Consider the following 177,867-nt stretch of genomic DNA (forward strand, 5'->3'; position numbering starts at 1 on the left):
TCGCGGGACCATGAACGCCCGACCGGGGCCGTTGGGCCCCTGCGATTGCAAAGGATCACGCGGAATGGCCGAAAGCGCAGCTCCGAAGAAAAAGGACGGCATCTGGGAGACGATCAAGACGATCTTCTGGGCGCTCGTCATCGCCGGCATCTTCCGCACCCTGTTCTTCCAGCCCTTCTGGATTCCCTCGGGGTCGATGAAGGACACGCTGCTGATCGGCGACTTCCTGTTCGTGAACAAGATGGCCTACGGCTATTCGGCGCATAGCTGCCCGTTCTCGGCCTGCCCGATCTCGGGGCGGATCCTGGGTTCCGAACCCGAGCGCGGCGACGTGGTGGTGTTCCGCCACCCCGTGCGCAATGTCGATTTCATCAAGCGCGTCATCGGCCTGCCGGGCGATACCGTGCAGATGCGCGGCGGCCGCCTGTTCCTGAACGGCGAAGAGGTTCCGACCACCCCCGCCGGCGATTTCGTCGAGACCAAGGAACAGCAGGGCCCCCAAGGCCTGATTCCGCGCTGCGCCAACGAACCCGTGGCCGCGGGTGGCGACTGCATCAAGCCCCGCACCACCGAGAACCTACCCGGCGGTCACAGCCATGACGTGCTGAACATCACCGATGGCTGGGTGGCCGACGACACGCCGACCTATACCGTGCCCCAAGGCCATTACTTCTTCATGGGCGACAACCGCGACAATTCCGAGGATTCGCGCTTTCCCCCGGAAATCGGCGGGCTGGGCTTCGTCCCCGACGAATACCTGATCGGCCGTGCCGACCGGATCATGTTCTCCTCGGCCGGTCGCTCGCTTCTCTATTTCTGGACCTGGCGTCCCGATCGTTTCTTCAAGGCGGTGAATTGACCCCATCTGCTGACATACGCGCCTTCATGACCCGGCTGGGTCATGAATTCTCCCGACCCGAACTGCTGGTGCGGGCGCTGACCCACGGCTCGATCGCCTCGGCCACGCGGCCCGACAACCAGCGGCTGGAATTCCTGGGCGACCGGGTCCTGGGCCTGATCATGTCCGAGGCCCTGTTCGACGCCGATGCCGAGGCGAGCGAGGGCCAGCTGGCCCCCCGCTTCAACGCGCTGGTCAAGGGCGAGACCTGCGCCGCCGTCGCCCGCGAGATCGGGCTGGGCGATGTCCTGAAGCTGGGGCGTTCGGAAATGCTGTCGGGCGGGCGTCGCAAGGATGCGCTGCTGGCCGACGGGATGGAGGCCGTGCTGGCCGCCATCTATCTGGATGCGGGGCTGGACGCCGCGCGCCGGGTCGTCCTGCGCCTTTGGAAAAAGCGCCTGTCGAACGTCGCCGAGGATTCGCGCGACGCCAAGACCGCGCTGCAGGAATGGGCCCAGGCACAGGGCATGCCGCCCCCGTCATACGAACAGACCGACCGCAGCGGCCCCGACCATGCGCCGGTCTTCCACATCACCGTCAGCCTTGCCGATGGCCGCCAGGCCGAGGCCAGGGGCGCGGGCACCAAGCGCAGCATCGAACAATCGGCGGCCAAGGCGCTGCTGGAACGTCTGGAAGGACAGCCATGACCGACGAAACCCAAACCCGCGCGGGCTTCGTCGCGCTGATCGGCGAACCCAATGCCGGCAAATCCACCCTGCTGAACCAGATGGTCGGCGCCAAGGTGTCGATCGTGACGCACAAGGTCCAGACCACCCGCGCCCGCATCCGCGGCATCGCGATGGAGGGCGACAGCCAGATCGTCTTCGTGGACACGCCGGGCATCTTCCGCCCGCGCCGCCGCCTGGATCGCAGCATGGTCGCCGCCGCATGGGGCGGGGCCTCCGATGCCGATCTGGTCCTGTTCCTGATCGAGGCGCATCGCGGCCTGACCGAAGGCGCGATGGCCATCATTGAGCAGCTGAAGGAGAGCGCGCATGGGCGCCCCGTCGCGCTGATCATCAACAAGATCGACCGCGTGAAGGCCGAGAGCCTGCTGGCCCTGTCGGCCAAGGCGAACGAGGCATTCCCCTTTGCCGAGACCTTCATGATCTCGGCCGAGAAGGGTTACGGCACTGCCGAGCTGCGTGCATGGCTGGCAGCGGGGTTGCCGGTCAGCCCGTGGCTCTATCCCGAGGATCAGATCGCCGATCTGCCCATGCGCATGATCGCTGCCGAGATCACCCGCGAGAAGCTGACCCTGCGCCTGCACGAGGAAATCCCCTATCAGCTGACGGTCGAGACCGAGCAGTGGGAGGAGAAGAAGGACGGCAGCGCGCGGGTCGAGCAGGTCGTCTATGTCATGCGTCCGGGTCACAAGGGCATCGTGCTGGGCAAGGGTGGCGAGACGATCAAGGCCGTGGGCCAGGCCGCGCGGGTCGAGATGGAAGAGTTCATGGGCCGCCGCGTCCACCTGTTCCTGCAGGTCCGCGTCCGCGAGAACTGGCTGAACGAATCCGAACGCTATGACGAGATGGGGCTGAACTTCCGCGACGGCGATGGCTGAGGCACGGCTGGCCTCGGGCCTCTGGGTCGGGGCCTATCTGACGCGGCTGGGGCTGGCCGACATCCCCGCCTATGTCATGGCGCGCGGCGACGATACGGCCGGCGCCATCGCGGTCAAATGCGCCCATCTGGACGGGCGCGCGACGCTGTGGCGGCGGGAATGGGACTTCGAGACCGATACCCGCCCCTGGGTCGCCACCGATACCGGCCCCGAGCCCGATATCGACGCGGCCATCGCCCGCGCATGTTCGACCGACCCCGATCTGTGGGTGATCGAGATCGAGAGCCGCACGGGCGCGACCCTGCTGGACCAGGAGGGGCTGTTCTAAGCCTCTGGCGCGGTGCGAGACTGCGGAATATGCAATGCCCATGAGCAGCGCACCCGATCCCCAGACCGATTCGCCCATAGGCCTCGTCTATGCCCTTTCCGCCTATCTGAGCTGGGGGGCGCTTCCCATCTACATGAAGGCGCTGTCGGACGTGCCCGCGCCCGAGATCATCGCCCATCGCGTGATCTGGTCGCTGCCCATCGCGGCGGCGGTGCTGATCTGGCAGGGACGGCAGGACCAGGTGATGGCCGCCCTGCGCCAGCCGCGCCTGCTGGCCATGGCCGCGCTGACGGCGATCCTGATCTCGGCCAACTGGCTGATCTATGTCTGGGCGATCACGCATGACCATGCGCTGGACGCGGCGTTCGGATATTACATCAACCCGCTTTTCAGCGTGCTTCTGGGCGCGCTGGTCCTGAAGGAAAAGCTGTCGCGCGGGCAGCTTCTGGCCATCGGCCTTGCGGCGGCAGCGGTGGTGATCCTGACGGTGCAGGCGGGGCGCCTGCCGCTGGTCGCCATCGGGCTGACGCTGACCTGGGGGATCTATGCCTATTGCAAGAAGCGCCTGCCGCTCGGGCCGAACCAGGGCTTCACGCTGGAGGTGCTGCTGCTTCTGCCGCTGGCGGTGATCTATCTGGGTTGGACGGGCGCGACGGGCCGGGGACTGTCCTACGATGCGGGCACATGGGCGCTGTTGCTGGGCTGCGGGCCGGTGACGGCCATTCCGCTGCTGTTCTATGCCAACGGGGCCAAGCTGATCCGGCTGTCCACCATCGGCATCCTGCAATACGTCACGCCCACGCTGATCTTCCTCTGCGCCGTGATCCTGTTCGGCGAACCCTTCGAGGGGGCGCGCCTGATCGCCTTCCCGATGATCTGGGCGGCGCTGGCGATCTATACCGCGACGCTGCTGCGCCAAGCGGGCCAGCGGCGTCGCGACCGCCGTCTTGCCACGACGCGCCGGATGCAGTGATCTGGCATCTTCGCGGCGTTTTCCGCATCCTGCCGTGACGGGCAAGGGGACCAGCTGATGGAGTGGCAGGCACAGGGCACGGTGATCGCGCGCCGGACGCATGGCGAAACCGCGGTGATCATTGACGTGCTGACCGCCGAACACGGACGCCATGCGGGCGTCGTTCCGGGCGGTGCGTCATCGAAACGCGCGGCGATGCTGCAGCCGGGCACGCGGCTGGATCTGCGCTGGCGGGCGCGGCAATCCGATCAGCTGGGCAATTTCTCGGTCGAGCCGGTCAGGATGCGGTCGGCGCTGATGTCGGACCCTGCGGGGCTGGCGGGGCTGAACGCCATCTGCGCGCTGCTGGTCTTCGCGCTGCCCGAACGCGATCCGCATCCCGCGCTTGCAACCCGAACCGAGACGCTGCTGGACGCGATCGATTCCGGCAATCCCGACTGGCCCGCCGGATACCTGCTGTGGGAAATGGCGCTTCTGGACGAGATGGGCTTCGGGCTGGACCTGTCCGCCTGTGCCGTCACGGGGTCCGCGACGGGGCTGGCCTTCGTCAGCCCGCGTTCGGGGCGGGCGGTGTCGCGTCAGGGGGCCGGGAACTGGGCGCCGCGGCTTCTGCCCCTGCCGCCCCTGATGGGGGGCGAGGGGCCGGGACGCGGTCGCGACCTGGCCGAGGGGTTGGCCCTGACGGGGCATTTCCTCGGCGCGCGCCTGGCCGAGGAACTGGTGGGCAGACCATTGCCCGCCGCGCGCGGTCGCCTGGTCGGGCGGCTGACCCGCGCCGCGGGCTGAGCCGGATTACTCGTTGCCGCGTGCGGCCGACAGTGCGTCGGTCACCTGATCGGCGGGACGGCCGCTTTCGAAGATCAGCCAGGTCGGGCCCTTGATCTTCAGGACGCCGCCGTAGAACTCGATCTCGTTGGCGTTCTGCAGGGCCTCGAAGTAACGCTGCTCGACCGCGATGTCCTTGCAATCGGTCACGCCGCTGGTCTGCAGCGGCTCGAATGCGACGGCGGGCAGGGGCACGGTGTTCTTGGCGGCATAGCCGTTGCACGGACCGCGGCCCGAAACGCCTTCGGGGCGCAGGGTCAGCGTGATGTTGCGCAGCGGAACGGTGCCGTTGCCGATGCCGACCAGCACGTAGTCGTTGGCGGGAAGGCCGCCCATCGGGTCACCGGCCGGTTCCGAGGAACAGGCGGCAAGCGTCAGCGCGGCGGCACCGAGCGCGGCGAGGGACAGCTTGCTGCGCATCTGGGAAACGGGTCGGGACATGGCAAAACTCCTTGGCGGAAAGCGGACCGGAACGGATTATACGCAAACACATACCCGATCCAGCCCGATCCCGTACTATCCGAGCAGGCGGCGCGCGATGACCTGTGCCTGAATCTCGGCCGCGCCCTCGAAGATGTTCAGGATTCGCGCATCGCACAGCACGCGGCTGATCTGATATTCCAGCGCGAAACCGTTGCCACCGTGGATTTGCAGCGCATTGTCGGCCGCCGACCATGCCACGCGGGCACCCAGCAGCTTGGCCATCCCGGCCTCGAGGTCGCAGCGGCGGTCGTGATCTTTCTGCCACGCGCTAAAATAAGTGAGCTGCCGTGCGATCATGATTTCGACAGCCATCATGGCCAGCTTGTCGGCCACGCGGGGGAATTCGACCAGCGGCTTGCCGAACTGCTTGCGGTCCAGCGCGTATCGCAGCCCCAGTTCCAGCGCGTTCTGCGCCACGCCGATGGCGCGCGCGGCGGTCTGGATGCGCGCGGATTCGAAGGTCTGCATCAGCTGCTTGAAGCCCTGACCCGTCTGCCCGCCCAACAGGTTCGCGCCCGCCACGCGGAAGCCGTCGAAGCCCAGCTCGTATTCCTTCATCCCGCGGTAACCCAGGACCTCGATCTCGCCCCCGGTCATGCCGGGGGTGGGGAAGGGGTCGGCATCCGTGCCCGGCGTCTTTTCGGCGATGAACATCGACAGGCCGCGATAATCGGTGGTGTCCGGATCGGTGCGGGCCAGCAGCGTCATGACATGGGTGCGGGCCGCATGGGTGATCCAGGTCTTGTTGCCGGTCACGACCCAGTCGTCGCCGTCGCGCACCGCGCGGGTGCGCAAGGACCCCAGATCGCTACCGGTATTGGGTTCGGTGAAGACCGCCGTGGGCAGGGTCTCTCCGCTGGCAAGGCGCGGAAGCCAATGCGCCTTCTGCGCATCGGTGCCGCCACACAGGATCAGCTCGGCCGCGATCTCGCTTCGTGTGCCAAGGCTGCCCACGCCGATATAGCCGCGCGACAGTTCCTCGGAGACGACGACCATCGCGGCCTTGGACATGCCCAGGCCGCCGAATTCCTCGGGGATGGTCAGGCCGAAGACGCCCAGCTCGGCCAGCTCCTCGATGATCTCCATCGGGATCAGCTCGTCCTTCAGGTGCCAGCCATGGGCGTGGGGGGCGACCTTGTCGTCGCTCCAGCGGCGGAACTGGTCGCGGATCATCTCCAGATCCTCGTCGAGGCCCGACGCCCCGAAGGTCGCAGACCCCTGGGCATCCGCGATCAGGCGCGCAAGCTCGGCCCGTGCGGCGGGGGTGTTCCCGCGCATTAGCTCTCGTGCCGCATCCGATGGCGTCCAATCCACGCCCAGATCCGACAGGCGGGCGAATTCGGTCTGGCTCATGGGGATGCCGGTGGCGATCTGGGTCAGGTATTCGCCCATGCCGATGCGGGCGATCAGATCCTCGACCGGGCCCGAGACGCGGGCGGACCACGCATGCAGCTGGCGGATCGATTCGACATAGGTGGCCAGCCAGGACAGCGCATGGGCCGCATGCTGATGCATCTCCAGCGCCTGCGGATCGGGTTTGCCCGAAGGTGCGACCAGCGCCCGCAGCGCATCGGTCGCGCGGGTCTGCAGGTCGTCAAGCTCGGCCAGGACGGCTTCGGACCGGTGCTGCATGTCTTTCATGGCTTCCCCCCCATTGCGGCGTTGCAGCATGAGTAGCGTCTTTGAATCGTGTGCGCAACAATTATGCGCAGAAACGACATTCGGTGATCTAAAATGTCGCAGCGGATTTGTGCCTCTGCATGGCTTTTCCTTTGCGTTGGGCGGGACTAGCGTGCGCACATGTTCGGACTTGATCCTTGGCAAATCGTCGCGGCCCTCGGGGTCACCCTGTTCGCGGGTTTCGTGAAGGGGGCCATCGGGTTTGCGATGCCGATGATCATGATCTCGGTCTTCGGATCGATCATGCCCGCCACCACGGCCCTGGCCGCGATGATCCTGCCGACGCTGTTCTCGAACGTCCAGCAGGCGCTGCGCGACGGGGTGCCCGCCGCCACGGCATCGATCCGCAGGTTCCGGCTGCATATCGCCATGGTGGCGATCTTCATCTGCGTCTCGGCGGGTTTCGCCAATATCATCCCGCAATGGCTGATGTATGCGATCCTGGGCGTGCCGATCACCTTGTTCGCGCTGTGGCAGCTGTCGGGCCGCCCCATGACCATGAGCCTGCACCACCGCAAGCGGGCCGAGGCCGTGTCGGGCGTGATCGGGGGCCTTTACGGCGGGATCTCGGGGATCTGGGGGCCGCCGCTGATCGTCTATCTTCTGTCCATCGGGATCGAGAAGAAGGAGCAGGTCCGCGTGCAGGGCGTGGTCTTCCTGATCGGCGCGGTGGTGCTGACGGTCGCGCATCTGTTCTCCGGGGTGCTGAATGCGCAGACGGTGCCCCTGTCGGCGGTGCTGTGCATTCCGGGCTTCGTCGGGATGAAGCTGGGCTTCGCCTTGCAGGATCGCCTGAACATGGGGCAGTTTCGCCGCTGGACCCTGGTCCTGCTGATCCTGACCGGGCTGAACCTTATCCGCCGCGCCCTTGAAATCTGGAGCCTTTGATGACCGATCCCGCCGACCTGACCGCCCGCCTGATCCGATGCCCCTCGGTCACGCCCGCCGCGCACGAGGCGCTGGAGCTGCTGGAGGGCATGCTGGCCGATGCGGGCTTCGAATGCCACCGGACGGATCGCAACGGAACGCCGAACCTGTTCGCGCGATGGGGCGCGAAGGGTGCGAAGACCATCGGGTTCAACGGTCATGTGGACGTGGTGCCGACCGGCGATCCGGCATCCTGGACGCATCCGCCCTTCTCGGGGCATCTGGACGAGGATGGCATCATCTGGGGCCGCGGGGCCACGGACATGAAATCGGGGGTCGCGGCCTTCGTGGCCGCCGCCATCGATTTCGTCCGCGACACGCCCCCCGACGGCGCGATCATCCTGACCATCACCGGCGACGAGGAAGGCCCGTCCAAGGACGGCACGCCCGCGCTGCTGGACTGGATGGATGCGAATGGCGAACGCATGGACGCCTGCATCGTGGGTGAGCCCTCGAACCCCGAGGTGATGGGCGAGATGATGAAGATCGGGCGGCGCGGCTCGATGACCTTCAGGATCCGTGCCAAGGGCAAGCAGGGGCACGCGGCCTATCCGCACAAGGCTAACAACCCGCTGCACGCCCTGACGCGGTTCCTGTTCGAACTGACATCCGAACCGCTGGATAATGGAACGGATCATTTCGACCCCTCGGGGCTGCAGGTCACCTCGATCGATTGCGGCAATCCCGCGTCGAACGTCATTCCGGAACTGGCAAGCGCGGTGGTCAACATCCGCTTCAACGACCTGCATACGGGCGCGTCCCTGACCGAGCGGCTGCAGGCCCATGCCGACCGCATCACGCAACAGACCGGCGTCCGGATTGACCTGCAGGCCGACATCTCGGGCGAGGCGTTCCTGACCGCGCCCGGCCCCTTCGTGGACATGATCCGCGAGGTTGTCACGCAGGAAACGAACCGCCAGCCGGTCATGTCCACGACCGGTGGCACGTCGGACGCGCGCTATGTCAAGAACCACTGCCCGGTGGTGGAATTCGGGCTGGTCGGCCAGTTCATGCACCAGGTCGACGAACGCGTGCCCGCCGCGCAGGTGCATCAGCTCAAGACGATCTATCAGCGGATGCTTGAGAGGTTCTTCGCATGAGAATCGCCGAAACCGACGACCTTGCCGCCTGCCACATGCTGCGCCGCGCGGTCTTCATCGAGGAGCAGAACGTCCCCGAGGCCGAGGAGATGGACGACCTGGACGACCGGGCGATTCACCTGCTGGGGCAGGACGACGATGGCCCCTGGGGGACGGCGCGGCTGTTCGTCCAGGGCGATACCGGCAAGATCGGGCGCGTCTGCGTCCTGCCCCGGATGCGGGGCACGGGGGCGGGGGCTGTGCTGATGCGGGCGGCGCTGGATGCCCTGCGCGCAAGGCCGGGGGTTGTGCGCGCCAAGCTCAGTTCCCAAGTCCATGCCATCGGCTTTTACGAGAAACTGGGATTTGCAGCCCATGGCCCGGTTTACGACGACGCCGGCATTCCCCATCGTGACATGAGCCGCGAACTCTGACAACGCAGGACGCGTTGGCGACTTATGACAAGGCAGACGCGATGAAGACCATTCCCAGCAAGGCGCAGATCCTCGAATGGGTGAACCAGCACCCCGAGGCCAATTCCAAGCGCGACATCGCCAAGGCCTTCGGCATCAAGGGCGCCGCGCGGATCGAGCTGAAGCGCCTGCTCAAGGAACTGGAATCCGAGGGCCGGATGGAGCGTCGCCGCAGGCATTACCTGGATGCCGAGAAGCTGCCCCCCGTCACGGTGCTGGAACTGCTGGCCCCCGACGGGTCGGGCGACCTGTTCGCCAAGCCCATCGAATGGCGGGGCGACGCGCCTGCGCCCCGCATCCTCTTTGCCCCGCGCGAGGCGGATCCCGCGCTTGGCCGCGGCGACCGTTTCCTCGGCCGCCTGATCGAGGTCGCGGGCGAGGATCACGAATACCAGGCCCGCCTGATCCGCCGCATCACCGCCAGCCCCAACCGCATCACCGGCATCTTCCGCAAGGAAACGCAGGGCGGGCGCATCGTGCCCGTGGACAAGGGGCAGGACCGCGAATGGCGCGTGCGCGAGGATGCGACCCAGCATGCCGAGGATGGCGAGCTGGTGCAGGCCGAGCAGATCGGTCCGCGCGGCCGCATGGGCGTCCCCTGGGCGCGCATCACCGACCGGTTGGGCGATGCATCGGCCCCCCGCGCCGTCAGCCTGATCGCCATTCACCAGCACGGCATTCCCGACGAATTCCCCGACGCCGTCCTGCGCGAGGCCGAGGCCGCCAGGCCCGCCCCGGAAAAGGGCCGCGACGATCTGCGCGATCTGCCGCTGGTCACGATCGACCCGTCCGATGCGCGCGACCACGACGATGCGGTCGCCGCCCAGATCGAGGAGGATGGCGGCGCGACCATCTGGGTCGCCATCGCCGATGTCGCCCATTACGTCCGCCCGAACAGCGCGCTGGACCGCGAGGCGTGGAAGCGCGGCAATTCCAGCTATTTCCCCGACCGTGTCGTGCCGATGCTGCCAGAGGCGCTGTCGGCCGATCTGTGTTCGCTGCACGAGGGCGTGGACCGCGCCGTCATCGCCGTCAGGATGCGGCTGGATGCGCAGGGCAACAAGATCAGCCAGCGTTTCCATCGCGGGATCATGAACAGCCGCGCCAGCCTTGCCTATGAACAGGCGCAGGCCGGGGCGGACGGCAATCCCGACGAACAGACCGAACCGCTGATGGACAGCGTGATCCGTCCGCTGTGGCATGCCTACGGCCTGCTGCGGGACGCCCGCGCCCGCCGTCAGCCGCTGGAACTGGACCTGCCCGAACGCCGGATCGAGCTGACCCCCGAGGGCCGGGTGAAATCGGTCAGTTTCCGTGACCGTCTGGATGCCCACAAGCTGATCGAGGAGTTCATGGTGCTGGCCAACGTGGCCGCCGCCGAGGAGCTGTCCAGGCGGGGCAAGCCGCTTCTGTTCCGCGTCCACGAGGAACCCAGCCTCGACAAGATGGACGCGCTGCGCGAGGTGGCGCAGGCATCGGGCTTTACCCTGGCCAAGGGGCAGGTGCTGCAGACCAGCCATCTGAACCGTCTGCTAGGTCAGGCCGAGGGCACCGATTTCGACGAGCTGATCAACATCAGCACGCTGCGGTCGATGACGCAGGCCTATTACCATCCCGACAATTACGGGCATTTCGGGCTGGCGCTGAAAAGCTATGCGCATTTCACCTCGCCCATCCGCCGCTATGCCGACCTCGTGGTGCACCGGGCGCTGATCTCGGGGCATGGCTGGGGCAAGGACGGGCTGGACCCCGACCAGATCGAGCGTCTGCCCGAGACCGCCAAGCATATCAGCGAGACCGAGCGCCGGTCGATGACGGCCGAACGCGACACGACCGACCGATACCTCGCGGCCTATCTGGCCGACCGGGTGGGGGCCGAGATGACGGGCCGCATCAGCGGCATCCAGAAATTCGGCGCCTTCGTGAAGCTGGATGACAGCGGCGCGGACGGCCTGCTGCCGATCCGCACCATCGGGCGCGAATATTTCCACTTCGACCCCGATGCGCAGACGCTGATCGGCGCGGATACGGGGCTGCAGATCGGCATCGGCCAGCGCGTCACCGTGCGCCTGACCGAGGCGATCCCGATGACCGGCGGGTTGACGCTGGAACTGCTGGAGCTGGAGGGGAACACCCTGCCGCGCGGCCCCCAGAAGGGGCGTCGCGGGGGACCGGCGGGGCGGGTGTCCACCAAGGCCCGCCTGGCCGAGGTCAAGCGCGCGACCAAGCGCCGCCGCAAGCGTTGAGGATGGTGGCCGGGGGCGCAAACCCCCGGCGACCCGTCAGATCAGCAGCAGGATGCCCCCGATCACCACGCCGGTGATCAGCAGCTGCACGACGCAGAAGCCCATGATGTCGCGTGCCTTCAGCCCGGCGATCCCCAGCATCGGCAGCGCCCAGAAGGGTTGCAGCAGGTTCGTCCAGGCATCGCCCCATGCGACCCCCATCGCGACGCGCGCGGCATCCGCGCCAAGCGCCTCGGCCGCGGGCAGCATCACCGGCGCCTGCACCGCCCATTGCCCGCCGCCCGATGGCACGAAGACGTTCACGATGCCCGCGCTGATGAAGCTCCAGAAGGGCAGGGTTTCCGCGGTCGAGATGGACACGAACCATTCCGACATGGAGGCGGCCAGCCCGCTCTGGATCATGATCGCCATGATGCCCGCATAGAAGGGGAACTGGATCACGATCCCCGCGCCCCCGCGCATGGCGTCGTCCAGCGCATTCAGCATGCTGCGCGGGCTGCCATGCAGGACGATGCCCAGGAACAGGAACAGGAAGTTCACGACGTTCAGGTTCAGCGCCCCGCCGCCCGTGAAGTGCAGCAGCAGCCACAGCAGGCCGGGGATGCCGATCAGATACATCAGCAGGGGGCTGTTCTCCAGCCGCTCGGCCGGGGTCATGGCCGTGGTGCGGGCGGGTGTCTCGCGTTCGGCCAGGGTGTCGGGATCGACCAGGACCTCCTCGGCGGTGTCGGGCAGCATGGCGCGGTTGACCAGCGGCATGACCACGAACAGCGCCACCACGATCGCCAGGTTCCAGCCCGAGAAGATCGTCTGCGAGGTCGGGATCACCCCGATCTGGCTCTCGGTGAAATGGCCCGGCGTGGCGATGGTCAGCGGGATCGAACCTGCAAGCCCCCCGTGCCAGACCACGAAGCCGGAATAGGCGGCGGCGACCAGAAGCCGGTAATCGACGCGGATCTGGCGCGCCAGCTCCTTGGCGAAGATCGCGCCGACGACCAGCCCGAAGCCCCAGTTGATCCAGCTTGCGGCCAGCGACACCAGCGACACCAGCAGGATCGCCCCGCCCCGGCTGCGCGCAAGGCCCGCCATCCGGGCCAGCAGCCTGCGAACGGGCGGCGAGGATGCGAGGATGTAGCCCGTGACCAGCACCAGCAGCATCTGCATCGCGAATTGCAGCAGTTCCCAGAAGCCGCCGCCCCAGATCCGCGCCAGCTCGACCGGGCCGGTGCCCTGGGTCAGCATGGCGGCCGCGGCCGCGATCAGGGTCAGAACGACCACGAAGATGAAGGGGTCGGGCAGCCATCGCTCCATCAGGCGCGTGGCGGGACGCGACAATATCCTCAGCATGTTTTTCCTCCTCGGTTGCCGGGCGAAGGCTGCGGCAACCGAAGGGGGATGGCAAGCGGATCAGCTTTCGCGGAAGGCCCTGTTGAAGTAATCGGCCAGCGGCTTGACCAGATAGGCCATGGGGCTGCGTTCGCCCGTCTGGATATAGACCTCGACCGGCATGCCGGGGACCAGCGCCAGATCGCCCAGCTTGGCCATCTGGTCCTGCGGGATCGACACCTCGGCCCGGTAATAGGGCACCTGCGTGGCCTCGTCGATCAGCGCATCTGCCGAGATGCGTTCCAGCTGGCCGTCGATCTCGGGCGTGGTCCGCGACGAGAAGGCCGAGAAGCGCAGCACCACCGGCTGGCCGGGCTGCACCTCGTCCACGTTGATCGTGGCGACGCGCGCGCCGATCACCAGCGGGCGGTCCTGCGGGATGATGTACAGGATCGGGTCCGCCGCACGCACGACCGCGCGGGGGGTCGTGACCTGCAGGTTGTAGACGATGCCCGATGCGGGGGCGCGGATCTCCAGCCGGCTGATCTGCTCGATCAGGCTGCGGCGGCGTTCGGCCAGCTCCAGCTCGCGATAGCCGAGATCGCGCAGCTCGGTCTCGGCCACCTCGCGGCGTTCCGCGTTCAGGCCAAGGCGCTGGATCTCGATCTCGGTCTTGCGGATCTCGGCCGAGGCGCGACTGGCCTGCAGCGAACCCAGTTCGCCGTCCATGCGCGCGGCCTCGCGTTCCAGGGCCAGCACGCGGGATGCCTGCGCAAGGCCGCGATCTAGCAGGCTCTGCTGATCGGCCAGTTCGCGCCCGATCAGTTCGCGCTGCGTGGCCAGCGCCTCGATCTGCGCGTCGACGCCCTTCACCTCGCTGTCAATCTGCTCGGACTGCTTTTCCAGCTGGTCCAGCGATTGGCGCAGCGTATCCAGACGCGTCGCGAACAGGCTGGTCTGACCGTCGATCAGGTCGCGCAGTTCCTGCGAATCCGCGGATGCCTCGGTCAGTTCCTCGGGGAAGGTGATGGTTTCGGCATCGCCGCGTTCCGCCTCGAGTCTGCCGCGCCGGGCGAGGATCTCGAAATACTGGCCCTCGACGATGGCAAGCTCGGTCTGCAGCAGGTTGCCGTCCAGCGCGATCAGCAGGTCGCCCGCCTCGACGCTGGTGCCGTCCTTGACCGCGATGGTCTCGACCACGCCGCCATCCAGATGCTGGACGACCTGGCGCTGCTGCTCGACCTCGACCTGGCCGCTGGCGACGACCGCCCCCGAGATGTTGGTGACGACCGCCCAGGCGACGAAACCGCCGACCAGCAGCGTTACGGCAAGAATGCCCGCGACGATGGGGCCGCGGACCGGCCAGCGTTCCTCGGTCATGCGACACCGCCTTTCTTGCCGGCTTCCTTCGCCTGAAGGATCTGGGCCGAGTTCTGGACCATCTGCTTGAGAACCTCGTCACGCGGGCCGAAGGCGCGGCGGATGCCGGCCTCCAGCACCAGCAGGGTGTCGCATTCGTTGATGGCGGCGGGGCGGTGCGCCATGATGACGACCGCGCCGCCCTGGGATTTCACGCGGCGGATCGCACGGTTCAGCGCCTCGGAGCCCTGGTTGTCCAGGTTCGAGTTCGGCTCGTCCAGGACCAGCAGCACCGGATCGGGATAGAGCGCGCGGGCAAGGCCGATGCGCTGGATCTGGCCCCCGGCCAGGCGGCCCACGGTCTGGCTGATCCGGGTGTCGTAGCCCTGCGGCAGATCCAGGATCATCTCGTGCGCGGCGGCGGCGCGGGCGGCGGCCACGACGCGTTCGGGATCGGGCTGTTCGGCCAGGCGGGCGATGTTTTCCGCGATCGTGCCGTCGAACAGCGTGACCTGCTGGGGAAGATAGCCGATCAGGCTGCCCAGCACGTCGGGCTGATACTGGTCCAGCGTCGCGCCGCCCAGCCGGATATGGCCCGAACCGGGCCGCCATGCGCCGATCAGCGCGCGGGCCAGGGTGGATTTGCCCGCACCCGAGGGGCCGATGACGCCGATGGCCGTGCCCGGATCGACATGGAAGCTGACGCCGCGCAGGGTCGCGGTCTGATCGCCCGGAGGCGCGACGGACAGGTTGCGCACGTCGATCCGCGCCTCGGGGCGGGGCAGGGGCGTGCGCGGCTGTTCGGGGGGCTGCTGGGACAGAAGCGCCGCCAGGCGCTTCCATCCGTCCTGCGCCGCCTGAACGTTGGGCCAGCCGCCGACCAGCTGATCCACGGGGGCCAGCGCGCGGCCCATCAGGATGGAGCTGGCGATCATCGCGCCCGGCGTCAGCTGCTGCTGCAGCACCAGCCAGGCACCCGTGGCCAGCATGGCGCTTTGCAGGAACAGCCGGAAGGTCCGCGAAAAGACGGTGAAGCCCGAGGACAGGTCGCCCGCGCGCACGCTGCTGTCCTGCGCCTGCGACCGCGACCTGCGCCAGCGGCCATAGGTCGCCCCGCGCATCCCCAGGGCGCCGATCACCTCGCCCTCGTCGCGATACAGGTCGGCCATGCGCTGCGCCTGCGAATTGGCCCCGTTGGACTGCTGCAGCGGCGTCTTGGTCAGCACCCGGTTCGCGATGGTCGAGACGACCAGGATCAGCCCGCCGGCCGTCGCGACCACGCCCAGAAGCGGATGGAAGATGTAGACCGCGCCCAGGAACAGCGGTGCCCAGGGCAGGTCGAAGAAGGCCAGCATCACCGGCGATCCGATCAGGCGCTGCACGGAATCCAGGTCGCGCAGCCCGCTGGCCGTGGCCAGATGCTCGTTGCCCTGCCGCGATCCTTCGGCCAGGGCGGCCTGGAAGACGCGCCCCTCCATCCGGTCCTGGAATCGGGCCGCGATGCGCTGCATGACGCGGTTGCGGATCACGTCCACCCCGCCCATCAGCAGGAACAGGAACATGACCAGCACGAACAGTGCGGTCAACGTCTCGACCGACCGCGAGGCCAGGACGCGATCATAGACCTGCAGCATGAACAGCGGCCCGGTCAGCATCAGCAGGTTCACCACCGCCGAAAATATCGCCACCGCCAGGAAAAGCTTCCATCCGGTCGCGCGCGCTTGGCGCAGTTCCTTGTCCCCGTCATGTGGGGTGGGTCTTTGGGCCATCGTCCGTCCAGTTCCGTCCGGGCCCCGACCTGCGGGGCTTGCCTGATATCGGTCACGACCATATCACCGGGCGTGAACAATAAAACCCTGACGTTGGTCCGCGTCCCCCTTCGGGCGGATATGCGGCACGTCTGCATCGAAAGGTCCGCGCGGACGTGAAAGCCCAGATCCACATCGCCCTGATCGCCGCCCTGATCACCGGGGCCTGCGCGTCCCAGCCGCGCATGCAGGACGGCGTGCTGATCGACGACCCCTACGAGGCGCAAAACCGCAGGGTCCATGCCTTCAACAAGGGGCTGGATGCGCATGTCGTGGGTCCGGTCGCGAACCGGCTGAAGGGCGACCCGGCCAAGGCCGCACCCGCCCCGCAGCCGGGCGATCCCATCGGACCCGTGCGCATGATCGCCAATGCCGGGCGCAACCTGTCCCTGCCGGGCAAGGCGCTGAACGGGCTGCTGCAGGGGCGTCCGGGCAATGCGGGGCGCAATGCGCTGCGGTTCGCGACCAACACGACAGTGGGGCTGGGCGGCCTGTTCGACCCGGCCACCGACAGTTTCGGCTGGACCGAACGCGACACCGATTTCGGCGAGACGCTGGCCGTCTGGGGCACCCCCGAGGGGGCCTATCTGGAGCTGCCGGTCCTCGGACCTTCCACGGTGCGCGACACGGCAGGGCGGGTGGTCGACATCCTCATCGACCCGCTGGCCCAGGTTCTGGACGCGCCGCAGCGGCGTGCCGGCTTCGGGCTGCGCGTCGCGTCGAAGGCCGCGGATCGCGCCCGCTTCGGCGATACGATAGACGGCATCCTGCAGGGCAGCGCCGACAGCTATGCCCAGACGCGGCTCATCTGGCTGATGAACCGCCGCCACGACCTAGGAGAGCAAAGTGCAGATTTCGATCCTTACGAAGACGCAGCCGCGATCGATCCCTATGAATGACCGCCGCGGATTCCTGGGCCTGATCGCGTCGGGGGCGGCGCTGATCGCGGCCCCGGCCCGGGCGCTGGATGCGAACGGGGCGCGGTCCCTGATCGACCGGTCCCTGGCCGAGGTCTATGCCGTGATCAATTCCGGCAAGGCCCCCGCGCAGATGTATCGCGATTTCGAGGGCATCTTCGCCCGCCATGCCGATGTGGACGTGATCGCGCGTTCCGCCCTGGGGCCGACGGCCCGCCAGATCGATGCGGCACGGTTCGCGGCCTACAGATCGGCCTTCCAGGGCTATATCGGGCGCAAATACGGCAAGCGGTTCCGCGAATTCATCGGCAGCCGGATCGAGGTGACGGGCTCGCGTCCGCTGAAAAGCTTCTATGCCGTGTCCTCGACCGCCTATCTGAACGGACGCGCCCCGATGGAGGTGGAATGGCATGTCTCGGACAAGTCCGGGCGCGACCTGTTCTTCAACATCATCATCGAGGGCGTGAACATGCTGGCCAGCGAACGGGCCGAGATCGCGGCGATGCTGGCGCGGCGTAACGGCGACGTGGCCGCCCTGACGGCCGATCTGCAGCAGGCGGGCTGATCCTCGACCCTTGAACGCCGCGCAACGAAAAAGGCGGGCCGCGATGGCCCGCCTTTTGCATGTCTTGGGGGGTCAGGTCAGTTCCCGCCCAGGATCCCGTTCAGCGCGCGTGACAGCGCATCGTCGCTGTTCGATCCGTTGCTGCTGCCGGGCGTGGCGTTGCCCGGATTGGCTGCGGGCGCTTCGCCCCGGCGTTCGGCCTCGACGGTGTTCATGACGCCGGCCAGTGCCGCGGCCAGCGGATCGTCGGCCGATCCCGAGGTCACGACGCGCGGGGTCGTGTCGCCCTGCGACATGATGATGCCGCTGCCATCGGGCGACACGGTCGACAGCGCCAGTTCGGGCAGCCCCTCGTGGATCTCGGACATGACGGCCTGCCAGATCTCGGCCGGAAGACCGCCGCCGGTCACGCCCGACAGGGGGGTGTTGTCGTCGTAACCCATCCAGACGCCGGTCACGTACTGCTCGGTGAAGCCCACGAACCAGGCATCGCGATAGCTGCTGGTCGTGCCGGTCTTGCCCGCGACGGGGCGGCTGCCCAGGCTGGCGCGTCCGCCGGTGCCCTCGGTGATGACCTTCTGCATCATGTAGATCAGCTGACCCGCCGCGCGCTGGCTGATGACGCGGTCGCCGAAGCCGCCTGTCTGGCCCATCATCGGCCGGTCGTCGCCGCGCATCGTCAGGTCGATCACCCCATAGGGTGCGACCGAGGTGCCACCGTTGCGGATGCCCGCATAGGCGCCGGTCAGTTCCAGCAGCGTCGCCTCGGACGCGCCCAGCCCCAGCGAGGGACTGCGGGTCAGGTTGCTGACGATGCCGAAATCATGGGCCACGCGGATGACGGCGTCGCGGCCGACCATCTCCTGCAGGCGGATCGTCGCGACGTTCAGCGACTGCGCCAGCGCGGTGGCCATGGTGACGGTGCCGTGGAAGCGGCGGGTATAGTTCTGCGGCGACCAGCTCTTGCCGCCCGGGATGCGGATGGTCAGCGGGCTGTCGTCGATCCGGTCGGACGGCCCGTAGCCGGCCTCCAGCGCCGCGGCATAGACAAAGGGCTTGAAGGACGAGCCGGTCTGGCGCCGCGCCTGGGTCGCGCGGTTGAAGGCGCCGTTGACCGTGCTGTCGCGCCCGCCGATCATCGCGCGGATCGCACCGTCGGCGGACATGACGACGACGGCGGCCTCGGCCTCGGATCCGTCCTTGACCTTCTCGTCGAAGACGCGCTGTAGGGCGCGCTCGGCCGCGCGCTGGATGCGCTGGTCGAAGGTGGTGCGGATGGTCACGTCCTCGGTCGTCTCGCTGGTCAGGAAGCCGGGGCCGGATTCCATCAGCCAATCGGCGAAATATCCGCCCGCCCGCGCATCGGCGGCCTGCGACAGGGTCGCGGGATTGGCCCGCGCCTCGGCCAGCTGCTGATCGTCGATATAGCCCTGTTCGGCCATCAGCCCCAGCACGACATTGGCGCGTTCCTGCGCGCGTTCGATGCTGGCGGTGGGCGCATAGCGGCTGGGCGCGACCAGAAGGCCCGCCAGCATCGCGGCCTCGGCGGGTTTGACCTGACTTGCGGGCTTGTTGAAGTAGCGCTGGCTTGCGGCTTCGAAGCCGCGCGCGCCGCCGCCCAGATAGGACCGGTTCATGTAGATGTTGAGGATGTCGTCCTTGCCGTATTTCGCCTCCATGGCGAAGGCGAAGGGGACTTCCTTGATCTTGCGCCACAGGCTGCCGACGCGGCAGGCGGCCTCGAACTCGGCCTCGTTCTTGTATTTGGTCGGGTCGAAGGTCTCGCCCAGGCACAGAAGCTTGGCGACCTGCTGGGTGATGGTCGAACCGCCATGCCCTTCCAGCGGGCCGCGCCCTTCGGCCATGTTGATCTTGATGGCGCTGGCGACGCCGCGCGGGCTGACGCCGAAATGGCGATAGAAGCGGCGGTCCTCGGTCGCGATGACCGCATGCTTCAGGACCGGGGCGATCTGGGTGCTGTCCACCGCGCCATAGGTCTCGCCGCGCCATGCGAAGACGCGGCCGTCGCGGTCCAGCATGGTGACCGATCCGCGCGCGCGGCCGTCGAACAGGGCCTCGGCCTCGGGGAGGCTGGCATAGAAATAGGCCGTCGCGGCCCCCACGAGCAGCACCACCGTCATCGCCAGCCGCCAGACCGACCCCCAGAGGATGCGCCAGACGAGCGAGACGAAGCCCACGATCCAGCCGACCGGACCGCGCTTCTGGCGACGCGGCTTGTGACGGCGCACCTTCTTCTCGGCAGGTTTGCCTGCTGCCGCGCTGCGCTTGTCGGCAACGGGGCTCTTGCCCGAGCGGGGCGGGGTTCCGGTGGGTCGTTTCATGCCAAGGGTGCCTGCGTGACTGCCTGCCGGTTCTGCCGGCGTGATTGGCCGCAACCTACATGAGTTTCACCTGCAGGGGAATTCCATTGGCCAATTCGTGATCTGCCGGCCCGCCCTTCGGGGGATTCCCGCCGGTCGGCGGATTCCGTCCCGCCCGACGCCCCCTTTGCATGATCGGCGGGCATATCTGCGTGCCGATCATGCGGACGTGGCCCGTTAGGCGGGCAAGCAGCGCGGAATCTGCACATTACCAAGGCAGATCGCGTTTCCGTGGGCCTGCCCGACGGGCACATCTTTGCCCGATTGACGCAATTGCCGATGAAAAGGGCGATGGCAGCCGGACCGGCGGCTGTGGCACGAAGCGAGGTTTCAAATATGCAAAAGACCCTTCCGCTCATCGCGACACTTGCGACGCTGGCAGCCTATCCTGCTGCCGCCCAAGATGCCGCGGCGCCCGCGGAGGCGGCTGTCGCCGTAAGTGCGGATGTCGCCTATATCTTCAATACTCTGCTGTTCCTGATCGGCGGCTTCCTGGTCATGTGGATGGCCGCGGGCTTTGCCATGCTGGAAGCGGGTCTCGTCCGTTCCAAGAACGTGACCACGCAGCTGTTCAAGAACATCTCGTTGTTCGCGATCGCGGGCATCATGTATTGGCTGATCGGCTACAACCTGATGTATCCGGGCGAATGGACCATGCCGGGCATCATCGGCGAGATCCTGAGCCCCAAGGGCATCGACCCCGTCGGCGCGGGCGTGGCCGATGACGGCTATTCCTCGGGCTCGGACTTCTTCTTCCAGCTGATGTTCTGCGCCACCACCGCATCCATCGTCTCGGGCACCCTGGCCGAGCGCGTGAAGCTGTGGCCCTTCCTGATCTTCACGGTCGTGCTGACCGGCGTCATCTATCCGATCGAGGCCAGCTGGCAGTGGGGCGGCGGCTTCCTGAGCGAGATGGGCTTCTCGGACTTCGCAGGTTCGACCCTGGTCCACGCGGCAGGCGGCTTCGCGGCACTGGCGGGCGCGATCGTCCTGGGCGCACGTCACGGCAAGTATCGTCCCGACGGCCGCATGCAGCCGATGCCCGGTTCGAACCTGGCACTGGCCACGTTGGGCACGTTCATCCTGTGGCTGGGTTGGTTCGGCTTCAACGGCGCGTCGCAGCTGGCCATCGGGTCGGTCAATGACGCTGCCGATGTCAGCCGCATCTTCGTGAACACCAACATGGCCGCATCGGCCGGTGCCGTGGCCGCCGTCATCGTGACGCAGCTGGTCTATGGCAAGATCGACCTGACCATGGTGCTGAACGGCGCGCTGGCAGGCCTCGTGTCGATCACCGCCGAGCCGCTGACCCCCACGATCTTCGCCTCGATCCTGATCGGCGGCGTGGGTGGTGCGATCGCCTGCTTCGTGGTCCCGATGCTGGACAAGATGAAGATCGACGACGTGGTCGGCGCGATCCCGGTCCACCTGGTGGCGGGCATCTGGGGCACGATCATCGTCCCGGCGACGAACCCCGAGACCAGTTTCGTCACCCAGGCCATCGGCATCGTCTCCATCGGCGCCTTCGTCTTCGTGGTCAGCTTCATCATCTGGTCGATCCTGAAGGCCACCATGGGCATCCGCGTCAGCAAGGAAGCCGAGATCACCGGGCTCGACATCTCGGAGATGGGGATGGAAGCCTATCCGGACTTCGTCCAGGCGAAGTGATCGCCGGACATCACGGGTCTCTTCCCGAGAAGGGGGCGGGTCGCGCAATGCGGCCCGCCCCTTCGGTATTCGGGGCGCGACTTTCGGGGCGCGACAACGCAAGAAGGCCCGCCGTGATGGCGGGCCTTCGGATTTCCGGCAGGGTTATCGGTCAGGCGATCCGGGCGACCACGAAATCGGCCAGCTCGGCCAGCATGTCGCGGATCGGATGTTCGGGCAGGACCTGCAGGGCGTTGCGCGCCTTGGCCGCCCAGGCCAGCGCATCGCGCCGCGCATCGGTCATCGCATCGTGCCGGGACAGCAGATCCAGCGCATGGTTCAGATCGCCCGGCTGCTGATCGCCCTTCTCGATGGTGCGCGACCAGAAGGCGCGTTCCTCGGGGGTGGCGCGGGCCACGGCCTTGATCACCGGCAGCGTCAGCTTGCGTTCGCGGAAATCGTCGCCGATATTCTTGCCGGTCGCCTCGGACATGCCACCGTAATCCAGAAGGTCGTCCACGATCTGGAAGGCGATCCCCAGCGCATCGCCGTAATCGAACAACGCGCGGACCTGCGCATCGGGCACGCCCGCGATGACGCCGCCGACCTCGGTCGCGGCAGAGAACAGCGCCGCCGTCTTGCCGCGCACGACCTGCAGATAGATGTCCTCGTTCGTCGCAAGATCCTGCGCCGCGGTCAGCTGCAGCACCTCGCCCTCGGCGATGGTGGCAGCGGCGTTCGACAGGATCTCCAGCGTGCGCATGCTGCCGGGTTCGACCATCAGCTGGAAGCTGCGCGCGAACAGGTAATCGCCCACCAGCACGCTGGACTTGTTGTCCCACAGCAGGTTCGCCGTCGGACGCCCGCGGCGCTGGCGGCTTTCATCGACGACATCATCATGCAGCAGCGTGGCGGTATGGATGAATTCGACCGTCGCGGCCAGATGCACGTGATAGGGGCCGCCATAGCCCAGCAGCTTGGCTGCGGCCAGGGTCAGCATCGGGCGCAGGCGCTTGCCGCCGGCGTCGATCAGATGGGCGGTCACCTCGGGGATACGCGGCGCATGCTTGCTGGCCATGCGATCGCGGATCAGCGCGTTCACGGCCTCCATCTCGGGGGCCAGCGCCTCGGCCAGCCGATCCAGTGGTTTGCGGACGTTTTCCTGCACAGTCATCACATCATCCCGTGTCTGCGCCCTCGCATTGCCACGCCATCGACAAATGCGCAACCGCCGCATAACGTCGCGACCATGAAAGAGCTTTTCCGCAGCAACGATCCCGTGCGCATTTCCGCAGCCCAGAGCCTGCTGGAAGCCGAGGGGATCGCGACCTTCCAGATGGACCAGCACATGAGCGTTCTGGAGGGGTCGATCGGCATCCTGGCGCAGCGCGTCATGATCGCGGATCGCGACGAATTCATGGCCCGCGCGATCCTGCGCGATGCCGGCCTGGATGAGTGACCTTCGCCGGGACGGGTTCCTCGGCGGGCGTCTGCAGCTGTGGCAGCCCGCGCGGGGATATCGCTCTGGCGCGGATGCCGTGATGCTGGCCGCCGCCTGTGCCGCGGAACCGGGCGATCGCGTGCTGGAACTGGGGTGCGGGGCGGGGGTGGCAAGCCTCTGCCTGGGCGCGCGGGTGCGCGATCTGCGGCTGACCGGGTTGGAGCGGCAGCCCGATTATGCGGCGCTGGCGCGTCGGAACGCGGCCGAAAGCGGGATCGAGATGCAGGTGCTGGAGGGCGATCTGGCATTGCCGCATGCCGATCTGCGCGGGGCGGGCTTCGATCATGTCATCATGAACCCGCCCTATTTCCTGGGCGGGACGCCGGCGCCCGATCAGGGCCGCGCGACCGCCCGGACCGAAGAGACTCCGCTGGACCTCTGGCTGGACGCGGCCCTGCGGAGGCTGCGTCCCAAGGGGTGGCTGACGGTCATCCAACGCGCGGACCGGCTGGACCGGCTGATCGCAGGGTTGCAGGGGCGGGCAGGGGCGATCGCCGTCCTGCCCGTCGCCGCCCGCGAGGGGCGAGAGGCCGGTCGCGTGATCGTCGCGGCGCGCAAGGGCGCACGCGCGCCCCTGCGCCTTCTGGCCCCCTTCGTGATGCATGCGGCCCTCCGCCACGAGGCCGATGGCGAAGACATGACCCCGGCCGCGCAGGCGGTTCTCCGCGAAGCGGCGCCAATTCGCCTCTGAATTGCGAAAGCCCCGTGACAGAATCGTCAAAGCATGCTGCACTGATCCTGTTCGAACCACTTGGAATGGAGGACGTGATGTCGGTTGCTTCGCATGTCGAGGAACTTCGCCGCAAACATCAAAAGCTTTCGGATGCTGTTGAAAGGGCTCAGAAAAGTCCTGGAAGCAGCGACCTCGAACTCTCTGCGCTGAAACGCGAGAAACTGCGTCTCAAGGAACAGATATCCAGATACGCCCACTGATCCCCCCCCATCGTGACATTCCCATGAAAAAGGCCCGCGCAAACAGCGCGGGCCTGCTTCGTTCCGGGGCGCAGGGGCTCAGATGTAATACTGGCCACCATTCGCGGTGATCGTCGATCCGGTGATGAAGCCCGCATCGTCGGATGCCAGGAACACCACGCAGCGGGCGATCTCGTCGGGTTCGCCCAGGCGGCCGACGGGGATCTGCGCGACGATCCCTTCGCGCACCTGTTCGGGCACCGCCATCACCATGTCCGTCGCGATATAGCCGGGGCAGATCGCGTTGACGGTGATGTTGTTGCGCGCGCCTTCCTGCGCCAGCGACTTGGTGAAGCCCAGATCGCCCGCCTTCGCAGCGGCATAGTTGGCCTGCCCGAACTGACCCTTCTGCCCGTTGATCGAGCTGATGTTGATGACGCGCCCGAACTTGCGTTCGCGCATCCCCGGCCAGACCGGATGGGTCATGTTGAAGGTGCCGGTCAGGTTGGTGTCGATCACGTCCTTCCATTTCTCGGGTGTCATCTTGTGGAAGGGGGCGTCGCGGGTGATGCCCGCATTGTTCACCAGCACCTCGATCGGGCCCAGCTCTTCTTCGACCTGAGCGATGCCGGCCTTGCAGGCATCGTAATCGGCGACCGACCACTTGTAGGTCTTGATGCCGGTTTCCTCGGTGAAGGCGCGGGCGGCATCGTCATTGCCCGCGTAATTCGCGGCGACGGTATAGCCTGCCTCTTTCAGCGCCTTGCAGATCTCGGCGCCGATGCCGCGCGATCCGCCTGTGACCAGTGCAACCTTGGACATGGTTCCCCCTCCTTATCCCTATGGAATATTGCTACTCAAATAAATTCCCGCGCGCAATTAAATTGCGCGCGGAGTAGGGTTTACCGTTCCAGGCACATGGCCACGCCCATGCCGCCACCGATGCACAGCGTGGCAAGGCCCTTCTTGGCGTCGCGGCGCTGCATCTCGAACAGCAGGGTGTTCAGGATGCGGCAGCCGGATGCGCCGATCGGGTGACCGATGGCGATCGCACCGCCGTTCACGTTCACGATGCTCGGGTCCCAGCCCATGTCCTTGTTCACCGCGCAGGCCTGGGCCGCGAAGGCCTCGTTCGCCTCGACCAGGTCCAGATCGCCGACCGACCAGCCGGCCTTTTCCAGCGCCTTGCGGCTGGAGGGGATGGGGCCGGTGCCCATGATGGCGGGGTCCAGACCCGCCGTGGCATAAGAGGCGATGCGCGCCAGCGGGGTCAGCCCGCGACGTGCGGCCTCGTCCTCGGTCATGACCATGACGGCGGCGGCACCGTCGTTCAGGCCGGAGGCGTTCCCCGCCGTGACCGAGCCTTCCTTGGCGAAGGCGGGGCGCAGCTTCTGCATGCCTTCCAGGGTGGCGCCGTGGCGGATGTATTCGTCCTTGTCGACGACCGTGTCGCCCTTGCGGCCCTTCACCGTATAGGCGACGATCTCATCGTCGAAGCGGCCGGCATTCTGCGCGGCTTCGGCCTTGTTCTGCGAGGCCAGCGCGAATTCGTCCTGCTGGTCGCGGCTGATCGACCACTGGTCGGCGACGTTCTCGGCGGTCTGACCCATGTGGTAACCGTTGAAGGCATCCCACAGCCCGTCGCGAATCATGGTGTCGATCATCTTCATGTCGCCCATCTTCTGGCCCGCGCGCAGATATGCCGCATGGGTGGACAGCGACATGCTCTCTTGGCCGCCGGCCAGCACGACCTGCGCATCGCCCAGAACAACCTGCTGCGCGGCCAGCGCCACGGCGCGCAGACCCGATCCGCAGACCTGGTTGATCAGCCATGCGGCGGATTCCTGGGGCAGACCCGCATTGATATGCGCCTGGCGTGCGGGGTTCTGACCCTGTGCGGCGGTCAGCACCTGGCCCAGGATCGTCTCGCTGATCTCGGCCGGATCGACACCTGCGCGGGAAACGACCTCGCGCAGGACGGCGGCCCCCAGATCATGCGCGGGGACGTTGGCGAATGCGCCCATGAAACTGCCGACGGGTGTGCGTGCGGCTGAGACGATTACGGCTTTGGACATTGCGGGCTCCTTCCCTTCCGTGCCGGTCGGGGCCGGCCTCCGGCATCAGGATGCGGGTTGGCGACGCTACGTCAAGTGTTGTCTGGAAACAGTCCGATGACGGCCCGACGCCTCAGCGCGTGGCAAGCGAGGGCGGCTTCTTCCACGGCGGGGCGATGGTCGGCGCACCGAAATAGTAGCCCTGCATGCAGTCCACGCCGATATCGATCAGGAAGGCGGCATCCTCGGCGGTCTCGACCGATTCCGCGACGGTGAACATGTCGAAATGATGGGCGATGGATTGCAGCGCGCGGGTCAGCACCTGGTTGTCCGGGTTGTCCGAGATCTCGCGGATGAACTGCCCGTCAATCTTGATCATGTCGAAGCAGAAATCGCGCAGGTAGCGGAACGAGGTATAGCCCGCCCCGAAATCGTCGAGCGCAAGGCTGACGCCATGGGACTGCACTTCGGACATGAAGCCCTGCACCTCGTGCGGCATGCCCATCGCGCTGCTTTCGGTGATCTCCAGGATCAGCCTTTCGCCCAGGGTGGGATCCTCGGAAATGCCGCGGCGCAGGGTTTCCATCCAGCGGGGATAGAGGATGGACCGCGCGGACATGTTGATCGACAGGCGCAGGCCCGGATCCTCGGCCAGGGTCTGCAGGCCCAGGGACAGCGACAGGCAGTCGATCTTGCGGCCCAGTTCGGTCTTTTCGGCCTGGGGCATGAAATCGCGCAGGGGAACGAGGCGGCCGGTCTCGTCGATGATGCGGATCAACCCTTCGTAGAAGGCGGGGGTGCGGGTGCGCTGCGACTGGACGATGGGCTGGAAGGCCAGCACCGCGCTGGCCCGGTCCACCGCCATCGTGACCGCCGACAGGGTCAGGCTGTCCTGCTGGCGGATCGCATTCTCCAGCGGGGAAGAGTTCTCGGGGTATCTGTCGGTCACGTCGCGCCTCATTCCTTCGTCGGGTCCCGGCCTTCATCGGGTCCTGGCCTGCTTGCAGTCTGCGCATCATGCCTTAACCTCGGTTGAATCGTCAGGGCTTTCTGGAAATTGGGTTAACCCATGGTTGAACGCTGCGGCTGGTGCGGCACCGACCCGTTGTATGTCGAATATCACGACCGCGAATGGGGCGTCCCCGAACGCGATCCCCGCGCCCTGTGGGAGGCGCTGACCCTCGAGGCGTTCCAGGCCGGGCTGAGCTGGATCACCATCCTGCGCAAGCGCGAGGGGTTCCGGCAGGAATTCGACGGCTTCGACCCCGAACGCGTCGCCGCTTGGGATCAGGCGCGGATCGACCGCGCGCTGCAAAACCCCGGCATCATCCGCCACCGCGCCAAGATCGAGGCCGCGGTGCGGGGTGCGCGCGCCTTCCTGCGGATCGAGGCCGAACGCGGCTTCTCGCCCTGGATGTGGAGTTTCGTCGGCGGCGATCCGATCCGCAATTCGCCCGCCGACCTGTCGCAGGTGCCGGCGCAGACTCCCGAATCGCAGGCCATGTCCAGGGCGCTGAAGCGCGAGGGCTTCGGCTTTTGCGGGCCGGTGATCGCCTATGCCTTCATGCAGGCCACGGGCATGGTGGACGACCATGTCGCCACCTGCCACCGGCACGGCGCGATCAGCCTTCGGTAAGCTGACCGATCAGGGTCTTGGCGGTCTCCGAATCCCATTCCGCATCGCCGATATAACGCGCGACCTCGTTGCCGTCGCGATCCAGCAGGACCGTCACCGGCAACCCCACGACGCCCATGTCGCGGGCCAGCTGCTGGCGCGGATCCAGAAGCACGGGCAGGTCGGTCACGCCCACCTCGTCGAAGAAATCGTCGATGCGCGCGGGGGCGTTGCGGCCCGTGGCGATGGTGACGACCTCGAAATCCTCGCCGCCCAGATCCTTCTGCAGGTTGTCCAGGGCGGGCATCTCCTCGCGGCAGGGGGCGCACCAGGTGGCCCAGAAGTTCACCAGCACGACCTTGCCCTTCCAGTCGCCAAGCCGGTGTTCGCCCCCGTCGCGATCGGTGAAGGTGACGTCGCTGACGGCAGGTGCGTCATCGGCCACCACCAGCTTGGGCAGACCGGCATCCTTGGCGGCCTGCCAGTCCGGTTCGGCATAGGCGGCATTTGCACCGAGTATCAGTGCCGTATAAAGCAGGGCGGAACGCAGCATTGGACCTCCGAAGGACAGACAGATGACCGACCGGCCCGACAGCAACGACGCCGCCAACAGCATGTGGGGCGGGCGCTTCGCCGCCGGTCCCGATGCGATCATGGAGGCGATCAACGCCTCGATTGGATTCGACCGGCGCCTCTATGCCCAGGACATCCGGGGCAGCCGGGCCCATGCGGCGATGCTGGCCGCACAAGGTATCATCAGCGATAACGATGCGACAGCCATCAGGGAAGGCCTGCTCACCGTCTTGTCAGAGATCGAGGCCGGGAATTTCCCCTTCCGCACTGCGCTGGAAGACATCCACATGAACGTGGAGGCCCGCCTGAAGGAGATCATCGGCGAACCCGCGGGCCGTCTGCACACGGGCCGGTCCCGGAACGACCAGGTCGCGACCGATTTCCGCCTGTGGGTCCGCGACCAGTGCGACGCCGCGATCGAGGGGCTGGAATCCGTGATCCGCGCCTGCCTGGGCCAGGCCGAGGCGGGGGCCGATTGGGTCATGCCGGGCTTCACCCATCTGCAGACCGCCCAGCCCGTGACTTGGGGCCATCACATGATGGCCTATGTCGAAATGCTGGGCCGCGACCTGTCGCGCTTTCGCGATGCGCGGGCGCGGATGAACGAATCGCCCCTGGGCGCCGCGGCGCTGGCGGGCACCGGATACCCGATCGACCGTCAGGCGACCGCCCGCGACCTGGGCTTCGACCGCCCGATGGCCAACAGCCTCGATGCCGTCAGCGACCGCGATTTCGCGCTGGAATTCCTGTCCTGCGCCTCGATCTGCGCCGTCCACCTGTCGCGCCTGAGCGAGGAACTGGTGATCTGGTCCTCGGCCCAGTTCCGCTTCGTGTCGATGTCGGACAAGTGGTCGACCGGGTCGTCGATCATGCCGCAGAAGCGCAACCCGGATGCCGCGGAACTGATCCGCGCCAAGATCGGGCGCATCCTGGGCGGCACGGTCGCGCTGTTCACGGTGATGAAGGGCCTGCCCTTGGCCTATTCCAAGGACATGCAGGAGGACAAGGAACAGGTCTTCGACGCAGCCGACAACCTGCTTTTGTCGCTGGCCGCCATGTCGGGCATGATCACCGACCTGACCGCCAATCGCGACCGGCTGGAGGCTGCGGCAAGCGCGGGCTTTTCCACCGCGACCGACCTTGCCGATTGGCTGGTGCGCGAACTGGGGCTGCCCTTCCGCGATGCCCATCACGTGACCGGATCGCTGGTCGCCATGGCCGAGACGCGCGGGATCGACCTGCCGGACCTGACGCTGGCCGACATGCAGTCGGTCCATCAGGGCATCACCGATGAGGTCTTCGGCGTGCTGGGGGTCCACAATTCGGTCGCATCGCGCCAGAGCTATGGCGGAACCGCGCCCGACCAGGTCCGCGCCCAGATCGCCCGCTGGAAGGAGAAGCTGGCATGACCCGCATCATCTGCATCATGGCGCTGCTGGCGCTGGCCGCCTGCGGCGTCGACGGCGCCCCCGAACGCCCCGCCAAGCCGGCGCAATCCGGTATCACCATCAGCGGCGATGCCCGTATCGGCATCGCGACCGAGTAGTCCATGGATCATTTCCTCTATCGCGACGGCGCGCTTCACGCCGAGGACGTGCCCCTGACCCGCATCGCGGCCGAGGTGGGCAGCCCCGTCTATGTCTATTCCGCGGCCACGCTGCGGCGGCATTTCGGCCTGTTCCGGCAGGCGCTGGACTGGACGGACCACCTTGTCTGCTTCGCGGTCAAGTCGAACAGCAACCTGGCCGTGCTCAAGCTGATGGGCGACATGGGCGCGGGCATGGATGTCGTCTCGGGCGGCGAATATGCACGGGCCCGCGCGGCGGGCGTGCCGGGCGACCGGATCGTGTTTTCGGGCGTGGGCAAGACCCGGACCGAGATGCGCCAGACCATCGAGGGCGGCATCCGCCAGTTCAACATCGAGAGCGAGCCCGAGATGCGGGTCCTGTCGGAAGTGGCCGCCAGCATGGGCGCGACGGTTCCCGTGGCAATCCGGGTGAACCCCGATGTCGATGCCAAGACCCATGAGAAGATCGCGACGGGCAAGTCCGAGAACAAGTTCGGCATCCCGATTTCCCGCGCGCGCGAGGTCTATGCCGAGGCCGCGTCCCTGCCGGGGTTGAAGGTCGTCGGCGTGGACGTGCATATCGGCAGCCAGCTGACCGATCTGGACCCGTTCCGCGCCGCCTATGCCAAGGTCGCGGAACTGACGACCATGCTGCGCGCCGAGGGGCACGAGATCACGCGCCTGGACCTGGGGGGCGGCCTGGGCATCCCCTATCGCCGCGACAACAACGCGCCGCCGCTGCCCATCGAATACGGGCAGGTGATCCGCGATGCCGTCGGACATCTGGGCTGCGAGATCGAGATCGAGCCGGGTCGCAACATCGTCGGCAATGCCGGCGTGCTGCTGAGCGAGGTCGTCTATGTCAAGAACGGCGAGGATCGCGATTTCCTGATCGTGGACGCGGCGATGAACGACCTGCTGCGTCCGGCCATGTATGGCGCGCATCACGACATCGTCGCCATCCGCGAACCGGGCGTGGGCGCGCAGGTCCGTCCCTATGACGTGGTGGGCCCCGTCTGCGAATCGGGTGACACCTTCCAGAAGGGCGCGCAGCTGCCCGTGCTGGAGGCGGGCGACCTGATCGCCTTCCGTTCCGCCGGGGCATATGGCGCGGTCATGGCGTCGGAATACAATTCCCGCCCCCTCGTCCCCGAGGTGCTGGTCGATGGCGATCAATTCGCCGTTATCCGCGCCCGCCCGACATATGAGGAGATGCTGGCCCGGGATAGCATCCCGGAATGGCTTTGATCCGGCGCATTCCTGCCCGAGACCGGCCGGGGGCCACGCGCCCCCGGACGACTGACGAATTCATCCCCGACACCCGATTGCAGCGCGCCCTGCGCCTGACCCGCATAGGGCTGGTCTGGGAACGCGCGATCACGGCCTTCTGGCCGCTGGCCTGCCTGCTCGGGATCGCCTTTGCCGCGATGTGGGGCGGGCTGGTCGCCGCCGTGCCTGCGGGCGTCCTGCCCTGGATCGGCGGCGTCTGGCTGGCCGCCACGCTGGCCGCCGCCGTGCATGGCGGGCTGCGCCACCGCCGCGTCCTGGCGCCCGAGGCGTCCGACCGGCTGGATCGCAGCCTGCCGGGCCGTCCGCTGGCCGCGCTGAACGATCGCCCCGCGATCGGCGATGCGGGCCCGCTGTGGCAGGCGCATCTGGACCAGATGCGCGCGCTTGCGGCCCGTGCCCGCGCGGTCGCCCCCGATGCGGACCTGTCGCGGCGCGACCCCTTCGCGCTGCGGCTGGCGGCGCTTCTGGCACTTGCGATGGCGCTGATCTTCGGCGGTGCCGAACAGATGGGGCAGGGCATCCGCGCCATGGCCGCCACCGTCCTGCCGCGCGCCGCGCTGACCGAGACGACGCCCACCGGCCCCGAATGGGAAGGCTGGGCCGAACCCCCGGCCTATACCCGGCGTCCCGCGATCTATCTGAACGCCCTGCCCGAGGGAGAGGTGCTGGAACTGCCCAAGGGCAGCCGCGTCAGCCTGCGGCTCTATGCCAATGACGTTCCGGTCGCCCAGGACATCGCGCCGGGAATGACGGGAGAGGCCGATCAGCCCGAACTGACCGCCGATCGCAGCGGCACGTTGGGGGTCGGCGGGCGCGAATATGCGATCACGGTGCTGCCCGATGCGGCCCCCGTCATCGCCGCGGGCGATATCCCGCAGCGCCGCGCCGACGGGCGGATGGTCCAGGGCTTCAGCACGCAGGACGATCACGGTGTCGCCGCCGCCGAGGCCCGGATCGACCTGGACCTGCCTGCCGTCAACCGCCGCTTCGGTCTGGCCGTCGATCCCGAACCGCGCGATCCGGTCACGCTGCCACTGCCGCTTCCACGGGGCGACCGGCAGGACGTCGCGGGCGAACTGACCGCGGATCTGGCGCGGCATCCTTGGGCGAACCTGCCGGTGACGCTGCGCCTGCGCGCATTGGACGGCATCGGACAGGAGGGGCTGTCGGCCCCCCGCGCGATGGATCTGCCGGGGCGCCGCTTCTTCGCGCCGATGGCCGCAGCCCTGATCGAGCTGCGCCGCGATCTGCTGTGGTCGCGCGAAAATGCCCGCCGCAGCGCCGAGATCCTGCGCGCCCTGACCTGGCAGCCCGAAGGTTTCGTCGAACCCGACCTCTATTCCGAATTGCGCGGCGCGGTGGGTCTGCTGGAGGGCGACGCCTTCGATGCCGATGCCCGCGACCGCCTTGCCGATGCCCTGTGGGAGGCGGCGGTCCTGCTGGAGGATGGCGGGCTGACCGACGCGCTGCAGCGGATGCGGGATGCCCAGGAACGCCTGTCCGAGGCGATCCGCAACGGGGCCAGCCCCGACGAGATCCAGCGCCTGATGGACGAGCTGCGCGAGGCGACCGACGCCTATACGCAGATGCTGGCGGAACAGGCCCAGCCCGAGGACATGACCGACACCCCCGACCGGGGCGATCGGCAGGATGCCCAGATCACCGGCGATCAGCTGCAGCAGATGATGGACGAGATCCAGCGCCTGATGAACGAGGGCCGCATGGCCGAGGCGCAGCAGATGCTGGAACAGTTCAACCGGCTGATGGAGAATATCGAAGTTCGCCAGCAGCAGGGCCAGCAGGAGGGCGAGGGGCGCCAGGGCAGTCAGTCCATGAACCGGCTGGCCGACACCCTGCGCGACCAGCAGGAGCTGTCGGACGAGGCCTTCGGCCAGATGCAGCAGGGGCAGGGCGGATCGTCCGACCTTGCCGACCGCCAGCGCGACCTGCGCGAGGAACTGGGCCGCCAGCGCGAACTGATGCCGGGCGAGGGCTCGGAGAATGGCGACGAGGCGCGCCGCCGCCTGGACGAGGCGGGTCGCGCGATGGAGGAGGCCGAGCAGGCGCTGCGCGACGGCGATCCCTCCGGGGCGATTCGCAGGCAGGCGGATGCGATCAATTCCATGCGCGAGGGGATGCGATCAATGGCCGACATGCTGGCGCAAGAAGGACAGGCGGGGCAGCCTGGCCTGCCCGAGGACGGCCAGGGCGAAGGCCAGGAGGGCCAGGGTCAGGCATCGCGCGGACAGCAGGGCAGCGATCCGTTGGGGCGCGAGCCGGGCAATAGCGGGGGCGTGGCGCAGGGCGGCGATGTCGCGCTGGACCAGGAGGATCGTCGCCAGCGCGCCCGCGAATTGCTGGACGAGATCCGGCGCCGCAGTGCCGACGACAAGCGCCCGACCGAGGAACGCGATTACCTGGGCAGGCTGCTGGACCGCTTCTGAACGGGCCTCAGCCGCGCAGCAGGCTGGCGGCGCGTCCGTCCAGCCAGGACCGCGCGCGATCCAGACCGCCATGCCACTGCATCAGAAGATCCGAGATCGCGGTCCCGGATTCGAGCCGGGGGGCCACGACATAGATCGCGACCACCGCCGCCGCGAGGCCCAGCATCAGCGCCATCCCCGCCGCATAGGAGCCGCGCTTGGCAGGGGTCGCGGTCGGCAGATCCTCGGCGGGCTGTTCCGCGGCCGGGGCCGGTGTCGGGGCCGGGGGCATCGGCGCGGGCGCAGGCTTCAGCGGCACCTTGGCTGTCGGCTCGGGGCAGGGCGGCACCACGCGCGCCGCCGTCTGCGGCGCGGGCGCGGGCGCGCGCGGGGCGGGTTCGGCGGGGGGCAGCGGTTCGGCGGGCGCCTGCGGGCGGTGACGGATGACCCTGGTGCCGGCGGGCGTCGTCGTGGTGGCGGCCGCGGGCAGGGTGACGGTGGTGGCGGGCCAGTCGGTTTCGAACGGCTCGCTGCAGATGGGGCGGAAACGGGTCTGCCCCTCGGCCTCGCGCAGGCGGCGTTCGTGTTCGACCTCGTCCTTGAGGAACTGCAGCATGTCGGGGGCCAGCCGCTTGCTGGGCATGACCGCCTGACGTTCGGGCTCGGCAGTCGGGGCCTGAATCGCGTCCGACAGATGCGCCAGCCACACCCGGCCGCAATCCGTGCACTCCACCTCGCGGCCCGATTCGGGGATCGCGGAGGCCGGCAATGCATAGTCCGACCCGCATCCCGGGCAGATCAACCTGATTTCAGCCATGGCACCCTCGCAATCGTCCTGCGGCTGTTTTATCAAGCGTCAGCCCGGCTTCCAAGCATCCGGGCGCAGGGCTCGCATCAAGACGGGCCGATTTCGAACGATGAGGTGGCGCTTGATCGAGATGCGGGACGTCGGTTTCGGCTATCAGGGCCAGGCCGAGCTATTGTCGGACATGAACCTGAGCCTTCAGGCAGGGATGTTCCATTTCCTGACCGGGCCCTCCGGGGCGGGCAAGACCACGCTTCTGCGGCTGTGCTATGGCGACCTGATGCCAAGCTCGGGCCGGATGAGCCTGTTCGGAGAGGAACCCCGATCGCTGGACCGCGACGCGGTGGCCGATCTGCGGCGCAGGGTGGGCGTGGTCCACCAGGACCCGCAATTCCTGGACCACCTGCCGGTGGCCGAGAACATCGCGCTGCCCCTGACCATCGCCGGAGAGCCGGTGGACATGCAGGCCATGCGCGACCTTCTGGGCTGGGTGCAGCTGCAGGGCCATGCCCGCGCCCTGCCGCCGTCGCTGTCGGGTGGCGAAAGGCAGCGGGCCGCGCTGGCCCGTGCCGTGATATTGTCGCCCGACGTGGTTCTTGCGGATGAACCCACGGGCAATCTGGACTGGGAGATGTCCATGCGGCTGATGCAGCTGCTGATCGAGCTGAACAAATCGGGCAAGACCGTCTTGGTCGCGACCCATGACCTGAACCTGATCCGCGCCACCAAGGCGCAGGTCACCGCGCGAGTGCTGCGCATCTCGGGCGGCACGCTGCATCTGGCGGGGGCCGATCTGTGATGGGTGCCGATCTGAGAACGCTGAACCCCATCGCGCTGTGGCGCGGCCTGTTCGGGTCCGAGGTGAATGGCAGCGACCGCATCGTCCCGCCCACCGGCTTTACCGCGCAGTTGACGCTGTTTTCCGCGGGCGCGATGGCCTTCCTGGCCGTCTTCGCGCTGGCGCTGGCTCTGGCGACGGGTCGGCTTGCGGAACGCTGGTCGTCGGACCTTGCGGGCGCTGTCACGATCCGCGTCAGTGCCCCGGCGGGCGAACAGGAGGCCCGCGTCCAGTCGGCGCTGCAGATCCTGCGCACCACGCCCGGCGTGGGTCAGCCGCGCCAGCTGCCCCCCGAGGAACTGGCCGCCCTGCTGGAACCCTGGTTCGGACCCGACATGCCGGTCGATGCGCTGCCCATGCCCGCGCTGATCGACCTGCCGGTCGAAAGCGCCGATTTCGACCCCGAGGGTCTTCGCCTGCGGCTGGAAGCCGAGGCGCCGGGATCGGTGCTGGACGATCACACCGAATGGCGGCGTCCGCTGATCGCGGCGGCCAAGCGGCTGAAGTTCCTGGGGATCGTGTCGCTGATCCTGATCGCTGCGGCATCGGCCGCGATGATCACGCTGGCGGCCAAGGCGGCGCTTGCGGCGAATGGACAGGTTATCCGCGTCCTGCGCCTGATCGGCGCGCGCGACCTGACCATCGCCACGGCCTTCGTGCGGCGCTTTACCCGGCGCGCGGCGGCGGGGGCCACGGTGGGCACCGCCGCCGGGATGCTGGGCATCGCGATCCTGCCCTCGGCCGAACAGGCGGGCGGGTTCCTGACGGGGCTCGGGTTCCAGGGGCTGGGCTGGCTGCTGCCGCTGACCATTCCGCTGGTCGCCGCCGCGGTCGGCTTCTTCGCCACCCGTTGGGCCGCGCTGAAGATGCTGGAGGCCGTGAGATGAGCGATTACCGTCCCGGACCGCTGACCGCGCTGCAATATCTGCGCAACGTCACCTTCTATGTGCATGCCGCGATCGCGACGCTGCTGATCGGGGTGTTCGGGATCGTCAGCCTGCGGGACGGGCGCCGCGGGGCGAACCGGGTCGCGGATCGCTGGATCGCGCATCTGGTCTGGGCCGCGCGGCTGCATCTGAACCTGCGCTGCGAGGTGCGCGGCACGCCCCCCACCCATGACGTCGTCGTCGCGGCCAAGCACCAGTGCTTCTGGGACATCCTGATGATCGCCCATGCGGTGCCCCGCCGCGCCTTCATCATGAAGCGCGAGGTGATGCGCGTGCCGGTCGTGGGCTGGTTCGCCTGGAAGGTCGGCTGCATCCCGATCGACCGCCGCAAGGGCAAGGACGCCATGTCCGCGATCTCGACGCAGATCAACCAGCGGATCGCGGGCGACGGGCTGGGGCAGCTGATCATCTATCCCGAAGGCACGCGGACCCTGCCGGGCGAACGCCGCCCCTACAAGCACGGGGTCGCGACGATCCGCGCCAGCTCGGGGCTGCCGGTGATCCCGGTGGCGGTGAATACCGGCCTGTTCTGGCCGCGCTCGGGCTGGGGGATCCGGCCGGGCACCGCCATCATCGAGTTCCTGCCCGCCATCGACCCCGACCTTCCGCGCGGCGGGTTCCTGCCGCGCCTCGAGGCCGAGATCGAGACCGCCTCGGACCGCTTGATGGCCGAGGCGGGGTTCACGCCGATCGCGGATCAGCGCAGCTCGTAATAGCGCGGAACATGCGGCCCTTCCGGGGGCAGGCCGATATCGCGCCGCATATGCGGGCTGAGGTGATAGGGATCGGGCGGCCTCGGCCGCCTTTTCCGTGGCATCAGCAGCGCGCGCAGCATGGCCCATGCGACGGCGCTTGCGCCGTGGCGGAGGATCAGGCGGTGCATGGCGGGCATCAGCGGCCCGTGGCCGGGGTGCATCTCTGCGATCATGGTCTTTTCTCCTGGCGATGAAGGGATTCCCCCCCTTGGCATCGCGTTCCGGTCTTTGGATGTGGAAATGCAGCGCATGCGGCATCGGCCCCGGCAAAAGGGGTCATGCGGTCATGTCATCTGCGGTAATTGCCCGTGGGGCGGCGTTCAGCGTCGGTTCGACGTCCGGACGGTGGCCCCTTGTCGGAGTTGCTGTGCGGTATGGTTCATCCAGCCCCTCCTTCGTTCACGACATTTCGGGCAGGGCGGAGCGTTGCCGCGTTCCGCCCGTCGCGCAAACGAAAAAGCGCCACTAGCGGTGCTTGCAGGCCCGCTGTGGCGCTTTGGTCACGTTTTCGCGAAGCTCGTTCAGCCCAGGCCGACCGAGCCCATCTTCAGGAACTTCTCGCGGCGGTCCTTGACCAGTTCCTCGGGGGACTTGCCCGACAGATCGTCCAGCATGGCCGCGATCTCGGTGCCGACGGCGGCGATCGCGTCGGCGGGCGCGCGCTGCGCACCGCCCATCGGTTCGCCGATGATGCGGTCGATGATGGCCAGCTTCTTCAGGTCCTGCGCGGTCAGGCGCAGGGCCTCGGCGGCTTCGCGCATGCGTTCCGCGTCCTTCCACAGGATCGAGGCGCAGCCCTCGGGCGAGATGACCGAGTAGATCGAATGTTCCAGCATCGCGATGCGGTTGGCGGTCGCGAAGGCCACGGCCCCGCCCGATCCGCCTTCGCCGATCACGACCGAGACCAGCGGCACGCCGACCTGCAGGCATTTCTCGGTCGAGCGGGCGATGGCCTCGGACTGGCCGCGTTCCTCGGCACCCTTGCCGGGATAGGCGCCGGGCGTGTCCACCAGGGTGATGACCGGCAGGTTGAACCGATGCGCCATGTCCATCAGGCGGATGGCCTTGCGATACCCCTCGGGGCGGGCCATGCCGAAATTGTGGTGGATGCGGGACTTGGTGTCGTCGCCCTTCTCGTGGCCGATGACCACGCAGGGCTTGTCCTGGAACCGTGCAAGGCCGCCCATGACCGCATGGTCGTCACCGAAGGCGCGATCGCCCGCAAGCGGCGTGTATTCGGTGAACAGCGCGGCGATGTAATCGCTGCAATGGGGGCGGTTCGGGTGGCGGGCCACCTGCGCCTTACGCCAGGGCGTCAGGCTGGAATAGAGTTCCTTGAGAAGGTCGCGGGACTTCTTGTCCAGCGCCGCGGCCTCCTTCTCGACATCGACGGCCCCGTCATCCTTGCGGCCCATGGCGCGCAGTTCCTCGGCCTTGCCCTCGATATCGGCAAGCGGCTTTTCGAAATCAAGATAGACCATCAGGAGACGCCTCTGGGGTTCTGTTTCGCTGGCTGTATAAGCAAGGCCCGTGCCGGTTGCAACGCGGGCCGCCTATTGCAGGTCGCCGAAGGCCTGCTGCAGGCGGGCCACGGCCTGGGTCACGCGGGCACGCGGCGTCGCGATGTTGAAGCGCAGGAACTGATCGCCCCCCAGCCCGAAGGTCGCGCCGTGATTGGCGGCGATGCGCGCCGAGGACTGCACCCGGTCGGTGAATTCGGCAGGCGTCATCCCCGTCCCCGAGAAATCGACCCATGACAGATAGGTCGCCTGCAGCGGCATGGACCGCAGGCCGGGGATCGCCGCGATGCCTTCGTCGAAGACGCAGCGGTTGCCGTCCAGGTATTCGACCAGCGCATCGACCCAGGCCGCCCCTTCGGGCGAATAGGCCGCCGCCACCATGTCCATGCCCAGCATCCCGGGCGAGATGCCCCGCGCGGCCAGCGCCCCCTGGAACCGCGCGCGCAGTCCCGCATCCGCGATGATCGCGTTGCCGATATGCGCGCCCGCGATGTTGAAGGTCTTGGTGGCGGCGGTCAGCGTGATCAGCCGGTCGGCGATCTGGGGCGCCACCGTCGCGATCATCCGGTGCGGGCCGCAGCCGGGCATCACCAGGTCGCAATGAATGTCGTCGGACAGCAGGATCAGGTCGTGGCGCAGGCAGAACTCGGCCACCTCGGTCAGTTCCTCGGCCGTCCAGACGCGACCGCCCGGATTATGGGGCGAACACAGGATCATCAGCCGTTCGTGGCCTTTCAGCATGCCCTCCCATGCCTGCCAGTCGAAGCCGTAGATCCCGTCACGCTCTGCCAGCGGCAGTTCGACCAGGTCGCGCCCGGATGCCTTCACGACGCGCCCGAAGGCGTGATAAACGGGCGACATCACGATCACCCCGTCGCCCGGCGCGGTAAAGGCGTCCAGCGTCATCGCGACGCCGTTGACCAGCCCCGCGCAGGTCAGGATCCAGGACGGATCGATCCGCCAGCCGTGGCGTTCGGCCATCCACCAGCAGATCGCGTCCAGATAGGGCCGGTGCCGCCCCGGATAACCGTAGATGCCATGCGCCGCGATCCGTTCGACCGCCTGCTGCACCGCATGGGGCGGACGGAAATCCATGTCCGCGACCCACATCGACAGCCCGTCATCGGGCGATACGCCGTAAGCCGCCTCCATGTCGTCCCACTTGCTGCAATGGGTGCCGGTGCGGTCGATGATCTCGTCGAAGTCGGGCTTGTGCATGCTGTCCCCGCTGCATGTTGCGATCCTGCCCCTGCATACGCCGGATGTTGCCTATGGTGAAGGCTTGGCTTATTTCGCGGGAATGAGCCTGAAACCGATCCTGATCCATCCCGATCCCCGCCTGAAGAAGGTGGCCGACCCCATCGCGCGCATCACCCCCGAGGTCGAGACGCTGGCCGCCGACATGCTTGCGACCATGTACGATGCACCGGGCATCGGACTGGCGGGTCCGCAGATCGGCGTGAACAGCCGGATCTTCGTGATGGACGCCACCCGCGACCCCGAGGCCGAGCCCGCGCCCATGGTCCTGATCAACCCCGAGATCAGCTGGTCCTCCGAGGCGCAGAATTCCTACGAGGAGGGCTGCCTGTCGATCCCCGACCAATATGCCAGCGTCACCCGCCCGTCCGAGGTGCGCCTGACATGGCTGGGATTGGACGGCGCGACCCATGAACGCGAATTCGACGGGCTGTGGGCGACCTGCGCCCAGCACGAGCTGGACCACCTGAACGGCGTGCTGTTCATCGACCACCTGTCCGCGATGAAGCGGCAGATGATCACCCGCAAGATGGTCAAGCTGAAACGAGAGCAGGCCCGTGGCTGACGAGGCGGCCGGTCGGGACGGGGCGACCCGTCCGACCCTGCCGGGGCTTGCCCCGGGCCGACCGCGCGCGATCCTTCTGGCGCCCGATGCGCGCCTTCTGCAGCGATGCGAACCCGCGGGCGTGCTGAACGCCCCCGCCATCCGCGAAATCGTGGCCGATCTGCTGGCCAGCCTGCCCCCGCGGCAGGGGCCGGGGATCGCCGCCCCCCAGATCGGGCGGATGTACCGGATCTTCGTGATGGCCCCCCACCTTGCGAAGGGCACCCCCGTGGTGTTCATCGACCCCGAGATCCTGTGGCGTTCGGACGAAACCGACACGCGGATCGAACATTGCCTGTCGCGGCCGGACAAGTCGTGTCACGTGACGCGACCCGTCTCGATCCGCCTGGGGTGGTACGACCTCTATGGCCGGTATCATGCCGAACTGCTGGAAGGCCCGCGCGCCCGTGCCGCCCAGCATCTGGCCGACCATCTGGACGGCCGCCTCATATCGGAGACCTGAATGCCCGTTCGCCCCTTCATCCCCTATGCCGATCCGCGCCTGCACCGCCCCGCCGACCCGGTCCCCGCCGTGACCGAGACCGTGCGCATGGTCTGGGACGACATGATCGACACGATGGACGCGATGCCGGGCGTCGGCCTTGCGGCCCCGCAGATCGGCATCATGATGCGTCTGGCGGTGGTCGATGCCTCGGACAAGCGCGGCCAGGCCGTCCGCATGGCCAACCCCGAGATCCTGCACGAGAGCATCCAGCTGCGCGCCCATGACGAGGCCAGTCCGAACCTGCCCGGCGTCTTCGCCCGGATCGAGCGTCCGCGTGCCGTGACGGTGCGCTTCCTCAATGCCGACGGAGAGGTGGAGGAGCGCGATTTCGTCGGTCTCTGGGCCACCAGCGTGCAGCATCAGATCGACCATCTGGACGGCAAGCTCTATGTCGACCGCCTGTCGCCGCTGCGGCGCAAGATGCTGGTGCAGAAATCCGGCAAGCTGTCGCGCCGCTGAACCGCAACCGCCAGAAGGGGAACCGCCATGCGCGTGATCTTCATGGGAACGCCCGATTTCTCGGTGCCCGCATTGCGGGCCATCGCCGCCGAACACGAGGTGGTGGCCGTCTATACCCAGCCACCGCGCGCCGCGGGGCGCGGGCAGAAGGCGCGGCCGTCCGCCGTTCATCGCGCGGCCGAGGATCTGGGCCTGCCCGTCCGCCACCCCGCGACGCTGCGCGATCCTGCCGACCGGCAAGCCTTCGCGGATCTGGATGCGGATATCGCCGTGGTCGTGGCCTATGGCCTGATCCTGCCGCAGCCGGTTCTGGATGCGCCGCGCCTGGGCTGCGTGAACATCCACGCCTCGATCCTGCCGCGCTGGCGGGGGGCCGCGCCCATCCACCGCGCCGTCATGGCGGGGGACGCGGAAACAGGCGTGGCTATCATGCAGATGGAGGCGGGCCTGGATACCGGACCGGTCCTGTCGCTGGCGCGCACCCCCATCGACCCGTCCGAGACGACCGCCGACCTGCATGACCGGTTGTCGCGGATGGGGGCGGACCTGATCGTGCGGACGCTGGCCGAACTGCCCAAGGGTGCGGAACCGCAGCCGCGGGATGGCGTGACCTATGCCGCCAAGATCGACAAGGCCGAGGCTCGCATCGACTGGTCCCGCCCCGCATCCGAAGTGGATCGCCAGATCCGCGGGCTGTCGCCCTTTCCGGGGGCGTGGTGCATGATGGGCGATGAACGGATCAAGCTGCTGCGCTCATCCATTGCGGAAGGGCAGGGCGAACCGGGGCAGGTGCTGCGGGGCATGATCATTGCCTGTGGCGAAGGGGCCGTGCAGGTTCACCAGGTGCAGCCTGCGGGCAAGCGGCCCATGGGGGCCGATGACTTCCTGCGTGGCTGGACAATGCCGACCCATCTGGGCTGAGGGGCCGGCGCAGCCCGGCCTTCGGACCGGATCGCGGCGGGGCCTGTCCCCGCCCGACCGGGCCGAAATCGTCGCGGGACGCAAACGGCGCCCCGCGACATGCACGATCAGATCGCGCCGTGGCAGTGCTTGAACTTCTGACCCGACCCGCAGGGGCACAGGTCGTTCCGCGACGGGTTCCCCCAGGTCGAGGGATCGTTCTCGTTGAAGCCCGGCAGGCGCGCGGGGTTCTCCTCGGCGGTCTCGTCGCTCTCGCCCGGATGTTCGGCGGTCAGGTCGGCCTGGGCCGCTTCGCGCTGATCGGCCATCTGGCGCATCATCTCCTCGCGCTCGGTCTCGGTCAGCGGTCGGATCTGCGCCAGCCGCTGCGTCACGTCGAAGCGCAGCCCGTCCAGCAGCGCCTCGAACAGCTGGAAGGCCTCGGTCTTGTATTCCGACAACGGATCGCGCTGCGCATAGCCGCGGAAGCCGACCACCGAGCGCAGATGGTCCAGCGTCAGCAGGTGGTCGCGCCATTTCTGGTCGATCTGCTGCAAGAGGACCTGCTTCTCGATCATCGCCATGTTCTCGGGGCCGAACCCTTGAGTCTTCTCGGCCATGTAGGTGTCGGTCGCATCCACGATGCGCTCTCGCATGGCTTCCTGGTCCACGCCTTCCTCGGCGGCCCATTCGGCCACGGGCAGGTTCATGTTCAGCCGCTCGCGGATGGCGCTCGACAGACCCTCGATATCCCACTGATCGGCATAGCTGCGCGCGGGCATGAAATCCTCGACCAGGTCGTCGATGACCTGATGGCGCATGTCGGCGGTGATCTCGCCCACTTCCTCGCTGTCCATGATCTCGCGGCGCTGGCTGAAGATCGCCTTGCGCTGGTCGTTCATGACGTCGTCGAATTTCAGCAGCTGCTTGCGGATGTCGAAGTTGCGCCCCTCGACCTTGGCCTGCGCGCGTTCCAGCGACTTGTTCACCCAAGGATGCACGATCGCCTCGCCTTCCTTCATCCCGAGCGAGGAGAGAACCTTGTCCAGTCGCTCGGACCCGAAGATCCGCATCAGGTCGTCGTCCAGCGACAGGAAGAACAGCGAACGGCCCGGGTCGCCCTGACGGCCCGAACGGCCGCGCAGCTGGTTGTCGATCCGGCGGCTCTCGTGGCGCTCGGTGCCCAGGACGAACAGGCCGCCCGCATCCAGCACCTTCTGCTTCTCGCCCGCGTGCTGGGCCTCGATCCGGGCGCGCAGCTCGTCGGGATTGGCGTCCGGATCGGCGTTCAGCGCCTCCATGACCTTCATCTCGACATTGCCGCCCAGCTGGATGTCGGTGCCGCGACCGGCCATGTTGGTGGCGATGGTGACCGCCCCCATCTTGCCGGCATCGGCGACGATCTGGGCCTCGGCCTCGTGCTGGCGGGCGTTCAGGACGTTGTGGGGGACGCCGTCGCGGGTCAGCAGCTGGGACAGCATCTCGGATTTCTCGATGCTGGTGGTGCCCACCAGGGTCGGCTGACCCTTGGCATGGGCCTCCTTGATCGCCTCGATCACGGCGGCGTATTTTTCCTGCGCGGTGCGATAGACGCGGTCGTGTTCGTCCTGGCGTGCGATGCCGCGATTGGTCGGAACCTCGACCACGCCCAGCTTGTAGATCTCGGCGAATTCCTCGGCCTCGGTCGATGCCGTGCCGGTCATGCCGCCCAGCTTCTCGTAGAGGCGGAAGTAGTTCTGGAAGGTCACGCTCGCCAGCGTGACGTTCTCGGGCTGGATCTCGACGCCTTCCTTGGCCTCGATCGCCTGGTGCAGACCGTCCGACAGGCGGCGGCCCTTCATCATGCGACCGGTGAATTCGTCGATCAGCGCGACCTCGCCGTCGCGGATCATGTAGTGCTGATCCTTCATGAACAGCTTGTGCGCGCGCAGCGCCTGGCTGGCGTGATGCACGATGGTGGTCGATTCGGGATCATACAGCGTCTGGCCTTCCGGCAGGACGCCATCGGCCTGCAGGCGCTGTTCGAGGAATTCGTTGCCTTCCTCGGTGAAGGTCGCGTTGCGGGCCTTCTCGTCCAGCTTGTAATGCTCGTCGGTCAGCAGCGGGATGTACTGGTCAAGCACGCGGTACAGTTCCGACCGGTCCTGCGACGGGCCGCTGATGATCAGCGGCGTGCGGGCCTCGTCGATCAGGATGCTGTCGACCTCGTCCACGATGGCGTAATTGTGGCCGCGCTGGACCATCTCGGCCACGCTGCCCTTCATGTTGTCGCGAAGATAGTCGAAGCCCAGCTCGTTGTTGGTGGCATAGGTCACGTCCGCGGCATAGGCCTGCCGCTTCTCGTCCTCGGGCTGGAAGGGGACGACGACGCCGCAGGTCAGGCCCAGCTGGGCATAGACCTTGGACATCCATTCCGCATCGCGCTTGGCCAGGTAATCGTTGACGGTGACGACATGGACGCCCTTGCCCGACAGCGCGTTCAGATAGGCCGGGAAGGTCGCGACCAGGGTCTTGCCCTCGCCGGTCTTCATCTCCGAGATGTTGCCCTCGTGCATGAAGATGCCGCCCATCAGCTGCACGTCGAAGGCGCGAAGCCCCAGGGCGCGGCGGGCGCCCTCGCGGCAGTTCGCGAAGGCTTCGGGCAGGATCGCGTCCAGGCTTTCGCCCGCGGCGACGCGGTCCTGGAACTCGCGGGTCTTCGCGATCAGCCCCTCGTCGGACAATGCGGTGAACTCGTCCTCCAGCGCGTTGATGCGGGCGACCAGCGGACGGGTCGATTTCACCTTGCGGTCGTTCGGCGTACCGAAGACCTTCTTCGCCAGAGTTCCGAGCATGTTACCTTCACAATCACATAGTTGGGAAAGGTGCGTCAGCAGCGGGCCACTTGCCCGCACCGGCCGCATTGCCGTATCAGGGCCCTGAACGAACGCGGCGGCGGCGCCTTCCACGGAGTTGCTTCGGGATGTAGGCCCGCCCTGCCTGACTGTCAATGTTGGCGCCAATGCCCGTGACGGGCGCGGCGCCGTGATCTGGAAGGATTTCCCGATGTTTCGACCCGTTTTGAAGGCCGCGATCGTTGCGGTGCCGCTGATGGCTGCCGCCGCGCAGGCGCAGGATGCCGATACCGTGGTCGCGACGGTGGACGGCCAGGACATCACCCTGGGCCAGATGATCGTGATGCGCCAATCGGTGCAGGACCCGGCCATGGCCGGCATGCCCGCCGAGGCGCTGTGGGACACGCTGCTGGACCAGCTGGTGCGCCAGGCCGCCGTCGCGCATGCCGCCGAGGATACGCCCATGCTGCGCGCCCAGCAGGAGCTGCAGGCCCGCAATACCGCCGCTACCGCCTTCGTGGGCCAGATGGCCGAGGCCGAACCCTCGGACGAGGAACTGCAGGCCGCCTATGACAAGCTGTTCGCCGATGCGGAAGCGGTGCAGGAATACAACGCCGCCCATATCCTGGTCGAGACCGAGGAAGAGGCGAAGGACCTGAAGGCCCAGCTGGACGACGGCGCCGATTTCGGGGATCTGGCCGAACAGCATTCGACCGGCCCCTCGGGTCCGAATCGCGGCGATCTGGGCTGGTTCGCCGCCGATCAGATGGTCGCCCCCTTCGCCGAGGCCGTGGCCGCGATGGAACCCGGCGCGATCTCGGACCCTGTGCAGACCGATTTCGGCTGGCACGTGATCAAGCTGAACGAGACCCGGATGCAGGAGGCCCCCTCGCTGGACGAGGTCCGCGCGGAACTGGCGCAGATGGTCCGCCGCGAGAAGGTCGAGACCGAGATCGAGCGCATCGCGGGCGAGGCCGAGGTGACCCGCACCGAGGATCTGGACCCCGCGCTGCTGCAGGACGACAGCCTGCTGGAGAGCGAATGATGGGCAAGGCCGGGCTTCCCGTCTCGCCCCTTGCGCCCGCATCCTTCCCCGATCTTCCGGTGATCGAGGGCGTGGAATTCGCCAGCGCCGCCGCGGGCGTGAAATACCAGGGCCGCACCGATGTCACGCTGATCCGCGTGGCACCGGGCAGCACGGTCGCGGGGGCGTTCACGCGTTCGTCCACCCGCGCGGCCTGCGTGCTGGACAACCAGGCCAAGCTGGCACAGGGGGGCGATGCCCCCGACGGTGCCGCGATCATCATCAATTCCGGCAATGCCAACGCCTTCACCGGCGCGCGCGGACAGGAATCGGTCGATGCGGTGACGGGTGCGGTCGCAACGGCGCTGTCGCTGCCCGCCTCGCGGGTCTTCTCGTCCTCGACGGGGGTGATCGGCGAACCGCTGCCCCATGACCGCATCGTCGCGGCGATAGATGGCCTGGCAGGCAGCCTGAAGGCCGACGGCGCGCCCGAGGCCGCGCGCGCGATCATGACGACAGACACCTTCCCCAAGGGCGCATCCGCCACCGTGGCGGGCGAGGGCGGAGAGATCCGTATCTCGGGCATCGCCAAGGGGTCGGGGATGATCGCGCCGGACATGGCCACGATGCTGGTCTATGTCTTCACCGATGCGGCCATTTCGGCAGACCTGCTGCAGCAGGCGCTGAGCGGCGGGCTGAACGGCAGCTTCAACGCGATCACCGTGGACAGCGACACCTCGACCTCGGATGCGCTGATCCTGGCGGCGACGGGGCGGTCGAAGGCCGCGCCGATCACCTCGCTTGCCGAGGGTCCCGGTGCCGCATTCGTGACCGCGCTGCACGGCGTCATGCGTGAACTGGCGCATCTGGTCGTGCGCGACGGCGAAGGCGCCACCAAGTTCGTCGAGATCGCCGTGACCGGTGCCGCCGACGATGCCGATGCGCGGCTGGTCGCCATGTCGATCGCCAATTCGCCGCTGGTCAAGACCGCCATCGCCGGCGAGGACGCGAACTGGGGCCGCATCGTCGCCGCCGTGGGCAAGTCGGGGGCGAATGCCGATCGCGACCGCCTGTCCATCGCCTTCGGCGACATGGTCGTGGCCCGCGACGGCTGGCGCGATCCCGATTACGACGAGGCCGAGGCCAGCGCCTACATGAAGAACCAGGACCTGCGCATCGCGGTGGATCTGGGGCTGGGGCAGGGCGCGCAGACCGTGTGGACCTGCGATCTGACCCACGGCTATATCGACATCAACGCGGATTACCGGTCGTGAAGACGGTCCTGGTATCCGCCGTCGCCCTGATCGACCCCGAGGGGCGCGTACTTCTGGCACAGCGCCCCGAGGGCAAGTCCATGGCGGGCCTGTGGGAGTTTCCGGGCGGCAAGGTCGAACCCGGCGAGACCCCCGAGGCCGCCCTCATCCGAGAGCTCTACGAGGAGCTGGGAATCGAGACCTGGCAGAGCTGCCTTGCGCCGCTGACCTTCGCCAGCCACAGCTATGCCGATTTCCATCTGCTGATGCCCGTATTTGCCTGTCGCAAGTGGCAGGGGATTCCCCAGCCGCGCGAAGGGCAGCGCCTTGCATGGTCATATGCCCGCGATTTGCGCAATTATGACATGCCTGCGGCGGACATTCCCCTGATCCCGGCCCTGCAAATGTGGCTTTGACGTCGGGTTCTTTGCTTTTATCTTGCAAAACTGCCTATCGCGCGATTAGTTGAATGTGTTGTGTGCCCGTTTTTAACCATTTCATGACTACCTTTGGATATGATCACCAAGGAGGCTTGACATGATCCGCACCATTTCCGTCGGAAGCTACATTTCCGTCCAAGGCCTTTTCGAGGGCTCGACCACGGATGGCAACATCCTCGTCCGCGTCGGCAGCCGCACCTATGAAGGCAAGCCGGTCGGCAAGTAATTCCCGCGGCTCGGGCTTGGGAGGGACCGCGCCGCATCAGGGGAGGAGGAAGAAGGGGCAGCCGCAAGGCTGTCCCTTTTTTCATGGCCGAGGCCCGGACGGGTCGCATGCTGTCCCGGGTCCGGCCGGAGCCGAGGCGACAGCAACCGCCGCGCCCCGCCATGAAAAAGGGCGGCCCGAGGACCGCCCTTTCCGCATTTTTCGTCCTGTGAAGGATCAGAGCGTGCGCTCGACCTCTTCGCGCTCGAAGATCTCGATGACATCGCCGGGGCGGATGTCGTCGTAATTCTCGAAGGCCATGCCGCATTCCTGACCGGACTGCACTTCCTTGACCTCGTCCTTGAAGCGCTTGAGCGTCTTCAGCGTGCCTTCGTGGATCACCACGTTGTCGCGCAGCAGGCGGACGCCAGCACTGCGACGGGCGATCCCTTCGGTGACCAGGCAGCCAGCGACCTTGCCGACGCCGGTGACCTTGAAGACTTCGCGGATCTCGGCATAGCCGATGAAGTTCTCGCGGACTTCGGCCGACAGAAGGCCCGATGCGGCCGCCCGGATGTCGTCCACCAGATCGTAGATCACCGAGTAGTAGCGGATCTCCACGCCCTTCTGGTTGGCCGAGTTGCGGGCCGGGGCGTTCGCACGGACGTTGAAGCCGATGACCGGCGCCTGGCTTGCTTCGGCCAGACCGATATCGGATTCGGTGATCGCACCGACGCCGTAATGCAGGACGCGGACGCGGACCTCGTCGTTGCCGACCTTTTCCAGGGCCTGCACGATGGCTTCCGCCGAACCCTGCACGTCGGCCTTCACGACCACGGGCAGTTCCGCCACGGTCTGGTCGGCCTTCGCCTTGGCCAGCATCTGGTCCAGCGTGATCGAGGCGCCTGCAGCGGCCCGCTTGTCCTTGGACTGCTGGGTGCGGAACTCGGCGATCTCGCGGGCCTGGGCCTCGGTCTCGACGACGTTCAGCACGTCACCCGCTTCGGGCGTGCCGTTCAGACCCAGAACCTCGACCGGAACCGAGGGACCGGCTTCCTCGACGCGCTCGCCCTGATCGTTGATCAGCGCACGCACCTTGCCCCATTGTTCGCCGACGACGAAGATGTCGCCGCGACGCAGGGTGCCGTGCTGCACGAGGACCGTCGCGACGGGGCCGCGGCCCACGTCCAGCTGTGCCTCGATGACCGCACCCTGGGCCGCGCGGCCCGGGTTGGCCTTCAGTTCCAGGATCTCTGCCTGAAGCGCGATGGCTTCCAGCAGGGCGTCCAGACCGTGGCCCGTCTTGGCCGAAACCTCGACATCCTGCACGTCGCCGGACATCTGCTCGACGACCACCTCGTGCTGCAGCAGGGCCGTGCGGACCTTCTGGACATCGGCGGTCGGCTTGTCGACCTTGTTGATCGCCACGATCATCGGGACCTTGGCCGCCTTGGCATGGTTGATGGCCTCGATCGTCTGCGGCATCACGGCGTCATCCGCCGCGACGACCAGAACCACGATGTCGGTCACGTTCGCACCGCGGGCACGCATCGAGGTGAAGGCCGCGTGGCCCGGCGTGTCGAGGAAGGTCAGCACCGCCCCCGATTCCGCCTGCACCTGATAGGCGCCGATATGCTGGGTGATGCCGCCGGCCTCGCCCGAGACGACATTGGCCTTGCGGATGGCATCCAGAAGCGAGGTCTTGCCGTGGTCGACATGGCCCATGATCGTGATGATCGGGGGACGCGACTGCAGATCCTCGTCCTTGTCCTGGACGCTGTCGATGACCTGTTCCACGTCGGCATCGCTGACGCGGACCGCACGGTGGCCGAATTCCTCGATCACCAGTTCGGCGGTGTCGGAATCGATGGCCTGGTTCATGCTGACCATCATGCCCATCTTCATCAGCGACTTGACGACATCCGCGGCACGTTCGGCCATGCGGTTCGCCAGTTCCGAGACGACGATGGTATCGGGCAGCTGGACGTCGCGCACCTGCTTCTCGGCGCGTTGACCGCCACCGATCGCCTGCTGGCGGGCCTTTTCCTGCTTGCGCTTCATCGCGGCCATGCTGCGCTGGCGGCCGCCTTCGCCGTTCAGCGCCTGGTTCAGCGACAGCTTGCCCGAGCGACGGTTGTCGTCGCGGGTGGTCTTGTTGCGGTTGTCGCGATCGTTGCGCTCGCGGTCGGGCTTGCGCTGCGTGTTCGACACACCCTTGGTCTCGGCGCGTGCGGCAGCGGCCTCGATCGCGGCCTGGTCGGGCGTCGCGGGCTTGGCTGCGGCTGCGGGCTTGGCCCGTGCATCGCGCTTGGGTTCTTCCTTCTGGCGGGCCTTGGCTTCCTCGGCCTCGCGCGCGGCGCGTGCCTCTTCCTCGGCCTTGGCCTTGCGGGCCTCTTCGCGCTCGCGCTCCTCGCGGGCCTTCGCCTCGATCTCGGCGCGGCGGCGCTCGCGTTCTTCCTCGCGTGCCTTCTCCTCGGCCGCGCGGCGCTCGTTATCCTCGGCCTCGCGGGCCTTGGCTGCGGCAAGCGCCTTCAGGCGGCGCTCCATCTCGGCATCCGAGATGCCGGCGGGGCGCTTGGAGGGATCGCCCGCAACGCGGGCGGTCAGCGGCGTCTTGGCCTTGTCGGCAGGCTGAGAAGCACCGCCGCCGGGCTTGGCGACGACGCGCTTGCGCTTGGTTTCCACGACCACGCTCTTGGTGCGGCCATGGCTGAAACTTTGCTTGACCTGGCCCGAGCGGCCGCTGCCGCCGACGCCCAGGGGCTTCTTTCCGTCTTTGTCGCTCATATGCGTCTTCATTCCTTCCCGGCAGCCGAATTGCTGCCGTCATGCCCGCGCAGACCCGTCAGTCTGCCGGCTTCCAAGATCACCTTGTCCGTCAGGCCACCCGCCGCAAGCGCGCCGTGTATGACATGATCGCGCCCGAAGGACAAACCCAATTCTGTTGCGGTCAGGCAGCCGAACCAGCGTCCGCCGGTCGGCGTCCACAGCTTGCCCTTGCCGCGTTCGGACCCGTCGCTGGCCTGCAGAAGCACCTTTGCGCGCCCCTCGGCCAGCCAGCCCTTGACCTTTTCGAAGCCGGCGACAGCCCGTCCGGTCTTTCGCGCCAGCGATACCAGTTCGACCACCCGCCTGGCGAGGCCGTCCTCGACCTGCGCCACGAGATCGGCGGGCACCGTCACCTTCGTTCGTGCCGCGCGCGAAAAGAGACCCTTCGAGGTCGCCTTTTCCAGCGCGTCACGATCGGCCGCGACCCATATGCCGCGGCCTGGCAGTTTCTCGGCCAGATCGGGAACGATCTGGTCCTCGGGACCGATCACGAAGCGGATCAGTCCTCTCTTGGGTTGGACCTCGCCCGTCGCGATGCAGCGACGTTCGGGGTCTTCCCTTTCATTGGTGCGTCCGCCTCGGCTCAATCCTGCCCTCCTGTCCGGGGCGCGATCAGGCCCCGGTTTCCTCGTCGTCGGTTTCGTCCTCGACCGGCTCTTCCTCGGATTCGAGTTCGGCCGGGTCGACCCAGCCCAACGACACGCGGGCGGTCATCACGAGGGTCTGCGCTTCTTCCAGGGTGACCTCGAAGGGTTCCAGCAGGCCTTCGTCCTTCACGCGCTGGCCGTTGACGGTGGTCCAGCCACCGGCAAGTTCCCAGTCCGCGCAGGTCGCGAAGTCTTCCAGCGTCTTCACGCCATCCTTGGCAAGCGCCTCGACCATCTGGGGTGTCAGACCGTCGAATTCAATAAGGCTGTCTTCGGCACCCAGTTCGCGGGCGGCCGAAAGCGCGGCCTTGTTCTTGGCTTCCAGCACGTCGCGGGCACGGGCCTGCAGTTCCTGTGCGGTGCCTTCGTCCACGCCGTCGATGGTCAGCAGCTCGTCCTGGTCGACATAGGCGACCTCGTCGAGATTGGTGAAGCCCTCGGCCACCAGCAGCTGGGCGAAGAACTCGTCCAGATCCAGCGCATCCATGAACAGCTGGGTGCGGGCGTTGAACTCGGCCTGACGACGCTTGGATTCCTCCTCGTCGGTCAGGATGTCGATGTCCAGGCCCGTCAGCTGGCTGGCAAGGCGCACGTTCTGGCCGCGGCGACCGATGGCCAGCGACAGCTGCTCCTCGGGGACGACGACCTCGATCTTGCCGGCTTCCTCGTCGAAGACGACCTTGCTGACCTCGGCGGGTTGCAGGGCGTTGACCAGGAAGGTGGCCTGATCCTCGTTCCACGGGATGATGTCGATCTTCTCGCCCTGCAGCTCACCCACGACGGCCTGGACGCGGCTGCCGCGCATGCCGACGCAGGCGCCGACCGGGTCGATCGAGTTGTCGTAGCTGATGACCGCGATCTTGGCGCGCGAACCGGGATCGCGGGCCACGGCCTTGATCTCGATCACGCCGTCATAGATCTCGGGCACTTCCATCTTGAACAGCTCGGCCATGAACTGCGGGTCGGTGCGCGACAGGAAGATCTGCGGACCGCGGTTCTCGCGGCGCACGTCCTTGACATAGGCGCGGATGCGGTCGTTCGGGCGATAGCTTTCGCGGCCGATCTTCTCGTTGCGGCGCAGGATCGCCTCGCCACGGCCCACATCGACGATGATGTTGCCGTATTCCTCGCGCTTGACGATGCCGTTGATGATGGTGCCCGCACGATCCTTGAACTCGTCGTACTGGCGATCGCGCTCGGCCTCGCGGACGCGCTGCAGGATGACCTGCTTGGCGGATTGCGCGGCGATGCGGCCCAGCTCGACCGGCGGCACCTGGTCGCTGATTTCATCGCCGACCTTGGGCTCGTCCAGATAGGGGCGAGCCTGCTCGACGGTCAGCTGCGCCTGATAGTTCTCGACCTCGTCATCGGCGACGACGGTGCGGACGCGGGTGAAGGTCGCGTTGCCGTTGCGGCGGTCGATCTTCACGCGGATGTCCATCTCGGCCCCGTAGCGCGACTTGGCGGCACGGGCGAGGCTGTCCTCCATCGCTTCGATGACCAGCTCGGGGTCGATCATCTTCTCGCGTGCGACGGCTTCGGCCGTCTGCAGCAGTTCCAGCTGATTGGCAGAGGTGATCGCCATCGCTCACTCCTTGGTCTGGGCGCCGTCGGCGCCATCTTGGTCGTCGGTTTCGATCTCGTCGAAGGCGGTCTCGTCCAGATTGTCGATCTCGACGCCCGCTTCCTTCTTCTGACGAAGCATTTCCTTGATCAGCTCGTCGGTCAGCACCAGCTTGGCATCCGACAGCCAGTCGAAGTCCAGGCCGATGGTGTGGGTCTCGCCCGCTTCCTCGATATTGATCAGGACCTCGTTGCCCTCGGTGCCCGCAAGGATGCCCTTCCAGCGCTTGCGGCCGTCGATCTGCTGGTTCGTCTCCAGCTTGACCTCGTAGCCCTCGAAGGTCTCGAAATCCTTCATGCGGGTCAGCGGCCGGTCGATGCCGGGGCTGCTGACCTCGAGGTTGTAGGCCTCCTCGACCGGGTCCTCGACATCCAGCGTGGCGCTGACCGCGGTCGAGATCTCGGCGCAGTCGTCCACGTTGATGCCGCCCTCGGGGCGGTCGGCCATGATCTGCAGCAGCGGCGTCTTGCCGCCCTGCAGACGCACGCGGACCAGTTCGAAGCCCATATCCTCGATCACCGGAATGATGATCTCGGCCAGGCGGCGGTCGATCGCGGTCTTGGCGATAAGGTCGTTCGAGACGGGCAGATCGTTCGACATGGGATCCTCTCGGACATGAAAAAGGGGCCGTCAGCGGCCCCCATGCGGAATTTCCGGTGGGCAGGGTTTGGACCCCTGCACCGCTGTCTTGCTGGGCATATAGCGCCGCTTGCCCGCGAATGCAAGCCGGATCAGCCCCCGGCGGCGCCGGGGTTGTCGCGCCAGATCCGCCAGTTCAGTCCCGTGGCCACCAGAAGCCATGCCAGATAGGGCAGGATCATCAGCCCCGACAGCCAGTCCAGACGCCAGAAGGCCAGCGTCATCGCGGCCACCGTCACCAGCAGCGTCAGGATGCAGACCATCGCCAGCGCCATGCGCCGCGCCCCGAAGAACAGGGGCGTCCACAGGGTGTTGAGCGCGATCTGCGCGGCCCAGAGCGCAAGCGCCATTCCCGCGCCGGGCAGCAGCGCCACCCGCGACGCGGCATAGGCCGACAGCAGGTAGATCGCGGTCCAGGCCACGGGAAACGCCCAGTTCGGCGGGGTGAAGCCGGGCTTGGCCAGCCCCTCGTACCAGGTGCCGGGCCTGAACACGAAGCCGGTCGTGGCGGCGGCGGCGCTGGCCAGCAGGAAGATCAGGAACAGGTTCATTCGTCACCCCGTGATGTGCGGTCATCGTCGCGGATCTGGTCCATCACGCCCGCCAGTTCCGCGGTGATGCGCGGTTCGGACAGGGCATGTCCCGATGCGGGCACCAGGCGCATCTGGCAGCGGTCCCAGCCATCGGCCAGCCGCCACGCGCTGAGCGGCGGGCAGACCATGTCGTAGCGGCCCTGCACGATCACGGCGGGCAGATGTTCGATCCTGTGACGGTCGCGCAGAAGCTGCCCTTCATCCAGGAAGCAGCGATTGCTGAAGAAGTGATTCTCGAGCCGGGCGAAGGCGCGGGCGTAATCGGCGGGGGCATGGCTGCCCGGCGACGATTGCAGGCCGGCCAGCGCGTTTTCCCACATCAGCCAGGGCTGCGCGAAGCGCGCCTGCCGCGAGGTGTCGGGATCGAACAGCCGCGCGTGATAGGCCGCGATCATGTCGCCGCGCTCGGCCTCGGGGATGGGTTCCTGGAACTGCGCCCACAGGTCGGGGAAGAACCGCCCCGCGCCGCCGCCATAGAACCAGTCCAGCTCGGTCTGCATCCCCAGGAACACCCCCCGCAGCACGAGGCCGGTGGTGCGGTCGGGATGCGTCTCGGCATAGGCGACGGCCAGCGTCGCCCCCCAGCTGCCGCCGAACAGCAGCCAGCGGTCGATGCCCAGATGCGTGCGAATCGCCTCGATATCGGCGACCAGATGCGGCGTGGTGTTCGCCTCGACCGAGGCCTGGGGCCGCGATCTGCCGCAGCCGCGCTGGTCGAACAGCACGACCCGGTAATGGTCGGGATCGAAGAAGCGCCGCATGAACGGGCTGCAGCCCCCGCCCGGTCCGCCATGCAGCACCACGACGGGCCGGCCCGCCGGGTTGCCGCATTCCTCGACATAGAGCGTGTGGCCAGAGCCCACCTCCAGCATGTGACGCGCGAAGGGTTCGACCGCCGGGTGAAGGCGGCCATGTGACGCGGTGATTTGTCCTGCCAATCGGTCCATGCCCCCTATATAAGACAGACAGACGACGCCTGCCAGAAGGACGCCCGCATGAGCGCCAGCATCGACCCCGCCGAGATCGCCAAGTTCGAGGCCATGGCCGCCGAATGGTGGGACCCGAGGGGCAAGTTCCGCCCCCTGCACCTGATGAACCCGATCCGGCTGGATTACATCGCCACCCAGATCGGCGCCGAATTCGGGCGCGACCGCCGCGAACCGCGTCCCTTTGCCGGGCTGCGCGTGCTGGATATCGGCTGCGGCGGCGGGCTTGTCGCGGAACCGATGACGCGGCTTGGCGCGACGGTGGTGGGCGCCGATGCGGCCGAGCTGAACATCAACGTGGCCCGCGCCCATGCCGAGACGCAGGGACTGGAGATCGACTATCGCGCCACCACCGCCGAGGCGCTGGCCGATGCGGGCGAGGTCTTCGACGTGGTCCTGGCGCTGGAGATCGTCGAGCACGTGGCCGACCCGGCCGAGTTCGTGGCGACCTGCCGCAGGCTGGTGCGTCCCGGCGGGCTGGTGATCCTGTCCACGCTGAACCGCACCACCAAAAGCTTCCTTGCCGCGATTGTCGGGGCGGAATGGGTCATGCGCTGGCTGCCGCGCGGCACGCATGACTGGCAGCGTTTCCCCACGCCCGACGAACTGGCGGGAATGGCCGAACGGGGCGGTCTGCTGCCCGTCGATCGCTGCGGGATGGTGTTCAATCCCGTCAGCTTCGGCTGGCGGCTGTCATCGACCGATCTGTCGGTGAACTACCTGCTGACGTCGCGCGCACCCTGAGCGTCCTCGGCGCTGGGCGGATCCTCCTCCAGCCGGATTCGCAATTCGCGCAGGACGGGCAGGGCGCTGCGGACCCGGTCGGCACCGATATCGCGGACGACGCCCGCGATCAGCGGCATGAAGGCGGCGATCGCCTGATCGCGTGCCTCGCGGCCGGTGCGGCTGATCGACACGAACTTGCGCCGCGCATCGTCCCAGTCGGGGCGGATATGCACATGGCCCGCCCATTCCAGCCGCGACAGCGTGTTCGTCATCGCCCCCCGCGTGACGTGGAACGCCTCGGCTAGCTGGGCGGGGGTGCGTTCCTCGTTCACATGCGCCAGCAGGTTCAGCACCGAGAAATGCGAGATCTGCATCCCGCGGGGCAGCGCCTTGCCAATCAGGTTGCGCGACAACTGATCCGCGATCAGCACCTCGGCAAAGAGGCTGGCGGCCAGTCCGCCATTCGCATGGTCGGCATCATTGCGTGTCACAGGTCTGATCAAAGCCTTCAGGGCCCCAGGAAGGGGCGGTCATGTGCAAGGGACGGGATGCGGGAACGTGCATCGCCAACCGCCTGAAGGTCAAGTGAAACCGTCGTGACGCCGGGTTCCGTGCCGCCATCGGCAAGAACCCTGCCCCAGGGGTCAACGACCAGCGAATGCCCGTGGCTGCGCCGAGGATCGCGGTCGGGGCTGTGGGGGCGGGGATGGGTGCCGCATTGCGCGGGCGCCAGGACGAAGCAGCCGGTCTCGATCGCGCGGGCACGCAGCAGCGTTTCCCAATGCGCCTGCCCGGTGGCGGGGTGAAAGGCCGAGGGCACGGTCAGCAGCTGCGCCCCGGCCTGCGCCAGGCTGCGATACAGCCGGGCGAAACGCAGATCATAGCAGATGGTCATGCCCATCGGCACGTCGTCCACCCGTGCAAGGACGGCCCGGTCGCCGGGGCGATAGGCCGCGCTTTCGCGAAAGCTCTCGGTGTCGCTGATGGTGACGTCGAACATGTGCAGCTTGTCGTATTGCGCCGCGATGCTGCCATCGGGGGCGATCAGCAGGCTGCGATTGGCAAAGCGCCCGTCCGGGTCGTCCGTGGCCAGCGCCAGCGATCCGATCAGCAACCAGATGCCTGCCTCGCGGGCCTCGCGGCGCAGGGCGCGCAGGGTGATGTCGCGATCCTCGGGTTGCAGCACCGCGCGCTGGCGGTCGCGGGATGGAGACAGGATGTTCGTGGCCTCGGGCGTCAGGACCAGCCTTGCGCCCGAAGCCGCGGCCTCGCGGATCAGCGGGATCGTGGTCTGCAGGTTCGTCTCGGGGTCGTCCCCGACATTCAGCTGCACCAGCCCCACGACCAGCGAGGCCGGGGCCATCAGGCCGCGCCCTTGACCAGCGGGTCCAGCTTGCCCGCGCGTTCCATCGCGTAAAGCTCGTCGCAGCCGCCGACGTGGAAATCGCCCACGAAGATTTGCGGGACGCTGCGCTTGCCCGCGCGCCTGGTCATGGCATCGCGCAGCGACGGGTCGGCGCCGACATCCGTTTCCTCGTAGGACAGGCCCTTCTGGTTCAGCAGCTGCTTGGCGCGGATGCAGAAGGGGCAGGTGCGGGTGGTGAAGATCTCGATGCGGGGTTGGGTCATGTCGGTCCTTTCTGTCTGGCCCCCTTATCTAGTGCTCCTTGAGCGACCTTGCCAGAACCACCACGGAAACCGGTCCCGATCCCGCCTGCAGAAGCGCATGCGCCGCCGCCGAGATCGTCCCCCCCGAGGCCATCACGTCATCGACCAGCAGGACGGGCCGGTCCTGCAGCGCCGCGACCTGGGCCTGCGTGACGGCGAAGGCGTCGGTCTGGTTGGCGATGCGTTCCAGCCTGCCGCGCCGGTCCTGCGATTGCGTGTGGCGCGTCCGGCGCAGCATGGTCGGGTGATGCGGCAGGTCCAGTTCGCGCGCCAACCGCGCGGCCAGCTGCGCCGCCTGGTTGTAGCGGCGCTTCAGCAGCCTGCGCGGATGAATGGGAATGGGCACGACGATCTGGTCGGGTTCGACCAGGGGGCGCGCCGCCCGTGCCAGCCAGCCTGCCAAGGGCGGGACCATGTCCAGCCTGTCGCCATGCTTCAGCGACAGGATCAGCCGCCGTGCCGTCCCGCCATAGACCATCGCGGCCCGCCCCCGCGACCAGGGCCGGGGGGCCGCCAGGCAATCGTCGCAGACGATGCCCGCAGCCTCGGTCAATCCGTCATCGGGCAGGGGCACCCCGCAGCAATCGCAGACCGATCGCCACAGGAATTCCGCCGCCGGCCAGCAATCGGGGCACAGCTGCACCTCGCCGGTGGCTGCGACGGCGGCGCCGCAGGACAGGCATTGGGGCGGATATATCAGCGCCAGCGCGGCTTTAACCGTCCCCAAAAGCACCCTATGTTGAAGCGTCATGAAAATCCCCGATCCCCGGACCCGCCCGACCCTGACCGACCGAGACGCCCTGCTGCGCCAACGCGACCGCGCGCGGCGTCGGGGCATGGTCGATCTGTTCCACCAGATCGCCGCCGACGAGATCGAGGATAGGCTGATCGAGGTTAACAGAAGCTTTACCGACATCGCGATCGTCACCGGCTTCCCCGAGATATGGCAGGCGCGTTTCCCGGCGGCGCGTGTCGTGGCGGACGATGCCCTGCTGGATCTGCAGCCCGGCGCGCATGATCTGGTGATCCATGCCATGGCGCTGCACTGGGCCGACGATCCGGTGGGCCAGATCGCGCAGTGCCGCCGCGCGCTGCGGCCCGACGGGCTGTTCATGGGCGTGGCCTTCGGCAACCAGACCCTGCAGGAACTGCGCGGCGCCCTGGCCCAGGCCGAGGCCGAGGTGACGGGCGGCCTGGCCCCCCGCATCCTGCCCATGGGCGAGATCCGCGATCTGGGCGGCCTGCTGCAACGGGGCGGGCTGGCGCTGCCGGTGGCCGACCTGCTGAGCCAGCGTGCAAGCTATCGTGATATCGCGCATCTGTGCCGCGATCTTCGCGGCATGGGCGAGGGGAACGCGATGGAGGCCCGGCTGCGGCGTCCAACCTCGCGCGCGGTCTTTGCGCGGGCGGGGGCGATCATGGCCGAACACCATGCCGACCGCGACGATCCGTCCCGTGTCGCAGTCACCTTCGATCTGGTCTTTCTGACCGGATGGGCCCCAGCCGAGAACCAGCAGAAACCCCTCAGGCCCGGCTCGGCCAGGACATCACTGGCCGATGCGCTGAACCAGTTCAGGAAGAACGACGAATGAAACCGACCCACGCGCCCGCAGATCACCCCCCCGTCAAGCCCGGCAAGACCGGCATCCTCATCGCGAACCTGGGGACGCCGGACAATTACGACTACTGGTCGATGCGGCGCTACCTGAACGAATTCCTGTCCGACCGCCGGGTGATCGACCTGCCGCGCTGGAAATGGCAGCCGCTGCTGCAGGGCATCATCCTGACCTTCCGGCCCTTCAGTTCGGGCAAGAACTACAAGTCGATCTGGAACGAGGCCGAGGGAGAGAGCCCGCTGGCGACGATCACCAAGTCCCAGACCCGGATGCTGGCCGAACTGGCGCAGGGGGAATGGGGCGATCAGGTGATGGTCGATTACTGCATGCGCTACGGCAACCCCTCGACCCATGACGTGCTGGACCGGATGGTGAAGGCGGGGTGCCGCCGGATCGTGTTCCTGCCGCTCTATCCCCAATATGCGGGACCGACCTCGGCCACGGCGAACGACCAGCTGTTCCGTGCTGCGATGGAGCAGACCTGGCAGCCGGCCATCCGCACCTGCGAGCCCTATGTGGATCGCCCCGACTATATCGCGGCGCTGGCCGACAGCGTGCGGCGCACGCTGGGCGACCGGGTTCCGTCCAAGCTGGTCGCCTCCTATCACGGGATGCCCAGGCGTTACCTGATGCAGGGCGATCCCTATCACTGCCAGTGCCAGAAGACGTCGCGCCTGCTGCGCGAGGCGCTGGGCTGGCCCGAAGGCGTCATCGACACGACCTTCCAGTCGGTCTTCGGCAAGGAGGAATGGCTGCGCCCCTACACGGTCGAGCATGTCGCCGAACTTGCGAGGCAAGGGCATGGCGACATCGCCGTCATCTCGCCCGCATTCTCGTCGGACTGCATCGAGACCCTGGAGGAGATCAACGGAGAGATCCGCGAGGCCTACGAGGAGGCCGGCGGCCACGGCTTCACCTACATCCCCTGCCTGAACGACGACCCCGCGCATGTCCGCGTCATGCTGGAGATCGTGCGCGAGAACATCCAGGGCTGGGTCTGATGCGAAAGGGGCGGCATGTCTGCCGCCCCCTCACGGATCAGGTCATGACCAGGACCTGAGTGCCCAGTTTTGCCAGGCCGAACAGCTCGGCAATATGTTCGTTGTACAGCCCGATGCAGCCGTTCGACGACTTGCGGCCGATCTTGCGCGTGTCATGCGTGCCGTGGATGCGGTAATACTGCCAGGACAGCCACAGCGCATGGGTGCCAAGCGGGTTGTCGGGCCCCGGCGGCACGAAATCGGGCCATTCGGGATTGCTGGCCTTCATGCTGGGGGTGGGCGCCCAGCTGGGACCGTCGACCTTTTTGATGATCTCGGTCCGGCCCGTGCGGGTCAGTTCGGCGCTGACCGGGATCGAGCTGGGATAGACGCGATAGGTGTTCCCGTCCTCGGACCAGTAATGCACCGCGCGCGACGTCAGATCGCACAGGATCGCGCCATTGGTCAGCGTCTCGAAATGCGGACGCCAGTCCTGCATCCGGAAGCTGGAGATGTTGTGCTGCGGCCCGCTGTTCGAAGGCGCTGCGGGCGCTGCCTGCGCGGCGGGCAGCGGCTGTCCGGTATAGGGGTCGTATTGCTGCGCGCGCGCGGGAACCGCCAGGGTGGCGGCGCCGAACGCGGCGGCCGAGCCGAGAAAGGCACGGCGGTCGAAGGACGATCTGCTCATCTGCTCAATTCCGTGGGTTGGTCCCCGCTCTGATGGGGCGGGATTGATCGGGGATCAGCATAAACCGCGACACGATTCGCCACAAACCCTTCCCTTCGGTTTCGGGCTCTGCTCGCCGTCACGTGAAGTTGCGTTTGATGCGGCGGGGCGCATTGGATAATGGTCGGAACGACAATACTCGAGGGACGCGAGGAAAACTATGCAGATCAAGGCGATCGCCGTTATCGGCATGCTGCTGGCCACGGCCTGCACCCCGGCATATCTGCGTCAGCAGCCCCTGCCGCAGACCGCCGAACCCGCCGCGGCCCCCGTCGCACCGGTCGATGACCGGGCTGCGATCGGTGGTAGGGTGTTGCAGCAGATCAACACGTTGCGCGGGAATATCGGGGCGCAGCCGCTGGTGCCGAACGACCAGTTGAAGACCGCGGCGCTGGCCCATGCACGGGACATGTCCGCGCAGAACCGGGCCTGGCACTGGGGCTCGGACGGGTCCTCGCCGCTGGATCGGGCGCAGCGGGCGGGATACCAGGGCCATCTGGTGGGCGAGAACATCTCGGAAAGCTACGAGAACGAGATCCAGACCCTGTCCGCCTGGATGAGCACGCGCGACACGCGCGACGTGATCATGGATCCCGCCGCCACGCAGATGGGCTTCGACTGGTACAAGGAGCCTTCGGGCAAGCTGTGGTGGGTCCTGCTGACGGGCAGCTGACCGTGCCAAGCGAAAGGCCCCGCGGATGGCGGGGCCGGAACGGGGATCAGGCGCTGATCACGATCGGGATGCCCGGCGGGACCATGGCATAGATCTCCTCGATCTCCTCGTCGGTGACCGAGATGCAGCCCGCCGTCCAGTCGCGGCGACGGGGGAACAGGTTGTTCCCGTCGGGGCCGCGGCCATGGATGAAGATGTCGCCGCCCGGGCTGCGGCCATGGGCCTCGGCATAGGCGCGGTCCTGCGCATTCGGATAGGACACGCCCACCGACAGATGGAAGGCGCTGCGCGGGTTGAAGCGGTCGATATAATACACGCCCTCGGGCGTCCTGCCGTCGCCCTCGAACTGCTTGTGACCGACCGGCGCGAACCCGAGGCTGACATCGTAGGACTTCACCACGGTGTTGCCGCTGACGAGGTACAGCTTGCGCGCCCCCTTGTTCACGTTGATCTGCGTCACCGCGGGACCGGAGTATCTCTGGAACTTGCTCGGCTCTTGCGGCTTGCCGCAAGCGGCCAGCAGCGCAAGCGCGGACAAGGTGAAACTCCGACGAGTCGTTTTGCTCATCACTGCCTCTGACACGTGTTTTTGTTGGTTGTTCATTTGGGATACCACAGCCTGCCGTATCATGCCTAGCGGGGGGTTAAGCCAGTGTGAATTGCGCGACAATTTCGACATGTGGCGAAAAGCGGAACTGGTCCACGACCCGCAGCGATTCGATCTGGTAGCCCGCATCGGCCAAGATACGCGCATCCTTGGCAAAATTGACCGGATCGCAGGCAACGAAGGCCAGCAGGGGGACGCGTGCCTCGGCGATGCGGGCCACCTGCGCCGCCGCACCCGCGCGTGGCGGATCGATCACGATCGCGTCAAATTGCGCAAGTTCGTCGGCCAGAAGCGGCCGTCTTGCAAGGTCGCGGATCTCGGTCGTGACCTTTCGCAGGCCTTGCCCGGACCGCCATGCCGAATCAAGCGCATGCAAGGGTTCGGCCATGCCCTCGACCGCATGCACCTCGGATCCCTCGGCCAGGGGCAGGGTGAAGGTCCCGCATCCTGCGAACAGATCCGCGATCCGCTGCGCGTCCCTGGTGATCCGCCGGACCTCGGACAGCAGTGCGGCCTCGCCCTGGGCGGTGGCCTGCAGGAAGGCTGCGGGCGGGGGGACCATGCGCGTGCGGCCCATCGGCAGGGCGGGCGCGCGGCGGGTGATGGATTCGCCGTCCCATGTCAGCCGCGCAAGATCGCCCTCCTCGGCCAGTGCCGCCAGTGCCGCGAACAGCGGCGGGTCCATCGGCTTGCCGCCGGCAACCGTCACGTCCAGCCCCTCGGGGGTGTGGATCACCGTCAGCGACAGTTCCGCCTGACGCGAGGCCCCGGTCACGACCAGGCGGCGCAGCAGCGGAAGGGCGGCGACGATGGCGGGGTGCAGGATATGGCATTCGGCCATGTCCACGATCACCCCCGATGCGCGGGCGTGGAATCCCAGAAGCGCGCCCTTCTTCGTGCGCTTGCCCGACAGGACGGCCCGCCTGCGGGAATTCAGCGGCGAGGTATCGACCCCGTCCACCTGCGTCTCGATCCCGTGGGCGGCAAGCGCGGCGGCGACCACCTGCGCCTTCCATTCGGCGGTGAAGCCTTCGGAGGCATGCATCAGCGAACATCCCCCGCAGGCGCGGTAATGCGCACAGATCGGGCGCACCCGATCCGGCGAAGGTGTAACGATCTTCGGCTGCGCGATCCGTCCCTCGATGGCCTCGCCTGCGATCTCCTCGCCCGGCAGGGTCAGGGGGGCCAGCGCGCGTTCGTCTTCGCGAAGGGCCACGCCGTCGCCGCGACGGCCCAGCCGTTCGATCGTCCAGTTCATTCGGCCGCCTCCTCGGTGCCCAGGAAGCCGCCCGATTGCCGGTTCCAGTAGCGCGCGTAAAGACCGTTCTGCGCCAGCAGCTGATCGTGGCTGCCCTGTTCGACGATGCGGCCGCCATCCAGCACCACGATCCGGTCCAGTTCCGCGATGGTGGACAGGCGGTGCGCGATGGCCAGCACCGTCTTGCCCTGCATGGCGCGGGTCAGGGCGTCCTGCACCTGGGCCTCGACCTCGCTGTCCAATGCGCTGGTCGCCTCGTCCAGGACCAGGATCGGGGCGTCCTTCAGGAAGGCACGGGCGATGGCGATGCGCTGGCGCTGCCCGCCCGACAGCTTGACCCCGCGTTCGCCCAGATGCGCGTCGTATCCCTTGCGGCCGGCGTGATCCTCCAGCCCCAGGATGAAGTCATGCGCCTCGGCGGCCCTGGCGGCGGCGACGATGTCGTCCTGCGATGCGCCCGGACGGCCATAGAGGATGTTGTCGCGGGCCGATCGGTTGAACATCGCGGTTTCCTGCGTGACCATCGCGATCTGGCGGCGCAGGCTGTCCTGGGTGATGCGGCGCAGGTCGCGCCCGTCCAGCCTGATCGCCCCGGTCTCCACATCATAGAGCCGCAGCAGCAGCGCCACGAGGGTCGATTTCCCGGCCCCCGAAGCGCCCACGATGCCGATCTTCTGGCCGGGTTCGATGGTCAGGTCCAGGTCCTGCAGCCCGCTTGCCTGCCTGCCATAGGCAAAGCCCACGCGGTCGAATTCGACCCGACCCTCGGCCCGTCCGATGGCCTCGGCATCGGGTGCATCGGCCAGGGCATGGGGCGGGGACAGGGTCTTCATCCCGTCCTCGATCTCTCCGATATTGCCCCACATGCCCATCAGCGCCATGCTGACCCAGCCGGTCATCTGCGACAGGCGCAGCGCGATCGCGCCCGAGGCCGCGACATCGCCCACGCTGGCCAGCCCGTCATGCCACAGCATGACCGATCCGCCGACCAGGATCACCGGCAGGATGCCTGCGACGAACATTAACGAGAACCGGAACCAGGTGGACACCACCCCGAAATCCAGCGCGCGTTCGCGGAACCCCGCCATGGCCCCCAGGGCGGCCTGATCCTCGTGGTCGTCATGGGCGAACAGCTTGACAGTCTTGATGTTGGTGATCGTATCCACGACCTGTCCCGTGACCATGGCCCGCGCCGCGGCCCGCGCACCGGATTTCGCCCGGATGCGCGGCAGGAAGAAGCGGATCAGGCCCAGATAGGTCCCGAACCACACGACCAGCGCCAGTGCGCCCCACCCGTCGACGGAAATCAGGAAGGCCGCCGATCCCAGCACCGAAGCCAACGCGAAGGCCACCACGTTCACCAGTTCAGAGGCGACATCGGTGACGGCGCGCGCGGTCTGCATCTGTTTCTGCGCCAGCCGTCCCGCGAAGTCGTTGTCGAAGAAGGTGACGGATTGTCCCATCGTCCAGCGATGCAGCCGCGACAGGACCAGCGGCAGGATGTTCGGCGTGACGATCACGTTGCTGCTGGCGGTGGACAGCCCGAAGATCGCGGGGCGCAGCAGCAGGAAGAAGCCCACGAAGACGGCCATGGCCACCCAGTTGTCGGCCCAGAAGCTGCCCGGCGTGCTGCCGGTCACCGCATCCACCACCAGCCCCAGCAGCATGGCCGAGATGACATCGGCAAGCCCGCCCAGTGCCGATGCGACGGCGGCGAAGCCCAGGCCCTTCCACGCGCCCGACAGGCACCAGCGGAAGAAGGCCAGCAGCGTGCGGGGCGGGGGGCCGTCTGCGGGACGGAAGGCGTCGACCATGCGACCCATGCGGGCGTGAAGGTTCATGCGGTATCCTCGGCTGCGGCGATGGCGGTATCGATGAGGGCGGGGGCAGGCATGACGAAACCCGAAGCGATCCAGGCGGTTTCCGCCGCGCGCAATCCGCGCCCGATGGCGGGGCCCTGCAATCCGGGCAGATCGCCCGCGGAAATGGGCAGGCGTGCGGCATGCGCCCGCTGCAGGCGCGCGCGCCAATCGGGGGGAAGGGACGCGCCGCTTGCGGCCACAAGGACCGCATGGTCGCGGGCGGCGACCGGGTCCAGCCGGTAACCGGCCTCGTTCAGCGACCAGCCTCGGGCGTCGCGCAGCGATTGCTGATGGCGGGTTTCCTGGCGCGACAGGCGCAGCGCTTCGGCAGCGTCGGGGGCATCCAGCGCGGCCAGGCGGCGTGGCCAACGGGGCGGTTCGCCAAGCGCGATCTCGGTCGCGATCAGCCTGTCCAGCGCCGGGGCGTCCGCGCCGGGCAGCAGATGGGCCAGCACGCCCCTCTGCGCCATCAGTTCGACCGAGGCGCGCGGATCGGGTGCGGCCAGCAGCTTGCGCATTTCCGCCCCGATGCGTTCGCGGGCGATGCGGTCCAGCCCGCATGCTAGCGCGGCGCAGGCATCGACGGCCTGCGGGTCGGCATCGTCGCCATACCAGGCCAGAAAGCGGAAGAATCGCAGGATGCGCAGGTAATCCTCGGCAATGCGGCGTTCGGGATCGCCCACGAAGCGCAGCCGCCGCGCCGCCAGGTCGGGCAGTCCGCCCATTGGGTCCAGCACCACCCCGTCGGCCCCGGCATAGAGCGCGTTCATCGTGAAATCGCGCCGCGCCGCATCCTCGGCCAGATCGTCCGAGAAGCTGACGACGGCATGGCGACCGTCGGTTTCCACATCGCGGCGCAGGGTCGTGACCTCGTATCCCTTGCCGCCCGCGACCAGCGTCACGGTACCGTGGTCGATCCCCGTGGGCACGGCCTTCAGGCCGGCATCGGCCGCCAAGGCCATCACCCGGTCGGGATGTGCGTCGGTCGCGATGTCGATATCGTCGACCGGCTGGCCCAGCAGCGCATTGCGCACCGCCCCGCCGACCAGCCAGGCCCGCGCACCATCGACACTCAGCGCCGCGAACACGCGCCGCAGGTCGGGATCGTCCATGACGGCATCGGGCATCCGCGTCATCGCGCCAACCTCTCGGCCAAACCGAAGAGGATGCGCGCCGTCGCGCCCCACAGGTAATACGGCCCGAAGGGCGCCGCCTGATAGGCCCGCCACCCCCCGCGCCAGCGGCGGCGATGGGTGACATAGCGTGCGGGGTCCGCGACATGGGCGAAGGGCAGGGTGAAGACCTCCTGCACCTCTCCGGGTTCGGGGCGCGGATCGAAGGGGCCGGTGATCAGTCCGACGACCGGGGTGACGGCAAAGCCCGTGACGGTGCGGTGCACCGGCAGGCAGCCCAGCAATGTCACCGATGCGGGGTCCAGCCCGACCTCTTCCCGGGCCTCGCGGAGGGCGGCGGCGGTCTCGTCCGCGTCGCCCGGATCGACCTTGCCGCCGGGCAGGGCGATCTGACCGGGATGATGGCGCAGACCCGATGCACGCTTGGTCAGGACCAGCCGCCCGTCATCGGCATGGAATGCGGCAAGAACGCCCGCCCGGCGCAGCGTTGCGTCGGGCGGGGTGGCACCGGGGTTCAGGTCGTAATCCGAACTGGCATGTCCCGGTGCGGCAAGGGCCCGGCGCAGCCTGTCGCCGGACCAGTCGCGGATCACTGATCCCCCTTGGGGTCCAGCGGGTTGCCGTTCTCGTCCACCGTCGCCTCGAAGCCCAGGCTTAGCGGATCGAATTCGTAATGCGCGCCGCAGAACTGGCAATCGGCCGTGACCTTGCCGTCATCGGTGGTCATGTGCTGGATGTCCTTGGCCGAATAGATCGACAGCGTCCCGCGAACCCGGTCCGCGCTGCACGAACAGCCGAACTCGACCGGCTGGGCGTCATAGGCGCGCGGGGTCTCCTCGTGGAACAGGCGCACCAGAAGGTCCGTGGGTCCGACCGCGGGGCCGATCAGTTCCAGCGTCTCGACAGTGTCCAGCAGCATGTTGGCGCGGTTCCAGTTCTCGGATTCGGCACCTTGCAGGATATCGGCGGCCTCGATCAGGCCGTCCTGTCCGCTGCCGCCATCGCCCGCCTGCTGGGGCTGGCCCGGCAGGGTCTGCAGCATCATGCCGCCCGCGCGCCATTGCGGACCCGAACCGGGCAGGTGCGAATGCCCCGACGCCAGGTGGAACCGCGTCGGCAGCTGTTCGGACTGCGCGAAATAGGTCTGCGCGCAGGCCGACAGCGATCCGCCCGCAATCGGGGTGATCCCCTGATAGGGCGTGCTGCCCTGGCCCTGGTCGATCAGGATCGCGAAATACCCGTCGCCGATCTGGTCGAAGGGCTTCGAGGAATCCAGCCGCTCGGCATCGAAGCTGGCCCAGGCACGGATGCGGGCGGGCGCGCCTTCGGCCTCGGGGGCGAAGTAATCGGCCGCCAATGTGCGGATCGCGCCCGTGCCACGGACCTGCAGGCTTAGCTTCCAGCGCAGCTTCATCGTCGGGCCGATCAGCGCGGTCAGCAGCGCGATCTCGGCCACCATGGCGGCGACGGGCGCGGGATAGTCGTGGCGGGTCAGGATATGGTCCAGAACGCCGTCCAGCCGGGCCACGCGGCCGCGGATGTCCGAACGGTCCAGCTGGAACGGCAGGACCGTATCGTCCCAGGCAATCTGGTTGATCTTGTTCATGGGGCTTCCTTGAATTCTCTTCCTGGGCGCCAAGCGCCGGGTCGGGGCCCAATATAGGCGATTTCGCGACGATCCCAAGGGGCCGCCTTTTACCGCAGGGGCATGCGCGGTATCACCGTCGCGCATATCGGACCTATTGGGGAAACAGCCATGATCCCGCGTTTCGGACAGCCGCCAAGCCCACGCCACGCCTATCGGCGGCGGGCGGGTGCCTATGCCATCCTGTGGCGCGACGGCCGCATCCTGCTGACCTTCCAGCGTCGGCCCGAACCCGAATTCCAGCTGCCCGGCGGCGGGATCGATCCGGGCGAATCCCCCATCCGCGCGCTGCATCGCGAGGTCTACGAGGAAACCGGCTGGCGGATCGGGCAGGCGCAGCGGATCGGGGCCTATCGGCGGTTCTGCAACATGCCGGAACTGGGCCATCACGCCGAAAAGCGCTGCGAGATCTGGGTCGCCCGTCCGACGCTGCTGCTGGGCCCCCCGACCGAACCGGGACACAGCGCGCATTGGGTCACCCCGTCCGAGGCGCTGGCACTGATCGAGGATGCGGGATCGCTGGCCGCGCTCAGCTCGTGGTTGGGCGGGCGCTGAGCTGGACGAGCCGCGCATCGTTGCGCATCTCGATCAGGACGGCCGAGACGTCGTCCAGTCTTTCGCCGCGGCTGTATTCCGATACCGACCAGGCCATGGATTCGAGGAAGGCATGCCCCGACAGGAAGGCGTTGGTGCGCAGGATCGCCTCGAGCCCCTCGTCGCCCAGCTGGGTGCCGTTCGGGGTCGCGGCCTCGGTCACGCCGTCCGAGGTGATCAGCAGCCGGTCGCCGGGCTTCAGCTGCAATTCCAGTTCGTCGAAGATGGGGCGTTCGAAGACGCCGATGGGCATGCCGCCCCTGCCCAGATGTTCGATGCTGCCATCCGCGCGCTGCAGCACGGGGTGGGGGTGGCCCGCCTGAACCATGCGCAGCTGCCCTGTGCTGTGGTTCATCTCGGCATAGATCATGGTGAAGTAGCTGTCGGTGTTCATCTCCTCGAGCATCATGCCGTTGAAGAAATGCGCCAGCGCGCCTGGACCGCGCGGATCGATCCCGCCCTGCGCCGCCCGAAGCGCGACGTTCAGATCGGACGAGCTGGACAGATGCACCGAAAGCTGCGCGGTCAGCAGCGCCGCCGTCACGCCATGCCCCGACACGTCCAGCGCATAGATCCCCAGCCAATCCCCCGAGATCGGAAAGAAGCCCACCAGATCGCCGCCGATATGCCCCGCGGGCCGCAGCAGCAGGCTGATGTCCAGCTGACCGAAACGCCCCGATCTTTCGCGCACCAGCCCCTGCTGCAGCTTGCGGGCCTCGCGCAGGTCGCGCTCCATCGCGGCCTGGGTTTCCGACAGCTGCGCCATCGCGGTGCGAAGGCGCGCATTGCTGGCGCGCAGGTCGTCTTCCGTCCTGCGCATGCGTTCGGCGGCCGCAAGGCGTGCCATCAGTTCCGGGCGGGCGACCGGCAGCGACAGGAAGTCATCGACCCCCGCCGCCAGCCCCGCCGCCATTCCCTTGTCGCCGCGATCCGATGTCAGCAGCAGGAAATACCCCGAATGCGGCCCCGGATGCGCACGGAACTGCCGGCACAGGTCCAATCCGGTCATGTCGGGCAGTTGCGCCGATGACAGCAACAGGTCGGGATGGCGCGCGGTGATCTGGACGATCGCGTCGGCCCCGGTGGCGGCGGCCGTACATTCCAGCCCCGCCTGCTGAAGCATGGCCTGCAAGCTGTCGCGGCACGCATCCGCAGGCCCCGCCAGCAGCGCGTGGCGCGGCCTGTGGGCGGTGGTGTCGGCATCCGAGGGGCGGGGGCGATTCGCGGCTTTCATAACGCGGACCCTAGCGGGCAGGCCGTAAAGAAGCCGTAAAGGGCGTGGGTTCCGGCAGCGCGGGATGCACCGCCGGAACCCGGGGATGGGTCAGACCAGCAGTTCGGCCAAGATTCCGTCATTGGTGATGTCGCGGAAATTGAACCCGCCCTCGGTCAGTCGCTGCATCAGCGCGGTCAGGTTGGCGGGGGCCGTCGTCTCGATCCCGATCAGGACCGAGCCGAAATTGCGCGCCGATTTCTTCAGGTATTCGAACCGCGCGATATCGTCCTCGGGACCCAGCAGCTGCAGCAGGTCGCGCAGCGCGCCGGGGCGCTGCGGCATGCGCAGGACGAAATACTTCTTCAACCCAGAAAAGCGCTGCGCGCGTTCCTTGACCTCGGGCAGGCGCTCGAAGTCGAAATTGCCGCCCGAACAGACGACGACCACGGTCTTGCCGGTCAGGTCGCCCAGATCCGCAAGCACGTCCAGCGCCAACGCGCCCGCCGGTTCCAGGACGATGCCCTCGGCGTTCAGCATCTCCAGCATGGTGCCGCAGATCCGGTCCTCGGGGGCCAGATGCACCTGATCGGCCGAAAAGCGCGACAGATGCTCGAAGGGCAGGGCGCCGATGCGCGCGACCGCCGCGCCGTCGACGAAGCTGTCCACCGCGGGCAGGGCCACGGGCGCGCCCGATTGCAGCGCGGCCTGCAGGCTGGCCCCGCCCAGGGGCTCGGCAAAGGCGAACTCGGTATCGGGGGCCAGCCCGCGCAGATAACGCGTGACACCCGATGCAAGGCCGCCACCGCCCACCGGCAGCACGACCAGATCGGGGGCGCAGCCCAGCTGGTCCAGCATCTCCATGCCGACGGTGGCCTGACCCTCGATCACGTCGGGGGCGTCGAAGGGCGACAGGAAGGCCGCACCCTGTTCGGCGCAGAAGGCCTGCGCGGCGGCCAGCGTCTGGTCGAAGTAATCGCCGGTCAGCACGATCTCGATGGCGTCGCCGCCGAAGACGCGGGTCTTCTGGATCTTCTGCTGGGGCGTGGTGACGGGCATGAAGATCGTGCCCTTCGCGCCGAAATGACGGCAGGCATAGGCCACGCCCTGCGCGTGGTTGCCCGCACTGGCGCAGACGAAATGTCCGCGCGTGCCGGGCGTCACCAGCTTGCGCATGGCATTGTAGGCGCCACGCAGCTTGTAGCTGCGCACGGGGGTCAGATCCTCGCGCTTGAGCCAGATGTCGGCGCCGTATTTCGCCGACAGGTGGTCGTTGCGCTGCAGGGGCGTGGGCTCGAACAGGTCGCGAAGCGCGGCCTCGGCATGCTGGACGGAGGCGACAAAATTTTCCATGGCCATGGCCATGCCGCGAAAGCATCCGATTGGCAAGGGCTCAGCGCAGATCGCGCCCCTCGACCATGTGCCCCCAGAGCGTGGTGGCCAGCGACAGCCCGGCCAGCGCCCAGGCCCAGGACATCAGCACCGCGACGATGCCCGCAAGCAGCGCGGAATATGTGACCGAGGCGATCGCGGCCGGAACGAGCGAGGGCAGCGATTGCAGCACGAAGATCATCACCGCCAGCGACAGGAAGCAGCGCCATTGCCCGCCGGTGGCCCGCCACGCCCGCCGGATCGGCGCGGGCTCGCGCAGCGCGGCACCGGGCAGGGCGGTCAGCAGCCGCAGTCCCAGGGCCATGAACAGCACCATCAGCACGATCATCGTCGCCATCGCGAAGACGGCGCGGCCCATGCCCATGCCCATCCCGCCCATCGTCAGCGACATGATCGCCATCCCGAGGAACACCGGGACCATGATGATCAGGGCAATGACGATCCCCGTACCCGCATAGGTCAGCATCTGGCGCAGGCGGCCGGGTGCGACGATGCGCGGCGCGTCGCCCCGCAGGACGTGGCGATGCCACGCGACCGCCGTGGCAAGGAAGATGGCGGTATTCCCGGCGGCCAGGATCAGCACGATGGCGGGCGACATCCCCATCGGTCCCATCATCGCCCCCGGCACATGCGGGGTCGCGATCACCGACAGCAGCGTCGTCAGCGCCATCGCGGCAAGCAGCGGCCAGGCGACGTTCAGCGTGGCGCGCGGATCGTGGAACAGCATCAGCACCGCATGGCGCAGCAGGCGAAATGAAAGCATGGAAATGATCCCTATTCAGGCAGATGCACCCTATTCGCGCCGCAACCCTTGTGACAATGAACCGAACGCCGTATTCCCTGCCAAAATTCGTTGAAGGGTTAACCGCATGACCGACGCGCCGAAAAAAGTCGTCCTTGCCTATTCCGGTGGGCTGGACACCTCGATCATCCTCAAATGGCTCCAGACCGAGTATGGCTGCGAGGTCGTGACCTTCACCGCCGATCTGGGCCAGGGCGAGGAACTGGAGCCTGCCCGTGCCAAGGCGGAACTGCTGGGCATCGCCCCCGAGAACATCCATATCGAGGATCTGCGCGAGGAATTCGTGCGCGATTTCGTCTTCCCGATGTTCCGCGCCAATGCGCTCTATGAGGGGCTGTATCTGCTGGGCACCTCGATCGCGCGGCCGCTGATCTCCAAGCGGCTGGTCGAACTGGCGCAGCAGCACGGCGCGGATGCGGTGGCGCATGGCGCGACCGGCAAGGGCAACGACCAGGTCCGGTTCGAACTGTCGGCCTATGCGCTGGACCCGTCGATCAAGGTCATCGCACCCTGGCGCGAATGGGACCTGACCAGCCGCACCAAGCTGATCGAGTTCGCCGAGCAGAACCAGATCCCGATCGCCAAGGACAAGCGCGGCGAGGCCCCCTTCAGCGTCGACGCGAACCTGCTGCACACCAGCAGTGAGGGCAAGGCGCTGGAGAACCCCGCCGATGCCGCGCCCGAATACGTCTATCAGCGCACCGTCGCCCCCGAGGACGCCCCCGAGACGCCCGAATTCATCGAAGTGACCTTCGAGAAGGGCGATGCGGTCGCGATCAACGGCGAGGCGATGTCGCCCGCCACGATCCTGACCAAGCTGAACGAGCTGGGCGGCAAGCACGGCATCGGTCGCCTGGACTTCGTGGAAAACCGCTTCGTCGGCATGAAGTCGCGCGGCATCTACGAGACCCCCGGCGGCACCGTCCTGCTGGAGGCCCATCGCGGGATCGAGCAGATCACCCTGGACAGCGGCGCGGGCCACCTCAAGGACAGCCTGATGCCCCGCTATGCCGAGCTGATCTATAACGGCTTCTGGTTCAGCCCCGAGCGCGAGATGCTGCAGGCGGCCATCGACAAGAGCCAGGAACATGTCAGCGGCACGGTGCGTCTGAAGCTCTACAAGGGCAGCGCGACCTGCGTGGGTCGCTGGTCGGATCACTCGCTGTATTCCGAGGCGCATGTGACCTTCGAAGATGACGCCGGCGCATACGACCAGAAGGACGCGGCAGGCTTCATCCGCCTGAACGCGCTGCGCCTGAAGCTGATCGCCAACCGCAACGCCCGCTTCAAGTAAGCGCCGCGAAACGCGTTTCCGCAGCCCCGTCGGACATCCGTCCGGCGGGGTTTCCTTTTGCGCCGCGCCCCGCCAGATTGACCGCGCATCATCGAAAGGCCGCCCCATGACCCGTCCCGCCCGCATCGCCATCCTGACCGTCAGCGACCGCGCCGCCAGCGGCGAATACGAGGACAAGGGCGGTCCAGGGGCCGAGGCCTGGCTGCGCGGGGTGATCACCTCGGACATGGTAATCGACCGCCATATCGTCCCTGATGGACGAGAGGTCGTGGCCGACAAGTTGCGCGAACTGGCCGATGGCGGGGCGGACCTGATCCTTGTCACCGGCGGCACCGGCCCCGCGCCGCGCGATCTGACCCCCGAGGCGGTGTCCGACGTGGCCGAACGCGAATATCCGGGCTTTGGCGAGGAGATGCGCCGTGCCAGCCTGCGCGAGGTGCCGACCGCGATCCTGTCGCGCCAGACCGCCGTCAGCCGCGGCCGGACGCTGATCATCACCATCCCCGGCAAGCCCTCGGCCATCGCGACCTGCCTCGACGCGGTCTTTGCCGCCGTTCCCTATTGCCTGGACCTGCTGGGCGCCGCGCGGATCGAGACCGACCCCGCCCGCATCGAGGCGTTCCGGCCGAAGGCGAAGTGACCCGTTCCGGCACGAAACCGCCATGGCAGGGGCGGCCCGGTTGAATGCCCCCGTCGCCGGGCGTAGGCCCGGTGTCGATGCAACCGGCAAGGATAGGAAACCAGATGAAAAAATTCATGTCCCTCGTGGTCGCGGCAAGCTGCGGCCTGGGTGTCGGCACCGCAGCGGCGGCGCAGCCTTCCGATGCGCGGCTGGATGCGGCGGTCGGGTATTTCCAGGACATCTGCATGGGGGGCGGCGACCTGCGGGCATCGCTGCAGGCCTTCGAGGCATCGGGCGATTTCGGCAATCCGCAGGTCACCGATTCAGGCGGGCTCGTCTATGGCAGCTTCACCGGCCCGGATCGGATCAACGGTTCGGTCAAGATGGGCTTCGACGGGATCGCGGATCACTGCTCGATCATCGTGACGAACGCGGGCGATCCGCTGCAGACCTCCAAGGCCATCGCATTGCGCCTTGCGGGCGGCGATGCCGATGCGCTGCTGGCCGAGCCGGGCTTCGGCGATTATCCGGATGGCGGCATCGCCATCGAGGGGCCGCAGGGTGTGATCTTCGTGGCGCCGCTCGGGACCGGGGCGTCGTCGGACATCGTCCACGTCAACTTCTTCCCCGGCAAGTGATCAGCCGAAGGCCGCCAGCACAAGGGGCGCGATGATCGCCGTCAGCACGGCGTTCAGCCCCATGCCGATGCCGGAAAAGGCGCCGGCGGTCTGGTTCACCTGAAAGGCCCGCGCGGTCCCGATCCCATGCGCGGCGACGCCGATGGCAAAGCCCCGCGCACGCCAGTCGCGGATGCGCAGCAGGTCCAGAAGCGGGGTCACGACGATCGCGCCGAAGATGCCGGTCAGCAGGACCATCACGGCGGTCAGCGTGGGCTGGCCGCCCAGACGTTCGGCGATGCCGATGGCGACTGGGGCGGTGGTCGATTTCGGCGCCAGCGATGCCAGCACCGTGCCTTCGACCCCCATCGCATGGGCGATGGCCAGCGCGCTGATCACCGCCGTGCCCGACCCCGCCAGCAGCGCCGCGATCATCGGCAGGGCCGCGCGGCGCAGGCGGTGCAGGTTGTCCAGAAGCGGCAGCCCCAATGCGACCGTCGCGGGGCCCAGCATGAAATGCACGAATTGCGCCCCCTCGAAATAGGTCGCGTAATCGGTGCCCGTCAGCGACAAAAGCGCGCCCAGAAGGATCACGGCGATCATCACCGGGTTCGCCCAGCTCTGGCCCCCGGTGGCGCGCGCGCAGGCCGTTCCGGCCAGATAGGCCAGAAGCGTGGCGGTCAGCCAGATCAGGGGTTCCTGCGTCAGATAGGACCAGATCATCGCGTTCCCCGCCCGGATTTCAGTGCATTTGGATCGGTCGTTCCGGTCAGGCGCGACACCCATTGAAAGACCAGCGCCCCGATGCCGATGGCCAGCAGCGTGGACAGCGTGATGGCCAGCGCCAGTGCGATGCCCTGTTCGCGGATCAGCGCGACATGGGCCACGACGCCGACGCCCGCGGGCACGAAGAACAGCGACAGGTTCGCCAGCAGCCCCTGCGCGACGGGACGGATGCGGGTGATCAGCGCGGGGCGGATCATGCCCGCCACGACCATCAGGATCATGCCCAGCACCGGACCGGGCACGGGCAGGCCAAGCGCGCGGGTCGCGACTTCGCCCACGAGCTGGAAACACAGGATGATGGCAAGACCGGCGATCATGCCCCCTGAATACTGCGCGGGCGGCCCCTGCGCCAGCCCCGTGCATCTTGTGTGGCATCGCGCCGAACCCTGCCAGATATGGGGTTGCGGTTGACTTGCCGATGCGGGATTGGGACAATCCCTGTCAGATCCCGACCAAGGTGGAACCATTGCGCTTCGACCGGCTGCGCCTCAACGGCTTCAAGAGCTTCGTCGACCCCACGGACCTGGTGATCCGCGAGGGGCTGACCGGCGTGGTGGGTCCGAACGGCTGCGGCAAGTCGAACCTGCTGGAGGCGTTGCGGTGGGTCATGGGCGAGAACCGCCCGACTGCCATGCGCGGCGACGGGATGGAGGACGTGATCTTCGCGGGCACCGCGCGCCGCCCCGCCCGCGCCCATGCCGAGGTGTCGCTGTCGGTGGACAACCGCGACCGGCTGGCGCCCGCGGGCTTCAACGACGATGACGGCTTCGACATCACCCGGCGCATCACCCGCGACGCGGGCAGCGCCTACAAGATCGCGGGCAAGGACGTGCGGGCGCGCGACGTGCAGATGCTGTTCGCCGATGCCTCGACCGGGGCGCACAGCCCGGCGCTGGTGCGGCAGGGTCAGATCAGCGAACTGATCAACGCCAAGCCAAAGAGCCGCCGCCGCATCCTCGAGGAGGCTGCCGGGATCTCGGGGCTCTATGCCCGCCGCCACGAGGCCGAGCTGAAGCTGAACGGGGCCGAGACGAACCTGTCGCGGCTGGACGATACGCTGGATCAGCTGTCCTCGCAGGCGGCGACGCTGGCGCGGCAGGCCCGCGCCGCCGCGAAATACCGAGAGATCGGCGCGGCCCTGCGCCAGGCCGAAGGCGTGCTGCTGTTCCGGCGCTGGTCCGAGGCCGAGGCCGCCCGCCTTGCCGCTTCTGAAGCGCTGTCCGCCGCCATCCGCGCCGCGACCGAGGCCGGCCATGCCGCGACCGAGGCCGAGGCGCGTCGCGCATCCGCCGAAGGATCGCTGCCCCCCCTGCGCGAGGAGGAGCAGATCGCCGCCGCCATCCTGTCGCGCCTGACCGTCGAGCGTGACGCGCTGCTGGACGCCGAAACCCGCGCGACCGAGGCCATCGCCGCGCTGGAATCGCGCATCGCCCAGCTGGAACGCGATATCGACCGCGAGGAATCGCTCAACCGCGACGCGGGCGAGGTGGTCGAACGGCTGTCCTGGGAACAGGCCGAGCTGGAAAAGGCCGCCCTTGGCCATGACGACCGTCTGGATGCCGCGGCCGAGGTCGCAGATCAGGCGGCCGAGGCCCTGCACGAGGTCGAGCAGCGGCTGACCGAGCTGACCGACGAATCCGCCCGCCTTGCCGCGCGCCATCAATCCGCCGAACGGCTGGTCGCCGATCTGCGCGCCATGGCCGATCGCGCGACGAAGGCCGCGTCCGAGGCGGCCGAGGTCGTGACCCGTGCCACCGCGGCCGGCACCGATGCGCAGCAGGCGCTGGAACAGGCAGATGCCGCACAGGACCGTGCCCGCGACCGGGTCGAAGGCGCGGAAGAGGCGCTTGCCGCCGCCGAGGAGGCCCGCGCCGACCGCGAGGGGATCGAGGCCGCCGCCCGTGCCGCCCGCGCCGAAGCCGAGGGCGAGGCCGGTGCCCTTGCCGCCGAGATGGCCGCGCTGAAGCGCCTGGTCGAACGCGGCAGCCAGGGGGGTGCCACGCTGCTGGACCGCGTCGAGGTCGCGCGCGGCTACGAGACCGCCTTCGGGGCGGCGCTTGGCGACGATCTGCGCGCGGGCGTCACGGGTGACGGCTCGGGGTGGCACATGCTGCCCTTCTGGGACGCTCCGCAACCGCTGCCCGAAGGGGCGCAGCCCCTGTCGCCGCATGTGCAGGGGCCGCCCGAACTGGCGCGCCGCCTGTCCCAGACGGGGCTGGCCGTCGATGCCGATCGTGCCGCTTCGCTGCAGCCCGCCCTGCTGCCCGGTCAGCGGCTGGTGACCCCTGCGGGCGATCTGTTCCGGTGGGACGGGATGCGCCTCATGGCGGGCGAGGCGTCCTCATCCGCCGCGCTGCATCTGCAGAAGGTCAACGAGCTGGCCGAGATCACGCGTCAGGCCGAAGCCGCGCAGGCGCGGGTCGATGCGGCGGTCGAGACCCATGAGGATGCGCGCGGCGCACTGGCGGCAGCCTCCGAGGCCGAGAAATCCGCCCGCGATGCCCGCCGAGAGGCCGAGCGCCTGCTGTCCGAGGCCGCCCGCGCCGCGACCCGCGCCGAATCCGATCTGGCGATGGCCAGCAGCCGCGCCGAAAGCGCGCGCGGCGAACTGGCCCGCCACCGCGCCGATGCCGCCGACGCCACCGCCCGCCTGACCGAGGCCGAGGGCCAGCTGGCCGCGCTGCCCGATCGCGGGGCCGCAGCCGATGCCGTCGAACATGCCCGCACGGGCGTCGAGGCCGCGCGGATCGCCACCATGACCCGCCGCGCCGCGCTGGACGAGCTGCGCCGAGAGGCGAATGCCCGCCTGAAGCGCCTGCAGGAGATCGCCAAGGAGGAATCCGGCTGGCGTCTGCGCCTGCAGCAGGCAGGCACCCGCGCTGCCGAACTGATCCAGCGCCGCGACGGGGCCCGCGACGAACTGGCGGGCGCCCGCAGCCAGCCTGCCATCCTGGCCGAACGTCGCCGCGCCATGGCCGAACGCGAGGCCGAGGCCGAGACCCGCCTGACCCGCGCCCGCGACGCGCTGGCCGCCGCCGACGATGCCGCGCGCAGCGCCGCCCTTGCCGCCCGCGAGGCCGAGCGCATCGCATCCGAGGCGCGTGAGACCCGCGCGGCGCGCGAGGCCCGCGCCGAGGCCGCCCGCGATCTGGAAGAGGCCGCCCGCCTGCGCATCCACGAGGAGACCGAGAAGACCCCCGCCGAGCTGCGCGACGCCCTTGGGGACATCCCGGACGACGTGGCGGCGGATACGCTCGAGGCGCAGATCGCGAAGCTGCGGTCCAGCCGCGATGCGCTCGGGGCCGTGAACCTGCGCGCCGACGAGGACAAGCAGGAGCTGGAGACCGAGCGCGACCGCCTTGCCGCCGAGAAATCCGATCTGGAAGAGGCCATCCGCAAGCTGCGGGCGGGCATCGGCAGCCTGAACCGAGAGGGTCGTGAACGCCTGCTTGCGGCCTTCGAGACGGTGAACGCCAATTTCGGCACGCTGTTCACCACGCTGTTCGGCGGGGGCGAGGCCCGCCTGGTCATGGTCGAATCCGACGATCCGCTCGAGGCCGGGCTGGAGATCATGTGCCAGCCGCCGGGCAAGCGCCTGTCGACGCTGTCGCTTCTGTCGGGGGGCGAACAGACGCTGACCGCGATGGCGCTGATCTTCGCGGTCTTCCTGGCGAACCCCGCGCCGATCTGCGTTCTGGACGAGGTCGACGCGCCGCTGGACGACGCCAATGTCAGCCGCTTCTGCGACCTTCTGGACGAGATGACCCGCCGGACCGAGACGCGATTCCTGATCATCACCCACCATGCGGTGACGATGGGGCGGATGGACCGGCTGTTCGGCGTCACGATGGTCGAACAGGGCGTCAGCCAGCTGGTCAGCGTGGACCTGAAGCGCGCCGAGGCTCTGGTCGCCTGAGGATTGCCGCGTTAGGGTCGCCCGCGAATCCCAACCGCGAGGACATCATGAGCGTCGAACAGACCCTGGCCGACAAGGGCATCACCCTTCCCGAAGCACCCATGCCCGCCGCGAATTACGTGCCCTTCGTGCAGACCGGCAACCTGGTCTTCATCTCGGGGCAGATCAGCGCCGACGAAAACGGCCTGATCACCGGCAAGCTGGGCGACGGCACCAGCGTCGATGACGGCGCGGCCGCCGCCCGCCGCTGCGGTCTGGCCCTGATCGCGCAGCTGAAGGCCGCCATCGGCGATCTGGACCGCGTGACCCGCGTGGTCAAGCTGACCGGCTTCGTGAACTCGACCCCCGATTTCACCGACCAGCCCAAGGTGATCAACGGCTGTTCGGACCTGATGGTCGAGGTGTTCGGCGATGCCGGGCGCCATTCGCGTGCCGCCGTCTCGGCCCCCTCGCTGCCCTTCGGCGTCGCGGTCGAGATCGAGGCCATCTTCGAGATCGCCTGATGGCCCTGCCGCAGGTCTTCCTGACCACGCCCATCGCGCATCGGGGCTTTCATGCCCCGGGCGTCCCGGAAAACAGCCTTGCCGCCGCGCGTGCCGCGATCGAGGCCGGATACGGGATCGAATGCGACATCCAGCCGGCGGCCGACGGCACGCCGATGGTCTTCCACGATTACGACATGGCGCGGCTGACGGGGCAGGGCGGCTTCATCGCCAAGACCTCGCCCGCCGATCTGGCGGGTCTGCGGCTGACCGGCAGCGACGAGAAGATCCCGACCCTGGCCGAGTTCCTGGACCTGGTGGCGGGCCGCGTGCCCCTGCTGATCGAGATCAAGGACCAGGACGGCCGGCTGGGCCCGGATGTGGGCGATCTGCCCGCGCGGGTGGCCGAGGCGCTGAAGGGATATGACGGGCCGGTCGCGCTGATGTCCTTCAGCCCGGACACGGTCGCGGCCTTCCATGCGGCGGCACCCGAGATCCCCGTGGGCCTGACCACCTGCGATTATGCCGAGGCCGACTGGCCGCAGATCCCGGTCGAACGCCGCGAGGCGCTGTCGCTGATCGTGGATTTCGACCGCGTGGGGGCCTGCTTCATCTCTCACTCGCGGGCCGACCTGGGCAATCCGCGCGTCGATGCGCTGCGCGTGCAGGGCGTCCCGGTCCTGACCTGGACCATCCGTTCGCCCGAGGAAGAGGCCGAGGCCCGCAAGGTCGCGCAGAACGTCACCTTCGAAGGCTATGCCCCCTGAACGGGCATCGCGGGCCCATCGCGACGGACAGGGGGCCTGTGGCACCCTGTCCACCCGCTGCCCCCTGACAAGGGGCGCATCCCTTCCTATCTTCGGGGCATGACAGAGACCCTGACCCTTTCGACCCATGATTCGATCCACAAGATCGCGCCCGAGACATGGGACGGTCTGGGCGACGGCAATCCCTTCACCACGCATCGCTTCCTGGCCGCGCTGGAGGATTCGCGATCGGTGGGCACCGGCACGGGCTGGCAGCCCCTGCATCTGACGCTGGAACGTGGCGGGGATGTGGTGGCGGCCATGCCGCTCTATGCGAAATCGCACAGCCAGGGCGAATACATCTTCGATCACGCCTGGGCCGAGGCCTATATGCGCGCGGGCGGGCGGTATTACCCCAAGCTGCAGGCGACCGTGCCCTTCACCCCCGCCACCGGCCAGCGGCTTCTGGCGCGCGACGACCGCGACCGCGCAGCGCTGTTGCAGGCGCTGATGCAGCTGACCGAACGCGCCGAATGTTCCGGTGCGCATGTCACCTTCTGCACCGCGTCCGAGGCCGCCTTGGGCAAGGATGCGGGCTTTTTGCCGCGGGTGACGCAGCAATATCACTGGCTGAACCGCGGATATGGCAGTTACGACGACTTCCTGGCCGCCCTGTCGTCGCGCAAGCGCAAGGATCTGCGCAAGGAACGCGCCAAGGCGCAGGGCTTCGGCGGCACGATCAGGCATCTGACTGGCGACGATCTGCGGCCCGAACACTGGGATGCCTTCTGGGAATTCTATCAGGATACCGGCGCGCGCAAATGGGGGCAGCCCTATCTAACGCGGGCCTTCTTCGACCGCGTGCAGGAGACGATGCGCGACGACATGCTGCTGGTCATGGCCGAGGATGACGGCCGCCCCATCGCGGGTGCGCTGAACTTTCTCGGGCCGGATGCGGTCTATGGCCGCTACTGGGGCTGCGTGCAGGACCACGCCTTCCTGCATTTCGAGCTGTGCTATCATCAGGCCATCGACCATGCCATCGCGCATGGGCTGGGCCGGGTCGAGGCCGGGGCGCAGGGCGAACACAAGCTGGCACGCGGATACGAGGCCGTGCCCATCCATTCGCTGCACTGGGTGCGCGATCCGGGCTTCCTGCGGGCGTTGGAGAATTATCTGGACGAGGAACGCGAGGCGATGGGCCATGAAATCGCGGCGCTTGCGGATTTCACGCCCTTCCGCAAGGGCGGCTAGCGGTCGGGGGCGAACCCCCGACCGGCCTGGATCAGGCCTTTTCCAGCAGGCTTTCGCCCGCGCTGACGCTGCAGGTGCCGGGGCTGTCCTCGACCTCGATCGTCTCGACCGTGCCGTCCTTGACCAGCGATGCGAAACGCTTGCAGCGGCCGAAGAAGCCGACCGGCGGCGCGTCGAAATCAAGGCCCATGGCCTTGGCCACGCTGCCATCCGCATCGGCCAGAACCTCGATCCCGGCAGCGGTCGCGCCGGTGGATTCGGCCCATGCGGCGGCCACGAAGGGATCGTTCACGGTGACGCAGACGATGCGGTCGATGCCCTTGTCGCGGAAGGCGTCGGCGGTGCGCACGAAGCTGGGCATATGCGCATTGGTGCAGGTGCCGGTATAGGCGCCCGGCAGGCCGAACAGGGCGACACGGCCCGCGCTCAGCTCGGCCATGGTGACGGCTTCGGGCCCTTCGGCACCGATGCGCAGCAGCTTGCCCTCGGGCAGTTTGTCTCCGGCGGCGATGGTCATGTAACGCTCCTGAATTGCAACGGATTCGCATGGAATATAGGGTGCGTGCCGGACACAGACCAGAAGGCGGAAACAGATGCGCATTGTCATCCTGGGTGCGGGGCAGGCGGCGGCCTCGATGGCGGCACGGTTGCGGGCGAAGGGCCATGACGGTTCGCTGACCGTGATCGGGGATGAAACCGCCGCGCCCTATCAGCGTCCGCCGCTGTCCAAGGCCTATCTGCTGGGCGACATGGCACTGGACCGCTTGATGCTGCGCGGCCCCGACTGGTGGGCCGATCAGCGGATCGACCTGCGGACCGGCGAACGCGCGCTGACCATCGACCGCGCGGCACGGACGGTGACGACCAATGCGGGGGTCCATGAATACGATGCGCTGGCCCTGGCACTGGGGGCCGCGCCGCGCCGTCTGCCTGCCGCGATGGGGGGCGATCTGCCCGGCACCCATGTCATCCGCAACCTGGCCGATATCGATGCGCTGGCACCCGCGATGCAGGCCGGGCGCAACCTCGTGGTGATCGGCGGCGGCTATATCGGGCTGGAGGCTGCGGCGGTGGCGCGCAAGCTGGGCCTGAACGTCACCCTGATCGAGGCCGCGCCCCGCATCCTGGGCCGCGTCGCCGCCCCGCAGACGGCGGACATGATCCGCAACCTGCACCGCGCCCACGGGGTCGAGATCCTGGAAGGCACGGGCATCGCCACGATCGAAGGGACCGACCGCGCGACCGGCGTTCACCTGACCGACGGGCGCAGCATTCCCGCCGATCTGGTGATCCAGGGCATCGGCGTCCTGCCCGAGACTGCGCTGGCGGGCGCGGCAGGGCTGACCCTGGAGGACGGCATCGCGACCGATGCGCAGGGGCGCACATCCGATCCCGCCATCTGGGCTGCGGGCGATTGCGCCAGCTTTGCCACCCCCGCGGGCCGGATGCGGCTGGAAAGCGTGGGCAATGCCATCGACATGGCCGAATGCGTGGCCGACAACATGCTGGGCGCGGGACGCGATTATGCCCCGAAGCCGTGGTTCTGGTCGGATCAGTTCGACGCCAAGCTGCAGATCGCGGGCATCGGCGCGGGGCACGACCGGATCGTGACGCGGGCCGGGCAGGGCGATCACGCGGGCTCGGTCTGGTATTTCCGCGAAGGCCGCCTGATCGCGGTCGATGCACTGAACGACGCCCGCGCCTACATGATCGGCAAGCGCCTGATCGAGGCGGGCCGAAGCCCCGACCCCGACGCGATCCCGTCCGCGCCCGACCTGAAGGTGCTGCTGTGAGGATCGTCGGCGGCAGCCTGCGCGGCCTCAAGCTGGCCGATCTGGGCGAGGGGGACATGGCCGCCCATCTGCGCCCGACGACCGACCGCGTGCGGGAATCGATCTTCAACCTGCTGATCAACGGTAGCCATGGCAATCCGCTGCCCGGCGCACGGGTGCTGGACCTGTTCGCGGGGACGGGGGCCCTGGGCCTCGAGGCGCTGTCGCGGGGGGCGTCCCATGTCACCTTCGTCGATGACGGGGTGAAATCGCGTGCGCTGATCCGGCAGAACGTGGAAAAGGCCCGCGCGCAGGGCAGCACCGACCTGTGGCGGCGCGACGCGACGAAGCTGGGCGAGATCCGGGGCAAGCCCTTCGGGATGGTCTTCCTCGATCCGCCCTATGGGCAGGGCAAGGGCGAACTGGCGATGGCATCGGCGCTGGAAGGCGGCTGGCTGGCGCCCGGTGCCACGGTCCTGTGGGAAGAGGCCCGCCCGCCCCTGCTGCCCGCCGCGCTGACCCTTCTGGATCAGCGCAGCTATGGCGATACCGTGGTGACGCTGGCGCGGCTGCCCCTAGGCTGAGGCGGCGATGCTGGCGGCCGCGGCCTCCAGCGCGCCCGGACCGTGGGGGATGCCAAGGGCGATCAGCCCGGCCTGCATGGCACCCAGAACGCCCATGACGGTGCCTGCGCCCGTGTGGCCCATATGGGCGATGCGCAGCGCATTCTCGGGTTCGGGCGCGCCCAGGCCCACGCCCAACGTCACGCCGCATTCGCGCGTCACCCATGCGCGCAGCTCTGCCGCGCGGGGCAGCGTCACCGCCGTGACCGAGGCCGCGCGGGCGTCCGGATCGTCCACCGACAGCCGGATGCCGCTGCCATCCGCGCCCCAGGCATCGACGGCCGCCCAGACGGCGCGGGCCAGCCTTGCATGGCGATGCCAGACGGCCTCCAGCCCTTCCTCGTCCAGGATCATGGTCAGCGCCTCGGACAGCGCGAAGATCGTCTGGACGGGGGGCGTGCCGCCCCAGAACCGCCACAGCGCCTCGGCCCCCGCGCGGGGGCGCCAGTCCCACCAGGGCGTGGTCAGCCCGGTGGGCGATTCCGCCGCCGCCCTGTCCGAGAACCAGACGAATGCGGCCCCCGGCGGCGACATCAGTCCTTTCTGGCTGGCCGCGATCAGCACGTCCACGCCCCAGTCGTCCATCCGCATCGGCGCACAACCGAGCGATGCGATCGCATCGACCACCAGCAGCGCCGGATGATCGCCCATCGCCGCGCGGATCGCGGGAATATCGGCCATGGTCGCGCTGGCCGTGTCGGTCTGGCAGACCATGACGGCGCGGATCCCGCCCTGCGCATCCCGGCGCAGCCGTTCGGACAGGCGCTGCGGATCGGGGGGCAGGTTGCCGCTGTCCTGGCGTTCCACCTCGATCCCCGTGGCCTCAAGCATGTCGGCCCAGGACCGCCCGAAATGCCCCGAGGTCAGCAGCAGCACCCGATCGCCCCGGTCCAGAAGGTTCGCGGCCGCGGCCTCCCATCCCGCGTGCCCGTTCCCGATATAGGTCGCCAGATGGGCATCCGTGCCCGCCAGGCGCTTCAGCTGCGCCATCAGCGACAGGTTCACCTGCGCCAGCGGTTCGCCATAGATGTCGGGCGATGCGCGATGGGCGGCGTTCATGACCCGTGCGGGCAGGGGCGAGGGGCCGGGAATGGCGATCAGCTCGTGGCCGTGGGCAAGGGTCATCTGTCGTCTCGGGGTATGGTTTGCGGAACATGCAAGCGGTAGGGCCAAGCGCCGCGCCGGTCAACGGGGGGCGGTAGGGGCAGAGTGGCGGTCTTGTGGCACCCCCGCCATCGGGGGTAAGCCTGTGGTTTCAGACAGCCATCACCGAAGGCACGATCAGCACGTGGACCCCAAGACCCAAAGCCCGACCCGCATGATCGCAAGCGCGGGGGCGACCCCGTCCCGCGTCTCTCCCCAGAAGGTGCAGGGCCTGCTGGGGCGGTTGTGGCAGGACTATCTGCGCCCGCACAAGGGGGGGATGGGGCTGGCCTTCTTCCTGATGACGCTGGAGGGATCGACCCTGGCGCTGATCAGCTGGATGCTGAAACCGCTGTTCGATCTGGTCTTCGTGGGCAAGCAGCAGGGCGCGATCTGGTGGGTCGGCAGCGCGATCTTCGGGGTGTTCCTGCTGCGCGCGGTCACGCTGATCGCCAGCCGGGCGTTGCTGACGCGGATATCGCTGTCGGTATCGACGCGGATGCAGACCCAGCTTCTGGCGCATATCCTGACGTTGGATCAGCGGTTCTTTCGCGACAATTCCCCCGGCGCCATGATCGAGCGCATCCAGGGCGACACCATCGCCGTGCAGGGCGTGTGGGCCACGCTGATCACCAGCTCGACCCGCGATGTCATCTCGTTGGTGATGCTGTTCGCGGTGGCGCTGACCATCGATCCGGTCTGGACCCTGGGCGCGCTGATCGGCGCGCCGATCCTGATCATGCCCGCCGCGCTGGTCCAGAAATACATCCGCCGCAAGATGCGCCAGAACCGCGCCAATGCCAGCCTGCGCGCCACGCGCCTGGACGAGGTGCTGCACGGCATCCAGGCGATCCGGCTGAACCGGGCCGAGGATGCGCAGACCGCGCGTTTCGCGTCCATCGTGGGCCGCATCCGGCAGGCGGAAACCAAGGTCGCGGCCACGGCCAGCGTCATCCCGGCGCTGACCGACATCGTGACGGGCATCGGCTTTGTCGCGGTGCTGGCGCTTGGCGGGAACGAGGTGATGGAGGGGAACCGCAGCGTCGGCGACTTCATGGCCTTCTTCACCGCGCTGGCGCTGGCCTTCCAGCCGATGCGCCGTCTGGGCGGACTTGCGGGGACATGGCAGACAGCGGCGGCCAGCCTGGAACGCATCTACCAGGTCTTCGACACGCAGCCCTCGGTCCGGTCGGGCCCGCGCAAGGATGCGCCGGACGATGCGGGCATCCGGCTGGACGATGTTTGGCTGTCCTATGACGGTCAGACCGTCCTGCACGGCCTGACCTTCGAGGCCGAGCCCGGCCGCACCACCGCGCTGGTGGGTCCGTCCGGCGCCGGCAAGTCCACCGTCTTCAACCTGCTGACCCGCATGGTCGATCCCGATCGCGGGCAGGTCCTGCTGGGCGGCACCCCGGTCGCGGATTACGATCTGGGCGTGTTGCGCGACCAGTATTCGACCGTCTCGCAGGATGCCGCGCTGTTCGACGAAAGCCTGCGCGACAATATCCTGATGGGTCGCCCCGACGCCCCCGAGGCCGATCTGCAGCGCGCGCTGGACGTGGCGCATGTGCGCGATTTCCTGGACGGGCAGCGCGATCTGGACAGCCCTGCCGGACCGCGCGGATCGTCCCTGTCGGGCGGTCAGCGCCAGCGCGTGGCCATTGCCCGCGCGGTTCTGCGCGATGCCCCGATCCTGCTGCTGGACGAGGCCACGAGCGCGCTGGACACCGCAAGCGAGCGGCTGGTCCAGGACGCGCTGGACCAGCTGTCGAAGGACCGCACCACGCTGGTCATCGCCCACCGCCTGTCCACCATCCGCAATGCCGACAAGATCGTCGTCTTGGAATCCGGACGGGTTGTGGAACAGGGCACGCATGACCAGTTGATGCGGAAGGGCGGTGCCTATGCCCGCCTTGTTGCAATGCAGTTCGGAGACACTGAATGAGCCGCCAGATCATCCGCGTGACCGGCGAGGACCGGGTCGAGTTCCTGCAGGGGCTGGTCACGAACGACGTGACCCGTGCGCCCTGCTGGGCGGCCATGCTGACGCCTCAGGGCAAGTACCTGGCCGATTTCATCGTGGTCCCCGACGGTGACGCGCTGCTGATCGATGTCGATGCGCGGCTGGCCGACGATCTGACCCGCCGCTTGTCAATGTACAAGCTGCGATCGAAGGTGGCGCTGGAGCCTGTCGCGATGGATGTGGCGCGCGGCACCGGTCCGGCCCCGGACGGCGCGATCGTCGATCCGCGCGATCCGGCGCTGGGTTGGCGCCATTACGGCGCCTCGGGGGATGACGGCAGCGACTGGGATGCGATCCGCGTGGCCCAGTGCATTCCGGAAACCCTGGTCGAGCTGATCCCGAACGAGACCTTCATCCTGGAGGTCGGGTTCGAGCGTCTGAACGGCGTCGATTTCCGCAAGGGCTGCTATGTCGGGCAGGAGGTCACCGCCCGGATGAAGCACAAGACCGAACTGCGCAAGGGGCTGCGCAACGTTGCCATCGACGGGCAGGTGGACCCCGGCACCCCCATCACGCGCGATGACCGAGAGGTCGGGCGCATCTTCACCCAATCGGGCGGGCGGGCCATCGCCTATCTGCGCTTCGACCGCATGGGCGAGGGCATGGTCGCGGGCGGCGCGGCGGTCCGCGCCGAATGATCCCGGGGGCGGATGACCCGTCCCCGCGCCGGATCATCCATATCGACATGGATGCCTTCTTCGCCTCGGTCGAGCAGCGCGACAATCCCGCGCTGCGCGGTCGTCCCGTGGCCGTCGGCGGTTCCAGCCAGCGCGGCGTCGTGGCCGCCGCCAGCTACGAGGCGCGGGTCTTCGGCGTGCGATCGGCCATGCCGTCCGTCACGGCGGCGCGGCTGTGCCCGGACCTGATCTTCGTCAAGTCCCGCTTCGAGGTCTATCGCGCCGTCAGCCAGCAGATCCGCGAGATATTCGCCGACTATACCCCCCTGGTCGAGCCGCTGTCCCTGGACGAGGCCTATCTGGACGTCACGGACCATCTGCCGGACGGTATGACGGCCACCGCCATCGCCAAGCAGATCCGCGCCCGCATCCGGCAGGTGACCGGACTGACCGCCAGCGCGGGCGTCAGCTACAACAAGTTCCTGGCCAAGCTGGCATCGGATCAGAACAAGCCCGACGGGCTGTGCGTCATCACCCCCGATCGCGGCCCCGAATTCGTGCTGAAACTGCCGGTCGGCAAGTTCCACGGCATCGGTCCCGCCACCGCCGCCAAGATGCAGGCGATGGGCCTGCATACCGGCGCCGACCTGCGCGCGCAGTCCCTGGAGTTCCTGACGCGCCGTTTCGGCAAGGCCGGGCGGTATTACTGGAACATCTCTCGTGGGGTGGATTTCCGCCGGGTCAGCCCCGACCGCATCCGCAAATCCGTGGGGGCCGAGAACACCTTCGCGGCCGACCTGATGACGCTGGACCAGGCCGATCAGGCGCTGGAGCCCCTGGCCGCCAAGGTCTGGACCGCGGTCGCGCGGCATGAATTGCAGGGGCGGACGGTGACGATCAAGGCCAAGTTCTCGGATTTCCAGCAGGTCACGCGGGCCCGCAGCCTCGGGCATCCCGTCGCGTCCGAGACCGAGCTGCTGACGATCGCGCGCGACCTGGTGCGGATCGTGCTGCCCGATCCGCGCGGGGCGCGGCTGCTGGGCATCACCCTGTCGGGCTTCGATGTGCCGGATGACGGTCCCGAGCAGCTGGACCTGTTCGCCTAGCGACGTCCGGGCTGCGAGGCCAGGATCAGCAGCCCGCCCGCGATGGCCCAGTTCTTGACCATGATGCTGACCTGCCAGGGATCGACCCGCAGCTGCCAGTGGAACCAGCTGGTCCCGATGCAATAGATCGCCAGCAGCAGCGCCCATGCCCGCACATACGGCCCGAAGATCAGGCAGACCGCCGCCAGCGCGTTGAAGGCCGCGACCGTCCAGACCAGCCCGCCCGGCAGACCGATCCCGGCGATCATCCGCGCGACCGGGGCGGGGTCGGTCACCTTCTGCAATGCGCCGCCCGCGAACAGCACCGCGATCAGCACGCGTCCGGCCAGGTTCAGGTATCGGTTCATGCGGACCCTTCTGCGTTCATGCTTTTCAATCCTGCACATGCGTCCTATCGAAGGGCAAGCCGATGATCCGAAGGGGGCCGCCATGAACATCCTGTCGATCCAGTCGCATGTCGCCTATGGCCATGCCGGAAACGCCGCCGCGGTCTTTCCGATGCAGCGCCTGGGGGTCGAGGTCTGGCCGGTCCACACGGTGCAGTTCTCGAACCATACCGGGTATGGCGACTGGAAGGGCCGCGTCTTCGACGGCCCTGCGGTCGAGGAAATCGTCGAGGGCATCGCGGATCGCGGCGTGCTGCCGGGCTGCGACGGGGTCATCTCGGGCTATATGGGGTCGTCGGATATCGGCAACGCGGTGATCCACGCGGCCGAGGCCGTGCGCGCGGCGAACCCCAAGGCCATGTGGTGCTGCGATCCGGTGATCGGGGATGTGGGGCGCGGTATCTTCGTGCGTCCGGGCATTCCCGAATTCATGCGCGACATCGCCGTCCCCGCAGCCGATATCGTCACCCCCAACCATTTCGAGCTGGAGTTCCTGACCGGGACCGAAATCCGCGACCTGCCCGCGCTGAGGGCCGCGCTGGCTGCACTGCACGGGACGGGCCCGCGCGTGATCCTCGCGACCTCGGTCCTGCTGGAGGATACGCCCGCTGACGCCATCGACATGGTCGCCAGCACGGGCGATGGGCAATGGCGCGTCCGCACCCCCCGGTTGCAGCTGAACGCCAACGGCACGGGCGACATGGTGGCCGCGCTGTTCTTCGTCCATTTCCTGCGGTCGGGCGATGCGGCGCAGGCGCTCGGGGCCGCCGCCGCCTCGGTCCATGGCGTGCTGTCCGAAACCGTTCGCGCAGGCACCCGAGAGATCCGCCTGATCGCGGCGCAGGACGAATTCGTCAGCCCCACCCAGAACTTCGCGCCCGAGAAGCTGGGCTGAACCCCGCCCCCCGGAAGCCAGGACAGGAGAACCGATGCAAACCGTGCACATCATTGGCGGCTCGAACAGCCTGCTCAGGGACGGCTGGGCGCCGCAATTCGCGCAGCTGGCCCAGGACAGGCAGGTCGTCAATCTTTCCCTTGGGGCGGCGACATCCCTGATCGGGATCTTCCGCATCCTGCGTGACGAGGTTCCGGACGGTGCGACCGTCATATGGGAATATGCCCTCAACGAGCAGAACCATTTCACGGGCGGCCAGTCTGTCGAGAGCCTCATCCATCACCTGCACTGGTTCCTCGAACTCTGCGCCCGGCGGGACATATCGGTGCTGCCGCTGATCTTCTGGAACCGGGACGAGATGTCGGACGGCTCTGCGACAGAATACAGGGATGCATTGCGGGCCTGCCTGCGGGGGCGGGGACTGAAGCCTATCGACATGAAGCCGATGCTCCGCCAATTCGCGCAGAACCGGGACAGGACGATCGACGAGCTCTATCAGGACCGGATGCATTACCGGATCGGCAGCGGCGTCCCACGCCGCATCGCGACGGCCGCCCGGAACCGCCTGGACGAGGCCTGCGTGCCGACGGCCCGCCCCGAACTGAACGGGCTGGACCTGACCCTGCACCGGCCCGAGGGCGAACCCGACGAGCATTTCGCGAACCGGATCGTGAAGGCCGATCTCTATGCGGTCGATCACGAGCTGGAGTTCCGTGCCGACGGGCGGCTGCTCTGCTGCTTCATCATGAGCGGCGATGCCGGCCGGCCGGTGATCGTCGGCACGGAAGATGCCATCGTGGGCCACTATTCCACGCGCTGCCCACCGGGCAAGGGCAACCTGTCGCGGCTGATGAAGCATCTGGTTCTGTGGAAGACCGAAGGGGACATCCACCAGATCGGGGGCAGGGCCCGTCTGCGACGCAGCGGTGCCGAATGCCTTGAGGTCGAGGTGCAGAACATGTTCGCGCCGCCCGCCCATGACGCCACGGGTCAGCCCGAGAAGGTCATGTCGATCCTTGTCGAACATCCGGCATGAAAAAAAGGGGCCGCGCAGATGATGCGCGGCCCCTTCCATGTCGAATGCGATCCGTTCGATCAGGCGCGTTCGCTGTATTCGAACAGTTCGGTGTTCACGACGATATCCTCGCCCTCGCCCACGAAGGGCGGGATCATGATGCGCATGCCGTTGTCGAGGATCGCGGGCTTGTAGCTGTTGGCCGCGGTCTGGCCCTTCACGACCGGCTCGGTCTCGGCGATCTTGCAGACGACCTTCTGGGGCAGCGACACCGACAGGGCCTCTTCGCCGTAATATTCGATGGTCGCGGTCATGCCGTCCTGCAGGAAGGGGCGGCGTTCGCCCAGCAGATCGGCATCCAGTTCGGTCTGCTCGAAGGTCTCGCTATCCATGAAGACCAGCTTGCCGTCGGTCTCGTACAGGAACTGCTGGTCCTTCTGGTCCAGGCGGACGCGCTCGACCTTGTCCTCGCTGCGGAAACGCTCGTTCAGCTTGCGGCCGTCGCGAAGGTTCTTCATCTCGACCTGGGCGAAGGCGCCGCCCTTGCCGGGCTTCACGTGGTTGACCTTGACGGCGGCCCAGAGGCCCTTTTCGTGTTCCAGCACGTTGCCGGGACGGATTTCGTTGCCGTTGATCTTGGGCATCAGGATTCTCGCGATTCTGAGGGGGTGCCGCCGGTTCGATCATTGAACGGCGGGATGGCGCCCCTATATCGGGACGATACGGCCCAAGCAACCAAAAGGCAGTTGCGGCGTTGTCAAGGCGACCGATGGCAGGGATTTCGGCTGACATTTGCGTGATTGGGCAGGGTTTCCCCAACCATTCGCGTGCCATGCGCGCCTATCATGGCTGCCATGCGGTGCAGGGCATATCGAATCGGGGTGCCGAGGGCGTAAGCAGTGCGGCACCGTCAAAGAAACGGAAGTAAGAAACATGGGAAAACGTCCAGTTTTCCCAATGGTCCTGTTTTTCGGGCAGCGACCGCAGATGATGGACAAGAATGATGCGCGATTTTGTTGACGGCTCCGCTTTCAATTACGAACAAGGCCAGCGCGCCCGCAAGCTGTTTGCGGCGGTGGTTCTTGCAGCGCTGGACGATGCGATTGCGGATGACAAGAAATATGGCAACGGCCCCGAGCAGATCGCCCGGTGGGCGCGGTCGCGCGATGGCCGCGAAGTGCTGTCCTGTGCCGGGATCGACCCGAACGAACGCGTCGTGAAGGGTCTGATGGAATTCGTGGGCAAGGGCGTGCGCACCTCGGTCGCGCTGTCGCGCGAAGAGAGCGAGCGCCGCATGGCCGCCGAGGCCGACGAGGCCGAAGCCGCCTGAACCGACCGTGCTTCGCTTGCATCATGGCCGTCCCCCGGGGCGGCCTTTTGCATTTGCGGTGTTGAGGACTGGCGGGTGCTTAGGACAGGCGGGTGCTCAGGACAGGCGGGTCACGACGCGTTGCGAATAGAAATGGCGCACATCCTCGGCCCGGCACAGTTCGGTCGCGGGGGTCATCACGGCGGCGGATGCCGCGGCAGCGCCCAGGGCCAGCGCCTCTTCGGGGGGCCAGCCGCGTGCCATGGCGAGGACGAAGCCCGCGACGAAGCTGTCGCCCGCGCCGACGGCGCTGACCACCTTCACGGGGGCGGCCTCGGCGTGCCATGCGCCGCGCATGTCGGCCAGGACCGAGCCTTCGGCGCCGCGCGCGACGATGACGATGCGTGCGGCCCCGTCGCGGACAAGCCCGGTCGCGAAATCCGCGCTGTCCATCCGGTCGGGCAGGGGCCTGCCGGCCAGCATCTCGGCCTCGTGGCTGTCCATGCGCAGCACGTCCACGGGGATGGACGACCCGGCCATCGCCATCAGCGCATCGCCCGAGGTGTCGACCATCAGCTTCGCGCGCCCGTCCTTCAGGCGCACCGTCAGCATCTGTTCGAAGCCCGGCGCGATGCCGGGTGGGTTCGATCCCGACATGACCACCCAGCCGCCGGTCAGGGCGGCCTCGGCGATGGCTGCAAGCGCGGTGCCCGTCTGGGACATGTGCCATTCCGGGCCGGGCATCACGAAGCGGAACTGCCCCCCGGTCGCGCGGTCGGTGACGGCCAGCGACTGGCGCGTCTCGCCGGGGGCGGTCAGGCGCAGCACGTCGAGCCCCGCGGTCTTCAGCATGTCGCCCATCCGCGCACCCGTCGCCCCGCCAAGCGCGACCATCGCGCGGGACTGACCGCCGATCAGCTTGATGGCGCGGCTGACATTGATGCCGCCGCCGCCCGGATCGAAGACCGGCTTGTCGCAGCGCAGCTTCAGGTCGGGGCGCACCTTGTCGGCGGCGGTGCTGACATCCAGCGCCGGGTTCAGCGTCACCGTCAGGATCGGGGACTGGCCGCTCATGGCGTCATTCCCACCAGCGGTCGATCGCGGCGATGTCGTCGTCGGACCAGCCGAAATGATGCGCCATCTCGTGGATGACGACATGGTGAACCAGCTCGGCCAGGCCCACATCGCCGCGCGCGGCCCATTCGTCGATGATGGGACGACGGAACAGCCAGATCGTGTCGGGCAGCGCCATGTTGTCGTCCAGCGACTTCTGCGTCATCGGGATCCCGTCATAGAGGCCCGTCAGCTCGAACGCGTCGTCGATCTGCAATTCGTCCAGCATGCCTTCATCGGCGAATTCCGCCACGCGGATGGCCACATCCGCCGCGGGCCCCGCGAAGGCCACGGGAAGGTTGGCGATCGCCTTTCTGGCGATGGCCTCGATCTCGGAGACCGCGGGGGCCTCGCATCCGGTCCAGTCGTTCATCGCGTCCGCCCTGCCATGTGATCAGTCCCCGATATGGACAAAAAACGCCCGTTGTGAAAGAGCAAGCCCCGACAGGAGACCGCAATGACCATCACCCGCTTCGCGCCGTCGCCCACCGGCCATATCCATGTTGGCAACCTTCGCACCGCTCTGTTCAACCACCTGATCGCCCGCAAGAGCGGCGGGACCTTCATCCTGCGTCTGGACGATACCGATCAGGAACGCAGCAAGCAGGAATATGTCGACGGCATCAAGCGCGATCTTGAATGGCTGGGCCTGACCTGGGACCGCGAGGAACGCCAGTCCCTGCGCCTGGAGCGTTACCGCGCCGAGGCCGAGGCGCTGAAGGCCTCGGGCCGTCTCTACGAGGTGTTCGAGACCCCGACCGAGCTGGACCTGAAGCGCAAGAAGCAGCTGAACATGCACAAGCCGCCGGTCTATGACCGGACCGGCCTGACGCTGAGCGATGCCGACAAGGACCGCCTGCGCGCCGAGGGGCGGCAGGGCTACTGGCGCTTCAAGCTGGCCCATGAGCGGATCGAATGGAACGACGGCATCCTGGGCGACATCTCGATCGATGCCGCATCGGTCAGCGACCCGGTGCTGATCCGTGCCGACGGGCAGGTCCTCTATACCTTCGCCAGCAGCGTGGACGACACGGACATGGGCGTCACGCATATCGTGCGTGGGTCCGACCATGTGACCAACACGGCCACCCAGATCCAGATCATCGAGGCGCTTGGCGGCACGCCGCCGGCCTTCGCGCATCATTCGCTGCTGACGGGCGCCAAGGGCGAAGAACTGTCCAAGCGGATCGGGGCGCTGTCGCTCAAGGATCTGCGCGAGGCGGGCGTGGCCCCCGAGGCGCTGATCTCGCTCATGGCGCGGCTGGGCTCGGGGCAGCCGGTCGAGCTGTCCTCGCTGGACGATCTGGCCGAGGCCTTCGATCTGTCGCAATTCGGCGCATCGCCCACGAAGTTCGATGCCGAGGATCTGTGGCCGCTGACGCGCGAGCGCAACCAGGCGCTGCCGCTGGACGCCGTGCGCGACCGGATCGCGGCGCTTGGCGTGCCAGCCGACAAGGTCGAGCGATTCTGGCGCGTGGCCTCGCAGAACATCACGGTGCTGGACGATCTGGGGCCGTGGTGGGACATCTTCAGCGAGGGCGCCGAGCCCGACATCGCCCCCGAGGATGCCGATTTCATCGCCCAGGCGATGACGCTGCTGCCGCCCCCGCCCTATGACGAGACGAGCTGGTCCGAATTTACCTCCAAGGTGAAGGAGGCCACGGGCCGCAAGGGCAAGGGGCTGTTCATGCCGCTGCGCAAGGCGCTGACGGGCCAGGCGCATGGGCCGGACATGTCGGATGTCATGCCGCTTCTGCAGGTCGTCAAGGCGCGCGGCTGACCCTGCGGCGACGGTTGCGGAATATTGCGTCCCGCGGGGGGTGCGGGGGGCTGCCTGCCCCCCGCACCCCCCGGTCGTTCCAAGCCCTGCCGGGTCCGGGCAGAAAAATGCACCGGAACGCGGAATTTCGGATCGAAGGAGCTTGACCTCGTTCGCGCCACGCCGTAAATCGCCGGCACTCCGTGGCGGAGTAGCTCAGTTGGTTAGAGCAGCGGAATCATAATCCGCGTGTCGGGGGTTCAAGTCCCTCCTCCGCTACCACTTTACCCCCTCATCATGCCCGATGCGTCACGCGAACCTCTTTCCGGGGTCGGGGTGGAACGCGCACCGTCCGGCGGGTGTTGTCACGCGGCGGGCGGCACTGCATTGTCGCACCCGACGTCAACCCGATCGGAACAGAACAAGGGACAATGGCAACGATATGGATCTTTCCACGAATCGTCTGACGCGTCCCGGCCGCAACTGCTGGCGGATCGAGCAGTCGCACCGCTTTGCCTTCATCGTCGATGCGGATACCTATTTCACCGCCGTCAGGCAGGCGATGCTGCAGGCACGCCGCAGCATCCTGATGATCGGCTGGGATTTCGACGCGCGGATCGAACTGGGCGATCCTGCGGATGGCGGCCCGGCCAAGCTGGGCGATTTCGTCCGCTATCTTGCCGACCGGAACGAAGGGCTGCAGATCCGTCTGCTGCGGTGGGATACCGGTGCGCTGAAGGCCATGTTCCGCGGCAACACCCTGCTGACCATCCTGCGCTGGAAGGCGCATCCGCGCATCACGCTGCGGCTGGACGGCAAGCATCCGATCGCAAGCTCTCATCACCAGAAGATCGTGGTGATCGACGACTGCCTGGCCTTCTGCGGCGGCATCGACATGACCGAGGGACGGTGGGACACGCGCGATCACCGTGACAACGATCCCCGCCGGGTCACCCCCTCGGGGCAGCCGCTGAAACCCTGGCACGACGCGACATCGGCCTTCGACGGCCCTGCGGCGCGGGCCCTGGGCGATCTGGCACGGGAACGCTGGAACATCGCATCGGGGCAGCACCTGGCGCCCATCACCGACGCCCAGGGGTGCTGGCCAGAGGTCCTGGAGCCCGAATTCCGCGACAAGCCCCTGGCCATCGCCCGCACCCGTCCCGAAATGGACGACGTCCAGCCCAGCTTCGAGATCGAGCAGATGTATCTGGATCTTGTCGAACGGGCGAAGCGGGTGATCTATGCCGAAAGCCAGTATTTCGCCTCTCGTCGGGTGGCGCAGGCCATCGCCCGCCGCCTGGTCGAGGAAGATCCGCCCGAGATCATCATCGTGACCCCCGTATCCGCGCAGGGATGGCTGGAACCGATCGCCATGGACAGCGCGCGGGCCAAGTTGTTCGAGGCGCTCAAGCGGCTGGATCACAAGGACCGGCTGCGGCTCTATCATCCTGTCACGGACGGGGGCGAGGATATCTATGTCCACGCCAAGGTGACGATGGTCGACGATCAGTACCTGCGGGTGGGTTCGTCGAACTTCAACAACCGCTCGATGCGGCTGGACACCGAATGCGACATCGTGCTGGCGGCGGACCGCCCCGGCGACGAGGATACGGGCAAACGCATCACCGCCCTGCGCGACGATCTGCTGGCCGAACATCTGGGCCTGTCGCCCGCCGAGGTGACCGATGCCATCGCCCGGCATGGCCGTCTGATCCCCGCGATCGAGGAGAACCTGCGCTCGCGCGGGCAGGGGCGCACGCTGGTCCCCTACGAGTTGCCCGAACTGAACGGGTTCTACGAATGGCTGGCCGAGAACGAGATCCTGGACCCGGACGGTCCCGACCAGATCTTCGAGGCGCCCGCCAAGCGTGGTCTCAGGCTGGGCTGGTTCCGCAAGCTGCGCTCAGTCGCGCGGCGGCGGCGGAAGCGGTAGGCCCCGCGCGATCCCTTCGGGGCTGTTGCTTGACAAGAGCCCCGCATCGATCGCGCGAAGCACCGCCTGGGTGTTGTCGGGCGCGTCCAGCGCCTCTCGCGCGGCCGCAAGCCGGTAGCGCAGCGCCGTCCGCGAGATGCCCAGATGCGCGCAGGCCTGATCATAGGTCATCCCGCAGGCGATGGTGTCCAGCGCCTCGATCAGGATCGGGCGCAGATGCAGGGCGCGGCCCACGACCTCATGGCCGCGCCGTATCAGCTCCAGCATCTCGGCGATCTCGTCATCGGTGAATTCGCGGCTGCCATGGGACAGCCCGCAGATCGTGCGCGATTCCGGCGATCCGACGCCGATCGACACGCCGAAGGCCGCACCGTGGCGGCGCGCGGCCTCCATCACGCCCATCGGGTCGGCACAATGTCGTTCGATGATGCTCCACCGCAGGGCGCCGTCGTTCAGCATGGCCCAGATCGTGCCCGGATCGGCCAGGACCATGTTGCGCCGGGTATAGGTCTCGATCCACTCGGTCGCATAGGTCGTCACCCGCCGTACGGGCCTGGAGAAGCGGATATGGTACCCGCACATGTATCCGCGCGGAGCCAGAATGCTCAGCCGGTTCTCGATTGTCTGCAATTCGCTCATGAAAAAATGCCTGTAAATACACGCCAGAAATGCAAGTATAGCCAGGTATTCGCGCAGTGGCAGAGCCAGATAATACTTAAGTATAGAGGAATGCCGACCATGTGCCGTGTCGCTGCTGCAACATAGCCCTAACGCGCTATGGAAGCTGTTAATGTCTGCATTTAATTGGGTCATGCACCCGCGGGTGCGGGCGGTGAATGGTAATGCCTTCGGGCAAGTGTTTCATGATTGCGGCATCCCGTTCGCGGGATGCCGATGCCCGCCCGGACCGTCCGCCCGAACCGCTTGCGCTTCCCGTGACGATCGCTAGCTTGCCTTCCGAAAATGTCGGTTCGACAAATGATTGCGGGGTACAGCATGAAGCGCGTGAAACTGGGCGGCAGCGATATCGAGGTCAGCGAGATCTGCCTTGGCACGATGACCTTCGGCAACCAGACCCCCGAAGAAGAGGCCCACCGCCAGATGGACATGGCGCTGGATGCGGGCATGACCTTCTTCGACGTGGCCGAGATGTATCCCGTGAACCCCGTCCGCCGAGAGACGATGGGGGTGTCCGAACAGATCATCGGCAACTGGCTGACGAAGACCGGCAATCGCGCCCGGGTCGAGATCGCGACCAAGATCACCGGCCCCAGCCAGATGATCCGCGACGGCAGGCCCTATGACGGGGCCACGGTTTGCGAATGCATCGACGCCTCGCTTTCGCGGCTGCAGACGGACCGCATCGACCTCTATCAGTTGCATTGGCCGGTACGCGGATCCTGGGCGTTCCGCCAGAACTGGCGCTATGATCCTTCGGCGCAGGACAAGACGCAGACCCTGGATCACATGGCCGACGTGCTGGACGCGCTGCAGGGTGCCGTCCGGGCCGGCAAGCTGCGCGGCATCGGCCTGTCGAACGAGACCGCCTGGGGGGTCGCCCGCTGGTCGGATGTCGCCGACCGCATCGGCGCCCCGCGCATGGCCTCGATCCAGAACGAGTATTCGCCGCTTTATCGCCTGTTCGACACGGACCTGGCAGAGGCCGTGGTGAACGAGGATCTGACGCTGCTGTCCTATTCCACGCTGGCGGCCGGCCTGCTGACCGCGAAATACGCGGGCGGGGCGATGCCCGAGGGCAGCCGGGCCGCGGTGGACAAGGCCAATGGCGGTCAGGGCAATCTGGGCGGGCGCAAGACGGCGGCCGGCCTTGCGGCGGCGCAGGATTACGCAGATCTGGCGGCGGAACACGGCTGGGACCCGATCCACATGGCGACCGCGTGGCAGCTGACGCGCCCCTTCAAGGTCGTGCCGATCATCGGGGCCACCACGGTGCCGCAGCTGTCGCATACGATCGACGGTCTGGGCCGCGAACTGCCCGAGGATCTGACGCGCGGCATCGACCGTCTGCACCGCGCCCATCCGATGCCCTATTGATACCCGGCGGCCTGCATCTATCTTGGGTGCAAGCCAGTTGATTGCACAAGATGGGGGCCATGCATGGCAAGCGATCCATATGCGGCGCTTGGTCTGTCGCGCGGTGCCGGCACCAGCGACATCAAGAGCGCCTATCGACGTATCGTCAAGAACGACCATCCGGACGTGAACCCGGACCCGGATGCGACCGCGCGGTTCAAGGCCGCGACGGCGGCCTATGACCTGCTCAAGGACGAGGACCGCCGCCGCCGCTTCGACGCCGGAGAGATCGACGCGGACGGAAACGAGAAGATGGCGGGTTGGGGCCGGGGCGGCGGCAACCCCTTCGGGCAGGGGCCGTCGCATGGCGATCCGGACCTGTCGGACATCTTCTCGGACCTGTTCGGGCAGGCGCAGGCCCAGCAGGGCCGGCGCGGCGCCGGTTTCGGCGGGTTCGGAGGATTCGGCGGCTTCGGCGCGGGGACCCGGAGCGACCGGCGCGGCGACGATCTGCGGATGGGGCTGCGGGTCGATTTCCTGACCGCCGCCAAGGGCGGACGCAAGCGCATCACGCTGCCCGATGGAAGCACGCTCGAGGTGTCGATCCCCAAGGGCGTGCGCGACGGGCAGTCCATCCGCCTGCGCGGCAAGGGCGAGGCGGGGATGGGGCGCGGTCCGGCGGGCGATCTGTATCTGGAGGTCGCGGTCGATCCGCATCCGCAGTTCCGCCGCGAGGGCGACGACATTCATGTCGTCCTGCCCATCACCATCGACGAGGCCGTGCTGGGTGCCAAGGTCGCGGCGCCCACCATCGACGGGCCGGTCAAGCTGTCGATCCCGGCGGGCGCGACCTCGGGGCAGAAGATGCGGCTGCGCGGGCGGGGCATCGCCGGCGGCGATCAGCATGTGGAGCTGCGCGTGGCAATGCCCGAACCCGATGCCGAACTTGCAGCCTTCCTGACGGAATGGCGCAAGACCCACGGCTACGACCCGCGGGGCTGATCCCTTCGCCGCGCGGGCAGATCGTCCATCACCGCGCGGCGTTCCCTGTCGGACATGCCTGCCCAGGACGCGATCTCGGACAGGGTCCGCAGGCACCCTTCGCAAAGTTGCCTGTCCGGATCGATCCGGCAGGTCCCGATGCAGGGACTGACCACGCGGGAGCTTGTCGTCATCCGCGCAGGTGGCGCAGCCGGTCCAGCGCGCCCTGCAGGATATAGCCCGCGGCGACCTGGTCGATCACTTCGGCCCGCTTCCTGCGCGAGGTGTCGGCTTCCAGAAGGGCGCGTTCGGCGGCGACGGTCGACAGGCGCTCGTCCCAGAACCCGATGGGCAGTTCGGTCAGGCGCGACAGGTTGCGCGCGAAGGCGCGGGTCGATTGACAGCGCGGACCTTCGGACCCGTCCATGTTGCGCGGCAGGCCCAGGATCAGGCCCTTGAGGTCGCGATCTGCCGCGATGTCCAGAAGCGCCTGCGCGTCCAGTCCGAATTTCTTGCGCCGGACGACGGTGATGGGCGTCGCGACCGAGCGCAGCCCGTCGCTGACCGCGACCCCGATGGTCTTGGTGCCCAGATCCAGCCCCGCAAGCGCGCCGACGGGGGGCAGGGCCGCCATGAATTCGGTGATGTCGTCATGGACCATTCGGGGTCTCTTTCATGTCGGGGGCCGGTGCGGGGGCATTCAGGCCCGCGCGTTCGGCCGCGGCGTTGATGCTGTCCAGCGCCGAGGCGCTGTCGCTGAAGATCTCGCGCGCCTCGGACAGGATGGCCCTGGCGTCGTCGTCGCGGCCCTGGACCGCAAGCGCGCCGATCAGGCGGGCCCATTCGGCAGGGCTGCCTCCTTCCGCGGCAAGGCGCGCGCGCAGGCCTTCGACCATGCCGTCGATCATCTGCGCGCGCTGGTCCTCGTCCAGGTCGGCGGCTGCCGCGATGTCGTCGGCGGACGGGCCGGGCAGGGCGGGCAATTCGTAATCGGGCTGCCCCGCCAGCCAGGCAAGCTCGGGCAGGGTGGCGCGGAGGAAATCGTTCCAGGGCGCATCGTCAGGCCCGGCTTCCAGCAGATCGCGCCAGATGGGGAAGGCCCGGTCGGGACGTCCGTTCTGCACCATCAGCACGCCCTGCAGGTAACGGGCCTGCGGCTGGCGTGGATCGGCGGCCAGGGTGCGGGCCAGCACGGTCTCGGCCTCGGGGGTGACGATGCCGCCGGCCGCATCGACCATGACCGTGGCCAGCTGCGCCAGATTGCCCGCCGTCGGGCGCAGCGCGACCAGACGTTCCTGGGCCGCGCGGGCGGCGGGCAGGTTGCCCAGATTGGCCTCGCTCTCGGCCAGCAGGGTCAGGCCCTGCGGATCCTCGGGGCGTTCGGCCACGCGTTCGCGCAGTTGCGCCACCAGGTTCAGATAATCGTCGTCGGCCTCGACCCGCGGGGCGGGGGTCAGCCCTTCGGCCTGCGCCTGCGAGGGGCGGTCGCGATAGACCTGTTCCGCGGCATCGAAGCGCGCCTGAAGCGGCAGGTCGGGCGCCCCCGGCACCCCCTGCCGCAGATAGAGCATGACGCCCACCGCCAGCAGCAGGACGATCGCGCCCCCCGCGAAGACCCTGCCCGCCGCGCCCGAATGCGACCGGCCCGCCGAGGCGCGGCGATCCGCGTCCAGCACCTTGCGACCGATCTCTCGGCGCAGGCGTTCGGCATCCTCGGCGTTCAGGATGCCGCGATCCAGGTCGCGATCCACCTCGGACAGCTGATCGCGATAGACGCGCAGGTCGTAGGCCGCCGCGGGTTCGGCCTGCGCAGGCGCGCGGCGCAGCGGCAGGATGATGGCTGCCGCCGTCGCGACGATCATGGCTGTCCCGACGATCCAGAACATGGCGGTCCCCCAAGCTTTCGCCGCCCTGACTATCGCCAATCCCGCCGGATCGAAAGCGTTGCCGTGACGCGTGCATGGGCGGGATGTCGCATTTTGCCGTGATCTGCCGTTCGGCGTCTTGCCGCAGGCTCGGGGCGCGGCCATGCTGCCCCGGAAACACCGATGAGGCCCCCATGCCCGATACCGCCCGTTCCGGTCGCTATTCCGTCTTCGCCCTGGCCCGCGAGGCCATGCGCCAGCACAAGGGCTGGAACCGCGCCTGGGCCAGCCCCGAACCGCGCAAGCAGTACAAGGTGATCGTCGTGGGCGCGGGTGGACACGGGCTGGCGACGGCCTATTACCTGGGCAAGAATTTCGGCATCACCGACGTGGCGATCCTCGACAAGGGCTGGCTGGGGGGCGGGAACACGGGGCGCAACACGACGATCATCCGCTCGAACTATCTGCAGGATCCGTCGGCTGCGATCTACGACAAGGCGCTGAAGCTCTACGAGGGCCTGTCGCAGGACCTGAACTACAACGTGATGTTCAGCCCGCGCGGGTTGATCATGCTGGCCCAGACCGAACACGAGATCCGCGGCTACAAGCGCACCGTCTATGCCAACCACCTGCAGGGGGTGGCGACCGAATGGGTCGATCCGCAGCGTCTGAAGGAGCTGGTCCCGATCATCAATATCGACGGACCGCGATACCCGGTGCTGGGCGGTCTGTACCAGGCCCGCGGCGGCACGGCACGCCATGATGCGGTCGCATGGGGCTATGCCCGCGCCTGTTCCGACATGGGCATGCACATCATCCAGAACTGCGAGGTGACGGGCGTCGAGACCGAGGGCGGGCAGGTCCGCGCCGTGAACACCAGCAAGGGCCGCATCGGCTGCGAGAAGCTTGCGATGGTCGTTGCCGGCCATTCCAGCCACCTGGCCGAGATGGCGGGCTTCCGCCTGCCCATCGAAAGCGTCGCCCTGCAGGCGCTGGTCAGCGAACCGGTCAAGCCCTGCATGGATGTCGTCGTGATGGCCAACACCGTCCACGGATACCTGTCGCAATCCGACAAGGGGGAAATGGTCATCGGCGGCGGCACCGACCATTTCAACAACTTCACCCAACGCGGCAGCTGGCAGCATGTCGAGGAAACCGTCCGCGCCCTGGTCGAGACCTTCCCGATGATCGGACGGCTGAAGATGCTGCGCCAATGGGGCGGGATCGTGGACATGACGGGCGACCGATCGCCCATCCTGTCCCGCACGCCCGTGGGCGGGATCTTCGTCAATTGCGGCTGGGGAACGGGGGGCTTCAAGGCGATCCCCGGATCGGGTTGGGCGATGGCCGAACTTGTGGCCAATGGCCGCCCCGGTCCGCTGGCCGCCGATTTCGGGCTGGACCGTTTCCGCGAGGGACGCTTCATCGACGAATCCGTCGCGGCGGGGGTGGCACATTGATCACGCCCAGGCCGCGCATCGCGCCGGAGGAAACCCATGCCGGGGTTTCGGCATTGGCTCTTCACAACTCCGGACGGAGAAAGGAAAGCCAATGTCCGATCGTAACAACAACGGTCTCTATTTCATCGTCGGCGGCCTCGTGGTCGTGGTCGCGCTGCTGTTCTTCTTCATGTCGGGCGGCGACGCGGACATGCCCGCGACCGGCGGCGGCGACAACACCGAAGTCAACGTGGATGCCGGCGGCTCTGAACCCGCAGCCACGCCCGACGTCTCGGTCGAGGCCGATTCGCCCGAACCGGCGAACTGATACCGCGCATCCGCGCGCAGTCCTGAACGGCACCGCCGGGGGTTTCCCGCGCGGTGCCGTTTCGCGTTCCGATACCCTGTCTGCAAGGCCTGCCCCATGCTGATCCTGACCTGCCCGCATTGCGGCATCAAAGCCGAAGAAACCGAACTGCATAACGGGGGCGAGGCGCATCTGAAGCGCATGGGCCCCGGCAGCAGCGACGAGGCGTTCGAGGATTACATGTTCGCCCGCAAGAACCCGCGCGGCGTCCATCTGGAACGCTGGCGGCATGTCTTTGGCTGCAACAAGTGGTTCATCGCGGCCCGTTGCACGATGACGCTGCAGGTCTTCGGGACCTATCCGGCCCAGACCCCTGCGCCGCCCGACCATATCGTGCAGGCCATCCGTGCCGCACGCCCAGACTGGAACCCGACCGAAGAAGGCGTCTCCGAATGACCCATGTGCCCCCCTTCCGGCTGCCGCGGGGCGGCCGCCTGATCGACCGTTCGGATCAGCTGGGCTTCCGCTTCGACGGACGCCACCTGCGCGGGCTGCGCGGGGACACGCTGGCCTCGGCGCTGATGGCCAATGGCCAGATGATGATGGGCCGTTCGTTCAAGTATCACCGCCCGCGCGGCCCCGTCGCTTCGGGGGCCGAGGAGCCGAACGCGCTTCTGGGCCTGGGGCAGGGCGGACGGTTCGAGCCGAACCAGCGCGCGACCACCACCGCGCTGGTGGCCGGCATGGTGACGCGCAGCCAGAACTGCTGGCCGTCGCTGGATGCCGATATCGGGGCGGTGAACGGATGGCTTGCGCCGTTCCTTCCGGCGGGCTTCTACTACAAGACCTTCATCCATCCGCGCCCTTTCTGGAAGCATGTCTTCGAACCCGTGATCCGTCGCAGCGCGGGGCTGGGCCGGGCACCGACCGACCCGGATCCCGACCGCTACGAGCAGGCCTACGGCTTTGCCGATGTCGTGGTCGTCGGCGGCGGCATCGCGGGCCTTCGGGCGGCGCGCGACGCGGCGGCGGATGGCGGCACGGTCACCGTGCTGGAACAGTCGCCCCATTGGGGCGGGCGCACGCCCGTCGATCATGCGGGCGGACAGGCGGCCATCGACGCGCTGCTGAGCGAACTGCGCGCCATGCCGCATGTCACCCTGCGCCGGAACTGCATGGCGACGGGGCTCTATGATCACGGTTACCTTATCGCGCGCGAGGCGCTGGCCGATCACGATCCGAACCAGGGCATCCCGCGTCAGCGCCTGTGGCGGATCCGGGCGGGACGCGTGATCACCGCGACCGGGGCGCTGGAGCGTCCGCTGTCATTCGCTTGCAACGACGTGCCGGGCGTGATGCTGGCTTCGGCCATGCGCGACTTCATCGACCTGCACGGTGTCACGCCGGGGCAGCGCATCGTGGTGGCGACGAATAACGACGATGCCTATCGCACGGCGCTGATCGCGGCCGATGCCGGGCTGGACGTGGCTGCCATCGTCGATGCCCGCCCGCAGGCGACGGGCGATCTGCCGCGGGCCGTCCGCGACCGCGGGATCGAGGTGCTGACCGGCAGCGCGATCGCCAAGGTGAAGGGCCGCCGCCATGTCGAGGCCATAGCCGTCTGCGACCAGAACGGCGGGGGCGCGATCACCCGCACCGTCGAGTGCGACGCGGTGGCGATGTCGGGCGGCTGGTCGCCGGTCGTCCATCTCTACAGCCATTGCGGGGGCAAGCTGACCTGGGACGAGGGGCAGGCCCTGTTCCGCCCCGATCCCGACCGCCCGCCCCTGGGTGCGGACGGGCAGGGGATCGCGCAGGCCGTAGGCGCGGCGAATGGCGATCTGCGTTGCGCGGGCGATCTGGAACGGGCCGAGGGTGCGACCATGCCGGTCTGGGTCATGCCCGCCCGTGCGCCCCACAAGCTGCGTGCCAAGATGTGGCTGGATTTCCAGAACGACGTGAAGGTCACCGATGTCGAACTGGCCGCGCGCGAAGGCTATGCATCGGTCGAACATACCAAGCGCTATACCACGCTGGGGATGGCCACCGATCAGGGCAAGCTGAGCAACATCAACGGGCTGGCCGTCCTGTCGGGCGCGCTGGACCAGCCGATCCCGGCCACGGGGACCACGACCTTCCGCCCGCCCTATACGCCGCTGACCCTGGCGACCATCGCCGCCGATGCGCGGGGCGAGGCGTTCCAGCCCCTGCGCAAGACGCCCATGCATGGCTGGCACGAGGCACATGGCGCATCCTGGGACCCGGTCGGCCACTGGCGCAGGCCCTATGCCTATCTGCAGGGGGCCGAGGACCGCGAGGCCGCCGTCGCCCGCGAGATCCTGGCCGTGCGCAAGGGCGTGGGCACGCTGGATGCCTCGACCCTGGGCAAGATCGTCGTGAAGGGGCCGGATGCGGGCCGCTTCATGGACATGATGTACACGAACATGATGTCCACGCTGAAGGTCGGGCGCTGCCGCTACGGGCTGATGTGCAGCGAAAACGGCTTCTTGATGGATGACGGCGTCGTCGCGCGCCTGTCGGACGATACCTGGCTGTGCCACACCACCACCGGCGGCGCCGATCGGATCCATGCGCATATGGAGGATTGGCTGCAATGCGAATGGTGGGACTGGAAGGTCTTCACCGCCAACCTGACCGAGCAATATGCCCAGATCGCCGTGGCCGGCCCGCAGGCGCGCACGCTGCTGGAGCGTCTGAACGGCAGCATCGATCTGTCGGCGGATGCGCTGCCCTTCATGGCCTGGGCCGAGGGCGACCTTGCGGGCATCCCCGCGCGGATCTTCCGCATCAGCTTCTCGGGCGAGCTGAGCTTCGAGATCGCGGTGCCTGCCTCGCGCGGGTTGGAGCTGTGGGAGAAGCTGCATGACGCGGGCCGCGATCTGGGGATCGCCCCCTACGGCACCGAGGCGATGCACGTGATGCGCGCCGAAAAGGGCTTCATCATGATCGGTGACGAAACCGACGGCACGATCATCCCGCAGGATCTGGGCCTCGACTGGGCGATATCCAAGAAGAAGGCCGACTATATCGGCAAGCGTGCGCAGCGGCGCCTGCACATGGTGGATGGCGGCCGCTGGAAGCTGGTGGGACTGGAGAGCGTGGACGGCCGCGTCCTGCCAGACGGGGCCTATGCCGCGACCGACAAGGTCAACGGCAACGGCCAGCGCGTGACCGAGGGTCGCGTGACCTCAAGCTATCACTCGCCCACATTGGATCGCCCCATCGCGATGGGGCTGGTGCGCCACGGGCCGTCCAGGATGGGGCAGGTGCTGGACTTTCCGATGCCCTCGGGCGGGTCGATGAAGGCGCGCATCGTCGATCCGGTATTCTACGACAAGGAAGGGAGCCGCCTGAATGGCTGAGCAGCTTGCCCGCATCACCGAGGTGCACGACCTGGGAATGATCGCCCTTCGCGGCGATCTGGACGCCATCGCCGCGGCGCTGGGCATGGCCGCGCCCGACCGGACCAGCATCGCGACCGAGGGGGACCGCATGCTCGGCTGGATGTCCCCCGACGAGGCGCTGCTGATCCTGCCCGCCGCCAGCCGCGCCGCGGACCTGTCCCGGTTGACCGAGGCGCTGGCCGACCGCCATGCCCTGGTCGCGGATGTTTCTGACGCCCGCGCGGTCTTCGACGTGATCGGGCCCCATGCCGATGACGTGATCGCCAAGCTGGCCCCCATCGATGCGGGCACGATGCCTGCGGGCCATCTGCGCCGGACCCGTCTGGCGCAGGTCGCCGCCGCGATCTGGCGCATCGAGGGCGGGTTCCGGGTGATCGGGTTCCGTTCGGTGGCCGATTACATGCGGCTGGTCCTGGCCAATGCGGCGATCCCCGGCAGCGGGCTCGGGCCGCGCTGACCCGGGAACCCCGACCGAGGGCCTTGCGTTGACCGCCCGAATCCGTGACTGTGCCACCGGAACGGTCCAACCTACTCAGAAAGGACAAGAAATGGCTTTCACGCTTCCCGATCTTCCCTATGCACATGATGCGCTTGCAGCAGGCGGCATGTCCAAGGAAACGCTGGAATTCCACCACGACAAGCACCACAACGCCTATGTCACCAAGCTGAACGAGCTGGTCGCCGGGACCGAGTGGGAAGGCAAGTCGCTGGAAGACATCGTCAAGGGCACCTACCAGGCCGACGCGGTCGCCCAGAACGGCATCTTCAACAATGCCAGCCAGCACTGGAACCACAGCCAGTTCTGGGAAATGATGGGCCCCAATCCCGGCCCGATGCCGGCGAACCTGGAATCGGCCATCGTCGAGAGCTTCGGCTCGGTCGACGAGTTCAAGAAGAAATTCACCGAGAACGGCGTCGGCCAGTTCGGTTCGGGCTGGGTCTGGCTGGTCAAGAACAGCGATGGCAGCCTCGAGGTGACCAAGACCGAGAACGGCGTCAACCCGCTCTGCTTCGGTCAGACCGCGCTCTTGGGCTGCGACGTGTGGGAACACAGCTACTACATCGATTTCCGCAACGCGCGTCCGAACTACCTGTCGAACTTCCTCGAGAAGCTGGTGAACTGGGACAACGTGGCCTCGCGCCTCTGATCCGCACCGTCTTGTCCGTGAAGGCCCGTCGCATTGCGGCGGGCCTTTTGCGATTGCAGGACCGTGAATGCGCGAAGGCCCGTCCGGCATTGGCTTTTCCGGCCATCGCGGTATATGACCGGACGGACTGCCCACAGATCGGATGATTGCCGCCATGGCCAACCAGAACGACAGCTTCATCGACGAAGTCACGGACGAACTGCGTCGCGACCGCCTCTATGGGGCGTTCCGCCGTTTCGGCTGGATCGGCGCCGTGGTGATCCTGGCGATCGTGGGCGGGGCAAGCTGGCGCGAATACAGCAACAGCCGCGACCGCGCATCGGCGCAGGCCTTCGGCGATGCCGTGCTGGCGGCCGAGGATGGCGGCGCGGCCGGCATCGCGGATGTGGACCCCCAGGGTTCCAGCGTGCGCGCGGCCCTGACCGAGCTTCTGGCCGCCGGCGCCTACATGGCCGAGGGTGACGATGCCGCATCCGTCGCGGCCCTGTCCGAGGCCGCCGAGATCGCCCCCGAGGGCGACGTCCTGCGCGAGCTGGCGCAGTTGAAGCGCGTGATCGCTGCCGGTTCCGCGATGGATGCATCCGAACGCGACCAGATCCTGACGCGCCTGTCGCGCGCGGGCGCCCCGTTCGAGCTGCTGGCCCTGGAACAGAAGGCCGTCGCCCTGATCGATGCGGGACGGCGCGAGGATGCGATCACGCTGATCCGCCAGATCCAGCAGAAGAATGGCCTGAGCCAGGCCTTGCGCAACCGCCTGTCCGAGATGATGATCGCCCTTGGTGCGGACCCCGCGCCGAATGGCGACATGGCCTCGGGCGGCTAAGGACGGGCCCTTGGGCATCAGGAACGGACGAGGGAGATACGGGGAATGACCGCGACCTTGCGATTGACGCTGGCGATTGCCACGGCCATCGGGCTTGCAGGCTGCGACCGCGACGAAAAGCTGCCGGGCCAGCGGCTCGATCCGCTTGCGGTCACCTCGCCCGACGGGCCGGGATACGAAGGCGCGCCCGGCGTCAGCAGCACCGCGCTGTCGCTGCCCGCGATTTCCGGCAATGCCGAATGGACGCAGCGTGGCGGCAACGCGGCCCATGCGCCCGTTCACGCGGCCATCGGGCAGGGCACCAGCCGCATCTGGTCGGCATCGATCGGGCAGGGCGCATCGAAAAGCCACCGCATCACCGCCGATCCGGTCGTCGCGGGTGGTCTGGCCTTCACGCTGGATGCGCAGGCCCGGGTGACCGCCACGACCCTGAATGGCGGCCGGGCCTGGTCCACCGACATCACGCCCGTGCAGGAAAACCCCGCCAGCGCGTCGGGCGGCGGGCTTGCCTATGAGGGCGGGCGCATCTTCGCGACCACGGGCTTTGGCGAACTGGTCGCACTGGATGCCATCAGCGGCGCGGTGCTTTGGCGCCAGCGCGTGGACAATGCCATCAGCGGCGGTCCCGCGGTTCGGGACGGCATGGTCTATGTCGCCTCGCGCAACAGCGTGGGCTGGGCCGTGCGCGCCAGCGACGGTCGCGTGATGTGGCAGACCTCGGGGTCGCCCTCGACCTCGGGGGTGATGGGCGTGTCGACGCCCGCCGTGTCGGGCGGAACGGTCGTCTTCCCCTTCGCCTCGGGGCAGCTGGTGGCGGTGGACGCGACCAGCGGGCTGACGAACTGGACCGCGCAGATCGCGGGCCAGCGCGCGGGCCGCAGCATCGGATATATCCGCGACGTGACCGGCGATCCGGTCATCGCGGGCGGGCGCGTTTATGGCGGCACGTCCTCGGGGCGGATCGACGCGGTCGACATGGCCAGCGGGATGCGCGACTGGGATGCCGATGACGGCGCATCCGGCCCGGTGGTCGTCGCCGGCGGTTCGGTCTTCGCGGTCAACGACCAGGCCGAGCTGATCCGCCTGGACGCTGCGACCGGCGGCGTCATCTGGCGCCAGCCCATGCCCTATTTCACCACCGAGCGTGTTCGCCGCCAGTCCGGCATCCACGCCCATTACGGCCCCGTCCTTGCAGGCGGTCGGCTGTTCGTCGCCTCTTCGGACGGCGTGCTGCGGATCTTCGATCCGGCGTCCGGCGCGCTGACGGGGCAGGCTGAAATTCCCGGCGGCGCCGCCTCTGCTCCTGTCGTCGCCGGACAGACCCTTTATGTCGTCGGACGCGACGGCCAGTTGCACGCATACAGATGACCTTCACACTCGCCATCGTCGGCCGCCCCAATGTGGGCAAGTCGACCCTCTTCAACCGTCTCGTCGGCAAGAAGCTGGCGCTGGTCGACGACCAGCCCGGCGTCACGCGCGACCTCCGCGAAGGCGCGGGCCGCCTTGGCGACCTGCGCTTCGTCGTCATCGACAGCGCCGGCCTGGAAATGGCCGAGGATGACAGCCTGCAGGGGCGCATGCGCCGCCTGACGGAACGCGCCGTGGACGAGGCCGATATCTGCCTGTTCGTGGTCGATGCCCGCGCGGGCGTCACCGCGGCGGACGAATATTTCGCCGACATCCTGCGCCGCCGCGCCAAGCACGTCATCGTGGCCGCCAACAAGGCCGAGGGTCGGGCGGGCGAATCCGGCGCGCTCGAGGCCTATGGCCTCGGCCTGGGCGATCCGCTGCGCATCTCGGCCGAGCATGGCGAGGGGATGGACGATCTCTATTCCGTGCTGATGCCCCTGGCCGACGAGGTCGAGGCCGCGCGCCCCGCACCCATCGCCGCCGAGACCGACGTGACCCTGTCCGACGAGGATGCCGAGTCGGGCGAGGGCGAGGAGGATTGGCGCCCGAGCGCCGCGCGCCCCCTGCAGCTTGCCGTGATCGGTCGCCCGAATGCGGGCAAGTCCACGCTGATCAACAAGATCATCGGCGAGGATCGCCTGCTGACCGGCCCCGAAGCCGGGATCACCCGCGATTCCATCAGCGTCACGACCGAATTCATGGGCACGCCCATGCGGATCTTCGACACGGCCGGGATGCGCAAGCGTGCCCGCGTCACCGATAAGGTCGAGAAGCTGTCGGTCGCCGACGGTCTGCGCGCCGTCCGCTTTGCCGAGGTCGTGGTCGTCCTGCTGGACGTGGCCATCCCGTTCGAGCAACAGGATCTTCGCATCGCCGATTTCGCCGAGACCGAGGGCCGCGCCGTGGTCGTCGCCGCGAACAAGTGGGATCTGGAGGATGAGAAGCCCGAGAAGCTGAAGGAACTGCGCGAGAGCTTCGAGCGCCTGCTGCCCCAGCTGAAGGGTGCGCCGCTGGTCACCGTCTCGGCCCGCACGGGCAAGGGTCTGGACCGGCTGCACAATGCCGTCCTGAAGGCGCACGAGGTCTGGAACCGCCGCATCAGCACCGCCAAGCTGAACCGCTGGCTGGAGGCCATGACCGAGAGCCATCCGCCCCCCGCCCCGGGTGGGCGCCGCATCCGCCTGCGCTACATGACGCAGGTCAAGACGCGTCCGCCGGCCTTCATCGTGAAATCGACCCATACCGATCAGATCCCCGACAGCTATCAGCGGTATCTGGTGAACGGGCTGCGAATCGATTTCGACATGCCCGGCACGCCGATCCGGTTGTTCTTCCGCGATCAGGGTCAGGAAAACCCCTACAAGGCCAAGGCGCAGAAGATCAATCAGTCCGGCGCCCTGTCCAAGCACAAGAACCGTCAGAAGCCGAAGGGCTGAGGTCCTTCAGCTTGCCGCGCGGATCAGCACGGCCGCCATCCCGGAAATCCCCAGGATGGCGGCCAGCGCGATCACCGGGTCGCTGCCCATGGCCGTGACGGCCACCGCGCAGAAGGCGCAGATCAGCGCCATGGAATATCCGATGCTGGGACCGATCCAGATCTGCGCCGCCATGCCGATCGCGGTGCCGGGCAGGATCGCCAATGCGGCGATGGCCTGGGTCTGAAGGTTGTAGATGTCGGTCAGGCTGCCCGCCAGCGTGGCTGAGAACAGCGCCGTGGCCCATCCGGCCAGGAACCCCACCGCGGGTCTCTGGCGGCCCGCCGCGCGCCTTGCGGCCCAGATCGCCAAAAGCATCCCGATGCCCGTGCCCAGCAGCAATCCTTCGCGGTCGTTCGGAAACAGCCATGGCGAAATGGCCAGCGCGATCAGTGCAGCGGCCAGCTGCGGCCAGATCCGGCTGCGCCCGTTGCGCAGTTCGCGTCGGTCCGTGGGGTCCAGCCACTGGCCCAGCACATCCGCGCCGATGGCGAACCAGACCAGCAGCAGCAGCGCCCACATCAGCACGTTGGCCGGGTCCAGGTACAGAAGCGGGATGGCCATCCCCTCGGCCAGTTCGGGCGCCCCGCTGGTCGGCATGTTCGACGTGACGTTGTAGGGGGTCAGGATCGCGGGCCCGGACAGCATGGGCGGCGTGAAGACCGGCGGATGGGTCCGCCAGGAAAAGACGATGCCGCCGATCACGAAGATCAGGGCGGCAAGCGTCTGTATGATCACACCGGTCAACTTCATCCCGGCCAACGCGCAACCGCGAACCCGGTTGCACGGGGAACGCAAATGTCGGTCAGACCAGCTGACCTTCCGCGCTCAGGGTTTTGCGACCGCCCAGATAGGGCCACAGAACCTCGGGCAGGGCGACCGAACCGTCCGCCTGCTGGCCATTTTCCAGCACCGCGATCAGGGTGCGCCCCACCGCCAGGCCCGAACCGTTCAGCGTGTGGACGAATTCGGGCTTGCCGCCGCCCTCGGGGCGATAGCGGGCATTCATCCGCCGCGCCTGGTAATCGCCGCAATAGCTGACGCTGGAAATCTCGCGATAGCGGTCCTGACCGGGCAGCCAGACCTCCATGTCATAGGTGACGCGGGCGCCCGCGCCCATGTCGCCCGCGCAGAGGATCATCGTGCGATAGGGCAGGCCCAGCTTCTCCAGCACCGTCTCGGCGCAGCGGGTCATGCGCTCGTGTTCGGCCATGCCGCTCTCGGCATCGGTGATCGAGACCATCTCGACCTTCTCGAACTGATGCTGGCGCAGCATGCCGCTGGTGTCGCGGCCCGCGCTGCCGGCCTCGGAACGGAAGCACTGGCTGTGGGCGACCAGGCGGCGGGGCAGGGTGGCATGTTCGACCAGATCGCCATGCACGGTATTCGTCAGCGTGACCTCGGCCGTGGGGATCAGCCAGTAACCTTCGCGGGTCTTGTAGCTGTCCTCGCCGAATTTCGGCAGCTGGCCGGTGCCGGTCATCATGTCTTCCAGGACCAGGACCGGGGTCCAGGTTTCCTGCAGGCCGTGTGCATCGACATGCAGGTCGATCATGAACTGCGCCAGCGCGCGGTGGATGCGCGCGACCGCGCCCCTGAGCACGACGAAGCGGCTGCCCGACAGCTTGGCGCCGGTCTCGAAATCCATGCCGGGGACGACGCCCGCGATCTCGTAATGCTCTCGCGGCTTGAAGTCGAAGACCTGCGGATTGCCCCAACGGCGCAGCTCGACATTGTCGTCCTCGTCCTCGCCGTCGGGGACCATGTCCAGCGGCAGGTTGGGGATCCCCATCAGCAGGTCGCGCAAGCGGGCGTCCAGCTCGTCCGCCTCGGCCTGCATCCGCGCGATATCGGCCTTCTTCTCGCCCACCAGGGCACGAAGGCGCTGGAATTCCTCCTCGTCGCCGCGTGCCTTGGCGGCGCCGACTTCCTTGCTGGCCTTGTTCTGTTCGGCCTGCGCGGTCTCGGCGGCGCTGATGCAGGCGCGGCGTTCGGAATCCAGCGACAGGATCTGGTTGCTCAGCCCGCTGAGGCCGCGCCGGTTCAGTGCGCGCTCGAAGGCTTCGGGATTTTCACGGATGGCCCGGATATCATGCATGGCGTCGATCCTGTCGCTTGGGAACGTCGCATGCCTAACCCATGGCCGCGCGGGACAAAAGCCCGCTTCAGCTGTCGGGGGCGCAGAACAGCTTGTACATCAGGCCCACGACCTCGGCCGCGCGGGGATCGGCGACCGAATAGTAGCGCGCCTTGCCGTCGCGTCGGCATTCGACCAGCCCCTCGGCGCGCAGCCGGGCCAGTTGCTGGCTGACCGCGGCCTGTCGCAGTCCCAGCAGATGCTCGAGTTCGCTGACGGTACGTTCGCCGGCCGACAGATGGCACAGGATCATCATCCGGCCTTCATGCGCCAGCGCCTTCATGAAGGCGCTGGCCTCGCCCGCGCGGCGGATCATCTCGGATTGGGTCATGCCCGTGACAGCACGGGCCTCGCGTTGTCGTTCTGACATCTCCGTGATCTGGTTCATGTCGTCTTCCCCCTTCAATATGCCGCGCCGCTGCGGCTCAGCGCCGAACTCAGGCGCTCGTGAAATGTCGCGGCGTCGGAATATCCCTCGAACCGAGCGATCTCGACCCCGCCCTGCAGGATCAGGAAGCTCGGCGTGACGCGCGGCATCCGTCCGATGGCAAGCCCGTCGGGCCATGCGGCATCCATCGGCTGTTCGATCATCGGCGCGACCCGCGCGGCGGGCGTGCGCCCGTATCCCGGCATGACCTCGCGCCGGAAATCCGCGCTTTCGTGGCAGTCACGCGATGTGATCACCATCAGCTGAAGGCCCGGCGCGGCGGCTGCGCGCAGGGGGATCCAGCTGACCATCAGGCCGGCAATGACGGCTCGTCTCGATGGCGTCGGCATGGAAGGCGGCTCCTTTCGGCGATGGGGCAGTTTACGCCCCGGGGGGTGCGTCTGGCAAGCAAGCTGCGCGGCCTGCAAGCCTTGTCCGCGGGTCTTCGCTGGTCCAGTCTGTCGTGAAACGGATCGGCGGGGATCATGGATCAGCTTATTCAGCCATTGCTGCAGGGGGACCGGCGGGCCTTGTCGCGCGCGATCACGCTGGTGGAATCGACCCGACCCGACCATCGCGCACGGGCCCAGGACCTGCTGGCGGTGCTGCCGCCCGCGCCTGGCAGCCTGCGGATCGGGATGTCGGGCACGCCGGGGGTGGGCAAGTCCACCTTCATCGAGGCCTTCGGCACCGCCCTGACCGAGGCGGGCCTGCGCGTGGCGGTGCTGGCGGTCGATCCGTCCTCGACCCGGTCGGGCGGCTCGATCCTGGGCGACAAGACCCGGATGGAGATGCTGTCGCGCAATCCGCGCGCCTTCATCCGGCCCAGCCCCTCCAGCGCGCAGCTGGGCGGCGTCGCCCGCCGCACCCGCGAGGCGCTGCGCCTGTGCGAGGCCGCGGGCCACGACATCGTCCTGATCGAGACGGTGGGCGTCGGCCAGTCCGAGACGCTGGTGGCCGAGATGACGGACCTGTTCGTGCTGCTGCTGGCGCCTGCGGGGGGCGACGAATTGCAGGGCGTCAAGCGCGGCATCATGGAGATGGCCGACCTCGTGCTGGTCAACAAGGCCGATGGCGACCTGCTGCCGACGGCCCGCCGGACGGTCGCGGATTACGCGGGCGCGCTGCGCCTGCTGCGCAAGCGGCCCCAGGACCCCGAAGGATTCCCCAAGGCGCTGGCCGTGTCGGCGGCGACCGGTTCGGGCCTGCCCGAGGCATGGGACCAGATGCAGACCCTTGCCAGGTGGCGCAAGGAGGCCGGGCATTTCGACACGAACCGCGCCCAGCAGGCGCGGCACTGGTTCATGGCCGAACTGCGCGCGGGTCTTCTGGCGCAGCTGGAGACCCCGGATGCGCGCATGCAGGTCGAACGGCTGGGCAGGCGCGTGGCGGCGGGCGATCTGCCCCCCGGGCAGGCCGCGCATGAGATGCTGGACTGGCTGGGCGAAAGATGACGCATCGCGAAATGACTGCCCGATTTGCGGCCCCGTCGTGGTCCGGGCCGTGGCATGATGGGACGCATGACGAAAGGTGTTCCCATGCGCGATGCGACCGATGACACGCTCTATCAGGCGCTTCTGGCGCGCGATCCGGCCTATGAGGGGCGGGCGCTGGTCGGCGTCACCTCGACCGGGATCTTCTGCCGCCTCACCTGCCCGGCGCGCAAGCCACTGGCCCGGAACTGCCGGTGGTTCGCGGATGCGGCCGCGGCGCGGGCGGCCGGGTTCCGCCCCTGCCTGCGCTGCCGCCCCGAGGATCGGCCATTGCCCGCGCTGGTCGAGGGGCTGCTGGCGCAGCTGCAGGCGCAGCCGGATCGGCGCTGGACCGAAGCCGATCTGGCCGCGATGGGGCATGACCCCTCCACGGTGCGGCGCCAGTTCCGCACGCATATGGGGCGCAGTTTCCTGCAGATGGCGCGCGAGGTGCGGATGCGGCAGGGTCTGGAACGTATCGCAATCGGGGATGACGTGATCGAGGCACAGCTGGAGGCGGGGTTCGACAGCGCATCGGGGTTTCGGGCGGCGTTCAGGCGGCTTTTCGGCCATGCGCCGCAGGATCTGCGGCAGGGGGGCGATCTGTCGGCGGAATGGCTGGACACGCCGCTTGGGGGCATGATCGCCATCGTGGACGACCGGTCGCTGCACCTGCTGGAATTCGTGGACCGCAAGGCGCTGCCGGCAGGGCTTCAGCGATTGTCGCGCATGGTGGGCGGACGGATCGGGCTGGGGCGCAGGCCCGTGACCGACCGGGTCGAGGCCGCGCTGCAGGATTTCTTCGCGGGCCGGGACGGGCGGCTGGACCTGCCGGTGACGCTGCACGGGACAGAATTCCAGCGCCGCGTCTGGACCGCGCTGCGCCAGGTGCCGCCCGGCGAGACGCGGAGCTATGGCGGGCTGGCTGCCGATATCGGCAGCCCCCGTGCCGTCCGCGCGGTGGCCGCGGCCAATGCCGGGAACCGATTGGCGCTGGTGGTTCCCTGCCATCGCGTGATAGGAAGCGACGGCAAGCTGACCGGTTATGCAGGCGGTCTGTGGCGCAAGGAGCGGCTCATCGCGCTCGAGGCGTCCTATCGCGATCCGGGGGCGAATCGGGTTGACGCAGGGCAGTTGCCGCTGTAATCACCCGCGAACGGAATTCCGGGCGCTGCCTCGCGGCGCCCTTTCACATTGGGACGGACCCACCGCCGGGAACGCCCGCATAGCTGAGACGAAGGAACAACACCATGTCGCGCGTCTGCGAACTGACCGGCAAAGGCCCGATGACAGGCAACAATGTCAGCCACGCCAACAACAAGACCCGTCGCCGTTTTCTGCCCAACCTGAACGACGTCACGCTGATGTCGGAAAAGCTGGGCCGCAGCTTCTCGCTGCGCATTTCGGCAGCCGCCCTGCGTTCGGTCGATCACCGTGGTGGTCTCGACGCCTTCCTGGCGAAAGCCAAGGACACCGAGCTGTCGGATCGTGCGCTGAAGATCAAGCGTGAGATCGCGAAGTCGACCGAAGGCGCAGCCGCCCTTTCGGCCTGAGGTTCCGGCGGCAGGGTGGTCCTGCCGACAGACCTGACGGATTGCCCCGCCACCGGCGGGGCTTTCGCATTTCGGCCTGCGACGGATCGTCTTTTGCCTGCTGACCTGCCCGGTTGCCGCTGCTAGGGTCCGCCGCATGTTCCGGCCCCTGCCCATATTGCTGGCGATCGCCATTGCGCTGACCTCGGTCGGGATCGGTGCCGCGCGCGGCACGATCGGCAGCGGCGGGCAGATCGTCCTGTGCACCGGGAACGGCGTCGTCACGGTGCCGGACGGGCGGGGCGGCGGCGACGTGCATCTCTGTCCGGACATGGCGCTGGCCTTCCTGCAGGCCCCCTTGCCGGCCGATGCGGGCCTGCCTGCCCGGGCGGGGCTGCCGCGATCCATCCATTGGCCGGACACGGCGCAGGCGATGCGTCCTGCCGGGGATGTGTCCTTCCGGGCGCGCGATCCGCCGGGCGGGTTTCCGAGAACGACCACGGAAACCTGAACCCCAAGGAACACGACCATGAAACTTCTTCTTCCGACCGGCCTGCTGGCCCTGATGCCGATTGCGGCCTTCGCCCATGACGGAATGCATGTGAACGACGCCTTCGCCCGCAGCACCAACCCGGTGACCGCGGCGATCTTCATGCAGCTGGAAAACCACCGCGATGTCGCCTGCACGCTGCAGGGCGTCACCTCGGACGCGGCCGAACGGGTCGAACTGCACACCCATGCCGAGGAAGACGGCGTCATGCGCATGGGCAAGATCGAGGGCGGGATCGAGATCCCGGCGGGCGAGGCGCACGAGATGATGCGCGGCGCGGACCATGTGATGATGATGGGCCTGACCGCGCCCCTGAAGGACGGCGATCAGGTCGCCTTCACGCTGGATTTCGGCGATTGCGGCACGGTCGATGTCGATGCCGTCGTGGATAACGAACGCGGCGCGATGGATCACGGCGACGGGCATGACGCCCATGCCGGACACTGATCGCTAATCAGGCCGCCAGTCGGCCGATCAGCTGCGCCGTGACGGGGCCCAGTTCGGCCACGATGCGGCGCACCCCCTCGGCCGAGGCATGGACCCCGTCGGGCTGCAGCAGCGGCCCGCGCAGCTCGGGGTCGACCGCCGCCAGGGGCGCATAGAGATCGGGCAGCAGAAGCGCGCCGTGCCGTTCGGCCAGACGCGGCCACAGCGCGGCCCAATCCGCGCGCCAGTCGTCCGGGCCCTTGGGGGCCTGGATGCCCACCAGCAACAGGGGACGCCCGCCACGCCCCGCGCGGGTCAGGATCGCATCCAGATTGGGTTCGGCATCCGCCGCCGTCCAGCCGCGCAGCATGTCGTTGCCGCCCAGTTCAACCATGACGGCGTCGGGATCGTGGCGGGGCATCGAGACCTCGATCCGGATGCGCCCGCCATAGGTGGTATCGCCCGACAGGCCGCCATTCAGCAGCATCGCCGGACGATCCGCCGCCCTCAGCCATCCCGAAAGCTGCGGCACCAGCCCCTGATCCTGGTCCAGCCCGTATCCCGCCGTCAGGCTGTCGCCGAAGCACAGGATGCGCGGCGCCCCCTGGGCAAGTGCGGGAAGGGCAGGCGCAAGCGCGCCCGCGGCAGCAAGGGACAGCAGATGGCGGCGGTTCAGCTTCATGCGGCGGACCTCAGGCGTAGGGCATTGGTGATGACGAAGACCGATGACAGGGCCATCGCGCCAGCCCCCAGCATAGGCGACAGCTGCGGTCCGCCGAAAGGCACCAGCACCCCCATCGCGACCGGAATCAACGCGACGTTATAGGCGAATGCCCAGAAGAGGTTCTGCCGGATGTTGCGCATCACCGCCCGCGACAGGCGGATGGCCCGGGCCACGCCCTCGGGCTCGCCCGAGATGAGGACCGCGTCGGCGGCCTCGATGGCGATGTCGGTGCCGGTGCCGATGGCGATGCCCGTGGGCGCGGCGGCAAGGGCCGGGGCGTCGTTGATCCCGTCGCCGACGAAGACGCCGCCTTCGCCCAGCTCGCCGATCAGGCGCAGCTTGTCCTCGGGCAGAAGCCCGGCCTCGACCCGGTCGATGCCCAGGCGGTCCGCCACCGCACGTGCCGTCTGCGGGCGGTCGCCCGACAGGATCGCGGTGCGCACGCCCATCTCGTGCAGCGCGGCGATCGCGGCCTTGGCCCCTTCGCGTTCGCGGTCGGCCAGTGACAGGGTGGCCATGTGCCGCCCGTCGATGGCCAGCAGCACCTCGGTGCCCTCGTCAGATCCGGCAAGGGCGGGCAGGGGGGCGATGCCCGCATCGCGAAGGGCCGCGGCATTGCCCAGCAGAATGCGCCGCCCCTCGACCAGCGCCTGCAGGCCACGACCGGGGGTGGCCTCGACCTCGGACGCCTCGGGCAGGGGGCCGTCATGGGCCGCAAGGATCGCCGCCGCCAGGGGATGTTCGGAACGTGCCTCGGCCGCGGCGGCAAGACGCAGCGCTTCGGACCGGTCGATCCCGTCGGTCAGGATGCCGGTCAGGCGGGGCTTGCCCTCGGTCAGGGTGCCGGTCTTGTCGAAGGCCACGATCTGCGCGTCAGCCAATCGCTGCAACGCGTCGCCGCGACGGAAGAGGATGCCCAGCTGCGCCGCGCGGCCCCCGCCCACCATGATGCCGACCGGCACGGCCAGCCCCATCGCGCAGGGGCAGGCGATGATCAGAACGGCCACGGCGGCGACGACGGCATGGGCCAGCCCCGGCCCGAAGGCCAGCCACAGAAGGAAGGTCAGTACCGACAGTCCGATGACGGCAGGCACGAAGACCCGCGTCACCCGATCGACCAGCGCCTGCACCGGCAGACGGGCGGATTGCGCATCGGCCACCATCTGCACGATCCGCGACAGCACCGTGTCCTGCCCCGTCGCCGTCACGCGATAGGTCAGCGCGGTCCGCCCGTTCATCGTGCCGCCGATCAGCCGGTCGCCCGGCGATTTCGAGACCGGCAGCGCCTCGCCCGTCAGCATGGATTCGTCCAGATCGCCCCGGCCCTCGACCAGTTCGCCGTCCAGCGCCACGCGTTCGCCCGGGGCCAGCTGCAGCAGGTCGCCCGGCACCAGCGTTTCCACCGGAACCTGGCGGGGTTGGCCGTCGCGGATCAACGTCACGCTGTCGGGCCGCAGCGATACCAGCGCGCGGATGGCCTGCCCGGCCTGTCCGCGTGCCCGCGCCTCCAGCCAGCGGCCGGTCAGGATCAGCGTCACGATGACGGCCGCGGCTTCGAACCAGACAGCGCGCGATGCTTCGGGCACGATCTGGGGAGCAAGCGTCACCACGGTCGAGAAGGCGAAGGCCGCGCCCGAACCAAGTGCGACGAGGCTGTTCATCTCGGGCGCGCCGCGCAGCAGGGCGGGGATGCCCGCGCGGAAGAAGCGCCGCCCCGGAATGGCCAGCACCGCGAAGGCCAGCAGCATCTGAGCGACCCACAGCATGCGCATCGGAACCAGCCCGTGCAGCCAGTCGTGGAAGCCGGGGAACACGTGGCCGCCCATCTCGGTCACGAAGATCGGCAGCGTCAGCAGGGCCGCCAGCAGCGCGTCGCGCGCAAGGGGGGCGGCCTCGTCCTCGGGGATGTCGGCGTGATCGGCGGCGGGGCGGGCAGGATAGCCCAGATCGGTCACGATCCCCGCCAGCGCCGCGGGGTCGAGGCTGGGCGCATGGGTGATCACGGCCTGATGGGTCGCAAGGTTCACCTGCGCCTCGGCGATCTCGGGGCGGTCCTGCAGGGCGCGTGTCACGCGACCTGCACAGGACGCGCAGCTCATGCCCTCGATCGACAGGCGGGTGGTCTGCAGCTGCGCGGGATAGCCCGCATCGTCCAGCGCGCGGCGGATGTCGGACAGGCTGGCCTGTCCCAAACCGATGCGCGCGCTGCGCGTCATCGGGTTCACGGATTGCGATGCGATGCCGGGAACACCGTCCAGCGCGCGACCCACGCGGGTCGCGCATCCGGCGCAGCTGATCCCCGGAACGGGAAGTTCGATTTCAGTCGTGCTTGTCATGATTGGCCTCACCAGGATTGCAGAAATTGGCTGCGATCGGTGGGGCCGGGGGCGCCTGCGGTCGTGCGGGTGCGCGATCGGGGGGATCGGTCGCGGGCCGGATCACGGCGGGGGGCAGGGGGTGGCATGCGGCGCGCGACAGGCGCCTGCGGGCCGAGACATGGCAGCGGCACGACCTGTCGCCCCGTCCGCGGCAGAGATGCGGCGGGCGTGTGCTTGCCTTGCGGGCATGACAGGTGTGGGCCTCTTCCATGTGCAACAGATGTGGGTCTGTTGCGTTTGGGTCAAGGCCCCGGTGCCATCACGCCTCGTCTCGGTTGCGGGAAGGATGCGTTTCGCGGTATCGCAAGGGGCAAGACAGACAGAAGGATACGGACCATGAACCGCCGTCAGATGATCCTTTCGGCCCTGCCGTTGATCGCCATGCCCGCGCTGGCCTCGGCACAGGCAGCGCCTGCCGCCGACCCCTATGTCCCGACCGAGGTCGCGATCCGCGACGATTTCGAGGTCGGCAGCATCGTCGTCGTCAGCAAGGATTTCTTCCTCTATCACGTTGTGGCCCCGGGCCGTGCGGTGCGTTACGGCGTGGCCGTCGGCACGGCCGAGCTTGTCTGGAAGGGCAAGGCCACCATCGGCCGCAAGGTCGAATGGCCCAGCTGGCGTCCGACCCAGTCGATGATCGAGCGCGACCCCGACGCATATGCGAAATATGCCGACGGGATGCCGGGCGGTCCGAAGAACCCGCTTGGGGCACGCGCGCTGTATCTCTACGACAAGAACGGCAACGACACGGCGATCCGCATCCATGGCACGACCAATCCCGGCTCGATCGGCAAGGCCGTGTCCAACGGTTGCCTGCGCATGCGCAACGAGGCCGTGATCGCGCTGTTCGAAAAGGTGCCGCTCGGCACGCCCGTCTACGTCTTCTGATCTTGGCACTTCGTCTGGACGGCATCTCGGGGCCCGCGCTTGCGGGCTTCGACGACGTGATCGATGTACGCTCGCCCGCAGAATACGCCGAGGATCATCTGCCCGGGGCGATCAACCTGCCGGTGCTGAGCGATGACGAACGGGTGCAGGTCGGCACCATCTACAAGCAGGTCTCGCCCTTCGATGCGCGGCGGATGGGCGCGGCGATGGTCGCAGCCAATGCCGCGCGCCATATCGCGGGGCCGCTTGCCAACCGCGACGGGGGGTGGAAGCCGCTGGTCTATTGCTGGCGGGGCGGCCAACGTTCTGGCAGCTTCGAGGTGATCCTGAAGCAGATCGGCTGGCGCGTGAACCGCATCGAGGGCGGATACAAGTCTTGGCGCGCGCTTGTCGTGGACCGCCTGCAGAACGGCCCGATCCCGTCGCCCGTCGTGGTGCTGGACGGCAATACCGGCAGCGCCAAGACCGAGATCCTGCACCGGCTGGCCGCGCGGGGGCATCAGGTGATCGACCTGGAAGGTCTGGCGCGGCATCGCGGCAGCCTGTTCGGTGCGGTGGCCGAAGGTCAGCCCAGCCAGAAGATGTTCGAGGGCCGCCTTGCCGCGCAGATCGAGGCGCTGGATCCCGCCCGCCCGGTCCTGGTCGAGGCCGAGAGCAGCCGCATCGGCAATATCACCGTTCCCAAGGCGATGTGGCAGGCGATCTGCGCCGCGCCCCGTCTGCGGTTGGAGATTCCGGTCGAGGCGCGCGCCGCCTATACCGCGCTGCGATATGACGACATGGTGGCCGACCCCGACCGGGTGCAGGCAATCCTGGCACGGCTTGCGCCCCAGCATCCGGCCGACCGGATCGAGGAATGGCGCGGGCAGCTTGCGCGCCACGAATGGAAGGAATTGTCGCAAGGACTGCTGCGCGATCATTACGATCCGCGTTACCTCAAGCACCGCCTGCGCTATGCCGAACGCGAGACGGGCGTGCTGGTGCTGGACGGTCTGGACGATCTGGAACTGGCGGCGGGCCGGGTCGAAGACGCGCTGGCCCGCCTGTCCTGATCGGTCGGCCCCGGTCAGTTGGGCCCCGGGTCAGTCAGCCTCGCGCAGGAAGCGGCGCAGCAGCTTTTCCAGCTTGGCAGCCCCGATCGGGGCCATCGCCTTGGTATGGTCGTGGCTGATCGATTCGTCCGACAGCCCCGCCCCCATGTTCGTCACGACCGAGATCGCCGTGGCACGAAGCCCCAGGAACCGCGCAAGGATGATCTCGGGGACGGTGGACATGCCGACCGCATCGGCACCCAGCACGCGGGCGGCACGGATCTCGGCCGGGGTCTCGAAGCTGGGCCCCGAGAACCAGCAATAGACGCCCTGCGGCAGGTCGACCCCCTCGGCCCTGGCCGCGGCCAGCAGCCCCTGGCGCATCTGCGCGTCATGGGCATCGGTCATGGGAACGAAGCGGGCATCGGTCGCCTCGCCGATCAGCGGGTTGGTGCCTGCAAAGGCGATGTGGTCGTTCAGCAGCATCAGCCCGCCGGGCGGGATGTCGGGGCGCAGCGACCCCGCCGCATTCGTCAGGATCAGCCGCGTGCAGCCAAGCGCCGCCAGCACTTCGAGCGGCAGGCGCATCGCATCCGCCCGCCCGGATTCGTAGTAATGCGACCGCCCGCCGAAGACCGCGACGCGCCGTCCCTCCAGCTGGCCTATGACCAGCTGGGGCACATGGCCCGACACGCCCGCATGGGGAAAGCCCGGCAGGTCGGTATAGGGGATGGCCGTGCCCTCGATCTTCTCGGACAGGTGGCCCAGCCCCGATCCCAGGGTCAGGGCGTATTCGGGGGCCTCCTCACCCGCGCGGTCGCGGATGAGGGCTGCAAGCTCAGCGCTCCTTGACATAGGGCTCTCCTCCGGCGCGGGGGGGGATCGCGCGGCCCACGAAGCCCGCAAGGATGATCACCGTCAGGATGTAGGGCAGGGCGTTCATGAACATGGACGGCACCACGATGATCCCCAGATCCAGGTTGGGATAGAGGTTCGCGATCGCCTCGAGCAGGCCGAAGAGGAAGGTCGCGAACAGCGCCTGCCACGGCTTCCACTTGGCGAAGATCAGCGCGGCCAGTGCGATGAAGCCGCGGCCTGCCGTCATCTCCTTGACGAAGCCCGCCGACAGGCCCGTGGCCAGGTATGCCCCCGCGATGCCGGTCAGGACGCCGCAGATCGCCACCGCGGCATAGCGCAGCCGTGTGACCGACACGCCCGCCGTATCGACCGAGGCCGGGTTTTCCCCGACCGCGCGCAGACGCAGCCCGAAGCGGGTGCGGAACAGCACCCACCAGGTCAGCGGCACCATGGCAAAGGCCACATAGACGAGGATCGTCTGCCCCGAGATCAGCTCGGAATAGATGGGACCAAGAACCGGCACGCCCGACAGCGCTTCCGCGAAGGGCAGGGTGATCGGGTTGAACCGGCCCGCCCCGCTGAGCGACGGCGTGCGCCCGCCCAGCCCGAAGACGTTCTGACCGATCAGGACCGTCAGCCCCGAGGCCAGGAAGTTGATCGCGACGCCTGCGATCAGCTGGTTGCCCCGGAACGTGATCGAGGCAAGCCCGTGGATCAGCGACAGCGCCAGCGCGCCCGCGATCCCGGCCAGCAGCCCCAGCCACGCGCTGCCGGTCAGATAGGCTGCGGACGCGGCGGTGAAGGCCGCCATCAGCATCTTGCCTTCCAGCCCGATGTCGAAGACGCCCGCGCGTTCGGAATAGAGGCCCGCAAGGCAGGCCAGCAGCAGCGGCGTCATCAGACGCAGCGCGCTGTCGATGCCCTGCTGAGCCGCGCGCGCATCGACGAAGGCCCAGATCAGGCAGATCGCGACCACGATGATGGCGGTGAGGGAATCCTTGATCCTCATTCCGCGGCCTCCTTCCGGCGCAGGCGCAGGAACAGGCGTTCCAGCGGCATCCGCACCATGTTGTCCAGCGCGCCGGTGAACAGGATCACCAAGGCCTGGATGACGATGATCAGTTCCCGCGGGATCGAGGTCCAGAGCGCGAGTTCACCCCCGCCCTGATAGAGGAACCCGAAGAGAAGGGCCGCAAGCAGCACGCCGAAGGGATGGTTGCGCCCCATCAGCGCCACGGCGATGCCGATGAAGCCCGCGCCCTCGACCGCGTTCAGGACAAGACGCTCGGCCTCGCCCATGACGTTGTTGATGGCCATGAGGCCCGCCAGCCCGCCCGAGATCAGCATCGCGATCACGGTGATCCGCACGGGGTTGATGCCCGCATAGACGGCGCCCGGTTCGGATTTCCCCAGGGCCCGGATCTCGTAGCCCAGCCGCGTGCGCCAGATCAGCAGCCAGATCAGCAGGCAGGCGATCAGCGCCACGAAGAAGGTGACGTTGGCGGGCGTGTTGCGGCCCCATTCGAAGCCGAAACGCGCGAAGGCGTCCGACAGCGTGGGCAAATTCGTCGATTCGGGGAAACGCGCCGATGCCGGGTCCATGCTGCCCACGGGGCGCAGCAGCCGCACGAGGACATAGTTCAGCGCCGCGGCGGCGATGAAGTTGAACATGATCGTCGTGATGACGATGTGGCTGCCGCGCTTCGCCTGAAGGATCGCGGGGATGAAGGCCCATGCGGCCCCCAGGATCGCGGCCCCGATCATCGCGACCGGCAGCGCGAGCGCCCAATGCGGCAACGGGATGTAGAGAAGCGCCAGCGCGACGCCCAGGCCCCCCATCGCGGCCTGACCCTCACCGCCGATATTGAACAGGCTGGCATGATAGGCGACCATCACGGCCAGCCCGGTAAAGATGAAGTTCGTCGCGTAATACAGCGTGAACCCCCAGCCATAGCTGGACCCGAGCGCGCCCTGCACCATGGTCTTCATCGCTTCCCACGGGCTTTCCCCGATGGCAAGGATCACCAGCGCCGAGATCGCCATCGCCAGCACCAGCGAGATCAGCGGTGTCAGGATGACATCCGCCCATTTCGGCATCTTGTCCATCAGCGAGGCTCCTGCGGCAGTCCCTCGACATGGGCATGTTCGGGCGGGATGCCCTGATCGTCGGGGGTATTCTTCGTATCGGTGACGCCGGCCATCAGCAGGCCCAGTTCACCGGTGGTGGTCGATGCGGGATCGCGTTCGCCCATGATGCGCCCGTCGAACATGACGGCCACGCGGTCGGACAGGGCCAGGATCTCGTCCAGCTCGACGCTGACCAGCAGGATCGCCTTGCCCGCGTCGCGCAGCTCGATGATACGCTTGTGGATGAATTCGATCGCGCCGATATCCACGCCGCGCGTGGGCTGGCCGATCAGCAGCAGGTCCGGATTGCGCTCGATTTCCCGGGCGACCACGATCTTCTGCTGGTTCCCGCCCGAGAAGTTGCGCGCGGCGAGGTTCGGGTTGCGGGGGCGCACGTCGAACCGTTCCATCTTGGCCGCGGCATCCTCGCGGATGGCGGCGTTGTCCATCACCCAGCCGCGATTGAATTCCGGTGCGTCCTGCCAGCCGAAGGCCACGTTTTCCCAGGCGGCGAAATCCATGATCAGGCCTTCGACCTGCCGGTCCTCGGGGATGTGCCCCATGCCCGCGCGGCGACGCGCGGCGGCGTCGCAGCCGCTGCCCGACAGGGGCAGGGGGGCGCCGTTCATGGTCACGCGACCCTCGACCTTCGATCCCTTCGGGGGATAGCCGCCAAGGATCTCCAGCAGCTGCGTCTGGCCATTGCCCGAGACGCCCGCAAGGCCCAGGATCTCTCCGGCGCGGATCTGCAGGTCGATGCCGCGCAGCCGTTCGACGCCGTCATCGTCGATCATGCGCAGGCCCTCGACCTGCAGGACCGGCTGCGTGGGGCTGGCGGGGGCCTTCTCGACGTTCAGCAGAACCTTGCGGCCGACCATCAGTTCGGCCAGTTCCTCGGGGTCGGTCTCGGCGGTCTTGACCGATGCGACCATCTCGCCCCGGCGCATGACGCTGACATTGTCGGTGATGTCCATGATCTCGCGCAGCTTGTGCGTGATCAGGATGATGGTCTTGCCCTCGTCGCGCAGCCCTTCGAGGATGCGGAACAGGTGATCGGCCTCGGCCGGGGTCAGCACGCCCGTGGGTTCGTCCAGGATCAGGATGTCGGCCCGGCGGTACAGCGCCTTCAGGATCTCGACCCGCTGCTGGTGGCCGACCGACAGTTCCTCGATCCGTTCGTCGGGATCGACGTTCAGCTGGTATTCCTGCGCAAGCTGCTTCAGCACCTTGCGGGCCTTGGCCAGCGACGGACGCAGCAGGGCGCCGTCCTCGGCCCCCAGAATGACGTTTTCCAGCACCGTGAAGTTCTGGACCAGCTTGAAATGCTGGAAGACCATGCCGATGCCCGCGCGGATCGCCGTCTGGCTGTCCGTGATGGCGATGGGCTGGCCGTTGATCAGGATCTCGCCCGCGTCGGGGCGGTAGAAGCCGTAGAGGATCGACATCAGGGTGGATTTCCCCGCGCCGTTTTCCCCGATGATGCCGTGGATCGTTCCCTTGGGGACGTTCAGCTTGATATTGCGGTTCGCCTGAACCGGTCCGAATGCCTTCGAGATGCCGCGCAGCTCGATTGCAGCGGGGGCGGCCGCATGCGACCGCCCCCCCGTCATTTCGCCTGCGGCACCCATTACGAGGCCGGGCAGCTGTTGTCGGTCATGTAGTCGTGGACCTCGATCTCGCCCGAGGCGATGCCCGCCTTGGCCTCGTCGATGGCGGCCTGCATCTCGGCATCGACCAGCTCGGCGTTGGAACCGTCGATCGCGACATCGACGCCGCCCGCGGCCAGGTCCATGACCTTGATGCCGGGTTCCAGATCGGCGCCCTGCGTGAAGGCGTCGAAGACCGCATTGTCCACGCGCTTGACCATCGAGGTCAGGACCTGGCCCGGATGCAGCGCGTTCTGGTTGCTGTCCACGCCCACCGACAGCGCACCCTCGTCCGCGGCGGCCTGCAGCACGCCGATGCCGGTGCCGCCAGCGGCCGCATAGATCACGTCGGCGCCCTGAGAGATCTGCGCACGGGCCAGCTCGCCGCCCTTCACGGGGTCGTTCCAGGCCGCCGGGGTGGTGCCGGTGAAGTTCAGCAGAACCTCGCCCTCGGGCTGGGTCGCCTTGAAGCCCTGCGCGAAGCCGCAGTGGAACTTGTGGATCAGCGGGATGTCCATGCCGCCGATGAAGCCCGCCTTGCCGCTGTCCGACGACATCGCCGCCATCACGCCCGCCAGATAGCTGCCCTCTTCCTCGGTGAAGACGACGGATTGCACGTTCGGGGCCTCGACCACCATGTCGATGATCACGAATTTCGTTTCCGGATAATCGGGCGCGATCTTGGTCAGCACGTCGCCGAAGGCGAAGCCGGTCATGACGATCGGGTTCGACCCCGTTTCGGCCAGACGGCGAAGCGCCTGCTCGCGCTGCGCTTCCGATTGCATCTCCAGCTCGCGATAGGAACCGCCCGTTTCCTCGACCCAACGCTGCGCGCCGACATAGGCCGCTTCGTTGAAGGACTTGTCGAACTTGCCGCCCAGATCGAAGATCAGCGCCGGGTCGGCCAGGGCAGCCGCCGTGGACAGAACCGTCAGCGCAGAACCCGCCAGAAGCGTTTTCATGAAAGTCATCGAGGAACCTCATCCTGTTGGTGCGGGCGATTCAGATTTGCCCGTCTGGTGACGCGATTAGGGCGCATCGGTCGGGGTCGGTCAACCGCCTTGTTGGGCCGTTTCCAGCCGTGACCGCATCACGATCGCATCCGTCGCAGGCCCGTAATAGCGGGGCCGAAGCCCGGCTTCCACCCATCCGTTCCGCAGGTACAGGCTGCGTGCCGCAACGTTGTCCGCCGCCACCTCGAGGAATGCCTCCTCCGCGCCCAGACGTGCCGCGCGGTCTGCGAATTCCGCAAGCAGTTCGCGTGCGATCCCGCGTCGGCGCAGGGCAAGATCGACGGCCAGCGTCAGCAGTTCGGCCTCGCCCGCAAGGGCGCGACCCAGCAGGAATGCACGCGGATTGCCCAGCAGAAAGGCACCCGGCCCCGCCAGCAGGTCGTCGAACTCGGCGGCGCTCCAGGGCCGGGGGACCGTGAAGCAGGCCGCATGGGTCGCGGCCAATGCGGCGGCATCGGTCATGGCAGGATCGTCGGGGGCGCATCGCGCCCCGGCGCCGCGTCGGCCGCCCGCAGATAGAGGGGCGCGGGACGGGGCAGGTCGCCGCGATCCGACATCAGGCGCGCCACGCGGGCGACCCCTTCGGCAATCTCCACCGCCGGCGCAGCCGGCGCGGGGCCGGGCGGCAGCGCGCCGGTCGCAGCCTGCTGCGGCCGGCCCCCCGCCATGGGTTCGTCGCCGGGGGCGAAATCCTGCCAGATCAGCGTGTCGTTCCGCGACGGAATGGCGATGCGGCAGGGACGGGGCAGCCCGAAGGCCAGCGCCTCGGTCGCGCCGATCCCGATGGCCGGCACGCCCATCGCAAGCGCCAGCCCGCGCGCGGCGGCGACCGCGACGCGGATGCCGGTGAAGTTGCCCGGTCCCACCCCGACACCGATCACGTCGATGTCGCGGAACCCGACGCCGGCCTCGGCCAGCATCTCCTCGATCATCGGCATCAGGCGCTCGGCCTGGCCCTTGGCCATCTCCTCGTTACGGCTGGTCAGAAGCGTGTCGCCACGCAGCAAAGCGGCCGCGCAATGCGCGGCCGATGTGTCGAATCCCAAGGTGAGGCGGTCAGGCAACGGGGCGGACCTCGATCACCTCGGGGATATAGTGACGCAGCAGGTTCTCGATCCCCATCTTCAGCGTCAGCGTGCTGGACGGGCAGCCCGCGCACGCGCCTTGCATGTGAAGATAGACGACGCCGCGGTCGAACCCGTGGAAGGTGATGTCGCCACCGTCCTGCGCGACCGCCGGGCGCACGCGGGTGTCCAGAAGCTCCTTGATCTGGCCCACGATCTCTCCGTCGGGGCCATCATGGGCGGCATGCCCGTCATGATCGGCAGCCCCTTCGATGACCGGCGCGCCCGACTGGAAATGTTCCATGATGGCGCCCAGGATCGAGGGCTTGAGATGGTCCCAGGGCGCGGTCTCGACCTTGGTGACGGTCACGAAATCGCGGCCCAGGAACACGCCCGTCACACCCTCGACCGCAAAGATCCGCTTGGCCAGGGGCGAGGTCGCGGCGCTGTCGGGCGTCGGGAAATCGGCCGTGCCTGCACCCAGCACGGTCTCGCCGGGCAGGAATTTCAGCGTCGCGGGGTTCGGGGTCGTTTCGGTCTGGATGAACATGGGGCGGCTCCTTTGATCCCGATATGGCGATCGTACGCCCTTGGGTCAAGCAGCCCGTCAGGTGATGGATTCCAGCCGTTCTTTGGACAGATCGCCCGGCACGACCGTGATCGGGCAGTGCAGCGCGCCCGGATCGCGCAGCAGCCGGTTCAGCACCGGGTTCGGCCCCGCCTTTTCCGGGCTGAGCCCCAGCACCACGATGCCGATATCGTCGTCATCGGCGATCTGGGCCATCAGTTCCTCGGCCGGGTCGCCCTCGCGGATGACCAGCTCGGGCTCGATCCCCGGACGCGACCGCATCCACTTGGCGAAGACCTCGAAATGGGCCTCGATCCGCTCGCGCGCCTCGGCGCGCATGACGTCGGCCACGCCGAAACCGTGCTGGATCTCCTCGGCGGGGATGACGGACAGGATGACCACGCCGCCTTCGGTCTTCGCGGCCCGCATCGCCGCGAAGCGCATCGCGTTCAGGCATTCCTTGCTGTCATCCAGAAGTACGAGGAATTTGCGCATCTTTCTGCCGATCCTTTGCCCAACACGGCCCCGATAGCGTGGCAACAGTGGCCGATGCGCCATGCTTGTGCAAGATGTACTGCCGAATCCTTCGGCAGCCGTTCCCATGCCGCGGCAACTGTGCTAGCGGCTTGAAGGTGCGGCAACATCCACGATTGGACGGTAGCGTGACGATCCACCACGACTGGGAAAAGACCGACGCGGCGCGTCTGGCCAGCCTGACAGCACCCAGAATGGGCTGGTTCATGGGCGAGGCCTCGGCCCCCGGTGTCGATCCCATGCCGCGATCCAAGCGGATCTTCGACTTCACCTTCGCGCTGATCCTGCTGATCCCGCTGTCATTCGTGATGCTGGTCGTGGCCTGCACCCTGCTGGTGCTGCAGGGGCGGCCGATCCTCTATACCGCGCATCGGATGCGCGGCCCGAACGAGGCGTTCAACCAGTACAAGTTCCGCACCATGCTGTGCGAGGAACATGATTTCGGCGCGACCGGGGCGCACAAGGCCTGGCGAATCACGCCGGTCGGGCGCTTCCTGCGCAGTTCCCGCATCGACGAGCTGCCGCAGCTGTTCAACATCCTGCGCGGCGACATGAGCTTTGTCGGACCGCGGCCGCCGCTGCGCGAATACGTGGAACGCTTTCCTGCCGTCTATGCGCAGGTGCTGCACAGCCGTCCGGGCGCCACGGGCCTTGCCACGCTGATCTATCACCGCCACGAGGACCGCATCCTTGCGCGGTGCAAATCCGCCAGCGCGACCGAGGCCGCCTATTACCGCCGCTGCCTGCCGGCCAAGCTGAAGATCGACCTGATCTATCAGCGTCATCGCAGCATGCGCATGGACCTGTGGATCCTGTGGCACACGATCAAGATCGTGGTCTCGCGCAGGGACGAACGTCCGCGCCGGCGTCGCGGGGACCGGACCTGGCTTCCGGTCGGCCCCTCTCCCCGGTCCCGCCGTCAGGCGAAGGGATCGCGCGGGTAACCCACCCCCGTCAGATACAGCCCCTGCGGCGGACAGACCGGACCGCAGGCGGCACGATCCGCGGCCAGCAGCGCATCGCGCACGCGGTGGGGCTGCCATGACCCCGCGCCGACCCGTTCCAGCGTTCCGACGATCGAACGCACCTGGTTGTGCAGGAACGACCTTGCCCGCAGGCGGAACTGGAATTCGGTCCCATGCGGGATGGGATGCGCGTCTATCGTGATCTCGTCGATCGTCTTGACCGGGCTTTTCGCCTGGCAGATCGAGGATCGGAAGGTCGTGAAATCGTGCAGGCCGACCAGATGGGCCGCCCCCGCGCGCATCGCGTCCAGATCCAGCGGGTTCTGCACCTGCCAGACCTGCCCCTTCTGCGTCGTCATCGGCGCACGGCGGCTGACCACCCGGAACAGATAACGCCGCTCATGCGCCGAGAAGCGGGCATGGAAATCGTCATCCACCCGCGCCGCCGCAAGGATGGCCACGGGCGCGGGCTTCAAATGAAAGTTCAGCGCCTCGGACAGGCGGAACGGGTCCCAGTCGCGCAGCAGATCGGCATGCGCGACCTGGCCCGTGGCATGGACCCCCGCATCGGTGCGTCCCGCCGCGGCGATCCGCGCGCCTGCGGCAAATCCTGTATCCAGACGCGCAAGCGCGGTTTCGATCGCGCCCTGCACCGACGGCTGATCGGCCTGCGCCTGCCATCCGGCGAACGGAGCGCCGTCATATTCGATCTTCAATGCGTAACGGGGCATCAGTCCTGCCTGCTTCCGATCTTCCGGTCGGGAAACGAGGTCGACAGAAGCTGATCCAATGTCTGCGCCTCCTGGCTCTCGATCCGGGGGCGTTCACCCGAGGGGACGCTGGTGGCCGCGCCGGTCAGCCCTTCGCGTGCAAGGCGTTCGCGCAGGACCGACATCTCGATGTCCAGCGCCTCGCGGTTGCCATCCATCAGACGGTCGGCACGCGCGATGAAATCTTTTTCCAGATCATCCAAGAAGCTTTCGTATTCCTGCCGGGCGCCCTCGTCGCGGGTCTGGGAATAGAGGTCGGCGAACTGGCTGGTCGCATCGCGTGCGCCCATCAGATAGACACCCATGTAGCGCCGCGCCGAGGCCAGCCCCGAGGGGTTTGCGCGCACCCTTTCGAACAGATGGCGGACGCTGGCCTCGAACATGCCGACACGCGCCTCGAGCCGCCGGTCGCCGGCCCGCGCGATGGCGGCGCGCATTTCGGCCAGATAGGTCTCGCCCTCGTCGATCATGCGGTCCGCGCGTTCCTGCTGGAAATCGTCCACGCCCTCGGCGCCCTTGTCGCGCCAGGGGTCCAGCCCGAAGGCCAGCTGATGCAGCGCGATCCCCGCGATGCCGATCAGGCCCGTGCCCGCCACCGCACCCGGTTCGGCCGCGCCGATTCCCAGCCCGATGCCCGCCAGCACCCCGCCGAACAGCTTGCGCGGGATCGCGGGGCGCTTGGCCACGCGGCGGGCCTCGAAGGCGGCCTGCGCCTCCAGTCCCTCGCGGGTCATCCACATGCCGCTGGCGATCATTCCGAAGGCCGCAAGGTCCGCGACCATTCCGCCCGCCGACTGGAAGAACGCGCCCAGCAGAAACGGGCTGGCCGCCAGCGTGACCCATTTCGGGCGCCCTTCATGGGGGTGGCGCGGAACCTGCGGCAGGTCGGGCCGCGCCGTCCCGTCGGGCAGGTTGTTCTTCAGCATGTCCCGCGGAGAGAAGCGCCCGCCATATTTCCGTGCCATGACGCGCCCCCTCAGGCCGCGCCGGCGAATGACGCATAGAGCGTCAGCAGCACGAGCAGGTAGAAGCTGAGCCTGGTTCTGGCCTTCGACGACATGGGCAGCCCTTTCGCGGCGGTTTCATCCCTCTATATCGGCCCGGCGGGCGGGATTTCAAACCGGATCGGGGAACAGGCGGTCGAAGGCCGACCGAAGGGGGGCATCGTCGCGCAGCGACATGCGCACCGGCAGGGCCATCACCTTGGGGCGGAAGCTGCGGGGCAGGCGGGCCGCGTCCTTCTCGGTCGTGACCAGCTGCGCGCCCAGGGTGCGGGCCTCGGTCTCCAGCCGGGTCAGCAGGGCGGGGGTGAAGGGCTGGTGATCCTCCAGCGCCTCGGCGCGCAGGATGACGGCGCCCAGATCGCGCAGGGTGGCGAAGAACTTCTCGGGGTGGCCGATGCCTGCGAATGCCAGCACGCGGTGCCCGCGCCAGTCGAAGCCCATCTGCAGGGGCAGCAGCTGGCCGCGCAGATGCGGGGGCGCGGGTTTCGGGGTCGCGAACAGCGCCTGCGCGGCATCGGGCCCGACCGACAGCAGCAGGTCGGCGCGGGCCATTCCTGGCCCGACCGGTTCGCGCAGCGGGCCCGCGGGCAGGCACATCCCGTTGCCGAAGCCCTTGGCGGCATCGACCACGACCAGCGACAGGTCGTGATGCAGCGCCGGGTCCTGGAAACCGTCATCGAGGATGATCGCCCGCGCACCCTCGGCGATGGCGGCCCGCGCGCCCGCCACGCGGTCCTTCGCGACCCAGGTGGGGCCGAAGGCCGCCATCAGCAGCGGCTCGTCGCCGGTCAGGGCCGCGTCGTGCCGGGCCTCGTCGACGCGCAACGGGCCGGTCGCGCTGCCGCCATAGCCCTTCGAGACGACATGCGCCGCGATCCCGCGTGCGGCCAGCATCATCTGCAGATGGATCACGGTCGGCGTCTTGCCGGTGCCGCCCGCATTGATGTTGCCCACGCAGATGACCGGAACCTCCAGGCGCAGCCTTACCCCCTGCGCCAGCCTGCGCGCCGTGGCACGGGCATAGAGCGCGCCGAGAGGCGCCAGCAGCCGTGCGCGCGGGGTGGGCGGGGTGATGAACCAGAAACCGGGGGTGCGCATCAGCCTGCCTCGGGGGTGGTGACGGGTGGGGGCGGCGCGGGGATCGCGCGGCTGGGCGGGCTGCCGTCGATCAGGCCCAGCACGCGGTCCGCGATGCGGATGGCGACATCCGCCCCGCCCGTGCTGACCCGCCAGGCATTGGCCGCAAGCGTCGCGGCAAGTTCGGCCTGCGTCAGCTCGACCAGGGCCGCGGCCAGGCTCTCGGGCGAGGTGACGCGGCGGGCGGCATGGGCGCCGTCCAGCTGCTGCCATTCCGTCTGGAACGCGCCGCTTTCGGTGCCGTGGACGATGGCCGAGCCGAGCGCAGCCGGTTCGAACGGATGGCGCGTGTCGCTGCCGCCCGACATGGTGCCGCCCATGAAGCTGACGGGTGCCAGCCGATACCACAGGCCCATCTCGGTCGGGCCGTCGGTCAGCATCACCTGGATCTCCTCGGTCGGCTCCTCGTCCTCGTCCCGGCGGGCGAGGATCAGGCCCGCACCCTCGATCTTGCGGGCCAGTTCGGGGATACGGGCGGGATCGGCGGGGGCGATGAACAGCAGCGCGCGATGCGAATGGTGCACCACCTCCTGATGGGCGGCGATCACCGCGTCCTCCTCGGGTTCGGGCAGGCCCGCGGCGAACCAGGCATGGCGGCCCGTGATGAGGGCTGCCAGCACCGCGCGTTCGGGCTCCGAGCAATGCAGCGGCTCGCGGATCTCGGAAACCGGGCCGGTCATGTGCAGCCGCCATGCAGGCAGCCCCATGCGGCGGGCGGCGGCATGGCTTGCGGCGTCCGTCATCAGCAGCGCCTGTGCCCTGGACAGAAGCTGCCTGCGGATGCCCGCCTGCATGCCCCAGGCAAGGTCGCGCGGTTCCAGCCGCAGTTCCGACAGGATGACGGGAATGTCGTGGCGCGCGGCCCCCGCGATCAGCGCGGCGGGCAGGGCGCTGCCCATGGCCAGCACGGCCTGCGGTCGCGTGCGGGCGATGAGCGCCTCGATCAGGGCGGGGTCCAGGGCGGGATCGACGCCGTCATCCTCGGGGTGCAGATCGACGATCCGCAGGCCGGGGCGCGACTGCATCAGCCTGCGACGGACCTGCGCCTCGGCCTGGCGCGCGTCGGGCGCGACATGCAGCAGCAGGACGGCGCCCGCCCCTTCGGGTATCCGGGGCAGGGCCTGCGCCTGGTCGCGGGCCTGGCGCAGTTGCCACCACAGCCCAAGCCTGCCCAGCCCCGATCGCGGCATCAGCCGCCCAGTTCTTCCGTCGGGCTGACTTCGCGTTCCTCGTCGCGCAGGCGGTGCAGATGCGCGATGAAGTAGCGGGTATGCGCGCTGTCTACGGTGCGCTGCGCTTCCGATTTCCACGCGGCATAGGCGGATTCGTAGGACGGGAAGATGCCCACCATGTGGATGTTGTCGGTGTCGCGGAACTTGGTTCCCTGCGGATCGACAAGCTCGCCTCCGAAGACGAGGTGCAGACGCTGGCTCATGTTGCCTCCTGGCGTTTGGGGTGGCCCGAGCCTAGCGCAGGCGCGGGCCGGGATGAAGGACCGGGCGCGCGGTCAGTCCTGATCGGCGCCCGACAGTTCCATGACGACCGCCCATTCGGCATCCGTCACCGGCTGCACGGACAGGCGCGTGTTGTTCACCAGCACCATCTCGGCCAGGCGCGGCTCGGCCTTGGCCTCGTCCAGGGTGACGGGACGCGGCAGCTTGCGAACCGCGCGGACGTCCACGCATTCCCATTTCGGATCCTCGGCGGTGCTGTCGGGATGGGCCTCGGCGATGACCTCGCAGATGCCCACGGCCTCCTTGCCGATATTGGAGTGATAGAACAGCCCCAGATCGCCCTTCTTCATCGCGCGCATCATGTTGCGCGCCTGATAGCTGCGGACGCCGTCCCATTCCTCGCCCGCGTCGCCCTTGGCGACGAGGTGATCCCAGCCGAAGACGTTCGGTTCGGACTTGAACAGCCAATAGGCCATCAGCCGATCACCTTCTTCCATTCCACGATCTCGACATGATCGAACAGGCCCGCGGCCTTGTAGGGGTCGTTCGCGGCCCAGTCCTCGGCGGTGGCCATGTCGGGGGCCTCGAGCACGACCAGCGAGCCGCGCATCTCGCCATCCTCGATCAGGGGGCCGGCGATGAAGACGAGGCCGCTGTCGCGCAGATGCGCCAGATGCGCATCGCGGTTGTCCAGGCGGGTCTGCAGGGCGCCGGGCTTGTCCCGGCAGATCACGGCGTAATGGGGCATCATTCCTCCTTCAGGGGACGGCTGAGCAGATGGTCCATGGCCTTTTCCACGGAAACGAGGCCTTGGGCAAGTCGGGCGACCATGGTGGCGATGGGCAGGTCCAGCCCGTCGCGCTGCGCCATGCGGACCAGCGCCTGCGCGGTGGCGGCACCTTCGACCGTGGTGGCGGCATCGAATTCGGCACCCGCGCCAAGCGCCTGGCCGAAGCGGAAATTGCGCGACTGCGCGGATGTGCAGGTCAGCGTCAGATCGCCCAGGCCCGACAGCCCGGTCAGCGTCTCGGGGCGGGCGCCCAGATGGGTGGCAAGGCGCGTCATCTCGGCAAAGCCGCGCGTGATGATGGCGGCGCGCGCGCTGTCGCCCAGGCCCGCGCCGATCACCGCGCCCGCCGCGATGGCGGCGACGTTCTTCAGCGCGCCGCCCAGTTCGGCCCCCGTCACGTCGGTCGTCCTGTAAAGCCGCAGCACCGGCGTCGAGAGCTGCGCCTGAAGCGCCGCCCCCGCATCGGCATCGGCACAGGCAAGCGTCAGCGCGGTGGGCAGGCCGCGCGCGATATCGGCGGCAAAGGACGGTCCCGTCAGCAGCGCGACCGTCGCTTCGGGACAGGCATCCGCGATCAGCGCCGAAGGCCCGGTCAGGCGCTGCATGTCGATGCCCTTGGCGGTGTTGACCAGGCGCTTGCCCGCAAGGGCCGCGCCATGTTGCGCCAGGAACCCGCCCAGTGCCTGCGCAGGCAGGGCCAGCAGGATCGTGTCGGCCTGCGCGGCGCGGTCAAGGTCGTCGGTCGGGGTGACGCCGGCGGGGATCTCGACCCCCGGCAGACGCGGGTTCCGCGGCCACCAGCCCATGTCGCGGCCCCACAGCGTGACCGGCCCCCGCGCGCCCAGCGCCGTGGCCAGCGCGGTCCCGAAGGCCCCTGCGCCCAGAACCGAGATCATGCCTTCGCCCCCTTCTTGCCGCTGCCCAACATGGGCGCGGCCTTGCGGTCCAGCGGCCAGCGGGGGCGGGCGGACAGGTCCATCCCGTCGCGCTGACCGGCCAGGAAACGCTCGATCCCCGCCCAGGCGATCATCGCGCCATTGTCGGTGCACAGCCGCAGGGGCGGTGCAAGAAAGCGCGTGCCCGCATCCTCGGCCACCTTCGCCAGCGCGGCGCGGATCTGAGAGTTTGCCGCAACGCCCCCCGCCACCGCCAATACCGGCACCGGATGCGCGGCCAGCGCACGGCGCGACTTCTCGGCCAGCACCTCGGCCACGGCGGTCTGGAAGGCGGCGCAGAGATCGCGGCGGTCCTGCTGGCGCAGCCCGCCCTGTTCGGCGATCAGCTGATCGCGCAGGCGCAGGGCGGCGGTCTTCAGACCGGAAAAGCTCATGTCGCAGCCGGGCCGGTCCAGCAACGGGCGCGGCAGGGCGAAGCGGCTATCGTCGCCAAGCGCCGCCTCGGCCTCGACATTGGGGCCGCCGGGTTGGGGCAGGGCCAGCAGCTTGGCGATCTTGTCGAAGGCCTCGCCCGGGGCATCGTCGATCGTGCCGCCCAGCCGCGTGAAATCGTCCGAGCCGTCCACCCGCAGGAACTGGCAATGTCCGCCCGACACAAGCAGCATGACATAGGGATAGTCGATCCCGTCGGTCAGACGCGGTGTCAGCGCATGGCCCGCAAGATGGTTCACGCCGACCAGCGGCAGGCCCGTTCCGGCGGCGATGCCCTTGGCGCACATCACGCCCGCCATCACGCCCCCGATCAGCCCCGGACCCGCCGTGACGGCGATCCCGTCCAGGTCGGCCAGCGACAGGCCCGCATCCGCCAGCGCCTGTTCGACCGCGATGTCCAGGCGTTCGGCATGCGCGCGGGCCGCGATCTCGGGGACGACGCCGCCGTAATCGGCATGCAGCTCGGTCTGGCTGCTGACGACATTCGACAGCACGCGGCGGTCGCCCGTCACGATGGCCGCGGCGGTGTCGTCGCAGCTGCTCTCGATGCCCAGAAAGATCGGATCCTTGCCCATGGCGCGCCCCATGCTTACCCCTGAGCGCAGTAGCACCGGTGCGAAAGGATGCCAATGCCGACCCCGACCCTGCTTCTGACCCGCCCCGAGGCGGATGCGCGGCGGTTCCTGGCATCGATGGGGGACTGGCCTGCCGTGATCTCTCCTGTGATGCGGATCGAGCCGGTGGACCATGACGCCGCGCGGCTGCACGATGCGCCGGGGCTGGTCTTCACCTCGGGCCATGCGGTGGCGGCGGCCGGTCCGGGCCGGGGCAGGCCCGCGATCTGCGTGGGCGGCCGCACGGCCGAGGTCGCGCGGGCGGCGGGGTTCGACGTGACCGAGGGCGAAGGCCGGGCCGAGAGCCTGATGCCGCTGATCCGGGCGGCGGATGTGGCGCTGATCCACCCCCATGGGCGCCATGTCGCGCGCAGGCTGCCCGTGCCGGGGGTTGTCGTCTACGATCAGGTGGCGCAACCTCTGAACGATGCGGCGCATGCGCTGCTGGCGGGGGATGGGGCGGTGATCCTGCCGGTCTTCTCCCCCCGGTCGGCGGATCTGTTGTCGCAGGCGGTGGCGGGGGCGCGCGCGCCGCTCTGGGTGATCGCCCTCAGCGATGCGGTGCAGAATGCCTTTCGGGCAAGGGCCGCGCGGGTCGAAACGGCCTGCCATCCGACGGGCCAAGCGATGCGGCGGGCGATCCTGCGGATGGCCGGCACGGAACAAAGCTGAAAGCCGCGGGTTGAGCGAAGGCTTTTCGCTCATTAGGCTGCGGCAGACGCGCGACAGCGGCCATCAGCGCATGGCATGAAGACGGGGACAGCACGTGACAAAGCCGACAGACAAGAATGCGGACAAGAACGAAACTACCGGGAGCGAAGCCTCGGGGCTGTCCGAAAACAGCAAGGGCCGCAAGGCGGCAGCCGCCCCGGGGGTGATCGCCTCGACCGATATCGGGCAGGGGAAACCCGCGCAGGCGGGCCAGCCGGGTGAATTGCGCCCCATCGAATCGGAACTGCTGGGCGATGGCACGGATGGCCGTCCGGCAGCGGCGAAGAAGGCCGAAACCGACGGCCAAGCACCGAATGAACCGGCGCCGAAGCCCGCGGACAAGACGCGCGCACCCGCCCAGCCGAAGCAGCCCGAGCCCGCATCGAAACCCGCCGCCGCGCCTGTGAACGCGCCCGTGAAGAAGACCGGCTTCTGGCCCGTTGTCCTGGGTGGCGTCGTCGCCGCGGGCCTTGGCGCCGGCGCCACGATCTGGGCGCTGCCGCATCTGCCGCAGGGCTGGCTGCCGCCGCAGGCCCCCGCCCAGCCCGCGCCGCCCCCCGATCAGCAGCCCGTGATCGATGCCGCCGTCGCCGCCGCGCGCGAGGCCGTGGCGAACCAGCCCGGCGCCCCCGCCGCCCTGCCCGACGATCTGGCCGCGCGCCTCGATGCACTGGAACAGGCACCCGACATCCGCGCCGAACTCGAGGCGCTGCGCAAGCAGCTCGAGGAACAGCAGGCGCAGATCGCGGATCTGCCCGCCGCCGCCGATGCGGGCGAAGCCACCGACCGGATCGAGGCCGCCGCGGCCGAGGCCGAGGCCCGTCTTCAGGCCGCCCGCGAAGAGGCCGAGGCACTGCAGCAGGCCGCCGCCGAAACCACCCGCCGGGCCGAGGCCGTGGCCGCGATCGCATCGCTCCAAGCCGCGCTGGACCGCGGCGTATCGGCCGACGAGGCGAAATCCACGCTGGAAGGCGCGGGCATCGACGCCCCCGAGGCGCTTCAGCAGGACGTCCCCAGCCTTGGCGAATTGCAGGATGCCTTCCCCGAAGCCGCGCGCGCCGCATTGCGCGCCGATCTGTCCAGCAGCAGCGCCAGCGGCGAGGGCAATCTTCTGACGAACTTCCTGCGCGCCCAGACCGGAGCGCGTTCGGTCGCGCCGCGTGACGGCGACGATACCGACGCGATCCTGTCGCGGGCCGAGAATACGCTGAACGGCGGCGATGTCGCGGCCACGGTCGGCGAACTGGACGCCCTGCCGCAGCCCGCTGCCGACGCATCGGCCATGGCCGATTGGCTGGCCCGCGCGAAAACCTATTCCGAGGCGCAGTCGGCCCTGTCCGATCTGTCCTCGACCCAAGATTGAGGGCCGCCCGATGCTGTTGTCTCTGCTGAAGATCATCGCCTTTTTCGCCATCGTCCTGGCCATCGCCCTGGGGGCGCAGCACCTGTCCGAAACGGGCCAGATGCTGCAGATCCGCTATGGCGGGACCGAGATCGCGCTGACCCCTGTCAAGGCCGTCGCGGCCCTGCTGGTCCTGATGGTCCTGGCCTGGCTGATCTTCAAGATCCTCGGGCTGATCGTGGCGGTCCTGCGTTTCCTCATGGGCGACGAAACTGCCGTGAACCGCTATTTCTCGCGTGCCCGCGAACGCAAGGGCTATGCCGCCTTCGCCGAAGGCATGCTGGCCGTCGCCTCGGGCGAGGGGAAGCTGGCGCAGGACAAGGCTGCCCGTGCGGGCCGCTTCCTGAACCAGCCGCATCTGACGAACCTGCTGGCGGCCCAGGCCGCCGAGACGGCGGGCGATTCGAAGCAGGCGGTGGGGATCTATCGCCAGCTGCTGGAGGATGACCGCACCCGTTTCGTGGGCATCCGCGGCCTCATGCGCCAGAAGCTGGCCGAAGGCGATACGCACAAGGCGCTGCTGCTGGCCCAGAAGGCCTATGCGCTGAAGCCCCGCCACGCCGAGGTTCAGGACACGCTGCTGGATCTGCAGACGCGCGAACACGATTGGAAGGGCGCGCGCAAGACCCTGAAGGACAAGCGCAACCAGGGCCAGCTGCCCAAGGCCGTGGCGCTGCGGCGCGATGCCGTTCTGGCGCTGAAGGAGGCCAGCGACGTTCTGGCCGAGGGTCAGTCCGCCAGCGCCCGCGAAGCCGCGATCTCGGCTGCTACGGCATCGCCCGACCTGATCCCGGCCGCCGTGCTGGCCGCACGCAGCTATATCGAGCAGAAGGATTACCGGAACGCCTCGCGCATTCTGGAGAAGACCTGGTCGGTGCGACCGCATCCCGACGTGGCCGCAGCCTATGCCGAGATCGTCCCGGACGAGAAATCCTCGGCCCGTCTGCGCCGCTTCGAACGCCTGATCGCCAAGAACCCGCAGCACGAGGAATCGCGCCTGCTGAAGGCCGAACTGATGCTGGCGGCCGAGAACTTTCCCGGTGCGCGGCGCGCCCTGGGCGATCTGGCCGAGACGCATCCGACCGTCCGTACCCTGTCGATCATGGCGGCGACCGAACGTGGGTCGGGGGCCGACGATGCCGTCGTGCGCGGCTGGCTGACCAAGGCGCTGACCGCGTCGCGGGGTCCGCAATGGGTCTGCGACAAATGCCACAACGTGATGCCGGAATGGTCGCCCGTCTGCGACAGCTGCGGCGGTTTCGACACGCTGACCTGGCGCGAACCCGATGCGGCCCGCCAGACGGCGACCGCCTCGGCCACGGGGGCCGAGATGCTGCCCCTGCTGGTCGGCAGCCCGCGCAAGGACGACCTGGCCGACGCGCCGGATCTGTCCGAGCCGGTGCAGCCGCACCCGCCCGGCCCGGCGGAACCCGAAGGTCAGGCACCGCGCGCCGAAACCGTGACCCCCAATGTCGCCCCCGGCATGGTTCCGCGCGAAAGCGATTACGAGGTTCAGGGACCCTCGGCCACGGTGACCGACCCCGAGCCCGTGCCCGAAGCCCGGCCGACGGACGAACCCGAACCCGTCCAGCCCGAGACCCCGGCGGTCGAGACGCCCGAGCGGGACATGGTCCGCCCCGATGTCCAACCCGCCGACGAGGCCGATTGGTCCGAACCGCGCAAGCGCTGAGATTTCGGCCTAAAATGACGAGGGGGCGCGAAAAAATGCGCGTCCCCTCTTTTCCCCGGCGGTGAAGGGTGCTAATTCGCGCGGCACGATCTGATGCCGGTGTAGCTCAGCTGGTAGAGCACGTCATTCGTAATGATGGGGTCGGGGGTTCGAGTCCCTTCACCGGCACCAGATCGCGGAACAGGCCGTCCCTCGGGGCGGCCTTTCGCGTTTCAGAACGCGCCCTTGTCCACCAATCGAAGATATCGCGCGGCAAGGTCGCGGAAGGCCACGGACAGGGTTCCGTCGCAGATCCGCTCTGCCGGCCATGCCGCCTGCAGGATCGTGCCCGCCTGGTATCCGCGGGGCAGGGGGGCGGTGGCCCCCAGATCGGACGGTCCGGGCCTCAGGCCGGGGATCGGCCCCGCCACTTCGCGCAAGTTCTGCGCCCGCGCCGACAGCGCCTGCAACCCGCCCTGCAACCCATGCCGGTCCAGCATGTCCTCGGCCCCGTGCTGCAGGGCCAGGACGACCTGGGCACGGGCCGAGACGATGAATATCGCGACATAGACGCCGCGCCTCATGCTGCGGGTGATGCGGGGATCGAAGCAGGCCAGCCAAGGCACCGCGGCCCAGCCACGCGCACCGGTGCTGGCGCGGCAGGTCAGGGGCGATTCGGGGGGCAGGGAGGCCTGTGCGGCCAGCGGCAGATCGCGGCGGAACCGCGCGGCGTAGGGGCTGCCGGGCATGGGGGCGCAGATCGCTGCGGCATGGTGGGTCGCGGCCCAGTGAAGGGCCGCGTCTAGATCCCCAGGGGGCCGGTTCAGACCAGCCGCCCTTCCTCCATCGCGGCGCGGATGAAGCCCGCGAACAGCGGCGCCGGATCGAAGGGCTTGGATTTCAGCTCGGGGTGGGCCTGCACGCCGATGAACCACGGGTGGTCGGGGTATTCGATCACCTCGGGCAGCTTGCCATCGGGCGACATCCCCGAGAAGCGCAGGCCCGCCTTTTCCAGCTGCTCGCGATAGGTGGCGTCAACCTCGTAGCGGTGGCGGTGACGATCCTCGATCTCGAGCGCGCCGTCATAGATCTGCGAGATGCGCGAGCCTTCGTTCAGCACGGCGGTATAGGCGCCCAGGCGCATCGTGCCGCCCTTGTCGTCGCCGACCTTGCGCTTGACGGTATAGTTGCCCTGCACCCATTCCTTGAGGTGATAGACGACCGGGGTGAAGCGGGTCTTGCCGGCCTCGTGGTCGAATTCCTCGGAGCCCGCATCGGGCATGTCGGCCAGGTTGCGGGCAGCCTCGATCACGGCCATCTGCATCCCGAGGCAGATCCCCAGATAGGGGACCTTCTTCTCGCGCGCGTATCGTGCGGCGGCGACCATGCCTTCGGTGCCGCGTTCGCCGAAACCGCCCGGCACGATGATGCCGTGATAGCCGTCCAGCAGATGCGCGCCTTCACCCTCCAGCTTCTCGCTGTCGACCCAGTTCGCCTTGACGCGGACCCGGTTCGCCATGCCGCCATGGGTCATCGCCTCGGCGATGGATTTGTAGGCGTCTTCCAGCTGCGTGTACTTGCCCACGACCGCGATGCGAACCTCGCCCTCGGCATGGTCCAGACGGTCCATCACGTCCTCCCAGCGGGTCAGGTCGGGACGGGGCGCGGGGCTGATGGCGAAGCTGTCCAGCACGGCGCGGTCCAGACCTGCGCGGTGATAGGCCAGCGGCGCCTCGTAGATGGTCTTGAGATCGTAGGCCGGAATGACCGCATCGGGGCGCACGTTGCAGAACAGCGCGATCTTGGCGCGTTCCTTTTCCGGGATCGGCTGTTCGGACCGGCAGACCAGCACGTCGGGCGCAAGGCCGATGGACTGCAGTTCCTTGACGCTGTGCTGCGTGGGCTTGGTCTTCAGTTCGCCCGATGCCGCCAGATAGGGCAGCAGCGTCAGGTGCATCAGGATGCACTGGCCACGGGGACGCTCGTGGATGAACTGGCGGATCGCCTCGAAGAAGGGCAGGCCCTCGATATCGCCGACCGTGCCGCCGATCTCGCAGAGCATGAAATCGACCTCGTCGTCGCCGATCGACAGGAAGTCCTTGATCTCGTTGGTGACGTGGGGAATGACCTGAATCGTCTTGCCCAGGTATTCGCCCCGGCGTTCCTTTTCCAGCACGTTGGAATAGACCCGACCCGAGCTGATGCTGTCGGTGCGGCGCGCGGCCACGCCGGTGAAGCGTTCGTAATGCCCGAGGTCCAGATCGGTCTCGGCGCCGTCATCGGTGACGAACACTTCGCCATGCTCGAAGGGCGACATCGTTCCCGGATCGACGTTCAGATAGGGGTCGAGCTTGCGCAGACGGACGGTAAAGCCGCGGGCCTGCAACAGCGCGCCCAACGCCGCCGAGGCCAGGCCCTTGCCCAGGCTCGAAACCACGCCGCCGGTGATGAAGATGTATCGCGCCATTAAGGCCCCCGTGATGTGCAATTCGCTCAGGAAGCGGGCCGCCAAAAGGACAAGACCACGGGATTCGGACAATAGTCGATTCGCCCCGTGGCCGCAACGGACCGCAAGTTCATGTGGGGCGGATCGGACCCGCCCCAAGCTGTGGTGATCGTCTTAGTTTGCCGGTTCCTCGGCGGGCTGGGTCGTCTCGGCCGCGGGCGGGGTCACCGGCTCTGCGGGGGTCGCCGCCTCGGGTGCCTCGGTCGCAGGTGCTGCCGCCTCGGGTGCTGCTGCCTCGGGCGCATCGGGCGCGGGCGGGGTCAGCGGGTTGCCGCCGGTCGTGGGCGGGGGCGTATAGGTCGGTGCCGCGGGCATCCCGTCCGTCGCGGGCTGGCTGTCGGATGCGCCGAACTGGTCCATGATCGACCCGTTCGAGGCGTCGCGTGCCGCAAGGATGGTCAGCGCGATCGAGGTCGCGAACAGCGCGATCCCGAAGATCCAGGTCAGCCGGGTCATCGCGCTGGCCGCCTGACGGCCGCTCATGACGCCGCCACCGGCGCCGCCGCCGCCGCCCATGCCAAGCCCGCCCCCTTCGGAACGTTGCAGCAGCACGACCCCTGCCAGAAGCACGGCGAGGATCAGATGGACGGTCAGAATGACGTTTTCCACGGCTTTCGGCCTTTCATTTGCGGACGCGCCTATCTAGTCACCCTGACAGGTGATGGCAAGCAAGAGTAACCCATGCGCGCGCTGATGATTCAGGGGACGGGTTCCAATGTCGGAAAATCGCTTCTGGTGGCGGGGCTTTGCCGCGCCGCGCGCAATCGCGGCCTGTCGGTCGCGCCCTTCAAGCCGCAGAACATGTCGAACAACGCCGCCGTCACCCCCGAGGGTGCCGAGATCGGGCGCGCGCAGGCCCTGCAGGCGCGGGCCTGCGGGATCGCCCCTCATGCCGACATGAACCCGGTCCTGTTGAAGCCCGAAACCGAGACCGGCGCGCAGGTCGTCGTCCAGGGGCGCGCCATGATGCGGGCCGAGGCGGGCGGATACGCCGCGCTGAAGCCGCGCCTGATGGTGGCCGTCCAGGACAGCTTCGCCCGTCTGCGCGCGGCCCACGACCTGGTGATCGTCGAGGGTGCGGGCAGCCCGGCCGAGGTGAACCTGCGCCCGCGCGACATCGCCAATATGGGCTTTGCCCGCGCGGCGGGGGTTCCCGTGGTGCTGGCGGGCGATATCGACCGGGGCGGCGTCATCGCGCAGATCGTGGGCACCCAGGCCGTCATCGACCCCGAGGACGCGGCCATGGTCGCGGGCTTCATGGTCAACAAGTTCCGCGGCGATGTGCGGCTGTTCGACGACGGCTATCGCCTGATCGAGGAACGCACCGGCTGGCGCGGCTTCGGCGTGCTGCCCTGGTTCGCCGATGCCCATCGTCTGCCCGCCGAGGACGCGGTGGATCTGCGCCATGGCCGGGGCGAGGGGCTGCATGTCGTCTGCCTGACCCTGTCGCGCATTGCCAATTTCGACGATCTGGACCCGCTTGCCGCCGAACCCGGCGTTCGGCTGACGATGCTGGGGCCGGGGCAGGCGATTCCCGGCGATACGGATCTGGTCATCCTGCCGGGGTCCAAATCCACCATCGGCGATCTGGCGTTCCTGCGCGCGCAGGGCTGGGACATCGACATCGCCGCCCATCGCCGTCGCGGCGGGCATGTGCTGGGCATCTGCGGCGGATACCAGATGCTGGGGCAGTCGATCGCCGATCCGCAGGGTTCGGACGGACGGCCGGGGCAGGTGCCGGGGCTGGGCCTGCTGCAGGTCGCGACGGTGATGTCCCCCGACAAGCGCGTGACGCCCGCATCGGGGCGGGCCCTGGGGCAGGACATCACCGGATACGAGATACATATGGGCCGCAGCACGGGACCGGACTGCGCGCGACCCTTTGCCCATCTGCCCGAACCCGACGGGGCGATCAGCGCCGATGGCCGGGTCATGGGCAGCTATCTGCACGGGCTGTTTTCCGATGACGGCTTCCGCGCGGCCTTTCTGGCGCGGCTGGGGGCGCCTTCGCAGCCGGGATACGAGGCGGGCGTCGATGCCGCGCTGGACGATCTGGCCGCGCATATGGAGCGTCATCTGGACGTGACGGGCCTTTTGTCGCTGGCGCGCTAGGCGCGGCATCTGGACGAAAGGCGCGGCAATCGCTACCTCAGGGGGTATGGAACATGCCAAGCCCCCATTGACCCTGTACCTGGCCGCCCCGCGCGGCTTCTGCGCGGGTGTCGACCGCGCGATCAAGATCGTCGAGATGGCGCTCCGCAAATGGGGCGCCCCGGTCTATGTCCGCCACGAGATCGTGCACAACAAGTTCGTCGTGGACAGCCTGCGCGACCAGGGCGCGATCTTCGTCGAGGAACTGGACGATTGTCCGACCGACCGTCCGGTCATCTTCTCGGCCCATGGCGTGCCCAAGGCCGTCCCCGCCGAGGCCGAGCGCCGCGAGATGGTCTATGTCGATGCGACATGTCCGCTGGTCAGCAAGGTCCATATCGAGGCCGAGCGTCACCACGCCAACGGCCTGCAGATGGTGATGATCGGCCATGTGGGCCACCCCGAGGTCATCGGCACGATGGGCCAGCTGCCCGAGGGCGAGGTGATCCTGGTCGAGACGGTCGAGGATGTGGCGACCATCGCGCCGCGCGATCCGGACGCGCTGGCCTTCATCACCCAGACCACGCTGTCGGTCGATGACACCGCCGAGATCGTCGAGGCGCTGAAGGTGCGGTTTCCGGCCATCGTGGGTCCGGGCAAGGAAGACATCTGCTATGCCACGACCAACCGTCAGGCGGCGGTCAAGGCGGTCGCGCCCCATATCGACGCGCTGCTGGTGATCGGCGCGCCGAATTCCAGCAACTCCAAGCGGCTGGTCGAGGTGGGCAGCGCATCGGGCTGCGCCTACAGCCAGCTGGTGATGCGCGCCGCCGATATCGACTGGCGCGCGCTGGACGGCATCCGCAGCGTCGGCGTCACCGCAGGTGCCAGCGCCCCCGAGGTCCTGGTGAACGAGGTCGTGGACGCCTTCCGCGACCGCTACGAGGTCGTGGTCGAGCTGGTCGAGACGGCGCAGGAACGGGTCGAGTTCAAGGTTCCGCGCGTCCTGCGCGAAGCGGTCTGAGGGGGTCGCCATGCGGCTCTATTCCATGCCCAGCTCGGGCAACAGCTACAAGGTGCGGCTGCTGCTGGCGCTGACGGGCCGCGCCTGCGAAATCGTCGATGTCGAGGACGGGTCCGAGGCGCTGATCGAGGCCAAGACCGCCGGCGCGCTGCCCTTCGGCAAGGCACCGGTGCTGCATCTGGAGGACGGTCGCACCCTGCCCGAATCGAACGCGATCCTGTGCTGGCTGGGCGAGGGCACGCGCTTCTGGCCCGGCGACGCCTTCGACCGCGCGACGATGATGTCCTGGATGTTCTGGGAACAGAACCAGCATGAAGGCGTGATCGCCGTTCGCGCGGCGCTGCGCTGCTATCCCTCGCGCGCCAGCCTTGCCACGCCCGACCGGATGGAGGACCTGCTGATCCGGGGCCATGCGCTGCTGTCGGTGATGGAGCGGCGGCTGGAGGTCGCGGACTGGCTGGCGGGCGAGGCCGCGACGCTGGCGGATGTCGCGCTCTATGCCTATACGCATACCGCCGGCAGCCGTGGCGGGTTCGAGATGGACCGCTTCCCTGCCGTGAACGCATGGCTGGCGCGTGTCGCGGGCCTGCCGAACCACGTGGGACTTGATGACTGAACTTCACGCATGGACCGACGGGGCCTGCAGCGGCAATCCCGGCCCCGGTGGCTGGGGCGTCCTGATGCGCGCCATGGATGGCGAGGCGATCCTGAAGGAACGCGAATTGCAGGGCGGCGAGGCGCAGACCACTAACAACCGGATGGAGCTGATGGCCGCCATCAGTGCGCTGGAAACCCTCACGCGTCCCAGCACCATCACGATCACCACCGACAGCGCCTATGTGAAGAACGGCGTGACCCAGTGGATCCACGGCTGGAAGCGGAACGGCTGGAAGACCGCCTCGCGCCAGCCGGTCAAGAATGTCGAATTGTGGCAGCGGCTGGATGCGGCGCAGAAGACCCATCAGGTCGAATGGCGCTGGATCAAGGGCCATGCCGGCCATGCCGAGAATGAACGCGCGGACGAACTGGCGCGCGCGGGCATGGCCCCCTTCAAATGAGCATCGCCGAGGGGTTGCCCACGATCCTGTGGGCGCTCGATTACCTGTCCGTGCTGGTCTTTGCGCTGACCGGGGCGCTGGTGGCCAGTCGCGGTCAGCTGGACCCGGTGGGCTTCGTCTTCATGGCCGCGATGACGGCGGTGGGCGGCGGGACGCTGCGCGACCTGCTGCTGGACCGCCCGCAGGTCTTCTGGATCGCGCGCCCGTCGCTGATCCTGGTGGCCGCGACCGCGGCGATGGTGGTCTTCTGGACCGCCCACCGCTTCGAGAGCCGGTATCGGCTGCTTCTGTGGCTGGACGCGCTGGCGCTGGCCATCGCCGTGCCCGCAGGGGTCGGCATCGCGGTCGAGGGGGGCTTCAGCCCCGTCATCGTCGTCATCATGGGTGTCGTCACGGGCACCTTCGGCGGGCTGATCCGCGATGTCGTCGGCAACGAGGTTCCGCTGATCCTGAAGCAGGGCGAACTGTATCTGACCGCGGCCTTCGGGGGGGCGCTGATCGCGGTGTTGGCCATGTGGCCGGGCCTCGGCCGGTCCGAGGCGCTGTTCCTGTGCGGGCTGGTGACCTTCGGGTTGCGCGGGGGCAGCATCCTGTGGGGGTGGGCGCTGCCCGTCTATAAGCCTCGTCCGCCCCGCACGCGCGGTTAACGCAACACGGGCGGCCCGCCGCGGCCCGCATCCATGTTCTGCACCCCCGCCCGCAGGCCCTGTCCGATCCGGTGCGCCATCTGCGACCAGGCGCGGGCGGTCCAGGGGGGCAGGGTCTTCTCCAGCGCCTGATCGAACAGCTTCAACCAGATGTCGAAATGCTCGGGGCGGACATTGCCCGCCGATTGATGCGCCCGCATCGGGCTGCCGTTATAGCCCGCGCGGTGCAGGATCGCGCCGCGCCAGAAGGCCGCGATCCGGGCCTCGTGGGCGGGCCAGTCGCCGATATGTTCTGCGAAGACGGGCGCCAGCACCGGATGGCGGCGCACGGCGGCATAGAAGGCTGCGACCACGCGGGCGATTTCGGGTTCGGTGACGTCGAAGCGTGCAGGGGCGATGCTGTCCATGCCGCAGCATCTGGCGGCTGGGGGCGCGTTTCGCAAGGGGTTTGATCCGCCGCACGGGCGGTGCTATGGCGCAATCCTTCCGGTCGCAGCCCACCCGGTCAAAACAGGAGCATCCGATGACCCATTACACCGACGCGCTGACCCAGCTTGGCGCGGACACCCCCCTGCCGCAATCCCCCGAAGAGGCCGTGCTGGAACGCGTGCCGAACCCGCAGGCGGGCACGGGATATGTCGTGCGCTTCACCCAGCCCGAATTCACCAGCCTATGCCCGCTGACGGGACAGCCCGATTTCGCGCATCTGGTGATCGACTATGTCCCCGGCGACTGGCTGGTCGAATCGAAATCGCTCAAGCTGTTCCTCGGCAGTTTCCGCAACCACGGTGCCTTCCACGAGGATTGCACCATCGGTATCGCCAAGCGGATCGTGGACCTGCTGGATCCGCAATGGCTGCGCATCGGCGGATACTGGTATCCGCGCGGCGGGATGCCCATCGACGTGTTCTGGCAGACGGGTGCGGCACCCGAGGGCGTGTGGATCCCCGAACAGGGCGTGCCGGGATATCGCGGGCGGGGCTAACCCCGCAGCGACCGCCACAGGATCGAGGCGAGATCGGCGATGTCGCCCCCGCGGGCCAGGAACTGTTCGGGTTCCGGCCCGCCATCGGCCATCGCGTCCAGCCGGTCCATCATCCGCATCAGGCGGCGGCGATGGATGCCGGTCCACAGCTGCACCGGGTCCGCGATCAGCCCCGCGAAGGTCGTGACCAGCGACCCGATCAGCGCCAGCGCCACGCCCGTCCCCAGCACATAGAGCGGCGACAGCTCCACCGGGAACGCCCAGTACCACGCCCGCCCAAGCGTGTCGCCAAGCGCGAAGTCCCTGACCGCCGCGCCATGCGCCCGCATCTGCGCCATCGGCCCGGCAAGCGAGATCAGCCCCGGCGTCGCGCGGTTGAACAGCGCCAGCCCCAGCAGCAGCACGAACAGCGATGTCGTGATCTCGGCCACGGCATTTCGGGTCTCGGCATGGGCGCGGATGGCGGCCCTGCGGCGTTCGGGCGATGCGGCGGGGGCCAGGCCGTCCGCGTCCAGATCGTCCATCAGCGCCTGCAGGTCCTGTTCGATCCGGGCGGCGATATCGGACCGCAGAAAGATCCGCCGCGCGGCCAGCCACCCGCCCGCACGCGCCGCGCCCAGCCGGCGCAGGATCGCCGCCAGCAGCTGCACGATCAGCGCGACGGGCGCCAGCGCGACGTTCAGCGGCGCGCGCAGCAGATCCGCCCCGAGCGCGTGGCGATGCAGCGCCAGCGTGCCCCGGATGCCGTATCTGCGGGCGGCGAAACGCGCGATGCGGGCACCCCTGCGGGACCGGACCGTCGAGAGGGGGGCTGGTGCGTCATCCATCGGCGCGAAGGTTACACGGCCCGCGCCGTTCCGCCAAGGTTTGGGCGCTTGCAGCCCCATCGCGCGCTTCCTATAGATGGCGCATGAGATTTTTGGCGTTCGGCATTCGAATTAGCTGCCCGGTGGCGTGACCTTCGCGCTGCCGGGTTTTCTGCTGCCTGCCTGCGAACGACCGACAAAGGACCGCCCCGATGAGCGACGCGACCCCCGACTACCGCGACACCGTCTTCCTGCCCCAGACCGACTTTCCGATGCGCGCGGGCCTTCCCGCCCGAGAGCCCGAGTGGCTGGCCCGTTGGGAACGCATCGGCATCTACGACCGCCTGCGCGAACGCGCGGCCGCGGCCGATGGCGCGCGCGCGCCCTTCATCCTGCATGACGGCCCCCCCTATGCGAACGGGCATCTGCATATCGGTCACGCGCTGAACAAGACCATCAAGGACATCATCGTGCGCAGCCACCAGATGATGGGCCGCGATGCGCGCTATGTTCCGGGCTGGGACTGCCACGGCCTGCCGATCGAATGGAAGATCGAGGAGAAGTACCGCGCCGAGGGCCGCGACAAGGACGCCGTGGACGTGGTCGAGTTCCGCCGCGAATGCCGCCGCTTTGCCGACGAATGGATCGACATCCAGCGCGAGGAGTTCAAGCGCCTGGGCATCACCGGCGCATGGGACCGTCCCTATGTCACGATGGATTACCACGCCGAGGCCGTGATCGCGGCCGAGTTCATGAAGCTTCTGATGAACGGCAGCCTCTATCAGGGCAGCAAGCCGGTCATGTGGTCGCCCGTGGAAAAGACCGCCCTGGCCGAGGCCGAGGTCGAATACAAGGACCACACCAGCCACACGATCTGGGTGCGCTTCGCCGTCACGAACGGGCAGGGGCGGCTGGCCGATGCCAAGGTCGTGATCTGGACGACCACGCCCTGGACGATCCCGCAGAACCGCGCGGTTGCGTTCAATCCCGACATCTCCTACGGGCTGTATCGCGTGGGCGAGGTGGCCGAGAAGGCCACCGCGCAACCGGGCGAGCTGCTGGTTCTGGCCGACGCGCTGGCCGAGGGCGTCATGGCATCGGCCAAGGTCGAGAGCCACGAGCGTCTGGGCGATGTCGCCGCAGCCGACCTTCAGGGGCTAACCCTTGCCCATCCGCTTCGCGGGGTCGAGGGATCGGAGGGCGAATGGGACTTCGACGTGCCACTGCTGCCGGGCGATCACGTGACCGACGATGCGGGCACGGGCTTCGTGCATACCGCACCCAGCCACGGCGATGACGACTATCAGCTGGGGCTGCGCTTCAAGCTGCCGATGACCTACAACGTCGAACCGGACGGCAGCTATCGCACCGACCTGCCGCTGTTCGGCGGGCAGGCAATCATCGATGGCGAAGGCAAGGATGGACCCGCCAATGTCAGCGTGATCAAGCAGCTGGCATGGGCCGGCGCGCTGCTGGCCAAGGGCAAGGTCAAGCACAGCTATCCGCACAGCTGGCGGTCCAAGGCGCCGCTGATCTATCGCAACACCGCGCAGTGGTTCGCGGCGGTGGACAAGCCGCTGGAAGACGGCATGGGCGAACATGGCGACACGATCCGCACGCGGGCGCTGAACAGCATCGACAAGCTGGTCAAGTGGTGGCCGCAATCGGGCCGCAACCGCATCCATTCCATGGTCGAGAACCGTCCCGACTGGGTGCTGTCGCGCCAGCGCGCCTGGGGCGTGCCGCTGACCTGCTTCGTGCGTCGCGGCGCCAAGCCGACCGATGCCGATTTCCTGCTGCGCGACGCGCGGCTGAACGACCGCATCACCGCCGCATTCGAGAAGGACGGCGCCGATATCTGGTATCGCGACGGCTTCAAGGAACAGATGCTGGAGGGCATCGCCGATCCCGACGCCTATGACCAGGTGATGGACGTTCTGGACGTTTGGTTCGACAGCGGCTCGACCCATGCCTTCGTGCTGCGCGACCGTGCCGACGGCACGCCCGACGGCATCGCGGACCTGTACCTGGAAGGCACCGACCAGCATCGCGGCTGGTTCCAGTCGTCCCTGCTGCAGGCATCGGCGACCAAGGGGCGCGCGCCCTATCGCAACGTGGTGACGCATGGCTTCACGCTGGACGAGAAGGGCATGAAGATGTCCAAATCGCTCGGCAATACCATCGTGCCCGCCAAGGTGATCGAGCAATACGGCGCCGACATCCTGCGCCTGTGGGTGGCCCAGGCCGATTACAGTGCCGACCAGCGCATCGGCCCCGAGATCCTGAAGGGCACGGCCGACAGCTATCGTCGTCTGCGCAACACGCTGCGCTTCCTTCTGGGCGCGCTGGACGGGTTCTCGGACGCCGAGAAGCTGGAGCCTGCGCAGATGCCCGAGCTGGAGCAGTGGGTCCTGCACCGCTTGGCGCAGCTGGATCACCAGGTCCGCCGCGGCTATGACGGGTTCGATTTCCAGGGCGTGTTCCAGACGCTGTTCCAGTTCTGCACCGTGGATCTGTCGGCCTTCTATTTCGATGTCCGCAAGGACGCGCTGTATTGCGATGCGCCGGACAGCCTGCGCCGCCGCGCGGTGCGCACGGTCCTGGACATCCTGTTCCACCGCCTGGTGACCTGGCTGGCCCCGATCCTGCCCTTCACGATGGAGGATGTCTGGCTGTCGCGCTTCCCGTCCGAGGATGACAGCGTCCATCTGCACGATTTCGCGCAGACCCCCGCCGATTGGCTGAACGAGCCGCTGGCCGCGAAATGGGACCATGTCCGCCGCGCCCGCCGCGTCGTCACCGCCGCGCTGGAGGTGAAGCGGACCGACAAGACCATCGGTGCCAGCCTCGAGGCCGCGCCGGTCGTCCATGTCGAGGATGCCGACATGCTGGCCGCGTTGAAATCGGTGGCCTTCGCGGATCTGTGCATCACCTCGGACCTGCAGCTGACGGCGGACCCGGTTCCGTCGGATGCCTTCCGCATGGCCGAGGCGCCGGGCCTGGGCGTGGTCTTCGAAAAGGCCGACGGGCAGAAATGCCAGCGCTGCTGGAAGATCCTGCCCGATGTCGGCACCCATTCGCATCCGGGCGTCTGCGCCCGCTGCGACGAGGTGCTGTCGGCATGACCGATCCGTCCGACCTGCGCGGGGCCATCCTTGCGCGGGTCGGGCATTTGCGACCGGGCACGACATGCTGTCCCAGCCAGGTCGCAAGGGACATCGCCCGCGACTGGCGTCCATTGATGGCGCCGCTGCGGGCCGAAGCGTTCAGCCTTGCGGCGGAGGGCCGCATCGCCGTCACGCAGAAGGGCCGGCCGGTTCGCGGCCCCGATATCCGCGGTCCCATCCGGCTGGGCCCGCCTTTGGGGGAGGAAACCCATGTATAAGCCTGCAGACGACCGCTATGCGAAAATGCGCTACAACCGGGTCGGGCGTTCGGGGCTGAAGCTGCCCGCGATCAGCCTGGGCCTGTGGCACAATTTCGGCCATGACACGCCCCACCAGACCAAGCGCGACATCTGCCGCCAGGCATTCGATCTGGGCATCACCCATTTCGATCTGGCCAACAATTACGGCCCCCCCGCAGGCAGCGCCGAAGAGGCCTTCGGCGAGCTGATGCGCACCGATTTCGCCCATCTGCGCGATGAGATCATCGTCAGCAGCAAGGCCGGTTACCACATGTGGAACGGCCCCTATGGCGAATGGGGCAGCCGCAAGTACCTGATCGCCAGCTGCGACCAGTCGTTGAAGCGGATGGGCCTCGACTATGTCGACATCTTCTACAGCCACCGCTTCGACCCCGACACGCCCCTGGAAGAGACGATGGGCGCGCTGGATCACATCGTGCGTTCGGGCCGCGCGCTCTATGCCGGGATCAGCAGCTACAACAGTCAGCGCACCGCCGAGGCCGTGGCCATCCTGCGCGATCTGGGCACGCCCTGCATCATCCATCAGCCCAGCTACAACATGCTGAACCGTTGGGTGGAAAACGACGGGCTGCTGGACGTGCTGGGCGATCTGGGCGTGGGCAGCATCGTCTTCACGCCCCTGGCGCAGGGGATGCTGACCAAGAAATACCTGGGCGGGATCCCCAAGGACAGCCGCGCGGCGCAGGGCAAGTCCCTGAACGAGGATTGGCTGACGCAGGACATGATCGAGCGGCTGAACAAGCTGAACGACATGGCCGAAGGGCGCGGTCAGTCGCTGGCGCAGATGGCGATCGCCTGGACGCTGCGCGGCGGCCGGGTGACCAGTGCGCTGATCGGCGCGTCGCGGCCCGAACAGGTGGTCGATTGCGCAGGCGCGCTGGACAATACCGAGTTCACGGATGCCGAACTGGCGCAGATCGACGAGCTGACCGCATCGGGCGACGTGAACATCTGGGCGCGTTCGTCGGAAGGCGCGGGCGAGTGAGACCCTAGACGAGCCACCATCCGTTCCTGCGGATCTGGTTGCGGATGGCGCGCTCGGGGCGCGGAACCTCGTCGCCGGCGAAGATGGGCTGCACCTTGGTGCGGCCCTTCTGCTGATAGATCAGCTTGCGGGCGGGTTCCCACTCCTTCAGCACGCGCTTGATTTCCCTGGGCGCCACGGCGGCCTCGCAGGTGGCGATCGCGTGTTCGTCATGCCGGGCATAGAGCAGTGGCAGCTTGCGGTAATGGCAGCTCGTATGGCCATCCAGACCAGCCAGCGCCTTGCCCGGACGGCCCCCGCCCAAGCTGTGGATCACCACCGGCAGCACCGCCTGGTCCAGCCAAGGGTCCATGACCTGGCAGGCCAGTTCCTCATGCGGCTCGTCGCGCAGGGCCAGTGCCCATCCGAGGTATCGCCGCCCGAATTCAGCAGGATCGCCGCCGAAGAACCAGCCCGCGTTGAAGTAGAGGAACCGTTCCCAATGTTCCTTTGGATGCGACGGGTCGACAGAGCTGTCGAACTCGACCCCGAATCGGTCATAGATCGACCGCCAGATCCCCTCGTATCCCGGACCATAAAGCGGCGGCGCGGGCCAGGTATTGGTCCGCATCATCGACGCTGCGGGCCTCGTGAAGTCGAAGCGCAGCCTGTCCAGTGGCCCCGTGATCAGCGTGTCGGTATCGAAGAAGATGAAGGGCTCGTTCGCGGGCAGCAGCGTCAGCGCCTCGATCTTGTTGCCTTGCGGGTAGGACGCGCCGAAATGTTCGGCGGTGAAGGGCAGGATCTCGGCACCCAGGTCGCTCAGCAGACCGCGCACGGATTGGGATATGGCGGTCTGGCGGCCCTGCCATGCGCCTTGGGGCAGGGGCTCGGCGATGATGACGCGCCCGGTCCAATCGGGGGACGCATGGCGCAGGCTGGCCATGAAGATCAGCGCCTCGTATTCCAACCGGCCCGACTGGGCGACGATCAGGATGTTCGGCCTTGCTCTGCCCTTGGAATGTGCCATGCCACCAGCCACCGGTCAAATCGGGGCCAAGCTAGCGGCGCACACGTTCAGGTGGAACCCCGGAACGGCGCGAATCGCAAAAGCGGATCGGCCCCGGATCGCGGGTCATGCGGCTGTTGGATATGGGGGAAGTGGTGGGCGACCCTGGAATCGAACCAGGCGTGGGTCTCCCCGGCGGAGTTACAGTCCGCTGCCGCACCTTGCAGCTCGTCGCCCGCCGTCGCTTTCGGCGTGGGGCGGTGATTAGCTGCCCTTTTCAAGGGCGTCAAGCGCATTTCCGGGTCTTGCGCGAAAGCTTCGTTGGCAGCACAGAGAATGACAACGAAAGGAGGCCCGGTATGGCCGCAGATAACCCCAAGGGGAAGAAACCCACCTGGGTGATCGACAAGGAACGCGCCCGCCGTGCGGCGGCTGCGGAGACCGTCTGGCTGTTCGGGCTGCATGCGGTGCGCGACGCACTGGCCAACCCCGCCCGCGAGAAACAGCGCCTGGTCGTGACCCGCAATGCGCTGGCCCGCCTGGGCGACCTGCACGGGATCGAGCCGGAGATCACCGATCCGCGCGTCTTCGACAAATCGGTCCCGCTGGCCGGCGAGAGCGTCCACCAGGGTGCCGCGCTGGAGGTGAAGCCGCTGAAATGGGGCAGCCTGTCCGAAGTCGCCCTGCGCGAGGCCCCCGGCGAGGGGCGTCCGCTGCTGGTCGCGCTGGACCGTGTGACCGACCCGCACAATATCGGCGCCATCCTGCGTTCGGCCGAGGTGTTCGGCGCCCGCGCCGTCATCGCGCCCGCCCGCCATTCGGCCCCCGAAACCGGCGCGCTGGCCAAGACCGCTTCGGGGGCGCTGGAACGCCAGCCCTATCTGCGCGTGCCGAACCTGGCCGAGGCGCTGAACCAGCTGAAGCTGATGGGCTTCATCCTGATCGGGCTGGACGGCACCGGCGAGACCGAGCTGCCCGACGTGCTGGAAAAGCTGCCGGGCCGGGCGATCTGCCTGGTCATGGGGGCCGAAGGTCCGGGCATGCGGGAGCTGACGATGAAGACCTGCGATCATGTCGCACGGATCCCCTTTGCGGCCGATTTCGGGTCGTTGAACGTCTCGAACGCGGCGGCGGTCGCGCTCTACGCCGCGAATCGTGCGTGAATGTCACATGGCTGCGACCCGAATGTCACAGCCATTGAGAATCGCGGCGCTTGGGCCCCATACAGAAGGCTGACCGCAGCAACCTTCGATTCGCCCATGCGCCGCATCTTCTGCCAGATGATCCTGCCCTGCCTGATCGCCCTGCCTGCCCAGGCGCAGGATTGGGCGCTTGGCGGCTTCGACCCGGTCGGCTTTGCGCAGGTCGGGCACCCGGTGGCCGGACGCAGCGACATCGCGACCCAGTGGCGCGGCCAGCTGTGGCATTTCGCATCCGAGGCGAATCGCGACAGCTTCGAGGCGAACCCCCGGTCCTTCCTGCCGCAGATGGACGGGTATTGCCCGGTCTCGATCGCCGAGGGGCATCCGGTGAAGGGCGATCCGCGCAATGCGATCATGCTGGACGGGCAGCTCTATCTGACACGTTCGCCCAGTGCGCTGCGCCGCCTGCGCCAGAATCCGGACGCGGTGCTGGGACGCGCAGGGCGCAATCGCCACCGCTGAGACCCCCGAATCACGAAAGCGCGATCTGGCTGGAACTTTTCTGGGGTGATGCCCATTTGTCATACCGAACATGACCCCGGAACGGTCATGTTCGGATCACTGTCCCTCGTTCCGCGACTTGCGCCCGGCCACCAGGTGGACCGGGCGCCTTTTCTATGAGAAGGTCTTCGGACCCGAAGGCAGCCATGAGGGGAGGCACGGATGCAGGTCGGAACTCAGGAAGATTTGGAAATCGAACGCATTGCGCGCAACACGCGCACCATTGCCGTGGTGGGTCTGTCGCCCAAGGCGGATCGCCCGTCATGGGGCGTCGCACGTTACCTTCAGTCGCAGGGATACCGGATCGTGCCGGTCAATCCGGGGCATGCCGGTCAGGAAATTCTGGGCGAGCGGGTCTATGGCGATCTGGGCGACATTCCGGCGGATCTGCAGATCGACATGGTGGACATCTTCCGCCGCGCCGATGCGGTCCCGGCCATCGTCGACGAGGCATTGGCCGAACTGCCGGGGCTGTCCACGATCTGGATGCAGCTGGGCATCGCCCATCCGGATGCGGCGACCAAGGCACGCAGGGCAGGGGTCACCGTGATCGAGGATCGCTGCCCCAAGATCGAATTTCCGCGTCATCTTCGCTGACGGGTCCGGATACCTGCTTGACGCCGTCGCGCACGGCGATTAGTCAGGCCCGACCTCAGGGGTATAGCTCAGTTGGTAGAGCATCGGTCTCCAAAACCGAGGGTCGTGGGTTCGAGTCCCCCTGCCCCTGCCAGGTCCTTTCGAACATCCGCAGCCGGTCGTCCGACGCCGGTCACCGCGATCTTGAAACGGTCGCGACTTGCGGATAGATCGGGCCGGTAATTCCGAAGGAGGCTGAGACGTGGCCAATCCCGTGCAGTTCATCAACCAGGTCCGTGCCGAGGCGGGCAAGATCACCTGGCCCACGCGCCGCGAGGTGATCACGACCACCATCATGGTCCTGATCTTCGCGTCGATCACCAGCTTGTTCTTCTTCCTTGTCGATCTGGTCGTCCGCACCGGTCTGACGGAAGGTCTGCGCCTCATCAGCGGCTGATGGGGCTTGCATTTGCCGGCGCGGGGCGGTAAACGCCGCGAACTGTCCGGCATACGGCGTGCATCGAATTCGCATGCGCGCCGGTTTTTACTTTGTCGGAAGCGTATGAATTCAAGGGGTTTGGCGCCCGTAAGGCGTGATTCTCCGCGAGATGAGCAGGGGTCGATCGAGACATGGCAAAGCGTTGGTATTCGGTCAGCGTCCTGTCGAACTTCGAGAAGAAGGTCGCCGAGGCGATTCGTCAGGCAGTCGCCGAAAAGGGTCTCGAAGATCAGATCGACGAGGTGCTGGTCCCGACCGAGGAAGTGATCGAGATCCGTCGTGGCAAGAAGGTCACCTCGGAGCGTCGCTTCATGCCGGGCTACGTGCTGGTCCACATGGACATGTCCGACCGCACCTACCACCTGGTCAACTCGACGAACCGCGTCACGGGTTTCCTGGGCGCGCAGGGCAAGCCGATGCCCATGCGCGACGAGGAAGTGAACGCGATGATGAACCGCTCGGAGTCGGGCGAGCAGGCTGCGCCGCGCAACCTGATCCGTTTCGACGTGGGCGAGCAGGTGAACGTGACCGACGGTCCCTTCGAGGGTTTCTCGGGGATGGTCGAAGAGGTCGACGAGGTGTCGTCGCGCATCAAGGTCACGGTTTCGATCTTCGGCCGGCCCACGCCGGTCGAGCTGGAGTTCACGCAGGTTTCCAAGACCGCGTGATTGGTCGCGGGAGGTTTCGACCCACGGGTCGTGCCGAACCGCTAAATCGGCCCGCTTGCCGGGCTTGATGATGAAGGAGTAGGCCAGATGGCCAAGAAAGTCGTCGGGCAGCTGAAGCTGCAGATCAAGGCGGGTCAGGCGAACCCGTCGCCCCCCGTTGGCCCCGCACTGGGTCAGCGCGGCATCAACATCATGGAATTCTGCAAGGCGTTCAACGCCAAGACGCAGGAAATGGAACAGGGCGCCCCCGTTCCGGTCGTGATCACCTATTACGCCGACAAGTCGTTCACTTTCGTGACGAAGACGCCCCCGGCATCCTTCCTGCTGAAGAAGGCCGCTGGCCTGAAGCCGGTCGGCAAGCGCAACCGCGCCAAGGGTTCGGAAAAGCCCGGCCGTGCGAATGCCGGTTCGGTGACCGTCAAGCAGGTCCGCGAGATCGCCGAAGCCAAGATGGCCGACCTGTCGGCCAACGACGTGGAAGCCGCGATGAAGATCATCGTCGGTTCGGCACGTTCGATCGGCCTCGAGGTGAAAGGCTAAGTCATGGCAAAGATTTCCAAGAAAAAAGCCGCCGCTCGCGCCGCCTTCGAAGGCAAGACGAACCTGTCGATCGAGGATGCCGTCAAGCTGGTGAAGTCCTCGGCCTCGGCCAAGTTCGACGAAACCGTCGAGATCGCGATGAACCTGGGCGTTGACCCGCGCCATGCCGACCAGATGGTCCGTGGCGTCGTGACCCTGCCCGCAGGGACCGGCAAGGACGTTCGCGTCGCCGTCTTCGCACGTGGCCCCAAGGCTGACGAAGCCAAGGCAGCCGGTGCGGACATCGTCGGTGCGGAAGACCTGATGGAGACCATCCAGTCGGGCAAGATCGAATTCGATCGCTGCATCGCCACCCCGGACATGATGCCGCTCGTCGGCCGTCTGGGCAAGATCCTGGGCCCGCGCAACCTGATGCCGAACCCCAAGGTCGGCACGGTGACGATGGACGTGAAATCGGCCGTCGAAGCTGCCAAGGGCGGTGAAGTCCAGTTCAAGGCCGAGAAGGCCGGCGTCGTGCATGCAGGCATCGGCAAGGTGTCCTTCGACGAGGACAAACTTGCGCAGAACCTGCGCGCCTTCGTCGACGCGGTGAACAAGGCGAAGCCCACGGGCGCGAAAGGGACCTACCTCAAGAAGGTCTCGATCAGCTCGACCATGGGCCCGGGCGTTTCCGTCGACGTGAACGCCGACGCCTGACCAGTTTCCCGGCAGTGATGCCGGGATGACGGGGCGGCCCAGTGCGGCCCCGTCCTGTCCGAGACGGAGGGTGCCGGGAAACCGGCTTAATTTCCTTCCTGAGATGGGGAAGCATTTTTCCGAAGGTGCCCTTGCGGCCTACTTTCGGGTGATCTTGCCCTGTAACGGACCCGACCCGGTCCCCGCATCCGCGGAAGATCGGGAAAAGTGAGAGCCGGGGGGAAACCCCCAATTTGGAGTGAAACCGTGGATAGAGCACAAAAAGAACAGGTGGTCGACGAACTCGGCCAGATCTTTGAAAGCTCTGGCGTCGTTGTGGTTGCCCACTACGAGGGAATGACGGTTGCACAGATGCAGGACCTCCGCTCGCGCATGCGCGAAGCCGGCGGTTCGGTTCGCGTCGCCAAGAACAGGCTCGCCAAGATCGCCCTGGAAGGTAAGCCTTGCGAGAGCATCGCCGACTACCTGACGGGCATGACCGTGCTCACCTATTCGGAAGATCCCGTGGCAGCCGCCCGGATCGCCGACAAGTACGCCAAGGACAACGAGAAATTCGTGATCCTCGGCGGCGCCATGGGTGACTCGGCGCTTGATCCGGCCGGTGTGAAAGCCGTCGCCTCGATGCCGTCGCGTGAAGAGCTCATCGCTCAGATCGTCTCGTGCATCGGTGCGCCTGGTTCGAACATCGCTGGTGCGATCGGTGCGCCTGCTTCGAACATCGCGGGCATCCTCACGACTCTCGAAGAGCGTGAGGCTGCATAAGCAACCCCATCCCCTCGTGTGGTTGAACACACGTAGTCGGAACCCTACACTGAAAGAACGGAAAAATGGCTGATCTGAAGAAACTCGCCGAAGAAATCGTGGGCCTGACCCTGCTGGAAGCCCAGGAACTGAAGACCATCCTGAAGGATGAGTACGGCATCGAGCCCGCCGCTGGCGGCGCTGTCATGATGGCTGGCCCGGCTGCTGGTGCTGCCGAAGCCGCCGAAGAGAAGACCGAATTCGACGTCGTCCTGACCGACGCCGGCGCGAGCAAGATCAACGTGATCAAGGAAGTTCGCGGCATCACCGGTCTGGGCCTGAAAGAAGCAAAGGACCTGGTCGAAGCCGGTGGCAAGGTCAAGGAAGGTGCTTCCAAGGCTGAAGCCGAAGAGATCAAGAAGAAGCTCGAAGAGGCTGGCGCCAAGGTCGAGCTGAAGTAATCGGCCTTCAGGCTGGTTCGAGACAAGGCAGGGTCCGGGATTTCCCGGTCCCTGCCGAACCTGTCTTGAAGGGCGGTTCGGTGATAGGACCTTCCTTCAGGGCATGTTCGAGGCTCGGGAGCCGTGCGGTGGGACGCATGGCACGAATGGAGCCTCACCCCTGCATTCGTAGGCCCGTTCCGGGGGCCCCGACCCGGAACGCGCGCGAAGACGAAAGGTGACAAGACCCCATGGCGCATTCCTATGTCGGTCAGAAGCGCGTCCGGCGCTATTACGGCAATATCCGCGAAGTCCTCGAGATGCCGAACCTCATCGAGGTTCAGAAATCCTCGTACGACCTGTTCCTGCGTTCGGGCGACAGCAGCGCGCACCAGGACGGTGAGGGCATCCAGGGCGTTTTCCAGTCCGTCTTCCCGATCAAGGATTTCAACGAGACCGCGGTTCTCGAATTCGTCAAGTACGAGCTCGAGCGCCCGAAATACGACGTGGACGAGTGCCAGCAGCGCGACATGACCTTCGCAGCCCCGCTGAAGGTCACGCTGCGTCTGATCGTGTTCGATGTCGACGAGAATACCGGCGCGAAATCGGTCAAGGACATCAAGGAACAGGACGTCTTCATGGGCGACATGCCCCTGATGACCCAGCACGGCACGTTCATCGTGAACGGCACCGAGCGCGTGGTCGTCAGCCAGATGCACCGTTCGCCGGGCGTGTTCTTCGACCATGACCGCGGCAAGACCCATTCCTCGGGCAAGCTGCTGTTCGCATGCCGCATCATCCCCTATCGCGGCAGCTGGCTGGACTTCGAGTTCGACGCCAAGGACCTGGTCTTCGCGCGCATCGACCGCCGCCGGAAACTGCCGGTGACGACGCTGCTCTATGCGCTCGGCATGGATCAGGAAGGCATCATGGACGCCTTCTACCAGACCGTGGATTACAGCCTGCGCCGCGACGGGCGCGAGCAGGGCTGGGTCACGCGCTTCTTCCCCGAACGGGTTCGTGGCACCCGTCCGGCATACGACCTGGTGAATGCCGACACGGGCGAGGTCATCACCAAGGCGGGTGACAAGGTGACCCCGCGCCTGGTGAAGCAGCTGAGCGAGGCGGGCGAGCAGGTGAACCTGCTGCTGCCCTTCGAGCGCATCATCGGCCGCTTCGTCGCCAAGGACATCATCAACGAGGAAACCGGCTTCATCTATGCCGAGGCCGGCGACGAGATCACCGCCGAATACGCCAAGGACGGCGAGCTGAACGGTGGCCTGCTGAAGGTTCTGCTGGACAACGGCATCGACGAGGTGCCGGTGCTGGACATCGACCACGTCAATGTCGGCCCCTACATCCGCAATACCATGGCTGCCGACAAGAACATGGGCCGCGAACAGGCGCTGATGGACATCTATCGCGTCATGCGTCCGGGCGAGCCGCCCACGGTCGAGGCCGCCTCGACCCTGTTCAACAGCCTGTTCTTCGACGCCGAGCGTTACGACCTGTCGGCCGTCGGTCGCGTGAAGATGAACATGCGTCTGAACCTGGATGCGCCGGACACGCAGCGCACGCTGCGCCACGAGGATATCGTGGCCTGTATCCGCGGCCTCGTGGAACTGCGCGACGGCAAGGGCGAGATCGACGATATCGACCACCTGGGCAACCGTCGCGTTCGTTCCGTGGGCGAACTGATGGAGAACCAGTATCGCGTCGGCCTGCTGCGCATGGAGCGTGCCATCCGCGAGCGCATGTCCGGCGTCGAGATCGACACCGTCATGCCGCAGGACCTGATCAACGCGAAGCCTGCCGCTGCCGCCGTGCGCGAATTCTTCGGTTCCAGCCAGCTGTCGCAGTTCATGGACCAGACCAACCCGCTGTCGGAAGTGACGCACAAGCGTCGTCTTTCGGCGCTCGGGCCGGGCGGTCTGACGCGTGAACGCGCGGGCTTCGAGGTTCGCGACGTTCATCCGACGCATTACGGCCGGATGTGCCCGATCGAAACGCCGGAAGGTCAGAACATCGGTCTGATCAACAGCCTGGCGACCTTCGCGCGGGTGAACAAGTACGGCTTCATCGAAACCCCCTATCGCAAGGTGGTCGAGGGTCAGGTGACGGACGACGTGGTCTACATGTCGGCCACCGAGGAGATGCGGCACACGGTCGCCCAGGCGAACGCGACGCTGGATGCCGACGGCAACTTCGTCGACGAGCTGATCAGCACCCGCCAGGCCGGCGACTTCATGCTGAACCCGGTCGATGCCGTCGATCTGATCGACGTTTCGCCCAAGCAGCTGGTCTCGGTCGCGGCCGCACTGATCCCGTTCCTTGAAAACGACGACGCCAACCGCGCCCTGATGGGTTCGAACATGCAGCGTCAGGCCGTGCCGCTTCTGCGCGCCGAGGCTCCCTTCGTGGGCACCGGCATGGAAGCGACCGTGGCCCGCGATTCCGGGGCCGCCATCATGGCGCGTCGCGGCGGCATCATCGACCAGGTCGATGCGCAGCGTATCGTGGTCCGCGTCTCGGAAGGTCTGGAAGCGGGCGATGCCGGTGTGGACATCTATCGTCTGCGCAAGTTCAAGCGTTCGAACCAGTCCTCGACCATCAACCAGCGTCCGCTGGTCAAGGTGGGCGAGAAGGTCGTGTCGAACCAGGTCATCGCCGACGGTCCTTCGACCGATCAGGGCGAACTGGCCATCGGCCGGAACGTGGTCGTCGCGTTCATGCCCTGGAACGGCTACAACTACGAGGACTCGATCCTGATCTCCGAGCGGATCCACCGCGACGACGTGTTCACCTCGATCCATATCGACGAATACGAGGTCGCGGCCCGCGACACCAAGCTGGGGCCGGAAGAGATCACGCGCGACATCCCGAACGTGGGCGAAGAAGCCCTGCGCAACCTGGATGAAGCGGGCATCGTTTATATCGGCGCCGAATGCGGTCCGGGTGACATCCTGGTCGGCAAGATCACGCCCAAGGGCGAAAGCCCGATGACGCCGGAAGAGAAGCTTCTGCGCGCCATCTTCGGCGAAAAGGCATCGGATGTGCGCGACACCTCGCTGCGTCTGCCGCCGGGTGCCTATGGCACGATCGTCGAGGTGCGCGTCTTCAACCGCCACGGCGTCGAGAAGGACGAACGCGCGCTGCAGATCGAGCGCGAGGAAGTCGAACGTCTGGCACGCGACCGCGACGACGAGCAGGCGATCCTGGATCGCAACATCTATGCCCGTCTGAAGACGCTGATCATGGGCAAGACCGCCGTGAAGGGTCCGAAGGGCGTCAAGGCGAACAGCGAGATCAACGACGATCTGCTGGGCACCCTGTCGCGCGGCCAGTGGTGGCAGCTTGCCGTCAGCGACGAGGCGACCGCCAAGGAAGTCGAAGCGCTGAACCATCAGTACGATGCGCAGCGCAAGGCCCTGGAAGCCCGCTTCGAGGACAAGGTCGAGAAGGTCCGCCAGGGCGACGACCTGCCGCCGGGCGTGATGAAGATGGTCAAGGTGTTCGTGGCCGTGAAGCGCAAGCTTCAGGCTGGCGACAAGATGGCCGGACGTCACGGCAACAAGGGCGTCGTGTCCAAGGTCGTTCCGATGGAGGACATGCCGTTCCTTGCGGACGGGACTCCGGTCGACCTGGTGCTGAACCCTCTGGGCGTGCCGTCGCGCATGAATGTCGGTCAGATCCTCGAGACCCATATGGGTTGGGCCGCACGCGGTCTGGGCCTGAAGATCGACGAGGCACTGGAAGATTATCGCCGCAACGGCGACATGACCCCGGTCCGCGAAGCGATGCGCATCGGCTATGGCGACGAGCTCTATGCCGAGCAGTTCGAAGCTCTGGACGACGAGACCCTGCGCGAGCATGCCGACACGGTCCGCACCGGTGTTCCCATCGCCACGCCCGTCTTCGACGGCGCGAAAGAGGCCGATGTGAACGACGCGCTGGCGCGTGCGGGCTTCGACAGCTCGGGTCAGTCGGTGGTGTTCGATGGCCGCACGGGTGAACAGTTTGCCCGGAAGGTCACCGTCGGGATGAAGTACATCCTGAAGCTGCACCACCTTGTCGACGACAAGATGCACGCCCGTTCGACCGGTCCGTACAGCCTGGTCACGCAGCAGCCCCTGGGTGGTAAGGCCCAGTTCGGCGGCCAGCGTCTGGGCGAGATGGAGGTCTGGGCCCTGGAAGCCTATGGCGCCGCCTACACCCTGCAGGAGATGCTGACGGTGAAGTCGGACGACGTGGCGGGCCGGACCAAGGTCTACGAGTCGATCGTCAAGGGCGAGGACAACTTCGAAGCCGGCGTGCCGGAATCGTTCAACGTGCTGGTCAAGGAGGTCCGGGGTCTGGGCCTCAACATGGAACTCCTGGATGCGGAGGAAGAGGAGTGAGGGCCGCGGCCCTCTCCTCCACCACTCCCGCGCCCTTCATCAGGATTGAAAAATGAACCAGGAACTTGCCACCAATCCGCTGAACCCGCTGGCCCAGCCGCGGCAGTTCGACGAAATCAAGATCTCGCTGGCCTCGCCCGAAGAAATTCTGGCCTGGTCCTTCGGCGAGGTGAAGAAGCCCGAAACCATCAACTACCGCACGTTCAAGCCGGAACGTGACGGCCTGTTCTGCGCGCGCATCTTCGGTCCGATCAAGGACTACGAATGCCTGTGCGGCAAATACAAGCGCATGAAGTATCGCGGCCTCGTCTGCGAGAAATGCGGCGTCGAGGTCACGCTGCAGAAGGTCCGCCGCGAGCGCATGGGCCATATCGAGCTGGCCGCGCCCGTCGCGCATATCTGGTTCCTGAAGTCGCTGCCCTCGCGCATCGGCCTGATGCTGGACATGACGCTGCGCGATCTGGAACGCATTCTCTATTTCGAGAACTACGTCGTGATCGAGCCGGGTCTGACCGACCTGACCTATGGCCAGCTGATGAGCGAGGAGGAATTCCTCGACGCGCAGGACAATTACGGGGCGGACGCCTTCAGCGCCGATATCGGCGCCGAGGCCATCCGTGCGATGCTGGCCAATATCGATCTGGCCGCGACCGCCGAGCAGCTGCGCGAGGATCTGAAGGAAGCCACGGGCGAACTGAAGCCCAAGAAGATCATCAAGCGCCTGAAGATCGTCGAGAGCTTCCTGGAATCGGGCAACCGTCCCGAATGGATGATCATGACCGTGATCCCGGTCATCCCGCCGGAACTGCGCCCGCTGGTTCCGCTGGACGGTGGCCGTTTCGCGACCTCGGATCTGAACGATCTGTATCGCCGCGTGATCAACCGGAACAACCGTCTGAAGCGCCTGATCGAGCTGCGCGCGCCCGACATCATCGTCCGCAACGAAAAGCGGATGCTTCAGGAATCGGTCGATGCGCTGTTCGACAACGGCCGTCGCGGCCGCGTCATCACGGGTAACAACCGTCGCCCGCTGAAGTCGCTGTCGGACATGCTGAAGGGCAAGCAGGGCCGCTTCCGCCAGAACCTTCTGGGCAAGCGTGTCGACTTCTCGGGTCGTTCGGTCATCGTGACCGGCCCCGAGCTGAAGCTGCACCAGTGCGGCCTGCCCAAGAAGATGGCGCTCGAACTGTTCAAGCCGTTCATCTATTCGCGTCTTGAAGCGAAGGGCCTGTCCAGCACCGTCAAGCAGGCGAAGAAGCTGGTCGAAAAGGAACGCCCCGAGGTCTGGGACATCCTGGACGAGGTGATCCGCGAGCACCCGGTCCTGCTGAACCGTGCGCCCACGCTGCACCGTCTGGGCATCCAGGCGTTCGAACCCGTCCTGATCGAAGGCAAGGCGATCCAGCTGCATCCGCTGGTCTGCTCGGCCTTCAACGCCGACTTCGACGGCGACCAGATGGCCGTGCACGTTCCGCTGTCGCTGGAAGCGCAGCTGGAAGCGCGCGTCCTGATGATGTCGACGAACAACGTCCTGTCGCCCGCCAACGGCGCGCCGATCATCGTTCCGTCGCAGGACATGGTCCTGGGTCTCTACTACACCTCGATGCAGCGTGACGGCATGAAGGGCGAGGGCATGGCCTTCGCGAACATCGAGGAGGTCGAGCACGCCCTTGCCGCAGGCGAGGTGCATCTGCACGCCAAGATCACCGCGCGGATCAAGCAGATCGACCAGAACGGCAACGAGGTGCTTCAGCGCTTCGAGACCACGCCCGGTCGTCTGCGCCTGGGTGCGCTGCTGCCGCTGAACGCCAAGGCTCCGTTCGAGCTGGTGAACCGCCTGCTGCGCAAGAAGGACATCCAGAACGTCATCGACACCGTCTACCGCTATTGCGGTCAGAAGGAATCGGTCATCTTCTGCGACCAGATCATGGGTCTGGGCTTCCGCGAGGCATTCCGCGCCGGCATCAGCTTCGGCAAGAACGACATGGTGGTTCCCGACAACAAGTGGACCATCGTCGAGGAAGTCCAGGATCAGGTGAAGGAGTTCGAGCAGCAGTATCTCGACGGTCTGATCACCCAAGGCGAGAAGTACAACAAGGTCGTGGACGCCTGGTCGAAATGCAACGACCGCGTGACCGAGGCCATGATGTCCACCATCTCGGCCACCAAGTACGACGAGAACGGTGCCGAGCAGGAACCCAACAGCGTCTACATGATGGCGCATTCGGGTGCTCGTGGTTCGACCAACCAGATGAAGCAGCTGGGCGGCATGCGCGGCCTGATGGCCAAGCCGAACGGCGAGATCATCGAGACGCCGATCATCTCGAACTTCAAGGAAGGTCTGACCGTTCTCGAGTACTTCAACTCGACCCACGGCGCCCGTAAGGGTCTGTCGGACACGGCACTGAAGACCGCGAACTCGGGCTATCTGACCCGTCGCCTGGTCGACGTGGCGCAGGACTGCATCATCCGCGAGCATGATTGCGGGACCGAGAACTCGATCACCGCGTCGGCAGCCGTCAACGACGGCGAGGTCATCGCCCCCCTGTCCGAGCGTGTTCTGGGCCGTACCGCGGCCGAGGACGTGCTGGTTCCGGGTTCGGACGAGATCATCATCCGCGCGGGCGAGGTGGTCGACGAACGCCGCGCCGACGAGATCGAGAAGGCGGGCGTCCAGTCCATGCGGATCCGTTCGGCCCTGACCTGCGAATCTGAGGATGGCGTCTGCGCGCTCTGCTATGGTCGCGACCTTGCACGCGGCACGCTGGTCAATATCGGCGAGGCTGTCGGCATCATCGCCGCGCAGTCGATCGGTGAACCGGGCACGCAGCTGACGATGCGGACCTTCCACATCGGCGGCATCGCGCAGGGTGGTCAGCAGTCCTTCCAGGCGGCCTCGCACGAGGGCACGATCCAGTTCCGCAACGCCTCGATCCTGGAAAACGCCAATGGCGAACAGGTGGTCATGTCGCGGAACATGCAGCTGCTGGTCCTCGACGACCAGGGGCAGGAACGCGCCAGCCACAAGCTGTTCTACGGCTCGAAGCTGTTCGTGAAGGAAGGTGACCGGGTCATTCGCGGCGCCAAGCTGTTCGAATGGGATCCCTATACCCTGCCGATCATCGCCGAGAAGGCCGGTACCGCGAAATTCGTCGACCTGATGTCGGGGATCTCGGTCCGCGACGAGACCGACGATGCGACCGGCATGACCCAGAAGATCGTGACGGACTGGCGGTCGGCGCCCAAGGGCAACGACCTCAAGCCCGAGATCATCATCATGGACGCCAACGGCGAACCGGTGCGCAACGACCAGGGCAACCCGGTCAGCTATCCGATGTCGGTGGACGCCATCCTGTCGGTCGAGGACGGCCAGGAGATCAAGGCAGGCGACGTGGTTGCCCGTATTCCGCGCGAAGGCGCCAAGACCAAGGACATCACAGGGGGTCTTCCCCGCGTGGCGGAACTGTTCGAGGCCCGTCGCCCGAAGGATCACGCCATCATCGCGGAAATCGATGGTTACGTGCGCTTCGGCAAGGACTACAAGAACAAGCGTCGCATCGCGATCGAGCCTTCGGAAGAGGGTGGCAGCCCGGTCGAGTACATGGTGCCCAAGGGCAAGCACATCCCGGTGCAGGAAGGCGACTTCGTGCAGCGTGGCGAGTACATCATGGACGGCAACCCGGCGCCGCATGACATCCTGCGCATCATGGGGATCGAGGCCCTGGCCGACTACCTCATCGACGAGGTGCAGGACGTCTATCGACTGCAGGGCGTGAAGATCAACGACAAGCACATCGAGGTGATCGTTCGCCAGATGCTGCAGAAGATCGAGATCCTCGACAGCGGCGACACGACGCTGCTGAAGGGCGAGCATGTCGAGCGCGACGAGTTCGAGGCCGAGAACACCAAGATCGAAGCTAAGGGGGGCCGTCCGGCCCAGGGCGAGCCGGTGCTGCTGGGCATCACCAAGGCGTCGCTGCAGACCCGCAGCTTCATCTCGGCGGCATCGTTCCAGGAAACGACGCGGGTCCTGACCGAGGCTTCGGTCCAGGGCAAGCGCGACAAGCTGGTCGGCCTGAAGGAAAACGTCATCGTGGGTCGTCTGATCCCGGCAGGCACGGGTGGCGCAACCGCCCGCGTCAAGCGCATCGCGACCGAGCGCGACAATGTCGTGATCGAGGCGCGCCGCGCCGAGGCCGAGGCCGCCGCCGCCCTGAGCGCGCCGTCCGAGACCGAGATGCAGCCCACCGGCTTCGCGGCCGAGGCGCCCGAGAACAACCGCGACGAGTGATCGTCCGGACATGAGAAGCGCGAAGGCCCGGCTGCCAAGCCGGGCCTTCGTCATTTCTGCAGGTCCTGCAAGGCAAGGCTTGCCGCACGGGTCCGTGATCGCCTAAGCCTGCGGGGATCATGAAGAAGGTGCCCGATGCGAACTCCGTTGATGTCCCCGATCCGGCGTGTCCGGCCCGCCTCGGTCACGCCCGAGCCGCTGCAGCCGGGGGACAACCTGCGCGGGGCAGGGCTGATGATCCTGTCGATGATGGGCTTCACCTGCAACGATGCGATCATCAAGTTCGTGACGCAGGACCTTCCGCTCTATCAGGTGATGACGCTGAGGGGGCTCAGCGTGATGATGTTCCTGGTCTTCGTCACCCGCGCGCAGGGCGGTCTGCGGCTGCGGCTGCCTGCGGATGCGCGCTGGCCCATGGTGCTGCGGCTGCTGGGCGAGGTCGGATCGACGCTTCTGTTCCTCAATGCGCTGACGCGCATGGCCATCGCGGACCTGACCGCCGTGATGCAGTCGCTGCCGCTGGTGGTGATGCTGGGTGCGGCGCTGTTCTTCAACGAGACGCTTGGCTGGCGGCGGCTGTCTGCCGTGGGCGTGGGCCTGCTGGGCGTGCTGGTGATCCTGCGTCCGGGCAGCGGGACATTCGGCATCTGGGCGCTTGTCGCGCTTGGGGCAATGCTGATGGTAGCGCTGCGCGATCTGTCCACGCGGCGCTTCCGGCGCGACGTCACGTCGGGGACCATCGCCTTCTATGCGGCGGTCACGGTGACGGTCACGGGCTTCGTTCTCAGCATGGGGCAGGGCTGGGTGATGCCCGGCCCGGGACAGATCGCGCTGATCCTTGTCGGGGCGGGTTTCCTGACCGTGGGCTATGTCTGCGGCGTGGCCGCCATGCGCGTCGGAGAGATCTCGGCCGTGACGCCGTTCCGCTATACCTCGCTTCTGATCGCGATCGTGATCGGTTTCGTCCTCTTCGGTGATTTTCCCGACATGTGGACCTGGATCGGGGCGGCGCTTGTCGTCGGCGCCGGGATCTATACCATCTGGCGAGAGGCGAAACTGGGACGGCGTCGCTGATGCGGGTGCAAATGCTGGGCCTGTGCCGCTTCTCCTATCTGGGGATGCGCGGCTTTCAGGTCGAACATGACACGATCGAGGAGAGGCGGGCCTATCTCTATGATCCGGCGCGGCTGGAGCGTCGTTGGCAATGGTTCACCGAATTCGCGTTGCCGGGATGGCGCGCCCAGACCGATCCCGATTTCACGCTGGTGGTGATGACCGGCCCCGACCTGCCCGAGCCATGGCTGTCACGGCTGCGCAAGCTCTGCGCCGAAATCCCCCAGCTGCGCCTGTCGCTGGTCCCGCCGATGGAGTTCCATCTGCCCGCCTGCCGACAGGCCGTCGCGCCGCATCTGGACCCGGAGGCCGAGGTGATCGGCCATTTCCGCCATGATGACGACGACGCGGTCGCCATCGACTATATCGAGGCCGCCCGCACAGATTTCGCGAAGATCCGCGAATTGTGGAGGTCCGAGCAGCGGCTCTCGGTGGATTACGGGCGCGGCCTGATGATGCGGACGGGGGCCGAGGGGGCGGAGTTCACGCCCCGGATCTGTCACAACATGGGCGTCGCGCTGACCGTCTTTCTGCCCCCCGAGGCACCAGAGACGGCGCTGCATTACGACCATTCGAAGCTGCCGCGCTGGATGTCGGGCGTGTCGCTGAACCGCACCCCCATGTTCATCCGCTCGATCCACCGGGACAGCGACAGCGGGTCGGTCGGTCCGGGGCAGCCATGGGACCATGATCCGACCGGCACGAACCGGCTGTTGCGCGAGCGTTTCGGGCTGCAGCGGGGGCGGATCGACCGGCTGGTGCGGCGGATGTCGCAGGGGTCGTGAACCCTGCATATGTTGACAGCAACACGCTTTGCCCCTATAGCCCCGACACCCGGCAGCCTTCCATGCCGGGAACCAGAACCGACATGGTCACGATCCGGGCCCGAAAATGCCCCGATCCTCTGGAATAATGCCCGTCAGCCCGTTATGGGCCGGACGGGCTTGGTATTTTGCGATTCGCGCAAAGTGCCGTCGAGAAGCGGCGCAACCGGAATGGTTGCGAGTATTGACAGAGCAAGACGGGGAACCGAATGCCTACGATCCAACAGCTGATCCGCAAACCGCGGCAGCCGAAAGTGCAGCGCTCGAAGTCGCAGCACCTTCAGGGCTGCCCGCAGAAGCGCGGCGTCTGCACGCGCGTCTACACCACGACGCCGAAGAAACCGAACTCCGCTATGCGTAAGGTCGCCAAGGTGCGCCTGACGAATGGCTTCGAGGTCATCTCCTACATCCCGGGCGAAAAGCACAACCTGCAGGAACACAGCGTCGTGCTGATCCGCGGCGGCCGTGTGAAAGACCTTCCGGGTGTCCGTTACCACATCCTCCGCGGTGTGCTGGACACCCAGGGCGTCAAAGATCGTCGTCAGCGTCGTTCGAAATACGGCGCGAAGCGTCCGAAGTAAGGAGAGGCATCAATGTCCCGTCGTCACGCCGCTGAAAAGCGCGAAGTCCTGCCCGACGCCAAATTTGGCGATCGCGTGCTGACCAAATTCATGAACAACCTGATGGTTGACGGCAAGAAATCGACCGCCGAGCGCATCGTCTACAACGCGCTGGAGCGCGTCGAGACCCGCCTCAAGCGCGAGCCGATCGAAGTCTTCCACGAAGCCCTCGACAACGTGAAGCCTTCGGTCGAAGTGCGTTCGCGTCGCGTCGGTGGTGCGACCTACCAGGTCCCGGTCGAGGTTCGCCCGACCCGTCGCGAAGCCCTGGCGATCCGCTGGCTGATCACCGCGGCGAAGAACCGCAACGAGAACACGATGGAAGAGCGTCTTGCGGGCGAGCTGGCCGACGCGGTCAACGGCCGCGGCACTGCCGTCAAGAAGCGCGAAGACACGCACAAGATGGCAGACGCGAACAAGGCGTTCAGCCACTACCGCTGGTAAGGTAAAAGGATCCAGACCATGGCACGCGATTATCCGCTGCAGCGTTACCGTAACTTCGGCATCATGGCCCACATCGATGCCGGCAAGACGACGACGACCGAGCGTATCCTCTTCTACACCGGCAAGTCGCACAAGATCGGCGAAGTCCATGACGGCGCCGCGACCATGGACTGGATGGAGCAGGAGCAGGAGCGCGGCATCACGATCACGTCTGCCGCGACCACCACGTTCTGGCAGCGCCAGGAAGATCCGACTGCCGATGGCACGTCGGACACGAAGTACCGCTTCAACATCATCGACACCCCGGGTCACGTGGACTTCACCATCGAGGTGGAACGTTCGCTGGCCGTTCTGGATGGCGCGATCTGCCTCCTGGACGCAAACGCCGGTGTCGAGCCGCAGACCGAGACCGTCTGGCGCCAGGCCGACCGTTACCAGGTTCCGCGGATCGTGTTCGTCAACAAGATGGACAAGATCGGCGCCGACTTCTTCAACTGCGTGAAGATGATCAAGGACCGCACCGGCGGCACCCCGTGCCCGATCGCATTCCCGATCGGCGCCGAGGACAAGCTGGAAGGCATCGTCGACCTGATCAAGATGGAAGAATGGGTCTGGATCGGTGAGGATCTGGGCGCGAGCTGGGTTCGCCAGCCGATCCGCGACGAGCTGAAGGACCTGGCTGACGAATGGCGCGCCAACATGGTCGAGCTTGCCGTCGAGCAGGACGACGACGCCATGGAAGCCTATCTGGAGGGCAACGAGCCCGACGAGGCGACCCTGCGTTCGCTGATCCGCAAGGGCACGCTGTCGCTGTCGTTCTTCCCGGTCACCGCCGGTTCCGCGTTCAAGAACAAGGGCGTTCAGCCCCTGCTGAACTCGGTCATCGACTTCCTGCCCGCGCCGATCGACGTTCCGGTCCTCAAGGGCTTCTCGCCCGACGACGAGACCGAAACCCGCAATATCGAGCGTCCGGCCGACGATGCGGCACCGTTCTCGGCGCTGGCGTTCAAGATCATGAACGACCCCTTCGTCGGTTCGCTGACCTTCAGCCGCATCTACTCGGGCGTGCTGCGCAAGGGTGATTCGATCATCAACTCGACCAAGGGCAAGCGCGAGCGCATCGGTCGCATGATGATGATGCACTCGATCAGCCGCGAGGAGATCGACGAGGCATTCGCAGGCGACATCATCGCGCTGGCCGGTCTGAAAGAGACCACCACCGGTGACACGCTCTGTGACGCGTCCAAGCAGGTCGTGCTGGAAACCATGACCTTCCCCGATCCGGTCATCGAGATCGCGGTCGAGCCCAAGTCGAAGGCCGACCAGGAGAAGATGGGCCTGGCCCTTCAGCGCCTGGCAGCCGAAGATCCGTCCTTCCGCGTCGAGACCGACCTGGAATCGGGTCAGACGATCATGAAGGGCATGGGCGAACTTCACCTCGACATCCTGGTCGACCGCATGAAGCGCGAGTTCAAGGTCGAGGCGAATATCGGTGCGCCGCAGGTGGCCTACCGCGAAACCATCTCGACCGAAGCCGAGATCGACTACACGCACAAGAAGCAGACCGGTGGTACCGGCCAGTTCGCGCGCGTGAAGATGGTCATCACGCCCACCGAGCCGGGCGAAGGCTACTCGTTCGAGACGAAGATCGTCGGCGGTGCCGTTCCGAAGGAATACATCCCGGGCGTCGAGAAGGGCATCAAGTCGGTCATGGATTCCGGTCCGCTGGCAGGCTTCCCCGTCATCGATTTCAAGGTCGCGCTGATCGACGGTGCGTTCCATGACGTCGACTCGTCGGTCCTGGCCTTCGAGATCGCCTCGCGCGCTGCCATGCGCGAAGGTCTTCGCAAGGCCGGCGCCAAGCTGCTGGAACCGATCATGAAGGTCGAAGTCGTGACGCCGGAAGAATATACCGGTTCGATCATCGGCGACCTGACCAGCCGTCGCGGCATGGTCCGCGGCCAGGACAGCCGTGGCAACGCAAACGTCATCGACGCTTTCGTTCCGCTGGCGAACATGTTCGGTTACATCAACAACCTTCGCTCGATGTCTTCGGGCCGGGCCGTGTTCTCGATGCAGTTCGACCACTATGAAGCTGTGCCGCAGAACATCTCGGACGAGATCCAGAAGAAATACGCCTGATATGGCGTGGCGGGGCATGTGCCCCGCCCGTCCTGCATCATTTGACTTGAGGAGCCCTGCGCAATGGCAAAGGCAAAGTTTG

General features: G+C 67.5%; 179 protein-coding genes and 4 tRNA genes. 104 read left to right on the forward strand and 79 right to left on the reverse strand.

What is annotated here, in order from left to right; translation table 11 throughout:
* Positions 1 to 64 precede the first annotated feature (64 nt).
* Genes lepB through recO form a run of 6 tightly spaced genes read left to right on the forward strand, consistent with a single transcriptional unit; the run spans position 65 to position 4,549 of the window.
* Positions 65 to 859, forward strand: a complete 795-nt coding sequence (lepB, locus tag KO490_RS04860) for a signal peptidase I (RefSeq protein WP_216018269.1) — start codon at positions 65 to 67, stop codon at positions 857 to 859.
* Complete coding sequence (rnc, locus tag KO490_RS04865; protein ID WP_216018270.1) at positions 856 to 1,545, forward strand: ribonuclease III; 690 nt, start codon at positions 856 to 858, stop codon at positions 1,543 to 1,545. Before lepB ends, rnc begins: the two co-directional genes overlap by 4 nt.
* The gene (gene era, locus KO490_RS04870; protein ID WP_216018271.1) at positions 1,542 to 2,462 is read left to right on the forward strand and encodes a GTPase Era; all 921 of its coding nucleotides are present in this window, start codon (positions 1,542 to 1,544) and stop codon (positions 2,460 to 2,462) included. The genes rnc and era overlap by 4 nt, the downstream gene beginning before the upstream one ends.
* Entirely contained in the window at positions 2,455 to 2,790 is a 336-nt protein-coding gene (locus tag KO490_RS04875) for a DUF1491 family protein (RefSeq protein ID WP_216018272.1), read from the forward strand. Before era ends, KO490_RS04875 begins: the two co-directional genes overlap by 8 nt.
* A gap of 40 nt (positions 2,791 to 2,830) precedes the next feature.
* Entirely contained in the window at positions 2,831 to 3,763 is a 933-nt protein-coding gene (gene rarD / locus KO490_RS04880) for an EamA family transporter RarD (protein ID WP_216018273.1), read from the forward strand.
* A gap of 54 nt (positions 3,764 to 3,817) precedes the next feature.
* On the forward strand, positions 3,818 to 4,549 hold the full coding sequence (gene recO / locus KO490_RS04885) for a DNA repair protein RecO (protein WP_216018448.1): 732 nt from the start codon (positions 3,818 to 3,820) through the stop codon (positions 4,547 to 4,549).
* Positions 4,550 to 4,555: 6 nt separating this feature from the next.
* Here recO and KO490_RS04890 read toward each other — a convergent pair whose 3' ends face one another.
* Together KO490_RS04890 and KO490_RS04895 are read right to left on the reverse strand one after the other, a co-directional pair.
* Positions 4,556 to 5,029 carry an META domain-containing protein gene (locus KO490_RS04890; protein ID WP_216018274.1) on the reverse strand — a complete coding sequence of 158 codons (474 nt, stop codon included), beginning with the start codon at positions 5,027 to 5,029 and terminating at the stop codon, positions 4,556 to 4,558.
* 75 nt (positions 5,030 to 5,104) lie between these two features.
* Positions 5,105 to 6,712, reverse strand: a complete 1,608-nt coding sequence (locus tag KO490_RS04895; RefSeq protein WP_371822268.1) for an acyl-CoA dehydrogenase family protein — start codon at positions 6,710 to 6,712, stop codon at positions 5,105 to 5,107.
* Between the two features lie 159 nt (positions 6,713 to 6,871).
* Between KO490_RS04895 and KO490_RS04900 the strand changes: the two genes are divergently transcribed.
* From KO490_RS04900 to rnr, 4 genes are read left to right on the forward strand one after another with little or no spacing between them, the layout of a single operon-like run.
* Positions 6,872 to 7,639 (forward strand): sulfite exporter TauE/SafE family protein, encoded by a 768-nt coding sequence (locus tag KO490_RS04900; protein ID WP_216018276.1) that lies wholly within the window; start codon positions 6,872 to 6,874, stop codon positions 7,637 to 7,639.
* On the forward strand, positions 7,639 to 8,778 hold the full coding sequence (gene dapE, locus KO490_RS04905) for a succinyl-diaminopimelate desuccinylase (RefSeq protein ID WP_216018277.1): 1,140 nt from the start codon (positions 7,639 to 7,641) through the stop codon (positions 8,776 to 8,778). Before KO490_RS04900 ends, dapE begins: the two co-directional genes overlap by 1 nt.
* Complete coding sequence (locus KO490_RS04910) at positions 8,775 to 9,191, forward strand: GNAT family N-acetyltransferase (protein WP_216018278.1); 417 nt, start codon at positions 8,775 to 8,777, stop codon at positions 9,189 to 9,191. Before dapE ends, KO490_RS04910 begins: the two co-directional genes overlap by 4 nt.
* 41 nt (positions 9,192 to 9,232) lie before the next feature.
* Complete coding sequence (rnr, locus tag KO490_RS04915; RefSeq protein ID WP_216018279.1) at positions 9,233 to 11,476, forward strand: ribonuclease R; 2,244 nt, start codon at positions 9,233 to 9,235, stop codon at positions 11,474 to 11,476.
* A 36-nt stretch (positions 11,477 to 11,512) separates the two neighbouring features.
* Here the strand turns inward: rnr and KO490_RS04920 are convergent, their stop codons facing one another.
* Genes KO490_RS04920 through KO490_RS04930 form a run of 3 tightly spaced genes read right to left on the reverse strand, consistent with a single transcriptional unit; the run spans position 11,513 to position 15,930 of the window.
* Positions 11,513 to 12,823 carry a short-chain fatty acid transporter gene (locus KO490_RS04920; protein ID WP_216018280.1) on the reverse strand — a complete coding sequence of 437 codons (1,311 nt, stop codon included), beginning with the start codon at positions 12,821 to 12,823 and terminating at the stop codon, positions 11,513 to 11,515.
* 60 nt (positions 12,824 to 12,883) lie between these two features.
* Positions 12,884 to 14,182 carry an HlyD family type I secretion periplasmic adaptor subunit gene (locus KO490_RS04925; RefSeq protein WP_216018281.1) on the reverse strand — a complete coding sequence of 433 codons (1,299 nt, stop codon included), beginning with the start codon at positions 14,180 to 14,182 and terminating at the stop codon, positions 12,884 to 12,886.
* Entirely contained in the window at positions 14,179 to 15,930 is a 1,752-nt protein-coding gene (locus KO490_RS04930) for a type I secretion system permease/ATPase (RefSeq protein ID WP_216018282.1), read from the reverse strand. Before KO490_RS04930 ends, KO490_RS04925 begins: the two co-directional genes overlap by 4 nt.
* A 155-nt stretch (positions 15,931 to 16,085) precedes the next feature.
* Here KO490_RS04930 and KO490_RS04935 point away from each other — a divergent pair, with 155 nt between their 5' ends.
* Positions 16,086 to 16,868, forward strand: a complete 783-nt coding sequence (locus KO490_RS04935; RefSeq protein WP_303462843.1) for a VacJ family lipoprotein — start codon at positions 16,086 to 16,088, stop codon at positions 16,866 to 16,868.
* On the forward strand, positions 16,861 to 17,451 hold the full coding sequence (locus tag KO490_RS04940) for a phospholipid-binding protein MlaC (RefSeq protein ID WP_216018283.1): 591 nt from the start codon (positions 16,861 to 16,863) through the stop codon (positions 17,449 to 17,451). The genes KO490_RS04935 and KO490_RS04940 overlap by 8 nt, the downstream gene beginning before the upstream one ends.
* Positions 17,452 to 17,528: 77 nt before the next feature.
* Here the strand turns inward: KO490_RS04940 and KO490_RS04945 are convergent, their stop codons facing one another.
* Complete coding sequence (locus KO490_RS04945) at positions 17,529 to 19,793, reverse strand: transglycosylase domain-containing protein (RefSeq protein ID WP_216018284.1); 2,265 nt, start codon at positions 19,791 to 19,793, stop codon at positions 17,529 to 17,531.
* 375 nt (positions 19,794 to 20,168) lie between these two features.
* On the opposite strand from KO490_RS04945, the gene KO490_RS04950 reads away from it, so the two are divergent.
* Positions 20,169 to 21,500, forward strand: a complete 1,332-nt coding sequence (locus KO490_RS04950) for an ammonium transporter (protein WP_216018285.1) — start codon at positions 20,169 to 20,171, stop codon at positions 21,498 to 21,500.
* Between the two features lie 151 nt (positions 21,501 to 21,651).
* Here KO490_RS04950 and KO490_RS04955 read toward each other — a convergent pair whose 3' ends face one another.
* Positions 21,652 to 22,653: a polyprenyl synthetase family protein gene (locus tag KO490_RS04955; protein ID WP_216018286.1), complete on the reverse strand. Its 1,002-nt coding sequence runs from the start codon at positions 22,651 to 22,653 to the stop codon at positions 21,652 to 21,654.
* A 75-nt stretch (positions 22,654 to 22,728) separates the two neighbouring features.
* Between KO490_RS04955 and KO490_RS04960 the strand changes: the two genes are divergently transcribed.
* The 3 genes from KO490_RS04960 (at position 22,729) to KO490_RS04970 (ending at position 23,913) form a co-directional block, all read left to right on the forward strand.
* Positions 22,729 to 22,938, forward strand: coding sequence for a DUF2007 domain-containing protein (locus KO490_RS04960; RefSeq protein ID WP_216018287.1), 210 nt, complete (start codon positions 22,729 to 22,731; stop codon positions 22,936 to 22,938).
* Positions 22,931 to 23,671: a tRNA1(Val) (adenine(37)-N6)-methyltransferase gene (locus tag KO490_RS04965; RefSeq protein ID WP_371822270.1), complete on the forward strand. Its 741-nt coding sequence runs from the start codon at positions 22,931 to 22,933 to the stop codon at positions 23,669 to 23,671. The genes KO490_RS04960 and KO490_RS04965 overlap by 8 nt, the downstream gene beginning before the upstream one ends.
* Before the next feature lie 77 nt (positions 23,672 to 23,748).
* On the forward strand, positions 23,749 to 23,913 hold the full coding sequence (locus KO490_RS04970) for a YdcH family protein (RefSeq protein ID WP_216018289.1): 165 nt from the start codon (positions 23,749 to 23,751) through the stop codon (positions 23,911 to 23,913).
* Between the two features lie 78 nt (positions 23,914 to 23,991).
* Here the strand turns inward: KO490_RS04970 and KO490_RS04975 are convergent, their stop codons facing one another.
* The 3 genes from KO490_RS04975 to KO490_RS04985 all read right to left on the reverse strand — a co-directional run bounded on the left by KO490_RS04975 (position 23,992) and on the right by KO490_RS04985 (position 26,907).
* Complete coding sequence (locus KO490_RS04975; protein WP_216018290.1) at positions 23,992 to 24,714, reverse strand: beta-ketoacyl-ACP reductase; 723 nt, start codon at positions 24,712 to 24,714, stop codon at positions 23,992 to 23,994.
* 80 nt (positions 24,715 to 24,794) lie between these two features.
* Positions 24,795 to 25,967 carry an acetyl-CoA C-acetyltransferase gene (locus KO490_RS04980; protein WP_216018291.1) on the reverse strand — a complete coding sequence of 391 codons (1,173 nt, stop codon included), beginning with the start codon at positions 25,965 to 25,967 and terminating at the stop codon, positions 24,795 to 24,797.
* Positions 25,968 to 26,079: 112 nt separating this feature from the next.
* Positions 26,080 to 26,907: an EAL domain-containing protein gene (locus KO490_RS04985; protein ID WP_216018292.1), complete on the reverse strand. Its 828-nt coding sequence runs from the start codon at positions 26,905 to 26,907 to the stop codon at positions 26,080 to 26,082.
* Between the two features lie 108 nt (positions 26,908 to 27,015).
* Here KO490_RS04985 and KO490_RS04990 point away from each other — a divergent pair, with 108 nt between their 5' ends.
* Entirely contained in the window at positions 27,016 to 27,582 is a 567-nt protein-coding gene (locus KO490_RS04990; protein ID WP_216018293.1) for a DNA-3-methyladenine glycosylase I, read from the forward strand.
* Here KO490_RS04990 and KO490_RS04995 read toward each other — a convergent pair.
* Entirely contained in the window at positions 27,569 to 28,114 is a 546-nt protein-coding gene (locus KO490_RS04995; RefSeq protein WP_252727014.1) for a TlpA disulfide reductase family protein, read from the reverse strand. The two genes, KO490_RS04990 and KO490_RS04995, sit on opposite strands and share 14 nt — an antisense overlap.
* A gap of 22 nt (positions 28,115 to 28,136) precedes the next feature.
* Between KO490_RS04995 and argH the strand changes: the two genes are divergently transcribed.
* From argH to KO490_RS05015, 4 genes are read left to right on the forward strand one after another with little or no spacing between them, the layout of a single operon-like run.
* Positions 28,137 to 29,543: an argininosuccinate lyase gene (gene argH, locus KO490_RS05000; protein ID WP_216018295.1), complete on the forward strand. Its 1,407-nt coding sequence runs from the start codon at positions 28,137 to 28,139 to the stop codon at positions 29,541 to 29,543.
* On the forward strand, positions 29,540 to 29,680 hold the full coding sequence (locus KO490_RS05005; protein ID WP_216018296.1) for an argininosuccinate lyase: 141 nt from the start codon (positions 29,540 to 29,542) through the stop codon (positions 29,678 to 29,680). Before argH ends, KO490_RS05005 begins: the two co-directional genes overlap by 4 nt.
* A 3-nt stretch (positions 29,681 to 29,683) precedes the next feature.
* On the forward strand, positions 29,684 to 30,949 hold the full coding sequence (gene lysA / locus KO490_RS05010; protein WP_216018297.1) for a diaminopimelate decarboxylase: 1,266 nt from the start codon (positions 29,684 to 29,686) through the stop codon (positions 30,947 to 30,949).
* A complete protein-coding gene (locus tag KO490_RS05015; RefSeq protein WP_216018298.1) occupies positions 30,940 to 33,435 on the forward strand; it encodes a DUF4175 domain-containing protein in 2,496 nt (831 codons plus the stop codon). Before lysA ends, KO490_RS05015 begins: the two co-directional genes overlap by 10 nt.
* A gap of 7 nt (positions 33,436 to 33,442) precedes the next feature.
* Here KO490_RS05015 and KO490_RS16595 read toward each other — a convergent pair whose 3' ends face one another.
* Positions 33,443 to 34,231, reverse strand: a complete 789-nt coding sequence (locus KO490_RS16595; RefSeq protein ID WP_216018299.1) for a zinc-ribbon domain-containing protein — start codon at positions 34,229 to 34,231, stop codon at positions 33,443 to 33,445.
* A 112-nt stretch (positions 34,232 to 34,343) separates the two neighbouring features.
* On the opposite strand from KO490_RS16595, the gene KO490_RS05025 reads away from it, so the two are divergent.
* Genes KO490_RS05025 through KO490_RS05035 form a run of 3 tightly spaced genes read left to right on the forward strand, consistent with a single transcriptional unit; the run spans position 34,344 to position 36,717 of the window.
* Positions 34,344 to 35,018 carry a cell division ATP-binding protein FtsE gene (locus KO490_RS05025; protein WP_216018450.1) on the forward strand — a complete coding sequence of 225 codons (675 nt, stop codon included), beginning with the start codon at positions 34,344 to 34,346 and terminating at the stop codon, positions 35,016 to 35,018.
* Positions 35,015 to 35,944, forward strand: a complete 930-nt coding sequence (locus KO490_RS05030; RefSeq protein ID WP_303462855.1) for an ABC transporter permease — start codon at positions 35,015 to 35,017, stop codon at positions 35,942 to 35,944. Before KO490_RS05025 ends, KO490_RS05030 begins: the two co-directional genes overlap by 4 nt.
* Positions 35,941 to 36,717, forward strand: a complete 777-nt coding sequence (locus tag KO490_RS05035; RefSeq protein WP_216018300.1) for a 1-acyl-sn-glycerol-3-phosphate acyltransferase — start codon at positions 35,941 to 35,943, stop codon at positions 36,715 to 36,717. The genes KO490_RS05030 and KO490_RS05035 overlap by 4 nt, the downstream gene beginning before the upstream one ends.
* Here the strand turns inward: KO490_RS05035 and KO490_RS05040 are convergent.
* The 3 genes from KO490_RS05040 to KO490_RS05050 form a co-directional block, all read right to left on the reverse strand.
* Positions 36,702 to 36,932: a hypothetical protein gene (locus tag KO490_RS05040; protein ID WP_216018301.1), complete on the reverse strand. Its 231-nt coding sequence runs from the start codon at positions 36,930 to 36,932 to the stop codon at positions 36,702 to 36,704. The genes KO490_RS05035 and KO490_RS05040 overlap by 16 nt on opposite strands.
* Positions 36,933 to 37,280: 348 nt before the next feature.
* Positions 37,281 to 38,240, reverse strand: coding sequence for an acetyl-CoA carboxylase carboxyltransferase subunit alpha (locus KO490_RS05045; protein WP_216018302.1), 960 nt, complete (start codon positions 38,238 to 38,240; stop codon positions 37,281 to 37,283).
* Positions 38,241 to 38,312: 72 nt separating this feature from the next.
* Complete coding sequence (locus KO490_RS05050) at positions 38,313 to 39,497, reverse strand: MalY/PatB family protein (RefSeq protein ID WP_216018303.1); 1,185 nt, start codon at positions 39,495 to 39,497, stop codon at positions 38,313 to 38,315.
* 82 nt (positions 39,498 to 39,579) lie between these two features.
* Here KO490_RS05050 and def (KO490_RS05055) point away from each other — a divergent pair, with 82 nt between their 5' ends.
* The 4 genes from def (KO490_RS05055) to fmt are packed head-to-tail and all read left to right on the forward strand — an operon-like array spanning position 39,580 to position 42,025.
* Positions 39,580 to 40,101: a peptide deformylase gene (gene def, locus KO490_RS05055; protein ID WP_216018304.1), complete on the forward strand. Its 522-nt coding sequence runs from the start codon at positions 39,580 to 39,582 to the stop codon at positions 40,099 to 40,101.
* On the forward strand, positions 40,094 to 40,603 hold the full coding sequence (locus KO490_RS05060) for a peptide deformylase (protein ID WP_216018305.1): 510 nt from the start codon (positions 40,094 to 40,096) through the stop codon (positions 40,601 to 40,603). The genes def (KO490_RS05055) and KO490_RS05060 overlap by 8 nt, the downstream gene beginning before the upstream one ends.
* On the forward strand, positions 40,604 to 41,104 hold the full coding sequence (def, locus tag KO490_RS05065) for a peptide deformylase (RefSeq protein WP_216018306.1): 501 nt from the start codon (positions 40,604 to 40,606) through the stop codon (positions 41,102 to 41,104). It begins immediately after the preceding gene.
* A gap of 27 nt (positions 41,105 to 41,131) precedes the next feature.
* Complete coding sequence (gene fmt, locus KO490_RS05070) at positions 41,132 to 42,025, forward strand: methionyl-tRNA formyltransferase (protein ID WP_216018307.1); 894 nt, start codon at positions 41,132 to 41,134, stop codon at positions 42,023 to 42,025.
* 107 nt (positions 42,026 to 42,132) lie between these two features.
* On the opposite strand, the gene secA is transcribed toward fmt, so the two are convergent.
* Complete coding sequence (gene secA, locus KO490_RS05075; RefSeq protein WP_216018308.1) at positions 42,133 to 44,838, reverse strand: preprotein translocase subunit SecA; 2,706 nt, start codon at positions 44,836 to 44,838, stop codon at positions 42,133 to 42,135.
* A gap of 211 nt (positions 44,839 to 45,049) precedes the next feature.
* On the opposite strand from secA, the gene KO490_RS05080 reads away from it, so the two are divergent.
* From KO490_RS05080 to KO490_RS16550, 4 genes are all read left to right on the forward strand, one after another.
* Positions 45,050 to 45,883 carry a peptidylprolyl isomerase gene (locus KO490_RS05080; protein ID WP_216018309.1) on the forward strand — a complete coding sequence of 278 codons (834 nt, stop codon included), beginning with the start codon at positions 45,050 to 45,052 and terminating at the stop codon, positions 45,881 to 45,883.
* Positions 45,883 to 47,136 carry a bifunctional glutamate N-acetyltransferase/amino-acid acetyltransferase ArgJ gene (argJ, locus tag KO490_RS05085; protein WP_216018452.1) on the forward strand — a complete coding sequence of 418 codons (1,254 nt, stop codon included), beginning with the start codon at positions 45,883 to 45,885 and terminating at the stop codon, positions 47,134 to 47,136. Before KO490_RS05080 ends, argJ begins: the two co-directional genes overlap by 1 nt.
* The gene (gene mutT, locus KO490_RS05090; RefSeq protein WP_216018310.1) at positions 47,133 to 47,531 is read left to right on the forward strand and encodes an 8-oxo-dGTP diphosphatase MutT; all 399 of its coding nucleotides are present in this window, start codon (positions 47,133 to 47,135) and stop codon (positions 47,529 to 47,531) included. The genes argJ and mutT overlap by 4 nt, the downstream gene beginning before the upstream one ends.
* 121 nt (positions 47,532 to 47,652) lie before the next feature.
* Positions 47,653 to 47,781, forward strand: coding sequence for a hypothetical protein (locus KO490_RS16550; protein WP_256447462.1), 129 nt, complete (start codon positions 47,653 to 47,655; stop codon positions 47,779 to 47,781).
* 216 nt (positions 47,782 to 47,997) lie between these two features.
* On the opposite strand, the gene infB is transcribed toward KO490_RS16550, so the two are convergent.
* The 6 genes from infB to pip all read right to left on the reverse strand — a co-directional run bounded on the left by infB (position 47,998) and on the right by pip (position 55,039).
* Positions 47,998 to 50,547, reverse strand: a complete 2,550-nt coding sequence (infB, locus tag KO490_RS05095; RefSeq protein ID WP_216018311.1) for a translation initiation factor IF-2 — start codon at positions 50,545 to 50,547, stop codon at positions 47,998 to 48,000.
* 8 nt (positions 50,548 to 50,555) lie between these two features.
* A complete protein-coding gene (locus tag KO490_RS05100) occupies positions 50,556 to 51,176 on the reverse strand; it encodes an RNA-binding protein (protein ID WP_216018312.1) in 621 nt (206 codons plus the stop codon).
* Between the two features lie 25 nt (positions 51,177 to 51,201).
* Positions 51,202 to 52,821 carry a transcription termination factor NusA gene (gene nusA / locus KO490_RS05105; RefSeq protein ID WP_216018313.1) on the reverse strand — a complete coding sequence of 540 codons (1,620 nt, stop codon included), beginning with the start codon at positions 52,819 to 52,821 and terminating at the stop codon, positions 51,202 to 51,204.
* A 3-nt stretch (positions 52,822 to 52,824) separates the two neighbouring features.
* Positions 52,825 to 53,460, reverse strand: coding sequence for a ribosome maturation factor RimP (rimP, locus tag KO490_RS05110; RefSeq protein WP_216018314.1), 636 nt, complete (start codon positions 53,458 to 53,460; stop codon positions 52,825 to 52,827).
* Between the two features lie 131 nt (positions 53,461 to 53,591).
* The gene (locus KO490_RS05115; RefSeq protein WP_216018315.1) at positions 53,592 to 54,050 is read right to left on the reverse strand and encodes a TspO/MBR family protein; all 459 of its coding nucleotides are present in this window, start codon (positions 54,048 to 54,050) and stop codon (positions 53,592 to 53,594) included.
* Positions 54,047 to 55,039, reverse strand: a complete 993-nt coding sequence (pip, locus tag KO490_RS05120; protein WP_216018316.1) for a prolyl aminopeptidase — start codon at positions 55,037 to 55,039, stop codon at positions 54,047 to 54,049. Before pip ends, KO490_RS05115 begins: the two co-directional genes overlap by 4 nt.
* Positions 55,040 to 55,087: 48 nt before the next feature.
* Here pip and ubiG point away from each other — a divergent pair, with 48 nt between their 5' ends.
* Positions 55,088 to 55,822, forward strand: a complete 735-nt coding sequence (gene ubiG / locus KO490_RS05125; protein ID WP_216018317.1) for a bifunctional 2-polyprenyl-6-hydroxyphenol methylase/3-demethylubiquinol 3-O-methyltransferase UbiG — start codon at positions 55,088 to 55,090, stop codon at positions 55,820 to 55,822.
* On the opposite strand, the gene KO490_RS05130 is transcribed toward ubiG, so the two are convergent.
* The 4 genes from KO490_RS05130 to KO490_RS05145 are packed head-to-tail and all read right to left on the reverse strand — an operon-like array spanning position 55,795 to position 58,223.
* Entirely contained in the window at positions 55,795 to 56,295 is a 501-nt protein-coding gene (locus KO490_RS05130) for a MarR family winged helix-turn-helix transcriptional regulator (RefSeq protein ID WP_216018318.1), read from the reverse strand. The genes ubiG and KO490_RS05130 overlap by 28 nt on opposite strands.
* 17 nt (positions 56,296 to 56,312) lie before the next feature.
* A complete protein-coding gene (locus KO490_RS05135) occupies positions 56,313 to 57,152 on the reverse strand; it encodes a carbon-nitrogen hydrolase family protein (protein WP_216018453.1) in 840 nt (279 codons plus the stop codon).
* Between the two features lie 14 nt (positions 57,153 to 57,166).
* Positions 57,167 to 57,433, reverse strand: coding sequence for a glutaredoxin 3 (grxC, locus tag KO490_RS05140; protein WP_216018319.1), 267 nt, complete (start codon positions 57,431 to 57,433; stop codon positions 57,167 to 57,169).
* Between the two features lie 28 nt (positions 57,434 to 57,461).
* On the reverse strand, positions 57,462 to 58,223 hold the full coding sequence (locus KO490_RS05145; protein WP_252727016.1) for a ComF family protein: 762 nt from the start codon (positions 58,221 to 58,223) through the stop codon (positions 57,462 to 57,464).
* Between KO490_RS05145 and KO490_RS05150 the strand changes: the two genes are divergently transcribed.
* Positions 58,222 to 59,064 (forward strand): methyltransferase domain-containing protein, encoded by an 843-nt coding sequence (locus tag KO490_RS05150; protein ID WP_216018320.1) that lies wholly within the window; start codon positions 58,222 to 58,224, stop codon positions 59,062 to 59,064. The genes KO490_RS05145 and KO490_RS05150 overlap by 2 nt on opposite strands.
* On the forward strand, positions 59,061 to 60,089 hold the full coding sequence (gene hemH, locus KO490_RS05155) for a ferrochelatase (RefSeq protein WP_216018321.1): 1,029 nt from the start codon (positions 59,061 to 59,063) through the stop codon (positions 60,087 to 60,089). Before KO490_RS05150 ends, hemH begins: the two co-directional genes overlap by 4 nt.
* 37 nt (positions 60,090 to 60,126) lie before the next feature.
* Here the strand turns inward: hemH and KO490_RS05160 are convergent, their stop codons facing one another.
* Positions 60,127 to 60,756, reverse strand: coding sequence for a L,D-transpeptidase (locus KO490_RS05160; RefSeq protein ID WP_216018322.1), 630 nt, complete (start codon positions 60,754 to 60,756; stop codon positions 60,127 to 60,129).
* A 199-nt stretch (positions 60,757 to 60,955) separates the two neighbouring features.
* Here KO490_RS05160 and KO490_RS05165 point away from each other — a divergent pair, with 199 nt between their 5' ends.
* Complete coding sequence (locus tag KO490_RS05165; protein WP_216018323.1) at positions 60,956 to 61,468, forward strand: CAP domain-containing protein; 513 nt, start codon at positions 60,956 to 60,958, stop codon at positions 61,466 to 61,468.
* A 46-nt stretch (positions 61,469 to 61,514) separates the two neighbouring features.
* On the opposite strand, the gene KO490_RS05170 is transcribed toward KO490_RS05165, so the two are convergent.
* The 6 genes from KO490_RS05170 to KO490_RS05195 all read right to left on the reverse strand — a co-directional run bounded on the left by KO490_RS05170 (position 61,515) and on the right by KO490_RS05195 (position 67,934).
* Positions 61,515 to 62,036: a murein L,D-transpeptidase family protein gene (locus KO490_RS05170; RefSeq protein ID WP_216018324.1), complete on the reverse strand. Its 522-nt coding sequence runs from the start codon at positions 62,034 to 62,036 to the stop codon at positions 61,515 to 61,517.
* A gap of 76 nt (positions 62,037 to 62,112) precedes the next feature.
* A complete protein-coding gene (locus KO490_RS05175; protein ID WP_216018325.1) occupies positions 62,113 to 63,333 on the reverse strand; it encodes a class I SAM-dependent RNA methyltransferase in 1,221 nt (406 codons plus the stop codon).
* Positions 63,330 to 65,174 (reverse strand): ABC transporter ATP-binding protein, encoded by a 1,845-nt coding sequence (locus KO490_RS05180; RefSeq protein WP_216018326.1) that lies wholly within the window; start codon positions 65,172 to 65,174, stop codon positions 63,330 to 63,332. Before KO490_RS05180 ends, KO490_RS05175 begins: the two co-directional genes overlap by 4 nt.
* A complete protein-coding gene (locus tag KO490_RS05185; RefSeq protein WP_216018327.1) occupies positions 65,171 to 66,331 on the reverse strand; it encodes a CCA tRNA nucleotidyltransferase in 1,161 nt (386 codons plus the stop codon). The genes KO490_RS05180 and KO490_RS05185 overlap by 4 nt, the downstream gene beginning before the upstream one ends.
* Complete coding sequence (locus tag KO490_RS05190) at positions 66,328 to 66,921, reverse strand: CoA pyrophosphatase (RefSeq protein WP_303462881.1); 594 nt, start codon at positions 66,919 to 66,921, stop codon at positions 66,328 to 66,330. The genes KO490_RS05185 and KO490_RS05190 overlap by 4 nt, the downstream gene beginning before the upstream one ends.
* Positions 66,918 to 67,934, reverse strand: a complete 1,017-nt coding sequence (locus KO490_RS05195; protein ID WP_216018328.1) for an Hsp33 family molecular chaperone HslO — start codon at positions 67,932 to 67,934, stop codon at positions 66,918 to 66,920. The genes KO490_RS05190 and KO490_RS05195 overlap by 4 nt, the downstream gene beginning before the upstream one ends.
* Before the next feature lie 150 nt (positions 67,935 to 68,084).
* Here KO490_RS05195 and KO490_RS05200 point away from each other — a divergent pair, with 150 nt between their 5' ends.
* The gene (locus KO490_RS05200; protein ID WP_216018329.1) at positions 68,085 to 68,528 is read left to right on the forward strand and encodes an NUDIX domain-containing protein; all 444 of its coding nucleotides are present in this window, start codon (positions 68,085 to 68,087) and stop codon (positions 68,526 to 68,528) included.
* On the opposite strand, the gene KO490_RS05205 is transcribed toward KO490_RS05200, so the two are convergent.
* The 3 genes from KO490_RS05205 to KO490_RS05215 form a co-directional block, all read right to left on the reverse strand.
* Positions 68,503 to 69,801, reverse strand: coding sequence for a PP2C family protein-serine/threonine phosphatase (locus KO490_RS05205; RefSeq protein WP_216018330.1), 1,299 nt, complete (start codon positions 69,799 to 69,801; stop codon positions 68,503 to 68,505). The genes KO490_RS05200 and KO490_RS05205 overlap by 26 nt on opposite strands.
* Before the next feature lie 90 nt (positions 69,802 to 69,891).
* On the reverse strand, positions 69,892 to 71,133 hold the full coding sequence (gene ilvA, locus KO490_RS05210; protein WP_216018331.1) for a threonine ammonia-lyase IlvA: 1,242 nt from the start codon (positions 71,131 to 71,133) through the stop codon (positions 69,892 to 69,894).
* A 40-nt stretch (positions 71,134 to 71,173) separates the two neighbouring features.
* On the reverse strand, positions 71,174 to 71,935 hold the full coding sequence (locus KO490_RS05215; protein ID WP_216018332.1) for a hypothetical protein: 762 nt from the start codon (positions 71,933 to 71,935) through the stop codon (positions 71,174 to 71,176).
* 106 nt (positions 71,936 to 72,041) lie between these two features.
* Between KO490_RS05215 and KO490_RS05220 the strand changes: the two genes are divergently transcribed.
* From KO490_RS05220 to KO490_RS05230, 3 genes are all read left to right on the forward strand, one after another.
* The gene (locus KO490_RS05220) at positions 72,042 to 73,268 is read left to right on the forward strand and encodes an argininosuccinate synthase (RefSeq protein WP_216018333.1); all 1,227 of its coding nucleotides are present in this window, start codon (positions 72,042 to 72,044) and stop codon (positions 73,266 to 73,268) included.
* A gap of 106 nt (positions 73,269 to 73,374) precedes the next feature.
* Positions 73,375 to 73,908 carry a molybdopterin adenylyltransferase gene (gene mog / locus KO490_RS05225; RefSeq protein ID WP_216018334.1) on the forward strand — a complete coding sequence of 178 codons (534 nt, stop codon included), beginning with the start codon at positions 73,375 to 73,377 and terminating at the stop codon, positions 73,906 to 73,908.
* Between the two features lie 104 nt (positions 73,909 to 74,012).
* Positions 74,013 to 74,528 carry a hypothetical protein gene (locus KO490_RS05230; protein ID WP_216018335.1) on the forward strand — a complete coding sequence of 172 codons (516 nt, stop codon included), beginning with the start codon at positions 74,013 to 74,015 and terminating at the stop codon, positions 74,526 to 74,528.
* On the opposite strand, the gene KO490_RS05235 is transcribed toward KO490_RS05230, so the two are convergent.
* Positions 74,529 to 75,230, reverse strand: coding sequence for an LrgB family protein (locus KO490_RS05235; RefSeq protein ID WP_252727017.1), 702 nt, complete (start codon positions 75,228 to 75,230; stop codon positions 74,529 to 74,531). It lies immediately after the preceding gene.
* Positions 75,227 to 75,610, reverse strand: coding sequence for a CidA/LrgA family protein (locus KO490_RS05240; protein WP_216018337.1), 384 nt, complete (start codon positions 75,608 to 75,610; stop codon positions 75,227 to 75,229). The genes KO490_RS05235 and KO490_RS05240 overlap by 4 nt, the downstream gene beginning before the upstream one ends.
* Positions 75,611 to 75,711: 101 nt before the next feature.
* On the opposite strand from KO490_RS05240, the gene KO490_RS05245 reads away from it, so the two are divergent.
* From KO490_RS05245 to KO490_RS05260, 4 genes are all read left to right on the forward strand, one after another.
* Complete coding sequence (locus KO490_RS05245; protein WP_252727018.1) at positions 75,712 to 79,209, forward strand: chromosome segregation SMC family protein; 3,498 nt, start codon at positions 75,712 to 75,714, stop codon at positions 79,207 to 79,209.
* Between the two features lie 47 nt (positions 79,210 to 79,256).
* Positions 79,257 to 79,712 carry a RidA family protein gene (locus tag KO490_RS05250; RefSeq protein WP_216018338.1) on the forward strand — a complete coding sequence of 152 codons (456 nt, stop codon included), beginning with the start codon at positions 79,257 to 79,259 and terminating at the stop codon, positions 79,710 to 79,712.
* A complete protein-coding gene (locus tag KO490_RS05255; RefSeq protein WP_216018339.1) occupies positions 79,712 to 80,458 on the forward strand; it encodes a glycerophosphodiester phosphodiesterase family protein in 747 nt (248 codons plus the stop codon). Before KO490_RS05250 ends, KO490_RS05255 begins: the two co-directional genes overlap by 1 nt.
* Before the next feature lie 99 nt (positions 80,459 to 80,557).
* Complete coding sequence (locus tag KO490_RS05260; protein WP_216018340.1) at positions 80,558 to 81,691, forward strand: GNAT family N-acetyltransferase; 1,134 nt, start codon at positions 80,558 to 80,560, stop codon at positions 81,689 to 81,691.
* Between the two features lie 31 nt (positions 81,692 to 81,722).
* Here the strand turns inward: KO490_RS05260 and KO490_RS05265 are convergent, their stop codons facing one another.
* The gene (locus tag KO490_RS05265; protein ID WP_216018341.1) at positions 81,723 to 82,208 is read right to left on the reverse strand and encodes a peroxiredoxin; all 486 of its coding nucleotides are present in this window, start codon (positions 82,206 to 82,208) and stop codon (positions 81,723 to 81,725) included.
* 76 nt (positions 82,209 to 82,284) lie between these two features.
* Between KO490_RS05265 and KO490_RS05270 the strand changes: the two genes are divergently transcribed.
* Together KO490_RS05270 and rsmD are read left to right on the forward strand one after the other, a co-directional pair.
* Entirely contained in the window at positions 82,285 to 83,484 is a 1,200-nt protein-coding gene (locus KO490_RS05270; protein ID WP_216018342.1) for an NAD(P)/FAD-dependent oxidoreductase, read from the forward strand.
* Positions 83,481 to 84,047, forward strand: a complete 567-nt coding sequence (gene rsmD / locus KO490_RS05275; protein WP_216018343.1) for a 16S rRNA (guanine(966)-N(2))-methyltransferase RsmD — start codon at positions 83,481 to 83,483, stop codon at positions 84,045 to 84,047. The genes KO490_RS05270 and rsmD overlap by 4 nt, the downstream gene beginning before the upstream one ends.
* Here rsmD and KO490_RS05280 read toward each other — a convergent pair.
* Positions 84,039 to 85,211, reverse strand: a complete 1,173-nt coding sequence (locus KO490_RS05280) for an alanine--glyoxylate aminotransferase family protein (RefSeq protein ID WP_216018344.1) — start codon at positions 85,209 to 85,211, stop codon at positions 84,039 to 84,041. The two genes, rsmD and KO490_RS05280, sit on opposite strands and share 9 nt — an antisense overlap.
* Positions 85,212 to 85,404: 193 nt before the next feature.
* On the opposite strand from KO490_RS05280, the gene KO490_RS05285 reads away from it, so the two are divergent.
* From KO490_RS05285 to dinB, 3 genes are read left to right on the forward strand one after another with little or no spacing between them, the layout of a single operon-like run.
* Positions 85,405 to 87,174 carry an ABC transporter ATP-binding protein gene (locus tag KO490_RS05285; RefSeq protein WP_216018457.1) on the forward strand — a complete coding sequence of 590 codons (1,770 nt, stop codon included), beginning with the start codon at positions 85,405 to 85,407 and terminating at the stop codon, positions 87,172 to 87,174.
* Entirely contained in the window at positions 87,171 to 87,890 is a 720-nt protein-coding gene (locus KO490_RS05290; protein WP_216018345.1) for a folate-binding protein YgfZ, read from the forward strand. The genes KO490_RS05285 and KO490_RS05290 overlap by 4 nt, the downstream gene beginning before the upstream one ends.
* Positions 87,887 to 88,975, forward strand: coding sequence for a DNA polymerase IV (gene dinB / locus KO490_RS05295; protein ID WP_216018346.1), 1,089 nt, complete (start codon positions 87,887 to 87,889; stop codon positions 88,973 to 88,975). Before KO490_RS05290 ends, dinB begins: the two co-directional genes overlap by 4 nt.
* Here the strand turns inward: dinB and KO490_RS05300 are convergent.
* Positions 88,972 to 89,322 carry a DoxX family protein gene (locus KO490_RS05300; RefSeq protein ID WP_216018347.1) on the reverse strand — a complete coding sequence of 117 codons (351 nt, stop codon included), beginning with the start codon at positions 89,320 to 89,322 and terminating at the stop codon, positions 88,972 to 88,974. The two genes, dinB and KO490_RS05300, sit on opposite strands and share 4 nt — an antisense overlap.
* Before the next feature lie 82 nt (positions 89,323 to 89,404).
* On the opposite strand from KO490_RS05300, the gene pdxY reads away from it, so the two are divergent.
* Both pdxY and KO490_RS05310 read left to right on the forward strand, forming a co-directional pair.
* Positions 89,405 to 90,256, forward strand: coding sequence for a pyridoxal kinase PdxY (gene pdxY, locus KO490_RS05305; RefSeq protein WP_216018348.1), 852 nt, complete (start codon positions 89,405 to 89,407; stop codon positions 90,254 to 90,256).
* Positions 90,257 to 90,290: 34 nt separating this feature from the next.
* Positions 90,291 to 91,292, forward strand: coding sequence for a hypothetical protein (locus tag KO490_RS05310; protein ID WP_216018349.1), 1,002 nt, complete (start codon positions 90,291 to 90,293; stop codon positions 91,290 to 91,292).
* Positions 91,293 to 91,351: 59 nt separating this feature from the next.
* On the opposite strand, the gene efp is transcribed toward KO490_RS05310, so the two are convergent.
* A complete protein-coding gene (efp, locus tag KO490_RS05315) occupies positions 91,352 to 91,915 on the reverse strand; it encodes an elongation factor P (RefSeq protein ID WP_216018350.1) in 564 nt (187 codons plus the stop codon).
* Between the two features lie 359 nt (positions 91,916 to 92,274).
* Between efp and KO490_RS05320 the strand changes: the two genes are divergently transcribed.
* Positions 92,275 to 92,601 (forward strand): DUF6280 family protein, encoded by a 327-nt coding sequence (locus KO490_RS05320; RefSeq protein ID WP_216018351.1) that lies wholly within the window; start codon positions 92,275 to 92,277, stop codon positions 92,599 to 92,601.
* A 96-nt stretch (positions 92,602 to 92,697) separates the two neighbouring features.
* Here the strand turns inward: KO490_RS05320 and KO490_RS05325 are convergent, their stop codons facing one another.
* Both KO490_RS05325 and KO490_RS05330 read right to left on the reverse strand, forming a co-directional pair.
* Complete coding sequence (locus tag KO490_RS05325) at positions 92,698 to 93,654, reverse strand: 1-phosphofructokinase family hexose kinase (RefSeq protein WP_216018352.1); 957 nt, start codon at positions 93,652 to 93,654, stop codon at positions 92,698 to 92,700.
* A gap of 4 nt (positions 93,655 to 93,658) precedes the next feature.
* Positions 93,659 to 94,066 (reverse strand): metallopeptidase family protein, encoded by a 408-nt coding sequence (locus KO490_RS05330; protein ID WP_216018353.1) that lies wholly within the window; start codon positions 94,064 to 94,066, stop codon positions 93,659 to 93,661.
* An 84-nt stretch (positions 94,067 to 94,150) separates the two neighbouring features.
* Here KO490_RS05330 and gltX point away from each other — a divergent pair, with 84 nt between their 5' ends.
* The 3 genes from gltX to KO490_RS05345 all read left to right on the forward strand — a co-directional run bounded on the left by gltX (position 94,151) and on the right by KO490_RS05345 (position 97,388).
* The gene (gene gltX, locus KO490_RS05335) at positions 94,151 to 95,473 is read left to right on the forward strand and encodes a glutamate--tRNA ligase (protein ID WP_216018354.1); all 1,323 of its coding nucleotides are present in this window, start codon (positions 94,151 to 94,153) and stop codon (positions 95,471 to 95,473) included.
* 184 nt (positions 95,474 to 95,657) lie between these two features.
* A tRNA-Met gene (locus KO490_RS05340) sits at positions 95,658 to 95,734 on the forward strand.
* Positions 95,735 to 95,894: 160 nt separating this feature from the next.
* Complete coding sequence (locus KO490_RS05345; RefSeq protein ID WP_216018355.1) at positions 95,895 to 97,388, forward strand: phospholipase D-like domain-containing protein; 1,494 nt, start codon at positions 95,895 to 95,897, stop codon at positions 97,386 to 97,388.
* Here the strand turns inward: KO490_RS05345 and KO490_RS05350 are convergent.
* Positions 97,359 to 98,027, reverse strand: coding sequence for an autoinducer binding domain-containing protein (locus tag KO490_RS05350; RefSeq protein WP_216018356.1), 669 nt, complete (start codon positions 98,025 to 98,027; stop codon positions 97,359 to 97,361). The two genes, KO490_RS05345 and KO490_RS05350, sit on opposite strands and share 30 nt — an antisense overlap.
* A gap of 357 nt (positions 98,028 to 98,384) precedes the next feature.
* On the opposite strand from KO490_RS05350, the gene KO490_RS05355 reads away from it, so the two are divergent.
* A complete protein-coding gene (locus tag KO490_RS05355) occupies positions 98,385 to 99,443 on the forward strand; it encodes an aldo/keto reductase (protein WP_216018357.1) in 1,059 nt (352 codons plus the stop codon).
* A 63-nt stretch (positions 99,444 to 99,506) separates the two neighbouring features.
* Positions 99,507 to 100,424, forward strand: coding sequence for a DnaJ C-terminal domain-containing protein (locus KO490_RS05360; RefSeq protein WP_216018358.1), 918 nt, complete (start codon positions 99,507 to 99,509; stop codon positions 100,422 to 100,424).
* Here the strand turns inward: KO490_RS05360 and KO490_RS05365 are convergent.
* The 3 genes from KO490_RS05365 to ccmI are packed head-to-tail and all read right to left on the reverse strand — an operon-like array spanning position 100,406 to position 102,289.
* The gene (locus tag KO490_RS05365; protein WP_216018359.1) at positions 100,406 to 100,597 is read right to left on the reverse strand and encodes a DUF1289 domain-containing protein; all 192 of its coding nucleotides are present in this window, start codon (positions 100,595 to 100,597) and stop codon (positions 100,406 to 100,408) included. The genes KO490_RS05360 and KO490_RS05365 overlap by 19 nt on opposite strands.
* Positions 100,594 to 101,064, reverse strand: a complete 471-nt coding sequence (gene ruvX, locus KO490_RS05370) for a Holliday junction resolvase RuvX (protein ID WP_216018360.1) — start codon at positions 101,062 to 101,064, stop codon at positions 100,594 to 100,596. The genes KO490_RS05365 and ruvX overlap by 4 nt, the downstream gene beginning before the upstream one ends.
* Positions 101,054 to 102,289: a c-type cytochrome biogenesis protein CcmI gene (gene ccmI, locus KO490_RS05375; RefSeq protein ID WP_216018361.1), complete on the reverse strand. Its 1,236-nt coding sequence runs from the start codon at positions 102,287 to 102,289 to the stop codon at positions 101,054 to 101,056. The genes ruvX and ccmI overlap by 11 nt, the downstream gene beginning before the upstream one ends.
* A gap of 173 nt (positions 102,290 to 102,462) precedes the next feature.
* Between ccmI and KO490_RS05380 the strand changes: the two genes are divergently transcribed.
* From KO490_RS05380 to der, 9 genes are all read left to right on the forward strand, one after another.
* Positions 102,463 to 103,728 carry a sarcosine oxidase subunit beta family protein gene (locus KO490_RS05380; RefSeq protein WP_216018362.1) on the forward strand — a complete coding sequence of 422 codons (1,266 nt, stop codon included), beginning with the start codon at positions 102,463 to 102,465 and terminating at the stop codon, positions 103,726 to 103,728.
* Between the two features lie 91 nt (positions 103,729 to 103,819).
* Positions 103,820 to 104,035, forward strand: coding sequence for a hypothetical protein (locus KO490_RS05385; protein WP_216018363.1), 216 nt, complete (start codon positions 103,820 to 103,822; stop codon positions 104,033 to 104,035).
* A gap of 96 nt (positions 104,036 to 104,131) precedes the next feature.
* A complete protein-coding gene (locus KO490_RS05390) occupies positions 104,132 to 104,470 on the forward strand; it encodes a sarcosine oxidase subunit delta (protein ID WP_216018364.1) in 339 nt (112 codons plus the stop codon).
* Positions 104,467 to 107,397, forward strand: coding sequence for a sarcosine oxidase subunit alpha family protein (locus KO490_RS05395; protein ID WP_216018365.1), 2,931 nt, complete (start codon positions 104,467 to 104,469; stop codon positions 107,395 to 107,397). Before KO490_RS05390 ends, KO490_RS05395 begins: the two co-directional genes overlap by 4 nt.
* A complete protein-coding gene (locus KO490_RS05400; protein ID WP_216018366.1) occupies positions 107,390 to 107,896 on the forward strand; it encodes a sarcosine oxidase subunit gamma in 507 nt (168 codons plus the stop codon). The genes KO490_RS05395 and KO490_RS05400 overlap by 8 nt, the downstream gene beginning before the upstream one ends.
* Before the next feature lie 91 nt (positions 107,897 to 107,987).
* Positions 107,988 to 108,587 carry a superoxide dismutase gene (locus KO490_RS05405; protein WP_216018367.1) on the forward strand — a complete coding sequence of 200 codons (600 nt, stop codon included), beginning with the start codon at positions 107,988 to 107,990 and terminating at the stop codon, positions 108,585 to 108,587.
* A gap of 154 nt (positions 108,588 to 108,741) precedes the next feature.
* Positions 108,742 to 109,410 (forward strand): hypothetical protein, encoded by a 669-nt coding sequence (locus KO490_RS05410; RefSeq protein WP_216018368.1) that lies wholly within the window; start codon positions 108,742 to 108,744, stop codon positions 109,408 to 109,410.
* Between the two features lie 45 nt (positions 109,411 to 109,455).
* The gene (locus tag KO490_RS05415; RefSeq protein ID WP_216018369.1) at positions 109,456 to 110,778 is read left to right on the forward strand and encodes a PQQ-binding-like beta-propeller repeat protein; all 1,323 of its coding nucleotides are present in this window, start codon (positions 109,456 to 109,458) and stop codon (positions 110,776 to 110,778) included.
* The gene (gene der, locus KO490_RS05420) at positions 110,775 to 112,256 is read left to right on the forward strand and encodes a ribosome biogenesis GTPase Der (RefSeq protein ID WP_216018370.1); all 1,482 of its coding nucleotides are present in this window, start codon (positions 110,775 to 110,777) and stop codon (positions 112,254 to 112,256) included. The genes KO490_RS05415 and der overlap by 4 nt, the downstream gene beginning before the upstream one ends.
* Positions 112,257 to 112,262: 6 nt before the next feature.
* On the opposite strand, the gene KO490_RS05425 is transcribed toward der, so the two are convergent.
* The 4 genes from KO490_RS05425 to KO490_RS05440 all read right to left on the reverse strand — a co-directional run bounded on the left by KO490_RS05425 (position 112,263) and on the right by KO490_RS05440 (position 115,209).
* Complete coding sequence (locus KO490_RS05425; RefSeq protein ID WP_216018371.1) at positions 112,263 to 113,042, reverse strand: hypothetical protein; 780 nt, start codon at positions 113,040 to 113,042, stop codon at positions 112,263 to 112,265.
* A gap of 58 nt (positions 113,043 to 113,100) precedes the next feature.
* Positions 113,101 to 114,393 (reverse strand): serine--tRNA ligase, encoded by a 1,293-nt coding sequence (gene serS, locus KO490_RS05430; protein WP_216018372.1) that lies wholly within the window; start codon positions 114,391 to 114,393, stop codon positions 113,101 to 113,103.
* A 67-nt stretch (positions 114,394 to 114,460) separates the two neighbouring features.
* Positions 114,461 to 114,820, reverse strand: a complete 360-nt coding sequence (locus tag KO490_RS05435) for an ArsR/SmtB family transcription factor (protein WP_371822272.1) — start codon at positions 114,818 to 114,820, stop codon at positions 114,461 to 114,463.
* 14 nt (positions 114,821 to 114,834) lie between these two features.
* Positions 114,835 to 115,209, reverse strand: a complete 375-nt coding sequence (locus KO490_RS05440; RefSeq protein WP_216018373.1) for a SoxS protein — start codon at positions 115,207 to 115,209, stop codon at positions 114,835 to 114,837.
* A gap of 135 nt (positions 115,210 to 115,344) precedes the next feature.
* On the opposite strand from KO490_RS05440, the gene meaB reads away from it, so the two are divergent.
* The 5 genes from meaB (at position 115,345) to KO490_RS05465 (ending at position 118,860) form a co-directional block, all read left to right on the forward strand.
* A complete protein-coding gene (meaB, locus tag KO490_RS05445; protein ID WP_216018374.1) occupies positions 115,345 to 116,313 on the forward strand; it encodes a methylmalonyl Co-A mutase-associated GTPase MeaB in 969 nt (322 codons plus the stop codon).
* Between the two features lie 66 nt (positions 116,314 to 116,379).
* Entirely contained in the window at positions 116,380 to 117,477 is a 1,098-nt protein-coding gene (locus KO490_RS05450; protein WP_252727019.1) for a bifunctional transcriptional activator/DNA repair enzyme AdaA, read from the forward strand.
* 104 nt (positions 117,478 to 117,581) lie between these two features.
* Positions 117,582 to 117,884: a 50S ribosomal protein L28 gene (rpmB, locus tag KO490_RS05455; protein WP_216018375.1), complete on the forward strand. Its 303-nt coding sequence runs from the start codon at positions 117,582 to 117,584 to the stop codon at positions 117,882 to 117,884.
* Between the two features lie 136 nt (positions 117,885 to 118,020).
* The gene (locus KO490_RS05460; protein WP_216018376.1) at positions 118,021 to 118,374 is read left to right on the forward strand and encodes a hypothetical protein; all 354 of its coding nucleotides are present in this window, start codon (positions 118,021 to 118,023) and stop codon (positions 118,372 to 118,374) included.
* 18 nt (positions 118,375 to 118,392) lie between these two features.
* The gene (locus KO490_RS05465) at positions 118,393 to 118,860 is read left to right on the forward strand and encodes a copper chaperone PCu(A)C (protein WP_216018377.1); all 468 of its coding nucleotides are present in this window, start codon (positions 118,393 to 118,395) and stop codon (positions 118,858 to 118,860) included.
* 7 nt (positions 118,861 to 118,867) lie between these two features.
* Here the strand turns inward: KO490_RS05465 and KO490_RS05470 are convergent, their stop codons facing one another.
* Both KO490_RS05470 and KO490_RS05475 read right to left on the reverse strand, forming a co-directional pair.
* On the reverse strand, positions 118,868 to 119,521 hold the full coding sequence (locus tag KO490_RS05470) for an arylesterase (protein ID WP_216018378.1): 654 nt from the start codon (positions 119,519 to 119,521) through the stop codon (positions 118,868 to 118,870).
* Positions 119,518 to 121,899, reverse strand: a complete 2,382-nt coding sequence (locus KO490_RS05475) for a heavy metal translocating P-type ATPase (RefSeq protein WP_216018379.1) — start codon at positions 121,897 to 121,899, stop codon at positions 119,518 to 119,520. Before KO490_RS05475 ends, KO490_RS05470 begins: the two co-directional genes overlap by 4 nt.
* A 378-nt stretch (positions 121,900 to 122,277) precedes the next feature.
* Between KO490_RS05475 and KO490_RS05480 the strand changes: the two genes are divergently transcribed.
* Positions 122,278 to 122,829: a L,D-transpeptidase gene (locus KO490_RS05480; protein ID WP_216018380.1), complete on the forward strand. Its 552-nt coding sequence runs from the start codon at positions 122,278 to 122,280 to the stop codon at positions 122,827 to 122,829.
* A 2-nt stretch (positions 122,830 to 122,831) separates the two neighbouring features.
* The gene (gene mnmH / locus KO490_RS05485) at positions 122,832 to 123,881 is read left to right on the forward strand and encodes a tRNA 2-selenouridine(34) synthase MnmH (RefSeq protein WP_216018381.1); all 1,050 of its coding nucleotides are present in this window, start codon (positions 122,832 to 122,834) and stop codon (positions 123,879 to 123,881) included.
* Between the two features lie 30 nt (positions 123,882 to 123,911).
* Here the strand turns inward: mnmH and KO490_RS05490 are convergent, their stop codons facing one another.
* The 9 genes from KO490_RS05490 to KO490_RS05530 all read right to left on the reverse strand — a co-directional run bounded on the left by KO490_RS05490 (position 123,912) and on the right by KO490_RS05530 (position 131,631).
* Positions 123,912 to 124,715, reverse strand: coding sequence for a purine-nucleoside phosphorylase (locus KO490_RS05490; protein WP_216018382.1), 804 nt, complete (start codon positions 124,713 to 124,715; stop codon positions 123,912 to 123,914).
* The gene (locus tag KO490_RS05495; RefSeq protein WP_216018383.1) at positions 124,699 to 125,727 is read right to left on the reverse strand and encodes an ABC transporter permease; all 1,029 of its coding nucleotides are present in this window, start codon (positions 125,725 to 125,727) and stop codon (positions 124,699 to 124,701) included. The genes KO490_RS05490 and KO490_RS05495 overlap by 17 nt, the downstream gene beginning before the upstream one ends.
* A complete protein-coding gene (locus KO490_RS05500) occupies positions 125,724 to 126,824 on the reverse strand; it encodes an ABC transporter permease (protein ID WP_216018384.1) in 1,101 nt (366 codons plus the stop codon). The genes KO490_RS05495 and KO490_RS05500 overlap by 4 nt, the downstream gene beginning before the upstream one ends.
* Positions 126,824 to 128,473, reverse strand: coding sequence for an ABC transporter ATP-binding protein (locus tag KO490_RS05505; protein ID WP_216018385.1), 1,650 nt, complete (start codon positions 128,471 to 128,473; stop codon positions 126,824 to 126,826). The genes KO490_RS05500 and KO490_RS05505 overlap by 1 nt, the downstream gene beginning before the upstream one ends.
* Positions 128,473 to 129,462 carry a BMP family protein gene (locus KO490_RS05510; protein WP_216018386.1) on the reverse strand — a complete coding sequence of 330 codons (990 nt, stop codon included), beginning with the start codon at positions 129,460 to 129,462 and terminating at the stop codon, positions 128,473 to 128,475. Before KO490_RS05510 ends, KO490_RS05505 begins: the two co-directional genes overlap by 1 nt.
* A gap of 81 nt (positions 129,463 to 129,543) precedes the next feature.
* Entirely contained in the window at positions 129,544 to 129,966 is a 423-nt protein-coding gene (locus KO490_RS05515) for a GNAT family N-acetyltransferase (protein ID WP_216018387.1), read from the reverse strand.
* Entirely contained in the window at positions 129,963 to 130,568 is a 606-nt protein-coding gene (gene tsaB, locus KO490_RS05520; protein WP_216018388.1) for a tRNA (adenosine(37)-N6)-threonylcarbamoyltransferase complex dimerization subunit type 1 TsaB, read from the reverse strand. The genes KO490_RS05515 and tsaB overlap by 4 nt, the downstream gene beginning before the upstream one ends.
* Positions 130,561 to 131,118 carry a NifU family protein gene (locus KO490_RS05525; protein ID WP_216018389.1) on the reverse strand — a complete coding sequence of 186 codons (558 nt, stop codon included), beginning with the start codon at positions 131,116 to 131,118 and terminating at the stop codon, positions 130,561 to 130,563. Before KO490_RS05525 ends, tsaB begins: the two co-directional genes overlap by 8 nt.
* 57 nt (positions 131,119 to 131,175) lie before the next feature.
* Positions 131,176 to 131,631, reverse strand: a complete 456-nt coding sequence (locus tag KO490_RS05530; protein ID WP_216018390.1) for a universal stress protein — start codon at positions 131,629 to 131,631, stop codon at positions 131,176 to 131,178.
* 167 nt (positions 131,632 to 131,798) lie between these two features.
* Between KO490_RS05530 and KO490_RS05535 the strand changes: the two genes are divergently transcribed.
* Positions 131,799 to 132,614, forward strand: a complete 816-nt coding sequence (locus KO490_RS05535; RefSeq protein ID WP_216018391.1) for a sugar transferase — start codon at positions 131,799 to 131,801, stop codon at positions 132,612 to 132,614.
* Here the strand turns inward: KO490_RS05535 and truA are convergent.
* From truA to tsaD, 9 genes are all read right to left on the reverse strand, one after another.
* Positions 132,590 to 133,366: a tRNA pseudouridine(38-40) synthase TruA gene (gene truA, locus KO490_RS05540; RefSeq protein ID WP_216018392.1), complete on the reverse strand. Its 777-nt coding sequence runs from the start codon at positions 133,364 to 133,366 to the stop codon at positions 132,590 to 132,592. The genes KO490_RS05535 and truA overlap by 25 nt on opposite strands.
* A complete protein-coding gene (locus KO490_RS05545) occupies positions 133,366 to 134,370 on the reverse strand; it encodes a 5-bromo-4-chloroindolyl phosphate hydrolysis family protein (RefSeq protein ID WP_216018393.1) in 1,005 nt (334 codons plus the stop codon). The genes truA and KO490_RS05545 overlap by 1 nt, the downstream gene beginning before the upstream one ends.
* Before the next feature lie 150 nt (positions 134,371 to 134,520).
* Positions 134,521 to 135,507 carry a tetraacyldisaccharide 4'-kinase gene (gene lpxK / locus KO490_RS05550; RefSeq protein ID WP_216018394.1) on the reverse strand — a complete coding sequence of 329 codons (987 nt, stop codon included), beginning with the start codon at positions 135,505 to 135,507 and terminating at the stop codon, positions 134,521 to 134,523.
* The gene (locus KO490_RS05555) at positions 135,507 to 136,736 is read right to left on the reverse strand and encodes a 3-deoxy-D-manno-octulosonic acid transferase (protein WP_216018395.1); all 1,230 of its coding nucleotides are present in this window, start codon (positions 136,734 to 136,736) and stop codon (positions 135,507 to 135,509) included. Before KO490_RS05555 ends, lpxK begins: the two co-directional genes overlap by 1 nt.
* Positions 136,736 to 136,981 carry a DUF4170 domain-containing protein gene (locus KO490_RS05560; RefSeq protein WP_216018396.1) on the reverse strand — a complete coding sequence of 82 codons (246 nt, stop codon included), beginning with the start codon at positions 136,979 to 136,981 and terminating at the stop codon, positions 136,736 to 136,738. The genes KO490_RS05555 and KO490_RS05560 overlap by 1 nt, the downstream gene beginning before the upstream one ends.
* Before the next feature lie 72 nt (positions 136,982 to 137,053).
* Positions 137,054 to 137,476, reverse strand: a complete 423-nt coding sequence (locus KO490_RS05565; RefSeq protein WP_216018460.1) for an EVE domain-containing protein — start codon at positions 137,474 to 137,476, stop codon at positions 137,054 to 137,056.
* On the reverse strand, positions 137,476 to 137,751 hold the full coding sequence (locus KO490_RS05570; RefSeq protein WP_216018397.1) for a YciI family protein: 276 nt from the start codon (positions 137,749 to 137,751) through the stop codon (positions 137,476 to 137,478). Before KO490_RS05570 ends, KO490_RS05565 begins: the two co-directional genes overlap by 1 nt.
* Entirely contained in the window at positions 137,748 to 138,686 is a 939-nt protein-coding gene (locus tag KO490_RS05575) for an NAD(P)H-dependent glycerol-3-phosphate dehydrogenase (protein WP_216018398.1), read from the reverse strand. The genes KO490_RS05570 and KO490_RS05575 overlap by 4 nt, the downstream gene beginning before the upstream one ends.
* On the reverse strand, positions 138,683 to 139,753 hold the full coding sequence (gene tsaD, locus KO490_RS05580; protein WP_216018399.1) for a tRNA (adenosine(37)-N6)-threonylcarbamoyltransferase complex transferase subunit TsaD: 1,071 nt from the start codon (positions 139,751 to 139,753) through the stop codon (positions 138,683 to 138,685). Before tsaD ends, KO490_RS05575 begins: the two co-directional genes overlap by 4 nt.
* Positions 139,754 to 139,807: 54 nt before the next feature.
* On the opposite strand from tsaD, the gene KO490_RS05585 reads away from it, so the two are divergent.
* The 4 genes from KO490_RS05585 (at position 139,808) to KO490_RS05600 (ending at position 143,766) form a co-directional block, all read left to right on the forward strand.
* Positions 139,808 to 140,464: a uroporphyrinogen-III synthase gene (locus tag KO490_RS05585; protein ID WP_252727020.1), complete on the forward strand. Its 657-nt coding sequence runs from the start codon at positions 139,808 to 139,810 to the stop codon at positions 140,462 to 140,464.
* Between the two features lie 94 nt (positions 140,465 to 140,558).
* On the forward strand, positions 140,559 to 141,866 hold the full coding sequence (locus KO490_RS16630; protein ID WP_216018401.1) for a COG4223 family protein: 1,308 nt from the start codon (positions 140,559 to 140,561) through the stop codon (positions 141,864 to 141,866).
* A gap of 10 nt (positions 141,867 to 141,876) precedes the next feature.
* On the forward strand, positions 141,877 to 143,595 hold the full coding sequence (locus tag KO490_RS05595) for a heme biosynthesis protein HemY (protein WP_216018402.1): 1,719 nt from the start codon (positions 141,877 to 141,879) through the stop codon (positions 143,593 to 143,595).
* Between the two features lie 95 nt (positions 143,596 to 143,690).
* Positions 143,691 to 143,766 (forward strand) — tRNA-Thr (locus tag KO490_RS05600).
* 41 nt (positions 143,767 to 143,807) lie between these two features.
* Here the strand turns inward: KO490_RS05600 and KO490_RS05605 are convergent.
* The 3 genes from KO490_RS05605 to secG all read right to left on the reverse strand — a co-directional run bounded on the left by KO490_RS05605 (position 143,808) and on the right by secG (position 146,689).
* Positions 143,808 to 144,323 carry an MrcB family domain-containing protein gene (locus tag KO490_RS05605; RefSeq protein ID WP_216018403.1) on the reverse strand — a complete coding sequence of 172 codons (516 nt, stop codon included), beginning with the start codon at positions 144,321 to 144,323 and terminating at the stop codon, positions 143,808 to 143,810.
* Between the two features lie 74 nt (positions 144,324 to 144,397).
* A complete protein-coding gene (locus KO490_RS05610; protein WP_216018404.1) occupies positions 144,398 to 146,041 on the reverse strand; it encodes a CTP synthase in 1,644 nt (547 codons plus the stop codon).
* A gap of 153 nt (positions 146,042 to 146,194) precedes the next feature.
* On the reverse strand, positions 146,195 to 146,689 hold the full coding sequence (gene secG, locus KO490_RS05615; protein WP_216018405.1) for a preprotein translocase subunit SecG: 495 nt from the start codon (positions 146,687 to 146,689) through the stop codon (positions 146,195 to 146,197).
* Between the two features lie 72 nt (positions 146,690 to 146,761).
* On the opposite strand from secG, the gene KO490_RS05620 reads away from it, so the two are divergent.
* The 5 genes from KO490_RS05620 to KO490_RS05640 are packed head-to-tail and all read left to right on the forward strand — an operon-like array spanning position 146,762 to position 150,900.
* Positions 146,762 to 148,192 carry a cobyric acid synthase gene (locus KO490_RS05620; RefSeq protein WP_216018406.1) on the forward strand — a complete coding sequence of 477 codons (1,431 nt, stop codon included), beginning with the start codon at positions 146,762 to 146,764 and terminating at the stop codon, positions 148,190 to 148,192.
* Positions 148,193 to 148,238: 46 nt separating this feature from the next.
* Complete coding sequence (gene ispH / locus KO490_RS05625; RefSeq protein WP_216018407.1) at positions 148,239 to 149,195, forward strand: 4-hydroxy-3-methylbut-2-enyl diphosphate reductase; 957 nt, start codon at positions 148,239 to 148,241, stop codon at positions 149,193 to 149,195.
* A gap of 10 nt (positions 149,196 to 149,205) precedes the next feature.
* Complete coding sequence (locus tag KO490_RS05630; RefSeq protein ID WP_216018408.1) at positions 149,206 to 149,811, forward strand: glutathione S-transferase family protein; 606 nt, start codon at positions 149,206 to 149,208, stop codon at positions 149,809 to 149,811.
* A complete protein-coding gene (gene rnhA, locus KO490_RS05635; protein WP_216018409.1) occupies positions 149,804 to 150,253 on the forward strand; it encodes a ribonuclease HI in 450 nt (149 codons plus the stop codon). Before KO490_RS05630 ends, rnhA begins: the two co-directional genes overlap by 8 nt.
* A complete protein-coding gene (locus KO490_RS05640; protein WP_216018410.1) occupies positions 150,250 to 150,900 on the forward strand; it encodes a trimeric intracellular cation channel family protein in 651 nt (216 codons plus the stop codon). The genes rnhA and KO490_RS05640 overlap by 4 nt, the downstream gene beginning before the upstream one ends.
* Here the strand turns inward: KO490_RS05640 and KO490_RS05645 are convergent.
* Positions 150,897 to 151,307 (reverse strand): group III truncated hemoglobin, encoded by a 411-nt coding sequence (locus tag KO490_RS05645; protein WP_216018411.1) that lies wholly within the window; start codon positions 151,305 to 151,307, stop codon positions 150,897 to 150,899. The two genes, KO490_RS05640 and KO490_RS05645, sit on opposite strands and share 4 nt — an antisense overlap.
* 116 nt (positions 151,308 to 151,423) lie before the next feature.
* On the opposite strand from KO490_RS05645, the gene queF reads away from it, so the two are divergent.
* Positions 151,424 to 151,885, forward strand: a complete 462-nt coding sequence (gene queF / locus KO490_RS05650; protein WP_022705706.1) for a preQ(1) synthase — start codon at positions 151,424 to 151,426, stop codon at positions 151,883 to 151,885.
* Here queF and KO490_RS05655 read toward each other — a convergent pair.
* On the reverse strand, positions 151,882 to 152,712 hold the full coding sequence (locus KO490_RS05655; RefSeq protein ID WP_216018412.1) for a DUF6635 family protein: 831 nt from the start codon (positions 152,710 to 152,712) through the stop codon (positions 151,882 to 151,884). The genes queF and KO490_RS05655 overlap by 4 nt on opposite strands.
* Positions 152,713 to 152,903: 191 nt before the next feature.
* Between KO490_RS05655 and ileS the strand changes: the two genes are divergently transcribed.
* The 3 genes from ileS to mgrA are packed head-to-tail and all read left to right on the forward strand — an operon-like array spanning position 152,904 to position 157,103.
* Positions 152,904 to 155,816 (forward strand): isoleucine--tRNA ligase, encoded by a 2,913-nt coding sequence (ileS, locus tag KO490_RS05660; RefSeq protein ID WP_216018413.1) that lies wholly within the window; start codon positions 152,904 to 152,906, stop codon positions 155,814 to 155,816.
* Complete coding sequence (locus KO490_RS05665; protein ID WP_216018414.1) at positions 155,813 to 156,076, forward strand: DUF3253 domain-containing protein; 264 nt, start codon at positions 155,813 to 155,815, stop codon at positions 156,074 to 156,076. The genes ileS and KO490_RS05665 overlap by 4 nt, the downstream gene beginning before the upstream one ends.
* Entirely contained in the window at positions 156,069 to 157,103 is a 1,035-nt protein-coding gene (gene mgrA / locus KO490_RS05670; protein WP_216018415.1) for an L-glyceraldehyde 3-phosphate reductase, read from the forward strand. Before KO490_RS05665 ends, mgrA begins: the two co-directional genes overlap by 8 nt.
* 4 nt (positions 157,104 to 157,107) lie before the next feature.
* Here the strand turns inward: mgrA and KO490_RS05675 are convergent, their stop codons facing one another.
* Both KO490_RS05675 and KO490_RS05680 read right to left on the reverse strand, forming a co-directional pair.
* A complete protein-coding gene (locus KO490_RS05675; RefSeq protein ID WP_216018416.1) occupies positions 157,108 to 158,112 on the reverse strand; it encodes a hypothetical protein in 1,005 nt (334 codons plus the stop codon).
* A gap of 132 nt (positions 158,113 to 158,244) precedes the next feature.
* Positions 158,245 to 158,328: transfer RNA gene (locus KO490_RS05680), tRNA-Tyr, on the reverse strand.
* Positions 158,329 to 158,450: 122 nt separating this feature from the next.
* Here KO490_RS05680 and rlmB point away from each other — a divergent pair.
* The 17 genes from rlmB to fusA all read left to right on the forward strand — a co-directional run bounded on the left by rlmB (position 158,451) and on the right by fusA (position 177,785).
* Complete coding sequence (gene rlmB, locus KO490_RS05685; RefSeq protein WP_216018417.1) at positions 158,451 to 159,254, forward strand: 23S rRNA (guanosine(2251)-2'-O)-methyltransferase RlmB; 804 nt, start codon at positions 158,451 to 158,453, stop codon at positions 159,252 to 159,254.
* A 96-nt stretch (positions 159,255 to 159,350) separates the two neighbouring features.
* Positions 159,351 to 159,755, forward strand: a complete 405-nt coding sequence (locus KO490_RS05690; RefSeq protein ID WP_216018418.1) for a YHS domain-containing (seleno)protein — start codon at positions 159,351 to 159,353, stop codon at positions 159,753 to 159,755.
* A gap of 201 nt (positions 159,756 to 159,956) precedes the next feature.
* Positions 159,957 to 160,391, forward strand: coding sequence for a CoA-binding protein (locus tag KO490_RS05695; RefSeq protein ID WP_216018419.1), 435 nt, complete (start codon positions 159,957 to 159,959; stop codon positions 160,389 to 160,391).
* A gap of 57 nt (positions 160,392 to 160,448) precedes the next feature.
* Positions 160,449 to 160,524 (forward strand) — tRNA-Trp (locus KO490_RS05700).
* A 108-nt stretch (positions 160,525 to 160,632) separates the two neighbouring features.
* A complete protein-coding gene (gene secE, locus KO490_RS05705) occupies positions 160,633 to 160,827 on the forward strand; it encodes a preprotein translocase subunit SecE (RefSeq protein ID WP_216018420.1) in 195 nt (64 codons plus the stop codon).
* A gap of 173 nt (positions 160,828 to 161,000) precedes the next feature.
* The gene (nusG, locus tag KO490_RS05710; protein WP_216018421.1) at positions 161,001 to 161,537 is read left to right on the forward strand and encodes a transcription termination/antitermination protein NusG; all 537 of its coding nucleotides are present in this window, start codon (positions 161,001 to 161,003) and stop codon (positions 161,535 to 161,537) included.
* 87 nt (positions 161,538 to 161,624) lie between these two features.
* Positions 161,625 to 162,077: a 50S ribosomal protein L11 gene (rplK, locus tag KO490_RS05715; RefSeq protein WP_216018422.1), complete on the forward strand. Its 453-nt coding sequence runs from the start codon at positions 161,625 to 161,627 to the stop codon at positions 162,075 to 162,077.
* A 3-nt stretch (positions 162,078 to 162,080) separates the two neighbouring features.
* Positions 162,081 to 162,773: a 50S ribosomal protein L1 gene (rplA, locus tag KO490_RS05720; protein ID WP_216018423.1), complete on the forward strand. Its 693-nt coding sequence runs from the start codon at positions 162,081 to 162,083 to the stop codon at positions 162,771 to 162,773.
* Between the two features lie 246 nt (positions 162,774 to 163,019).
* Positions 163,020 to 163,535 (forward strand): 50S ribosomal protein L10, encoded by a 516-nt coding sequence (gene rplJ, locus KO490_RS05725; protein ID WP_216018424.1) that lies wholly within the window; start codon positions 163,020 to 163,022, stop codon positions 163,533 to 163,535.
* Positions 163,536 to 163,600: 65 nt separating this feature from the next.
* Positions 163,601 to 163,975, forward strand: coding sequence for a 50S ribosomal protein L7/L12 (gene rplL, locus KO490_RS05730; protein WP_216018425.1), 375 nt, complete (start codon positions 163,601 to 163,603; stop codon positions 163,973 to 163,975).
* A gap of 230 nt (positions 163,976 to 164,205) precedes the next feature.
* Positions 164,206 to 168,351, forward strand: coding sequence for a DNA-directed RNA polymerase subunit beta (rpoB, locus tag KO490_RS05735; RefSeq protein ID WP_216018426.1), 4,146 nt, complete (start codon positions 164,206 to 164,208; stop codon positions 168,349 to 168,351).
* Positions 168,352 to 168,403: 52 nt separating this feature from the next.
* Positions 168,404 to 172,642 carry a DNA-directed RNA polymerase subunit beta' gene (gene rpoC, locus KO490_RS05740; RefSeq protein ID WP_216018427.1) on the forward strand — a complete coding sequence of 1,413 codons (4,239 nt, stop codon included), beginning with the start codon at positions 168,404 to 168,406 and terminating at the stop codon, positions 172,640 to 172,642.
* A gap of 135 nt (positions 172,643 to 172,777) precedes the next feature.
* Positions 172,778 to 173,716, forward strand: a complete 939-nt coding sequence (locus KO490_RS05745; RefSeq protein ID WP_216018428.1) for a DMT family transporter — start codon at positions 172,778 to 172,780, stop codon at positions 173,714 to 173,716.
* Complete coding sequence (locus tag KO490_RS05750; protein ID WP_216018429.1) at positions 173,716 to 174,540, forward strand: putative rhamnosyl transferase; 825 nt, start codon at positions 173,716 to 173,718, stop codon at positions 174,538 to 174,540. The genes KO490_RS05745 and KO490_RS05750 overlap by 1 nt, the downstream gene beginning before the upstream one ends.
* Before the next feature lie 248 nt (positions 174,541 to 174,788).
* A complete protein-coding gene (gene rpsL / locus KO490_RS05755) occupies positions 174,789 to 175,160 on the forward strand; it encodes a 30S ribosomal protein S12 (protein ID WP_022705687.1) in 372 nt (123 codons plus the stop codon).
* 12 nt (positions 175,161 to 175,172) lie between these two features.
* Positions 175,173 to 175,643 (forward strand): 30S ribosomal protein S7, encoded by a 471-nt coding sequence (gene rpsG / locus KO490_RS05760; RefSeq protein WP_216018430.1) that lies wholly within the window; start codon positions 175,173 to 175,175, stop codon positions 175,641 to 175,643.
* An 18-nt stretch (positions 175,644 to 175,661) separates the two neighbouring features.
* Complete coding sequence (fusA, locus tag KO490_RS05765) at positions 175,662 to 177,785, forward strand: elongation factor G (protein WP_216018431.1); 2,124 nt, start codon at positions 175,662 to 175,664, stop codon at positions 177,783 to 177,785.
* Positions 177,786 to 177,867: the final 82 nt, after the last annotated feature.

Origin of the sequence: Paracoccus sp. C2R09 (genome assembly GCF_018860625.1) — a bacterium.
Lineage (GTDB): Bacteria > Pseudomonadota > Alphaproteobacteria > Rhodobacterales > Rhodobacteraceae > Paracoccus.

Excerpts from the sequence above, each read along its gene's own strand:
- lepB (WP_216018269.1), top strand. The coding sequence starts at position 65 with ATGGCCGAAAGCGCAGCTCCGAAGAAAAAGGACGGCATCTGGGAGACG.
- era (WP_216018271.1), top strand. The coding sequence starts at position 1,542 with ATGACCGACGAAACCCAAACCCGCGCGGGCTTCGTCGCGCTGATCGGC.
- KO490_RS04875 (WP_216018272.1), top strand. The coding sequence starts at position 2,455 with ATGGCTGAGGCACGGCTGGCCTCGGGCCTCTGGGTCGGGGCCTATCTG.
- rarD (WP_216018273.1), top strand. The coding sequence starts at position 2,831 with ATGAGCAGCGCACCCGATCCCCAGACCGATTCGCCCATAGGCCTCGTC.
- KO490_RS04890 (WP_216018274.1), bottom strand. The coding sequence starts at position 5,029 with ATGTCCCGACCCGTTTCCCAGATGCGCAGCAAGCTGTCCCTCGCCGCG.
- KO490_RS04895 (WP_371822268.1), bottom strand. The coding sequence starts at position 6,712 with ATGAAAGACATGCAGCACCGGTCCGAAGCCGTCCTGGCCGAGCTTGAC.
- KO490_RS04900 (WP_216018276.1), top strand. The coding sequence starts at position 6,872 with ATGTTCGGACTTGATCCTTGGCAAATCGTCGCGGCCCTCGGGGTCACC.
- dapE (WP_216018277.1), top strand. The coding sequence starts at position 7,639 with ATGACCGATCCCGCCGACCTGACCGCCCGCCTGATCCGATGCCCCTCG.
- KO490_RS04910 (WP_216018278.1), top strand. The coding sequence starts at position 8,775 with ATGAGAATCGCCGAAACCGACGACCTTGCCGCCTGCCACATGCTGCGC.
- rnr (WP_216018279.1), top strand. The coding sequence starts at position 9,233 with ATGAAGACCATTCCCAGCAAGGCGCAGATCCTCGAATGGGTGAACCAG.
- KO490_RS04920 (WP_216018280.1), bottom strand. The coding sequence starts at position 12,823 with ATGCTGAGGATATTGTCGCGTCCCGCCACGCGCCTGATGGAGCGATGG.
- KO490_RS04925 (WP_216018281.1), bottom strand. The coding sequence starts at position 14,182 with ATGACCGAGGAACGCTGGCCGGTCCGCGGCCCCATCGTCGCGGGCATT.
- KO490_RS04930 (WP_216018282.1), bottom strand. The coding sequence starts at position 15,930 with ATGGCCCAAAGACCCACCCCACATGACGGGGACAAGGAACTGCGCCAA.
- KO490_RS04940 (WP_216018283.1), top strand. The coding sequence starts at position 16,861 with ATGAATGACCGCCGCGGATTCCTGGGCCTGATCGCGTCGGGGGCGGCG.
- KO490_RS04945 (WP_216018284.1), bottom strand. The coding sequence starts at position 19,793 with ATGAAACGACCCACCGGAACCCCGCCCCGCTCGGGCAAGAGCCCCGTT.
- KO490_RS04950 (WP_216018285.1), top strand. The coding sequence starts at position 20,169 with ATGCAAAAGACCCTTCCGCTCATCGCGACACTTGCGACGCTGGCAGCC.
- KO490_RS04955 (WP_216018286.1), bottom strand. The coding sequence starts at position 22,653 with ATGACTGTGCAGGAAAACGTCCGCAAACCACTGGATCGGCTGGCCGAG.
- KO490_RS04960 (WP_216018287.1), top strand. The coding sequence starts at position 22,729 with ATGAAAGAGCTTTTCCGCAGCAACGATCCCGTGCGCATTTCCGCAGCC.
- KO490_RS04965 (WP_371822270.1), top strand. The coding sequence starts at position 22,931 with ATGAGTGACCTTCGCCGGGACGGGTTCCTCGGCGGGCGTCTGCAGCTG.
- KO490_RS04970 (WP_216018289.1), top strand. The coding sequence starts at position 23,749 with ATGTCGGTTGCTTCGCATGTCGAGGAACTTCGCCGCAAACATCAAAAG.
- KO490_RS04975 (WP_216018290.1), bottom strand. The coding sequence starts at position 24,714 with ATGTCCAAGGTTGCACTGGTCACAGGCGGATCGCGCGGCATCGGCGCC.
- KO490_RS04980 (WP_216018291.1), bottom strand. The coding sequence starts at position 25,967 with ATGTCCAAAGCCGTAATCGTCTCAGCCGCACGCACACCCGTCGGCAGT.
- KO490_RS04985 (WP_216018292.1), bottom strand. The coding sequence starts at position 26,907 with ATGAGGCGCGACGTGACCGACAGATACCCCGAGAACTCTTCCCCGCTG.
- KO490_RS04990 (WP_216018293.1), top strand. The coding sequence starts at position 27,016 with ATGGTTGAACGCTGCGGCTGGTGCGGCACCGACCCGTTGTATGTCGAA.
- KO490_RS04995 (WP_252727014.1), bottom strand. The coding sequence starts at position 28,114 with ATGCTGCGTTCCGCCCTGCTTTATACGGCACTGATACTCGGTGCAAAT.
- argH (WP_216018295.1), top strand. The coding sequence starts at position 28,137 with ATGACCGACCGGCCCGACAGCAACGACGCCGCCAACAGCATGTGGGGC.
- KO490_RS05005 (WP_216018296.1), top strand. The coding sequence starts at position 29,540 with ATGACCCGCATCATCTGCATCATGGCGCTGCTGGCGCTGGCCGCCTGC.
- lysA (WP_216018297.1), top strand. The coding sequence starts at position 29,684 with ATGGATCATTTCCTCTATCGCGACGGCGCGCTTCACGCCGAGGACGTG.
- KO490_RS05015 (WP_216018298.1), top strand. The coding sequence starts at position 30,940 with ATGGCTTTGATCCGGCGCATTCCTGCCCGAGACCGGCCGGGGGCCACG.
- KO490_RS16595 (WP_216018299.1), bottom strand. The coding sequence starts at position 34,231 with ATGGCTGAAATCAGGTTGATCTGCCCGGGATGCGGGTCGGACTATGCA.
- KO490_RS05035 (WP_216018300.1), top strand. The coding sequence starts at position 35,941 with ATGAGCGATTACCGTCCCGGACCGCTGACCGCGCTGCAATATCTGCGC.
- KO490_RS05040 (WP_216018301.1), bottom strand. The coding sequence starts at position 36,932 with ATGATCGCAGAGATGCACCCCGGCCACGGGCCGCTGATGCCCGCCATG.
- KO490_RS05045 (WP_216018302.1), bottom strand. The coding sequence starts at position 38,240 with ATGGTCTATCTTGATTTCGAAAAGCCGCTTGCCGATATCGAGGGCAAG.
- KO490_RS05050 (WP_216018303.1), bottom strand. The coding sequence starts at position 39,497 with ATGCACAAGCCCGACTTCGACGAGATCATCGACCGCACCGGCACCCAT.
- def (WP_216018304.1), top strand. The coding sequence starts at position 39,580 with ATGAGCCTGAAACCGATCCTGATCCATCCCGATCCCCGCCTGAAGAAG.
- def (WP_216018306.1), top strand. The coding sequence starts at position 40,604 with ATGCCCGTTCGCCCCTTCATCCCCTATGCCGATCCGCGCCTGCACCGC.
- fmt (WP_216018307.1), top strand. The coding sequence starts at position 41,132 with ATGCGCGTGATCTTCATGGGAACGCCCGATTTCTCGGTGCCCGCATTG.
- secA (WP_216018308.1), bottom strand. The coding sequence starts at position 44,838 with ATGCTCGGAACTCTGGCGAAGAAGGTCTTCGGTACGCCGAACGACCGC.
- KO490_RS05080 (WP_216018309.1), top strand. The coding sequence starts at position 45,050 with ATGTTTCGACCCGTTTTGAAGGCCGCGATCGTTGCGGTGCCGCTGATG.
- argJ (WP_216018452.1), top strand. The coding sequence starts at position 45,883 with ATGGGCAAGGCCGGGCTTCCCGTCTCGCCCCTTGCGCCCGCATCCTTC.
- KO490_RS16550 (WP_256447462.1), top strand. The coding sequence starts at position 47,653 with ATGATCCGCACCATTTCCGTCGGAAGCTACATTTCCGTCCAAGGCCTT.
- infB (WP_216018311.1), bottom strand. The coding sequence starts at position 50,547 with ATGAGCGACAAAGACGGAAAGAAGCCCCTGGGCGTCGGCGGCAGCGGC.
- nusA (WP_216018313.1), bottom strand. The coding sequence starts at position 52,821 with ATGGCGATCACCTCTGCCAATCAGCTGGAACTGCTGCAGACGGCCGAA.
- rimP (WP_216018314.1), bottom strand. The coding sequence starts at position 53,460 with ATGTCGAACGATCTGCCCGTCTCGAACGACCTTATCGCCAAGACCGCG.
- KO490_RS05115 (WP_216018315.1), bottom strand. The coding sequence starts at position 54,050 with ATGAACCTGTTCCTGATCTTCCTGCTGGCCAGCGCCGCCGCCGCCACG.
- pip (WP_216018316.1), bottom strand. The coding sequence starts at position 55,039 with ATGGACCGATTGGCAGGACAAATCACCGCGTCACATGGCCGCCTTCAC.
- ubiG (WP_216018317.1), top strand. The coding sequence starts at position 55,088 with ATGAGCGCCAGCATCGACCCCGCCGAGATCGCCAAGTTCGAGGCCATG.
- grxC (WP_216018319.1), bottom strand. The coding sequence starts at position 57,433 with ATGACCCAACCCCGCATCGAGATCTTCACCACCCGCACCTGCCCCTTC.
- KO490_RS05150 (WP_216018320.1), top strand. The coding sequence starts at position 58,222 with ATGAAAATCCCCGATCCCCGGACCCGCCCGACCCTGACCGACCGAGAC.
- KO490_RS05145 (WP_252727016.1), bottom strand. The coding sequence starts at position 58,223 with ATGACGCTTCAACATAGGGTGCTTTTGGGGACGGTTAAAGCCGCGCTG.
- hemH (WP_216018321.1), top strand. The coding sequence starts at position 59,061 with ATGAAACCGACCCACGCGCCCGCAGATCACCCCCCCGTCAAGCCCGGC.
- KO490_RS05160 (WP_216018322.1), bottom strand. The coding sequence starts at position 60,756 with ATGAGCAGATCGTCCTTCGACCGCCGTGCCTTTCTCGGCTCGGCCGCC.
- KO490_RS05165 (WP_216018323.1), top strand. The coding sequence starts at position 60,956 with ATGCAGATCAAGGCGATCGCCGTTATCGGCATGCTGCTGGCCACGGCC.
- KO490_RS05170 (WP_216018324.1), bottom strand. The coding sequence starts at position 62,036 with ATGAGCAAAACGACTCGTCGGAGTTTCACCTTGTCCGCGCTTGCGCTG.
- KO490_RS05175 (WP_216018325.1), bottom strand. The coding sequence starts at position 63,333 with ATGAACTGGACGATCGAACGGCTGGGCCGTCGCGGCGACGGCGTGGCC.
- KO490_RS05180 (WP_216018326.1), bottom strand. The coding sequence starts at position 65,174 with ATGAACCTTCACGCCCGCATGGGTCGCATGGTCGACGCCTTCCGTCCC.
- KO490_RS05185 (WP_216018327.1), bottom strand. The coding sequence starts at position 66,331 with ATGACGCGGATGCCCGATGCCGTCATGGACGATCCCGACCTGCGGCGC.
- KO490_RS05195 (WP_216018328.1), bottom strand. The coding sequence starts at position 67,934 with ATGAACAAGATCAACCAGATTGCCTGGGACGATACGGTCCTGCCGTTC.
- KO490_RS05200 (WP_216018329.1), top strand. The coding sequence starts at position 68,085 with ATGATCCCGCGTTTCGGACAGCCGCCAAGCCCACGCCACGCCTATCGG.
- KO490_RS05205 (WP_216018330.1), bottom strand. The coding sequence starts at position 69,801 with ATGAAAGCCGCGAATCGCCCCCGCCCCTCGGATGCCGACACCACCGCC.
- ilvA (WP_216018331.1), bottom strand. The coding sequence starts at position 71,133 with ATGGAAAATTTTGTCGCCTCCGTCCAGCATGCCGAGGCCGCGCTTCGC.
- KO490_RS05215 (WP_216018332.1), bottom strand. The coding sequence starts at position 71,935 with ATGCTTTCATTTCGCCTGCTGCGCCATGCGGTGCTGATGCTGTTCCAC.
- KO490_RS05220 (WP_216018333.1), top strand. The coding sequence starts at position 72,042 with ATGACCGACGCGCCGAAAAAAGTCGTCCTTGCCTATTCCGGTGGGCTG.
- mog (WP_216018334.1), top strand. The coding sequence starts at position 73,375 with ATGACCCGTCCCGCCCGCATCGCCATCCTGACCGTCAGCGACCGCGCC.
- KO490_RS05230 (WP_216018335.1), top strand. The coding sequence starts at position 74,013 with ATGAAAAAATTCATGTCCCTCGTGGTCGCGGCAAGCTGCGGCCTGGGT.
- KO490_RS05235 (WP_252727017.1), bottom strand. The coding sequence starts at position 75,230 with ATGATCTGGTCCTATCTGACGCAGGAACCCCTGATCTGGCTGACCGCC.
- KO490_RS05240 (WP_216018337.1), bottom strand. The coding sequence starts at position 75,610 with ATGATCGCCGGTCTTGCCATCATCCTGTGTTTCCAGCTCGTGGGCGAA.
- KO490_RS05245 (WP_252727018.1), top strand. The coding sequence starts at position 75,712 with ATGCGGGATTGGGACAATCCCTGTCAGATCCCGACCAAGGTGGAACCA.
- KO490_RS05250 (WP_216018338.1), top strand. The coding sequence starts at position 79,257 with ATGAGCGTCGAACAGACCCTGGCCGACAAGGGCATCACCCTTCCCGAA.
- KO490_RS05255 (WP_216018339.1), top strand. The coding sequence starts at position 79,712 with ATGGCCCTGCCGCAGGTCTTCCTGACCACGCCCATCGCGCATCGGGGC.
- KO490_RS05260 (WP_216018340.1), top strand. The coding sequence starts at position 80,558 with ATGACAGAGACCCTGACCCTTTCGACCCATGATTCGATCCACAAGATC.
- KO490_RS05265 (WP_216018341.1), bottom strand. The coding sequence starts at position 82,208 with ATGACCATCGCCGCCGGAGACAAACTGCCCGAGGGCAAGCTGCTGCGC.
- KO490_RS05270 (WP_216018342.1), top strand. The coding sequence starts at position 82,285 with ATGCGCATTGTCATCCTGGGTGCGGGGCAGGCGGCGGCCTCGATGGCG.
- KO490_RS05280 (WP_216018344.1), bottom strand. The coding sequence starts at position 85,211 with ATGACCCTTGCCCACGGCCACGAGCTGATCGCCATTCCCGGCCCCTCG.
- KO490_RS05285 (WP_216018457.1), top strand. The coding sequence starts at position 85,405 with ATGATCGCAAGCGCGGGGGCGACCCCGTCCCGCGTCTCTCCCCAGAAG.
- KO490_RS05290 (WP_216018345.1), top strand. The coding sequence starts at position 87,171 with ATGAGCCGCCAGATCATCCGCGTGACCGGCGAGGACCGGGTCGAGTTC.
- dinB (WP_216018346.1), top strand. The coding sequence starts at position 87,887 with ATGATCCCGGGGGCGGATGACCCGTCCCCGCGCCGGATCATCCATATC.
- KO490_RS05300 (WP_216018347.1), bottom strand. The coding sequence starts at position 89,322 with ATGAACCGATACCTGAACCTGGCCGGACGCGTGCTGATCGCGGTGCTG.
- pdxY (WP_216018348.1), top strand. The coding sequence starts at position 89,405 with ATGAACATCCTGTCGATCCAGTCGCATGTCGCCTATGGCCATGCCGGA.
- KO490_RS05310 (WP_216018349.1), top strand. The coding sequence starts at position 90,291 with ATGCAAACCGTGCACATCATTGGCGGCTCGAACAGCCTGCTCAGGGAC.
- efp (WP_216018350.1), bottom strand. The coding sequence starts at position 91,915 with ATGCCCAAGATCAACGGCAACGAAATCCGTCCCGGCAACGTGCTGGAA.
- KO490_RS05320 (WP_216018351.1), top strand. The coding sequence starts at position 92,275 with ATGCGCGATTTTGTTGACGGCTCCGCTTTCAATTACGAACAAGGCCAG.
- KO490_RS05325 (WP_216018352.1), bottom strand. The coding sequence starts at position 93,654 with ATGAGCGGCCAGTCCCCGATCCTGACGGTGACGCTGAACCCGGCGCTG.
- KO490_RS05330 (WP_216018353.1), bottom strand. The coding sequence starts at position 94,066 with ATGAACGACTGGACCGGATGCGAGGCCCCCGCGGTCTCCGAGATCGAG.
- gltX (WP_216018354.1), top strand. The coding sequence starts at position 94,151 with ATGACCATCACCCGCTTCGCGCCGTCGCCCACCGGCCATATCCATGTT.
- KO490_RS05345 (WP_216018355.1), top strand. The coding sequence starts at position 95,895 with ATGGATCTTTCCACGAATCGTCTGACGCGTCCCGGCCGCAACTGCTGG.
- KO490_RS05350 (WP_216018356.1), bottom strand. The coding sequence starts at position 98,027 with ATGAGCGAATTGCAGACAATCGAGAACCGGCTGAGCATTCTGGCTCCG.
- KO490_RS05355 (WP_216018357.1), top strand. The coding sequence starts at position 98,385 with ATGAAGCGCGTGAAACTGGGCGGCAGCGATATCGAGGTCAGCGAGATC.
- KO490_RS05360 (WP_216018358.1), top strand. The coding sequence starts at position 99,507 with ATGGCAAGCGATCCATATGCGGCGCTTGGTCTGTCGCGCGGTGCCGGC.
- KO490_RS05365 (WP_216018359.1), bottom strand. The coding sequence starts at position 100,597 with ATGACGACAAGCTCCCGCGTGGTCAGTCCCTGCATCGGGACCTGCCGG.
- ruvX (WP_216018360.1), bottom strand. The coding sequence starts at position 101,064 with ATGGTCCATGACGACATCACCGAATTCATGGCGGCCCTGCCCCCCGTC.
- ccmI (WP_216018361.1), bottom strand. The coding sequence starts at position 102,289 with ATGTTCTGGATCGTCGGGACAGCCATGATCGTCGCGACGGCGGCAGCC.
- KO490_RS05380 (WP_216018362.1), top strand. The coding sequence starts at position 102,463 with ATGCCCGATACCGCCCGTTCCGGTCGCTATTCCGTCTTCGCCCTGGCC.
- KO490_RS05385 (WP_216018363.1), top strand. The coding sequence starts at position 103,820 with ATGTCCGATCGTAACAACAACGGTCTCTATTTCATCGTCGGCGGCCTC.
- KO490_RS05390 (WP_216018364.1), top strand. The coding sequence starts at position 104,132 with ATGCTGATCCTGACCTGCCCGCATTGCGGCATCAAAGCCGAAGAAACC.
- KO490_RS05395 (WP_216018365.1), top strand. The coding sequence starts at position 104,467 with ATGACCCATGTGCCCCCCTTCCGGCTGCCGCGGGGCGGCCGCCTGATC.
- KO490_RS05400 (WP_216018366.1), top strand. The coding sequence starts at position 107,390 with ATGGCTGAGCAGCTTGCCCGCATCACCGAGGTGCACGACCTGGGAATG.
- KO490_RS05405 (WP_216018367.1), top strand. The coding sequence starts at position 107,988 with ATGGCTTTCACGCTTCCCGATCTTCCCTATGCACATGATGCGCTTGCA.
- KO490_RS05410 (WP_216018368.1), top strand. The coding sequence starts at position 108,742 with ATGGCCAACCAGAACGACAGCTTCATCGACGAAGTCACGGACGAACTG.
- KO490_RS05415 (WP_216018369.1), top strand. The coding sequence starts at position 109,456 with ATGACCGCGACCTTGCGATTGACGCTGGCGATTGCCACGGCCATCGGG.
- der (WP_216018370.1), top strand. The coding sequence starts at position 110,775 with ATGACCTTCACACTCGCCATCGTCGGCCGCCCCAATGTGGGCAAGTCG.
- serS (WP_216018372.1), bottom strand. The coding sequence starts at position 114,393 with ATGCATGATATCCGGGCCATCCGTGAAAATCCCGAAGCCTTCGAGCGC.
- KO490_RS05435 (WP_371822272.1), bottom strand. The coding sequence starts at position 114,820 with ATGAACCAGATCACGGAGATGTCAGAACGACAACGCGAGGCCCGTGCT.
- KO490_RS05440 (WP_216018373.1), bottom strand. The coding sequence starts at position 115,209 with ATGCCGACGCCATCGAGACGAGCCGTCATTGCCGGCCTGATGGTCAGC.
- meaB (WP_216018374.1), top strand. The coding sequence starts at position 115,345 with ATGGATCAGCTTATTCAGCCATTGCTGCAGGGGGACCGGCGGGCCTTG.
- KO490_RS05450 (WP_252727019.1), top strand. The coding sequence starts at position 116,380 with ATGACGAAAGGTGTTCCCATGCGCGATGCGACCGATGACACGCTCTAT.
- rpmB (WP_216018375.1), top strand. The coding sequence starts at position 117,582 with ATGTCGCGCGTCTGCGAACTGACCGGCAAAGGCCCGATGACAGGCAAC.
- KO490_RS05460 (WP_216018376.1), top strand. The coding sequence starts at position 118,021 with ATGTTCCGGCCCCTGCCCATATTGCTGGCGATCGCCATTGCGCTGACC.
- KO490_RS05465 (WP_216018377.1), top strand. The coding sequence starts at position 118,393 with ATGAAACTTCTTCTTCCGACCGGCCTGCTGGCCCTGATGCCGATTGCG.
- KO490_RS05470 (WP_216018378.1), bottom strand. The coding sequence starts at position 119,521 with ATGAAGCTGAACCGCCGCCATCTGCTGTCCCTTGCTGCCGCGGGCGCG.
- KO490_RS05475 (WP_216018379.1), bottom strand. The coding sequence starts at position 121,899 with ATGACAAGCACGACTGAAATCGAACTTCCCGTTCCGGGGATCAGCTGC.
- KO490_RS05480 (WP_216018380.1), top strand. The coding sequence starts at position 122,278 with ATGAACCGCCGTCAGATGATCCTTTCGGCCCTGCCGTTGATCGCCATG.
- KO490_RS05490 (WP_216018382.1), bottom strand. The coding sequence starts at position 124,715 with ATGTCAAGGAGCGCTGAGCTTGCAGCCCTCATCCGCGACCGCGCGGGT.
- KO490_RS05495 (WP_216018383.1), bottom strand. The coding sequence starts at position 125,727 with ATGAGGATCAAGGATTCCCTCACCGCCATCATCGTGGTCGCGATCTGC.
- KO490_RS05500 (WP_216018384.1), bottom strand. The coding sequence starts at position 126,824 with ATGGACAAGATGCCGAAATGGGCGGATGTCATCCTGACACCGCTGATC.
- KO490_RS05505 (WP_216018385.1), bottom strand. The coding sequence starts at position 128,473 with ATGGGTGCCGCAGGCGAAATGACGGGGGGGCGGTCGCATGCGGCCGCC.
- KO490_RS05510 (WP_216018386.1), bottom strand. The coding sequence starts at position 129,462 with ATGACTTTCATGAAAACGCTTCTGGCGGGTTCTGCGCTGACGGTTCTG.
- KO490_RS05515 (WP_216018387.1), bottom strand. The coding sequence starts at position 129,966 with ATGACCGATGCCGCCGCATTGGCCGCGACCCATGCGGCCTGCTTCACG.
- KO490_RS05525 (WP_216018389.1), bottom strand. The coding sequence starts at position 131,118 with ATGTTCATCCAGACCGAAACGACCCCGAACCCCGCGACGCTGAAATTC.
- KO490_RS05530 (WP_216018390.1), bottom strand. The coding sequence starts at position 131,631 with ATGCGCAAATTCCTCGTACTTCTGGATGACAGCAAGGAATGCCTGAAC.
- truA (WP_216018392.1), bottom strand. The coding sequence starts at position 133,366 with ATGCCCCGTTACGCATTGAAGATCGAATATGACGGCGCTCCGTTCGCC.
- KO490_RS05545 (WP_216018393.1), bottom strand. The coding sequence starts at position 134,370 with ATGGCACGGAAATATGGCGGGCGCTTCTCTCCGCGGGACATGCTGAAG.
- lpxK (WP_216018394.1), bottom strand. The coding sequence starts at position 135,507 with ATGCGCACCCCCGGTTTCTGGTTCATCACCCCGCCCACCCCGCGCGCA.
- KO490_RS05555 (WP_216018395.1), bottom strand. The coding sequence starts at position 136,736 with ATGCCGCGATCGGGGCTGGGCAGGCTTGGGCTGTGGTGGCAACTGCGC.
- KO490_RS05560 (WP_216018396.1), bottom strand. The coding sequence starts at position 136,981 with ATGAGCCAGCGTCTGCACCTCGTCTTCGGAGGCGAGCTTGTCGATCCG.
- KO490_RS05565 (WP_216018460.1), bottom strand. The coding sequence starts at position 137,476 with ATGGCCTATTGGCTGTTCAAGTCCGAACCGAACGTCTTCGGCTGGGAT.
- KO490_RS05570 (WP_216018397.1), bottom strand. The coding sequence starts at position 137,751 with ATGATGCCCCATTACGCCGTGATCTGCCGGGACAAGCCCGGCGCCCTG.
- KO490_RS05575 (WP_216018398.1), bottom strand. The coding sequence starts at position 138,686 with ATGATCTCGGTTCTGGGCGCAGGGGCCTTCGGGACCGCGCTGGCCACG.
- tsaD (WP_216018399.1), bottom strand. The coding sequence starts at position 139,753 with ATGGGCAAGGATCCGATCTTTCTGGGCATCGAGAGCAGCTGCGACGAC.
- KO490_RS05585 (WP_252727020.1), top strand. The coding sequence starts at position 139,808 with ATGCCGACCCCGACCCTGCTTCTGACCCGCCCCGAGGCGGATGCGCGG.
- KO490_RS05595 (WP_216018402.1), top strand. The coding sequence starts at position 141,877 with ATGCTGTTGTCTCTGCTGAAGATCATCGCCTTTTTCGCCATCGTCCTG.
- KO490_RS05605 (WP_216018403.1), bottom strand. The coding sequence starts at position 144,323 with ATGCCCGGCAGCCCCTACGCCGCGCGGTTCCGCCGCGATCTGCCGCTG.
- KO490_RS05610 (WP_216018404.1), bottom strand. The coding sequence starts at position 146,041 with ATGGCGCGATACATCTTCATCACCGGCGGCGTGGTTTCGAGCCTGGGC.
- KO490_RS05620 (WP_216018406.1), top strand. The coding sequence starts at position 146,762 with ATGCGCGCGCTGATGATTCAGGGGACGGGTTCCAATGTCGGAAAATCG.
- ispH (WP_216018407.1), top strand. The coding sequence starts at position 148,239 with ATGGAACATGCCAAGCCCCCATTGACCCTGTACCTGGCCGCCCCGCGC.
- KO490_RS05630 (WP_216018408.1), top strand. The coding sequence starts at position 149,206 with ATGCGGCTCTATTCCATGCCCAGCTCGGGCAACAGCTACAAGGTGCGG.
- rnhA (WP_216018409.1), top strand. The coding sequence starts at position 149,804 with ATGACTGAACTTCACGCATGGACCGACGGGGCCTGCAGCGGCAATCCC.
- KO490_RS05640 (WP_216018410.1), top strand. The coding sequence starts at position 150,250 with ATGAGCATCGCCGAGGGGTTGCCCACGATCCTGTGGGCGCTCGATTAC.
- KO490_RS05645 (WP_216018411.1), bottom strand. The coding sequence starts at position 151,307 with ATGGACAGCATCGCCCCTGCACGCTTCGACGTCACCGAACCCGAAATC.
- queF (WP_022705706.1), top strand. The coding sequence starts at position 151,424 with ATGACCCATTACACCGACGCGCTGACCCAGCTTGGCGCGGACACCCCC.
- KO490_RS05655 (WP_216018412.1), bottom strand. The coding sequence starts at position 152,712 with ATGGATGACGCACCAGCCCCCCTCTCGACGGTCCGGTCCCGCAGGGGT.
- ileS (WP_216018413.1), top strand. The coding sequence starts at position 152,904 with ATGAGCGACGCGACCCCCGACTACCGCGACACCGTCTTCCTGCCCCAG.
- KO490_RS05665 (WP_216018414.1), top strand. The coding sequence starts at position 155,813 with ATGACCGATCCGTCCGACCTGCGCGGGGCCATCCTTGCGCGGGTCGGG.
- mgrA (WP_216018415.1), top strand. The coding sequence starts at position 156,069 with ATGTATAAGCCTGCAGACGACCGCTATGCGAAAATGCGCTACAACCGG.
- KO490_RS05675 (WP_216018416.1), bottom strand. The coding sequence starts at position 158,112 with ATGGCACATTCCAAGGGCAGAGCAAGGCCGAACATCCTGATCGTCGCC.
- rlmB (WP_216018417.1), top strand. The coding sequence starts at position 158,451 with ATGGCCGCAGATAACCCCAAGGGGAAGAAACCCACCTGGGTGATCGAC.
- KO490_RS05690 (WP_216018418.1), top strand. The coding sequence starts at position 159,351 with ATGCGCCGCATCTTCTGCCAGATGATCCTGCCCTGCCTGATCGCCCTG.
- KO490_RS05695 (WP_216018419.1), top strand. The coding sequence starts at position 159,957 with ATGCAGGTCGGAACTCAGGAAGATTTGGAAATCGAACGCATTGCGCGC.
- nusG (WP_216018421.1), top strand. The coding sequence starts at position 161,001 with ATGGCAAAGCGTTGGTATTCGGTCAGCGTCCTGTCGAACTTCGAGAAG.
- rplK (WP_216018422.1), top strand. The coding sequence starts at position 161,625 with ATGGCCAAGAAAGTCGTCGGGCAGCTGAAGCTGCAGATCAAGGCGGGT.
- rplA (WP_216018423.1), top strand. The coding sequence starts at position 162,081 with ATGGCAAAGATTTCCAAGAAAAAAGCCGCCGCTCGCGCCGCCTTCGAA.
- rplL (WP_216018425.1), top strand. The coding sequence starts at position 163,601 with ATGGCTGATCTGAAGAAACTCGCCGAAGAAATCGTGGGCCTGACCCTG.
- rpoB (WP_216018426.1), top strand. The coding sequence starts at position 164,206 with ATGGCGCATTCCTATGTCGGTCAGAAGCGCGTCCGGCGCTATTACGGC.
- rpoC (WP_216018427.1), top strand. The coding sequence starts at position 168,404 with ATGAACCAGGAACTTGCCACCAATCCGCTGAACCCGCTGGCCCAGCCG.
- KO490_RS05745 (WP_216018428.1), top strand. The coding sequence starts at position 172,778 with ATGCGAACTCCGTTGATGTCCCCGATCCGGCGTGTCCGGCCCGCCTCG.
- KO490_RS05750 (WP_216018429.1), top strand. The coding sequence starts at position 173,716 with ATGCGGGTGCAAATGCTGGGCCTGTGCCGCTTCTCCTATCTGGGGATG.
- rpsL (WP_022705687.1), top strand. The coding sequence starts at position 174,789 with ATGCCTACGATCCAACAGCTGATCCGCAAACCGCGGCAGCCGAAAGTG.
- rpsG (WP_216018430.1), top strand. The coding sequence starts at position 175,173 with ATGTCCCGTCGTCACGCCGCTGAAAAGCGCGAAGTCCTGCCCGACGCC.
- fusA (WP_216018431.1), top strand. The coding sequence starts at position 175,662 with ATGGCACGCGATTATCCGCTGCAGCGTTACCGTAACTTCGGCATCATG.